208 protein-coding genes, 2 tRNA genes and 4 pseudogenes (2 of these 214 only partly in view) are annotated in these 230,686 nt (G+C 63.7%); 107 read left to right on the top strand and 107 right to left on the bottom strand.

Going from position 1 to position 230,686, the window contains the following annotated elements:
* Positions 1-205, top strand: partial view of a peptide deformylase gene (gene def / locus BM136_RS04345; RefSeq protein ID WP_024975800.1) — the 3' portion only. The gene continues 329 nt to the left of window position 1, outside the view; only the last 205 of its 534 coding nucleotides appear in the window; its start codon lies beyond the left edge, outside the window; the stop codon is at positions 203-205.
* A gap of 68 nt (positions 206-273) precedes the next feature.
* Entirely contained in the window at positions 274-1,395 is a 1,122-nt protein-coding gene (locus BM136_RS04340) for a hypothetical protein (protein ID WP_092970564.1), read from the top strand.
* Between the two features lie 74 nt (positions 1,396-1,469).
* On the opposite strand, the gene BM136_RS04335 is transcribed toward BM136_RS04340, so the two are convergent.
* The 3 genes from BM136_RS04335 to map form a co-directional block, all read right to left on the bottom strand.
* Entirely contained in the window at positions 1,470-3,437 is a 1,968-nt protein-coding gene (locus BM136_RS04335) for a pseudouridine synthase (RefSeq protein WP_092970562.1), read from the bottom strand.
* Positions 3,421-6,009: a [protein-PII] uridylyltransferase gene (locus tag BM136_RS04330; RefSeq protein ID WP_092970560.1), complete on the bottom strand. Its 2,589-nt coding sequence runs from the start codon at positions 6,007-6,009 to the stop codon at positions 3,421-3,423. The genes BM136_RS04335 and BM136_RS04330 overlap by 17 nt, the downstream gene beginning before the upstream one ends.
* Before the next feature lie 118 nt (positions 6,010-6,127).
* A complete protein-coding gene (gene map, locus BM136_RS04325; protein ID WP_092970558.1) occupies positions 6,128-6,952 on the bottom strand; it encodes a type I methionyl aminopeptidase in 825 nt (274 codons plus the stop codon).
* A gap of 304 nt (positions 6,953-7,256) precedes the next feature.
* On the opposite strand from map, the gene rpsB reads away from it, so the two are divergent.
* The 19 genes from rpsB (at position 7,257) to BM136_RS04230 (ending at position 27,012) form a co-directional block, all read left to right on the top strand.
* Positions 7,257-8,000 (top strand): 30S ribosomal protein S2, encoded by a 744-nt coding sequence (gene rpsB, locus BM136_RS04320; protein WP_004626667.1) that lies wholly within the window; start codon positions 7,257-7,259, stop codon positions 7,998-8,000.
* A 250-nt stretch (positions 8,001-8,250) separates the two neighbouring features.
* A complete protein-coding gene (gene tsf, locus BM136_RS04315; RefSeq protein ID WP_024975795.1) occupies positions 8,251-9,129 on the top strand; it encodes a translation elongation factor Ts in 879 nt (292 codons plus the stop codon).
* 292 nt (positions 9,130-9,421) lie between these two features.
* Positions 9,422-10,132 carry a UMP kinase gene (gene pyrH / locus BM136_RS04310; RefSeq protein ID WP_009238238.1) on the top strand — a complete coding sequence of 237 codons (711 nt, stop codon included), beginning with the start codon at positions 9,422-9,424 and terminating at the stop codon, positions 10,130-10,132.
* A gap of 175 nt (positions 10,133-10,307) precedes the next feature.
* Positions 10,308-10,868, top strand: coding sequence for a ribosome recycling factor (gene frr, locus BM136_RS04305; RefSeq protein ID WP_092970556.1), 561 nt, complete (start codon positions 10,308-10,310; stop codon positions 10,866-10,868).
* Between the two features lie 52 nt (positions 10,869-10,920).
* On the top strand, positions 10,921-11,697 hold the full coding sequence (gene uppS, locus BM136_RS04300; protein ID WP_092970554.1) for a polyprenyl diphosphate synthase: 777 nt from the start codon (positions 10,921-10,923) through the stop codon (positions 11,695-11,697).
* Positions 11,698-11,700: 3 nt separating this feature from the next.
* The gene (locus BM136_RS04295; RefSeq protein WP_092970552.1) at positions 11,701-12,519 is read left to right on the top strand and encodes a phosphatidate cytidylyltransferase; all 819 of its coding nucleotides are present in this window, start codon (positions 11,701-11,703) and stop codon (positions 12,517-12,519) included.
* 11 nt (positions 12,520-12,530) lie between these two features.
* The gene (ispC, locus tag BM136_RS04290) at positions 12,531-13,721 is read left to right on the top strand and encodes a 1-deoxy-D-xylulose-5-phosphate reductoisomerase (protein WP_092970550.1); all 1,191 of its coding nucleotides are present in this window, start codon (positions 12,531-12,533) and stop codon (positions 13,719-13,721) included.
* Positions 13,722-13,807: 86 nt separating this feature from the next.
* Complete coding sequence (rseP, locus tag BM136_RS04285) at positions 13,808-15,196, top strand: RIP metalloprotease RseP (RefSeq protein ID WP_092970548.1); 1,389 nt, start codon at positions 13,808-13,810, stop codon at positions 15,194-15,196.
* Between the two features lie 145 nt (positions 15,197-15,341).
* Positions 15,342-17,609: an outer membrane protein assembly factor BamA gene (bamA, locus tag BM136_RS04280; RefSeq protein ID WP_368073437.1), complete on the top strand. Its 2,268-nt coding sequence runs from the start codon at positions 15,342-15,344 to the stop codon at positions 17,607-17,609.
* Positions 17,609-18,160, top strand: coding sequence for an OmpH/Skp family outer membrane protein (locus BM136_RS04275; protein ID WP_092970546.1), 552 nt, complete (start codon positions 17,609-17,611; stop codon positions 18,158-18,160). Before bamA ends, BM136_RS04275 begins: the two co-directional genes overlap by 1 nt.
* A gap of 10 nt (positions 18,161-18,170) precedes the next feature.
* Positions 18,171-19,244: a UDP-3-O-(3-hydroxymyristoyl)glucosamine N-acyltransferase gene (gene lpxD / locus BM136_RS04270; protein WP_092970544.1), complete on the top strand. Its 1,074-nt coding sequence runs from the start codon at positions 18,171-18,173 to the stop codon at positions 19,242-19,244.
* Positions 19,241-19,744 (top strand): 3-hydroxyacyl-ACP dehydratase FabZ, encoded by a 504-nt coding sequence (gene fabZ / locus BM136_RS04265; protein WP_092970542.1) that lies wholly within the window; start codon positions 19,241-19,243, stop codon positions 19,742-19,744. The genes lpxD and fabZ overlap by 4 nt, the downstream gene beginning before the upstream one ends.
* The gene (gene lpxA / locus BM136_RS04260; RefSeq protein ID WP_012761904.1) at positions 19,741-20,556 is read left to right on the top strand and encodes an acyl-ACP--UDP-N-acetylglucosamine O-acyltransferase; all 816 of its coding nucleotides are present in this window, start codon (positions 19,741-19,743) and stop codon (positions 20,554-20,556) included. Before fabZ ends, lpxA begins: the two co-directional genes overlap by 4 nt.
* A 41-nt stretch (positions 20,557-20,597) precedes the next feature.
* Complete coding sequence (gene lpxB / locus BM136_RS04255; RefSeq protein ID WP_092970751.1) at positions 20,598-21,731, top strand: lipid-A-disaccharide synthase; 1,134 nt, start codon at positions 20,598-20,600, stop codon at positions 21,729-21,731.
* 4 nt (positions 21,732-21,735) lie between these two features.
* The gene (gene rnhB / locus BM136_RS04250) at positions 21,736-22,434 is read left to right on the top strand and encodes a ribonuclease HII (RefSeq protein WP_092970540.1); all 699 of its coding nucleotides are present in this window, start codon (positions 21,736-21,738) and stop codon (positions 22,432-22,434) included.
* Between the two features lie 22 nt (positions 22,435-22,456).
* Complete coding sequence (locus tag BM136_RS04245) at positions 22,457-23,239, top strand: TrmH family RNA methyltransferase (protein ID WP_092970538.1); 783 nt, start codon at positions 22,457-22,459, stop codon at positions 23,237-23,239.
* A gap of 142 nt (positions 23,240-23,381) precedes the next feature.
* Positions 23,382-24,257, top strand: a complete 876-nt coding sequence (locus BM136_RS04240) for a M24 family metallopeptidase (protein ID WP_092970536.1) — start codon at positions 23,382-23,384, stop codon at positions 24,255-24,257.
* A gap of 17 nt (positions 24,258-24,274) precedes the next feature.
* The gene (locus tag BM136_RS04235) at positions 24,275-26,083 is read left to right on the top strand and encodes an SDR family oxidoreductase (RefSeq protein ID WP_092970534.1); all 1,809 of its coding nucleotides are present in this window, start codon (positions 24,275-24,277) and stop codon (positions 26,081-26,083) included.
* A gap of 32 nt (positions 26,084-26,115) precedes the next feature.
* Positions 26,116-27,012 carry a metal-dependent hydrolase gene (locus tag BM136_RS04230; protein WP_092970532.1) on the top strand — a complete coding sequence of 299 codons (897 nt, stop codon included), beginning with the start codon at positions 26,116-26,118 and terminating at the stop codon, positions 27,010-27,012.
* A 72-nt stretch (positions 27,013-27,084) separates the two neighbouring features.
* On the opposite strand, the gene BM136_RS04225 is transcribed toward BM136_RS04230, so the two are convergent.
* Positions 27,085-27,936 carry a posphoenolpyruvate synthetase regulatory kinase/phosphorylase PpsR gene (locus BM136_RS04225; RefSeq protein ID WP_092970530.1) on the bottom strand — a complete coding sequence of 284 codons (852 nt, stop codon included), beginning with the start codon at positions 27,934-27,936 and terminating at the stop codon, positions 27,085-27,087.
* Between the two features lie 230 nt (positions 27,937-28,166).
* Here BM136_RS04225 and ppsA point away from each other — a divergent pair, with 230 nt between their 5' ends.
* The 3 genes from ppsA to BM136_RS04210 all read left to right on the top strand — a co-directional run bounded on the left by ppsA (position 28,167) and on the right by BM136_RS04210 (position 32,111).
* Positions 28,167-30,554, top strand: a complete 2,388-nt coding sequence (gene ppsA / locus BM136_RS04220) for a phosphoenolpyruvate synthase (RefSeq protein WP_092970528.1) — start codon at positions 28,167-28,169, stop codon at positions 30,552-30,554.
* Positions 30,555-30,719: 165 nt separating this feature from the next.
* Complete coding sequence (locus BM136_RS04215) at positions 30,720-31,145, top strand: NfeD family protein (RefSeq protein WP_092970526.1); 426 nt, start codon at positions 30,720-30,722, stop codon at positions 31,143-31,145.
* 39 nt (positions 31,146-31,184) lie between these two features.
* Positions 31,185-32,111, top strand: a complete 927-nt coding sequence (locus BM136_RS04210) for an SPFH domain-containing protein (protein ID WP_092970524.1) — start codon at positions 31,185-31,187, stop codon at positions 32,109-32,111.
* 20 nt (positions 32,112-32,131) lie between these two features.
* Here BM136_RS04210 and smpB read toward each other — a convergent pair whose 3' ends face one another.
* On the bottom strand, positions 32,132-32,578 hold the full coding sequence (smpB, locus tag BM136_RS04205; RefSeq protein WP_004626709.1) for an SsrA-binding protein SmpB: 447 nt from the start codon (positions 32,576-32,578) through the stop codon (positions 32,132-32,134).
* A 124-nt stretch (positions 32,579-32,702) separates the two neighbouring features.
* Here smpB and BM136_RS04200 point away from each other — a divergent pair, with 124 nt between their 5' ends.
* The gene (locus BM136_RS04200; RefSeq protein ID WP_092970522.1) at positions 32,703-33,140 is read left to right on the top strand and encodes a type II toxin-antitoxin system RatA family toxin; all 438 of its coding nucleotides are present in this window, start codon (positions 32,703-32,705) and stop codon (positions 33,138-33,140) included.
* Complete coding sequence (locus tag BM136_RS04195) at positions 33,127-33,492, top strand: RnfH family protein (protein ID WP_092970520.1); 366 nt, start codon at positions 33,127-33,129, stop codon at positions 33,490-33,492. Before BM136_RS04200 ends, BM136_RS04195 begins: the two co-directional genes overlap by 14 nt.
* Positions 33,493-33,495: 3 nt before the next feature.
* On the opposite strand, the gene BM136_RS04190 is transcribed toward BM136_RS04195, so the two are convergent.
* Both BM136_RS04190 and BM136_RS04185 read right to left on the bottom strand, forming a co-directional pair.
* Entirely contained in the window at positions 33,496-34,035 is a 540-nt protein-coding gene (locus BM136_RS04190) for a DUF4124 domain-containing protein (RefSeq protein ID WP_092970518.1), read from the bottom strand.
* A 154-nt stretch (positions 34,036-34,189) separates the two neighbouring features.
* Positions 34,190-35,134 carry a DMT family transporter gene (locus BM136_RS04185; RefSeq protein WP_092970516.1) on the bottom strand — a complete coding sequence of 315 codons (945 nt, stop codon included), beginning with the start codon at positions 35,132-35,134 and terminating at the stop codon, positions 34,190-34,192.
* A 154-nt stretch (positions 35,135-35,288) separates the two neighbouring features.
* On the opposite strand from BM136_RS04185, the gene guaB reads away from it, so the two are divergent.
* The 3 genes from guaB (at position 35,289) to guaA (ending at position 39,046) form a co-directional block, all read left to right on the top strand.
* The gene (guaB, locus tag BM136_RS04180) at positions 35,289-36,752 is read left to right on the top strand and encodes an IMP dehydrogenase (RefSeq protein ID WP_092970514.1); all 1,464 of its coding nucleotides are present in this window, start codon (positions 35,289-35,291) and stop codon (positions 36,750-36,752) included.
* A 121-nt stretch (positions 36,753-36,873) separates the two neighbouring features.
* Positions 36,874-37,452 carry a hypothetical protein gene (locus BM136_RS04175; RefSeq protein ID WP_012761917.1) on the top strand — a complete coding sequence of 193 codons (579 nt, stop codon included), beginning with the start codon at positions 36,874-36,876 and terminating at the stop codon, positions 37,450-37,452.
* Positions 37,427-39,046, top strand: a complete 1,620-nt coding sequence (gene guaA, locus BM136_RS04170; protein WP_092970512.1) for a glutamine-hydrolyzing GMP synthase — start codon at positions 37,427-37,429, stop codon at positions 39,044-39,046. Before BM136_RS04175 ends, guaA begins: the two co-directional genes overlap by 26 nt.
* Positions 39,047-39,146: 100 nt before the next feature.
* Here the strand turns inward: guaA and BM136_RS25565 are convergent, their stop codons facing one another.
* Complete coding sequence (locus BM136_RS25565; RefSeq protein WP_092970510.1) at positions 39,147-39,359, bottom strand: hypothetical protein; 213 nt, start codon at positions 39,357-39,359, stop codon at positions 39,147-39,149.
* 266 nt (positions 39,360-39,625) lie between these two features.
* Here BM136_RS25565 and BM136_RS04160 point away from each other — a divergent pair, with 266 nt between their 5' ends.
* Positions 39,626-39,829, top strand: a complete 204-nt coding sequence (locus BM136_RS04160) for a cold-shock protein (RefSeq protein ID WP_027677448.1) — start codon at positions 39,626-39,628, stop codon at positions 39,827-39,829.
* Positions 39,830-39,897: 68 nt separating this feature from the next.
* On the opposite strand, the gene BM136_RS04155 is transcribed toward BM136_RS04160, so the two are convergent.
* From BM136_RS04155 to BM136_RS04135, 5 genes and pseudogenes are all read right to left on the bottom strand, one after another.
* Positions 39,898-41,166 (bottom strand): MFS transporter, encoded by a 1,269-nt coding sequence (locus tag BM136_RS04155; RefSeq protein ID WP_092970508.1) that lies wholly within the window; start codon positions 41,164-41,166, stop codon positions 39,898-39,900.
* Positions 41,163-41,508, bottom strand: a pseudogene (locus BM136_RS25560) (hypothetical protein). Before BM136_RS25560 ends, BM136_RS04155 begins: the two are co-directional and overlap by 4 nt.
* A gap of 34 nt (positions 41,509-41,542) precedes the next feature.
* Entirely contained in the window at positions 41,543-41,995 is a 453-nt protein-coding gene (locus BM136_RS04145; RefSeq protein ID WP_092970506.1) for a MarR family winged helix-turn-helix transcriptional regulator, read from the bottom strand.
* A gap of 123 nt (positions 41,996-42,118) precedes the next feature.
* Complete coding sequence (locus tag BM136_RS04140) at positions 42,119-42,763, bottom strand: Vgb family protein (RefSeq protein WP_092970504.1); 645 nt, start codon at positions 42,761-42,763, stop codon at positions 42,119-42,121.
* Positions 42,764-42,799: 36 nt separating this feature from the next.
* The gene (locus BM136_RS04135) at positions 42,800-44,020 is read right to left on the bottom strand and encodes a helix-turn-helix domain-containing protein (protein WP_092970502.1); all 1,221 of its coding nucleotides are present in this window, start codon (positions 44,018-44,020) and stop codon (positions 42,800-42,802) included.
* Between the two features lie 86 nt (positions 44,021-44,106).
* Between BM136_RS04135 and BM136_RS04130 the strand changes: the two genes are divergently transcribed.
* Positions 44,107-44,877, top strand: a complete 771-nt coding sequence (locus tag BM136_RS04130) for a DUF899 domain-containing protein (protein ID WP_092970500.1) — start codon at positions 44,107-44,109, stop codon at positions 44,875-44,877.
* On the top strand, positions 44,852-45,625 hold the full coding sequence (locus BM136_RS04125; protein ID WP_092970498.1) for a DUF2182 domain-containing protein: 774 nt from the start codon (positions 44,852-44,854) through the stop codon (positions 45,623-45,625). The genes BM136_RS04130 and BM136_RS04125 overlap by 26 nt, the downstream gene beginning before the upstream one ends.
* 6 nt (positions 45,626-45,631) lie before the next feature.
* On the opposite strand, the gene BM136_RS04120 is transcribed toward BM136_RS04125, so the two are convergent.
* The 4 genes from BM136_RS04120 to BM136_RS04105 form a co-directional block, all read right to left on the bottom strand.
* Positions 45,632-47,143, bottom strand: coding sequence for a UxaA family hydrolase (locus BM136_RS04120; RefSeq protein WP_092970496.1), 1,512 nt, complete (start codon positions 47,141-47,143; stop codon positions 45,632-45,634).
* 14 nt (positions 47,144-47,157) lie between these two features.
* The gene (locus BM136_RS04115) at positions 47,158-48,285 is read right to left on the bottom strand and encodes a mannitol dehydrogenase family protein (RefSeq protein WP_092970494.1); all 1,128 of its coding nucleotides are present in this window, start codon (positions 48,283-48,285) and stop codon (positions 47,158-47,160) included.
* Positions 48,286-48,289: 4 nt separating this feature from the next.
* A complete protein-coding gene (locus BM136_RS04110) occupies positions 48,290-49,297 on the bottom strand; it encodes a zinc-binding alcohol dehydrogenase family protein (RefSeq protein WP_092970492.1) in 1,008 nt (335 codons plus the stop codon).
* A 405-nt stretch (positions 49,298-49,702) separates the two neighbouring features.
* On the bottom strand, positions 49,703-50,410 hold the full coding sequence (locus BM136_RS04105) for a FadR/GntR family transcriptional regulator (RefSeq protein ID WP_092970749.1): 708 nt from the start codon (positions 50,408-50,410) through the stop codon (positions 49,703-49,705).
* A 296-nt stretch (positions 50,411-50,706) separates the two neighbouring features.
* Here BM136_RS04105 and BM136_RS04100 point away from each other — a divergent pair, with 296 nt between their 5' ends.
* From BM136_RS04100 to BM136_RS04055, 11 genes are all read left to right on the top strand, one after another.
* Positions 50,707-52,203: a sugar ABC transporter ATP-binding protein gene (locus BM136_RS04100; protein WP_254775612.1), complete on the top strand. Its 1,497-nt coding sequence runs from the start codon at positions 50,707-50,709 to the stop codon at positions 52,201-52,203.
* A complete protein-coding gene (locus BM136_RS04095; RefSeq protein WP_092970488.1) occupies positions 52,196-53,227 on the top strand; it encodes an ABC transporter permease in 1,032 nt (343 codons plus the stop codon). Before BM136_RS04100 ends, BM136_RS04095 begins: the two co-directional genes overlap by 8 nt.
* Before the next feature lie 35 nt (positions 53,228-53,262).
* Complete coding sequence (locus tag BM136_RS04090) at positions 53,263-54,210, top strand: ABC transporter substrate-binding protein (RefSeq protein WP_092970486.1); 948 nt, start codon at positions 53,263-53,265, stop codon at positions 54,208-54,210.
* A gap of 140 nt (positions 54,211-54,350) precedes the next feature.
* Positions 54,351-55,100 (top strand): SDR family oxidoreductase, encoded by a 750-nt coding sequence (locus tag BM136_RS04085; protein ID WP_092970484.1) that lies wholly within the window; start codon positions 54,351-54,353, stop codon positions 55,098-55,100.
* Between the two features lie 36 nt (positions 55,101-55,136).
* Positions 55,137-55,997, top strand: a complete 861-nt coding sequence (locus tag BM136_RS04080; RefSeq protein WP_045204072.1) for an ureidoglycolate lyase — start codon at positions 55,137-55,139, stop codon at positions 55,995-55,997.
* A 34-nt stretch (positions 55,998-56,031) separates the two neighbouring features.
* Positions 56,032-57,309, top strand: a complete 1,278-nt coding sequence (locus BM136_RS04075) for an L-fuconate dehydratase (protein WP_092970482.1) — start codon at positions 56,032-56,034, stop codon at positions 57,307-57,309.
* A 19-nt stretch (positions 57,310-57,328) separates the two neighbouring features.
* Positions 57,329-58,210 carry an L-fucono-1,5-lactonase gene (locus tag BM136_RS25330; protein ID WP_175537077.1) on the top strand — a complete coding sequence of 294 codons (882 nt, stop codon included), beginning with the start codon at positions 57,329-57,331 and terminating at the stop codon, positions 58,208-58,210.
* A 3-nt stretch (positions 58,211-58,213) separates the two neighbouring features.
* Positions 58,214-58,990: an SDR family oxidoreductase gene (locus tag BM136_RS25325; RefSeq protein ID WP_175537071.1), complete on the top strand. Its 777-nt coding sequence runs from the start codon at positions 58,214-58,216 to the stop codon at positions 58,988-58,990.
* A 7-nt stretch (positions 58,991-58,997) separates the two neighbouring features.
* A complete protein-coding gene (locus BM136_RS04065) occupies positions 58,998-59,342 on the top strand; it encodes an L-rhamnose mutarotase (RefSeq protein WP_092970480.1) in 345 nt (114 codons plus the stop codon).
* A gap of 48 nt (positions 59,343-59,390) precedes the next feature.
* On the top strand, positions 59,391-60,446 hold the full coding sequence (locus BM136_RS04060) for a porin (protein ID WP_092970478.1): 1,056 nt from the start codon (positions 59,391-59,393) through the stop codon (positions 60,444-60,446).
* A gap of 294 nt (positions 60,447-60,740) precedes the next feature.
* Positions 60,741-62,129 carry an L-cystine transporter gene (locus BM136_RS04055; RefSeq protein WP_092970477.1) on the top strand — a complete coding sequence of 463 codons (1,389 nt, stop codon included), beginning with the start codon at positions 60,741-60,743 and terminating at the stop codon, positions 62,127-62,129.
* A gap of 63 nt (positions 62,130-62,192) precedes the next feature.
* Here BM136_RS04055 and pcaQ read toward each other — a convergent pair whose 3' ends face one another.
* The gene (gene pcaQ / locus BM136_RS04050; RefSeq protein ID WP_092970475.1) at positions 62,193-63,137 is read right to left on the bottom strand and encodes a pca operon transcription factor PcaQ; all 945 of its coding nucleotides are present in this window, start codon (positions 63,135-63,137) and stop codon (positions 62,193-62,195) included.
* 103 nt (positions 63,138-63,240) lie between these two features.
* Between pcaQ and pcaH the strand changes: the two genes are divergently transcribed.
* The 3 genes from pcaH (at position 63,241) to thpR (ending at position 65,415) form a co-directional block, all read left to right on the top strand.
* Positions 63,241-63,990, top strand: a complete 750-nt coding sequence (gene pcaH, locus BM136_RS04045) for a protocatechuate 3,4-dioxygenase subunit beta (RefSeq protein WP_092970473.1) — start codon at positions 63,241-63,243, stop codon at positions 63,988-63,990.
* Positions 63,990-64,685 carry a protocatechuate 3,4-dioxygenase subunit alpha gene (gene pcaG, locus BM136_RS04040; protein WP_092970471.1) on the top strand — a complete coding sequence of 232 codons (696 nt, stop codon included), beginning with the start codon at positions 63,990-63,992 and terminating at the stop codon, positions 64,683-64,685. The genes pcaH and pcaG overlap by 1 nt, the downstream gene beginning before the upstream one ends.
* Before the next feature lie 145 nt (positions 64,686-64,830).
* Positions 64,831-65,415: an RNA 2',3'-cyclic phosphodiesterase gene (gene thpR, locus BM136_RS04035; RefSeq protein WP_092970469.1), complete on the top strand. Its 585-nt coding sequence runs from the start codon at positions 64,831-64,833 to the stop codon at positions 65,413-65,415.
* A gap of 9 nt (positions 65,416-65,424) precedes the next feature.
* Here thpR and BM136_RS04030 read toward each other — a convergent pair whose 3' ends face one another.
* Positions 65,425-66,126 carry a DsbA family protein gene (locus tag BM136_RS04030; protein WP_092970467.1) on the bottom strand — a complete coding sequence of 234 codons (702 nt, stop codon included), beginning with the start codon at positions 66,124-66,126 and terminating at the stop codon, positions 65,425-65,427.
* A 25-nt stretch (positions 66,127-66,151) separates the two neighbouring features.
* Complete coding sequence (locus BM136_RS04025) at positions 66,152-67,033, bottom strand: MBL fold metallo-hydrolase (RefSeq protein WP_092970465.1); 882 nt, start codon at positions 67,031-67,033, stop codon at positions 66,152-66,154.
* Between the two features lie 109 nt (positions 67,034-67,142).
* Between BM136_RS04025 and BM136_RS04020 the strand changes: the two genes are divergently transcribed.
* Positions 67,143-68,045, top strand: coding sequence for a LysR family transcriptional regulator (locus BM136_RS04020; RefSeq protein ID WP_092970463.1), 903 nt, complete (start codon positions 67,143-67,145; stop codon positions 68,043-68,045).
* A gap of 1 nt (position 68,046) precedes the next feature.
* Here BM136_RS04020 and BM136_RS04015 read toward each other — a convergent pair.
* The 4 genes and pseudogenes from BM136_RS04015 to BM136_RS04000 all read right to left on the bottom strand — a co-directional run bounded on the left by BM136_RS04015 (position 68,047) and on the right by BM136_RS04000 (position 71,354).
* Positions 68,047-69,260, bottom strand: a pseudogene (locus tag BM136_RS04015) (MFS transporter).
* A gap of 29 nt (positions 69,261-69,289) precedes the next feature.
* Positions 69,290-70,117, bottom strand: coding sequence for an isocitrate lyase/PEP mutase family protein (locus BM136_RS04010; protein ID WP_092970461.1), 828 nt, complete (start codon positions 70,115-70,117; stop codon positions 69,290-69,292).
* 3 nt (positions 70,118-70,120) lie between these two features.
* Positions 70,121-70,402, bottom strand: a pseudogene (locus BM136_RS04005) (DsbA family protein); the annotation flags it as partial.
* A 7-nt stretch (positions 70,403-70,409) separates the two neighbouring features.
* Positions 70,410-71,354 carry a LysR substrate-binding domain-containing protein gene (locus tag BM136_RS04000; protein ID WP_092970459.1) on the bottom strand — a complete coding sequence of 315 codons (945 nt, stop codon included), beginning with the start codon at positions 71,352-71,354 and terminating at the stop codon, positions 70,410-70,412.
* A 146-nt stretch (positions 71,355-71,500) separates the two neighbouring features.
* Between BM136_RS04000 and BM136_RS03995 the strand changes: the two genes are divergently transcribed.
* The 7 genes from BM136_RS03995 to BM136_RS03965 all read left to right on the top strand — a co-directional run bounded on the left by BM136_RS03995 (position 71,501) and on the right by BM136_RS03965 (position 79,200).
* The gene (locus tag BM136_RS03995; protein WP_092970457.1) at positions 71,501-72,718 is read left to right on the top strand and encodes an MFS transporter; all 1,218 of its coding nucleotides are present in this window, start codon (positions 71,501-71,503) and stop codon (positions 72,716-72,718) included.
* Between the two features lie 246 nt (positions 72,719-72,964).
* Positions 72,965-73,603 (top strand): 7-carboxy-7-deazaguanine synthase, encoded by a 639-nt coding sequence (queE, locus tag BM136_RS03990; protein WP_092970455.1) that lies wholly within the window; start codon positions 72,965-72,967, stop codon positions 73,601-73,603.
* Positions 73,604-73,681: 78 nt separating this feature from the next.
* Positions 73,682-74,158 carry a 6-carboxytetrahydropterin synthase QueD gene (gene queD, locus BM136_RS03985; RefSeq protein WP_039595800.1) on the top strand — a complete coding sequence of 159 codons (477 nt, stop codon included), beginning with the start codon at positions 73,682-73,684 and terminating at the stop codon, positions 74,156-74,158.
* A 19-nt stretch (positions 74,159-74,177) separates the two neighbouring features.
* On the top strand, positions 74,178-74,726 hold the full coding sequence (gene tadA, locus BM136_RS03980) for a tRNA adenosine(34) deaminase TadA (protein ID WP_092970453.1): 549 nt from the start codon (positions 74,178-74,180) through the stop codon (positions 74,724-74,726).
* Entirely contained in the window at positions 74,723-75,649 is a 927-nt protein-coding gene (gene ldcA / locus BM136_RS03975; protein ID WP_092970451.1) for a muramoyltetrapeptide carboxypeptidase, read from the top strand. Before tadA ends, ldcA begins: the two co-directional genes overlap by 4 nt.
* Positions 75,650-75,760: 111 nt before the next feature.
* Positions 75,761-77,383 (top strand): ABC-F family ATPase, encoded by a 1,623-nt coding sequence (locus BM136_RS03970; protein ID WP_092970747.1) that lies wholly within the window; start codon positions 75,761-75,763, stop codon positions 77,381-77,383.
* Positions 77,384-77,652: 269 nt separating this feature from the next.
* Positions 77,653-79,200: an acetyl-CoA hydrolase/transferase family protein gene (locus tag BM136_RS03965; RefSeq protein WP_092970449.1), complete on the top strand. Its 1,548-nt coding sequence runs from the start codon at positions 77,653-77,655 to the stop codon at positions 79,198-79,200.
* Between the two features lie 17 nt (positions 79,201-79,217).
* On the opposite strand, the gene BM136_RS03960 is transcribed toward BM136_RS03965, so the two are convergent.
* Positions 79,218-80,111: a LysR family transcriptional regulator gene (locus BM136_RS03960; protein WP_092970745.1), complete on the bottom strand. Its 894-nt coding sequence runs from the start codon at positions 80,109-80,111 to the stop codon at positions 79,218-79,220.
* 170 nt (positions 80,112-80,281) lie between these two features.
* Positions 80,282-80,791 (bottom strand): hypothetical protein, encoded by a 510-nt coding sequence (locus BM136_RS03955; protein WP_092970447.1) that lies wholly within the window; start codon positions 80,789-80,791, stop codon positions 80,282-80,284.
* A 151-nt stretch (positions 80,792-80,942) separates the two neighbouring features.
* On the opposite strand from BM136_RS03955, the gene BM136_RS03950 reads away from it, so the two are divergent.
* Complete coding sequence (locus BM136_RS03950) at positions 80,943-82,379, top strand: aldehyde dehydrogenase family protein (protein WP_092970445.1); 1,437 nt, start codon at positions 80,943-80,945, stop codon at positions 82,377-82,379.
* Between the two features lie 68 nt (positions 82,380-82,447).
* On the opposite strand, the gene BM136_RS03945 is transcribed toward BM136_RS03950, so the two are convergent.
* Both BM136_RS03945 and BM136_RS03940 read right to left on the bottom strand, forming a co-directional pair.
* Positions 82,448-82,681 carry a DUF1289 domain-containing protein gene (locus BM136_RS03945; RefSeq protein WP_092970743.1) on the bottom strand — a complete coding sequence of 78 codons (234 nt, stop codon included), beginning with the start codon at positions 82,679-82,681 and terminating at the stop codon, positions 82,448-82,450.
* A 57-nt stretch (positions 82,682-82,738) separates the two neighbouring features.
* On the bottom strand, positions 82,739-84,610 hold the full coding sequence (locus tag BM136_RS03940) for a glycoside hydrolase family 15 protein (protein ID WP_092970443.1): 1,872 nt from the start codon (positions 84,608-84,610) through the stop codon (positions 82,739-82,741).
* 37 nt (positions 84,611-84,647) lie between these two features.
* On the opposite strand from BM136_RS03940, the gene BM136_RS03935 reads away from it, so the two are divergent.
* The 4 genes from BM136_RS03935 (at position 84,648) to BM136_RS03920 (ending at position 89,516) form a co-directional block, all read left to right on the top strand.
* On the top strand, positions 84,648-85,874 hold the full coding sequence (locus BM136_RS03935; protein WP_092970441.1) for a DUF2252 family protein: 1,227 nt from the start codon (positions 84,648-84,650) through the stop codon (positions 85,872-85,874).
* Between the two features lie 65 nt (positions 85,875-85,939).
* Complete coding sequence (locus BM136_RS03930) at positions 85,940-87,070, top strand: 3-deoxy-7-phosphoheptulonate synthase (RefSeq protein WP_092970439.1); 1,131 nt, start codon at positions 85,940-85,942, stop codon at positions 87,068-87,070.
* A gap of 335 nt (positions 87,071-87,405) precedes the next feature.
* The gene (locus BM136_RS03925; RefSeq protein WP_092970438.1) at positions 87,406-88,947 is read left to right on the top strand and encodes a methyl-accepting chemotaxis protein; all 1,542 of its coding nucleotides are present in this window, start codon (positions 87,406-87,408) and stop codon (positions 88,945-88,947) included.
* Positions 88,948-89,048: 101 nt separating this feature from the next.
* The gene (locus BM136_RS03920) at positions 89,049-89,516 is read left to right on the top strand and encodes a hypothetical protein (RefSeq protein ID WP_092970437.1); all 468 of its coding nucleotides are present in this window, start codon (positions 89,049-89,051) and stop codon (positions 89,514-89,516) included.
* 17 nt (positions 89,517-89,533) lie between these two features.
* Here BM136_RS03920 and BM136_RS03915 read toward each other — a convergent pair whose 3' ends face one another.
* From BM136_RS03915 to BM136_RS03865, 12 genes are all read right to left on the bottom strand, one after another.
* Positions 89,534-90,256: an MgtC/SapB family protein gene (locus BM136_RS03915; RefSeq protein WP_092970436.1), complete on the bottom strand. Its 723-nt coding sequence runs from the start codon at positions 90,254-90,256 to the stop codon at positions 89,534-89,536.
* Positions 90,257-90,355: 99 nt separating this feature from the next.
* The gene (locus tag BM136_RS03910) at positions 90,356-91,459 is read right to left on the bottom strand and encodes an SDR family oxidoreductase (protein WP_092970434.1); all 1,104 of its coding nucleotides are present in this window, start codon (positions 91,457-91,459) and stop codon (positions 90,356-90,358) included.
* A 274-nt stretch (positions 91,460-91,733) separates the two neighbouring features.
* The gene (locus tag BM136_RS03905; protein WP_092970432.1) at positions 91,734-92,765 is read right to left on the bottom strand and encodes an XdhC family protein; all 1,032 of its coding nucleotides are present in this window, start codon (positions 92,763-92,765) and stop codon (positions 91,734-91,736) included.
* A 56-nt stretch (positions 92,766-92,821) separates the two neighbouring features.
* On the bottom strand, positions 92,822-93,496 hold the full coding sequence (locus BM136_RS03900) for an SRPBCC family protein (protein ID WP_092970430.1): 675 nt from the start codon (positions 93,494-93,496) through the stop codon (positions 92,822-92,824).
* Positions 93,487-94,719 (bottom strand): vWA domain-containing protein, encoded by a 1,233-nt coding sequence (locus BM136_RS03895; protein WP_092970428.1) that lies wholly within the window; start codon positions 94,717-94,719, stop codon positions 93,487-93,489. Before BM136_RS03895 ends, BM136_RS03900 begins: the two co-directional genes overlap by 10 nt.
* 3 nt (positions 94,720-94,722) lie before the next feature.
* Positions 94,723-95,619: an AAA family ATPase gene (locus BM136_RS03890; protein WP_092970426.1), complete on the bottom strand. Its 897-nt coding sequence runs from the start codon at positions 95,617-95,619 to the stop codon at positions 94,723-94,725.
* A gap of 20 nt (positions 95,620-95,639) precedes the next feature.
* Positions 95,640-96,446: an FAD binding domain-containing protein gene (locus BM136_RS03885; protein WP_092970424.1), complete on the bottom strand. Its 807-nt coding sequence runs from the start codon at positions 96,444-96,446 to the stop codon at positions 95,640-95,642.
* Positions 96,447-96,461: 15 nt separating this feature from the next.
* Positions 96,462-98,840 carry a xanthine dehydrogenase family protein molybdopterin-binding subunit gene (locus BM136_RS03880; RefSeq protein WP_092970422.1) on the bottom strand — a complete coding sequence of 793 codons (2,379 nt, stop codon included), beginning with the start codon at positions 98,838-98,840 and terminating at the stop codon, positions 96,462-96,464.
* Positions 98,841-98,858: 18 nt separating this feature from the next.
* Complete coding sequence (locus tag BM136_RS03875; protein WP_092970420.1) at positions 98,859-99,386, bottom strand: (2Fe-2S)-binding protein; 528 nt, start codon at positions 99,384-99,386, stop codon at positions 98,859-98,861.
* A gap of 370 nt (positions 99,387-99,756) precedes the next feature.
* Positions 99,757-99,933: a hypothetical protein gene (locus BM136_RS25320; RefSeq protein WP_009238172.1), complete on the bottom strand. Its 177-nt coding sequence runs from the start codon at positions 99,931-99,933 to the stop codon at positions 99,757-99,759.
* Positions 99,934-100,114: 181 nt separating this feature from the next.
* Positions 100,115-100,594, bottom strand: a complete 480-nt coding sequence (locus tag BM136_RS03870; protein ID WP_092970418.1) for a CreA family protein — start codon at positions 100,592-100,594, stop codon at positions 100,115-100,117.
* Between the two features lie 33 nt (positions 100,595-100,627).
* Positions 100,628-101,593, bottom strand: a complete 966-nt coding sequence (locus tag BM136_RS03865) for a LysR family transcriptional regulator (protein WP_092970416.1) — start codon at positions 101,591-101,593, stop codon at positions 100,628-100,630.
* A 64-nt stretch (positions 101,594-101,657) separates the two neighbouring features.
* Here BM136_RS03865 and BM136_RS03860 point away from each other — a divergent pair, with 64 nt between their 5' ends.
* Positions 101,658-103,211, top strand: coding sequence for an MFS transporter (locus tag BM136_RS03860; RefSeq protein ID WP_092970414.1), 1,554 nt, complete (start codon positions 101,658-101,660; stop codon positions 103,209-103,211).
* Between the two features lie 3 nt (positions 103,212-103,214).
* Here the strand turns inward: BM136_RS03860 and BM136_RS03855 are convergent, their stop codons facing one another.
* Both BM136_RS03855 and BM136_RS03850 read right to left on the bottom strand, forming a co-directional pair.
* The gene (locus BM136_RS03855) at positions 103,215-106,247 is read right to left on the bottom strand and encodes a transglycosylase domain-containing protein (RefSeq protein ID WP_092970741.1); all 3,033 of its coding nucleotides are present in this window, start codon (positions 106,245-106,247) and stop codon (positions 103,215-103,217) included.
* A gap of 103 nt (positions 106,248-106,350) precedes the next feature.
* Entirely contained in the window at positions 106,351-107,262 is a 912-nt protein-coding gene (locus tag BM136_RS03850; RefSeq protein WP_092970412.1) for a LysR family transcriptional regulator, read from the bottom strand.
* 111 nt (positions 107,263-107,373) lie between these two features.
* Between BM136_RS03850 and BM136_RS03845 the strand changes: the two genes are divergently transcribed.
* Genes BM136_RS03845 through BM136_RS03815 form a run of 7 tightly spaced genes read left to right on the top strand, consistent with a single transcriptional unit; the run spans position 107,374 to position 113,497 of the window.
* Positions 107,374-108,483: a muconate/chloromuconate family cycloisomerase gene (locus tag BM136_RS03845; RefSeq protein WP_092970410.1), complete on the top strand. Its 1,110-nt coding sequence runs from the start codon at positions 107,374-107,376 to the stop codon at positions 108,481-108,483.
* Between the two features lie 38 nt (positions 108,484-108,521).
* Complete coding sequence (gene catC, locus BM136_RS03840) at positions 108,522-108,812, top strand: muconolactone Delta-isomerase (protein ID WP_092970409.1); 291 nt, start codon at positions 108,522-108,524, stop codon at positions 108,810-108,812.
* A 34-nt stretch (positions 108,813-108,846) separates the two neighbouring features.
* Entirely contained in the window at positions 108,847-109,782 is a 936-nt protein-coding gene (gene catA / locus BM136_RS03835; RefSeq protein WP_092970407.1) for a catechol 1,2-dioxygenase, read from the top strand.
* Between the two features lie 28 nt (positions 109,783-109,810).
* On the top strand, positions 109,811-111,169 hold the full coding sequence (locus tag BM136_RS03830) for an SRPBCC family protein (protein ID WP_092970405.1): 1,359 nt from the start codon (positions 109,811-109,813) through the stop codon (positions 111,167-111,169).
* Complete coding sequence (gene benB / locus BM136_RS03825; protein ID WP_092970403.1) at positions 111,166-111,654, top strand: benzoate 1,2-dioxygenase small subunit; 489 nt, start codon at positions 111,166-111,168, stop codon at positions 111,652-111,654. Before BM136_RS03830 ends, benB begins: the two co-directional genes overlap by 4 nt.
* A 35-nt stretch (positions 111,655-111,689) precedes the next feature.
* Positions 111,690-112,718, top strand: coding sequence for a benzoate 1,2-dioxygenase electron transfer component BenC (gene benC / locus BM136_RS03820; RefSeq protein WP_092970401.1), 1,029 nt, complete (start codon positions 111,690-111,692; stop codon positions 112,716-112,718).
* On the top strand, positions 112,715-113,497 hold the full coding sequence (locus BM136_RS03815; protein WP_092970399.1) for a 1,6-dihydroxycyclohexa-2,4-diene-1-carboxylate dehydrogenase: 783 nt from the start codon (positions 112,715-112,717) through the stop codon (positions 113,495-113,497). Before benC ends, BM136_RS03815 begins: the two co-directional genes overlap by 4 nt.
* 89 nt (positions 113,498-113,586) lie before the next feature.
* Here BM136_RS03815 and BM136_RS25315 read toward each other — a convergent pair whose 3' ends face one another.
* A complete protein-coding gene (locus BM136_RS25315; protein WP_175537070.1) occupies positions 113,587-113,754 on the bottom strand; it encodes a hypothetical protein in 168 nt (55 codons plus the stop codon).
* Between the two features lie 393 nt (positions 113,755-114,147).
* On the opposite strand from BM136_RS25315, the gene bioA reads away from it, so the two are divergent.
* From bioA to BM136_RS03790, 5 genes are all read left to right on the top strand, one after another.
* Entirely contained in the window at positions 114,148-115,554 is a 1,407-nt protein-coding gene (gene bioA, locus BM136_RS03810) for an adenosylmethionine--8-amino-7-oxononanoate transaminase (protein WP_092970397.1), read from the top strand.
* Complete coding sequence (bioF, locus tag BM136_RS03805) at positions 115,541-116,788, top strand: 8-amino-7-oxononanoate synthase (protein WP_092970395.1); 1,248 nt, start codon at positions 115,541-115,543, stop codon at positions 116,786-116,788. The genes bioA and bioF overlap by 14 nt, the downstream gene beginning before the upstream one ends.
* A gap of 1 nt (position 116,789) precedes the next feature.
* On the top strand, positions 116,790-117,497 hold the full coding sequence (gene bioD / locus BM136_RS03800) for a dethiobiotin synthase (RefSeq protein WP_092970393.1): 708 nt from the start codon (positions 116,790-116,792) through the stop codon (positions 117,495-117,497).
* 37 nt (positions 117,498-117,534) lie between these two features.
* Positions 117,535-118,053, top strand: a complete 519-nt coding sequence (locus BM136_RS03795; RefSeq protein ID WP_092970391.1) for a hypothetical protein — start codon at positions 117,535-117,537, stop codon at positions 118,051-118,053.
* Between the two features lie 165 nt (positions 118,054-118,218).
* Complete coding sequence (locus tag BM136_RS03790; RefSeq protein WP_092970389.1) at positions 118,219-118,743, top strand: hypothetical protein; 525 nt, start codon at positions 118,219-118,221, stop codon at positions 118,741-118,743.
* Here the strand turns inward: BM136_RS03790 and BM136_RS03785 are convergent.
* The 4 genes from BM136_RS03785 to BM136_RS03770 form a co-directional block, all read right to left on the bottom strand.
* Positions 118,712-119,584, bottom strand: a complete 873-nt coding sequence (locus tag BM136_RS03785) for a DUF817 domain-containing protein (RefSeq protein ID WP_092970387.1) — start codon at positions 119,582-119,584, stop codon at positions 118,712-118,714. The genes BM136_RS03790 and BM136_RS03785 overlap by 32 nt on opposite strands.
* Positions 119,585-119,794 (bottom strand): DUF1653 domain-containing protein, encoded by a 210-nt coding sequence (locus BM136_RS03780; protein WP_092970385.1) that lies wholly within the window; start codon positions 119,792-119,794, stop codon positions 119,585-119,587.
* 7 nt (positions 119,795-119,801) lie between these two features.
* Positions 119,802-120,149 (bottom strand): hypothetical protein, encoded by a 348-nt coding sequence (locus BM136_RS03775; RefSeq protein ID WP_027681460.1) that lies wholly within the window; start codon positions 120,147-120,149, stop codon positions 119,802-119,804.
* Between the two features lie 80 nt (positions 120,150-120,229).
* Positions 120,230-120,634, bottom strand: coding sequence for an SRPBCC family protein (locus BM136_RS03770; RefSeq protein ID WP_092970383.1), 405 nt, complete (start codon positions 120,632-120,634; stop codon positions 120,230-120,232).
* Between the two features lie 177 nt (positions 120,635-120,811).
* On the opposite strand from BM136_RS03770, the gene BM136_RS03765 reads away from it, so the two are divergent.
* Positions 120,812-121,150, top strand: coding sequence for a zinc ribbon domain-containing protein YjdM (locus tag BM136_RS03765; protein WP_092970381.1), 339 nt, complete (start codon positions 120,812-120,814; stop codon positions 121,148-121,150).
* Positions 121,151-121,285: 135 nt separating this feature from the next.
* Here the strand turns inward: BM136_RS03765 and BM136_RS03760 are convergent, their stop codons facing one another.
* Positions 121,286-122,497, bottom strand: coding sequence for an MFS transporter (locus BM136_RS03760; protein WP_092970379.1), 1,212 nt, complete (start codon positions 122,495-122,497; stop codon positions 121,286-121,288).
* A gap of 74 nt (positions 122,498-122,571) precedes the next feature.
* On the opposite strand from BM136_RS03760, the gene BM136_RS03755 reads away from it, so the two are divergent.
* Complete coding sequence (locus BM136_RS03755; protein ID WP_092970377.1) at positions 122,572-123,591, top strand: AraC family transcriptional regulator; 1,020 nt, start codon at positions 122,572-122,574, stop codon at positions 123,589-123,591.
* A gap of 3 nt (positions 123,592-123,594) precedes the next feature.
* On the opposite strand, the gene BM136_RS03750 is transcribed toward BM136_RS03755, so the two are convergent.
* Positions 123,595-124,512, bottom strand: coding sequence for a LysR family transcriptional regulator (locus tag BM136_RS03750; protein WP_092970739.1), 918 nt, complete (start codon positions 124,510-124,512; stop codon positions 123,595-123,597).
* A gap of 237 nt (positions 124,513-124,749) precedes the next feature.
* Here BM136_RS03750 and BM136_RS03745 point away from each other — a divergent pair, with 237 nt between their 5' ends.
* The 3 genes from BM136_RS03745 to BM136_RS03735 are packed head-to-tail and all read left to right on the top strand — an operon-like array spanning position 124,750 to position 128,801.
* On the top strand, positions 124,750-126,051 hold the full coding sequence (locus BM136_RS03745; RefSeq protein ID WP_092970375.1) for an MFS transporter: 1,302 nt from the start codon (positions 124,750-124,752) through the stop codon (positions 126,049-126,051).
* A 42-nt stretch (positions 126,052-126,093) separates the two neighbouring features.
* A complete protein-coding gene (locus tag BM136_RS03740) occupies positions 126,094-127,305 on the top strand; it encodes a M20 aminoacylase family protein (RefSeq protein ID WP_027681454.1) in 1,212 nt (403 codons plus the stop codon).
* 20 nt (positions 127,306-127,325) lie between these two features.
* Complete coding sequence (locus tag BM136_RS03735; RefSeq protein WP_092970373.1) at positions 127,326-128,801, top strand: amidase; 1,476 nt, start codon at positions 127,326-127,328, stop codon at positions 128,799-128,801.
* On the opposite strand, the gene BM136_RS03730 is transcribed toward BM136_RS03735, so the two are convergent.
* Complete coding sequence (locus BM136_RS03730; RefSeq protein WP_092970371.1) at positions 128,790-129,719, bottom strand: LysR substrate-binding domain-containing protein; 930 nt, start codon at positions 129,717-129,719, stop codon at positions 128,790-128,792. The genes BM136_RS03735 and BM136_RS03730 overlap by 12 nt on opposite strands.
* A 142-nt stretch (positions 129,720-129,861) precedes the next feature.
* Between BM136_RS03730 and BM136_RS03725 the strand changes: the two genes are divergently transcribed.
* Positions 129,862-130,545 carry an FMN-dependent NADH-azoreductase gene (locus BM136_RS03725; RefSeq protein ID WP_092970369.1) on the top strand — a complete coding sequence of 228 codons (684 nt, stop codon included), beginning with the start codon at positions 129,862-129,864 and terminating at the stop codon, positions 130,543-130,545.
* Here the strand turns inward: BM136_RS03725 and BM136_RS03720 are convergent.
* The 6 genes from BM136_RS03720 to BM136_RS03695 are packed head-to-tail and all read right to left on the bottom strand — an operon-like array spanning position 130,542 to position 136,200.
* The gene (locus BM136_RS03720; RefSeq protein ID WP_092970367.1) at positions 130,542-131,390 is read right to left on the bottom strand and encodes a phosphodiesterase; all 849 of its coding nucleotides are present in this window, start codon (positions 131,388-131,390) and stop codon (positions 130,542-130,544) included. The genes BM136_RS03725 and BM136_RS03720 overlap by 4 nt on opposite strands.
* Before the next feature lie 5 nt (positions 131,391-131,395).
* Positions 131,396-132,457, bottom strand: a complete 1,062-nt coding sequence (locus BM136_RS03715) for an ABC transporter ATP-binding protein (protein WP_092970365.1) — start codon at positions 132,455-132,457, stop codon at positions 131,396-131,398.
* Positions 132,454-133,251 (bottom strand): ABC transporter permease, encoded by a 798-nt coding sequence (locus tag BM136_RS03710; protein WP_092970363.1) that lies wholly within the window; start codon positions 133,249-133,251, stop codon positions 132,454-132,456. Before BM136_RS03710 ends, BM136_RS03715 begins: the two co-directional genes overlap by 4 nt.
* Complete coding sequence (locus BM136_RS03705; protein ID WP_092970361.1) at positions 133,248-134,099, bottom strand: ABC transporter permease; 852 nt, start codon at positions 134,097-134,099, stop codon at positions 133,248-133,250. The genes BM136_RS03710 and BM136_RS03705 overlap by 4 nt, the downstream gene beginning before the upstream one ends.
* Positions 134,100-134,101: 2 nt before the next feature.
* Entirely contained in the window at positions 134,102-135,133 is a 1,032-nt protein-coding gene (locus BM136_RS03700) for an ABC transporter substrate-binding protein (protein WP_092970359.1), read from the bottom strand.
* Positions 135,130-136,200: a LacI family DNA-binding transcriptional regulator gene (locus BM136_RS03695; RefSeq protein WP_092970357.1), complete on the bottom strand. Its 1,071-nt coding sequence runs from the start codon at positions 136,198-136,200 to the stop codon at positions 135,130-135,132. The genes BM136_RS03700 and BM136_RS03695 overlap by 4 nt, the downstream gene beginning before the upstream one ends.
* Before the next feature lie 240 nt (positions 136,201-136,440).
* Between BM136_RS03695 and egtB the strand changes: the two genes are divergently transcribed.
* Positions 136,441-137,745 (top strand): ergothioneine biosynthesis protein EgtB, encoded by a 1,305-nt coding sequence (gene egtB / locus BM136_RS03690; RefSeq protein ID WP_092970355.1) that lies wholly within the window; start codon positions 136,441-136,443, stop codon positions 137,743-137,745.
* A 52-nt stretch (positions 137,746-137,797) separates the two neighbouring features.
* Here the strand turns inward: egtB and BM136_RS03685 are convergent, their stop codons facing one another.
* The 6 genes from BM136_RS03685 to mltG form a co-directional block, all read right to left on the bottom strand.
* Complete coding sequence (locus tag BM136_RS03685) at positions 137,798-138,652, bottom strand: ankyrin repeat domain-containing protein (protein ID WP_092970353.1); 855 nt, start codon at positions 138,650-138,652, stop codon at positions 137,798-137,800.
* Positions 138,636-139,439, bottom strand: coding sequence for a TatD family hydrolase (locus BM136_RS03680; protein ID WP_092970351.1), 804 nt, complete (start codon positions 139,437-139,439; stop codon positions 138,636-138,638). The genes BM136_RS03685 and BM136_RS03680 overlap by 17 nt, the downstream gene beginning before the upstream one ends.
* A gap of 52 nt (positions 139,440-139,491) precedes the next feature.
* Positions 139,492-139,911: a PilZ domain-containing protein gene (locus BM136_RS03675; protein WP_092970349.1), complete on the bottom strand. Its 420-nt coding sequence runs from the start codon at positions 139,909-139,911 to the stop codon at positions 139,492-139,494.
* 42 nt (positions 139,912-139,953) lie between these two features.
* A complete protein-coding gene (locus BM136_RS03670) occupies positions 139,954-140,964 on the bottom strand; it encodes a DNA polymerase III subunit delta' (protein WP_092970347.1) in 1,011 nt (336 codons plus the stop codon).
* A gap of 81 nt (positions 140,965-141,045) precedes the next feature.
* Positions 141,046-141,663: a dTMP kinase gene (gene tmk, locus BM136_RS03665; RefSeq protein ID WP_092970345.1), complete on the bottom strand. Its 618-nt coding sequence runs from the start codon at positions 141,661-141,663 to the stop codon at positions 141,046-141,048.
* Complete coding sequence (gene mltG / locus BM136_RS03660; RefSeq protein ID WP_092970343.1) at positions 141,660-142,658, bottom strand: endolytic transglycosylase MltG; 999 nt, start codon at positions 142,656-142,658, stop codon at positions 141,660-141,662. The genes tmk and mltG overlap by 4 nt, the downstream gene beginning before the upstream one ends.
* Positions 142,659-142,791: 133 nt before the next feature.
* Between mltG and BM136_RS03655 the strand changes: the two genes are divergently transcribed.
* The 3 genes from BM136_RS03655 to BM136_RS03645 all read left to right on the top strand — a co-directional run bounded on the left by BM136_RS03655 (position 142,792) and on the right by BM136_RS03645 (position 145,081).
* Complete coding sequence (locus BM136_RS03655; protein WP_092970341.1) at positions 142,792-143,832, top strand: CAF17-like 4Fe-4S cluster assembly/insertion protein YgfZ; 1,041 nt, start codon at positions 142,792-142,794, stop codon at positions 143,830-143,832.
* A gap of 14 nt (positions 143,833-143,846) precedes the next feature.
* Positions 143,847-144,137 (top strand): DUF4936 family protein, encoded by a 291-nt coding sequence (locus tag BM136_RS03650; RefSeq protein ID WP_092970339.1) that lies wholly within the window; start codon positions 143,847-143,849, stop codon positions 144,135-144,137.
* A 128-nt stretch (positions 144,138-144,265) separates the two neighbouring features.
* Positions 144,266-145,081 carry an NRDE family protein gene (locus tag BM136_RS03645; protein ID WP_092970337.1) on the top strand — a complete coding sequence of 272 codons (816 nt, stop codon included), beginning with the start codon at positions 144,266-144,268 and terminating at the stop codon, positions 145,079-145,081.
* 12 nt (positions 145,082-145,093) lie between these two features.
* Here BM136_RS03645 and BM136_RS03640 read toward each other — a convergent pair whose 3' ends face one another.
* Positions 145,094-146,002: a sterol desaturase family protein gene (locus tag BM136_RS03640; protein ID WP_092970335.1), complete on the bottom strand. Its 909-nt coding sequence runs from the start codon at positions 146,000-146,002 to the stop codon at positions 145,094-145,096.
* 100 nt (positions 146,003-146,102) lie between these two features.
* Here BM136_RS03640 and BM136_RS03635 point away from each other — a divergent pair, with 100 nt between their 5' ends.
* Positions 146,103-147,008, top strand: coding sequence for a LysR family transcriptional regulator (locus tag BM136_RS03635; protein ID WP_092970333.1), 906 nt, complete (start codon positions 146,103-146,105; stop codon positions 147,006-147,008).
* Here the strand turns inward: BM136_RS03635 and BM136_RS03630 are convergent.
* From BM136_RS03630 to BM136_RS03620, 3 genes are read right to left on the bottom strand one after another with little or no spacing between them, the layout of a single operon-like run.
* The gene (locus BM136_RS03630) at positions 146,998-147,450 is read right to left on the bottom strand and encodes a GNAT family N-acetyltransferase (RefSeq protein WP_092970331.1); all 453 of its coding nucleotides are present in this window, start codon (positions 147,448-147,450) and stop codon (positions 146,998-147,000) included. The genes BM136_RS03635 and BM136_RS03630 overlap by 11 nt on opposite strands.
* Positions 147,451-147,459: 9 nt before the next feature.
* Complete coding sequence (locus BM136_RS03625) at positions 147,460-147,897, bottom strand: acyl-CoA thioesterase (RefSeq protein ID WP_024975656.1); 438 nt, start codon at positions 147,895-147,897, stop codon at positions 147,460-147,462.
* Between the two features lie 22 nt (positions 147,898-147,919).
* A complete protein-coding gene (locus BM136_RS03620; RefSeq protein WP_092970329.1) occupies positions 147,920-148,900 on the bottom strand; it encodes an alpha/beta hydrolase in 981 nt (326 codons plus the stop codon).
* Between the two features lie 109 nt (positions 148,901-149,009).
* Between BM136_RS03620 and BM136_RS03615 the strand changes: the two genes are divergently transcribed.
* Positions 149,010-150,158 (top strand): iron-containing alcohol dehydrogenase, encoded by a 1,149-nt coding sequence (locus tag BM136_RS03615; protein WP_024975654.1) that lies wholly within the window; start codon positions 149,010-149,012, stop codon positions 150,156-150,158.
* Positions 150,159-150,171: 13 nt separating this feature from the next.
* Here BM136_RS03615 and BM136_RS03610 read toward each other — a convergent pair whose 3' ends face one another.
* From BM136_RS03610 to BM136_RS03555, 12 genes are all read right to left on the bottom strand, one after another.
* Positions 150,172-151,098, bottom strand: a complete 927-nt coding sequence (locus BM136_RS03610; RefSeq protein ID WP_092970327.1) for an alpha/beta fold hydrolase — start codon at positions 151,096-151,098, stop codon at positions 150,172-150,174.
* A gap of 33 nt (positions 151,099-151,131) precedes the next feature.
* Positions 151,132-152,034, bottom strand: a complete 903-nt coding sequence (locus tag BM136_RS03605; RefSeq protein WP_092970325.1) for an SDR family oxidoreductase — start codon at positions 152,032-152,034, stop codon at positions 151,132-151,134.
* A gap of 56 nt (positions 152,035-152,090) precedes the next feature.
* Positions 152,091-153,047, bottom strand: coding sequence for a glutathione S-transferase family protein (locus tag BM136_RS03600; RefSeq protein ID WP_092970323.1), 957 nt, complete (start codon positions 153,045-153,047; stop codon positions 152,091-152,093).
* A gap of 27 nt (positions 153,048-153,074) precedes the next feature.
* The gene (locus BM136_RS03595; RefSeq protein ID WP_092970321.1) at positions 153,075-153,923 is read right to left on the bottom strand and encodes a class II aldolase/adducin family protein; all 849 of its coding nucleotides are present in this window, start codon (positions 153,921-153,923) and stop codon (positions 153,075-153,077) included.
* Between the two features lie 97 nt (positions 153,924-154,020).
* The gene (locus tag BM136_RS03590) at positions 154,021-155,031 is read right to left on the bottom strand and encodes an NADP-dependent oxidoreductase (RefSeq protein ID WP_092970319.1); all 1,011 of its coding nucleotides are present in this window, start codon (positions 155,029-155,031) and stop codon (positions 154,021-154,023) included.
* 44 nt (positions 155,032-155,075) lie between these two features.
* Positions 155,076-156,479 (bottom strand): serine hydrolase domain-containing protein, encoded by a 1,404-nt coding sequence (locus BM136_RS03585; RefSeq protein WP_092970317.1) that lies wholly within the window; start codon positions 156,477-156,479, stop codon positions 155,076-155,078.
* Between the two features lie 82 nt (positions 156,480-156,561).
* Entirely contained in the window at positions 156,562-156,996 is a 435-nt protein-coding gene (locus tag BM136_RS03580; protein ID WP_027681422.1) for a PaaI family thioesterase, read from the bottom strand.
* A gap of 32 nt (positions 156,997-157,028) precedes the next feature.
* The gene (locus tag BM136_RS03575; RefSeq protein ID WP_092970315.1) at positions 157,029-157,811 is read right to left on the bottom strand and encodes an SDR family oxidoreductase; all 783 of its coding nucleotides are present in this window, start codon (positions 157,809-157,811) and stop codon (positions 157,029-157,031) included.
* Positions 157,812-157,848: 37 nt separating this feature from the next.
* Complete coding sequence (locus tag BM136_RS03570; protein ID WP_092970313.1) at positions 157,849-159,717, bottom strand: acyl-CoA dehydrogenase; 1,869 nt, start codon at positions 159,715-159,717, stop codon at positions 157,849-157,851.
* 203 nt (positions 159,718-159,920) lie between these two features.
* Positions 159,921-161,099: an acetyl-CoA C-acyltransferase gene (locus BM136_RS03565; RefSeq protein WP_024975645.1), complete on the bottom strand. Its 1,179-nt coding sequence runs from the start codon at positions 161,097-161,099 to the stop codon at positions 159,921-159,923.
* 60 nt (positions 161,100-161,159) lie between these two features.
* Positions 161,160-161,792, bottom strand: a complete 633-nt coding sequence (pncA, locus tag BM136_RS03560; protein ID WP_092970311.1) for a bifunctional nicotinamidase/pyrazinamidase — start codon at positions 161,790-161,792, stop codon at positions 161,160-161,162.
* Between the two features lie 44 nt (positions 161,793-161,836).
* The gene (locus tag BM136_RS03555) at positions 161,837-163,918 is read right to left on the bottom strand and encodes a 3-hydroxyacyl-CoA dehydrogenase NAD-binding domain-containing protein (protein WP_092970309.1); all 2,082 of its coding nucleotides are present in this window, start codon (positions 163,916-163,918) and stop codon (positions 161,837-161,839) included.
* Between the two features lie 360 nt (positions 163,919-164,278).
* On the opposite strand from BM136_RS03555, the gene BM136_RS03550 reads away from it, so the two are divergent.
* Both BM136_RS03550 and BM136_RS03545 read left to right on the top strand, forming a co-directional pair.
* Positions 164,279-165,814, top strand: coding sequence for an amino acid permease (locus BM136_RS03550; protein WP_092970308.1), 1,536 nt, complete (start codon positions 164,279-164,281; stop codon positions 165,812-165,814).
* Between the two features lie 78 nt (positions 165,815-165,892).
* Positions 165,893-167,419 (top strand): amino acid permease, encoded by a 1,527-nt coding sequence (locus tag BM136_RS03545; protein ID WP_092970306.1) that lies wholly within the window; start codon positions 165,893-165,895, stop codon positions 167,417-167,419.
* A gap of 70 nt (positions 167,420-167,489) precedes the next feature.
* On the opposite strand, the gene BM136_RS03540 is transcribed toward BM136_RS03545, so the two are convergent.
* From BM136_RS03540 to BM136_RS03515, 6 genes are all read right to left on the bottom strand, one after another.
* Positions 167,490-168,209, bottom strand: coding sequence for an ABC transporter ATP-binding protein (locus BM136_RS03540; RefSeq protein ID WP_012435575.1), 720 nt, complete (start codon positions 168,207-168,209; stop codon positions 167,490-167,492).
* Complete coding sequence (locus BM136_RS03535) at positions 168,209-168,997, bottom strand: ABC transporter ATP-binding protein (RefSeq protein ID WP_027681415.1); 789 nt, start codon at positions 168,995-168,997, stop codon at positions 168,209-168,211. Before BM136_RS03535 ends, BM136_RS03540 begins: the two co-directional genes overlap by 1 nt.
* Complete coding sequence (locus tag BM136_RS03530) at positions 168,994-170,328, bottom strand: branched-chain amino acid ABC transporter permease (RefSeq protein ID WP_092970304.1); 1,335 nt, start codon at positions 170,326-170,328, stop codon at positions 168,994-168,996. Before BM136_RS03530 ends, BM136_RS03535 begins: the two co-directional genes overlap by 4 nt.
* A complete protein-coding gene (locus BM136_RS03525; protein WP_092970737.1) occupies positions 170,329-171,276 on the bottom strand; it encodes a branched-chain amino acid ABC transporter permease in 948 nt (315 codons plus the stop codon).
* A 126-nt stretch (positions 171,277-171,402) separates the two neighbouring features.
* Complete coding sequence (locus tag BM136_RS03520; protein WP_004626959.1) at positions 171,403-172,659, bottom strand: branched-chain amino acid ABC transporter substrate-binding protein; 1,257 nt, start codon at positions 172,657-172,659, stop codon at positions 171,403-171,405.
* 218 nt (positions 172,660-172,877) lie between these two features.
* Positions 172,878-174,506: a 3-(methylthio)propionyl-CoA ligase gene (locus BM136_RS03515; RefSeq protein WP_092970302.1), complete on the bottom strand. Its 1,629-nt coding sequence runs from the start codon at positions 174,504-174,506 to the stop codon at positions 172,878-172,880.
* A 344-nt stretch (positions 174,507-174,850) separates the two neighbouring features.
* Here BM136_RS03515 and BM136_RS03510 point away from each other — a divergent pair, with 344 nt between their 5' ends.
* From BM136_RS03510 to BM136_RS03470, 9 genes are all read left to right on the top strand, one after another.
* The gene (locus tag BM136_RS03510) at positions 174,851-176,440 is read left to right on the top strand and encodes a protein adenylyltransferase SelO (RefSeq protein ID WP_092970735.1); all 1,590 of its coding nucleotides are present in this window, start codon (positions 174,851-174,853) and stop codon (positions 176,438-176,440) included.
* A gap of 159 nt (positions 176,441-176,599) precedes the next feature.
* Complete coding sequence (gene msrB, locus BM136_RS03505; RefSeq protein WP_092970300.1) at positions 176,600-176,986, top strand: peptide-methionine (R)-S-oxide reductase MsrB; 387 nt, start codon at positions 176,600-176,602, stop codon at positions 176,984-176,986.
* Positions 176,987-177,020: 34 nt separating this feature from the next.
* Positions 177,021-177,593, top strand: a complete 573-nt coding sequence (locus BM136_RS03500) for a septation protein A (RefSeq protein ID WP_092970298.1) — start codon at positions 177,021-177,023, stop codon at positions 177,591-177,593.
* Complete coding sequence (locus BM136_RS03495; RefSeq protein WP_065855099.1) at positions 177,593-177,865, top strand: BolA family protein; 273 nt, start codon at positions 177,593-177,595, stop codon at positions 177,863-177,865. The genes BM136_RS03500 and BM136_RS03495 overlap by 1 nt, the downstream gene beginning before the upstream one ends.
* Positions 177,866-177,907: 42 nt before the next feature.
* Positions 177,908-178,705, top strand: a complete 798-nt coding sequence (locus tag BM136_RS03490) for a peptidylprolyl isomerase (protein ID WP_092970296.1) — start codon at positions 177,908-177,910, stop codon at positions 178,703-178,705.
* Positions 178,706-178,997: 292 nt separating this feature from the next.
* Positions 178,998-179,978, top strand: coding sequence for an ABC transporter substrate-binding protein (locus tag BM136_RS03485; RefSeq protein WP_092970294.1), 981 nt, complete (start codon positions 178,998-179,000; stop codon positions 179,976-179,978).
* 177 nt (positions 179,979-180,155) lie between these two features.
* Entirely contained in the window at positions 180,156-181,064 is a 909-nt protein-coding gene (locus BM136_RS03480) for an ABC transporter permease (protein ID WP_092970292.1), read from the top strand.
* Position 181,065: 1 nt separating this feature from the next.
* Complete coding sequence (locus tag BM136_RS03475) at positions 181,066-181,860, top strand: ABC transporter ATP-binding protein (protein ID WP_092970290.1); 795 nt, start codon at positions 181,066-181,068, stop codon at positions 181,858-181,860.
* An 88-nt stretch (positions 181,861-181,948) separates the two neighbouring features.
* A complete protein-coding gene (locus BM136_RS03470) occupies positions 181,949-183,049 on the top strand; it encodes a J domain-containing protein (RefSeq protein ID WP_092970288.1) in 1,101 nt (366 codons plus the stop codon).
* A 76-nt stretch (positions 183,050-183,125) separates the two neighbouring features.
* On the opposite strand, the gene BM136_RS03465 is transcribed toward BM136_RS03470, so the two are convergent.
* A complete protein-coding gene (locus BM136_RS03465; protein ID WP_092970286.1) occupies positions 183,126-184,199 on the bottom strand; it encodes a porin in 1,074 nt (357 codons plus the stop codon).
* A 206-nt stretch (positions 184,200-184,405) separates the two neighbouring features.
* Here BM136_RS03465 and BM136_RS03460 point away from each other — a divergent pair, with 206 nt between their 5' ends.
* The 6 genes from BM136_RS03460 to BM136_RS03435 all read left to right on the top strand — a co-directional run bounded on the left by BM136_RS03460 (position 184,406) and on the right by BM136_RS03435 (position 191,458).
* On the top strand, positions 184,406-185,098 hold the full coding sequence (locus BM136_RS03460) for a response regulator (RefSeq protein WP_092970284.1): 693 nt from the start codon (positions 184,406-184,408) through the stop codon (positions 185,096-185,098).
* Positions 185,095-186,513, top strand: a complete 1,419-nt coding sequence (locus tag BM136_RS03455) for a sensor histidine kinase (protein WP_092970282.1) — start codon at positions 185,095-185,097, stop codon at positions 186,511-186,513. Before BM136_RS03460 ends, BM136_RS03455 begins: the two co-directional genes overlap by 4 nt.
* Positions 186,514-187,033: 520 nt before the next feature.
* Positions 187,034-188,122, top strand: coding sequence for an ABC transporter ATP-binding protein (locus tag BM136_RS03450; RefSeq protein ID WP_024975615.1), 1,089 nt, complete (start codon positions 187,034-187,036; stop codon positions 188,120-188,122).
* A 71-nt stretch (positions 188,123-188,193) separates the two neighbouring features.
* Complete coding sequence (locus BM136_RS03445) at positions 188,194-189,234, top strand: ABC transporter substrate-binding protein (protein WP_092970280.1); 1,041 nt, start codon at positions 188,194-188,196, stop codon at positions 189,232-189,234.
* A gap of 103 nt (positions 189,235-189,337) precedes the next feature.
* Entirely contained in the window at positions 189,338-190,606 is a 1,269-nt protein-coding gene (locus tag BM136_RS03440; protein ID WP_092970278.1) for an ABC transporter permease, read from the top strand.
* A gap of 15 nt (positions 190,607-190,621) precedes the next feature.
* Complete coding sequence (locus BM136_RS03435) at positions 190,622-191,458, top strand: ABC transporter permease (RefSeq protein WP_092970277.1); 837 nt, start codon at positions 190,622-190,624, stop codon at positions 191,456-191,458.
* Positions 191,459-191,482: 24 nt separating this feature from the next.
* Here BM136_RS03435 and BM136_RS03430 read toward each other — a convergent pair whose 3' ends face one another.
* Both BM136_RS03430 and BM136_RS03420 read right to left on the bottom strand, forming a co-directional pair.
* Complete coding sequence (locus tag BM136_RS03430) at positions 191,483-192,880, bottom strand: sialidase family protein (protein ID WP_254775611.1); 1,398 nt, start codon at positions 192,878-192,880, stop codon at positions 191,483-191,485.
* A 758-nt stretch (positions 192,881-193,638) separates the two neighbouring features.
* Entirely contained in the window at positions 193,639-194,403 is a 765-nt protein-coding gene (locus BM136_RS03420; RefSeq protein WP_092970271.1) for an SDR family NAD(P)-dependent oxidoreductase, read from the bottom strand.
* 131 nt (positions 194,404-194,534) lie between these two features.
* On the opposite strand from BM136_RS03420, the gene BM136_RS03415 reads away from it, so the two are divergent.
* Positions 194,535-195,461 carry a LysR family transcriptional regulator gene (locus BM136_RS03415; RefSeq protein WP_092970269.1) on the top strand — a complete coding sequence of 309 codons (927 nt, stop codon included), beginning with the start codon at positions 194,535-194,537 and terminating at the stop codon, positions 195,459-195,461.
* A 70-nt stretch (positions 195,462-195,531) separates the two neighbouring features.
* A complete protein-coding gene (locus tag BM136_RS03410) occupies positions 195,532-196,806 on the top strand; it encodes a serine hydrolase domain-containing protein (RefSeq protein ID WP_254775604.1) in 1,275 nt (424 codons plus the stop codon).
* A gap of 103 nt (positions 196,807-196,909) precedes the next feature.
* Here BM136_RS03410 and BM136_RS03405 read toward each other — a convergent pair whose 3' ends face one another.
* The 4 genes from BM136_RS03405 to BM136_RS03390 form a co-directional block, all read right to left on the bottom strand.
* Entirely contained in the window at positions 196,910-197,803 is an 894-nt protein-coding gene (locus BM136_RS03405; RefSeq protein WP_092970265.1) for a transporter substrate-binding domain-containing protein, read from the bottom strand.
* A gap of 225 nt (positions 197,804-198,028) precedes the next feature.
* Positions 198,029-201,847 (bottom strand): autotransporter domain-containing protein, encoded by a 3,819-nt coding sequence (locus tag BM136_RS03400; protein WP_092970263.1) that lies wholly within the window; start codon positions 201,845-201,847, stop codon positions 198,029-198,031.
* Between the two features lie 289 nt (positions 201,848-202,136).
* Positions 202,137-206,237, bottom strand: a complete 4,101-nt coding sequence (purL, locus tag BM136_RS03395; protein ID WP_092970261.1) for a phosphoribosylformylglycinamidine synthase — start codon at positions 206,235-206,237, stop codon at positions 202,137-202,139.
* A gap of 148 nt (positions 206,238-206,385) precedes the next feature.
* A complete protein-coding gene (locus tag BM136_RS03390; protein WP_009238068.1) occupies positions 206,386-206,955 on the bottom strand; it encodes a winged helix DNA-binding protein in 570 nt (189 codons plus the stop codon).
* An 85-nt stretch (positions 206,956-207,040) separates the two neighbouring features.
* On the opposite strand from BM136_RS03390, the gene BM136_RS03385 reads away from it, so the two are divergent.
* Positions 207,041-208,636 carry an NAD(P)H-hydrate dehydratase gene (locus BM136_RS03385; RefSeq protein ID WP_092970259.1) on the top strand — a complete coding sequence of 532 codons (1,596 nt, stop codon included), beginning with the start codon at positions 207,041-207,043 and terminating at the stop codon, positions 208,634-208,636.
* A 71-nt stretch (positions 208,637-208,707) separates the two neighbouring features.
* Positions 208,708-210,327 (top strand): glucose-6-phosphate isomerase, encoded by a 1,620-nt coding sequence (gene pgi, locus BM136_RS03380; protein ID WP_092970257.1) that lies wholly within the window; start codon positions 208,708-208,710, stop codon positions 210,325-210,327.
* A gap of 9 nt (positions 210,328-210,336) precedes the next feature.
* Here the strand turns inward: pgi and BM136_RS03375 are convergent, their stop codons facing one another.
* On the bottom strand, positions 210,337-211,047 hold the full coding sequence (locus BM136_RS03375) for an ABC transporter ATP-binding protein (RefSeq protein ID WP_092970255.1): 711 nt from the start codon (positions 211,045-211,047) through the stop codon (positions 210,337-210,339).
* 73 nt (positions 211,048-211,120) lie between these two features.
* Between BM136_RS03375 and BM136_RS03370 the strand changes: the two genes are divergently transcribed.
* Positions 211,121-211,729: an arylesterase gene (locus BM136_RS03370; RefSeq protein ID WP_092970253.1), complete on the top strand. Its 609-nt coding sequence runs from the start codon at positions 211,121-211,123 to the stop codon at positions 211,727-211,729.
* Positions 211,730-211,811: 82 nt separating this feature from the next.
* Positions 211,812-212,504, top strand: a pseudogene (gene lepB, locus BM136_RS03365) (signal peptidase I).
* Between the two features lie 85 nt (positions 212,505-212,589).
* On the opposite strand, the gene BM136_RS03360 reads toward lepB, so the two are convergent.
* From BM136_RS03360 to BM136_RS03290, 15 genes are all read right to left on the bottom strand, one after another.
* Positions 212,590-214,530 (bottom strand): SurA N-terminal domain-containing protein, encoded by a 1,941-nt coding sequence (locus tag BM136_RS03360; protein WP_092970250.1) that lies wholly within the window; start codon positions 214,528-214,530, stop codon positions 212,590-212,592.
* A gap of 158 nt (positions 214,531-214,688) precedes the next feature.
* A tRNA-Asp gene (locus tag BM136_RS03355) sits at positions 214,689-214,765 on the bottom strand.
* Between the two features lie 44 nt (positions 214,766-214,809).
* A tRNA-Val gene (locus tag BM136_RS03350) sits at positions 214,810-214,885 on the bottom strand.
* 67 nt (positions 214,886-214,952) lie between these two features.
* Positions 214,953-215,225, bottom strand: coding sequence for an HU family DNA-binding protein (locus BM136_RS03345; RefSeq protein ID WP_009238061.1), 273 nt, complete (start codon positions 215,223-215,225; stop codon positions 214,953-214,955).
* 157 nt (positions 215,226-215,382) lie between these two features.
* Positions 215,383-217,797: an endopeptidase La gene (gene lon / locus BM136_RS03340; protein WP_092970248.1), complete on the bottom strand. Its 2,415-nt coding sequence runs from the start codon at positions 217,795-217,797 to the stop codon at positions 215,383-215,385.
* A gap of 170 nt (positions 217,798-217,967) precedes the next feature.
* On the bottom strand, positions 217,968-219,242 hold the full coding sequence (gene clpX, locus BM136_RS03335; RefSeq protein ID WP_009238059.1) for an ATP-dependent Clp protease ATP-binding subunit ClpX: 1,275 nt from the start codon (positions 219,240-219,242) through the stop codon (positions 217,968-217,970).
* A 197-nt stretch (positions 219,243-219,439) separates the two neighbouring features.
* On the bottom strand, positions 219,440-220,087 hold the full coding sequence (gene clpP / locus BM136_RS03330) for an ATP-dependent Clp endopeptidase proteolytic subunit ClpP (RefSeq protein ID WP_024975598.1): 648 nt from the start codon (positions 220,085-220,087) through the stop codon (positions 219,440-219,442).
* A 41-nt stretch (positions 220,088-220,128) separates the two neighbouring features.
* A complete protein-coding gene (gene tig / locus BM136_RS03325; protein WP_092970246.1) occupies positions 220,129-221,472 on the bottom strand; it encodes a trigger factor in 1,344 nt (447 codons plus the stop codon).
* A 244-nt stretch (positions 221,473-221,716) separates the two neighbouring features.
* A complete protein-coding gene (mnmC, locus tag BM136_RS03320) occupies positions 221,717-223,735 on the bottom strand; it encodes a bifunctional tRNA (5-methylaminomethyl-2-thiouridine)(34)-methyltransferase MnmC2/FAD-dependent 5-carboxymethylaminomethyl-2-thiouridine(34) oxidoreductase MnmC1 (protein WP_092970244.1) in 2,019 nt (672 codons plus the stop codon).
* Between the two features lie 76 nt (positions 223,736-223,811).
* Positions 223,812-224,972 carry an aromatic ring-hydroxylating oxygenase subunit alpha gene (locus BM136_RS03315; RefSeq protein WP_092970242.1) on the bottom strand — a complete coding sequence of 387 codons (1,161 nt, stop codon included), beginning with the start codon at positions 224,970-224,972 and terminating at the stop codon, positions 223,812-223,814.
* A 95-nt stretch (positions 224,973-225,067) separates the two neighbouring features.
* Positions 225,068-225,889: a siderophore ferric iron reductase gene (locus BM136_RS03310; RefSeq protein WP_092970240.1), complete on the bottom strand. Its 822-nt coding sequence runs from the start codon at positions 225,887-225,889 to the stop codon at positions 225,068-225,070.
* Positions 225,886-227,769, bottom strand: a complete 1,884-nt coding sequence (locus BM136_RS03305) for an IucA/IucC family protein (protein ID WP_092970238.1) — start codon at positions 227,767-227,769, stop codon at positions 225,886-225,888. The genes BM136_RS03310 and BM136_RS03305 overlap by 4 nt, the downstream gene beginning before the upstream one ends.
* Positions 227,770-227,787: 18 nt before the next feature.
* Positions 227,788-228,393, bottom strand: coding sequence for a GNAT family N-acetyltransferase (locus BM136_RS03300; RefSeq protein WP_092970236.1), 606 nt, complete (start codon positions 228,391-228,393; stop codon positions 227,788-227,790).
* Positions 228,383-229,621, bottom strand: coding sequence for an MFS transporter (locus BM136_RS03295; protein ID WP_092970234.1), 1,239 nt, complete (start codon positions 229,619-229,621; stop codon positions 228,383-228,385). Before BM136_RS03295 ends, BM136_RS03300 begins: the two co-directional genes overlap by 11 nt.
* A protein-coding gene (locus BM136_RS03290; RefSeq protein WP_092970232.1) for a lysine N(6)-hydroxylase/L-ornithine N(5)-oxygenase family protein crosses the window boundary here: on the bottom strand, positions 229,618-230,686 show its 3' portion. The gene runs 311 nt beyond the window's last position; only the last 1,069 of its 1,380 coding nucleotides appear in the window; the start codon falls outside the window, past its right edge; it ends in the stop codon at positions 229,618-229,620. Before BM136_RS03290 ends, BM136_RS03295 begins: the two co-directional genes overlap by 4 nt.

The raw sequence follows: 230,686 nt of genomic DNA, 5'->3' as shown, positions 1-230,686 counted from the left end.
GCGCCACACGCGCCTGCGCTACACCGGCTTCGACCAGCACGGTCACGCCATCGACCGCATAGCCGAGGGCTTCCACGCCCGTGTCGTGCAGCACGAGTGCGATCACCTGCAGGGCGTGCTGTATCCGATGCGCGTGAAGGATTTCACCCGCTTCGGCTTTACCGAAGTGCTGTTCCCGGAATTGCCCGCCAATCACGACGACTGATCGAGACTGCGGGAGCGTCGCACCTGCGGGGGCGGGTGGGCGCGTGTTTCATCCACCACGGAGACGATATGAAGCGCGATGGTTTGAGGGGCTGGCGCCGGCTGGCGCTTGGGGTCGCCATGACGGCGATGCTTGGGTTGGCTGCCTGCGCGGGGCCGCAGGCTCCCGAAACCACGGCGGCCGCACCGGCTGCGCAGAAGCCGCAGGGTCCGGTCTGGCAACGCGTGCATCTGGGCGCGGATGCCGTGGCCTACGACTTCCCGGTCTACGCCAACCATCCGCTCGATGGTGATCTGAGCAGCATCCGCGAAGTCGTATTCGTGCAGCACGGCCTGCAGCGCAACGGAAACGATTACTACACCGCTGGCGCAGATCTGCTCCAGACCAGCGGCCGCAATCCCGACGAGATCCTGCTGATTGCTCCGAACTTTCCCGGTACGCCCGATGAGGGTAAGGGTTTCGACGGCATGCCGGTTTGGTCGGTGGATGGCTGGATCGGCGGCTTCAACGCGACCAACTCACCATACACGGACCTGAGTTCGCTCAAGGTGCTCGATGACCTGATCGGCTACGTGACGGACCCGGCGCGTGCGCCCAACGTCAAGCGCGTCACGGTGGCAGGCCATTCGGGCGGCGGCCAGATTGTGCAACGCTACGCCGTCCTCAACAACGTGGACGAGGCTATCCGCAAGCGCGGCATCGACCTGCGCTATGTGGTCGCCAATCCGTCGTCGTATCTGTATTTCACGCCGGAGCGTCCGCGCGGCAAGGGCTTTGCACGCTACAGCACCAGCGTCTGCCCGGACTATGACCACTACAAGTACGGCATGGTCGATATGGTCCCGTATGCCGCCGGCAAGACCGGCCGGCAGTTGTTCAACCGATATGCGCAGCGCCACGTGACCTACCTGGCCGGCACGAGCGACAACGACCCGAACCATCGCGTACTCGACAAGCTCTGCGGCGCCGAGGCCGAAGGCCCGACGCGCCTCGACCGCGCACGCAACTACTGGCGCTACGAGCACCACATGGCGGGGCGCAAGCGCGTCAATCACCAAGCGCACGAAGTGGTCGGCGTTGGTCACGACCAAGCGAAGATGTTCGGCTCGCGCTGCGGCGCGCAAGCGGTGTTTGGCATGCCCGCATCGGCCAACACCACCGGGGCAGCCTGCCAGGCTCCGCGTCTGTAATCTAGGCGGCAGGGTTAAAAAAACCGGTCAGCGCGCAATGCGTTGACCGGTTTTTTTCTTTAGGCAGAGCCGTCTCAGAACTTCTCGAACGGCCCAAGGAAGCGCCACTGGCCGACCGGCAGGTCGCCCAGCACGATGCTGCCCATGCGGATGCGCTTGAGGCCTACCACCTCCAGTCCCACCTGTTCGCACATGCGGCGGATCTGGCGTTTCTTGCCTTCGCGCAGCACGAAGCGCAACTGCTCTTCGTTCTGCCAGCTCACCTTCGCGGGCTTGAGTTCTTCGCCGTCGAGCGACAGGCCAAAGCGCAGCTTCTCCATCAGCTCTTCCGGGAAGACCTTGGAGATGTCGCGCTCGACCAACCCGTTGGGCGAATCCCATACCACGCGCACCAGGTATTCCTTCTCGACCGTCGAATCCTCGCCGATCAGGTGGCGCGCCACGCGGCCGTCCTGCGTCAACACCAGCAAGCCTGTGGAGTCGATATCCAGTCGGCCGGCTGGCGCCAACGCCCGGCGCTGCCAAGGCGCGAAGCGCTTGCGCGTGGGGTCGCCTTCCCACTGGTTTTCCGGCACGAACAGCGAAACGGCCGGCTGATAGCCGTCTTCTGCCTGGCCCGACACGTAACCGACCGGCTTATGCATCAGCACGGTCACGCGCTCGCCTTGCTCGGATCGCGCCGACTGATGGATCTCGATGATCGCATCCGGTTTGACGCGCGATCCAAGCTCAGTGACCGGCTCGCCGTCCACGAGCACCCAGCCGCGCGGAATCCATTCATCGGCCTCGCGGCGCGAGCATAGACCCAGTTCGGACATGCGCTTGGACAGACGCACCAAGCCGCTCGATTCGCTTTGCTGCGCCTGGCGTGGTGCCTGCTCCTCGGCATGACGCGGAGCGCGTTCCTCGCGCTCGAGCCGTTGCGGACGGGCCGGACGATCTTCAAAGCGGCGCGGCGGACGATCGTTATCAAAACGACGCGGCGGGCGTTGGTCACCATCACGACGCGGTGCGCGTTGATCGTCGCCATAGCGCCGCGGCGGCCGTTGCTCATCGTCGAATCGGCGTGGCGGGCGTTGGTCGTCACCGTACCGGCGCGGCGGACGCTCATCGTCAAAGCGACGCGGAGGACGTTGGTCGCCATCACGACGGGGCGCGCGTTGATCGTCGCCATAGCGTCGCGGGCGTTCGTCATCGAAACGGCGGGGCGGACGTTGCTCATCGTCAAAACGTCGCGGAGGACGTTGATCGCCCTCACGGCGCGGTGCGCGTTGATCGTCGCCATAGCGTCGCGGACGCTCGTCATCGAAACGGCGTGGCGGGCGTTGGTCGTCACCGTATCGGCGCGGCGGACGCTCATCGTCAAAACGTCGCGGAGGACGTTGATCGCCCTCACGGCGCGGTGCGCGTTGATCGTCGCCGTAGCGGCGCGGGCGTTCGTCATCGAAACGACGGGGCGGGCGCTGATCGTCATTGAACCGGCGCGGCGGGCGTTGCTCATCGTCAAAGCGCCGCGGAGGGCGGTCGTTGTCGAATCGACGCGGGGGACGTTCGTCGTCGAATCGGCGAGGCGGCCGATCTTCGAAGCGTCGCGGCGGACGCTCATCGTCAGAGCGACGGGGCGGTCGTTGCTCGTCGCTGAATCGGCGAGGCGGCCGCTCGTCATCAAAGCGTCGCGGTGGGCGATCGCCTTGCGTGCGGCGCGGCTTGGCGTCGCGCGTCTGGCCATCGTCGTCGCGTCGCGGAGGACGTGCGGGGCGCGGCGGCTTACCGGCACCTTCTTCCGGCTTGGGGCGGCGCTGCGACGGGCGCAGGGGCTGGCGCTCGCGGTTCAGGTCAGACGAGCGCAGTGGTTTGCCGGTGGAACGTACGGCATTGCCTTCGTCGTCGCGGCGCACGCCGAGCGTGGCACGCTTGCCCGGGCGGGTGGCGCGCTGAGTCGGGTCGCTGGCGCCGCGCTTGTCGTCGTCGCCGGGAAAATCATCGGAATCGGTAGTCATGAATCTAGACCGGTAAGGCTGGCGCTCAGATGGCGAGCGCATCAAGCAACTCGCTTTCAAGCTCGAGCTGCAGTTTGTTGTCCTGGGTCAGGCGAGTGCCGTCGACCAGGAAGATGTCTTCCACGCGCTCGCCGAGCGTGTTGATGCGCGCGGTGTGCACCGACACGCGACGGTGTGCGAGCACGCGGGCAATCGCGTAGAGCAGACCGGTGCGGTCTGTCGCAGAAATGGAGAGCAGGTAATACTGGCCGCGCTCGTCAGCACGCAGGTCGACACGGGGCTTGATCGGGAAGCTGCGCGACTGCCGCGAGATGCGCCCACGCGGCGGCTCGGGCAGGGCGGTTTCGCGCGAGATCTGCTCGGCCAGTTCGTGTTCGACCAGCGTGATGATGTCGCGGTAATGGCCGGGTTCCACCAGGCCGCTGCTGGGGTCGGCCACCTGGAAGGTGTCGAGCGCGTAGCCGTGTTTGGTGGTGTGGATCTTGGCGTCCAGAATCGTCAGGCTCTTGCGCTCGAAGTAGCCGCAGATGCGTGCGAAAAGATCGGGCCGATCCGGCGAGTAGACCGCCACCTGCAGGCCGACGCCCGCCGGTGAAATGCGTGCGCGCACGATCGGGATCGTCGTGTCGACGCGGTTGTAGAAGTGCCGCGTGAACCAGGCGATGTCGCGCGCGTCGTGGCGCAGAAACACGCCCACGTCGAGCTGTTTCCACAGCGCCTCGTGCGCGGTGTCATCCAGTGCGGCCAGACGCAGTAGGGCGCGCGCTTCTTCCTTGCGGCCTTCGAGTACGGCGTGCGGGTCCGTGGTGGCACCACCGAGCACGCGCAACGTCATGCGATACAGGTCTTCCAGCAGCTTGCCCTTCCAGGCGTTCCACACTTTCGGGCTGGTGCCGCGGATGTCGGCAACGGTCAGCAGATACAACGCGGTCAATCGACGCTCGGTGCCGACCAGATCGGCGAAATGACGGATGACCTCCGGATCGCCCAGGTCCTGCTTCTGCGCGACCTGGCTCATGGTCAGATGGTGTTCGACGAGCCAGACGATCAGGTCGGCGTCTTCCTTGGCGATGCCGTGTTCCTTGCAGAAGCGTCGCGCGTCGGACATGCCGAGCACGGAATGGTCACCGCCGCGTCCCTTCGCAATGTCATGGAAGAGCGCTGCCACGGTCAGCACCCACGGCTTGTCGAAGTTCGCCATCAACTGGCTGCAGAACGGAAACTCGTGCGTGTGCTCGACGATGGCGAAGCGGCGGATATTGCGCACCACCATCAGAATGTGCTGATCGACCGTGTAGACGTGAAACAGGTCGTGCTGCATCTGCCCCACGATGCGGCGGAAGTTGACCAGGTAGCGGCCGAGCACGCTGGTCTGGTTCATCAGGCGCAGAGCGTGTGTGATGCCCTGCGGCTGCTGCAGGATCGACAGGAACAGCGCGCGGTTGGCCGGATCCTTGCGCCATTTGGCGTCCATCAACGTCCGTGCGTTGTACAGCGCGCGCATCGTGCTGGCTGCCAATCCCTTGATGCCGCGCGTCTGCTCGTACAGCAGGAACGTTTCAAGAATTGCCGTCGGTTCGCGCTGGTAGAGATCGGCATCGGCAATTTCGAGCATGCCTTGCCGTTCAACAAAGCGATCGTTGATCTTGCGCGTGATACCCAGCTCGCTCGGGAACAGCTTCGCTTCGATGTTCTGCAGCACCACGGTATTGAGCTGCGTGACGGCCTTGGCGACCCAGTAATAGCGGCGCATGAGCTGTTCGCTGGCGCGCTTTGCGGTGGTCGGACGGTAGCCGAACGACTCGGCCAGTTGCGTCTGCAGGTCGAATACGAGAACGTCCTGGCGACGCCCGGCTAGTAAGTGCAGCCGAGCCCGCACGGTTTTGAGCAGACGTTCATTGCTGGCCAACTCCTGCGCTTCACGGCGCGTGAGCAGGCCGTTGGCAAGCAGCTCATTCCAACTCGAACCGAAACCGGCCGCGCGCGTCATCCACAGAATCACCTGCAGATCGCGCAGGCCGCCTGGGCTTTCCTTGCAGTTCGGTTCAAGCGAGTAGGGCGTGTCCTGGTACTTCGCATGCCGCTGGCGCATTTCCAGCAGTTTCGACTGGAAGAAATCTGCCGCGTCGAGGTGGCCTTGATAGTGCGTCTCGAACGTGCGGTACAGGCCTTCGTCGCCGGTCAGCAGGCGCGCTTCCAGCAACGACGTGCGTACCGTGACGTCCTGTGCGGCTTCATTGATGCATTCGTCGACCGTGCGCACCGACGAGCCGATGTCCAGCCCCATGTCCCAACAGCGGCCGATGAAGGCCTCTAGCCGGGCCTCCAATGCCTTGTCTGCGGTGCCCGGCAGCAACAGGAGGATGTCCACATCGGAATGCGGAAACAGTTCGCCGCGCCCGTAGCCGCCCACTGCAATCAGCGCGCAGTCGGCTGGCATCAGCTCTTCCTGCCAGAGCCGAACCAGCGCACGGTCCACCGCGCGCGCCAGCTTGGTTACGAGTTGCTGAACGTTGGCGTGCTGGTCGAACTGCGCGAACAGGTGTGCGCGCTCAGCTTTCAGGGCGTCGCGCGGATGGGCTTCTTCGGCAGGGGCGGCAGCAGCGGAGGGCATGAGTGGAGCGTGAATGAAACAGCGACCGGAACGAGCCGGTCGCTGCAAGAGTTGAGCCGGTGCGAGGCGAGATCAGCGCGACGGTGCTGCCGCTGACGATGCGGCTCGCCCGCGAGGATCAGGCCGTGGCCGGTGAGCCTTCGTGTACGAATTCCGGTGCCGGCGGCGTCAACGCCGACACGGTCAGCACTTCGTGGCCGGTCTCCGTCACCAGAAGCGTGTGTTCCCACTGCGCCGACAGGCTGCGATCGCGCGTCTTGACGGTCCACTGGTCCGGCATCGTGCGGATATCGCGCTTGCCCGCGTTGATCATCGGTTCGATCGTGAAGATCATGCCGGCCTTCAACTCCATCCCGGTGCCGGGGCGGCCGTAGTGCAGGATCTGCGGATCTTCGTGGAATTTCTTGCCGATGCCGTGGCCGCAATATTCGCGCACCACGCTATATCCTGCGGCTTCAGCATGTTGCTGGATCACGTGGCCGATGTCGCCCAAGCGTGCACCGGGACGCACCGCGGCGATGCCCTTCCACATGCATTCGAATGTCACCTGGGTCAGGCGCTTGGCGAGGATCGACCCTTCACCCACGACGAAGGTGCGGCTGGTGTCGCCGTAATAGCCTTCCTTGGTGATGACGGTGATGTCGAGGTTGACGATGTCACCGCTCTTGAGCACCTTGTCGCCCGGAATGCCGTGGCAAATCACATCGTTGACCGACGTGCAGATCGATGCTGGGAAGGGCGGATAGCCCGGTGGCGCATAGTTCAGCGGCGCCGGCACAGTGCCTTGCACGTCACGCATGTAAGCGTGGCACAGCTCGTTGAGTTTGCCCGTGGTCACGCCGGGAGTTACGAACGGGGTGATGTAGTCCAGAACTTCGGACGCAAGCCGGCAGGCCACGCGCATTTGCGCAATGTCTTCGGCGGTGTGAATGGTAACGGCCATGCTGTGACTCTTTCTGCACGCAAGCGCGCGAAGCGCCGCGTCGTGGCTAAAGTGTGAATTATCGCACCAAAGCGCCCCTGCCGGGGTTTTCGGGCGCTGGGCGCCAGCCTCGGCCCGTTTGCTGCGAATGCTCGGAAGGTCTTGAGTCGATTGGGTTTTTGCCGCTATAATCGCTGGCTAAGCAGTCGCTGGCCGTGTGGTCGGTGGCGCTTGAAATCGCGAGCCGCTTCACCGCGGGTGTCCGTCGTAACGCATGCAACGGATGTCTGAGGCGGCTTCAGACCTAACCCGACTGGAGAATTTCATGTCCGTGACCATGCGCGAAATGCTGGAAGCCGGTGTCCACTTTGGCCACCAGACTCGCTTCTGGAACCCCAAGATGGCCCCCTTCATCTTCGGCCATCGCAACAAGATTCACATCATTAACCTGGAAAAGACGCTGCCGATGTACCAGGACGCACTGAAGTACGTGCGCCAGCTGGCAGCCAACCGGGGCACCATTCTGTTCGTCGGCACGAAGCGTCAATCGCGCGAGATCCTGGCTGAAGAAGCGGCTCGCGCAGGCATGCCGTTCGTCGACAGCCGCTGGCTCGGCGGCATGCTGACCAACTTCAAGACGGTCAAGACCTCGATCAAGCGCCTGAAGGACATGGAAGTCGCCAAGGAAGCCGGCGCGACCGAAACCATGAGCAAGAAGGAAGCACTGATGTTCGAGCGCGAAATGGACAAGCTGGTGAAGTCCATTGGCGGCATCAAGGACATGGGCGGCATTCCGGACGCCATCTTCGTGGTGGACGTTGGCTACCACAAGATTGCCGTGACCGAAGCCGCTAAGCTGGGCATTCCGGTGATCGGCGTGGTTGACACGAACCACTCGCCGGAAGGCATCGACTACGTCATCCCGGGTAACGACGACTCGAGCAAGGCTGTTGCACTGTACGTGCGCGGCGTGGCAGACGCGATCCTGGAAGGCCGCGCCAATGCGGTTCAGGAAGTGGTTGAAGCTGCTCGCGGTGGCGACGACTTCGTCGAAGTCCAAGAAGGCTAAAGACAAGAAGGCGTGCGCCCGCGGCTTGAATGCGCGGGACGTGTGCCAGGCCGCACCTGGTGCAACGCATCGGGGCCGATGGCCAGACAGGGGCGCGTAACAAACGCCCCTTTTTTTTGAAATTTGTCATGCGGATGTCCCACGCGCGTCGTATTTCGTGGGGCGGCCGGATGGAAACCGGACGACAGGCCGGCGCGAGGCGAAGATTCCGCTTGCGACCGGACGACGATCTGAAACAAGGAGCATGAGAATGGCGGCAATTACCGCAAGCATGGTTGCAGAACTGCGCGCGAAGACCGACGCGCCGATGATGGAATGCAAGAAGGCCCTGACCGAAGCCGAAGGCAACCTGGAAAAGGCCGAAGAGATCCTGCGCGTGAAGCTGGGCAACAAGGCCGGCAAGGCTTCGAGCCGCGTCACCGCTGAAGGCGTGGTTGCCGCGTTCGTCGAGGGCACCACGGGCGCCCTGGTCGAAGTGAACTGCGAAACCGACTTCGTCTCGAAGAACGACGATTTCCTGGCCTTCACCAACGATGTTGCCAAGCTGATCGCTCAGAAGAACCCGGCTGACGTGGCTGCCCTGTCGGCGCTGTCGATCGGCGACGAAACCGTTGAGGCCGTGCGTACCCGCCTGATCGGCAAGATCGGCGAGAACATGACGATCCGCCGCTTCCAGCGTTTTGAAGGCACCCAGCTGACTTCGTACCTGCACGGCACTCGCATCGGCGTGATGGTGGCATTCGAAGGCAACGAAGTGGCGGCCAAGGATGCAGCAATGCAGGCTGCCGCCATGAAGCCGGTGTCGCTGTCGGCTGATGACGTGCCGGCCGAGCTGGTTGCCAAGGAGCGCAGCGTTGCTGAACAGAAGGCCGCGGAATCGGGCAAGCCGGCTGAAATCGTTGCCAAGATGGTGGAAGGCAGCGTGCAGAAGTACCTGAAGGAAGTCTCGCTGCTGAACCAGCCGTTCGTGAAGAACGACAAGCAAACCGTTGAGCAAATGCTCAAGGCTGCCAACACGACCGTGAAGGCTTTCACGCTGTACGTGGTGGGCGAGGGCATCGAGAAGAAGCAAGACGACTTCGCTGCTGAAGTGGCTGCCCAGGTGGCCGCTGCCAAGCAACAGGCGTAATGCTGCGACGGCCGTTTTCGATGGTGCGGCGATTCACACCCCGGCGCAGGCCGGGAGGTGTCGTTTCCACCATTGGCGCAGCCGTATAATGCCGAACAAACAGGGCACCGAAAGGTGCCCTGTTTGCAGGTGCAGCCTGCTTGCGCGGGCATCGTCGGGGGTGTTTTCTGACGGCTTCCGCGCAAGAAGGTTGCGGGATGTGCGAAGTCCCCGCTTTGCGCATCGTTGTCATATCCGCAGCGTCATTTCCCTTTTCCTGTTTCCCGTACCAGGAATCGTCACGAGGATCTCCATGCCTGCCTATAAGCGCGTTCTACTCAAACTTTCCGGCGAAGCCCTGATGGGCGACGATGCCTTTGGCATCAACCGCAGCACCATCGAAGGGATGGTTAACGATATCGCCGAAATCGTGAAGCTGGGCGTGCAGGTGGCAGTGGTGATCGGCGGCGGCAACATCTTCCGCGGTGTCGCGGGCGGCGCCGCAGGCATGGACCGTGCCACGGCCGACTATATGGGCATGCTGGCCACCATGATGAACGCCCTGGCCCTGCAAGACGCCATGCGTCATGCCAACCTCGAAGGCCGTGTGCAATCGGCGCTGCGGCTGGACCAAGTGGTCGAGCCGTATATCCGTCCCCGCGCGATCCGCCAGTTGGAAGAAGGGAAGATCGTGATTTTCGCCGCCGGCACCGGCAACCCGTTCTTCACGACCGACACCGCCGCTGCACTGCGCGGCTCGGAAATCGGTGCTGAGATCGTCCTCAAGGCCACCAAGGTGGACGGCGTGTACACCGCCGATCCGAAGAAGGACCCGAGCGCCACCCGCTACACCACCATCACGTTCGACGAAGCCATCTCGCGCAACCTGCAGGTGATGGATGCGACTGCATTTGCGCTGTGCCGAGATCAGAAGCTGCCAATCAAGGTGTTCTCGATCCAGAAACCGGGCGCACTCAAGCGGGTGATCCTGGGTGAAGACGAAGGCACGCTGGTGCACGTCTAAAGCCAGCGGCGAGCCTGCTTGCAGGCACCTTTTTTACCGTTCGCTGACCCTGCGTAAATGGCGTTGGCGAGCGGCTTCCATGTAAAATCGCCTATTGTCTTTTTGGTCTTGCCGGTGCCCTGTGTCGTTTTCCGGGGCGCAAGTTGGCAGGCCGCCGTTATCGTTCGGAGGAAGTATGAGCGTCGCCGATGTCAAAAAGAATGCCGAGCAGAAGATGCAGAAGTCGATCGAGGCTCTCAAGACGGATCTGGCCAAGATCCGTACTGGCCGTGCCCACACCGGTCTGCTCGATCACGTGCAAGTCGACTACTACGGCTCGATGGTGCCGATCAGCCAGGTGGCCAACGTGACCCTGGTGGATGCACGCACGATTGGCGTGCAACCGTGGGAAAAGAAGATGGTGCAAGCCGTCGAGAAGGCCATCCGTGAAGCGGACCTCGGCCTGAACCCCGCAACCATGGGTGACATCATTCGCGTGCCGACTCCCGCACTGACCGAGGAGCGTCGCAAGGAACTGACCAAGGTCGTGAAGGGTGAGGGCGAAGATGCCAAGGTGGCCGTGCGCAACCTGCGTCGCGATGCCAACGAACAGCTCAAGAAGCTGGTGAAGGACAAGGCCATCTCGGAAGACGACGAGCGTCGCGGCGGAGACGACGTTCAGAAGCTGACCGACAAGTTCGTCGCCGAGATCGACAAGCTGGTCGCCGAGAAAGACAAGGAAATCATGACGGTGTAAGGCCGTCTCCCGCCGCCGGCGCATTGGGCGCAGGTGGCGGGAAGCCCGATTCATGCATATTAGTTCCACACTTGCGGTGCCTGACACCGCCGATACGCCGCGCCACGTTGCCGTCATCATGGACGGTAACGGCCGCTGGGCCACCGAACGGCATCTGCCGCGCGTGGCGGGGCATAGTCGCGGCCTCGACGCCGTACGTGCCACTGTTGAAGCTGCTGCGCGACGTGGCGTCGGCTACCTGACGCTGTTTGCCTTCAGCTCCGAAAACTGGCGCCGTCCGGCCGAGGAAGTCACCTTTCTCATGAAGCTGTTCATGACGGCCCTGCGCCGCGAAGTGAGCAAGCTCCATGACAACGGCATCCGCCTGCGCGTGGTGGGCGATTTGTCGGCGTTCAGCCCGCGCATCCAGCTTTTGATTCGCGAAGCTGAGACCAAGACGGCTGCCAACCCCGGTCTGACTGTCACGATCCTCGCCAACTACGGTGGGCGCTGGGACATCCTGCAAGCCATGCGCGCCTTGTTGGCGGCGCAGCCGGGCATTGCACCCGACGCCATCACGGAAGAAATGCTTGCGCCGTACATGGCCCTGTCTTACGCGCCGGAGCCGGATCTGTTTATCCGCACCGGCGGCGAGCAGCGCATCAGCAACTTTCTGCTGTGGCAGCTTGCCTATTCCGAGCTGTACTTCACCGATCGCTACTGGCCCGACTTCGATGCCGCAGAACTCGATCGCGCCTTTGCGTGGTATCGCAACCGCGAGCGCCGCTTCGGCCGTACCAGCGCGCAGCTCGAGCCCGATGTTCCCCCCGCGCTATCCGCCGGAGCCTGACACATGCTGCTGACTCGCGTCATTACCGCTGTCTGCCTGCTGATTGTCATCCTGCCCATTCTGTTCTTCGCGCCGCCCGCCGGCCTGGCCGGGCTCGTGACGGTATTTGCAGCCCTCGCCGCGTGGGAGTGGGGACGTCTCGTGCGCCTGCCCGGCTGGTGGGGGCCGATTCTCTATGCGGTCGTTGTCGTCATGCTGACGATCGCCTGGCACGACATTCCCATTCGCGGTGATGTGCAGCCGTTGTTCCATGGCGCGGTGATCGCATGGGTGATCGCCTGGGCGTTGCTGGCGGGCGGCGTGCGCGAGTTGCATGGCACGCGCAGGGTCGTGTTCACGCTGTTGGGCTTGGTGATGCTGCCCGCGTTCGTGCATGGCGCCATTGAATTACGCACGCATGGCGTCGCCTTTTTGCTTTCGGTGGCATTGCTCGTGTGGGCGGCTGATGTTGGCGCGTATTTTGTCGGCAAGGCCATTGGTCGTCGCAAGCTTGCTCCGACCATCAGTCCGGGCAAATCGTGGGAAGGTGCAATCGGCGGTGCCGTGCTGGTTGCGGTGATCGCCAGCGTGGCCGGCATCACGCATTGGTTTGCACCGACGTGGTTCTCGTACGAGTTGGACCAGCGCGGCGCGGTCACGGCTCTGGCGCTGACCATCTTGCTCGTCGCTGCAAGCATTGGCGGTGATTTGTTTGAATCCCTGCTCAAGCGTCAGGTCGGCATGAAAGACAGCAGCGGCCTGTTGCCCGGCCACGGCGGTGTGCTCGATCGCATCGACGCGCTGCTGCCGGTGTTTCCGCTGGCTGCGCTGCTGATTTCCTGAGGCGTCTGAACATGATGCGTTTGACCGTTCTTGGCGCCACCGGCTCCATTGGCGACAGCACGCTCGACGTGGTGCGCCGTCATCCCGACAAGTACAGCGTTTTTGCACTAACCGCCAACGCGCAGGCCGACAAGCTCGCGGTGCTCTGCCGTGAGTTTCGCCCGAAGATGGCGGTGCTGGGTTCGGTCGCGACGGCGGAGGCATTGCGTGACCAGCTTGGCGCAGATGCTGGCGGCATCGAAATCCGTTCTGGCACCGAGGCCTTGGAAGAGGCTGCCGCCCACCCCGACTGCGATGCTGTGATGGCCGCTATCGTTGGGGCGGCCGGCTTGCGTCCGACGCTTGCCGCCGTGCGCGCCGGCAAGCGCGTGCTACTGGCCAACAAGGAGGCGCTGGTGATGTCCGGCGCGCTCTTCATGGACGCCGTGCGTCAGTATGGCGCCACCGTGCTCCCGATCGACAGCGAGCACAACGCCATCTTCCAATGCTTGCCGCAGCAAGTTCCGCAGTTCGCGCGGGGCGTGTCGCGCATCGTGCTGACGGCATCGGGTGGCCCGTTCCGCACGCGCGCTGTGGAGTCCCTTGCGGATGTCACGCCAGATCAGGCTTGCGCGCATCCGAACTGGGTCATGGGACGCAAGATCTCCGTCGACTCCGCCACCATGATGAACAAGGGGCTGGAGGTGATCGAGGCCCACTGGCTGTTCGGCGTGCCTGTCGAGCATCTCGAAGTCCTGATCCACCCGCAGAGTGTCATCCATTCGATGGTTGGCTACGACGATGGCTCGGTGCTGGCGCAGCTCGGCAACCCGGACATGCGCACGCCGATTGCCTACGGCTTGGCATATCCCGAACGCATCGACGCCGGTGTTCCGCTGCTCGATCTTGTCACCACGGGCGCGCTGACGTTCGAGGCGCCGGACCTGCGGCGTTTCCCTTGCTTGGCGCTGGCCTTTGACGCACTGCGCGCCGGTGGTACGGCACCTGCTGCACTGAACGCGGCCAACGAGGTGGCTGTCGAAGCATTTTTGCAGCGCCGCATCCGGTTCACCGAGATTGCAGCCGTGGTGGGCGACACGCTCTCCCGTACCTCCATCGTGCCCGCCGACTCGCTCGACACTGTTTTTGAAGCCGACGCCCAAGCGCGTCTGCAGGCTGAACGCTATATCGCGACCGTATGCGCGCAACTGCCGGCCGCGTGAAAGCGCGCTGTCAGAGCAAGCGAGTAACATAGCGGCTTCGCGCGGCGCAGCCCCGCGCCTGCCCTTCAGTGCATCCGGAGAAGGTTTTGCAGACCGTTTTAGCGTTTGTCTTTGCGATCGCGGTACTGATCGTCATTCACGAATTGGGCCACTACAGCGTCGCGCGCCTGTGCGGCGTGAAGGTGCTCCGGTTTTCCGTTGGCTTCGGCAAGGTGCTGTTCCGCCATGTGGGCCGCGGCCCTGACCGCACCGAATGGGCGATCTGCGCCATTCCGCTGGGCGGCTACGTCAAGATGCTGGGCGAGGGATCGCGAGACCCCGAGAAAGACCCGCCCATCTTCCCCGAAGACCTCCCGCGCACCTTCGATCAACAGCCGGTCTACAAGCGGTTTGCCATCGTGGCTGCTGGCCCGATCGCCAATTTCCTGCTCGCGATTGCGCTCTATGCAGTGCTGGCATGGGTCGGCGCAATCGAGCCGTTGCCTATCCTCGGCGCTCCGCCACCTGGCAGCATTGCCGCCCAGGCCGACCTGCATGCCAGGGACCGCGTGATCGCAATCGGCACGGACGATGAAACACCTGCGCCCGTGCGCAGCTGGAGCGATGTCCGCATGCGGTTGTATTCGGCCGGCATCGCGGGGCGCGACGCGCTTGTACAAGTGCGCGGCACCGATGGTGCCGAGCGCACCGTCCGTCTGCACGGCTTGCCGAGCGCGGCCCGTACGCCGCAGGCAGACGTGATTGACCAGATCGGTTTGCGCCTGCTGGGCGGTCCCGTCACCATTGTCGACGTGCTTCCTGCCAGTGCCGCGGCACGCGCCGGGTTGAAAGCCGGCGATCAGATCGTTCGCTTCGCGGGCCAGCCCGCCGATCAGGCGATGGACCTCATCCGCCAGATCCGCGCCATGCCTGAGCAAAACGCGTCGATCGATATTCTGCGCAACGATCAGCCCATGACGTTGCCCGTTCGCCCAGATGCCGACGCCGATCCCAAGAACCCCGCGGGGCCGAAGATCGGCAAGCTCGGCGCGCAGCTCAACCAGAAGGTGGAAACGGCGATGATCCGAGACGAGCCGGTTGCCGCCTTGGGTCACGCCGTGGGCGAGGTCTGGCGGACTTCGGTGCTGTCGCTGCAGGTCCTGGGCAAGATGATCGTCGGTCAGGCATCGCTGCAGAACCTGAGCGGACCGATCACGGTGGCGGACTTTGCCGGCAAGGCGGCAAGCCTTGGCTGGCAGACGTTTGTGAGCTTTCTCGCGTTGATCAGCGTCAGCCTCGGCGTGCTGAACTTATTGCCCGTTCCGGTATTGGATGGGGGGCATTTGCTGTATTATTGCGTGGAATTTTTGACTGGCCGACCCGTGCCGGAATCCTGGCAAGCAGTCCTTCAGAAGATCGGCGTCGCCTGCATCCTGCTTCTCACTTCGCTCGCCCTGTACAACGATTTGAGTCGGTTGTTTCTGACTCGTGGCTAGACCGTATTCAAACTGGGTCGGTTAGCTGCATCGTTGCCACCGGCGTGAGCGGGCAACTCAGGGTTTTGAAAACACTCAGAAGTGGATTCCGATTGAATCCAACTAGGGGATTAGATTGATCAGACAACATCGCTTCCCGCTCAGCGTGCTGGCGGCTTCCGTGCTGACCGTTACTGCCGGTCAGGCTCATGCAGTGGAGCCGTTCGTCGTCAAGGACATTCGCGTGGAGGGGGTGCAGCGCGTCGAGCCGGGCACCGTGTTCGGCTATCTGCCTGTGAAGGTGGGTGAGACCTTCACCGACGAGAAGGGCGCGGAATCGATTCGCGCGCTCTACAACACCGGCTTCTTCAAGGACGTTCAGATCCGCTCCGAAGGCAATGTGCTGGTGGTGCGCGTGGAAGAGCGTCCGGCGATCTCGCAGCTTGAGTTCATCGGCTTCAAAGAGTTCGACAAGGAAGCGCTGCGCCGCACGCTGCGCGGCGTGGGTGTGGCTGAGGCCCGTTACTACGACAAGTCTCTCATCGACCGTGCCGAGCAGGAAATCAAGCGCCAGTATGTTTCGCGCGGCTACTACGCTGCCGAGGTGACGACCACCGTTACGCCGGTCGATGCCAACCGTGTGTCGATCACGTTCACGGTGGACGAAGGTCCGACCGCCAAGATTCGCCAGATCAATATCGTCGGCAACAAGGCCTTCAAGGAAGGCGACCTGCGCGACGAGATGCAACTGTCCACGCCGAACTGGCTGTCGTGGTACACCAAGAACGATCTGTACTCCAAGCAGAAGCTCACGGCTGACCTGGAAGCGCTGCGCTCGTTCTATCTGGATCGTGGCTACCTGGAATTCGCCATCGAGTCGACCCAGGTATCGATCACGCCCGACAAGAAGGATATTTACCTGACGCTGAACATCCACGAGGGTGAGCAGTACAAGGTATCGGACATCAAGCTGACCGGCGAGCTGCTGGGCAAGCAGGCCGAGATGGAGAAGCTCATCAAGCTCAAGCAGGGCGATGTCTTCTCTTCGGCCAAGCTGTCGTCGACGACCAAGTCGATTACCGATTTGCTTGGCACGTACGGTTACGCTTTCGCCACCATCAATCCGCAGCCGCAGATCAACCAGAAGGACCGCACGGTTGCGCTCACGTTGGTGGTCGATCCGGGCCGCCGCGTGTATGTGCGTCGCGTGAACGTTGTCGGCAACAGCAAGACCCGCGACGAAGTCGTGCGCCGCGAAATGCGCCAGATGGAAGCCTCGTGGTTCGATGGCGAGAAGCTGCAGCTTTCGCAGAACCGCGTGAACCGTACGGGTTACTTCACCGATGCGAACATCACGACGGAAGACGTGCCCGGTACGACCGACCAGGTCGATGTGAACGTCAACGTGACCGAAAAGCCGACCGGCCAGATCAACCTGGGCGTGGGCTTCTCGTCGACCGACAAGCTGGTGCTGTCGGCGGGTATCCGTCAGGACAACGTGTTCGGCTCCGGCACGAGCCTTGGCCTGGATGTGAACACGTCCAAGTCGAACCGCACCATTGCTGTGACGCAGTTCGATCCGTACTTCACGGTGGATGGCATCAGTCGTTCAACCGAGCTGTACTACCGCACGTACCGCCCGCTGTACTACACGGGTGACCAAGACTATCGTGTCGTGCAACAGGGTGGCAACGTCAAGTTTGGCGTGCCGTTCTCGGAAACCGATACCGTCTTCTTCGGCATTGGCTACGAGCGCACGACTATCGACGTGACAACCAACACGCCGCTGGCCTACCAGAACTACGTCGCGAAGAACGGCCGTATCACCAACAACTTTCCGATCACCATTGGCTGGTCGAAGGATCAGCGTGACAGTGCGCTGGTGCCGACGCGTGGCCGCTATCAGCAGGCCAACCTGGAGTTCGGTATTCCGGGCGGCGATCTGCAGTACTTCCGCGCGTACTATCAGCACCAGTATTTCTACCCGCTGTCGAAGTCGTTCACGATGGCGTTCAACAACGAAATCGGGTACGGCCACGGTTACGGCGGCAAGGACTTCCCGGTGTTCAAGAACTACTACGCCGGCGGTATTGGCTCGGTGCGCGGTTACGAAACCAGCACGCTGGGCCCGCGCGACGCCAACGGCGTGGCCATCGGTGGCGCCAGCAAGTTCGTCGGCAACGTGGAATTCATTTTCCCGCTGCCGGGTTCGGGCGTGGACCGCACCGTCCGCCTGTTCACGTTCTTTGACTACGGTAACGTGTTCGCCGAAGGTCAGCCATACAAGCTGGGCGACATGCGCTACTCGACTGGTTTCGGTCTGTCGTGGCTGTCGCCGATCGGTCCGCTCAAGATCAGCATGGGCTTCCCGATCAAGCGCAAGACCGAAGATCAAACGCAACGCTTCCAGTTCCAGATTGGGACTGCATTCTAATGACTGCATTCATCATGAAATCCACGCGCATCACGTTGTCCCGCATGGGCGCGTCCGCTGCTTTCGCCGCACTTGCCGCAGCCAGCTTTGCGCTGCCGGCCACGGCGCAGGAAGCGCGCATCGCAGCCGTCAATTCGGAGCGCATCCTGCGCGACTCGCAGCCTGCCAAGGCCGCCCAGGCCAAGCTGGAAACCGAGTTCGCCAAGCGCGACCGCGAGCTGCAGGACATGGCCGCCAAGCTCAAGGGCATGTCGGACAAGCTGGACAAGGATTCGGCCGTGCTGGCCGATTCCGATCGCACCCGCCGTCAGCGTGAACTGTCGGACCTGGATCGCGACTTCCAGCGCAAGCAGCGCGAATTCCGTGAAGACCTGAACCAACGCCGCAACGAAGAGCTGGCCCAGGTGCTCGAGCGCGCCAACCGTGTGATCCGTTCGATTGCAGAGCAGCGCAAGTACGACCTGATCGTGCAGGAAGCCGTGTACGTGAACCCGCGCATCGACATCACGGACGAAGTGCTCAAGTCGCTGAATTCGCAATCGGCCAAATGAGGTTGTTCGCATGTCGTTTTCGCTTGGTGAACTTGCTGCGTCGCTCGGCGCGACCGTCCAGGGTGACGCAGGCCTGATCGTCAAGTCGATCGCGCCGCTGGATCAAGCGGGCGCCGATCAGCTCGCTTTTCTCTCCAATCCGCTGTACCTCAATCAGGCTGTGAGTTCCGGTGCGGGGGCGATCATCGTGTCGCCCCGCGATCTGGAAACGCTCGAAAGCCAAGGCCACGCTGCTGGCCGGAACTGGCTCATCGCTGCCAACCCGTATGCTGCGTTTGCTCGTGTCGCCCAGCGCTTTGTTGCGCTGGCGGCGCGCCCCGTTGTGCCTGGCATTCACCGGACTGCCAGCGTGGAAGAGGGCGCCACGGTGCCAGCGTCGTGCTCCATTGGCCCGAACGTAACCATCGAAGCTGGCGCGGTGCTCGGCGAGCGTGTGCGCATCGTGGGCAACAGTTTCGTTGGCGCCGGTGCCCGCATTGGCGATGACACGCTGCTCTACGCGAACGTTTCGATTTACCACGGCTGCGTGGTCGGTGCGCGCTGCATTGTGCATAGCGGCGTCGTGATCGGCGCGGATGGCTTCGGCTTTGCACCCGACTTCGGTCCGCAGGGCGGCGAATGGGTGAAGATTCCGCAGATCGGCCGGGCCGTGATTGGCGACGACGTAGAGATCGGCGCGAACACTGCCATCGACCGAGGTGCGATGGCCGATACGGTGGTCGAGCAGGGCTGCAAGATCGACAACCAGGTGCAGATCGCCCACAACGTGCATGTGGGCGCCTATACCGTTATCGCCGGCTGCGCTGCCATTTCGGGCAGCACAAAGATCGGGCGCTACTGCATCATCGGCGGGGCCGCCAATTTTGCCGGCCATCTGACGATCGCGGACCGCGTGACCGTCTCGGGCGGCACCTCCATTACCAAATCCATCACCAAGCCCGGTGGCCATTTCACCAGCGTTTTCCCATTCATGCCGCACGGCGACTGGGAGCGTAACGCAGCCATCGTCCGAGGCCTGACGCGCATGCGCGAACGGTTGCAACAACTGGAACAGCGGGTCAAAGACCTGCAGCAACAATCATGACCGAAGCAACGAATGCGACGAGCGCGACCCCCAGCGTCGTCTGCGATTTCAACATCAAGAAGATTCTCGACCTGCTGCCGCATCGCTACCCGATGCTGCTGGTTGACCGCGTGATTTCGCTGGAGCCGCGCAAGTCGATTACGGCCATCAAGAACGTGACGTTCAACGAGCCGTTCTTCAACGGGCACTTCCCTGGCCATCCGGTGATGCCGGGCGTGTTGATGCTCGAGGCGCTCGCGCAAACCGCAGCGCTGCTGACTTTCGGCGAGGCGGACCACGAGCGCAAGGAAAACCAGCTCTACCTGTTCGTGAGCATCGATGGTGCACGCTTCAAGCGGCAGGTGATCCCGGGCGACCAGCTTGTGATGACGGCTGAGCTGCTGCGCTCGAAGAGCGGTATGTGGAAGTTCAAGGTGTACGGCAAGGTTGACGGCGAAGTCGCCGTGGAAGCCGAAATCATGTGTGCCGTGCGCGAAGACAAGTCCAAGGGCGAGGCATGACGCAAGCACAGAAGATCCACCCGACCGCGCAGATTGATCCGAAGGCCGAACTCGATTCGAGCGTCGAGATCGGCGCGTTTACGGTCGTGGGCCCGAACGTGCGCATGGGTGCGGGCACGCGCGTCGGCCACCACACGGTGGTCGAGGGCTACACGACGCTGGGTCGCGACAACAGCATCGGCCACTTTGCATCGGTGGGCGGCCGCCCGCAGGATATGAAGTATCGCGACGAGCCGACGCAACTGATCGTCGGCGATCGCAATACCATCCGCGAATTCACCACGATCCATACCGGCACTGCGCAGGATGCCGGTATCACGTCCATCGGCGACGATAACTGGATCATGGCCTACGTGCATATCGCGCACGATTGCCGCGTGGGCAACCACACGGTGTTCTCGAGCAACGCGCAGATCGCGGGTCACGTGGAAGTCGGTGACTGGGCGATTCTCGGCGGCATGTCGGGCGTGCACCAGTTCGTGCGTATCGGCGCGCATGCCATGCTCGGTGGCGCATCGGCGCTAGTGCAGGATGTGCCGCCGTTCGTGATTGCTGCAAGCGACAAGGGCGGCAACAAGGCCGCACCGCACGGCATCAACGTGGAAGGCTTGCGCCGCCGTGGCTTTACCGCGGAGCAGATCACTGGTCTGCGCCAAGCGTACAAGCTGCTTTACAAGAGCGATCTGAGTTTTGATCAGGCCAAGGCGGAAATCGCCGCCCAGATCGCTCAGACGGATGACGCCCCCACGCGCGAGGTGTTGACCGCGTTTGCTGATTTCATCGCCGCTACCAAGCGCGGCATCGTGCGTTGAGCGAGTCGCTTCAGAACACCGCGCCGGTGCGCCGCATCGGCATGGTGGCCGGCGAGGCTTCCGGCGATTTGTTGGCCTCGCTGCTGCTCAAGGGGTTGCACGCACAACTGCCCGCCGATATCGCCTACAACGGAATCGGCGGGACCCGCATGACGGAGCAGGGTTTCCAGTCGAACTGGCCGATGCACAAGCTGTCGGTCAACGGCTACGTGGAAGTGCTCGGCCAGCTGCGCGAGATTCTCACGATCCGCAAGGAACTCAAGCAAGACCTGCTGGAGAGGCCGCCGCTGGCCTTCATCGGCGTCGATGCGCCGGACTTCAATTTCAACGTCGAGATCGCCATGCGGCAGGCGGGTGTGCCGGTGGTGCATTTCGTGAGTCCGTCGATCTGGGCGTGGCGTGCCGGCCGTATCAAGACGATCGCCCGCGCGGTCGACCATATCCTCTGCTTGTTCCCGTTCGAGCCCGAGATTTACGCCAAGGCCGGCATTCCGGCCACGTACGTCGGGCATCCGCTTGCGGATGAGATTCCGCTGGAGCCGGACGTAGAAGGCGCACGTACGCGCCTCGGCCTGCCGTTGGGCCGTAAAGTCGTTGCAGTGCTGCCGGGCAGCCGCAATTCCGAAGTGAAGCATCTCGGGCCGACGCTGTTTGCGGCGATGTCGCGTATGCAGGCGGTCGAACCGGATCTGGCTTTTGTGCTGCCCGCGGCCAATGCGACGCTGCGCGAGCGTATCGATGCGATGTGCGCCGAGCACCCAGGACTGCATCTGTGGGTCGTTGATGGCCAGTCGCACGCAGCCATGGAAGCGGCTGACGTCATCCTGCTGGCCAGCGGTACGGCCACGCTGGAAGCGGCGTTGTACAAGAAGCCGATGGTCATCACGTACAAGGTGCCCTGGCTGACGGCGCAGATCATGAAGCGCAAGGGTTATCTGCCGTACGTGGGGCTGCCGAACATCCTGTCCGGCCGCTTTGTCGTACCGGAATTGCTGCAGGATGACGCAACGCCCGAGGCACTCGCGCGTGAAACGTTGCTGCAGTTGAGCGACCATGGCAACGCGACGTTCCTGCGGGAACACTTCACGCAGATGCACCTCACGCTCAAGCAGAACATGGCGGAGATCGGCGCGAAAGTCGTGGTCGATCTGCTGCGCAGTCGCGGTAAGCTTTGAGCCCATGGCGTCCCGCAAACCCAATCCCGACCAGCTTGGCCTGCTGCTCTCGCAAGAGCCGGCGGCCAAGCGTGCGCGTCGCATCCTTTGTGGTGTGGACGAGGCTGGACGCGGGCCATTGGCAGGACCGGTGACGGCTGCGGCGGTCGTTCTCAATCCGCGCAAGCCGATCAAGGGCTTGGCCGACTCCAAAGTCCTGACCGCCAAGAAGCGCGAGGCGCTGTACGACGAGATCGTCGAAAAGGCGCTCGCCTGGCACGTGGCCGAAGCCACCGTCGAGGAAATCGATCGCATCAACATCCTGCACGCGACCATGCTGGCCATGCAGCGTGCGGTGCAGGGCGTGGCCGCGTTGGGCACGCTGCCCGATCTCGTGCAGGTGGATGGCAATCGCTGCCCACAGATCGCGTTTGCGGTGGAGGCCATCGTCAAGGGCGATGCGCTGGTGCCGGCCATTTCAGCGGCATCCATCCTGGCGAAGGTGACGCGCGATCGCCAACTGGCGGCGCTGCATATCGAGTTTCCGCTCTACGGTTTTGACGTCCATGCCGGCTATGGCACGCCGCAGCATCTGGCGGCGATCGACCTGCATGGTGTGACACCCCATCATCGCCGCTCGTTCGCGCCCGTGCGTCGTGCGCTGGAAGGGATGAGCGCTATCAGTATCGAAACCACCGCTGCAGGCAGCGCTTGGGACGACTGACCTTTTTCTGCTGGGCCCATTCGTGAAGCACATCACTTCCCGCGACAACGCGGTGTTCAAGCATCTCAAGGCGCTTTCGGGCTCGACGCAGCATCGTCGGCGCGCGGGGCAATCCGTGCTCGATGGCGTGCATCTGGTCACGGCGTATCTGGATGCGGGCCACATGCCGGCACAATGCCTAGTTTCCGAGCGCCACATCCGGCACCCGGAAGTGGCCGCGGTGCTCGAGCGCGTTGATCCGGATACCGTCATTCTGCTGGCGGACAACCTGTTTGCTCAGCTCACCACCGTCGTCAACGGCGTCGATCTGATGGCCCTGGTCGAGACGCCGGAAGGCAAGTTGCCGCAAACCATTGATGCGGATTGCGTGATTCTTGATGGCATTCAGGATGCCGGCAACGTCGGTTCAATCTTGCGCTGTGCGGCTGCTGCCGGTGTGCGTGATGTGTTCATGACGCAGGGCTGCGCGTTCGCGTGGTCGGCCAAGACATTGCGCGCCGCCATGGGCGCGCATTTCCACCTGAACATCGTTGAACACTGCACGTTCGAGAGCGTGCATTCGCGGCTTCAAGTGCCGCTGTTGGCGACGTCGTCGCACGCCAAGCAGGCTGTATTTGATGTGCCGCTCAAGGCGCCCGTCGGCTGGGTGTTCGGAAACGAGGGCGCGGGCGTGTCAGAAGAATGGCTTTCTGCCGTGACGACGCCTGTGACGATTCCGCAACCGGGCGGCATGGAATCGCTCAATGTGGCTGCCGCAGCAGCCATCTGTCTGTTTGAGGCCGTGCGACAACGCCGCGCGGGCTAATCCCTCTTTTTCTCTATCGATTACCGGTCACACGGCGTTTTCAAACGCCAGAAAAGTCCCGCATTGACTTTGCCATTGAGTAATGGAACATTGAGCGCGGTGCCAATGAGCGCCCCCGATACCCACACTCAAGGAGACCGGCATGCCGAACCCCACCCTGGCGCGCGTCCATGTCGACGAACTCGCCCAGTTCCGCGAAATCCAGCAACTCGCCTACGCGTGCGTCGAGGCCGTCGGCGGGATGCTGCGCCCCGGCATGACCGAGAAGGACGCGGCCAAGCTGCTCACTGAGTGGCTCTGCGATCGTGGCGTCCAGGACTGGCTGCACAAGCCGTTCGCCTGGTTTGGCGATCGCACGGCGTTCCAGGGCTTTTCGGGCCTCACACACATGGCCGGCTTCAACCTGGCGTTCTTTCCGTCGTCGCGGCGGCTGGAGGAAAACATGCCGGTCATCCTGGACGTGGCGCCCGTGCGCAATGGCGTGATCGCCGATGTGGGCTATGCCATGTGCCTTGGCGAGAACGCCATCCTCGAACAACTGCAGGACGATCTGATGGCGCATCGCGAACTGATCGTGCGCATGATCCGCGAACGTCGGTCGATGGCCGACGTGGCACGCGCGGTGGACCAGCTCTGCATGAAGCAGGGCGTGGAGCCGCGTCACAAGGCGTATCCGTTCAAAGTGCTGGCGCATCGCGTGGCCAAGCTGGACAGCCCATCCAAGCCGCGTTTCGTTGCGCGGTTCGGGTTGAATGCCACGCGCAATCTGATCCTCGACCAGGTACGCAGTGGCAAGCAGGAAGGGTGGTCGCCGCTGTGGTCGATTGACCGTCGATCCGAACACGCGCCGGTGCCGGGCCTGTGGGCTGTCGAACCGCACCTGGGCTTCCACGGCGTCGGGGCCAAGTTCGAGGAGTTGCTCGTCATAACCGAAGACGACGCCTACTGGCTCGACGACGATCTGCCGCACGTGCGCCGCTGGCACCAGCGTCAGCTCGCGCAGCAGCGCGCCGCTTGACGTGCGAGGAGGTTCACATGAAAACGCTGCTTGAAGAGGCTCCGCTGGCGTTGTTCGAATCGACCGCAGCGGTTTCAACCAAAGACTATTCGGCGCGGACGGTGCAGTCCGGCAGCGTCGCGCTCGCCGTCAAGACCTGGGGCGACCCGGCGCATCCGACCGTCGTACTCGTGCACGGCTACCCTGACAACAGCGAGGTCTGGCACGAGATGGCACCGCTGCTCGCGCGCGACTACTACGTCATTGCCTACGACGTGCGTGGTGCCGGCAAGTCAAGTTCGCCCAAAGGGATGCGCAATTACACCTTCGCGCGATTGACCGACGACTTCATCGCCGTGATCGATACGCTGAGCCCAGGCAAGCCCGTGCACCTGATCGCGCACGACTGGGGTTCGATCCAGTCATGGGAATTCGTGACGGAGGAGCGCCTGCGCGGGCGCATTGCCTCCTACACATCCTGCTCCGGGCCGTGCCTCGACCACGTGGGTTACTGGATGCGCGCGCGACTGCTGCACCCCACGCCGTCGTCGCTGGGCAAGATGCTGGGGCAGCTCGTGCGCTCGTGGTACGTGTTGCTGTTTCATTTGCCGATCGTGCCGGAACTGAGCTGGCGCCTGTGGCTCGGGCGCGCGTGGCCGCATGTGCTGCGTCGCGTGGAGAAGACCGCCATCGTGCCGCGCGCCACGCAGACGGCCGATGGCGTGCGCGGTGTGTCGCTGTATCGCGCCAACTTCATCCGCAGCTTGTTCACGCCGCGCAAGCGTGTCGCCCACGCGCCGGTGCAGGTGATCGTGCCTACGCTGGACAAGTACGTCAGCCCCGCGTTGTCCGAAGACCTCTCGCGCTGGGTGCCGCAGTATTGGCGCCGTGAAGTGGTAGCGCGGCATTGGCTGCCCGTCACGCATGCCGCACGCATGGCGGAAATGGCGCGCGAGCTGATCGAGCATGCCGAGGGCAAGCCGGAATCCGAAGCACTGCAACGCGCGCGTCAGCATGGCGAGCGCAAACCGCTCTCCGGCAAGCTCGCTGTCATCACGGGGGCCGGTAGCGGCATTGGCCGTTGCGCGGCGCTGGAATTCGCGGAGCAAGGCGCAGCCATTGTCGCCGTCGACATACGAGCCGAAGACGCAGAGCGCACCGCCAAGCTCATTCGCCTCACCGGCGGCAAGGCGTGGGCGCGTACCGCCGACGTCGGGAATGCCGAGCAGATGGAAGCGTTGGTCGATTGGGTCGGCAAGGACCTCGGCGGCGCCGACATCGTCGTCAACAACGCGGGCATCGGCATGGCGGGCGGCATTGTCGACACGTCCGAGCGCGATTGGCAACGCATATTGCACGTGAACGTGTGGGGCGTGATCCATGGCGCCCGGCTGTTCGCCAAACAGATGGTCGCGCGCGGGCAGGGCGGGCACATCCTGAACACCGCATCGGCGGCTGCCTTTGCGCCATCGCGCGATCTTGCCGCCTATGCGACGACGAAGGCCGCGGTGCTGATGCTGTCCGAATGCATGCGCGGCGAGCTGGCCGGCCAGGGCATCGGCGTGTCGGCCATCTGCCCCGGTTTTGCCGAGACCGGAATCATGGCCTCTACCGTCTACGCCGGCACGACCGAGGCGAAACAGGCCCAGCTGCGCGCCCGCGCGACCAAGCTCTACCAGTTGCGCGGCCTCAAGCCCGAGACCGTGGCGAAAGCCATGTTCAGGGCGGTTCAGCGCAACAAGCCCGTTGTCACGATTGGCATCGAGGCGCACTCGTCGCGCTTCATCTCGCGCTATGCACAGTGGCTCAGCCGGCTGATCGCGCGCGTAAGCATGGCGGGGCATTGAGCCCGCGCAGGCAAGAACATCAGGAGACCACCATGACCGCGCCCGATTACTTCATCAAGGCCCGCCACGTTCGTTTCGACTGGAAGGACACGCCCATCCAATGGATTCCGGGCGACCCGTCCAGCACACACATCATCAACATCCTGAACCTGCTGTTTCCCGCCGGTGAGCTGTGGTTTTGCCGCGTCTACAACAAGGCGCTGCCGCTGATTACCGACACCAAGCTGCGCGCCGACGCCGAGGGATTCCTGCGCCAGGAGGCTGTTCACTCGCGCTCGCATGGCGGCGTGCTGACGCATTACTACAAAGACCACGGCATCGATACCCAGCCTTTCACCAAGCGCCTCGACTGGCTGTTCTCCCAGGTGCTTGGCGAACAGCCGCTGGGTCTGAGGATCGGCCACACGCGCTTCTGGCTGCGGCAGCAGCTCGGCATCATCGCTGCGCTTGAGCACTTTTTCGGCTATCTGGGCAACTGGGTGCTCAATGCAAAGGGGCTGGATGCCGCCCACGCCGATCCTGTCATGCTGGACTTGCTGCGCTGGCACGGTGCAGAAGAGGTTGAGCACCGCACCGTCGCGTTCGACATCTTTCGGCACATGGGCGGCTCGTATCTTGAGCGCTGCTTCCACATGCTGACCACGATCCTGTTGCTGCTGTACTTCCTGGTGACGGGCTTCCGCTTCATGTTCAAGCGCGATCCGGGGGCGGGCAAGTTCCCTGGCTTTATCCGCGGCTGGTGGCATGGCTCGCGGCGTCACTGCCTGCCATCGTTCTGGAAAATGCTCGGGGCCGCGTTGCGCTATTTCCGGCCCAGTTATACGCCGCATCACGAAGGCTCGACCGAGCAGGCGCTGGCCTATCTGGAAACGTCGCCAGCAGCGCAAGCCGCGGCGCATGGCGGCAACTGGGTGCGCGATCGCGCCTGACTGGGCAGCAGAAAGGCAAAACGGCCGGTGCAATGCCGGCCGTTGCGTTTGAGGCTTGGGAGTACCGCGCGCTCAGTAGTTGTTGTGGTCCATCTTGACGTCCTGCAGGATCGTTGTGGCAATCTCTTCGATCGACTTGTGCGTTGACGACAGCCACTTGATGCCCTCGCGCCGCATCATCGATTCGGCTTCATTGATCTCGTAGCGGCAATTTTCCAGGGCGGCATATTTGCTGCCTGGGCGACGTTCATTGCGGATTTCCGACAGGCGCTGAGGATCGATCGACAGCCCGAAAATCTTGCTCTTGTAGTCGTACAGCACCGTGGGCAGCTTGCCGCGCTCGAAATCGTCTGGAATGAGCGGGTAATTGGCCGATTTCACGCCATATTGCATCGCAAGGTACAGGCTGGTCGGCGTCTTGCCGCTGCGCGATACCCCCACCAGGATCACATCCGCCTCGGCCAAGTTCTTGTGTGACTGCCCGTCATCGTGCGCAAGTGAAAAGTTGATCGCTTCGATGCGGTTTTTGTACGCCTCGGTGTCGGCGTTCTGGTGAAAGCGGCCGATGGCGTGGGTCGACTTGAGGTTCAGCTCCTTCTCGAGCGGCTCGATGAAGGTCTGGAACATGTCCAGGATGGTGGCCTTGGCCCGATGGACGATCTCGTTTGCCTCGGCATCCACCAATGTGGTGAAGACGATCGGCCTGACCCCTTCGGCGTGAAACGCTTCGTTGATCTTTGCGACGGCAACATGCGCCTTGTCGATCGTGTCGACAAAGGGAATCCGCACCTGGCGGAATTTCATCTCAAACTGCGCCAGGATCGAGTGGCTGAACGTTTCTGCGGTGATCCCGGTGCCATCCGACACAATGAAAACGGTGCGGAACGGTGTGCGGTTGGGAGATGCGGTGGCGAAGTCGGTCATCGAAAACGAGGGGTTTTTCCAGCACGCCAGCAGGAAATCGTGCTGCGGCACGGTAGAATAGCGGCGATCGTTTAGCTAAGCAATTCGGGCCTATCGCCTGCTGGGCAACGCCACGGCGGCAATCCTGGCAGGGCATCCGGATGGTTTAGCCAAGCGATTCGCGCGGCCAGACGACAAGAAGAAAGCCCCGTGCGCATCCGACCGGTTTTTCACTTAGTTTAGGGGCTTGTATGACTAACCTGTCGCAAGACGGCGCCTATGTGCTGCCGTTCGAGCAATTGCGGATGACCGATGTTGAGGTCGTCGGCGGTAAAAACGCTTCGCTGGGCGAGATGATTTCCCAGCTGGATGGCGCCGGCGTGCGCGTTCCAGGCGGTTTTGCCACCACGGCACTGGCGTTCCGCGATTTCCTTGCACATAACAACCTGACCGAGCGCATCTCGCAGCGTCTGGCCAGCCTCGACGTTGACGACGTCAAGGCGCTGGCTGCCGCCGGCAAGGAGATCCGCGAGTGGGTCGCCACCGCACCGTTCCAGCCTCGACTGGAGCAAGAGATTCGCGAGTCGTACGCTCGCGTGTCGGCCCGCGAAGGCGCCGAGGCATCGTTCGCGGTGCGCTCGTCGGCCACCGCCGAAGACTTGCCTGACGCGTCGTTCGCCGGTCAGCAAGAGAGCTATCTCAACGTTCTCGGCATCGATGACGTGCTCGACAAGATCAAGCACGTGTTTGCTTCGCTGTACAACGACCGTGCGATTTCCTACCGCGTGCACAAGGGCTTCGCCCATGATGTGGTGGCCCTGTCGGCCGGCATCCAGCGCATGGTGCGCTCGGACTGCGGCGCCTCGGGCGTGATGTTCACGATCGACACCGAATCGGGCTTCCAGGAGGTCGTCTTCATCACCTCCAGCTACGGCCTGGGCGAAACGGTGGTGCAGGGTGCCGTGAACCCGGACGAGTTTTACGTCTTCAAGCCGACGCTGGCCGCGGGCAAATACCCGATCATCCGCCGCTCGATCGGCTCCAAGCTGATCAAGATGGAATTCACCGCGCCGGGCGAAGAAGGCCGCGTGAAGACCGTCGACGTGCCGGGCGAACTCCGCAACCGTTACTCCATCAGCGATGCGGATGTGACGGAGCTGGCCAAGTACGCCGTCATCATCGAGAAGCATTACGGTCGCCCGATGGATATCGAGTGGGGCCGCGACGGCAAGGACGGCAAGATCTACATCCTTCAGGCACGCCCGGAGACGGTGAAGAGCCAGTCGCACGGCAAGGTTGAGCAGCGCTTCCGCCTGAAGGGCTCGGCACCGGTGCTGACCACCGGCCGCGCCATCGGCCAGAAGATCGGCACGGGTCCGGTGCGCGTGATCAACGATCCGGCTGAAATGGAGCGTGTGCAGCCCGGCGACGTGCTGGTTGCCGACATGACCGACCCGAACTGGGAGCCGGTGATGAAGCGCGCCTCGGCCATCGTCACCAACCGTGGCGGCCGTACCTGCCACGCGGCCATCATCGCGCGTGAGCTGGGTGTGCCGGCGGTGGTCGGCTGCGGCGATGCAACCGATCTGCTGAAGGACGGCACGCTCGTGACGGTCTCGTGCGCCGAAGGCGACGAAGGCAAGATCTACGACGGCTTGCTGGAAACCGAAATCACGGAAGTCCAGCGCGGCGAAATGCCGACGATCAGCACCAAGATCATGATGAACGTCGGCAACCCGCAACTGGCGTTCGACTTCTGCCAAATCCCGAACGGCGGCGTGGGCCTGGCCCGTCTGGAATTCATCATCAATAACAACATCGGCGTTCACCCGAAGGCGATCCTCGACTACCCGCAGGTTGACAGCGACCTGAAGAAGGCCGTGGAAAGCGTGGCTCGCGGCCATGCCAGCCCGCGTGCGTTCTACGTTGACAAGCTGGCCGAGGGCATTGCCACGATCGCCGCGGCGTTTTATCCGAAGCCCGTGATCGTGCGTCTGTCCGACTTCAAGTCCAACGAGTACAAGAAGCTGATCGGTGGTTCGCGCTACGAGCCGGACGAAGAAAATCCGATGCTGGGCTTCCGTGGCGCCTCGCGCTACATCGCCGAAGACTTCGCTGAAGCCTTCGAGATGGAGTGCCGTGCCATGAAGCGCGTGCGCGACGAGATGGGCCTGACCAACGTCGAAGTGATGGTGCCGTTCGTGCGCACGCTCGGCCAGGCTGAGAAGGTTGTCGAGCTGCTGGCCAAGTACGGTCTGAAGCGCGGCGAGAACGGCCTGCGCCTGATCATGATGTGCGAAGTGCCGTCCAACGCGATCCTGGCTGAGCAATTCCTGCAGCATTTCGACGGCTTCTCGATCGGCTCGAACGACTTGACGCAGCTTACGCTGGGTCTGGATCGCGATTCCGGCATGGAGCTGCTGGCCAAGGACTTCGACGAGCGCGATCCGGCGGTCAAGTTCATGCTGCAGCGTGCCATTTCCACGGCGCTGTCGATGGACAAGTACGTCGGCATCTGCGGCCAGGGCCCGTCTGACCATCCGGACTTTGCCGAGTGGCTGGCCAAGGAAGGTATCTCGTCGATCTCGCTGAACCCGGATTCGGTGATCGACACGTGGCAGAAGCTGGGTTCGGCTTAATTCCTACCTGGAGCGTCGTAAGACAAGGCGCGTATCCTGACGGGTACGCGCCAACAAGAACGCGAAGTGCCCGAGAGCGTCCAACGCTGACGGGGGCCGAGCGACATGCCCCCGCAGACGTGCAGCGTCGCGGGGGTTTTTTCATGGGATTCCGGGAGAGGGAGTATGTCGGCTCAGACCGTCTGGTTTTCTCTGGCCGTGCTGCTCGTCATCGGCGAGCTGATGACGGGGACGTTCTATCTGCTGATGGTGGCAATCGGGCTGGTTGCTGGCGGTCTCGCCGCGCTGATCGGCCTTGCGTTTCCTGCTCAGACCATCGTGGCCGCCATCGTGGCGGTGTTCGGCATCGTCGGGCTGCGGCGCACGCGCTACGGACGGACCACACGTGAGAGTGCCGCGCGCAATCGCAACGTCAATCTGGACATCGGCGAGACGTTGCGTGTCGATGCCTGGTCGCCAGAGCGCCGCGCGCGCGTGCAATATCGCGGCGCCGCATGGGATGTCGAACTTGCACCGCACGCATCGGCCGCCGCTGGCGAATTCCGGATCGTCGAAGTGCGTGGCAACGTGCTTGTCGTCGCGCCCAGGTAGCCGCCAACAACAACCAACAAGCCCAACCACGGAGGTTCTATGTTCGAGCTGGGGACTCTCGCGATCATCGTCCTGTTTGCCGCCATCGTGCTCATCGCGCAAGGCATCAAGATCGTGCCGCAACAGCACGCCTGGATTCTGGAGCGACTGGGCAAGTATCACGCGACGCTCTCGCCGGGGCTCAACATCGTGCTGCCCTTTGTTGATCGTGTGGCCTACAAGCACGTGCTCAAGGAAATCCCGCTCGACGTGCCGAGCCAGATCTGTATCACCAAGGACAACACGCAACTGCAGGTGGACGGCATCCTGTATTTCCAGGTGACCGACCCGATGCGGGCCTCATATGGCTCGAGCAATTTCGTGATCGCCATCACCCAGCTGGCGCAGACGACGCTGCGTTCGGTCGTCGGCAAGCTGGAACTGGACAAGACGTTTGAGGAGCGCGACTTCATTAACCACAGCGTGGTCAATGCGCTGGATGAGGCCGCATCGAATTGGGGCGTGAAGGTGCTGCGCTACGAAATTAAGGATCTGACGCCGCCGAAGGAAATCCTGCACGCCATGCAGGCGCAGATCACGGCCGAGCGTGAAAAGCGTGCGCTGATCGCCGCATCCGAAGGCAAACGCCAGGAGCAGATCAACCTGGCATCTGGTGCGCGCGAGGCCGCCATCCAAAAATCAGAAGGGGAACGGCAGGCCGCGATCAACAAGGCGCAGGGCGAAGCGGCGGCGATTCTGGCGGTGGCTGAAGCCAACGCGCAGGCAATCCAGAAGATCGGTCAGGCCATTCGTACCGAGGGCGGCGTCGATGCCGTCAACCTGAAGGTGGCGGAAGAGTATGTCAGCGCGTTCGGCAACCTGGCCAAGCAGGGCAACACGCTCATCGTGCCGGGCAACATGGGCGACCTGAGCACGATGATTGCGTCAGCGTTGACGATTGTGAAGCAGCAACGGCCGAACGCGTAAAAGTCGGGAAGCGAGAGGGCTCAGGCCTTCTCGCGCATGAGGCGCGCTTTTTCGCGCTGCCAGTCGCGGTCCTTCTCGGTTTCGCGCTTGTCGAACTGTTTCTTGCCTTTAGCGAGGCCGATTTCGCACTTTACGCGGCCGCGCGTGTAGTGCAGGTTGAGCGGCACGAGCGTGTAGCCGCGCTGCTCCACCTTGCCGATGAGCTTCTTGATCTCTTCGGCGTGCAGCAGCAGCTTGCGGGTGCGCACGGGGTCTGGATTGACATGCGTGGAGGCCGATTGCAGCGGGCTGATATGGGCCCCGATCAGAAACAGTTCGGCGTTGCGGATGACGACGTAGCCTTCCTTGATCTGCGCACGGTTGGCCCGGATGGCTTTCACCTCCCAGCCCTCAAGAGCCATGCCTGCTTCGTAGCGCTCTTCGATGAAGTAATCGAAAAAGGCCTTTTTGTTGTCGGCGATGGTCATATTTTTGAATATGCGGTGCGCGCTTGGGGTGACGATCCCTGCATGCGCTGCGATAAAATGGCGAGTTTAACAAATCCGCCGCAATCCCAGCCGGGACGCGGCACGCAAAGCTTTCGGATCACGCATGGCAGACGTTGAAAAAACCGTGTTGATAGGCTACTCGGCCGAACAGATGTTCGACCTGGTCACCGACGTCAAGGACTATCCGAACTTCCTGCCATGGTGCGGCGGCGTTGAAATCTACGAACAGACGGAAACGTCACTCGACGCGCGTGTGGACATCGCCTTCAAGGGCATTCATCAGTTCTTTCGCACGCGTAACGTGCAAATACGGCCCACTCGCATTGATATGACGTTCGCAGATGGGCCTTTCAAGTCGTTCACCGGTTTCTGGATCTTCACGCCGCTGCGCGCGGATGCCTGCAAGATCAACTTCCACCTGCATTACGAGTTTTCGAGCGTGATTCTGGAAAAGCTGATCGGTCCGGTGTTCAGCATGATTGCCAACACCTTTGTCGATTCGTTCGTCAAACGCGCTGAGACGGTGTATGGCGAATCCTGATTCCAACGTCGTGATCGACGTGATGGTCTGCCTGGCGACGGTCACGCCGCCGCGGCTCGTCAGTGTGCAAGTGCCGGCGCAGGCGACGGTGGCTGACGCCGTGCATGCGACCGGCTTGCTCAACGGCCTGGATCTGACCATCGATACCTGCCGGCTGGGCGTTTACGGCAAGCGCAAGACGCCGGATGCCGCATTGCATGCGCGCGATCGGGTGGAAATCCTGGGTCCGCTGATCGCCGATCCGAAAACGGCTCGCCGGCGGCGTGTGCAGAAGGTGCGGGCCACCGGCACGCGCGAAGGGCTGAAGTGGCTGCGCAACGAGGCGCCGCCCAAAGACGACGTCCTCGAGTAAGTCTTAGCCGCAGTTCTGGTCCAGCACAGCTTGGTTACGCTGAATGGCTTGGGCGCGCTGGTTGTCATCCATATACGAAAGCGACCCATCCGGCTGCGGCGTGGCATAGCGGCGACCGCCTTGCAGGTAGGCGGTGTCGGCGCGAAGGCGCTGGCATTCTGCCTGCTTGCGCTGGGCCTGCTCCGCCTGCTTGGCTTCGTCCTGTTCCTTCTTGGCGCGGTCGGCCATGCGCTTGCGCAGCTCTTCGTCCGGGTTGGACGCAGCGACGCCGGAGGCCGCCTGGCCGGGTTTCGCGGCGGCGTTCGGGTCTGTTGCCTTGACGCCCGAGGCCGGCGCGGAAAGCGCCTCGTAGGCCGTGGCCGTGCGGCTGTTCGGGTTGCGGATGATGCGGCTGGGTGGCACCGACGGCGGCGGTGCGGCGTCGCTGTAGACCATGTGGCCCTTGTCATCGCGCCATTGCCAAGCCCATTGCGCCTGGGCAACCGGGCAAGCAACGGCGATCAGGGTGGCGGTGGCAGGCAACAGGACGTGCAGTCGTTTCATGAAGTTCTCGTTCGTGGACTGCCGACGGCGCGCTGGCCGACCCGACGACGGCCCCTCGACGCGCACGGGAGCCCGGTGGCGTGATCGCCACTCGCCAATTTAGGCCGACGGCCTGGCTTGGCCTGTCGACTCGCCCCCCGGCAAGGCGCCCAGTTTATGCAGACTTGTCGTTGGCGTGCAAGCGCACCGACCAGCCGACACCCGCAATCAGCAAGGCGATTGCGGCCATCTCAAGCAGACGCGGCCAGCGGCCGTCATACACGAAGCCATATGCCAGCGCGAACAGCGTCTCGAACACGATCATCTGGCCCGACAGCGTAAGCGGCAGCCGTCGGGAGGCGATGTTCCACAAGTTGTTGCCGATCAGCGACGCGCCGAGTGCTACGGCGGCATTGACCGCCCAGAACGTGCTCCAGTCACGTCCGCCGGTATTCATCCAGCTTGTACCAACCGAGAGCAGGGCCATCAAGGTCAAAGCGGCCGACAGAATGCCGCTCGAAATGCCGTACAACGCAGACCATTCGTTGCTGGAGAAATGCGGATTGCGCTGCAGGTAGCGGGCATTGTCTACGGCATACCAGGTCCAGCTGCAAAGCGCGCCCACTGCGCAAGCGATGCCGGCAATGCGTTGCCAGACCGGCCGGACGTTCGTGGCTGCCGTTTCTGCTTGATGGCCAAATAGATCGACGTTGATGCAGACGATGCCAGCAGCGACAACCAATAGCGGCCAGATCAGCCGGGAGAGCGGCACGGCGCCGTGATCGCGCCGGCCAAGCATGGTCACCGTGATGGGCAGGATGCCAACGATGAGTGAGGTGGGTGCAACGCCAGCCAGTTGCACGCCAAACGCCACGAGAACGAAGTAAACAAGATTGCCGCTGCAGGATTGCATCACCAGCGCCAGGCAATCGGCGCGGGTAATCTTACGGGCAATGCGGGGAAGGATTGGAGCAGCGGCAATGACTGCGATGGCGCCGTAGGCGAGGTAGCGGCCGAGGGTCAGTTCCCACGGTGAAAACGCAGGTAGCGCGCGGGGTGCAATAAAGACCATGCCCCACATCGCCCCAGCCAGCAGGGCGCACAATACGCCAATTCCCATTCGAACACTCGCGAGGCTGATTCGGCGCGGCCGCTGGTGGCGCAGGGCGCTGGAGGTGCGTGCGCGAAGAAAAATTTATCGAGCATAGCACGGGTCTCTACAACCGTGGGGCGAATTCCCGTATAATCCGATTTTGCGCCTAGAGGAAATTGCTATGCGTCTTGTCCAGAAAGCACTCACGTTCGATGATGTGCTGCTCGTCCCGGCCTATTCGGCCGTCCTGCCCCGCGATACGTCCCTTCGCACCAAGCTCACCCGTTCGATCGAACTTGCCATTCCGCTCGTCTCCGCCGCCATGGATACGGTTACGGAAGCGCGGCTCGCCATCGCCATGGCGCAGCAAGGTGGCATCGGTATCGTCCACAAGAATCTGAAGCCCGAAGAACAGGCGCGCGAAGTCGCCAAGGTCAAGCGCTTTGAATCGGGCGTGCTGCGCGACCCGATCACCATCGGTCCGGACATGAAGGTCCGCGACGTGATGGCGCTGTCGGCACAGCATGGCATTTCGGGTTTCCCGGTGCTGGAAGGCAAGAAGGTGGTGGGCATCATCACCAACCGCGATCTGCGTTTCGAAGAAGAACTGGACGCCCCGGTGCGCGCCAAGATGACGCCGAGCGAGAAGCTCGTCACCGTCAAGGAAGGCGCTTCGCTGGAAGAGGCCAAGCGCCTGATGAACAAGCACCGCCTGGAGCGTGTGCTGGTGGTGGGCGAGGCTTTCGAGCTGCGTGGCCTGATCACCGTCAAGGACATCCAGAAGGCCACCGAATATCCGCTGGCGTCGAAGGACGAACGCGGTTCGCTGCGCGTGGGTGCGGCGGTGGGCGTGGGCCCGGATAACGATTTGCGTATCGATTTGCTGGTCAAGGCCGGTGTGGACGTGATCGTGGTGGACACTGCGCACGGCCACAGCCAGGGCGTACTGAGCCGCGTGCGCTGGATCAAGGACAACTATCCGCAAGTGCAGGTGATTGGCGGCAACATTGCCACGGGCGACGCAGCCAAGGCGCTGGTCGACCACGGCGCAGATGGCGTCAAGGTCGGTATCGGCCCGGGCTCGATCTGCACGACGCGGATTGTCGCTGGCGTGGGCGTGCCGCAAATCTTTGCCGTGTCCAATGTGGCCGAGGCACTGAAGGGCACCGGCGTTCCGCTTATCGCTGACGGCGGTATCCGTTACTCGGGCGACGTCGCCAAGGCCCTGGCTGCCGGCGCGCACACCGTGATGATGGGCGGCATGTTTGCCGGTACGGACGAATCCCCAGGTGAGGTGTTCCTGTTCCAAGGTCGCTCGTACAAGAGCTACCGCGGCATGGGCTCGGTGGGCGCGATGAAGGACGGCGCTGCCGACCGTTACTTCCAGGAAGACAACACCGCCAACGTCGACAAGCTGGTGCCCGAAGGCATCGAGGGCCGCGTGCCGTACAAGGGCTCCGCGTTGCCGATCGTGCATCAACTCACGGGCGGCGTTCGCTCGTCGATGGGCTACTGCGGTTGCGCGTCGATTGCCGAATGGCACGAGAAGGCCCAGTTTGTCGAGATCACCGCTGCCGGCATGAACGAATCGCATGTGCACGACGTGCAGATCACGAAGGAAGCGCCGAACTATCACCGCGACTGATCGGTTGCCGATCACCGCATACAAGATAGAAGGCACGCAGTACTGCCGCCGGGGCGCGGGCGCTCCGGCCGAATCAACCGGTGGCCGAAGCACGGGCGGCCGCCCGCAACTGGAGACGATGATGAAAGCGCTTTTGCGACTCGTTCTGTTTCTGGATGCGGCTGTCGCACTGTGCGTCGGTCTCGTCCTGCTGGCTTCACCAATGACGTCCATCTTCGGCGCGCTGCAATTGCCGCAGCCGGAGCCGGCGATGTACGGCCAGCTGCTCGGTGTCACGCTGATTGGCGTGGCCTGGCTGCTGTGGCACGCCACCGTCAACGGGCAACTGACGACCGCCGTGGCGCAGGTGGTCGGTCATGTGAACCTGGCGGTCGCCGTGCTGGTGATCGCCTGGCTGCTGTTCTTCCACTTGCCGGTGGACGGCGCCGGCCGCATCTGGCTGCCGACGTTTGCTGCGGTGCTGGCGGCGTTTTCCGCTGTGCAGATTCCCGCCTCGCGCCGTGTGCGCACCCATGAGCGCGTGCGCGCGCAAAAGGCCCGGGAAGACGCCGCGGCCGCGCGCGAACGCGAACGCGCAGAAAAGGCGCAACGCAAAGAACCTGGCTACATGCCGCCTCCGGGCTACGGCCCCGGCACTGAAGTCGACACGATTGCCGATTCCATCCCTCCACAACATGCACGACAAAGTCCTCATCCTTGATTTCGGCTCGCAGGTCACGCAACTGATTGCGCGGCGCGTGCGTGAAGCACACGTCTACTGCGAGATCCACCCGAACGACGTGTCCGACGCCTTCGTGCGCGAGTTCGCGCCCAAGGCGATCATCCTGTCCGGCAGCCATGCCAGCACGTACGAAGACCATCAGCTGCGCGCCCCGCAGGCCGTGTGGGACCTGGGCGTGCCGGTGCTCGGCATCTGCTACGGCATGCAGACCATGGCCGTGCAGCTGGGCGGCAAGGTGGAGTGGAGTGACCACCGCGAATTCGGTTACGCCGAAGTGCGTGCACATGGCCACACGCGTCTGCTCAAGGACATCCAGGACTTCGCCACGCCGGAAGGCCACGGCATGCTCAAGGTCTGGATGAGCCACGGCGACAAGGTTACGGAACTGCCGCCCGGCTTCAAGCTGCTGGCCTCGACGCCGAGCTGCCCGGTCGCCGGTATGGCCGATGAGGCACGTGGCTATTACGCCGTGCAGTTTCACCCGGAAGTTACGCATACCGTGCAAGGCCGCGCGATGCTCGAGCGCTTTGTTCTGGAAATTGCCGGTGCCAAGCCCGACTGGGTCATGCGCGACCACATCGACGAAGCCGTCAAGGCCATCCGCGAGCAGGTCGGTGATGAGGAGGTGATCCTCGGCCTGTCGGGCGGTGTGGATTCATCGGTGGCAGCGGCGCTCATTCACCGTGCGATTGGCGACCAACTCACCTGCGTGTTTGTCGACCACGGCCTGCTACGTCTTGACGAAGGCAAGATGGTGATGGACATGTTCGCCGGCCGCCTGCACGCCAAGGTCGTGCACGTGGACGCCTCCGAGCAGTTCCTCGGCCACCTGGCCAGCGTGACGGACCCGGAAGCCAAGCGCAAGATCATCGGCCGCGAGTTCGTTGAAGTGTTCCAAGCCGAAGCCAAGAAGCTCAGCAACGCCAAGTGGCTGGCGCAGGGCACGATCTACCCGGACGTGGTGGAATCGGGCGGCACCAAGACCAAGAAGGCGACGACGATCAAGAGCCACCACAACGTGGGCGGCCTGCCGGAAACGCTGGGGCTGAAGCTGCTCGAACCGCTGCGCGATCTGTTCAAGGACGAAGTGCGTGAGCTTGGCGTGGCGCTGGGCCTGCCGCACGAGATGGTCTATCGCCATCCGTTCCCGGGGCCGGGTCTGGGCGTGCGCATTCTGGGCGAGGTCAAGCGTGAATACGCAGACCTGCTGCGCCGTGCCGACGCCATCTTCATCGAAGAACTGCGTGGCACCAAGGCTACGGTGCAAGACGCGGCCGCCGGCCTGTGCGGTGAAGGCGATGTCGGCAAGAGCTGGTACGACCTGACCAGCCAGGCGTTTGCCGTGTTCTTGCCGATCAAGTCCGTCGGCGTGATGGGCGATGGCCGTACGTACGACTACGTCACTGCGCTGCGTGCTGTGCAGACCACCGATTTCATGACCGCACATTGGGCGCATCTGCCGTACACGCTGCTGGGCCGTGTGTCGAACCGCATCATCAATGAAGTGCGCGGGTTGAGCCGGGTCGTGTATGACGTGTCGGGCAAGCCGCCTGCGACGATCGAGTGGGAGTGAGATTCACCTCCCACGTCGGAAGAAGCCCGCGTTATGCGGGCTTTTTTTTGTCCTTACAGTTGGCTGTCCAGCGCCTGCCGAGAAGCTACCGGAATGGCGTCTACACCTCCAGCGACCAGCCTTGGTTGTCCACGTTCTTTTCGTCACGGTAGACCCACCGTGCGCCGCATGTGGGGCACGAGAACGTGCTGATCGTGACCGGGCGCGCGGAGGGGGACTTGATGCGCTGCGTGTCGGTGATTCTCAGCAAAGCATGGCCTGGCGCGCCGCGCTTATGGAGTTCGATTGCGGCGCAAGCCGAGCAGAGTGTCATGCTGATGGGTCTCTCAAGGGGCATGCCAACTGGGGCGCGCTGGCTCAACGGTGGGGAGCAGGGGTAGGTCAAAGGTGCAGCTTATCCAATTATTTGTTGACGCGGGTCTGAAATATCTGTAGAAACCATCCTCGCAGGATCTTCAAGCAGTTACTCCGATGTTCTGGGTTGTCACACCAAGCGGTGCTTCCTTTGCTCCATGTTTCTTCCTTGATTGTCGTGCCTGATGAGCACAGGCTCATGCAGAACTTTTTAGGATATCCAACATGGAAACCGGCACAGTAAAGTGGTTCAACGACTCCAAGGGCTTCGGCTTCATCACCCCGGACGCAGGCGGCAACGATCTCTTCGCTCACTTCTCTGAAGTTCAGGGTAGCGGGTTCAAGTCCCTCCAAGAGGGCCAGAAGGTTCGCTACGTTGCAGGCGTTGGCCAGAAGGGCCCGGCTGCCACGAAGATCGAAGCGATCTGATCGGTCGTTCATCTGCCAAGAAAAAACCCCGCATCGCGGGGTTTTTTTTCGACACAACGTCGATCTGCTCAAGACGCGCTTTGCCCCAGCGTCGGAGGCTCTTGCCGCGGTAGGTGAATCTGCCGTCGCATCACATAGACGGCAACCGCTGCCGCAAGCAGGCCCGAGAGCGCTCCCACACCAAGTGACCAGCGCGGGCCGAGATGGTCTGCCACCCAGCCCACGATCGGCGCGCCGATCGGGGTGCCGCCCAACGCGATGGCCACGCGCAACGCCATCACCCGACCACGCATGGCAGGTTCAGTCGAGAGTTGCATCAGGCTGTTGCTCGTGTTGGTAAAGGTCAGCGCCGCCATGCCGGTGATGACGAGCGCGGCAGCAAACAGCCAATAGCCCGGTGCGATGGCCGCCAACGTGCACCCCAGCCCGAACATCGCAGCGCCGATCAGCAGCGACTTGAACTCCAGCCGCTTGCGCCCCGCGGCGAAAAGCGCGCCGGATATCGTGCCGATCGCCATCATCGACGACAACACGCCGTAGCCGCGCGCATCCGAGTGGAAGACGCTCGCGGCCATTGTCGAGATGAAGATTGGGAAGTTCAACCCGAATGTGCCAATCAGGAACAGCATGACCAGCATGGCCTTGAGATCGGGGCGAGCCCACACGTAACGGATGGCCTCGGCAAAGCCGCCTTGCGAGCGCCGTGCCCGCGCATTCGGGCGCAGTTCGGATTTGCGCAGGAAAAAGAGCGAAGTCAGCACGGCGATGAACGAAAGCCCATTGGCCAGGAATGCCCAGCCTGTACCGATGGTGGCGATGGCCATGCCCGCCGCTGCTGGCCCGACCATGCGACCCGCGTTGAACGAGGTCGAGTTGAGCGCAACCGCATTGGGCAGATCGCCGTCGCCCACCAGTTCTGCCACGAACGTCTGGCGGACCGGGGCATCGAACGCCGACGCGCACCCGGATAGAAACGCCAGCAGGTAGACGTGCCAGAGCTGAATAATGCCCGTCACGGTCAGCAGCCCGAGAATCAGCGCCAGTACGCCCGATGTCGCCTGGGTGGCCATCAGCAGCTTGCGTTGGTTGTAGCGGTCTGCGGCAACGCCCGTCCACGGCAACAGCAGAAGCTGCGGGCCGAACTGCAGCGCCATCACCGTGCCCACCGCAGAAGCGTTGTGGTGCGTGAGCTGCGTCAGCACCAGCCAGTCCTGTGCGGTGCGCTGCATCCACGTGCCCACGTTGGACACAAGCGACCCCACGGCCCACAAGCGGTAGTTGAAAACCCGCAGTGAGCGGAAGACGCCTGTTGCTGGCGTACTTGCCGATGTGTTCATTGGTGTTCCGGCAGACCGCTGCCGAGATTGCCTCCGTTGAACCGGCCAAAGCGCCGTGCCAGCGGCACGCCGAGCGCCAGGATGCCCAACCCGATCGCAACGGCATCGGTTGTGTTTCGCAGGTGGAAATCACCAACCCGCAGGACGAGGACGTAACCGACGGCCAGATTGAACGCCCCCCCCCAACAGCACATTCACCGTAGAAGACGAAAGACCTTCGCCGGGCGGCGTTGCGAATGGGCTCTGAAATGGTTTGCCTGCGATACCGAAGACGAAGTGCGGCACAGCGTTGGCGAGGAATGCGCCGCCGAAAAACCAAGAGATGAGATGCGACCATGCCATGCCGACACTCCGGATCAGGAACAGTAAAAGAGGCTCAAAACTCTGCCAGCCGTTGCAGCAACGTCACGGCCTTTGCCAGCTCAGCTTGCTCGGCGGCGGACAGTTGCGCCTGCAGTGCGCGGAACAGCCAATCGTCCTTCGCGGCGCGGCTTTCCCTGAGTGCTTTCCGAAAGCCCGGCGTCAATTCGATGAGCGTTTGCCGGCCATCCGTCGGATCGGGCTTGCCGACAACTGCGCCCATTGCTTCCAGTGCTGCAACGGTGACCCGCATCGACTGCGGCTTCACACTGCCGGCCCGCGCAAGCGCAGACACGGTGGCCGGGCCATCACGGTCCAGGCGCAGCAGAACCGACTTTTGCGCGTGGGTGAGATCGTTTGGGTGGACTTGTTCGCGCAGGCGCCGGGACAGCTTGCCGAGCGCAATGCGCAGATCGCCGGCCAGCGCGGCGGGCGGCGCGGGCTCGGTGGAGGAGGGTGATTTAGCCATGCCGCGAGCATAGCATCAATACAGTTTAACTGTGCAGTTAAGCTGTAATGTTATGCGCGGGCCACGCAAACAAGAAGGCCCGCATTTGAGCGGGCCTCGTTCCTTCCGTGTGCGGTATCGCTACTATGCCGCCTGCTTGCGGGGCCGCCGTACCGCGCGAATCTTTCCGGTGGTGCCGCCGCCGCAGAAGAACTGATCGGCGCCATCCGACTCGAGTCCTGACACAGTGATGCCGGCTGGCATGTCAAGCTGCTCCAGCACTTCGCCGGTTTGCGGATCGATATGCCGCAGCTCGCTCGTATCGCCTTCCCATGTGGCGTGCCAGAGTTCGCCGTCGACCCACGTGACACCAGTTACGAAGCGGTTGGATTCGATGGTGCGCAACACCTTGCCGGTTTCCGGATCGATCTGGCGGATCTTGCGCTCACGGTAGTGACCGACCCACAACGTGCCTTCGGCCCAGGCGAGGCCCGAGTCTCCGCCCGCGCCTGGCGCGGGAATCGTGGCGAGCACGGCGCCGGTTTGCGGATCGATCTTCTGGATGCGGTCTTCGGCGATCTGGAACAGGTGCCGTCCATCGAACGCGGTACCGGCATGGGCCGGCACGTCGATGGAGCGCTGCGTCTTGCCGCTGTCGGGGTCAAGTTCCTTCAACTGACCGCCGGCAGCAAACCAGACGTGTTGACCATCGTAGGTCACGCCGCCGACGTTCTCTGCGCCAGGGAATGGGCCGTATTCGCGCACGACTTCGGCGGTGGATCGTTTCATGTTGGACTCGCTGGGGTCGGTTGTGGAGCCTTCATCCTAGTCACTTGGCAGCGGTGCGGGGAGTAACAAGGTGGTCGCGAATCCGGGTACCGGCGGCGTCACCCAGCGGCGCGCGCGCCCGCGTCCGAAGAACTGCACCTTGCCGGTGGCGGCCAATGCGTCGAGCGCGCGCTGTACGGTGCGCTGGCTGGCCCCGAGGGCCAATGCCAATGCAGAGCTGGACCACGATTCCCCATCGGCCAGGCACGCCAGCACGGCGGCGTATTGCTCGTCGACGGGTTGCGCGAGCACCACCACCTTTTGCGCCGCGTGGGGTTGCAGCGCGAATCCTTGCTTGGTCGCCTTGACCGTACCCAACGCACCAAGTGCCGTGCGCAAACGCCCCATCTCCACGCGCAGTCGCACGCGGTGCGATTCGTCGGGATGCCGGGTGCGGAACGCCCGGGCGATGAGGGCGTCTCGGGGGACATCTTCGGGCCACGCTTCGGCAAGTGCTCGCGCTAGCGTGAACAGCACGGGCCGCGTGGCAAGTGGGACGACCGCATCGATGTGTCGGATGGCGAGTCGGCATGCATCCACCACCAGCGCGTCCGACGCAAAGAGGGCTTCGACATCATCAAGGCGCAGGACGCGTTCTTCGCCGCGCGAGATGAGGCGCGCAGCCGGTGCGCTCAAGGCGAGGGCGGCACGTTCGACTTCGGCGGTGAGCGTCGGGATGCCGGCCTGACGCGCCGCGATATCTGCGTCGCTCAAGGCAGCGCGTGCGGCAGCGGTCTGCAAACGTCGGATGGCAATGCCGGCGACGACAAGCGCATGCGCCGCCCGCAAGACCGGAGGAAGATGCGCCGGGGTTAGCGCCGCGAGCGCAGCTTCTGCATCGTCCAGGCGGCCGATCAGCAGCAGGCGGCGGATGCTGAGATACCGCGCGTGTGCGGCGTTGACGTGATCGCCATGCGCCTCCAGCGTGGCGCATGCCGCGTCGAGGGTTTTGGCGGGCCAGCCCAGATCGCGCGAAGCAAGGGCGACTTCGGCTTCCGCGACGATGCAGCGTGCGCGTGCCAAGGCTTCCCGCGAGCCGAATGCGCGGGCGGCGCGACGCAACAAGAGTTTGGCGCGTGCCAGGTCACCGAGCTGTGCCATGGCGATGCCGCGCAGCGCGAGTGCTGGCGCGTCGTCACGCAAGGCGACGCGGTTCAGCGCTCCGAATGGGTCACCGGCAGCGAGTGCTCGGGCTGCAGCCGTGATCAATGAATCCATTCGAATCCCGCCACACTTGTCACTCCCGCCATTTGAGGTCGGCGCCTAATCTAGCACACGACCACTCACTCAAAACGGAGGCAAGCATGAGTGCAACACACCCGACCGCAACCCGCGCAAGCTGGCTGGCAGAGCGCATTGAACTGCTAAAGGCCGAGAAGGAACTCACCCGCCGCAGCGACGAACTCGCGCGCCGCCGGCAGGCACTGCCATGGGTGCGCATCGACAAAACCTATCGCTTTGAAACCGAGAATGGCAGTGCGTCGCTGGCCGATCTGTTCGCCGGGCGCTCGCAACTGCTCGTCTATCACTTCATGTTCGGGCCGGACTACAAGGCGGGCTGCCCCTCGTGCTCGATGATTGCCGATGGCTTTGACGGTTTCGTCACGCATCTGGCGAACCACGACGTGACGCTGATGGCGGTGTCGCGCGGACCACTGACCAAGCTGCTGGAGTACCGGGAGCGGATGGGCTGGCGTTTTCCGTGGGCGTCGTCGGTGGGCAGCAATTTCAACTACGACTTCAACGTCTCAATCACAGAAGACCAGCAGCGCGCAGGCAGCGCCGATTACAACTACGTGCGCGGCAGCCACGTGATGGATGCATCTGACTTGCCCGAACCTGTGCAGCAGTTCGCCAGCATGTGCGGCACCGACGCGCCCACCTATGTGCGCGATCGGCCTGGCATGAGCGCGTTCGTGCTGGAAGACGGTGTCGTGTACCACACGTATTCCACCTACGCGCGCGGCCTCGACGGCTTGTGGGGCGCATACCAGTGGCTCGATCGCGCGCCGCTCGGCCGCAACGAAACCGGTGTCTGGTGGCGTCGCCATGACGAGTACGCTCAGCAGCGTTGAGCTGCCACGCGAGCATGCAGTGTCCGAGCGCGGCTTCCTGGCCGTCTCGGCATTGCTGTTCATCGCCAGCACGGCAGCGACGGTGGCCTGGTGCGACGCCATGCCGGCCATGGCCGCGATGCCGATGGCGTGGATGCCGATGTGCGGTCAGACGTGGTGGAGTTTTGCCGCGTCCTTCATTGGTATGTGGACGGTGATGATGGTGGCGATGATGCTGCCGTCTTTACTGCCGATGCTGCGGCGGTATCGCGTTGCGCTTCACATGACGGGCAAGCCGGATGTTGATGCGCACACCGCGTTGGCAGGCACGGCGTACTTTGCCGTGTGGGGGCTGATCGGCGCGATGGTCTTTGCGCTGGGCGCCGCGGTGGCCCAGCTTGAAATGACGTGGCCCGTGCTGGCGCGCGCGTTGCCGGCTACCAGCGGTGCAGTCGTTCTTGCGGCCGGTGCACTGCAGTTCAGCGCATGGAAGGCGCGGCAGCTTGCAGGGTGCCGAACGGCGCCTGCACTGGGCAGTACAGCGTGGCGATATGGCTTGCGCCTCGGCATGCGCTGCGCCTGCTCTTGCGCGGGCCTCACGGCAATCCTCCTTGTGATCGGCGTCATGGATCTGCGCGCAATGGCCGCGGTGTCAGCGGCGATCACGCTGGAGCGCCTGGCGCCCGCCGGTGACCGCGTAGCCCGCTGCATTGGTGCTGTGGCGATCGTGGCGGGGTTGCTCCAGTTGGCTTCCGCCGCGTTGCCATGACTTGCCTTACATCACCGCACCAAGCTGCCAGGGTACGAACTCGTTGTCGCCCAGGCCGTTGAGTTCGCTCTTGGTGTGGTCGCCCGACGCTGTGGCCAGCATCAGTTGGAACAGCGCCTGGCCGGCCTGTGCAATGCTGAGGCGGCCATCGACGATGCCGCCGCAGTCGTAATCCATATCCAGCTCCATGTGCCGGAAAAGCGTGCTGTTGGTAGCCAGCTTCAAGGAGGGCACCGGCTTGCAGCCATAGGTGGACCCGCGGCCCGTTGTGAAGCAGATCAGGTTGGCGCCACCTGCAACTTGACCCGTGGCTGAGACAGGGTCGTAGCCGGGTGTGTCCATGAAGACGAGGCCGTGCGCCTGCACAGGCTGGGCGTATTCATACACGGCCATCAGCCCGCTGCTGCCGCCCTTGGCGACCGCGCCGAGCGATTTTTCCAGGATGGTCGTGACGCCGCCGGCCTTGTTGCCGGGCGAAGGGTTGTTGTTCATGTCGGCGCCCAGCGTGCTGGTGTAGTGCTCCCACCAGGCCAACCGTTTCATCAACGCATCGGCCACGGCAGGCGTTGCGGCGCGTGCAGTCAACAGATGTTCTGCGCCATAGATCTCGGGTGTTTCAGATAGCACTGCGGTGCCTCCGTGTCGCACAAGCAAATCCACCGCGGCGCCCAGCGCAGGGTTGGCGCTGATGCCGGAATAGCCGTCCGACCCGCCGCATTGCAGGCCTACCGTCAAGTGGCTTGCCGGGACGGTGCTGCGTTGCACCTGGTTCGCGATCGGCAGCATGTCGCGCAGCATGGCCAAGCCGGCAGCAATCGCCTCACGCGTGCCGCCTTCTTCCTGGATCGTCAGCGAGGCAAACAAGCCTGGCGTCCGTGCCCCCAGCATCTGCACGAGCGGTGCCACCTGATTGACCTCGCAACCCAGGCCAACGATCAGCACGCCGGCAAAGTTGGGGTGGTCGGCGTAGCCGCGCAGCGTGCGCTGCAGCAGTTCCAGCCCCTCGCCGTTACCGGCCATGCCGCAGCCGCTGCCGTGCGTGATGGCGACAACGCCATCCACGTTGGGGAACGCGGCCACCTCTGCCTGCGCCGCCTGCACGATATGCCGGCACACGGTGGCAGAGCAGTTGACGCTGGCGATGACGCCGATGAAGTTGCGCGTGCCGACGCGGCCATCTGCCCGCACGTACCCTTCGAACGTGGCGGGCGTGTCGACCGGCACGGTGGCGCGATACGCGTGGCCCACAGTGTGCTCGACGGCGGAGTTGGCCATGCCGACGTTGTGTACGTGCACGTGCTCACCCATGCGGATGGGCGCTGTGGCCACGCCGATGACCTGCCCATACTTGTGCACCGGCTGCCCCACTGCGATGTCGCGCAACGCGACCTTGTGGCCGGCGGGAATGGCATCGCGCGTGGTCACCGCAGCGTCAAGTGCCGCGCCGGGCGCTAGCGCAACACGCGCGACGGCTACGTCGTCGTCGGGGGCAAGAAGAATGATGGATGAGTCGGACATGGTGCTTCGCAGGTTCAATTCGGATTGGCCAGCGCGGCATTCAGGCGCGGCTGGGCGAGGTGCAAGCCCAATTGCCGCGTCAGCGCGACGATGGGTGCCAGGCGCCGCTGCTTCTTCTGCGCGTGGTTCTGCGCGATGTCGGCGAGGCGGTGGGCAAGGTAAGGGTTCAACAGCCGTTCTCGCAGCAAGACGAGATAGGCCGCGGCGGCCTCGCGCTTGTGCAGGGCGGCGAATACAGGAACGATCTCGTCGCGCCACAGGGCTTCCAGCTCCGGCCGCAGGCGCGGGTCTTCCATGGCCTGCACGACGGTCAGATCGGCGGGATGCGCATCTTCGCGCCAACGCTCGGCCAGAAAGGTGTGGCCCGCGTTGAGCAGAAAGAGCTTGAGCCGCTCGTGATGATCCAGCTCATCCGTCAGCACGATGGCCGGATGCGTGCATGGCAGCACCAGCCCGGGCCGGCGCTCGATGGCCCACAGCGCGTACGGTTCTGCCACGGCGCCCACGGGGTGCAATGCCTCGGAGACGATGCGGTCTACGAGCGAATTCGCCCAGATGCAATGCGTGCGCAGCCAATCGACGAACGCGGCGGGCAGTGCCCATTGCTGTGCCAGCGAGCAGACCGTCTCGCAGAGCGTGTCGCCGTTGCGCTCGATCAGTTCGCACGGAAACAGCGACAGCGGTGCCTGCGGCTGCCGCAGCCAGCGGCCGAGCAGCAGCGCCACCAGTTTGGCGGGGAAGCTGTGTGGCACGCGCGATGGCTGCTTGATCAAGCTGGCATCATCGCGCGGGTCGAGCTGGTAGCCCTGGTCGGCCGTGTTGGAAATCACCACCTGCACGTCTCTTGCCATGAGCTCGCGCAGCTGTTCCCAGTCGGCCTCGGCCTGAAGGGCGCGTTGCACAGCGCAGCACGTGACGGTCTGATCAATGGGTGCGCCGTCTTGCAAACCGCGAATGCGCACCGGATAACCCTCACCGCCTGCCAGCGCCGCCACACGCGCTGCGCTGGCGGGGTTGGATGTGGTCTGAACGACGGTTATCCCACCCAGCGCTTGCCCCGCATCGAGCGCTTCCGACACGAACAAGTCGACGTGCGCCTGCAGGAAGCGGCTTGTGCCGAACTGGAGGATCGGCTCGGTCATGCGCTCAGCACTCCACGATGGCTTTCACCACGCCAGCGGCGGGGTCGAGCAGTGTCTTGAAGTGCTCGGGCACGTCTGCCAGCGCCATGCGGTGGGTGTTCAGCGCGGCCGGAATCTTGCCCGCGCGCATGGCGTCGAGCACAGTCTCAAAATCTTCCGTGGTGGCGTTGCGGCTGGCGAGCAGCGTGGTCTCGCGTTTGTGGAATTCCGGATCGGAGAACGAGATGTTCGCCGCTACCACAGAGATCAGCACATAGGTGCCGGCGTGCGCCACGAAACGCAAGCCGCGCTCCATGGCTTTCGGATTGCCCGTGGCATCGAAGACGACGTCGTAAAACTCGTTGCCTGTAAGCGCGGCGAGTTGTACTTCGTCGGTATCGCCCAGTGCAACGCTGGCATCCACACCAAGTTGCTCCACTGCAAAGGCGAGGCGATCTGCACGGGAGTCCAGCGCCGTGACCACCGCGCCGCGCAGTTTGGCAAAGATCATGGCGGCCATGCCGATAGGGCCAGCGCCTACCACCAGCACGCGCTGCCCGGCTCGCACCTGTGCACGACGCACCGCGTGGGCGCCAATGGCCAGAAATTCCACCATCGCAGCTTGATCCAAACTCACGCCGTCCGCCCTGTGCACGAAGGCTTGCGGCACGCTCAGGTATTCAGTGAACGCCCCGTCGCGATGCACCCCCAGCACCTGGATATTGACGCAGCAGTTTGTCCGGCCCTGGCGGCACGCGACGCAGTGCCCGCATGACAGGTAGGGCATCACGTAGACCACGTCGCCCTTGGCCAGCGTGCTGCCGGCCGGCGCCTGTTCGACGATGCCCGACAGCTCATGCCCCATCACGCGCGGGTAATTGAGGTAAGGCTGATTGCCCGTGAAGATGTGCAGATCGGTCCCGCACACACCAACGCGTTTGACGCGCAGCAGCACCTCGCCCTCGGCAGGGGTGGGGACCGGGCGGTCGAGCGCGAGCAGGGTGCCTGGTGTTTCGCAAACGACCGTCAGCATGATGCGGCTCCGGCAGAAGCGGCGTCGCCAGTCTCCGCGTGACGGAGCCGTTGGAGAAGTTGTGTATGGGCGCGTGGCGATGGCAAACAGTGGGTCACCTTCCGGTCTCCTTGAGTGGATGCGGTGAGGTTTGATTGCGCGCGTGTACTGCACCAAGTTGAAGGAGACAGCCTTCGTCTACAGCAACTGGTCATGCCAAACAGGCCTCACCTATTGGTCAGACCAATTTAACATCTTGCGGGAAATTCCTTGATGGGGGAAACCCTGAGGGCAGGAAATCCCTTGTTTTCAAGGGGTCAAGGCGAGACGGCCCGAAATTTGGTCAGGCCGCATTGGGGCGGGAGCGGCGTGGGTGCCGGGGAAGGACCGCGCGGCCGCGGGGAGCCGCGCATGCGGTGAGGGCCGTTACTGCGCGCTGTCTTGCTGAATGGCGCCCGCAATCCAGCGCTCTTCGGACGCTTTCAAGTGCGCCCGCATGGCGGTTTGCGCCGCGATGGGGTCGCCCGCCTGCAGCGCCTTGAGAATCTCTTCGTGCTCATGCACGGCCGCATGCCAGCTTGATTCGCCCTCCGCATGGTCGCGGATGGCCATGGCCAGCGGGTCATGGCGACTATCGAACAGCTCGGCCACGAATCGGCTGAGGACCGAATTGCCGGCGGTCTCTGCAATCAGCATGTGGAACTGGCGGTCGGCGTCGGTGGGCGACTTCCCCCCCGATGCGAGTTTCTTCATGCGGTCGATGGTGCGCTGGAGCTTGTCGAGCGTGGCCGCCGTCAGGCGCCCCGTGGCGAGCGTGATCACGTCGCCTTCAAGAACGGCCCGGGCCTGCATCAGTTCGGAGGGGCTTTCGCCCAGCGACGGAATGGCCGCACTCTCGCTCGCCGCGCTTGCGTCTTGCACGTACACCCCAGAACCCATGCGGATCTCAACCTGGCCGCCAATCTCCAGGGCGATCAACGCCTCGCGCAACGACGGGCGCGATACGCCCAGCGTCTGCGCCAGTTCGCGCTCGGGAGGCAAGCGTGTGCCCGGTCCGAGCTTTTCCTGTTGGATCAGCGCGAGAATCTGCGCGGCTACAGATTGGTAAAGCCGCTTTGGCTCTGTCTGCTTCATCGTGTGTGTTTTTTGGCGCGGGCGTTGCCGCGCATGGATGTGCTTCGAGTCTAGCATGGGCACCGCCAGCCGTTGTCTAGACTGGTGTCAGCAACAGTTCAGGGTTTGCACTAGTGGTCAGGCAGGTGTGTTGTAAGTGATATTGGCTTGACCAAAAAATGCTTGGCTTATTCGAATCGATCCGAACTGGACTTACCAGTGCGCCGAGCGGAAGATCAGAGCCTCGCAACACAACGGAGACCACGATGAGCAGTGCTGATGCCGTGCCTACGCACGTAAGCAGCTCCAGATCGTCGATGCCGCAAGAGATTCTTTGCTTGCAGCGCATCGGCAAACGCTTTCCCGGCGTTGTTGCGCTGGATGGCGTCGATCTGGATCTGCGCGTGGGCGAAGTCCATGCCGTCTGCGGCGAAAACGGTGCCGGCAAATCCACCCTGATGAAGATTATCAGCGGCCAGTACACGGCAGACGATGGTGCCATCAATTACCGCGGCGAGGCGGTGCGCTTCACCTCGACATCCGAGGCGCAGGCGGCCGGCATTGCGATCATCCATCAGGAGCTGAATCTCGTGCCGCATCTGTCGGTGGCAGAGAACATCTTCCTGGCGCGCGAGCCCAAGCGCGGCCCGTTCATTGATTACCGCAAGCTCAACACCAATGCACGGAGCTATCTGCAGCGGATCGGGCTGGCCGTCGAGCCGACCACGCTGGTTAGCGCGCTGTCGATTGCTCAGCAACAGATGGTGGAGATTGCCAAGGCGCTCTCGCTCAACGCGCGTGTGCTGATCATGGACGAGCCCACGTCTTCGCTCACGGAATCCGAAACCGTTCAGCTGTTTCGCATCATCAAGGAGTTGCGCGCCGATGGCGTGGCGATTCTCTACATCTCGCACCGGCTGGATGAGATGGCCGAGATCGTTGATCGGGTGACGGTGCTGCGTGACGGCCGCCATATCGCCACGAGCGATTTCGCTTCCACCAGTGTCAACGAGATCGTCGCGCGGATGGTCGGGCGCTCACTCGACGATGTGTTCCCGGCGCGCAAATCGGTGCCGACCGACGAGGTGTTGTTACGCGTGAACGCACTGAGCCGGGCGGGCGTCTTCGGGCCGGTGTCGTTCGAGTTGCGCAAGGGCGAGATTCTCGGTTTTGCCGGCCTGATGGGCGCGGGCCGCACGGAGGTGGCGCGGGCCATTTTTGGTGCGGAACGGCTCGATTCCGGGTCGATCATGCTCGGCGACACGCCGGTCACGATCCGCTCCCCGCGCGAGGCTATCCGCCAAGGTATTGCCTACCTGTCGGAAGACAGAAAGAAGGACGGTCTGGCGTTGTCGATGCCGGTGGCCGTGAATATCACCCTGGCCAATGTCCGGGCGATTTCATCGCATGGCTTCCTGCGCTTTTCCGAAGAGACCGCCGTGGCACAGCGCTACGTGCGCGAGCTGAACATCCGCACGCCGTCCGTCGGGCAGATGGTGCGCAATCTCTCGGGCGGCAATCAACAGAAGATCGTGATCGGCAAATGGCTGTATCGCGGTTCGCGCATCCTGTTTTTCGATGAACCGACGCGGGGCATCGACGTCGGCGCCAAGTACGCGATTTATGGGCTGATGGACGAACTCGCCGCGGACGGTGTCGGAGTCGTGCTGATCAGCTCGGAGCTGCCAGAACTGCTGGGCATGACAGATCGAATTGCCGTCTTTCACGAAGGCCGCATTACCGCAGTCCTGGAAACACGGAAGACAAACCAGGAAGAAATTCTGCATTACGCATCAGGACGAACACATGCTTGAAATGACATCAGATCAGCCGCAGGCCGTGAAAACGCAGCGCAAGCAACACCATCGGGATTTGATCCAGAAGTTTGCGGCGCTCGGTAGCCTCGTGGCGCTTGTGATTGCGTTTTCCGCCACCAGCGCAGCGTTCTTTTCGGTCGGCAACTTCATGACCGTCGCGCTGCAAGTCACGTCGATTGCCTACCTGGGTGTGGCCGCCACGTGCGTGATCATCACCGGTGGCATCGATCTGTCGGTGGGCTCAGTGCTGGCGCTTTCCGGCGTCGTGGCCGCATTGCTCGTGAAGATGGGCGTGCCGGTTCCGATTGCCATGCTGGCCGGTGTGGCCGTTGGTGCCATGTGCGGATGGGTCAACGGTATCTGCATCACGCGGATGGGCCTGCCGCCATTCATTGCCACGCTCGGCATGATGCTGGTCGCGCGCGGACTGGCGCTGCAGATCACGGGTGCCCGTCCGGTCTCGGGCTTGGGGGACGCCTTCGGCGAACTCGGCAACGGCGCGCTGTTCCGCATCTCGCACATCGGCGCAGACGGCTTTCCGGACACGGTCTTCCCCGGCATTCCTTACCCGGTGGTGATCATGCTTGCGCTGTTCATTGCCGTCTCTGTGCTGCTCTCCCGCACTTCACTGGGTCGCCACATCTACGCAGTCGGCTCGAACGCCGAGGCGGCGCGCCTGTCCGGCGTGAACGTGCAGGGCGTGAAGCTGTTCACGTATGTGCTGTCGGGCTTGCTGGCCGGGATGACCGGCTGCGTGCTGATGTCTCGCCTCGTGACGGCGCAGCCGAACGAAGGCGTGATGTACGAGCTTGATGCGATTGCCAGTGCCGTGATCGGCGGGACGTCGCTGATGGGCGGTGTCGGAACGGTCTCGGGCACGGCCATTGGCGCGTTCGTGATCGGGGTGTTGCGCAACGGGCTCAACATGAACGGCGTATCGAGTTTTATCCAGCAGATCATCATCGGCGTGGTCATCCTTGGCACCGTCTGGATCGATCAGCTCAGAAACCGCAAGTTGTGAGTCGAGCAGTTCAAACCAAAACCAAGGAGTGAGACATGAAGAAGTTTTCCGTACTGGCGGTGGTTGCAGCAACGTGTGCACTGTTCTCTGCTTATGCGCAGGCGGCAGGCGGTGAAATTGCCGTGATCGTGAAATCGGCAAATTCCAACTACTGGCAGAACGTTCAGAAAGGCGCGACAGCCGCCATGGGCAACGCGAAGGGCTACACGATGACCTTCCAGGGGCCCGCAGCAGAATCGGCCATTGCCGACGAAGTGAACATGGTCGAGAACGCCGTGAACCGGCATGTCGCAGGCATTGTCCTCGCACCGTCGGACCCGGATGCGCTGGTACCGGCGATGAAGAAGGCTTGGGAAGCCCACATTCCGGTGGTGCTGATCGACTCGATGGTGTCCGACTCCGGCAAGCAGTATTACCAGTCGTTCCTGTCGACGGATAACGCGAAGGCGGGGGAGTTGTGCGCGAAGGCGATGATCGAGGCCGTGGGCCAGACTGGCAAGATCGCGATCATGTCTTATGTGCCGGGCGCGGGGTCTGAAATCGGCCGAGTGGGCGGCTTCAAGAAATACATCGAGGCGCACTCGAAGCTGCAGATCGTTGGGCCGTTCTACTCGCAATCGCAAATGGCTACGGCGCTGAACCAGACGACGGATGTGCTGGCCGCCAATCCTGATCTGAAGGGCATTTTCGGTGCGAACGAACCGACGGCGGTCGGGATGGGGCGCGCGCTGCAGCAGTCGGGAAAGAGCGGCAAGGTGGCGGCCATCGGCTTTGACGGCAACCAGGATCTGCAGGGCTTCGTGCGCGACGGCACGATTCGCGCAATTGCCGTCCAAAGCTCGTACCAGATGGGCTACAAGGGCATCGAGACGGTCGTCAGCGTGATCGAGAAGAAGCCCGTGCAGAAGCAGGTCGACACGGGCGTGATGATGGTCAACAAGCAGAACCTGGATTCGCCCGAGGCCAAGAACGTTCTGTACTGACGAATCATCGCAACAAGGGGCGTGGCGGAGCGTCGTTCGCCGCCATGCCGGCTGAATCCCTTTCCTGAACGGCGCAGTGTTTTAACTCCATTGCCGGAATGGGCCACCGCCAACGTGGTCCGCCCCGGAACGCAGACGCAATGAGACTCCAAGGAAAACGCATCCTCGTGACGGCGGCCGGGCAGGGTATTGGCCGGGCCAGCGCGATGATGTTTGCAAGAGAGGGCGCGCAGGTGCTCGCCACCGATATCAACGCAGAGGCGTTGGCCACGCTGGCAGAGACCGCCGGTGTCCGCACCTTGCGCCTGGACGTGACGGACGCCAATGCCGTTGCCGTCCTTGCGCGCGAAGAAGCCGCGTTCGATGCGCTGTTCAACTGCGCGGGCTTCGTGCATCCCGGCAGCATCCTCGAATGTTCGGAAGACGACTGGGCGTTCTCGTGGCAGCTCAACGTGACGTCGATGTACCGCCTGACGCGTGCGCTGTTGCCGAAGATGCTGGACAACGGCGGCGCATCGATCATCAACATGGCCTCCGCCGCATCAAGCGTGAAGGGCGTGCCGAACCGCTTCGTGTATGGCACGACCAAGGCTGCCGTCATTGGCATGACCAAGGCTATTGCCGCCGACTTTGTGGCGCGCGGCATCCGCTGCAACGCCATCTGCCCGGGCACGGTGGAGTCTCCGTCGCTCGAGCAGCGCATTGCCGCGCAGGCGCAGGAACAGAGCGTGTCGATTGACACCATCCGTGCGGCCTTCGTTGCGCGCCAGCCGATGGGTCGCGTCGGCACGGCAGACGAGATTGCCGCGCTGGCGACCTACCTGGCTTCGGATGAGTCCCGCTTCACGACCGGTACCTGCTGCGTGATCGACGGCGGCTGGTCCAACTGATTGGTTTGATTGATTGCAGTCCACAAAGACAACACGATGAAACTCCTCCGCTACGGCCCCAAGGGCCAGGAAAAGCCCGGCCTGCTCGATGCGCAAGGGCAAGTGCGCGACCTGTCAGCCGTGATTGACGACATTGGCGGCGCGGCGCTGCTGCCCGAGAGCCTCGCTCACCTGCGCACGCTGGACATCAGCCGACTGCCCATCGTCGATGGCACGCCGCAAGCGGGCCTGCGCCTGGGCGCCTGCGTGGGCAACGTCGGCAAGTTCATCTGCATCGGGCTGAACTATTCCGACCACGCCGCTGAGACGGGTGCCGAAGTGCCGGCCGAGCCGGTCGTCTTCGGCAAATGGACCAGCGCCATCTGCGGCCCCAATGATGATGTGGAAATTCCGCAGGGCTCGGTGAAGACCGATTGGGAAGTCGAGCTTGGTGTGGTGATCGGCAAGGGCGGCCGATACATCAGCGAGGCTGATGCGCTCGCGCACGTGGCGGGCTACTGCGTCATCAACGATGTGTCGGAGCGCGAATACCAGCTCGAGCGCGGCGGCACGTGGGACAAGGGCAAGGGCTGCGACACCTTTGGCCCCATCGGCCCGTGGCTCGTGACTGCAGACGAGGTGCCCAACCCGCAAGCGTTGCATCTGTGGCTGGAGGTGGATGGACATCGCTACCAGAACGGATCGACGTCGACCATGGTGTTTGGCGTGGCGCATCTGGTGAGCTATCTGAGCCGCTTCATGAGCCTGCAACCTGGCGATGTGATTTCCACCGGCACGCCGCCGGGCGTGGGGCTGGGGCAGAAGCCGCCGGTCTATCTGCGCGCCGGCCAGACGATGCGCCTGGGCATCGAGGGTCTGGGCGAGCAGCGCCAGCGCACGGTGAACGCGCAAGGCTGAAAGCACGCATTCCGCAATCCCGAACACGATACTCATGACCATCATCCGATCCCTGCGCGTGCTGGACGTGCGCTTCCCGACCTCGCAGCATCTCGACGGCTCTGACGCGATGAATCCGGACCCGGATTACTCCGCGGCCTACGTGATCCTCGAGACTGACCAGCCGGGCCTGGAAGGCCACGGCCTGACCTTCACGATCGGTCGCGGCAACGAGGTGTGCTGCGCCGCCATCGCGGCGATGCATCATCTGGTGGAAGGGCTCGACCTCGACTGGATTCGTGAAGACATGGGCCGCTTCTGGCGCCATGTCACGTCGGACAGCCAGTTGCGCTGGATCGGCCCGGACAAGGGCGCCATTCATCTGGCGACGGGCGCCGTCGTGAATGCTGCCTGGGATCTGTGGGCCAAGGCCGAAGGCAAGCCGCTCTGGCGCCTGGTGGCCGATCTCACGCCCGAAGAGTTCGTGCGCTGCATCGACTTCCGCTACATCACGGACGGCATCACGCCCGAAGAAGCGCTTGAACTGCTGCGCAAGCAAGCGCCGGGCAAGGCCGAGCACATCCGCACGCTGGAGCAGGAAGGCTACCCGTGCTACACCACGTCCGCCGGCTGGCTCGGCTACGACGATGACAAGCTGCGCCGCCTCTGCCGCGAGGCCGTCGACAGCGGTTTCCGCCATATCAAGCTCAAGGTGGGGCGTGATCTGAAGGACGATATTCGCCGGGTCTCGATCGCACGCGAAGTGCTTGGGCCGGACCGCGAGTTGATGATCGATGCCAACCAGGTCTGGGAGGTCAAGGAGGCCATTGACTGGGTGCGCGAACTCGGTTTCGCCAAGCCGTGGTTCATTGAAGAGCCGACCAGCCCGGACGACGTGGAAGGGCACCGCGCGGTGCGCGAAGCGGTTGCCCCCGTCAAGGTGGCGACCGGCGAGATGTGCCAGAACCGCATTCTCTTCAAGCAGTTCATCATGCGCGGCGCCATCGATGTCGTGCAGATCGACGCGTGCCGGCTGGGCGGTGTGAACGAGATCCTGGCCGTGTTGCTGCTGGCCGCCAAGTACGGCTTGCCGGTGTGCCCGCATGCCGGCGGTGTGGGCCTGTGCGAGTACGTGCAGCATCTGTCGATGATCGACTACATCTGCGTGTCAGGGACGCGCGAAGGGCGTGTTGTCGAGTATGTCGACCACCTGCACGAGCACTTTGTCGATCCGTGCGTGGTGCGCAATGCGGCCTATCTTCCGCCGCAGGCACCGGGTTTCTCCATCACGATGAAGCCGGCATCGCTTGAGCAATACCGCTTCCGGGGCTGATGCGATGACGGACCCTGCGCTGCCCGTGCCACGAATAGACGCGCACCAGCATTTCTGGCGCTATCAACCCGGGGCGTATTCATGGATCGGCCCCGGCATGGAAGCCCTGGCCGAAGACCGTCTGCCTGCCGACCTGCTGCCAGAGCTGCGCGCACAACGCCTGGACGCTGCGATTGCCGTGCAGGCGCGCGGTGTGCGGGAGGAGACGGATTTTCTGCTCGGCCTCGCTGCCGAGCACGACTGGATTGTCGGCGTGGTCGGCTGGGAAGACCTGCATGCCGCCGATCTTGAGGCCCGCCTTGAAGCCCGGAGCGGCGAGCACAAGCTGGTTGGCTTCCGGCACACCGTGCAGGACGAGCCGGACGTTGCCGCATTTTTGTCGAACCCGGCATTCGAGCAGGGCGTCGCGTTGCTGCAACTCTGGGGCTACACGTACGACGTGCTGGTGTTCGGTCACCAACTGGAGCCCGCTGTGGATTTCTGCGGCCGGCACGATCGTCACTTGTTGGTGCTGGACCACCTCGGCAAGCCACCGCTTGAAGCGTTCGAGCGTGACGCGCAAGCCCTTGCACGCTGGCGGGCCACACTTGCGCCGCTCAAGGACATGCCGCACGTCTCCTGCAAGCTCTCCGGCCTGCTGACCGAAGCCGACTGGCGAAAGGGCGTGACCGTGCGCGACGTTCAGCACGCGCGCCAATGCCTTGACGTTGCACTCGATGTCTTCGGTCCCAACCGCGTGATGTTTGGGTCGGATTGGCCGGTGTGCCAATTGGCGGCGTCGTACGGCACGGTGTACGACGTGCTGCATGTCTGGGCCGAAGAGCGAGTGAGCGCCACCGAACGCGCCAATCTCTGGGGTGGTACCGCCGCCCGCTGCTACAACCTGCAACTCAAGGCTTGAACCATGGATTTGCATCTGCAAGACAAAGTCGTAATCGTCACGGGCGGCGCAGCTGGCATTGGCGCAGCCATCTCGCTGCAACTGGCGGCCGAAGGGGCCATTCCCGTCGTCTGTGGCAAGAGCCCGATGGCGCCTGCGTTCGAGGCCGAGCTAATGCGTCGCCAGCCGAAGGCACGTTTCTTCCAGTTCGACCTGGAAGATGAGGTCGATTGCCGCGGCATGGTGGACGAAACCGTGCGCGAGTTCGGACATATCGATGGCCTCGTCAACAACGCCGGCATCAACGACAGCGTGGGGTTGGATGCGGGCCGCGACGCCTTCGTGCGCTCGCTTGAGAAAAACCTGATCCATTACTACGTCATGGCACATCTGTGCCTGCCGCACCTGAAAGCGAGCCGAGGGGCCATCGTCAATATCTCGTCGAAAACGGCGTTGACGGGGCAAGGCAATACGAGCGGGTACACCGCCGCGAAGGGTGCACAGCTGTCGCTCACTCGGGAATGGGCGGCATCGCTGGCGCCGGATGGCGTGCGTGTCAATGCGGTCATTCCGGCCGAGGTGCTGACGCCGCTGTATGAACGCTGGATCGCCACGTTCGACAACCCCGACGCCAAGCTCGCCGCGATTACATCGAAGATTCCGCTCGGCCAGCGCATGACCACCGCCGACGAGATTGCCAGTACCACGGTCTTCCTGCTCTCTGCACAGGCCTCGCACACGACGGGCCAGTGGGTGTTTGTCGACGGTGGCTACACGCACCTCGACCGCGCCCTGACGTGAGGCTGCCATGCGCTACTGCCTTGCTCTGGATCTGAAAGACGACGCGGCGCTCATCGCCACGTACGAAGCCCACCATCAACGCATCTGGCCAGAAGTCGCCCGCCACCTGCGCGAGCACGGTGTGACGGGCATGGAGATCTATCGACTGGGCACCCGCATGGTGATGCTCATGGAGACCGACGACGCCATCTACGACGCCGAGCGCATGGCGCTTGCCACCGACACGGACCCGAAGATCCGCGAATGGGAAGCGCTGATGTGGCAGTTTCAGGCGCCCACCCCCTGGACGCCCGCGGGGCAGAAGTGGATACCGATGAGCCGCATTTTCGATTTGCAGCAGCAACCGCAGTAGAAGCAATTCCGGCCGTGGCCGGCATGACACCAGAGAGAGGAGAAGACAATGAAGAAACGAGTAACTTGGCCGCTGTGCGCGGCAATCGTGTGCGCGGCCGCTGGCGCCGCGCATGCACAAACCAACGTCACGCTGTACGGCCGCGTCGCCAGCGGCATCGACTACCAGAACAACGTCGCCCCCACCGCGACCTCGCCAGGCGGCAGCCTCTGGCGCGCCGCCGACAACCAGTGGGGCACGAGCATGTTCGGGTTCATGGGCAAGGAGGATCTGGGCGGTGGCCTGCAGGCGGTCTTCCGGCTGGAGTCCGGCTTTGGCGCGGCCCAGGGCAAAACCAACGGCGATGCGCTCTTCAACCGCCGTTCGTACGTCGGCCTGTCCAGCCCGACCTGGGGCACGTTGACGGCCGGCAAGAACCTCTTCATCAGCAACGACGTCTGGTTCCTGGACCCGACGGGCCAACAGTTCATCGGCTCGGCCACGCTGGTGCGCGGGCGCAACTGGCCGGGCGCGAACAACATCGTCGAATATCAAAGCCCCACCTGGGGCGGCTTCCAGATCGGCCTGCAGACCGGCCTGGGCGAGCAGCCTGGCTCCTTCACGAACAGCCGCCGCGATGGCGTATCCGCTGTCTACACGGCCGGCCCGCTGGAAGTGCGCGCGATCTACGACGTGATCCGCGACGGCAACGGCAAGTTCAGCGACATCTTCAATTTCTCGAAGGAAGCGACGATCGGCGGTACGTACACCATCGGCAAGGCGAAGCTGTTTGCTGCGTATGAAAACCTGTCGGCACCGGATGCGGCTGCCGGTGCCCCGACCAAGGCCAATCATTACTGGCTGGGCATCAACTACGAAGTTACGCCGGCGCTGACGCTGATCGGCGCGGCGTACCGCGTCAACGTCAACCACGGCGGCGGCAACGCCAATCTGTTCATGGCGGGTGCCAACTACAACCTGTCCAAGCGCACGATGCTGTACGCGAGCGTGGGCACCGTGCAGAACAGCGCCACCGCCAATTTCTCGGTGGAGGCGACCAACAACAACCCGGCGCCGGGTAAGAACCAACTGGGTGCCTACACCGGTATCGTTCACTCGTTCTAACTTCTGACTGAGCGTGACCTCCTGATCGCTCGGCTCCTTGTCAGCCCGCACTTGTGCGGGTTTTTTTTCTTCTCGGAAAGCCACTTTCGCGCCGGGAAATGCTGTGCGGCGAGCACTGATATAGGCGCGTTCTTCGTCACGGCGCACGAACACGATCTGGCAACAGAGCCACGCCGTTGCTAGCTTGGCGGCAGATTGGCCGGCATTTGTGACGCGGTCCGTGCTCGGGCAACCTTTGTGCAACCGGCGTAAGATGCCGACTCGATTTCGACCGCAGCTTGCGACACAAACGCCATGAATCTCCCGCTCTTATTGAATATCGCGACTTTCGTCGTCCTCCTGTTCGCTCTGGGTCGCGTGAACGCGAGCTGGAGCCTGGCCAAGCGTGTGCTGCTGGGCATGGTGCTGGGCATCGTGTTCGGGCTGGCGCTGCACCTGATCTATGGGGAGGACAACGCGACGCTCAAGCAGTCGATCTCCTGGTTCAGCATCGTTGGCGGCGGCTATATCCAGCTGCTGCAAATGATCGTCATGCCGCTCGTGCTGGTCTCTGTGCTGAACTCGGTGGCCAAGCTCAACAGCACGGCGTCGCTGGGCAAGATCAGCGTGCTGACGATCGGCACGCTGCTGCTTACGACGCTGATCTCCGCGCTGGTCGGGGTGTTCGTCACCCACCTGTTTGGGCTGACAGCCGAGGGACTGGTGCAAGGCGCCCAGGAAACCGCGCGGCTGACAGCCATCCAGGACAACTACGTCGGCAAGGTGGCCGACCTGTCGGTGCCGCAGCTGGTGCAGTCCTTCATTCCGAAGAACCCGTTTGCCGAGCTGACCGGTGCCAAGCCGACGTCCATCATCGGCGTGGTGATCTTTGCGGCGTTCCTCGGCGTGGCCGCGTTGAATCTGCTCAAGGATGATGCGGTGAAGGGCGAGCGCGTGCTGACCGCCATTGACACCGCGCAGGCCTGGGTGATGAAGCTCGTGCGGCTCGTCATTCGCCTGACCCCTTACGGCGTGCTGGCGCTCATGACGAACGTGGTGGCCGTGTCCAACGTGCAGGACATCATCAAGCTCGGCGGTTTCGTCGTGGCGTCTTACCTGGGCCTGGCGATCATGTTCGGCGTGCATGCCGTGCTACTCACGCTCAACGGCATCAATCCGCTTCGCTTCTTCCGTAAGGTCTGGCCGGCGCTGTCGTTCGCGTTCACGAGCCGGTCGAGTGCGGCCACCATTCCGTTGAGCATCGAGGCGCAGACGCGGCGCATCGGCGTGCCGGAGTCGATCGCCAGCTTCGCCGCATCGTTTGGCACGACCATTGGCCAGAACGGCTGTGCTGGTCTGTATCCCGCCATGCTGGCAGTGATGGTGGCGCCCACCGTGGGCATCAACCCGTTCGATCCTGTGTGGATTGCAACGCTCGTGGCGGTCGTCACCCTCAGTTCGGTGGGCGTGGCGGGTGTGGGCGGCGGCGCCACGTTTGCAGCGTTGATCGTGCTGCCGGCGATGGGCTTGCCGGTGACGCTCGTGGCACTGCTGATCTCCATCGAACCGCTGATCGACATGGGCCGTACCGCGCTCAACGTCAACGGCTCGATGACCGCCGGGACGATCACCAGCCAGTTGCTGGGGCAGACCGATCGCAGTGTCTTCGACGCTGCCGATGACGTGGAGATGGCACACCGCTGATCTGCGCACCGAAATAAAAAATGCCGGCCATGGGGTCGGCATTTTTTTTGAGGGCGAGGCGGCTCAGTCAGGCGTCTGTGCCAGCTCCGTCAGCAGTTCCATGAACGCGCTGGCCAGTTCGCTGGGCGTGGCGGCGCTTCTGCGCAGCAGGCCGACGGGTTCCTTGGTGCCCGACGTGACGATGTCCAGCCGGGCGAGTTGACCATGCATCAGGTCGTCGCCCGCCGCGCGCTCGGGGGTGATCCACACAGCATCGGATCGGCACGCCAGCAACCGTGCGACGGACACCGAGAGCGTTTCCGTCACGCCCGCCGGCAAGCGCAGCCCGTGCGTCTGGAACAGCGCTTCGGTGTGATGGCGCGGCACCGTGCCCGGCGTGGCGATCACCAACGGGTAATCCAGCACCGCCTGCAGCGAGGCGGATGCACCCGGCTGCGTCAGCAGCGGATGCCCAGAGCGCACGACCAGCGCCAGCGGCTCGGCATACAGCAACTCGAACGACAGCCCCTGCATGCGATCCGGCTCGGCCATGCGCCCGACGATGAAATCGAGTTCGCCGGCCTTGAGCGCGGTCAGCAGCTCGACATTGGTGCCGGTACGCAACCGCACGCCGGCATGCGGGCGCTGCGCGTGCAAATGGACAATTGCCTGGGGCAGCAGGCTGCTGGCCACCGTCGGCAGGGCGCCCACATGTACGACCGGCGCGGAAGCGTCCGTCGATCCCATCAGCGCCGCTGTGGCCGATTCCAGCGCCTGCGTCACGCCGACTGCATGCCGCAGGAATTGCTCGCCGGCCGCGGTGAGCCGTGCGCCTTGCCGGCCACGCTCCACGAGTTGCACGCCGGCCAGCGCTTCCAGTTCGCCCAGCGTTTTCGATACCGCCGGCTGGCTCAAATGCAGCCGCTCGGCGGCACGCCGCAGGTTGCGCTCCTGCGCGATGGCGACAAAGCAGCTCAGATGGCGAAACCGGATGCGGGATGGCAGGTCGGCCGAGAAGACTCTTTCCATAACTTGGGGTTATCGATTTTCCGACGAGAAGTCAATTTACTTCACTTTTTGGCGGCGATACAGTCTTCCCACGATTTCATAAGTTTCATAAGGAGACGCCCCCATGACCCTGCCGCTTTCCGGCACCGGCGAATTCGCCCAGCGTGACACCGCGCAGCATCCGCCTGCACTGACCCCCGGCTACAAGACCAGCGTGCTGCGCTCGCCGCGCAACGCGCTCATCTCCACGCTCAACACGCTGTCGGAAACGACCGCACCGGTGTTCCATGCCGACGATCTCGGCGCACTCGACAACGACCTCATCCTCAACTACGCCAAGGAAGGCTTGCCGATCGGCGAGCGCATCATCGTCCACGGCTACGTGCGCGACGAGTTCGGACGCCCTGTGCCGAACGCGCTGGTGGAGGTGTGGCAGGCTAACGCCGGCGGCCGCTACCGCCACAAGAAAGACCAGTACATCGCGCCGATCGACCCGAACTTTGGCGGTTGCGGCCGCATGCTGACGGATGCCAATGGCTACTACGTCTATCGCACCATCAAGCCTGGCCCGTATCCGTGGCGTAACCGCATCAACGATTGGCGCCCGTCGCACATCCATTACTCGCTCTCCGGCGATGGCTGGGCCCAGCGCCTGATCACGCAGATGTACTTCGAGGGCGACCCGATGATCTCGCAGTGTCCCATCATCAAGACCATCCCGAGCGAAGAGCAGGTGCGAGGCCTGATCGCGCTGCACGACACGGCAAACCACGTGCCGCTCGATAGCCGTTGCTATCGCTTCGACATTACGCTGCGTGGCCGCCGTGCCACGCATTTCGAGAACGCCGTGCCCGCCCTGCAAGGAGCCAAGTGATGACCACGACCACATTGCGTGAATCGCTCGAACGTGCCCAGGCAACGGCCATGACGACAACGCCGCCATTCGCACATTTGAACGAAACCGCTTCGCAGACGGGCGGCCCGTACGTGCACATCGGCCTTGCACCGCGCCAAGCCGGTTTCGACATCTACGACAAGGAATTCGGCAGCGTACTGACCACGCCCGCCACGCGCGGCGAACGCATCGCGCTGGAAGGCCGTGTCTACGATGGCTCGGGCTCGCTCGTGCGCGATGTGCTGATCGAGATCTGGCAAGCCAACGCCGACGGCAAATATGCGCATCCCGCTGACCGGCAGGACAAAGCCGTCGACCCGGCATTCCGTGGCTGGGGCCGCGCCGGCGCGGATTTCGATACGGGCGTCTATCGTTTCGACACCATCAAGCCGGGCGCGGTGGCCGGCCGCAGCGGGTCGACGCAGGCACCGCACATCTGCATGATCCTGTTTGCACGCGGCATCAACCTCGGCCTGCATACCCGCGTGTACTTCAGCGATGAGGCCGCGGCCAACGGTGCGGACCCTGTGCTGAACGGCATCGAGTGGGAAGTGCGCCGCAAGACGCTGATTGCCCAGCGCAGCGAGCGTAACGGCGAGGTGGCCTACACCTTCGACGTGCGCCTGCAAGACACGCCCGATGGCGGCGCCGAGACCGTGTTCTTCGATATCTGATCGCTGCATCACATCTGCAAAAACAACGCCCGGCAGGTTGTCACCGCCGGGCGTTGTTTTTGATTCAGTCAGCAGGACTTTCAGCGAGACGTCATGCGGGCGTCGATAATGGGTAAATCGCCAACCGGCGTTTGACGACCCTGCCGTGACCCAGCTGACCCTTCCCGGATTCGAAGCCACCCCGCAATTGCCCGCGCATCGCCTGTTTCTGGCGGTCAAGCCTGACGTCGAAACTGCAGGGCGCATTGCGCGCCTGATCGAACAATTGCGGCCGGTGGTGGGTTTCAAAGGCAAGGCACTGCGTACGGAGCGTCTGCATGTCACGCTGCATCATCTGGGCGATTTCGTTCATCTGCCGCCTGAGGATGTCGTGGTGCGTGTGCGCGCAGCGGCGGACAGTCTGGCCTTGCCGGCATTCGATGCCACCTTCAACCAGGTGGTGAGCTTTCATGGCCGGCGCGATCATCGGCCGTTCGTTCTCTTGGGCGATGAAGGTGTAGCCGGTTTGATGGCGTTTCAGGCGGCGCTAGGCGAAGCGCTCCAGCATGCCGCCGTGCCGGTGCCGCGCGGGACATTCAAGCCGCACATCACGCTGCTGTATGACCGCGGAGGCTTTGCGCCGAAGGCGGTCGAGCCCATTACCTGGACGGTGCGCGAGTTCGTTCTCATCCATAGCTGGCTGGGCAAGACGCGCTACGACGAACTTGCCCGCTGGCAGCTCAAGGGCTGAGCACCGTCCTTACGCGCAGCCGTCCGGCCCGCAGACGGGGCCATCAGCTTCGATCTTCGGGGCCTGGGCAGGCGCGCCGATGTGTTGGGTTAGCGCTTGTGCCCAGTGTTCCGGGTTACCAAGCCACGGGCCGATATCGATGATGCCGAGCTGGCCTTCCGCATCTTCCAGCGCAAACGTCGGAAAACCCTGACCGCCAACACGATCGAGCCACTGCCGGCTTTGTGCGATGTGCTTCTGCGTCGGGCCGCCGGTTTGCTGCGCGAATTCCGCATCGAATGCTTCGGGCGATAAGCCGATCTCCGCAGCCAACTCGCGTAATACAGGCACGTCGGCAATGCGTCGGCCTTCTTCGTAATGCGCACGTTGGACGCGGTGGAGCATGTCCAGCCCGCGGCCGCCCAGCGCTTGCGCGGCGAGCACGGCAGTAATGGGCGGCTCCGAATCCATCACCGCCGTGGTGTCGCGCAGCAGGCCTTCAAAGTAGGGCTCGCCAAAGGGCTGGCCAGTCAACTCTGCAATGCGGTGGTCGTGCGGCATCACGTAGTCGCGCCACTGAGGCGTTACCGCGCGGCGGTTCGGGCCGGCGAGCATGCCGCCGCCGTGGCAGGTGATCGACAAGCCCGGCACGTTTCGCGCGGCTTGCACGAGCGGCGCGGCGCCGTAGCACCAGCCGCACAGCGGGTCGTAGATGTAATGCAGCGTCGTCATGTTGTTTTCCAGGTGACCGGCCGATTTACTGCGGCCACTTCATTTCGCCCTTGATGACCTTGGCGCTCAAGTCCAGCGATGCATCGCCGGCCAGCGTCGGATACGCGGTCTTCATCGCCTTGACCAGCTCTGCCGAATTGTCGGCCTTGGCGGCCTGTACCTCGAAGGTCTTCAGGTAATCCGCCGTAAAGCGCACCGCCTCCAGCCCTTTGGGCATCGCCCCGGTGAAGTGGCCCGGCACCACCGTCATCGGTTGAAGCGCCGTGATGCTGTCGAGCGTCTGCAGCCAGCCCAGGCGCGATTCGCGCGTCTGCGTGTCGGCCACCCATACATGATCGCCATTGAAGACGACCACGCCGCCGGCCACGGTCTTGATTGAGGGAATCCACAGATACGTGCGTGCCGGATTCGGGCCGTTCAGGCCTTTGATCTCGATGGCGCGGCCCTCCAGCGTCAGGCGGTCGGCGTGCAGCGCCACGGGCAGCACGAGCGTCTTGGGCGCACTGTCTTTCAGGATCGGGCCCCAGTAGGCCAGCTTGCCGTTCATCGATGCCTTGATGGCAGCCACCGTCTGCGGCGTGGCCACGATTTTCGCTTTCGGGAATGCCGTGCGGATGACATCCAGTCCGAAGTAATAATCCGGATCGCTATGGCTGATGTAGACGGTGGTGAGCGTCTTGCCGCTGGCCTTGAGTTTCTGCACGAGCGCTTGCGCGTCGCTGCGCTGGAATTGCGCGTCGATCAGGATGGCGTCGTGTGCACCGGTGATGATTTCCGACGACACGGGGAAGATGCCCTTGTCGCCAGGGTTGTAGACCTCAACGTGCAGCGGCGCCGGTGCGGCAGCGTGGGCAATCAGGCTGGTGGTGGCGAGGGCGGCGGCAAGCGGGGTGCGGAGCAGGGGCATCGAGTTTCTCCAGTTGGATGTGGTGAGTGCGATGCCGCTACTGTAGGTTGCTTGATTCGATCAAAAAACCACCTAAGATGCGCATATTTGTTTCTCCAATCGATCAAATATGGATCGCATCACGTCGGCCGAAGTGTTTGTGGCGATCGTCGATCGCGGCAGCCTGAGCGCCGCCGCAGAAGGGCTCGACATGTCGCGGGCGATGGTCACGCGTTATCTGGCGCAGATGGAGGCGTGGTCCGGCGCCCGGCTGCTGCATCGAACCACGCGCCGCATCGGCCTGACGCCGGCCGGTGAAGCGACTCTCGCGCGCTGCCGCCAGATGCTGGAAATCGCTTCACAGATGGCCGTGGCGGATGGCCCCGAAGCCGATATGCCGCGCGGGCTCCTGCGCATTGCCTGCGCGCAATCCCTGGCGCAGCAGACCTTGAGCGCGGCGGTGACTGCCTACCTGCGGCGCTATCCGCAAACGGCGGTCGATCTGGTGGTCGACAACCGCACCATCAACCTTGTGGAAGAGCGCATCGACCTGGCGGTGCGTATTACCAACGACCTCGACCCGAACCTGATTGCGCGGCCGCTGGGCGTGTGCGAATCCGTCGTGGTGGCGGCACCGTCGTACCTGGCCGCGCACGGCACACCGCGGCGCGTGGAAGACCTGGCCGTTCACAACTGCCTGACATATTCGTACTTCGGCAAAAGCCTGTGGAAGTTCACGGACGCGAAGACAGGCGCCCCGTCCGACGTGCCCGTGGGCGGCAATCTGAGTGCGAATGAATCGATGGTGTTGCTGACAGCGGCACGAGAGGGCGCGGGCATTGCGTTGCAGCCCGTGTTTGCTGCCGCGCCGCTGATCGCCAGCGGGCAACTCGTGCGCCTGTTGCCTGAGCACGCGCCCCAGGCGCTGGGTATTCATGGGGTGTACAGCTCGCGCAGGCAGATGCCGGTAGCGCTGCGGGCGATGCTCGATTTTCTGGTGGACTGGTTCAAGGTGCAGCCGAACATCACGTAAGTCACGTGATCGGCCCGGAAGACTTCCTTCGTATCGCCAGCAGTCCCAACGCCAGCACGCAGAACACCGCTCCCGCGTGGAACGTTGCGGCTGCGCCGAGCTGTCCCACAACAAGCCCGCCAGAACGCTGGCAGCCAACATCGCCAGCCCGCTCACCAGGTTGAACATGCCGTAAGCGGTGCCGCGCAAATCGGCCGGTGCAGTATCGGCGACCATGGTTGCCAGCAAACCTTGCGTGATGCCCATATGCACGCCCCACAACGCCACGCCCACGATGACGACGCTCCAATGGGCAGACACGCCCAACACCACATCGGCGGCAATCAATACCACCAGTCCGAGCGCCAGGAGCTTTGTATGGCTCATGCGGTCTGAGAGCTTGCCGAACGGATACGCCGCCAGCGCATAGACCACGTTCATCGCCACCATGACCAACGGCACCAACGCGAGAGGAATGCCGCCTTGCTGTGCACGCAGGACCAGGAAGGCTTCGGAGAAGCGTGCGAGTGTGAAGACCGCGCCGATCATCACCACCCACCAGTACGCGCTATCTAATCGCTGGAGGTTGTCGCGGCGGATCGGGTTGTTGCGGCGGGCGCCGTTGCGGGTCTCGGGCTCGCGCAGGCCAAACATCAGCAGCGCTACGGATAACAGCCCAGGCACCACGGCCACCCAGAACACGGCGCGAAAATCATCGGCCCACAGCAGCATCAGCCCGACGGCCAGAAGCGGCCCCAGAAACGCGCCCACGGTATCGAGCGCCTGCCGCAGCCCGAAGGCCGCGCCGCGCAGCGCAGGTGGGGCAATGTCGGCGACCAGCGCATCGCGCGGCGCACCGCGGATGCCCTTGCCGACGCGGTCCAGCAGGCGCGCCGTCAGCACAATGCCCGCCGTGGGGGCCACGGCGAACAACGGTTTGGACAGCGCGCCCAGCGCATAGCCGAAGACCGCCAAGCCCTTGCGCCTGCCGAGGTAGTCGCTCAGCGTACCGGAGAAGATCTTGACGATGAGCGCGGTCGACTCACCCAGGCCCTCGATCAGGCCGACCGACAAGGCGCTTGCCCCCAGCACCGACACCATGAACAGCGGCAGCAGGCTGTGGATCATCTCGGAAGCGATGTCCATCAGCAGGCTGACGCAGCCGAGCACCCAGATGCCGGCGGGAATCTGGCGCAGGCCGCCGGGCGGTTGGGCGTCGGTTGGGGAGGGTGCCATGGTTCGTTGCTTTCGCTTTGCGGCGGGCGTCAGGCGAACGGCGCAAAGAGGCTGTTGAGCTTGGCCCCGCTGGCGGCATCGCGCGCAAAGTTGAACGTGCCGGTGGTGCGCAGTTCTTCCGCCGCCCGCTGGAACGCGCCCATGGCCACGCGTGCAAGCGTGGCACCCACGCTGATGCGCTTGACGCCCAATTCCGTCAGTTCCGCCACGCTCAGGTTGCCGTCGGCAAAACCCATCAGCACATTGAGCGGACGATCGATCTCGCGCAGCACGGTGGCGATCTCGTCGCGCGTTTTCAGGCCCGGGGCGTAGAGCACGTCGGCGCCGGCATCCTGGAAGGCTTGCAGGCGGCGGATCGTGTCGGCCAGGTCGTTGCGGCCGTGCAGGTGGTTTTCGGCGCGCGCGGTGAGCGTGAACGGAAACGGCAACGCGCGCGCAGCCTCCACCGCGGCACGCACGCGTTCCACCGATGCCTCCAGCGAATAGATCGGCGCATCTGCGCGGCCCGTGGCGTCTTCAATCGATCCGCCGACGATGCCGGTGGCGCCCGCCAGGCGGATCGTCTCTGCCACCGTTTCCGGCGCATCGCCAAAACCGTTCTCCAGATCGGCAGCCAAGGGCACATCCGTGGCGGCAGCGAGGTCGGTCACGTGCGCGAGGATAGTGTCACGGCCGACGCCATAGTCAGGCAGCCCGCGCGAGAACGCGAAGCCTGCGCTGGTGCTGGTCAATGCTTCAAAGCCAAGCGATGCCAGCAGCCGGGCCGAGCCCGGGTCCCACGGGTTGGGGATCACGAAGGTGCCGCTGCGCTCGTGCAGCGCGCGGAAGGCGTGAGCTTTTTCGATCTGGGTCGGCATGGGCTATCCGGTGTGAAGTGAATGGGGGCTGGACTGCAATGCTGCGGCACAGGCGAGCGCATCGTCCAGGCGGTCATTGCCCCAGAACATCGCGTCGCCGACAAAGAACATGGGAGCGCCAAAGATGCCACGAATCTGCGCGGCGTGCGTTTGCTCGCGCAGGCGGGGCTTGCTGGTGCCGGACTGCGTCTGCGTCAGGATGGCGTCGGCAGGCAAGCCGAGCGCCGTCAGTTCCTCGGCCACGGTTTCGGGCGTGTAAATGTCGCGGTCCTGGGCGAAATTGCGCGGCGTGTCACGCAAGTTCGGATGCGCCCGGGGCATGCGTGGCCTGGGTTGCCGCTTCCGAGCAGATCCACGCGGCCACATCGCGCACATCGCGGCGCGGGTTCGGCTCGGACTGGATCAGCCAGTACGCATGCGTGTTGTGCACCCCAGGCGCGATGGTCGGCACGGTGACCAAGCGGCCGTCGGCCAGCAGCGGGGCGATCAGTTCCAGGCGCCCGAGCGCGATCCCCTGGCCGGCCACCGCCGCATGGATGATCTGGTCGTGCTGGTTGAAGCGCAGCACGGTGCGCGGTTTGGCGTGGCTCCAGCCCGCTGCAGCCAGCCAGTCGGTCCACTGGAGCCAGGGGCGGCGTAGGTCACGGTCGTCAAAATCGAGCAGCGTCAAGCCGGCAAACGCCTCGGCGGAATCCAGCGAGCGCAGCCCCAGCGACGGATGCGCGACCGGGGCAACGGTCTCCCCAAACAGCCGGATTGCGCCGGGCGGTGCATCGCCCGGTGGGCAATACCGGATGGCAAGCTCGATGCCTTCGTTCTTCAGGTCGACGAGGCGGTTGTTGGTGGCCACGCGCACGTCGATGTCGGGGTATTGCAATTGGAAGCGCGCCAGGCGCGGTAGCAGCCACAAGCCTGTGACGCCGATGCTGGCCGTGATCGTCACCGGCCGGCGTTCGGCCGCCACGCGGATGGCGCCAATGGCGTCCTGCAACTGCTGCACGGCACTGTCGGCGCTGCGGAACAGGCGTTCACCCTCAGGCGTGAACGCGATCGAGCGGTGGCCGCGCACCAGCAGCTTCACACCCAGCGCTTCTTCCAGCGCCGACACCTGCCGGCTTACAGCGGATTGCGTCAGGCACAGATCATCGGCCGCGAGCGTGATGCTCATGCGCCTGCCTACTGCCACGAAACCGCGCAGCAAGTCCAGGGAGGCCAACCTAACCAGGGGAGTCGACATGCGTTTTCCTCATGCAAGGCGTTCTCAAAGGTCAGTTGAGAACCCGGATATGGCGAAGTTTAATAAGCCATCAAGCGACATTCCAGCCAAACGCACATTCGGCACGCTTGCGAAGTGGGAATGTCAGTCATATCGGAGAAAAACGCATGACATCGAAATCTCTTACGCAATCGCCATGGTTGCCGGTGCTGGCCGGCGGGGCGGTGATCGGCCTTGCGCTGGGCATCCGCCACGTGCAAGGCCTCTTCCTCGTGCCGATCACAATGGATCACGGCTGGACGCGCGAAACCTTCGGCCTGGCGATCGCGTTGCAAAACCTCATCTGGGGCGTGGCACAGCCATTTGCGGGCATGCTGGCAGACCGCTATGGCGCGGCCAAGGTGGTCGTGGCAGGCGTCGTGGTTTATGCGCTTGGTTTGCTGCTGATGGCACATGCGGGTACGCCGCTGGGCTTCACGCTGTCGGCGGGCGGGCTGATCGGGCTCGGGTTGTCAGGCACGTCGTTCGGCGTGGTGTATGGCGCAATCAGCCGATTGACGCCGCCTGAGCGGCGCAGCTGGGCGCTGGGCGTGGCCGGTGCGGTGGGCGGTGTTGGCCAGTTCGTGATGGTGCCGACAGCACAGGGCTTGCTGAGCACGGTCGGCTGGGTAGCGGCGCTGCTCGTCATGGCAGTGGTCATGGCGATGTTCGCACCGCTCGCCGTGCCGCTGCGCGAGAAAACGTCGACTACCACCGCACAGGAAGCGCACCAGAGCATGGGTTCGGCCATCCGCGAGGCCTTTTCCCACCGCGGTTTCTGGCTGCTGAATCTCGGTTTTCTGACGTGCGGCTTCCAGCTCGCCTTTATCGGTGCGCACATGCCGGCGTACCTGCTCGACAAAGGGCTCACCGGCCGGCACGGCATGGTCGCGCTGGCGCTGATTGCTGCCGCCAACATCGTCGGCACGTATTACTGCGGCGCGTTGGGCGGGCTGTTCCGGCGCAAGTATCTGCTGTCGTTGCTGTACCTGATTCGCACGGCGGCGATTGCGCTGTTCATCCTGCTGCCGCTGTCGCCGGCAACGTTGTATGCGTTTGCCATCGTCATGGGCTTGTTGTGGCTGGGCACGGTGCCGCTGACAAACGGGCTGCTGTCGCAGGTGTTCGGGGTGCGCTACATCGGCACGCTGTTCGGCTTCGTGTTCCTTGGCCACCAGATCGGCGCGTTCCTGGGCGTGTGGTTGGGCGGCGTGGTGTACGACCACCTGCATTCCTACGACGCGATCTGGTTTGGCGCGATGGCGCTCGGCGTGGTGGCCGCGCTGCTGCACTGGCCGATCGACGATCGCCAACTCTTGCGCACGCCGGTGGCGCAACCCGCGTGAACGCACAGCTCAAAAGATGGATTGCCTGGGCGCTGGCAGCGGCCGGCGCCGCCCTGATCTTTGCGGCGTGGCTGTCGCCGGAGAATGCATTTTCATTTGTGACGTTGGCGTCCTTCTGCGGGTAGAGCGACGCACAAGCCCGATTTGTGAAACAATGTCGGGTTAATCACTAGTGGGCACTGGTACGGTTTGCGCGGGAATGACGTCGATTTTGCGGCGTTCGCCTGTGAATGCCACCGTTCAGACATGACTTACGCCGTCAAGGAAATTTTCTACACGCTGCAAGGCGAGGGTGCCAACACCGGCCGCGCAGCCGTCTTCTGCCGCTTTGCCGGCTGCAATCTCTGGAGTGGGCGCGAAGCCGATCGCGCCACCGCCGTCTGCCAGTTCTGTGACACCGACTTCGTCGGCACGGACGGCACGCAAGGCGGCAAATACACCACCGCCAACGCACTCGCCGATACCGTCGCCGCCGAATGGCCGGCCAGCGCCACGGGCGGCAAACCGCTCGTCATCTGCACCGGCGGCGAGCCGCTGCTGCAGCTCGACAAGCCGCTGATCGACGCGCTGCACGCACGTGGCTTCGAAATCGCCATCGAAACCAACGGCACCATCGCCGTACCGGAAGGCATCGACTGGGTGTGCGTGAGCCCCAAGATGGGCTCCGAACTCGTCGTCACGCGCGGCGACGAGCTGAAGGTGGTGATTCCGCAAGACGGACAGGACCTCGACGCATACGAACGGCTGGATTTCCAGCATTTCTTCCTGCAGGCCATGGACGGCCCGCTTGCCCGGCAGAATACGGCGGCAGCCGTTGAGCTGTGCCAGCGCCGACCGCGCTGGCGCCTGTCGCTGCAAACCCATAAGATGCTGGGCATCCGCTAAGGCGGGCCGCAGCACTTTGTCCCCGGTTTTCTGCCGGCTCCAGCCGTTTCGCGGCCCCTGCTGCCGCCACCTTGCCCCATGACCAAGACCGTTTCCATTACGCGCCGGCTCGAATTCGACGCCGGCCACCGCATCCCCGGCCATGCCGGCCAGTGCCGCAACCTGCACGGCCATCGCTACCAGCTCGAACTCACGCTTACCGGCGAAGTCCTGCACAACGACAAGGCTGCCGATGACGGCATGATCCTCGACTTCGGCGACGTCAAGCAGCTCGCCAACAAGCACCTCGTCGACCTGTGGGACCACGCTTTCCTCGTCTATCGCGGCGATACCAAGCTGGTCGAATTCCTGAACGATATGGAAGGCGGTCATAAGACCGTCGTGCTGAATGACGTGCCCACCGTCGAGAACCTCGCGCAGATTGCGTTCGACATTCTCGAGCCCGTGTTCCGCAACACGTTCGGGCACCATCTGCGCCTGTCCAAGCTCGTGCTGTACGAAACCCCGAACTGCTGGGCCGACGTCAAACTCGCGCGTCCGCACGAGCAGGATTGATTCGACAGCGCCGGATCGCATGACCACCCCGCACGTCCTCACCCCGCCCGCCGACATGTCCGCTCACGAGCGCGACGGCTACTGGATGCAGCAGGCGCTCGTGCAGGCCAAGTTCGCGTGGGGGCAGGGCGAGGTGCCGGTGGGCGCGGTGGTCGTGCGCGGCAACGAAATCGTCGGCGTGGGTTACAACGCCCCGATCGGCACGCACGATCCATCCGCGCATGCCGAAATGCGCGCCCTGCGCCAGGCCGCCGAGAACCTCGGCAACTACCGTCTGCCCGACTGCGAAGTCTTCGTGACGCTGGAGCCGTGCGTGATGTGCGCCGGCGCCATGCTGCATGCCCGCGTGGCGCGCGTCGTGTATGGCGCGCCCGACCCCAAAACGGGCGCCGCGGGCAGCATTCTCGACCTGTTTGCAGAAACGCGGCTGAACCACCAGACCGCGATCACCGGCAGCGTGCTTGCGCAGGAATGCGGCGACATGCTGCGCGCCTTCTTCGCCGAGCGCCGCGCGAGCCAGAAGGCCGCGCGCCTGGCGTCCACCGAACCCGACGAAACCGCGACATGATCACTGTCCGCCTGATTGCGCCTTCTGGTTATCCGAACGATGCGGCCATCGCCGAGCGCGGCGTGGCGGCGTTGGAAACGCAGGGCTGCATGGTCGTCAACCGCGAGTGCCTGAGCCGGCAGCATCAGCGTTTTGCCGGCGGCGAACTCGCGCGGCTGGCCGACCTGAACCAGATCGGCACGGGCGGTGGTCAGGAAATCGCCATGGCAATCCGCGGCGGTTACGGCCTCACGCGCCTGCTGGACCATATCGACTTCATCGACATCGGCCGCCGCGCGCAGGCGACTGACGCCATCATCGTGGGTCACAGCGATTTCACGGTGTTCTCGCTGGCGTACCTGGCGGCCACGGGCGGCGTGACGTTTGCCGGCCCGCACGTATGCTCGGACTTCGGGCTGGAGAAGATCGACCCGTTCATGGTCGAGCACTTCTGGGGCATTTTGCGCAGCCCGACCTATGCGTTGCGCGTGGATGCGCCACAGCCCAGTAGCTGCGCGCGTCTGGGTCGCTACGCCGGCACGCTCTGGGGCGGCAACCTGGCCATGCTGTGCAGCTTGATCGGCACGCCGTATCTGCCAGAGATTCGCGACGGCATCCTGTTTGTTGAAGATATCAACGAGCATCCGTATCGCGTTGAACGCATGCTGCTGCAATTGCAGCAAGCCGGCGTGCTCGATGCCCAGCAGGCGCTGGTACTGGGCGATTTTTCTGGCTATCGCACCACGCCGTACGACGCCGGCTACGATTTCGACGCCATGCGCGATTACTTGGCCGAACGCCTGTCGATTCCGGTCGTCACAGGCTTGCCATTCGGCCATTGCCCGACCAAGGCGACGCTGCCGATTGGCGCACAGGCCGAGCTGGATGTCGACGCCACGGGCTTTACGCTGCACTTGTCGGGGTATCCGACACTGAAGGCATAAGCCCCCGGCCATCCGGGTCACGTCCGGGTGGTAAAATCTCAGGTTCCCCAAATGGCGTACGGCCAAGTGCTTGCCGCGCCAGATCACCGCTTTCCAAATCAAGGTTTCCACGTGCTTTCCACCGCCAACATCACCATGCAGTTCGGGCCCAAGCCCTTGTTCGAGAACATCTCGGTCAAGTTTGGCGAGGGCAATCGCTATGGCCTGATCGGCGCCAACGGCTGCGGCAAGTCGACCTTCATGAAGATCCTGGGCGGCGATCTGGAGCCAAGCTCCGGCAACGTGATCCTGGAACCGGGCGTGCGCCTGGGCAAGCTGCGCCAGGACCAGTTCGCCTACGAAGACATGCGCGTGCTGGACGTGGTGATGATGGGTCACACCGAAATGTGGGCCGCCGCACAGGAGCGCGATGCCATCTACGCGAACCCGGAAGCGACCGACGACGACTACATGAAGGCCGCCGACCTGGAGGCCAAGTACGCCGAATACGACGGCTACACCGCTGAAGCGCGTGCGGGTGAACTGCTGATGGGCGTGGGCATTCCGACCGACCAGCACAACGGCACGATGAGCAACGTCGCGCCCGGCTGGAAGCTGCGCGTGCTGCTGGCGCAGGCGCTGTTCTCGAACCCGGACGTGCTGCTGCTGGATGAGCCGACCAACAACCTCGATATCAACACGATCCGCTGGCTGGAATCGGTGCTCAACGAGCGCAATTCCACCATGATCATCATTTCCCACGATCGCCACTTCCTGAACTCGGTCTGCACGCACATGGCCGACATGGATTACGGCACGCTCAAGGTCTACCCGGGCAATTACGACGATTACATGGAAGCCTCCATGCAGGCGCGCGAACGCCTGCAGGCCGCCAACGCGCGGGCCAAGGAGCGCATCTCCGACCTGCAGGACTTCGTGCGCCGCTTCTCGGCCAACAAGTCCAAGGCACGCCAGGCTACGTCGCGCCTGAAGATGATCGACAAGATCAAGGTGGAAGACATCAAGCCGTCGTCGCGCCAGAACCCCTTCGTCCGTTTCGAGATGGAGAAGAAGCTGCACAACCTGGCGGTGGAAACCGAGAACGCACGCAAGACGTACGACCGCAAGATTTTCGATGGCCTGACCATGGCCGTGCGCGCGGGCGAGCGGATTGCAATCATCGGTGAGAACGGTGCGGGCAAGACCACGCTGCTGCGCTGCCTGCTGAACGGCGCCGTGAAGACCGGCGTACAGCGCGGCATCGAGGTCGACGGGGGCGCCGTCAAGTGGGCCGAGAACGCCAATGTCGGCTACATGCCGCAGGACACCTACGAAGAATTCCCCGAAGACCGCGACCTGATGGACTGGATGAGCCAGTGGACGCAGGCCGGCGACGATGACCAATCGCTGCGTGGCACGATGGGCCGCTTGCTGTTCTCGGCCGACGACATCAAGAAGAGCGTGAAGGTGCTTTCCGGTGGCGAGAAGGGCCGCATGATCTGGGGCAAGCTGATGCTGGGCCGTCACAACGTTCTGGCACTCGACGAGCCGACCAACCACATGGACATGGAATCCATTGAGTCGCTGCAGATCGCGCTGGACAAGTACGAAGGCACGTTGATCTTCGTGTCGCATGACCGCGAGTTGATCAGCGCCCTGGCCACGCGCGTGATCGAAGTGCGCCCGAACGGCACGCTGACCGACTACCTCGGTACCTACGACGAATACCTGCAGAGCCAGGGCGTCGAAGTCTGAGCGCCGATTCTCTGCCGTGACCAAGGGGCCGCCAATGTGCCGCCCTTTGTATTTGGTATTCGCCCAAGCGGCAAGCGCGAGCCACTAAAGGCAGCTATCTATGAAAAAACCGACTTGATTCCATGATTTTTTATCGCCATCGGAATGCACTACCGTCGCTACACTGGGGCTGCATATCACAGTGAACAGGCCGAAAACTGCGGACCAGGCGCCGCGCGTCACACCAAGAAGCGCCAAACGCAGGCCCGGCGAAGTACCCAGGAGACGAGATGACCTCTGATATTGGCGGCCGCATTCGGTTGCAATCCCTGCTCGACAAAGTGGTGTCTGCGGACGAAGCCGCAGCCCTGATCCGCGACGGCATGACGGTCGGCATGAGCGGTTTCACCCGTGCCGGCGACTGCAAAGCCGTGCCGTTTGCCCTAGCCCGACGCGCGGCGCACGAGCCGCTGCGCATTACCCTCATGACGGGCGCCTCGCTGGGCAACGACATCGACAAGGTGTTGGCCGAAGCCGACGTGATTGCCCGTCGCCTGCCGTTCCAGGCCGATGCCACGCTGCGGCGCAAGATCAACGCAGGCGAGGTCATGTTCATTGATCAGCACCTGTCGGAGACCGTCGAGCAACTGCGTTCGCGGCAGATTGCACCACTGGATGTGGCGGTTGTCGAAGCCACGGCCATCACGGAGAGTGGCGGCATTGTGCCGACCACGTCGGTGGGCAATTCCGCAAGTTTTGCGGTGCTGGCGAAACAGGTGATTGTCGAGATCAACCTGAACATGCCCGCGAATCTGGAAGGGCTGCACGATATCTTCTTCCCGGTTCAGCGGCCCTATCGCCAGCCGATTCCGCTCATTGCGGCGGAGCAGCGCATCGGCGTGCCGGCCATCCCGATCGATCCGCGCAAGATCGCCGCCATCGTCATCACAGGGCAGGACGACAGCCCATCCAACGTGCTGCCGCCCGATGCCGAGACCAACGCCATTGCCGGGCATCTGAACGCGTTTCTGGCGCGCGAGGTGCGCACGGGCCGCCTTTCGCCCACGCTGCAGCCATTGCAGGCGGGTATCGGAACCATCTCCAACGCGGTCCTGCATGGCTTCATTGATTCGCCGTTCCATGACCTCAAGATGTACTCCGAGGTCTTGCAGGACAGCTCCATCGAGCTGCTCGACTCGGGCAAGCTGGCGTTTGCGTCGGCTTCGTCGATCACGCTGTCGCGCCCGGTCTACAAGCGGTTCCTGACGGAGCTGGAGCGCTACAAGGCGCGCGTGGTTCTGCGGCCGCAGGAGATCAGCAACCACCCCGAAGTGATCCGCCGGCTGGGTCTGATCACCATCAATACCGCGCTGGAATGCGATATCTACGGCAACGTCAATTCGACGCACGTGGGCGGCACGCACATGATGAACGGCATCGGCGGCTCGGGCGACTTTGCGCGCAACGCGCATCTGTCGGTTTTCGTGACCAAGTCGTTGGCCAAGGACGGCGACATCTCGAGCATCGTTCCGATGGTCTCGCATGTGGACCACACAGAGCACGACGTCGACATCATCGTCACCGAACACGGGTTGGCTGATCTGCGGGGACTGGCGCCGCGCGAGCGTGCCGTGCAGATCATCGGAAACTGCGCGGACCCTCGCTACCGCGAGCTGCTGCGCGACTACGTTGTGCGCGCGCAGCGGCGCGGCGGGCATACCCCGCATCTGCTGGAAGAGGCGCTGGCCTGGCATGTCCGGTTCCGCGATCATGGATCGATGCGCCCGGCGGGGTTCAGTGAAGAGGGTGCGCTCGCGGAGTCTGCATTGAGCGCCTGAAGCGTGGGCGCCGCTGCTCAGGCGCCCAGCACTTCCTCGCATGTCGCCAGCCATGCACGCGCGGCGTGCGACAGGTACCGGCCCGGCGACCACAGGTGCGCGAGCGCCCAATCCATGTCCGGCGCGGTCAGGCGTGCCACGGCCAGCTTGTCACGGTTCGCAAGATTGGCCACCAGCGGCTGTGGTAAAAAAGTCGTGCCCAGGCCCGCAGCCGCCATCGAGGCGAGGAATTCCCAGTGCCCGCTCTGCGCAGCGATGTGCGGCTCGATGCGGGCTTCAAGAAAAGCCTGCCGCAGCTTGCGCGTGAGCGAGAAATCCTCAGCCAGCAACAGCAGCGGTTCGTCACGCAGCGCCGAGAGGCTGACGGTCTTGCCCTTGGCCCATTTCGCTTTGCGCGGTCCCACCACCCAGATCGGATACTTTGCAAACTGCCGCGTAGCGAGTTCGAGGCCGCTGTCCCCGGGCAGAACCGTGGCGCCCACCTCCAGCTCACCACTGGCCACCTGCTGTTCCACTGTCTTGCCGCCGTACTCGGCCAGGTTCAGTGCCAGATTGGGATAGCGCTGTCGAAATGCGCTTACCACGGGCGAAAAGAACAGGTTCACCATCGGCGGAATGCCGACCGTGAGTTCACCCCGTCCAAGCGAAGACAGGTCGGCCACTTCAAGTGTCAGCCTGTGCACCACACCGAGCGTTTCCTGGCCGCGCGCATACACGACACGGCCTACGTCGGTGAGCCGCACCTGCCTGCCTTCGCGGATCAGCAGCGGCTGGCCAACCTCGTTTTCCAGCTGACGCACCATCTTGCTGATGGTGGACTGTGTTACCGAGAGCGAACTCGCCGCTTGCGTGAAGCTCTGCAGCCGCGCGGTTTCTACGAAGTAACGAAGGGCTCGGATATCGATGGGCACGGGCAGCCTTTTGCCATGAAGCACGCGAATGGGATTCGCCATGGTAATGAAGTTTTCCCATTCCGCGACGCGGAGACCTCAATATCTGATGGACGCTCGTATTCAACGGCGCTCGAAAGAAAAAGGCGGTTCACGCGACCGTCTTTTATGGAGTCCAGGGTGCGTTGCAGTCAGCTTGTTGCTTCGTCGATCAGCAGATCGAGCTGGGCGATCACGTTGCTGGTGTCAGGCTCGCCACGCGTTTTGCCGAGGGCGGCCTTGAGCGTGTCGCGCAGGGCGACGAGTTCCGCGACGTTGCTGGCTTTCTCCACCTTCATCTCAAGCAGATAACCGCGCAGGCCGAGATACCGGCTGATGGTTTCGGTATAGAAGCGATAGAGGCGTTGATAGCCCTCGGCGGTCGGCTCTTTTGAAGTTGCTGCCAGGGCAGGGCTTGTCGCTGGTGCCGCCTTCACGGTGGTGGCTCCGGGCACGTGCGTACGGATATACCCGGCGTTCTCGAGTTCGTCAAACACGGCTTGCGTCATGCCCAGAGGTTGCAGCTGGACGAGGATGTCGTCGCAGGTTTTTTCGCCGTTGATCATCAGAAGGACCGCGCGGTGACGCTGGTCAAGGTGATTCGCACGTGTGCGGATCTCATCCTGACCTTTTTCGGTCTTCTGGTAGATGGTGGTGGTCATGCTGTCTCCCTCGGCCGGCGCGTCTGCAGCGCGCGCTCTGCTGGCTCTACAATAGACCGATCATAACCGCCCGGGGGCGACGTGGGCCTCAGTCGCAACCCGGATAGCACAACGCGCAAATCGCGCATCCACCAGAGCGAGACGACCGACGATGCAGCAACGCGACAAGCTTTTCATCAATGGCAAGTGGGTGGCGCCGCAGGGCAAGGGCGTCATTGAAGTGATTCATTCGGCCACTGAAGCCGTGATGGGAACCATTCCCGAAGGCAGCGCGGCCGATGCGGAAGCCGCCGTGGCAGCGGCCCGCGCTGCATTTGATGACTGGGCTGCCACGCCCGTTGCCAAGCGCGCCGAATACATCCAGAAGATTGCCGACGGCCTGCAGGCCCGCAGCGAAGAGCTGGCGCAGTTGATTGCCGGCGAAGTCGGCATGCCGGTCAAGCTGGCGCGCGCCATCCAGGTGGGCGGTCCAGTTTATAACTGGGGCAATTTCGCCAAGCTGCTCAGCACGTTCGAGTTTGAAGAACACGTTGGCAACTCGCTGGTGGTGCGCGAGCCGGTGGGTGTGGTGGGCGCCATCACGCCGTGGAACTACCCGCTGAACCAGATCACGCTGAAGGTCGCGCCCGCGTTGGCCGCGGGGTGCACGGTGGTGCTCAAGCCGTCGGAAGTGGCGCCGCTCAACGCCTTCGTGCTGGCGGAGGTCATTGAAGAAGCCGGTCTGCCGCCGGGCGTGTTCAACCTTGTCACCGGCTATGGCCCGGTGGTGGGTGAAGTGCTCGCAAGCGACCCGGATGTCGACATGGTGTCGTTCACGGGCTCGACGCGTGCAGGCAAGCGTGTGGCGGAACTGGCATCGCAGTCGGTCAAGCGCGTGGCGCTGGAGCTGGGCGGCAAATCGGCCTCGGTGATCCTGGATGATGCGGACCTGGCATCGGCGGTCAAGGGCACGCTGTCGGCGTGTTTCCTGAACTCTGGGCAGACGTGCTCGGCGCACACCCGCATGCTGGTGCCGCGCGCGAAGTATGAAGAGGTGAAGGCGCTGGCCGCGCAGTTTGCTGCTGCCTACGTGCCGGGCGATCCAGCGCAGGAAAACACGCGCCTCGGGCCGCTCATTTCTGCCGTGCAGCGCGACCGCGTGCTCGGCTACATCCGCAAGGGCCTGGAAGAGGGCGCAGAACTCATTACCGGCGGCGCCGACACGCCGGAGGGCCTGCCGACCGGTTACTTCGTCAAGCCGACGGTGCTCGGCAACGTCAAGACCACCGACACCGTGGCGCGCGAAGAAATATTCGGCCCCGTGCTCACGGTGATCTGCTACGACGACGAGGAAGAGGCCGTTCGCATCGCCAACGACAGCATCTACGGCCTGGGCGGCGGGGTGTGGTCGGGCGACGAGGCGCGGGCGATTCGCGTGGCGCGGCGCATCCGCACGGGTCAGGTGAACATCAACGGCGGGCCGTTTAACATGCAGGCGCCGTTTGGTGGCTACAAGCAGTCCGGCCACGGGCGCGAGAACGGCAAGTACGGCCTGGAGGAGTTCCTGGAGTACAAGGCGATGCAGCTCAATCCGGCGAAGACCGCCTGATCTGCCCACATGCGGCCCCAACAAAAAACCCGGCTTCGGCCGGGTTTTTTGCATCTGAAGCGCGGTGCCTACTTGCGGCTGCCATCGGCGTTGTAGCCCTGGGCCGTGCCTTCGGCAAGTATGCGCGTCCAGACCGTGTTGCGTTCTTCGTCTGTCATGAACACCCAGTTGCTGACTTCCAGCTGCGTGCGCCCGCAGCCTTGGCAGACCTCGTCGAAGAGCGTCGAGCAGATGCCGATGCAGGGACTGTCTGGGCGGCCCAGCAGGGTGCTGTCGGAAGCACTGGTTGCGTCGTCTGGCATGGGGCTGAATGCGGTCGATTCGGTCATGGCCGCTATTTTACCGGCTTCGGCCGGGCGTCAGTTGCGCGCAGGGTTGCCCGTGCGCTGGCTGACGTGATCCGCTGCGGCAGATAGCGCCAGCGCTGAATTCACGAGCGCGATATGCGAAAACGCTTGCGGGAAGTTGCCAACCAGCCGTTTCACGCGCGGGTCGTATTCTTCGGCCAGCAAGCCGACGTCGTTGCGCAGTGCCAGCAGCTTGGTGAAGAGCGCGCGAGCCTCGTCCTGGCGGCCTTGCAGGACGAGGTTGTCGACATACCAGAAGCTGCAGGCGAGAAATACGCCTTCGCCCTGGGGCAGGCCATCGGTTACGGCTTCGGTGCGGTAGCGGCGCACGAGGCCATCAACGAGCAGGTCTTCTTCGATGGCCTTGACCGTGCCCTGGATGCGCGGGTCAGACGCCGGCAGAAAGCCGACGAGCGGCAGCATCAGGAGCGCGGCGTCCAGCTCGTCGCCACCGTAACTCTGTACGAAGCAGTCGCGCGTGGCGTTGTAGCCGTGGGCACAGACCTCCGCGTGAATGCGGTCGCGCACGGCGCGCCAGTGCTCTGCTGGGCCATCCACGTTGAATTGCTCGATGGTTTTGACGGCGCGGTCGAACGCGACCCATGCCATGACCTTGGAATGCGTGAAATGGCGCGAAGGGCCGCGGACCTCCCAGATGCCTTCGTCTGGCGTCTGCCAGATGCTTTCCAGATGCGTCATCAGCGCGACCTGCAAGCGCCACGAGGCTTCATCGCCATCCAGGCCGCCTTTGCGGGCGATGAAGAGGGCGTCCATCAGTTCGCCGTACACGTCGAGCTGGAGTTGCATCGCGGCCGCATTGCCCACGCGCACGGGTTGCGCGCCTTCGTAGCCTGGGAGCCAGGGAACCGTCCACTCGCCCAGGCGCCGTTCGCCGGCAATGCCGTACATGATCTGCACCTGTGCCGGGCTGCCGGCGATTGCGCGTTCGAGCCATTGTCGCCACGAGCGCGCCTCGTTGTAGTAGCCCGCATTCATGAGCGCGAGCAGCGTGAGGGTGGCGTCGCGCAGCCAGCAGTAGCGGTAGTCCCAGTTGCGCACGCCGCCGAGTTGCTCAGGCAGCGACGTTGTGGGCGCGGCCACGACGCCGCCGGTGCGGTGATACGTCAGTGCCTTGAGTGTGATGAGCGAGCGCTCGACGGCTTCTGTCCATGGGCCTGCACCGTGGCAGCGGCCGGACCACGCACGCCAGCGCGCCTCGATGTCGACCTGGGCTTCAAGCGCGTCGATCGATGCCGGTAATGGCAGATGCGAGGGCGAATGCGTGAGCACAAATGGCACCGCTTCACCTTCGCGCACGGTGAAATCCGCCACGGTGGAGAGGTTCTCGCCACGGATCGGGGCAGGGGTGCGCAGCGTCGTCATGTTGGGCCCCGCCACGGCTCGAAGCACGCAATCGGGCATGTCGCACGGGCCGTCAGCCGGCGCCCCCGTGACTTCGGACACGCGGCTGACCCACGGTATCGACGCGCCGTAGTCGAACCGCAGCGTGAGGTCCATGCGCATGTCGACGGTACCGGAGAGCCCCCGCACGATACGGATGAGGTCTGAGGTGTCGTCCCGTGCGCCAGCGGTGCCCGGCAGGCGGGCGGTCATCAGGTCGGTCACGCTGGCGGAACCGGTGTCGGTCTCGAATACGGTTTCCAGCACCAGCGTGCCTGGCAGGTAGCGCCGGCGCGTGGCGCGAGCCTCGCCTTTCGGCGCGATGCGCCATCGGCCGTGGTCCGGCGTGCCGAGCAGCGCGGCAAAACAAGCGCCTGAATCGAACCGCGGCCAGCACAGCCAATCGATGGACCCGTCGCGCGAAACCAGTGCCGCGGTTTCGCAATCGCCAATCAACGCGTAATCTTCGATTTTTGAGGGCATTGCACTCCACTCCAAGCACTTCAACGAGGCCGTGACCATGCATGACAGCACCCGCATCCTGCTTGAATACAACGCCGGGCGTGATCCCGAAAGACTCACCCGCAAGCTGGATGCCATCGCCGCCGACCCGTTTTCATTCTTTCGCGGCACCAACAACCTGTATGCCGCGTCGCTGGCCGACGCTGCCTTGCTGCACGACGCGCCCCGCACGCTGGTCTGCGGCGACCTGCACCTTGAAAACTTCGGCAGCTTCAAGGGCGACAACGGCCTCGTCTACTTCGACATGAACGACTTTGACGAAGCGCTAGCCGCGCCGTTCACAGTCGACCTGGTGCGCGTGCTGTCCAGCCTGCAGGTGGCGTCCTTCAGCTGGAAACTGGCCGATGAAGATGCTCACAACCTGTGCCGGCGCTTTCTCGACACGTATGCGGCCGCGCTGGTTGACGGCAAGCCGCGCTGGGTCGAGCGGGCGACCGCCACGGGCATCGTGCGCGATCTGCTGCGTGCCTTGCGCAAGCGCAACCGTGCGGCCTACCTGGCGCAGCGCACCGTGCGCAGCGGCAACCGCATCTCGCTGCGCATTGATGGGCGCCGCACATTGCGTGCCAGCAAGGACGAGGTCCGCCGCGCACGACGCATCCTCGAGGCGTATGGCCAGCAGGGCAACGGCCAGCGTTTCATTGCCATCGACGTCGCACGGCGGATTGCTGGCACGGGCAGTCTGGGGCTTGAACGCTATTCCGTGCTCGCTCGCCCCGAAAACGACCCGACCACGCTGCGCCTGATCGACATCAAGCTCTCCATCCCAAGTGTCTGGGACGATGTGCTGGGCAGCGCCTGCAGCGTGGCCCCTTGGCGTAGCGAGGCCGGGCGCGTCGTCGATATCCAGCGCATTTCGCAGGCCATTTCGCCAGCACTGCTGCGCGGCGTCGTTTATGGCGCCAAGGGCGAGAAACCGAAGTCGTACGTCGTCAAAAGCCTGCAACCGACCGCCGATCGCGTCGCGCTAGGCTCGGGCAAGAACGTGGTCGCCAACCTGGACGATGCACTGCAGACCATGGCTCGCGTGGCAGCGTGGTGCCATCTGCGCGGCTGTGGCCGGCATGGGACGGATCTCGTGGAAAAGGTGCAGGACTATGCGGCTGGCACGGCCTGGCGCAAATCGGCGCTGAAGCTGGCCGCGCATGGCAGAGACGTGTCGCTCAAGCAATGGGCTGAGTTTGCTGAGGACTATCGTCAAGCGCGCGGTGGCAAGGCTGCTTAAGTGCGCGATGGCGCGCCATTGACGTCAGGCGCGCGATTCATATTTGAAGTCCCTCGGAGATCACAATGAAGAACCTCGACAATCCATCACATGATCGCGAGGTGGGCGTCGCCGACGCGACGCAAGACACGACGCGCATCGACGACACCCGCATCGGCGCGGTGCGTCCGCTGATTTCTCCTGCGCTGTTGCTGGACGAATTGCCCGTGCCTGCCGATACGCAGGCGCTCGTTGAAGACACCCGCCGGGCCATCAGCAACATCTTGCACGGCCGCGACGACCGGCTGCTGCTCATCGTCGGGCCGTGCTCGATCCACGATCACGACCAGGCGCTCGATTACGCGCGCCGCCTCAAGGCTGCGGCTGATGCACTGAAGGACGACCTGCTGATCGTGATGCGCGTCTACTTTGAGAAGCCGCGCACGACGGTCGGTTGGAAGGGGTACATCAACGATCCGCGGCTGGACGGCAGCTTCCGTATCAATGAAGGGCTGCGCGCTGCGCGGCAACTGCTGCTCGACGTCAACGCGCTCGGTCTGCCTGCAGCAACTGAATTCCTTGATCTGCTGAGCCCGCAATACATCGCGGACCTCATCGCGTGGGGCGCGATCGGCGCGCGCACGACGGAAAGCCAGAGCCATCGACAGCTCGCGTCGGGCCTGAGTTGCCCGATCGGTTTCAAGAACGGCACCGACGGCGGCGTGCAGGTTGCGTCGGACGCAATCATCGCGGCGCGCGCCAGCCACGCGTTCATGGGCATGACCAAGATGGGCATGGCCGCGATCTTCGAGACGCGCGGCAATGACGACGCGCACGTGATCCTGCGCGGCGGCAAGAGCGGGCCGAACTACGACAGCGAGCACATTGAGGCGACCTGCGCGGCGCTGCGTGCGGCAAAGTTGCGCGAACAGGTGATGGTCGACTGCTCGCACGCGAATTCAAACAAATCGCATGAACGGCAGATCGAGGTTGCACAGGATCTCGCGCGGCAGTTGTCGCAGGGGGAGCACCGGATCGTCGGCGTGATGGTCGAAAGCCACCTCGAAGCGGGCCGCCAAGATCTGAAGCCGGGTGTGCCGCTCAAGTACGGCGTATCGATCACCGACGCGTGCCTGAGCTGGACGCAGACTGAGCCCGTGCTCGACATACTCGCTGAGGCTGTGCGGCATCGGCGCGCGTATTCGTACGACGGGTGATGTGATGGCGGCAGGTTCAGGGTTGTCGCCTTGTGCCTATTGCTGATGTGGCTCGGCGCCTCACTCGCCGTTTCCATGATGGCCAGCCGCCGCACATTCGCATGCGGTTCGGCCCAGTACTGTGTTTCGGCACCGAACCGGGTGATCGGCACGTCCTCCAACGGGCACTCGGCAATCACGAAACTGCCCAAGAGACGAGGCGGGCTGCAGGGATGTATTCGCCTCTTCGCCCTTAAGTTGATCGATTGCGCGGCCGATAGTGCTGAGGTAGCCGGCCGCCCGGCGCGATGGTCGCGCCCGCGTGAAGAGCCGCGCACACTACTCTCGCCGCGCCCATGTCCGCTCGCCTGACCATCCGCACCCGCCTGGTGCTTTCGGTTTCCATTCTGTTTCTGCTTGCCTTGCTGATTGGCGTGGCTGGCCTGCTCGGCCTGCGCGGCGCCAACCATGCGCACGAGGAAACCTTCACCAATCAGTTTCCGTCTGCGCTTGCGCTTGGCGAGTCTGATCTGAGCCTCACGCGCGCCCGCACGGCCCTCGACAAGGCCATGCTGTATCCGAACGACAAGGGCGCGATGAAGTTGCTCGATCGTACCGAAGAGCTGATCGCACGCTCGGATGAAGCGTGGAAGAAATACCTGACGCTGCCCCGCAGCGAAGAAGAGGACCGCCTGGCCAAAGAGGTTGCCATCACGCGCGAAGCCGCGGCCGGCAGCCTGCGCGACATCATCAAGGCGCTACGCGCTGGCGACCGCGCGACGGCCGACGACATCATGGAAAAGCGCGTGTCCAACGCTTTCCGCGATTCCAACGACAAAAGCCTGGCATTGAGCAAGAAGCAGCTCGGCTTCTCCAAGGCCAACTATGACGAATCCCAGGAAGCCTACGCGCGTTTTCGCGTGATCGTGACGGCGGCCATTCTCGTCGCCCTGGTGGTCGCACTCTGGTGCGCCTGGTCGTTGCTGCGTGCGATTGTGGAACCGCTGAACGCTGCGCTGGCGCAGTTCGACCGCATTGCCGCCGGTGACCTCACGCAGCCGGTGCGCGTCGACCGCAAGGATGAAATGGGCCGCCTGCTGGAGGGCCTGGCCCGTATGCAGACAGCGCTGACCGACACGGTGCGCCGCGTGCGCACCGGCTCCGAATCCATCGGCGCCGCCACCAAGCAGATTGCCGCAGGCAATGCAGACCTGTCGCAACGCACGGAAGAGCAAGCCAGCTCGCTGGAAGAAACCGCTTCGAGTATGGAAGAAATGACTTCCATCGTGCGCCAGAACGCCGACAACGCGCGCCAGGCCAGCCAACTGGCCGACAGCGCCTCGGAAGTTGCCAGCCAGGGCGGCGCTGTTGTGACCGATGTGGTGGCGACCATGCGCGAGATCAGCGCGTCGTCGCGCACGGTGTCGGAAATCATCGGCGTGATTGACGGCATTGCGTTCCAGACCAACATCCTTGCACTCAACGCTGCCGTAGAAGCCGCGCGCGCCGGCGAACAAGGCCGCGGCTTTGCCGTGGTGGCCGGTGAGGTGCGCAACCTCGCGCAGCGCAGCGCCGCAGCCGCCAAGGAAATCAAGGAAATGATCGAGGCGTCGCTGTCCAAGGTCGAGACCGGCAGCGCACTGGCCGAGCGCGCGGGCAGCACGATGGAAGACATCGTGTCGTCCATCCGCCGCGTGACCGACATCATGGGCGAAATTGCCGCCGCCTCGAACGAGCAAAGCTCCGGCATCGAACAGGTCAACAAGGCCGTCACGCTGATGGACGAAGCCACGCAGCAGAACGCGGCGCTGGTGGAGCAAGCCGCAGCCGCGGCTGAATCGCTGGAGGAGCAGGCCCAAGCCTTGAACGCCGCCATCGCCGCATTCCGCCTCGCCTGATATTGGCCCCGTCGATGCACGGGGCACGCTAAAGACTTAAGACTTGCCTTGAGCGCTGTTTCGGTTGATATAACCGACTGGCCCATTCAAGGAGTCGCTTCATGCCGTTCATCATTGCCGCGCTCGCGCTGGTTGGTCTGCTGATTTACGGCGCAGTCCGGCTGTATGCGAGGGTTGCCGCGGCTTACGGCGCGGTCGCGGGCAGCGCGGCGGTGATGCTTGCAGTAGCGCTGCTGGCCGGCGCAGTCATCACCTTCATCCGGCGTTACCGCGCCGTTCATGGCGTGAATGTGAAAGGGCAGCGGGTCGTGTCGCTCAGCGCAAGCTGGGGGCAGGTCGCGGTCGATGCCGAACAGAAACGCGGGACGCTGCAGTTGCACGGGCAAAGCGCGCGCTTTCTCTTCGCCGATATTGCCGGCGCCGATGCGGTTGAACGCGAAGGTGCCTGGGCGCTGGCGCTGCACCTGAAGCATCAGGCGCAGGCTGATTGGCCGATCCCAATGCGCAACCGCCAGGAAGCGAAGCGCTGGGCGAAGATCTTTGCGCTCGCGGCCAGCCAGGAGCTTTGACCGGCGCTCGCCCGCGATTATTCCGTCGTGCTCGGGTTCCAGAAGGCCTGAGCAATGTGCGGCTGTGATTGCAGCGCGTTGACGATGCGATCCAGCTCTGCGGCATTCACCGCAGTCGACATCAGCATCGCTTCAATTTCTACGTGGTCGTCGCCAAAGGGTTCGACTGACAGATCGCTGATCGGGTAGCTGGCTTCTTCAAGCAGACGTTCCAGGTCGGCAAGGGCTTCTTTCTGGCGCTCGCTCGTGGAGATGACGCACATCGTGTACGTGACTTCGCTGGCCTGGTTGTCGAGCGGTGTGCGGTTGATGCGGTCCACCACGGGCCGCAGCAGGATGTTGGAGGCCAGCACGAACAGCGTAATCAGAATGGCCTGGCCAACCAGGTCGGAGCCTGCCGCCGCACCCACAGCCGCCGAGCCCCACAGCGTGGCGGCGGTGTTCAGGCCGCGCACGTTCAGCCCTTCCTTCATGATCGTGCCGGCACCCAGAAAGCCGACGCCCGATACCACATAGGCGATCACGCGGGTGGTGTCCGATGCGGTGCCGATCTGCGCGGCCATGTCGACGAATGCCGAGGCCGCCACCGCCACCAGCGCATTGGTGCGCAGCCCCGCAGTCCGCTGTCTGACCTGCCGCTCGAAGCCGATCAATGACCCGAGCGCAAAGGCCGAGGCAAGGCTGATGAACGAATCCACCAGCGTGGCGACATTGAGATGGACGAGGGCTTGCAGCGTCATCGGCGGCTCCTTGTTGTGGTGACCGGAGTCTTGGTGAAGGGCGCCGATGGTTATAGCACGGCGCCATGACACGCCGTGCGGGCGGGGGAGGCCGGACGGCTATTTATAGTCCCACTGCATCTGCTCGGGGATCGGCACGGCGTCCGACGTCTCGAGGCAGCGGTCGAGGTAAGCGAGCAGGGAGCGCGGTTGAAAGCCGGTCTCCTGCACGAGCCGCGTGTTGTCGAACACGTAGCTCATGCTGGCGAACTTGGCATACAGGTGGATGCAGCGCGCGACCAGTCGCACATTGCCGTCGCCCGTCAGGCTCAGGAATTTACGCGCCAATGCTTTCTCGGCGATTTTTTCCTGATACACGTAGCCGGCCAGCGCCTGGGCATCTTCTTCCGGCGTCTTGCAACGCTTGAAGCGCGGGTACAGCGTTTCGATGCGCTCGGAGTTCGCATCGCCGGCGCTGATGTGATACAGGTCGTGCGCCAGCGTGGGCTTGGTCGACAACTGCACGATGGCCTCGGCGCAGTCGTCCACAGGCAGGATGTCGACGCGGTCGGACAAGCGACAACTGAACGTTTCGAGCAGCGCCACCATGCGCAGCATCCAGAAAATACTGCCCGAGGGCTCACACCCCAGCGTGCTATGACCCACCACGATGGACGGCCGCACCACCACCAGCGGCAGCTCGGGCACCGCTTCGCGCAGCTTCAGCTCCGCCATGCCCTTGGAATACGTGTAAGGCACCGCGTGCTGCTCCAGCGGGGGGACATCCCAGCTTTCGCTGACATGGCGATCCGCCAACTGGCCGCAAGACATGGCCGTGCCGATCTGCAGGAATCGCTTCAGGCGTTTGCTCTGCGCCGCCAGTCGGCCCAGCGCCAGCACGCCCTCCACGTTGGTTTCCCACAGCGACGGATGGTTCGAGAACGTTGCCAGCGCCGCGCAATTGATGATGATTTCCGGATCGCCCAGCTTGGCGGCACCTGCCTCGCGCAGGTCGAACGGCACGATCTGCGATTCCGAAATGCCGTCCAGGGTGCCCTGTGCAAACTCGAAGCGGCGCAGGTTGCTGCGCAGCCGCGCCAACCCTTCTGCGGGCGTGTCACCGCGCACGGCAAAGCGTGTGTCGGCCAGCAAACCTTTGGCTGCCAGATTGGCGGCAATGGCGCCGCCCACGAAACCGGTCGCACCGGTTAGCAAAATACTCATGCGAGAAAACTTGAATCCCTTGGGTGGCAAAGCGGGCGACCAACCCGCTTGCAAACAACACGACCGCTGCCGCACCGGCGAGGCGCGCGTTGGCAGTGCGCTCGGGGCAGGGAACAGGCAAGTCGTGTCAGATGAAGCCGCGCACACGAAACAGGGTTCGCGGGCCGCAAGATTCGCGTGATGCGATGCGGCCAAAACCTGCGCACAATCAGCGATTTATAAGAATGTAACCTTTCAGGTGCCTTTCAGCACCCCATTCCATCAGAGGGTTGACTCAAGTCTGCGGCACTGCGCAACTCGACGTGGCATTGGCGGCAATCTCGCGCGCGGCTTTTGCGCCTTCGACTTGCAGGATGGTCGGCAGCGATACGCCGTTCTTGGCAGCCGTGACTTCAGCCAGGATCGAGATGGCGATTTCCGGCGGCGTACGGCTGCCGATGTAAATGCCGACCGGGCCATGCAGGCGCGCCAACTCGGCGTCGCTCAGATCGAATTCCTTCAGGCGCTCCCGGCGGTTGGCGTTGTTGCGGCGACTGCCGAGCGCGCCAACGTAGAACGCTGGCGTCTTGAGCGCTTCCATGAGCGCGAGGTCATCGAGTTTGGGATCGTGCGTGAGGGCAATGACGGCGCAGCGCTCGTCGAGCTTCATGGCCATCACCGTATCGTCGGGCATGGTGCGGACCATGGCCACGCCAGGGATCGACCATTCTTCGCTGTATTCCTCGCGCGGGTCGCAGACAGTGACCTGGTAGTCCAGGCCCACGGCGATCTGGCACAGGTAGCGCGAAAGCTGTCCCGCACCGATGACGAGCATCCGGTAGCGCGGCCCGTGAATGGTGACGAGGCGCGCTTCGTCGAACTGCAGGCCATCGGTGACGGTAGCGTGCTGCAGCGTCGAGGCGCCGGTCGCCATGTCGAGCGTGCGCGCGACGAGCTGACCGGCCTCCACGGCGCGCAGCAAAGCTTCGATCCCGCTGGACGCATTCAGCGGCTCCAGCACGAGTTGCAGCGTACCGCCGCAGGGCAGCCCAAAGCGGTGTGCTTCTTCAGCGCTGATGCCGTATTTGACGGCTTCGGGCTTGGTGTAATGCAGCCCTTCACGGCGCACGCGGTCGATGAGGTCGTCTTCAATGCAGCCGCCTGAAACCGAGCCGATGACCACGCCGTCATCGCGCAGCGCGAGCATTGCGCCTTCGGGCCGTGGCGATGAGCCCCACGTCTTGACCACGGTGACGAGCAGCACGCGGCGCCCTTGTTCCAGCCAGCGCACGCTGGTTTTCAAGACTTCAAGATCGACGCTGTCCATGATGCGTTGGCTGCGCTTTCGCGCACTAGAGTGATGTGTTGCGGGGAATGGACCGATTATGCCCCGTGGTGCAAAAACAGGTAGGCGGCCGCCACGGCCACCACCGCCACGATGATCCACGGCCATGGATTGCGCGGCTGCAGCGCGGGGCTGACGTTGGGTGCGTGGCCGGGCGGCGCACCGTGGGCCTGCAGCTGGGCGGCGGCCAAATCGGGAATCGCCTGTGTGGCCGGCATGCCGTCGACCGGCGCGGCGTGTCCGTCGATGCCCGCCGTATCTGCAGGACCGAACTCTGCCGCAAAACGCTGGAAGAATTCATCGGCCAGTTTGCGTGCAGCACCATCGATGAGCCGTGAGCCGATTTGCGCAAGCTTGCCGCCCACCTGGGCGGTTGCCGTATAAGAAAGCCGCGTGACCGTGGGGCCTTCGGGCGCGAGCTGCACCTGCGCGCTGCCCTTGCCGAAGCCGGCCGCGCCGCCCTGGCCGTCGAAATGCAGCGTGTAGCTGCGTGGGGGCGCCACGTCGGCCAGCTCCATGCGTCCCTTGAAGCGTGCCTTGACGGGCCCGACGGCGGCGGTCATGGCGACGTCGTAGGCGGGGTTGGCGCTTCCCTCGGCGGCGGTGATGCTCTCGCAGCCGGGAATGCAACGTTGCAGCACGGCTGGATCGTTCAGCGCATCCCAGGCGGTCTGGAGTGGCACGGGCAGGAGATGGGTCTGGGTCAGTTCCATGGCGCGGTCGATCGGGCTGGGGTTGGGTGGCGGGGAGTGCGCGTGCGGCGAGCATGCGCCAGTTCGTGCTCCAGCGCAGCCAGGCTGTTGAAATGGTGCGCCGGCACCATCACATCGACATGCGGCAGGATGGCCCGCACGCCACGTGCCCGCGGCTCAAAATCGGCAAAGCGCAGCAGCGGGTTGAGCCAGACGATGCGATGGGCAAAGCGCGCCAGGCGCGCCATCTCGGTGTCGAGCACGTCGATGTGCTCGTGGTCGAGTCCATCCGTCACGAGCAGGACGGTGGCACGGCCGGACAGCGTGCGGCGCGCCCATTGGCGGTTGAACTCCGCCAGCGCCGCGCCGATGCGCGTGCCGCCCGACCAGTCGGGCACAAGCTCAGCGATTGCCTGCACGGCGACATCCGGATCGCGCTCGCGCAACTGCCGCGAGACGTTCGTCAGACGCGTGCCGAACAGGAAAGCCTGGATACGCTCGCGCGATTGCACCAGCGCGTGGCAGTAGTACAGCACGGCGCGCGAATAGCGACTCATCGATCCGGAGATGTCGAGCAGCAGCACCAGCGGCGGCGTGCGATCGACAGGCTGGCGGTATTTCCAGCCGGCCCATTCGCCGCCGGCGCGAACGGCCTGGCGGGCGGTCGCACGCAGGTCCGGATGGCGCCCGCGCGAAGCAGCTTTGAGCCGTCGCGTCCGCTCCTGCGCCAGATGCACGCGTCGGCGGCGGATCATGTGTTGCAGCGTGCGCCATTCCGCAGCGTCGAGCGTGTCGAAGTCACGCGTGCGCAGGGCTTCGTTTGCAGAAAATGCCAGCGGCGCCACGATGTCATGGCGTTCGCCATCGGGCTTTGGGCCGGGCGGAAGGTTGGTCGACGGCTGCGCGCGCAAGGCATCGGCCAGGCGGTTGCTGCGTGCCGCGGGAATGCCGCCGCGTACTTTGGGCAGCAGCAGCGCGCGCAGCTTGCCTTCCCAATCCGGATCGCGCCAGAACACGTTGAAAGCGGCATCGAAGAGTCCGCGTTCGTCGGGATGCGAGACGAGCAGGGCAGACAGCGCGGCCTTGACGTCGTCGCGGCGGCCGATGTCGATATGGCTCAGCGCTTCGATGGCGTCCACGGCGCGCGAGGGCGCGAGCGGCATGCCGGCGTTGCGCAGCAGCCGCACGAAATGCGTTACGTTGCGCGCCAGCATCGGGAGCTGCATCGGCATGGTCGCTTGCATGCCTTACTCCGGCAGCGCGGGGGCCGCCAGCAGTTGCTCGATGGTCGACGTATCGACGCGGGCCAGATCATCCTGGTACTTGAGCAGCACGCCCAGCGTGTCCTGCACGGACTGCGGATCAAGCTCGGTTACGTTCAGCGCCGCCAATGCGCGGCACCAGTCGATCGCTTCGGCAATGCCCGGCGCCTTGAACAGGTCGATGCCGCGCAGGCGGTGCACAAAATCAACCGCACGATGCTGCAGGCGAGCGGCCGTTTCGGGCGCGCGCTGCGCGACGATCTGCAGCTCCCTTGCCTTATCCGGGTAGCCAATCCATTGATACAGGCAGCGCCGCTTGAGCGCGTCGTGCACCTCGCGCGTGCGGTTGGACGTCATGATGACCAGCGGAATCACCTGCGCGCGCACCGTGCCGAATTCAGGAATCGACACCTGGAAGTCCGACAGCAGCTCCAGCAAAAACGCCTCGAACGGTTCGTCGGCGCGGTCGATCTCGTCGATCAAAAGAACGCGCCGTGTCTCGGGATGGAGTGGGTCGGGCAGCAGCGCCTGCAACAACGGGCGCTTGAGGAGGAATTCGTCGCGATAGAGCGTGTCGGCGCGCGGCTTCTCGCCGGCGGCCTCGGCCAGACGCAGCGCCATGATCTGGCGCGGGTAATCCCATTCATAGAGCGCGCTGGCGGTGTCGAGCCCTTCGTAACACTGCAGTCGCAGCAGCGACGTGCCGAGCAGCCCGGCTGCCGCCTTCGCCAGCTCGGTCTTGCCGACGCCGGGCTCGCCTTCGAGAAACAGCGGCCGCTGCATGCGCAACGCGAGGAACAAGGCCGTGGCCAGCTCACGGCTGGCGAAATAGCCCTGGCCCTGCAGTTGCGCGATGCAGTCGTCGATGGAATCGACCGGCATGCCGTTCCTTGGGCGTGCGCTCAATGATGGTGCGCCAACGCCTGCTCAACCGCGCGCGCCGTCAAGACCGGAATGAGGTGCGCCCGATATTCCGGCGAGGCATGCAGATCGCCCACCAGATCGTCGGCAGCCACCACCACCTTGCGAGCGGCTTCTGCTGTAAAGCTGGCTGCCAGCGCCTGCTCCAACGGCGTGCAACGGAACACGCACGGCGCCGCGCCCGTAACCGCCACGCGCACGTTGTTGCCCTTGCGACTGATGAATACGCCCACCAGCGCAAAGCGCGACGCGGGGTTGCGGAATTTCACGTACGCCGCCTGGTCCGGCACGGGAAACTGCACCTCGGTGATGAGTTCATCCGCAGCCAGCGCGGTCTCATACATGCCGAGGAAGAAATCGTCCGCCGCGATGTTGCGCCGCTCGGTGACGACGGTGGCGTTCAGGCCGAGCACAGCGGCCGGGTAGCACGCGGCCGGGTCGTTGTTGGCGAGCGAGCCGCCCAGCGTGCCCATCGCACGCACTTGCCGGTCGCCGATGCCGCCGGCCAGTTCGCCCAGCGCGGGCAGCATGCGGGCGATGTCTGCGCTGTCTGCCACATCGGCATGGCGTGTGGCTGCGCCCACCGTAATCACGCCGGGCTGCGTGCGAATGCCCGTCATGCCCGGAATGCGCGTGACATCCACCAGCGTTGACGGCTGTGCCAAGCGCAGCTTCATCGCCGCCAGCAGGCTCTGGCCGCCGCCGAGGTATTTGGCGTCGGTGTGCGTCTTCAGCGCGGTGACGGCGGTCTGGGCGTCGGTGGCTTTCTGGTACTCGAAGTCGTACATGGTGGGCTCCTCTGCCTAGGCCTTGGCCGCTTGAATGGTTTGCCAGATGCGGTGCGGCGTCGCGGGCATCTGGATGTCCTTCACGCCCAGCGGCGCAAGCGCGTCGACGATGGCGTTGATCAGCGCCGGCGGGGAGCCGATCGCGCCGGCTTCACCGCAGCCTTTGACGCCGAGCGGGTTGTGTGTGCACGGCGTGCCCTTGGCGGTTTCCACCGTGAAGCTGGGCAGGTCGTTGGCGCGGGGCATGGCGTAGTCCATGTAGGAGCCCGTCAGCAACTGGCCGTTTTCGTCGTACACGCACGCTTCGAGCAGCGCCTGGCCGATGCCCTGACCAAGCCCGCCGTGCACCTGGCCCTCGACGATCATCGGATTGATGATGTTGCCGAAGTCGTCTACCGCAACGAAGCGGTCGATGTGCACCTCGCCGGTGTCGGGGTCGACTTCCACCTCGCAGATGTACGCGCCGGCCGGGTAGGTGAAGTTGGTCGGATCGTAGAAGGCGTTTTCGTCCAGCCCAGGTTCAAGCTTGTCGAGTGGATAGTTGTGCGGCACGTAGGCCGTGAGCGCGACTTCGCCAAAGGTCTTGGTGCGGTCGGTGCCGGCCACGCGGAAGACGCCATCCTTGAACTCGATGTCTTCCGCCGAGGCCTCCAGCAAATGCGCGGCGATCTTCTTGGCCTTGGCCTCGATCTTGTCGAGTGCCTTCATGATGGCCGAGCCGCCCACGGCAATCGAGCGCGAGCCGTACGTGCCCATGCCGAACGGGATGCGCCCGGTGTCGCCGTGCACGATCTCGATGTTGTCGATGGGCACGCCCAGGCGATCGGCCACCACTTGCGCGAACGTCGTCTCGTGGCCCTGGCCGTGGCTGTGCGAGCCGGTGAAGACCGTGACGGAGCCCGTTGGGTGCACGCGAATTTCGCCGGCTTCGAACAGGCCAGCCCGCGCGCCCAATGCCCCTGCGATGTTCGACGGCGCGAGCCCGCAAGCCTCGATGTAGCAGGAATAGCCCATGCCGCGCAGCCGGCCCTTGGCGCGGGAGGCATCGCGTCGGGCTGCAAAGCCTTTTACATCGGCCAATTCGATGGCGCGATCCAGGCACGGCTCGTAGTCGCCCGTGTCATAGGTCAGGCCAACCGGCGTGGCATAGGGGAATGTGCGGATGAAGTTGCGGCGGCGCAGTTCAGCCGGATCGACTTGCAGTTCGCGCGCAGCAGTTTCAACGAGCCGTTCAACCACATACGTCGCTTCCGGCCGCCCGGCGCCGCGATACGCATCGACGGGCGCGGTGTTCGTGAAGACCGCTTTCACTTCGGCATAAATGGCTGGCGTCTTGTACTGGCCGGCAAGCAACGTCGCATACAGGATGGTTGGCACGCTGCTGGCAAACGTCGACAGATACGCGCCCATGTTGGCCGTCGTATGCACGCGCATGGCGAGGAAATTGCCCTGCGCATCGAGCGCCAGTTCCGCATGCGTAACGTGGTCGCGGCCATGCGCATCGGTCAGAAAGGATTCGGAGCGCTCGGCCGTCCACTTGATCGGCCGGCCCACCTTTTTCGATGCCCAAGTAAGCGCCACGTCTTCGGGGTACAGAAAGATCTTCGAGCCGAACCCGCCGCCCACATCCGGCGCAATCACACGCACCTTGGCTTCGGTCAGGCCCAGCACGAATGCCGACATCAGCAGGCGTTCGACGTGCGGGTTCTGGTTGGCAACGTAAAGCGTGTAGCTGTCGTCCTGACGCGAATAGCTGGCATTGACGGCGCGCGGCTCGATCGCATTCGGGATCAGCCGGTTGTTGACGATGTCGAGCTGCGTCACGTGCTCGGCCTTGGCAAACGCCGCATCGGTGGCGACCTTGTCGCCGTGGCCCCAGGTGTAGCAGGTGTTGTTGGGCACGTCGTCGTGGACGGCGGTGCCGGCAGCATCTGCGGTGGCGGTGTCGACCACGGCGGGCAGTTCGTCGTATTCGACGTCGATCATCTCGACCGCATCTTTGGCGATCTTCACCGATTCAGCCACCACCAGCGCGACCTGGTCGCCCACGTGGCGCACCTTGCCTTGCGCGAGCACAGGGTGGGGCGGCTCCTTCATCGGCGTGCCGTCAATGCTGTGGATGAGCCAGCCGCACGGCAGGCCGTTCACCTTGTCGGCAGCGAGGTCGTCGCCCGTGAGCACGGCCAGCACGCCCGGATGATTGCGTGCCGCATCCGCGTTGATGTGTTTGATGCGGGCATGCGCATACGGCGAGCGCAGGAACACTGCGTAGGACTGGTGCGCCTGGACGACATCGTCCGTGTACTGTCCGGCGCCTGTCAGGAAGCGGAAATCTTCCTTGCGTTTGACGGACGCACCGATCAGGTGGTTGTTGGGTTCTGCGGGAGCGTTCATGGTGGTCTCCTCGCTGGGTCAGGCGGCGTGGGCGCGCGCTGCGGCCAGGTTTTGGAGCGAGGCATCGTCGCCTTGGGCTTCGGCCATCGCTTCGGCACCGTGCATGACGGCACGCACGATGTTGTGATAGCCCGTGCAGCGGCAAAGATTGCCGTCGAGCTGCTCGCGCACCGTGTGTTCATCGGGATGCGGATGCTGCGCCACCAGCGCCGTGGCCGCCATCACCATGCCGGGCGTGCAGAAGCCGCATTGCAGGCCGTGGCATTGGCGAAAGGCTTCCTGCATCGGGTGCAGCGCACCATTTTTTGACAGGCCTTCAATGGTCGTCACCTCGGCGCCGTCGGCCTGCACGGCCAGGATGTTGCAGGACTTCACCGCGCGCCCGTTCATATGCACCGTGCACGCACCGCATTGCGCGGTATCGCAGCCGACGTGCGTACCGGTCAGGCGCAAGTTTTCGCGCAGCAATTGGACTAGGAGGGTATGAGGTTCGACACTGACGGTGACAGGCGCACCGTTGACCGACAGCTTGAGGCTGATCGCCATGGGAGTCTCCTTGGGGGATGGGCGCCGGGTGCCATGCTGTGCGCCTTCCTTGCTACGAAGACGTGCGCGTGGTCTCGATATCGGTGGTCGCGGCTCTACTCAGTAAAGCACAGGTGAACCAGAAGACAACCGCAGCGCGGCGAGCCGGTCGGAGGAAAAAGGGCGATGCTGCGGCACGCAGACAAACCAAACAAATGCCGCAGAAATGACAAAGGGCCGGAATCCGGCCCTCGATTGGCACCAGGCGGTCATGACCTGGCGGGTGTGGCGGCGGGTGTGATGACACACGGCCGGCGCACGGTGCTACTGAAATTGCGATTGCTGCATACAGCTAGCTTGGGCACACGCCCATCAACAACAGCGCGGCGGATTAGGCCTTGGCGGTGCGGTGCGTGCCGAACAGGTTCGCGATTGCCGAGAAGAACTGGGCGAACGAGAACGATTGGCCGCTCGGACGGCGATAGTAGTAGATACCTTCGGACATTTCGCGCTCGATCAGTTCGCGTTCGAGTTGATCGGTCAGCTTCAGGTCGTTCGTGTTTTGCATGATTGGCCTCTTAGGGAAATCCCGGTTAGGGAATACCCTGATCATACACCAGATGATGCAATGCACCATACGTAGGCTTACGTATGCACCCCTTTTGCGCCGTCTACCGTTGCTCGGCCACCACGCTTGCGTTGCGCCGCACCAATGTGGTGCTATCGCCGCTTTATGTACGCCTCGCGCCTCACTTGACCGGAATGGGTTGGCTGGCCGGGATCGGCACGGCCGTCACGCTGTTCTTCGGGCTGCCCGAAATGACCTTGTCTGAATACGTCAGATAGACCAGCACATTCCGCTTGCGATCGACCGTGCGCACCACGTGCAGCGTCTTGAAGACGAGCGACAGGCGCTGCGTGAACATGTCGTCCTGCTGGGGCAGCGGTTTGACGAAGCTGATGTCGCCGACCTGGCGGCAGGCCACGGCGGCCTCGCTCACGTCTTCGGCCACGCCCAGCGTGCCCTTGATGCCGCCGGTGCGCGCCCGCGAGACGTAGCAGGTCACGCCCTGCACGAGCGGATCGTCAAAGGCTTCGATGACGATCTTGTCGGAGCCCGTGATGCGGAAATTGGTGCTGACGCTGCCGATGTCTTCGGCGCGGGAACAGCCAACGGCGCTCAGAGCGAGCGCGGCAATCAAAACAGGGAGTTTGGTGGACGTGCGCATGGCTTTGCGTAGATAAGAAGGAAAGATTGAAAGTCAGAGCAGCGACTCTGGCGGCCAGGATGCAGCGGCCTCGTCTACGAAGGTGGGCCGCATGTCGGTGTGTTGGCGGGAATGCTCTATGCGGCGGTGCAGGGCATCCATGAAAACCTTGACCTTGGCGGGCATCAGGCGGCGGCCCGGGAAGACGGCATACACGCGCATCGGCGGCGATTGGAAATCCGTCAGCGCCTCCTGTAGCGCGCCGGAGCCGATCAGATCGGTAGCAAACACGGAGGTAATGCGGGCGACGCCCAGGCCCGCAATGGCGGCCTGCATGCGCAGTTCGCTGTTGGATGTGCGCATGCGGAAGTCCAGGGGCAGATTGATCGTCTCGCCGCCGGGCGTGCGGAACTGCCATTCGGCTTCGTTTGAGGTGCCGAGGCAGGGCCAATCGGCAAGCTGGTCTGGGTGGGTAAGCGGCCCGAGGCGTTCCAGCAGCTGCGGGGCGACGACCACGGCGCGCCGCAAATCAAAGACGCGCTGGGCGACGAGGCCGGAATCAGGCAACGGGCCACGCGGCACCGTCAGCATGATGTCGTAGCCCTGGGCGAGCGGGTCGATCTGGCGCGGCGCAACGTCCACTTCGATGCGAAGGCTGGTGTGCTCGCGCATGACTTCCAGCACCACCTCGGCGAGCTGCTTGGCGGCAAACTCATACGGCATGGCAATGCGCAAGGTGCCCGCGGGTGACTGAAACGTCGCTGCCGCGTCTTCCGACACTTCGCGCAGCCGCTGGAACAATGGGCCGGCGTCGCGCAATAGGGCTTCTCCGGCATCGGTCAGGCGCAGGCGGCGTGTGCTGCGCTCGAAAAGGCGCACGCCCATCTTGCCTTCCAGCCGCGACACCGCGGTGCTGACCGACGACTTGGGCAACCCCAGCCGGTCAGCCGCGCGCGTGAAGCTGCCGAGCGTGGCCACGGTGCAGAAAGTGTCCCAGTCGTTCCAGTCCGTCGTTCGCATAATTGAACAATGAATTTGTTGGCAGGCGATTTCCGCCGGTTTCGAGGCAAATTACCATCCCTGCATGAACACGCCAAGCACAGACCACATGGTTTCTCCGCCGTCCGCGCCTCGCAAACCAGTCGCCGCATCGACCGTCGGCAGCCGGATGGAGTTGCGCATGGTGGGCATGGTGATTGGCTTGGCGACGGGCGTGGACTACATGTCCAACCTGATGTTCTCGATTGCCGGGCCGCATATCGAAGGCGGGGTGCTGGCGTCTCAGGATGTGTATCTCTGGGCCGTGACGGCGTATGCGGCGGCGGCCAGCCTGGCGATTCTGGTAATGGGCCGGCTGGCCGATCACATGACTTACCGCAGACACACTCTGTTGTCGCTTCTGGTGTTCATCATCGGCACGCTGATGTGTGCGGCGGCCGAGGGCGGCACGATGCTGATCGTCGGCCGGGCGGTGCAGGGGTTTGGCGGCGGGCCGATGCTGTCGACTTCGCGCATCTTTGTGCAGCACAGCCCCGCGCACGAACGCCGCACGATGATGAAAGGCATGATCTACGGCATCTTTGGGCTGAGTTGCGTGTCACCGATGCTGTCGGCGGCGCTCACGGAGCAATTCGGCTGGCGCGCCATCTTCGTCGCGCAGTTGCTGGTGGCGGTGGTGGTGTGCGGGCTGGTGGCGGCGTTCTATCCGCATCCGAAGATGCACGAGCGCAAGGGCGATTTCGCCTCGCTCGACTGGCCCTCGGCCATCGCCTTTGGGCTGGCTGCGTTGATTGCGCTGCACGGTTTCCAGCAGGCCCGCTTCGTTCATCCCGATGGTTCGCCCGCGCAGGTGGTGCCGATCATTGCGGTGGTGGCGCTCATTATCTGGGTGGGTATTCGGCAGACGGGCCATCCCTTGCCGTGGGTCGACCTGCGGGCGACGCTGCAGCGGCGCTTCCTGATGGGCATGGTCTTCTACGCCATCTATTACCTGTTTGCGAGCGCGTGGGGTTTTCTCTCGTCGAGCCTGCTGCAGAACGGTTTGGGCTTCCGTTATGAAACCACCGCCCAGTTGATGAGCCTGGGCGGGCTGGTGACGGTTGCACTGGGCATCCTGAACTTTCAGCTGACGAACGTGCTGCCAACCAAGCGCGTGCTGATCTCCATCGGCTTCGTCCTGATGGCGACTGCGCTGCTGTGGATGTCGCATGTGGCCACGCCGGGCGCGTCGGTGGCGGCGGTGGTGCCGGGGTTCATGATCGAAGGTATGGTGGGGATGTTCGTGGTGATCCAGGTGGCGGGGCTGTCTTACGTGGATCTGCCAGCCAAGGATTTCGGGCATGCCTACCAGTTCAAGGGGATCATGCGGGCTTGGGCCCAGGCGTTTGGGACGATGGGGGCCACGTTGTTGCTGCAGCGCGGACAGGCACAGCATCGCACCGACCTGGTGGGGCACGTCAGCGCGCTGACGCCAGCTTGGCAGTGGCCGCATCCCCTGCAGGGTTCGGAGTTGATTCGCATCTCGGCCGAGATTGACCGGCAGGCGACGCTGTTGGCCGTGGGGGATTTGTTCGCCTGGGGCGCGGTGGTGGCGTTGGTTTGCGCGGGGGCGATCTGGTTGCAGCGGTCGTTGCGGTAAAGATCAATCCAACTTTTGTTCCGGTGCGGTGGCCTGCGGCATGTTGCAGTTGAAGGCTGGCGCCTCCTCTTGCAGGTTCAGATGGTTCATCAGCGTGGGCGCCAGGACTTTTAGCACTTGCACCGTCAGTGCGCTGGTGAATTTGTACTTGGCCGCGTCTGCGCCGGCTACGTACGCGACGACGGTGCCGAAGTAGCGATCTCCTAGATAAAAAACAAAGGCGCCGGAGCGGCTCACGACCCGCTCGGAGATGAGGCCGCCGCCGCGGCTGAAGGTTTTGAAGCGGTTGTCGCCGGTGCCGGTTTTACCGCCGATGGCGATGGGTTTGCCATCCTTCTGAACGAACGTTCCAGAGATCCGCTTGGCGGTGCCGCCTTCGACGACGCCGGCCAGCGCAGATTTGACCAAGGGCGGAATTTCGGGCGGCAGCACGCGTTCTCCGGCGTTGGGGTCGCGGCAGAGCATGACTTCGTAAGGCGTGTCGGCGGCGAAGCGCAGGCGGTCGATACGCACGCTGGGCACGCGGATGCCGTCGTTTTCGATGATGCCCATCAGCTCCGCCAGCGATGCTGGCCGGTCTGCCGATGCGCCGATGGCCGTTCCGTATGACGGCACCAGCGATTCAAACGGATATCCCAGCCGCTTCCACATGGCGTGAATCTGCTGAAACGCCTCGATCTCCAGCATCTGCTTGATGCGTTTGTCTTGCGCGGTCTTGCGGTGCGATTGCAGCAGCCATTTGTAGACGGACAGCCGTTCATCGGCGCTTGCCTCGTTCACCTGCGCAAGCGTGGCTTGAGGATGGGTTCGCAGGTACGCCACCAGCCAAAGTTCCAGCGGATGCAGCCGGGCGATGTAGCCGCGGTCGGCCAGGTCGAAACGTTGGACGGAATACTTCTCATACAGGTTGGTAAGTTCCGCCTCATCCAGTTTTGCACCGGGCAGGTAGCTGCGGATGAATGCCGCGAGTTTGCCGGGGCCGGCTTCCGGGTCGATGCTGCGGTAGATCGTGGCCAGCCGCACCGGTGTGGGGCGGGTGCTTTGCACGAGGATGGCTTCGCGCTGCTGGTCGGTCTTGCCTTTGTACTTCGTGTAGAACCGGCCCATGAACAGCTTGCCTTCGCGGTCGGCAAAGCGTTGCAGGTAGACCTGTCGCTGCGGGGAATCGGGGTTGGTCAACGCCTCGGCGCCGGCGTTGGGCAACTGATGCTGAAAGTAGCGCGAGATGTCACGCATGATCCGTACGAACACGAGATTGACGGAATGCTTGAGCCCCTCGCGCACCGTGAAGTTCTGCGTGCCTTCCCATTTCTCGAAGTTCTCGAAACTCTGCATGCCGCCGCCGGTGGCAAACCATTCGCCGGCGTTGCCGGAGTACTTGCGCTCCATCGACGCATCCAGCATTGCCTCGAGCGACCGGTCTTGCGTGTGAGCGAGGTAGTCCACCGCCCAGCGCTCGATCGGGTTCTGCACTGGGATGTTGATTTTGCGCAGCGCCGCCGCAGGCTGGTCGGCATAGCGCTTATGCAGCTCAGCCACGATCTGGAGATACGTCACCAGCGTGCGCAGCTTGGCCGTTGAGCCCAGATCCAGCTTGACGCCTTCGTTGATGTCGAACGGCTTGTCGAACGTGTCGGCCTGCACCAGCACGCGGTTGCCGCCCGGCGCCCGTTCATAGAGCGTGAAGCTGTAAGTCACGCCGCGCGGGTCGCCGCGCTCCAGCATCATGTCGCCGACGAGGCCGGCAGCCTTGGCTTGTGCCGGGTCGCGCAGCTTGCGCAGCTCAGTGGAGATATCGCGCTGCAACGGCGCATCGAGCGTGCTGCTGGCGGTCAGGTCGAGCCGGTCGAGCGCATACATGCGCGATATGCCGAGCATGCCCGCCAGGTTGACGCGCACGGCGTTTGTGCCTTTGTGCTCAATCGGCGGAGGCGGCACGCGTGTGTTCAGGGCCTGCTGCTTGAGCGATTGCGCGATCGCCGCATCGCGCAGCGCCGGCGGAATCACGCCGGTTACGGCCAGCACGCGCAGGTAGGCGTTGGTCAAGGTTTCGAGTTCATCGAGGTTCTCAAGGTAATACGACGGCCGCCGCTGCGATACGAGCAGGCTCAATGCCTCCTTGTATGCCAGAGCACGGTCTGCGAGTGGCGCGGCTGAGTTGGCCGACAGCAGCGCATTCACCTGCGCAAAGTCGCGTCCGTACCAGACCCACAGCGCATCGCCAATCCCCTGGATCTCGCCAAACCCGGCGCGCGCGCCCAGCGGCACGGTGTTCAGGTAATCGACTGCAAGCTGATGGCGCGTCGCGGTGGTGTCTTCGCCGTTCAGATAGGCGCGGGCAGATGCGGAGGCCATCTGGCGCAGTTTTTCGCTGGGGGAATCGGTACGGCCTTCCGGCGAGTGGCGGTACTTCTCGATTTGTGTGGCGAGCGTGCTGCCCCCGGGCGATTCATGCGCCGGGTTGACGACGTGCAGGGCGCGGTCCCAGACAGCACGTGCCAGTCGCGACCACTCCACGGCCGGATTGCGCTTGGGGTATTCGGTCTGCAACAGCGTTCGGTTCTCGATGGCGAGCAGCGAGTTGACCAGTAGCGGCGGTACCGACGCGAAATTGTCATACACACGTTCGGGGTGCCGTATGCGGTAGATCGGGCGGCCATCGTCGTCGAGCAATTCCAGCCCCGCTTGGTCTTTCTCGCGATAGGGCGGATTCATGCCGCTGTCCATTCGCTCGACCATCTCTTTGGATGGCGCCGCTTGCTGAGCGACGATGTAACCGCGCGAGCGCAGACGGTCTAGAAAGGTCGGAAGATCGTGATACCCGAGCCGCTCGTCGTAGGGGCCGGAGTTAGGGTAACGAGCCGAATTGTTAGGCCCCGGCTTGACAGGAAAGGTTTGCGATTTCGCCAGACCCGCGAAGTAGTGGGCTTGCCAAGCGGAGGTGCGAAATTCACGAGCGACAAGCAAGGCGGCTATCGCAAGCACCAGCGCCCCGACGAGGGCCAACTTGATGATGGGGCGGCGTATTCTTTTCACTCGCTTGCGCTCCAATCGCAGGCGGACGGGCGCCTTGCTTCAATCTAGCTCATGCGGCCGTCGTGTCCAGCGGCTTGTAACTTTTGGGCCGCCATTGCAAGCCTTACGAGGGTGCGTAATACGGGATCTTCTGCTCGTCATACAACCGATACGTCAGCGCCAGCATGGCACGGATGTCTTCAGACTCGTCGAGCAGGCGCGTGCTGAAGATAATTGGCGAGACCAATTGCGGATCGTCGAGTTCCATGTAGCAGACATCTTCCCGACGCAAGCCCGCCACGCTGCGCGGCACCACCGATATACCTTCGCCTGCAGCGACTAATCCCAGGGCAATTTGCAATTCCCGTGCCTCGTAGATCTTGCTGGGTTCCAGCGCGCGATCGTGGAAGAGGGCGAGCACCTGATCCGCATAGCTCGGGCGCGGTGCGCGTGGGTAGATGATGAGCGTGTCGCCGACAAGGTCGCGTAGGGATACGGCCGTCCTGCCGTCCAGCAGCGCATGGCCTGACGGCAGCGCGACGATCAACCGCTCATCGCGCAGGAGGATGCGTCGCACGTTCGGGTCTTCATAGCGGATGCGGCCGAACCCGACGTCGATGCGGCCGTCTTTCAACGCCTGGATCTGGTCCATGGTCGTCATCTCGTGCATGGTCAGATCGACCATGGGGTATTCCGCCCGAAAGCGCCGGATCACCTTCGGCAGCATCCCATACAGCGTCGACGCCACGAAGCCGACCGACATGCGCCGCTCGATCTGACCCACGCGCTGCGTCATCGACGCAAGTTCTGCGGTTTGCGCGAGCAACTGCCGCGCGTGCGCGTGGAAAAAGCGGCCGGCTTCGGTCAGCTTGAGCGGACGGCTGCCGCGCTCGAACAACAGCACGCCGACTTCCTCTTCCAACTGCTGGATCTGCCGCGAGAGCGGCGGCTGGGCGATGTGCAGCCGTTCAGCCGCACGCGTGAAATTCAGCTCTTCGGCAACGGCAACGAAATAGCGAAGGTGGCGCAGCTCCATTTTTATACCTGTGAGGTATGAAACTGATACTAAATCGGTGTTGGACGCAATAAATCGCGCTGCGTAATCTGGATTCCACGTTGATAGCAGTTCTTCTGATACCTGGAAAACATGATTCGCTCGATCGAGGCCATTCTAGTGGATGTGCCCACCATCCGTCCGCACAAGCTGTCTGTCGCCACCATGCACACGCAGACGCTCGTCCTCGTGCATGTGTGCTGCGAAGACGGCATCGAAGGTTGGGGCGAGGCCACCACCATTGGCGGTCTCAACTACGGCGAAGAAAGCCCCGAGAGCATCAAGGTCAACATCGACACGCACATCGCGCCGCTGCTGATCGGCGTGGAGGCGCGCAATGTGGCCGCAGCCATGGCCAAGGTGCGAAAGACCATCCAGGGCAACCGCTTTGCCAAGTGCGCGCTGGAAACGGCGCTGCTCGATGCGCAGGCCCGTCGGCTTGGCGTGCCGCTGTCGGAGCTGCTTGGCGGCCGCCTGCGTGATGCGCTGCCGGTGGCCTGGACGCTCGCCAGCGGCGACACGAAGAAGGACATTGCCGAGGCAGAGGCGATGCTGGCTGAGCGCCGCCACCGCATCTTCAAGCTGAAGATCGGCCTGCGCCCGGTGACAGACGATGTTGCCCACGTGCTGGCCATCAAGCGCGCCCTGGGCGACGCCGTGAGCGTGCGCGTGGACGTCAACCAAGCCTGGAGCGAGCTTGATGCCGCCAACGGTATCGCCGCGTTGCAGGCCGGCGGTATCGACCTGATCGAGCAACCGGTGCGTGCCGAGAACCGCGCCGCGCTGGAACGCCTCGCCCGCCAGTTTGCCGTGCCGATGATGGCCGACGAAGCGCTGCATGGTCCGCTGGACGCATTTGAGTTGGCCTGCGCTGCCAGCGCCGACGTCTTCGCCGTCAAGATCGCGCAATCCGGCGGCCTCGTGCCGGCCATGCAGGTAGCCGCCATCGCGCAGCTTGCGGGCATCGGCCTGTACGGCGGAACGATGCTCGAAGGCGCCGTTGGCACGGCAGCCTCCGCCCACGTGTTTTCCACCTTTGGCGAACTGCAGTTCGGCACCGAGCTGTTCGGCCCCTTGTTGCTCACGCAAGAACTGCTGACCGAGCCGCTGCAATACCGCGACTTCATGTTGCAGGTGCCCACCGGCCCCGGCCTGGGCATCCAGATTGACCGCGACAAGCTGGCGCGCCTGCGCCGCCAATAAGAACAACCAGACCAAGACACCCCACCAAGGAGCCCACGATGCTGTTCCACGTCCGCATGGATGTCCGCCTGCCGGCCGACATGCCCGCCGATGTCGCCAACGAGATCAAGGCGCGCGAAAAAGCCTATTCGCAGGATCTGCAGCGCAGCGGCAAGTGGCGCCACATCTGGCGCCTGGTTGGCGAGTACGCGAACGTCAGCGTCTTCGACGTGCAGAGCAATGCCGAACTGCACGACATCCTGACGGCGCTGCCGCTGTTTCCGTACATGGAGATTTCGGTGACACCGATGTGCCGTCACCCCTCGTCAGTTCACAGCAATGACGTCTGACATTCCCCCAGAAAACCACGTGGAGACACCCATCATGAACGCGCGCGTATTCCAAACGAAAGAAGTGCAGGATCTGCTGAAGGCCGCCACCAACTTGGACGGCAAGGAGGGCAACGCCCGCCTGAAGCAGGTCACCCACCGGCTGCTGGCCGATCTGTTCAAGGCCATCGACGACCTGGACATCACACCGGACGAGGTCTGGGCCGGCATCAACTACCTGAACAAGCTTGGGCAGGACGGCGAGGCCGCATTGCTGGCGGCCGGCGTGGGCCTGGAGAAGTATCTCGATATCCGCATGGACGCGGCGGACGCAGCGCTTGGCATCGACGGCGGCACGCCGCGCACGATCGAGGGCCCCCTGTACGTTGCGGGCACGACGGTGCGCGATGGCGTGTCCAGGATCGATATCGATCCGGACCCGGCTGCAGGCCCACTGATCATCCACGGCACGGTGACCGGTGCCGACGGCAAGCCGGTGGCTGGCGCTGTGGTCGAGTGCTGGCATGCGAACTCGAACGGCTTCTACTCGCATTTCGATCCGACCGGTGCGCAGAGCCCGTTCAACCTGCGCGGCGCGGTCAGGACCGGTGCCGATGGCAAGTATGAATTCCGGACGCTCATGCCGGTGGGCTACGGCTGCCCGCCCCAAGGTGCCACGCAGCAGTTGTTGAACGGACTGGCCCGCCACGGCAACCGGCCGGCGCATGTGCACTTCTTCGTCACGAGCAATGGCCACCGCAAGCTGACGACGCAATTCAACATCGAAGGCGATCCGCTGATCTGGGATGACTTCGCCTATGCCACCCGCGAAGAACTGATTCCGCACGTGGTGGAGAAAACCGGTGGTGCCGCGCTCGCCCTGAAGGCCGATGCGTACAAAGACATTGAATTCAATATTGCCCTGACGCCGCTGGTTCAGGGCAAGGACAACCAGCGCGTGAATCGCCTGCGCGCTTCGGCCGAGGCTTGAGGCCGAGTGCCTCAACGTGGAGAGAATCATGCCCGCCTTGATCGACAAAGCCAGCGAACTGGACCAACTGCTGTCAACCGCTGTGGTGGATGACGAAGAGGCCGGCATCTTCCGCTGCCGCCGCGACATCTTCACCCACCCCGATCTGTTCGAGCTGGAGATGAAGCACATCTTCGAGAACAACTGGGTGTATCTGGCGCATGAAAGCCAGATCCCGAACAACAACGATTACTACACCACGTGGATCGGCCGCCAGCCGATCGTCATCACGCGCGACAAGACCGGGGAGCTGCACGCGGTCATCAACGCGTGCGCACACAAGGGTGCGATGCTGTGCCGCCGCAAGCATGGCAACAAGGGCAGCTTCACGTGCCCGTTCCACGGCTGGACGTTCTCCAACACGGGCAAGCTGCTCAAGGTAAAGGACGAAAAGACGACCGAGTACCCAGTGCAATTCAACACGCACGGCTCGCACGATCTGAAGAAGGTTGCGCGGTTCGAAAGCTATCGCGGTTTCCTGTTCGGCAGCCTCAACGCCGATGTGCAGCCGCTTGAGGCGTACCTTGGCGAAGCGCGTGTGATCATCGACCAGATCGTCGACCAGGCGCCCGAAGGCCTTGAAGTGCTGCGCGGCAATTCTTCCTACGTCTATGACGGCAACTGGAAGATGCAGATGGAAAACGGCTGCGACGGCTACCACGTCAGCACCGTGCACTGGAACTACGCCGCCACGATGGGGCGCCGCAAGGAAGGCGGCACGCAGGCCGTGGATGCGAACAGCTGGAGCAAGTCGGTGGCGGGCGTCTATGGATTCGAGCACGGCCACATCCTGCTGTGGACGCAGACGATGAACCCGGAGGTGCGGCCCGTCTATGCGCACCGCGAAGAAATCAAGGCGCGCGTGGGCGAAATCCAAACGGACTTCATCGTCAACCAGACCCGCAACCTGTGCCTGTATCCGAACGTGTTTTTGATGGATCAGTTCAGCACGCAGATTCGCGTCGTACGGCCAATCAGCGTCGACAAGACCGAGGTCTCGATCTTCTGTTTCGCGCCAAAGGGCGAGAGCGCAACGGACCGTGCCACGCGCATCCGCCAGTACGAGGATTTCTTCAACGTCACCGGCATGGGCACCGCCGATGACCTGGAGGAATTCCGCGCCTGCCAGAACGGATATGCCGGCACCACCGCGCTGTGGAACGACCTGTCGCGCGGGGCGCCGCTGTGGATTCACGGCCCTGACGAGAATGCAACCAGGATGGGATTGAAGCCGCTCATCTCGGGCGAGCGCAGTGAAGACGAAGGCCTGTTTGTCTGCCAGCACGAATATTGGGTACGCGTCATGCGCGAGGCACTCAAACAGGAATGCGAAGGGGTGCCGGCATGAGCACGGATTACCAGAACATCTGCGCCGCCCTGTACCGCGAGGCGCGACTGCTGGACGACCGCCAGTGGGACGCGTGGCTCGAGTGCTACGCAGAAGACGTCACCTACTGGATGCCCGCATGGGATGACGACGACCAGTTGACCGACGACCCGCAGAGCCAGATCTCGTTGATGTACTACGCCAATCGCTGCGGGCTGGAAGATCGCGTCTTCCGCATCAAGACAGAGCGCAGCGGTGCTTCAACGCCGGAGCCGAGAACCAGCCACACCGTCGCCAACGTGGAAGTCGTTGCCGAACGCGGTGATGAAGTCGACGTGCGCTACAACTTTCACACGCTCAGCCACCGGTACAAAACCACCGACCACTTCTTCGGCACGATGTTCGTCACCCTGCGCCGCGTGCGCGATGGCTTCCTGATCGCATCCAAGAAGATCGTCCTGAAGAACGACTACATCCGGCAGGTGCTCGACGTTTATCACGTCTGATGTGCACATCCGTATCCAAGGCAGCGAGGTTTTCCATGTCCAGTTTCACAGTCGCATTGAATTTCGAGGACGGGGTGACCCGTTTCATCGATTGCAAAGCGGGCGAGAAGGTGCTCGATGCCGCCTTCCGCGCCAAGATCAACCTGCCGATGGATTGCTCCGATGGCGTTTGCGGGACTTGCAAGTGCCGCGCCGAGAGCGGAAGCTACGACCTCGGCGACGATTACATTGATGACGCCCTGACCGAAGACGAGAAGAACACGGGCCTCGTCCTGACGTGCCAGATGGTGCCGCAAAGCGATTGCGTGATCGCGGTGCCCACCACGTCGACCAGCTGCAAGACTGGTCAGAGCAGCTTCGGGACAACGGTGTCGAAAGTCGAATTGCATAACGACGCAGCCGTCGTGCTGGAACTGGACGTCGATGCCTCTGCGCCGGTGTTTCTCCCTGGCCAGTACGTCAACATCGGCGTGCCGGGCAGCGGCCAGCACCGCTCGTATTCGTTCTCATCCGCGCCGGGAGAATCGAAGATCAGCTTCCTGATCAAGAAGATTCCCGGTGGCGTGATGAGCCGTTGGTTGGAAACCGCACAGCCGGGCGACAAGCTCGATCTGCACGGGCCGCTGGGCAGCTTCTATCTGCGCAATGTGCAGCGGCCGCTGTTGTTCCTTGCAGGCGGCACAGGGCTCGCGCCGTTCCTGTCGATGCTTGAAGTGCTGGCACGCACCAATTCGCAGCAGAAGTTGCATCTGATTTATGGCGTGACCCGTGACCTCGACCTGGTGCAGGTCGATGCGCTTGAAGCCTATGCAGCGCGGCTGCCGAACTTCAGCTACGCCACCGTCGTGGCCGACGCAGCGTCGAATCATCCGCGCAAGGGTTGGGTGACGCAGCACGTGCCCGCCAACGCCCTGAACGATGGCGACGTGGATGTCTATCTGTGCGGGCCGCCGCCGATGGTCGACGCTGTACGCAAGTACTTTGACGACGAGGGCGTGAAGCCCAATAGCTTCCACTACGAGAAGTTCACGCCCAATGCAGTACCGGAGGCGAAGGCGGCATGAACATGCAACGATTTTCAGGCAAGACCGTCGTCGTGACGGGCGCGGCCCAAGGGATCGGGCGCGGCGTGGCATTGGCTGCGGCAGAAGAGGGCGCCCAGGTGCTGCTGGTGGATCGCGCAGAGCTGGTCTACGAGGTGCAGGCCGAGATTGCCGCAGCGGGCGGCCGGACCCGTGCCACGACGGCCGATCTGGAAACCTACGCTGGCGCTCAATACGCGGTGCAGGCGGCGCTTGATGCCTATGGTCGCATTGACGTACTGATCAACAATGTCGGCGGCACGATCTGGGCGAAGCCGTATCAGCACTATGAAGAGGCGCAGATCGAGGCAGAAATTCGCCGCTCGTTGTTTCCCACGCTGTGGTGTTGCCGCGCCGTGCTGCCGCACATGGTGGAGCGCCGGCAGGGCGTGATCGTGAACGTCTCGTCGATTGCCACGCGCGGCATCTATCGGATTCCGTATTCAGCGGCCAAGGGTGGCGTGAATGCGCTCACGGCTAGCCTGGCGCTGGAGCATGCGCAGGACAACATCCGCGTCAACGCCGTCGCGACAGGTGGCACCGAGGCGCCGCCGCGGAAGATTCCGCGCAACACGGCGCCCATGTCGGAGCAGGAAACCGCGTGGTACCAGGGCATCGTCGACCAGACCATTGCCAGCAGCCTGATGCACCGCTACGGAACGATCGACGAGCAGGTGCGGGCGATCCTGTTTCTGGCTTCGGACGAGGCCTCCTACATCACTGGGACGGTGTTGCCGGTGGGCGGTGGAGATTTGGGCTAGGTGCGCATGAAGCGCCCCAAACAAAAACGGCGCCGATGCGCCGTTTTTTACGTGCCTTTGCGGCATGGCTGACGATTCAGCCGCAGGCTTTAGCCCAAGTACGAACCCGACTTGCCGACCACTTCTGCGTACACCAGGTTGTCATCCCAACCGCTGCGGAAGAAATTGACCACTGCGCGCAGCAGCGATGGGCGACGGGCGGCCTGCACTTGAGCTTGGCCGGCGAACTTGGGGGTGTAACAGGCTTGCTGGATCATGATGTTTTCTCTCGTTGCGTTATCTAGGGTTTTCCCGAGTATAGGGTTATCCCTAGGACAGAGCAATGAGGCAATGCAAACGTGAAGTCCATTTTGAACATCACTCGCAGTGAATAATCCGTGGGACCTTGTGTTCCGTGGCGCAGCGTCTAAGTCCGCCTGACCGAGGCTTGCTAAATGTGACCTATAAAGCCTTTTTTATTGCGCCGGAAAAGATTTTTTAACGACAAGTTCCGCGCAGGACGTTGGAAATCCACCGAAGAAGTGCTTTTCTTCCGCCTTTTTCTGGCTTCTTGTTGTTAATTTCCCCAAACGTGCGGGCTTGTTGTTTGATCAACATGGCCTCTACCATACGCCGCCGAATCCCCCGCTTCTGTTTCGAGGAGGCCTCGTATGGCATATCCCCCAATCCCGGTGCCGGTTGACGGCGCGCCCAGCGCCAATACGGCGTGGCAGGGGCGCAGCCGCGCGGCCGTCTGGCATCCGTGCACCCAAAATGCACGGCTCGATGCCATGCCGCCGCTGCCGATCGCACGCGGCCAGGGGCCGTGGCTGATCGACTTTGACGGCAAGCGCTACCTGGACGGCACCAGCTCTTGGTGGGTCAATCTATTCGGCCATGCGAATCCGCACATCAACGCGGCGCTCAAGACGCAACTCGATTCGCTGGAGCACGTCATGCTGGCGGGCGCCACGCATCGGCCGGCTGTGGAATTGGCTGAGCGCCTGATCGATCTGACGGGCGGTGTGCTGGGCCACAGCTTCTTCGGCTCCGACGGCGCTTCTGCCGTGGAAATCGCCCTCAAGATGAGCTTCCACGCTCATCGCAATGCAGGGCAGGGCGCGCGCAGCCGTTTCGTCTGCCTGGAACACGGCTACCACGGTGAAACGCTCGGCGCGCTGGGCGTGACCGATGTCGCGATCTTCCGCGATGCGTATGACCCGCTGATTCTGCAATCGCACCGCGTGCCATCGCCGGACGCGCGTCTAGCCGGCCCGGGCGAGACCGCCGCCGACGTGGCCGAGCGCGCGTTGGCCGCGCTGCGCGATTGCCTGAGCACCAACGCGGGCACCATCGCCGCCGTCATCATCGAGCCGCTGGTGCAGTGCGCCGCCGGCATGGCCATGCACGACGTGAGCTATCTGCGCGGCGTGCGCGCGCTGTGCGATGAGTTTGGCGTGCACTGGATTGCGGACGAGATTGCGGTCGGCTGCGGCCGCACCGGTACGTTCTTCGCGTGCGAGCAGGCTGGCGTGTGGCCGGACCTGCTGTGTTTGTCGAAGGGCATCAGCGGCGGCTACCTGCCGCTATCGATCGTGCTGTCGCGAGACGCCATCTATGACGCCTTCAACGACGATGCGCCGGTGCGCAGCTTCCTCCATTCGCATTCGTACACGGGCAACCCGCTGGCATGCCGTGCGGCACTGGCCACGCTCGACCTGTTTGCTGAAGAAGACGTCTTTGCGCGCAATCGCGTGACCGCCGCGCGCATCGCCCAGGGGCTGGCGCCGCTGTCGCACGATGCGCGCTTTGCCCATCTGCGGCAGACGGGGATGATCACCGCGTTCGACGTGCACCCCGAAGTGGCCGGCGCCCGTTTTGCCGAACGCTTTGCGCTGACGGCACGCACGCATGGGCTGCTGCTGCGCCCCATCGGCAACACCGTTTATCTGCTGCCGCCTTATGTGCTGAGCGACGAAGAGACCGACCTGCTGGTCGAACGCACGCTGCAGACGCTTGAAGACACGCTGGCCCAAGCTACGGGCGAAACAGAAGGACACACCTATGCGATTGCTTGACGACCTGCAGGCGGGCCTGGACGCCATCGACGCCGCACACCTGCGCCGCGTGCGCCGCACCGCGTACAGCCCGACCGACCGCAGCCAGCGCATCAGCGTGTCCGGAGGCGAACCGCGCGACATTCTCGGCTTTTGCGGCAACGATTATCTCGGCCTGGCAGCGCATCCCGCCTTGGCCGAGGCGGTGACACACGGCACGCAGCAATATGGCTTCGGCAGCGGCGCATCGCATCTGGTCAGCGGCCATTCAATCGCGCACGCGCGGCTGGAAGCACGCATGGCTTCGCTGCAAGCCGAACACGTTCCCGAGGCGGACGCGCTGTTCTTCTGCACCGGCTACATGGCCAATCTGGCCGTGGTGAGCGCCATGGCGCAGGCCGGCGGCATCCGCCCGGCGGAGGAATGCACGATCTTTTCCGACGCGCTGAACCACGCCTCGCTCATCGACGGGGCACGGTTGTCGCGGGCGCCCGTGAACGTCTATCCGCACGTTGACGTGGCTGCGCTGGAAGCGCTTCTGGCCGCCAGCACCAGCCGCAACAAGCTGATCGTCACGGACGGCGTGTTCAGCATGGACGGCGACATCGCGCCGCTGCCCGAGCTGCTCGCGCTGGCCGAACGCTACGATGCCTGGCTGATCGTCGACGACGCGCATGGCCTGGGCGTGCTTGGCGAAAAAGGTTCGGGCGTGCTGTCGCATTTCGGGCTGCGCTCGAAACGCCTCATCTACGTCGGCACCTTCGGCAAGGCCGCTGGCGGATCCGGCGCCGCCATCGTTGCGCATCGACTGGTGATTGACTGGCTGGTCCAGCGCGCGCGCACGTACATCTTCACAACCGCCACGCCGCCGGGCATTGCGTGTGCGGTGGAAGCAGCATTGGATCTGATCGCAGGCGAGGAGGGCGCTGACCGCCGCGCACGCCTTGATCGCCATATCGCCGTGTGGAGTGCCCATGCGCAGCGTTTGGCCGCGCGCTTCGGCTGGCAATGGATGCCGTCGCCCACGGCCATCCAGCCGATCGTGATTGGCGAGAACGCCCCCGCATTGGCGCTGGCCGCCGCGCTGGAACGCGAAGGCATCCGCATCGCCGCCATCCGCCCGCCGACGGTGCCAACGGGTACGGCGCGCCTGCGCATCACGCTGTCGGCTGCACATACCGATGCCGACATCGAACGACTTGCGCACGCGCTGGAGGCGGCGGGCCAATCGCTGCAGCCGGCCAAGACAGCCTGAGATGCCCGCGCGCTTCGATTGCTTTGTCACCGGCACGGATACGGAGATCGGCAAGACGCTGGTCAGCGCGACATTGCTGACCAAGCTGGCTGACACCGGCTACCGCGCCGCAGGCCTCAAGCCGATTGCTGCAGGCACGCTGGCAGGCGCGCCCACGCGCACCAACGAAGACGTCGAGCAACTGCGCGCCGCCGCGTCAGTCGATCTGCCGCTCGACACCGTGTGCCCATGGCTGCTCGATGCGCCGATGTCTCCGCATTTGGCCGCAGCGCGCGAAGGCGTGACGATCACGCTGCCGCCGATTCTCGACGCGTTTGCGCGCGCAAGATCGTTAGCGGATGCCGTCGTGGTCGAGGGCGTCGGAGGTTTCCGCGTGCCGCTGTCAGGCGACTTTGATACGGCCGAGATGGCCGTGGCGCTCGGCTTGCCGGTGGTGCTGGTGGTCGGTTTGCGCCTGGGCTGCCTGAACCACGCCGCGCTCACCGCCGAGGCAATTGCCGCACGCGGCCTGCATCTGGCAGGCTGGGTCGGTAACGTGGTCGACGCGTCTATGGCAGGGCTTGACGACAACGTCGCCACCTTGCGCCGCTGGATCAACGCACCGCATCTGGGCACGATCCCGCGATTGCCGCACGCCGATGCGAGGCTCGCCGCGGCCCACGTTGACATTGCGCCGCTACTCGCGCGCCCGGCTGAAACGCGGCGGTAAACTAGCCGCTTCATTCAGTGCAACAGGGACGATTGTGATGCGGGCGATGCGTTGGCTGACGGTAGCGATTGTGGTTGCGGCAACGGCGGGATGTGCAGCATTGGAATCCCCCGTCACCAAGGGCCAGCGCCTCGTGGGTGCGGACGAGCCCGCGGTGCAGGCGCAGTTTGGGCCGCCGCGCGAAACCTATCCGCTCGATGGCGGCACCCGCTGGCTCTACCCCACCAAACCGTACGGCCAGTTCACCTACGCGGCCGACTTTGATGCCAGCGGCAAGCTCGTCGCCTTCAAGCAAGTGCTGAGCAGCCTCGAATTTGCCCAGGCCAAGATCGGCGTCTGGACGCGGGACGACGTGCTGCGACATTTCGGCCAGCCGGTGGAAACGGCGTATTTCCCGCGCATGGACCGCCTGGTCTGGTCGTACCGCTTCAAGGCGGACGACGTCTGGCCGTCGCTGATGCATTTCTACTTCGACCCCGCCGGTGTATTGCAGCTCACGCAGATCACGCCCGACCCGCTCTACGATCCGGACCGCCCGCGACTGTTCCGCCGATAGCTGACCGGCAGTTGAGGTAGCGCAATCCGATTGTGCGCTCAGGGTTCCTCCTGCATTGCGAGCTTTGCGCGGCGACCTAAGCTAGAGAGCAGGGGAGGCAGACGCCGCCGGCGCTTGCCGAAAGCAACCGTCATCAGAACGGGCGCGCATTGTTGGGGGTGCATCATGCTGACGCATCGCTGGGTCGACATCGACCCGATCGCAGCGGGACAACATCCGCTGTACGGCATTGCCGGATGGCTGCCGTGGGTGCTGGCCATCGCCATCGCCGGGCCAACGTGGGTGTTCTGGCAAGGGTTGTCGATGGATGCGCTGCAACTGGCCGGGGCCGATCTGTTTGATGCCAACGCGCCGGGAAGCGGGGCGATCAACCTGACCACGCTGCTCTATCTGATTTCCTGCGTGACTGTCCTGGTGTTGGCAACCACGCATGACAGCGCGTTCCGGCCGGCCATGCTCGTGCACATGGCGCTGCTGCCGCCACTGATCGGGCTCGTGCTGATGGCGGGCGGCATTCCAGGGGCACGCTCCACCTTTATCGACGGCGTCGCCGTTGCAGTGGCGATGACGCTGACATGCGGCGTCTACCTGCAGGTTTCGCGCCGGGTGCACATCACCTTCGAACTACGCGATCGGGCGCCTGGCGAGCACGCCTGGTTCAAGCGTCAGAAACGGGCCGCGGCGGGTTGACCAGCGTGACCATCACGTAGCTCATGATGGTCAGGAGAAACCAGGCGCCAAGCTTGGCGATGGACACCATTTCCCAGCCTTGCAACTGGTTCGGATAGAGCCACGTGCGCGTGAACGTGCCGATGTTTTCCGCAAGCCAGATGAAGAGCGCCACCAGCGTAAAGCCCAGCAGGAAGGGCATGCGCCGGTGGACGCGATCAATGCGGAAGTGGATCCAGCAGCGCCGGAATGCCACCGCAACCAGCGCCATCAACACGTAGCGCAAGTCCCACCAATAGTGGTGCAGGAAGAAATTCGCGTAGATGCCCAGCGAGAGCAGGGCTGTCACGGCCAACGGTGGGTGATGCGAGAAGCGCAGGTCGAACTCTCGCCACGCCCGCGCGATATAGCTACCCACGGATGCATACATGAAGCCCGTGAACAGCGGCACGCCACCGATGCGCAGCACCGACGCCTCGGGATAAATCCACGAGCCAACCGCAGTCTTGAACACCTCCATGCCCGTACCGGCCACATGGAACATCAAGATCACTTTGGCTTCGTCCCACGTCTCCAGCTTCAGCCAGAGCAAGGCAATCTGGATGATGACCGCGGCAATCGTCAGGGCGTCGTAACGGGCAATCGGCGCGTTGGCCGGATACCAGAAATGCGTGCCGATCAGTAGGGCGACCATCAGCCCGCCGAATAGGCACGCCCACGCCTGCTTGATGCCGAAGACGACAAATTCGTGCAGCCCCGCCGCCAATTGCCCGTGGCGCGCGGCCCAGGCGCCGCTGCGGTCACGCCAATACGTAAAACGGGCCCGCAGGCCCGCTCGCAAGGAGAGGGTTTCCGCCGGCATTCAGTCGATCAGCGCGAAACGCGGTACCTGCCGGCCGTCGACTTCAACCATCTCATGGAACATCGTTGACGGACGCGTCCAGATCGTGCCGTTGGCGGCGCGATAGACCGTCATCTTGATGGCGGGATCGGGTTCGTACGTGGCCTCGCATAGCCATTCGTATTCGCCGCCTTTGTAGTGGCGGTAGCGGCGCGTTGGCGTGTTCTGCATGGCGGCTTCAGTGTTGCGTGGGCTTGTCTTCTTCGTCGACGTAGGGCACGTGTTTGCCCTCCTGCGTCTGCGCGCCAAGCTTGGCGTCTTCCATGGCGTCTTGGTACGCCAGCATGGCGGCAGCCACGGCTTCGGGCTCACCGTTGAACGAGATCACGCTCTCGCCGCAGTTCGGGCATTCGCCGCCGAAGATGGCGTGGATGCCGGGCATGTCGCGCGGCTCCATCCCTTCGAATTCGGTAAAGGCGGTCTGGCAGGCGCCGCAGACGAGCTTTTCAGGGCGCAGCGCCTCCAGCCGGGCGTGCGCCTGAGAAATGCGGTCGGCCTGTGAGCCGCGTCGTTTGGCTTCGCCCATGATGTTCTTCCTGATTTCAGATGATTAGAGAGTGGATCATACCGAACGGCACAGCAGGCTTGGCAGTTCACCCAATCCGTTCAACGTTCCGCCAACCGCTTGAGTGCTGCCAAAACGTCAGGAAAATCCGACGTGACCATCGGTCCGAACGCGGCGGCATCCGGCCCCGTGATCTCAGTGCGATAGACGATCTTCGTATGGCCGGACGGCAGGCTGACAAGCTGATGATCCACCAGGACGCGCGTGCCGTCGACGACCGTCTCGTCGACAAAGCCTTCATTCGGGCGCACGTCTACAAGGGTGCTGACGAACGCGTCTTGCCCCGGGGGTTGCATGGTGAACTGTGTGCCGTTGGCAAACGGCCCGTGGAGTTCGATGCGCTCGATGCCGGCATTCCAGTCGCCCCATTGCTCAACGTTGGCAAGCAGCTCCCAGACGCGGGCGGGGGAGGCAGTCGTTTCAATGCTGTCTTCGTGAATCCACATAAGCGGCTCCGGATGTTTTTATGTGTGGGCTGGCAACCGTGCGTGGCTGCGCTGCCACGGTATAGATTGCGGCGGATCGGGCTGCAAGGTACAGGCTCGCGGCAACAGCCTGCAACTGTCGCGCGCATCTCGGCTGATATAGTGCGGGCCCTTTGAACTCAATTCACGACTTTCGCCATGTCTACGATTCCTGCCTGTCCGCAATGCGCCTCCGAAAACACCTACCAGGACGGCGATCTCTATATCTGCCCGGATTGCGCGCACGAATGGAATCCGGCGGCGCAGGAGGATGAGCAGGAGCAGGAAACCGTCATCAAAGACGCCAACGGCAACCCGTTGAATGCGGGCGATTCTGCAACGCTGGTGAAGGACCTGAAGCTTAAGGGCGGCTCGGGCACGCTCAAGGCGGGCACCAAGATCAAGAATATCCGGCTGGTGGCAGGCGACCATCCGATCGACTGCAAGATTGATGGTGTGAGCTATCTGCTCAAGCCGGAGTTTTTGAAGAAGGCTTAAGGAGTGTGAGGCGAGACCGGTGAATGCCGGTCGACCTTTAATTTAACATAATGCAAATTATGAGAAATACAGATTAGCGCGCTGAGGTGGCGGTGTCACATCGCCCGGCCAGCCCAGCAGCGCGCATCCGCCATGTCACTCGGCCATCGCCGGCACCACCTCGACGCGTTTCGGCACGCCCGTCACGATGGTCGCGACGGCAATCGCCAGCACCACGGCGGCGCCAATGAATACACCGGCCGCGCCGTTCGCGTCGAATACCACGCCGCCGGCTGCTGCACCGGTTGCAATCGCGAGTTGCACGGCGGCGACGATCAGGCCGCCAGCACTTTCGGCTTCATCAGGCACGGTGCGCGTGACCCATGTCGACCACGCCACCGGCACGCCGCCAAACGCCATGCCCCACAGCGCGATCAGCACGGCGTCGATGACCGGCGCACGGCCCAGCGCCACGAGTGCGATGCCCAGCACAACCATCAGCGCGGGCATTGCAATCAGCATTGGCCGCAGCCGGTGTTCCAGCACACGGCCGGCGAGCGATGTGCCGACGAAGTTGGCAATGCCATAGCCCAACAGGATCGCCGACAGCCCGTTCACGCCAACGCCCGCCACCTGCTCAAGGAACGGCCGCAAATACGTAAAGAACGCAAAGTGACCGGTGAACACGAGGATCGTGGCGAACATCCCGATGCCGACGCTCGGGCGGCGCAGCACGTCGATCAGGGTGCGCAGGCGCGTCGTGCCGCTTGGCGCCATCGACGGCAATGTCGCGACCTGCGACACAAATGCAATCACGCCCAGCCCGGCCGCCGCCAGGAACACGTTGCGCCAGCCGATCAGATGGCCGAAGTAGCTGCCCAGCGGCGCAGCGGCAATCGTTGCGACGGCTACGCCGCTGAAGATGATCGACAGCGCCCGCGGCACCATCGCAGCGGGCACGAGCCGCATTGCAGTGGCGGTGGCCATGGTCCAGAAGCCGCCGAGCGCAATGCCAAGCACTACGCGGCCGATCAGAATCGTCGTCAGATTCGTCGCAAACGCCACGGCAAGATTGGATGCCACGAGCAGCACCGAGAATGCGAGCAGCACGCGCCGCCGGTCGATGGAGCGCGTGACAGCGGCGGTCAGCAAGCTGGTGACGAGCGCAACCGTTGCGGTGGCCGTGACGGCCTGTCCTGCCACGCCCTCGGTCACGCCGAGGCTTTCCGCCATGGGCGTCAGCAGGCTTGCGGGCAGGAATTCGGCCGTGACGAGCCCGAACACGCCCAGCGCCATCGCAAAGACAGCGCCCCAGGCGGGTTCACGCGGAGCCGCGACTGAGGCGGCCGTGGAGATTCCGGGATTCATGCGTCGGTCCGTAGAAAAAGATCAGGGAAAATACCAATAAGGCCGCATAGTAGGGCCCCACCGCCGGACGGTCTATGGCATACAATCCGGTCTTGTTGATCAATCGTCCGGATTTTGGGATGCCCTCTTCCCTGCCATCTGCCCTGCCCGACGTGCACGACCTTGTCAGCGAGCTGCTGCTGGGCATGCGGCTGAGTGGCGTCCAGTACCGCCGTATCCACGTAGCGCGGCCCTTCGGGTTGAGCTTTGGCGAGGCTCCAGGCCGTGCGCAGTTCCACTTTGTGGGGCGCGGGCCGGTGCTGCTGCGCGACGCGTCGGGCACAACGATGCAACTTGAGGCTGGCGATGCGGTGTTGCTGCCTCAGGGCACCCCGCACGCATTGCTGTCCGATCCGGATGCGCCGTGCCGCGAGATCGCCGGCTTTGAAGCCGCGAAGATCTGCGACACGGTGGCGTCGGTGGGTGCCGGTACGGAAGCGGCTCCGGGCGATGCGCTCATTTTCAGCGCGTGCATGGAGCTGGATCTGGGCGGCATGCAGCCCCTTGTCGGCACGATGCCGGAGTTCATGCACGTCGGCACCCTGCTCGCGCGCTATCCGGAAATCCGCCCGATGCTCGACGCGATGGAGCGCGAATCATGCTCCGAGCGGGCAGGCTTTGCCGGCATCCTGGCGCGGCTGGCGGACGTGGTGGCCGCTTTTATCGTGCGCGGCTGGGTGGAATGCGGCTGCGGCGACGCCACGGGCTGGGTGCAGGCCCTGCGCGAGCCAAAACTGGGCCGCGCGATCGTCGCCCTGCATCGTGACCCGGGGCGCAACTGGAGCGTCGCGGAGCTGGCAGCGCAAGCTGGCGTCTCGCGCTCTGTGTTTGCCGAACGCTTCCTGGCGGCGACCGGAATGACGCCCGTGCGCTATCTGACCGAGCTGCGGATGCGGCTCGCCGCGCAATGGATCACGCGCGACCGCGAGGCGATCGAAGCCGTCGCGTATCGGCTCGGCTACGGGTCGCTCGCTGCGTTCAGCCGCGCATTCAAACGCGTCGTCGGGCGACCCCCGGGTGCCATGCGCGCGGAAGGTGCCGAACTTGACGCGTGATGTTCAGCGATGGCGATAGCCCTGCGCCGCGTGCCGGATCTCCTTGCTGAATTCCGCGCACACATGCGTCATCAGGTCGACCGAACGGTAGACCATGTAGACGTTGAAATCCGGTAGTTCATCTTCCATCGGCAAGGTTTCGAGCGAGCCCGGCACCATGCGCAGCGGCCCGCCGGTGCCGCTGAAGACGAATTCCGACCACATGCTGACGACGTCCGTCTTCGTGGCCAATTGCAGCCCGAGCAGATTCGATGCGCTTTGCACGATCCGGCGCGGGATGTCGAGGCGATGCAGCCGCATCAGGCTGACCATCGGGCTGCCCGGGTCCTCCAGCGGGTCGAGCACCAGCCAGTCGGCATCCAGCAGCGGACGCAGCCGGCGCACGCGGCGCAGCGGATGGCCCGGGCGCACCGCGAGGCGCATCGGCACCGAAAACAGCGGCTCCCACTGAAAACTCCCCGTGCCCGGGCCGCTGTTGCTGGAGATCAATCCGATATCGAGCCGCCCTTCGCGCAGCCCTTCCAGAATCTGCTGCGGCCGCTGTTCAAAACCGCGTAGCGCGACGTTTGGAAACCGCTTGCGCAGTGCCGCCATGGCATCCGGCAGCGGCCCGCTCGACGCCACGGCCGTAAAGCCGATGTTGAGTTCCGCCTCTGCATGACCGCGAATGGCTTCGATGTCTTCCAACGCGTGACGCAGTTCCTGCTCGACAACACTCGCACGCTTGACCAGCGCCATGCCATATGCGGTCAGGCTCACGCCGCGCACCGAACGCGACAGCAGCGTGACGCCAAGCTCCCGCTCCAGTTCCGCAATCGCCTTGGATAGTGCTGGCTGCGAGATGTGCAGCCCGCGAGACGCTTCGTGGATGCTGCCGTGCTGTGCCACGGCCAGCAGGATGCGCAATTGGTGCAGCTTCACGTCGCTCTCCCCATTGTTGGGCGCAATGCCCGGCACTCAGCGTGTCACGCGGCCTCGCCCCCCCAGGATTCGCGGGCTTTCCCCGATAGCGGATGCAGGCCGGTTATGACGGCGATTCTATTTGGTTATCGGGATGAATATTTACGATTTTCTCTGGATGGCGGCTTGGCGGAATACTGCAAGCGCCCCAAGGGCTCGCAGAAGCCCTCTCGCCAATACCCCGGACGGAGATCCTCAATGAATAACGCCACCCTGCAGCCACCGTTGCCCGCCTCGGCCGCTGCCGCGCACAAGCCTGTCGGCCAGGCACGGTTGATCGCCGCATGCTCGATCGGCAATGCGCTGGAGATGTACGACTTCACGGTCTACAGCTTCTTCGCGCTGATGATCGGCAAGCTGTTCTTTCCGTCCGACAGCGCGTATGGCTCGCTGCTGCTGGCGGTGGCGACGTTCGGCATCGGCTTTGTGATGCGCCCGCTGGGCGGTTTCGTGATCGGCAACTACGCAGACCGCCACGGACGCAAGGCCGCGATGACGCTGACGATCGGGCTGATGGTCATCGGCACGCTGTGCCTGGCGGTAGCGCCCACGTACGCCACCGCAGGCCTGTTCGGCCCGGTGGTCATTCTGGCCGGGCGGTTGCTGCAGGGCTTTTCGCTGGGCGGCGAAATCGGTGCGTCGACCGCGATGCTGATGGAGTCCGGCGGCGTCCGTGGGCGCGGGTTTCGCGTGAGCTGGCAATTGGGCAGCCAGGGCATTGCGGCGCTGTGCGGCGCGCTGACTGCGGCCATTCTGTACGGCAGCCTGTCGCCGGAAGCGCTGCAGAGCTGGGGCTGGCGCGTGCCGTTCTTCCTCGGCTTGCTGATCGCGCCGGTGGGCCTCTATATCCGCTCGCACCTGGATGAAACGCACACCGCCGAGGCGCATGCGCCGAGCCCGCTCGGCACCCTGTTCCGCGACCATGGCGGGCTTGTCGTCAAAGGCGTGCTGACGATCATCGGCGGGACGGTCGGCACGTATCTGGTGATCTATTTCATGCCGACCTACATGATCCGCGAGCTGCATCTGCCGCCTTCGCTGTCGCTGCTCGCTGGTTGCGTGACGGGGCTGACGAGCTTTGGCGCGTCGCTCCTCTCCGGATGGCTGGCCGACCGCCTGCCGCGCCGCAAGCCGCTGGTGGTGGGCGCAACGCTGGTCACCGTGGCGGCGCTGTATCCGGCCTTCTGGCTGATGACGCATTTCCCGAGCGTGCCGCTGGTGCTGGTGCTGTCGGCACTGCTGACCGGCACGCTGTACCTGGGCACCACGCCGATGCTGCTGATGATGATGGAGCTGCTGCCCATCAAGGTGCGCGCCAGCGGCCTATCGGTCATCTACGCGATCGGCGTCACGGTCTTTGGCGGTTCGTGCCAGTTTGTCGTGACGTGGCTGCTGGCCCGCACCGGCAACCCGCTCTCCCCTGCCTTTTACATGATGGCGTGCAGCGCCATCACGCTGCTGACGGTGCTGAGCCTGCGCGAAGCGCGCGACACCCACTGACACCGGATTCCCATCTCCAACGTCCAACCCCGGAGCCCCGACATGACCAAAGCCCCCACGCTCACGCCGTTCCAACTGCTGCCGCATCTGCTGCCGCCCGTCCATATCGATGCAGAAACGTTCGTCAATATCCGTCGCCAGATCCACGCGCAGCCTGAACTCGGTTTCGAGGTGGGCGCCACCAGCACGTTGGTGGCCGATCTGCTCAAGAGCTGGGGCTACGAGGTCCACACCGGCATCGGCAAGAGCGGCGTCGTCGGCCAACTGAAGCTCGGCAACGGCACGCGCCGCCTTGGCATTCGCGCGGACATGGACGCACTGCCCATCGTTGAAGCGACCGGCCTGCCTTACGCCAGCCGCAACCACGGCAAGATGCACGCGTGCGGCCACGACGGGCACACCGCCATCCTGCTCGCCGCGGCCAAGGCGCTGGCCGAGAGCCGCGATTTTGACGGCACGCTCAACCTCATCTTCCAGCCCGACGAGGAAAACCTGTGCGGTGCGCGCGCCATGATCGAAGACGGCCTCTTCGAGCGCTTCCCCTGCGATGCCGTCTATGCCTTACACAACATGCCCGGCGTGCCGGCCGGCAGCTTCCGCGTGCTGCCGGGGCCGGTGAGCCTGTCTTCCGACGTGGCCGACGTCACCATCAAGGGCATGGGCGGGCACGGCGCGATGCCGCATCGCGCGCGGGATCCGATTGCCGCGTCGGCCGCCATCATCACCGCGTTGCAGACCGTGGTCGCACGCAACGTCGCGCCTGACGACACGGCGGTGGTGTCGGTCGGCTTCATTCGCGGTGGTGCCACGCACAACGTGATTCCCGAATCGGTGACGATCGGCCTGAATGTGCGTGCGGCGCGGCCGGAAACGCGTGCGCTGGTGGAAATGCGCATTCGCGAGATCGTCAGCCTGACCGCACAGGCCCATGGCGTCGAGGCGCAGATCGACTATCGTCAATTGACGCCACCCATGGTCAATACCGAGGCAGAGACGCAACTGGCGCAGCAGGTCTGCACCGAACTGGTGGGCGCGGCCAACGTCGTCACGCAGGCGCCCAAGGGGCTCAACGGCAGCGAAGACTTTGCCTGGATGCTGAACGAGGTGCCCGGCTGCTACTTGATTCTCGGCAATGGCGAAGGCGAATTCGGCGGCTGCATGGTGCACAACCCCGGCTACGACTTCAACGACCAGGTATTGCCGTTGGGGGCCGCCGCCTGGGTGCGTCTGGCACAGACCTACCTGACCGCGTGAAGTGAACTTCGAGTCAAGGAATGCAAGCGAATCCGAGCCACGCTGCAATACCTGCGGCCGCCAATGAAGAGATCGTGCAATGGAGCGCGATCGAACTGTCCCGGCGCATCCACGCGCGCGATGTATTGTGCGTGGAAGTCATGGAAGCGTTCCTTGCGCAGATCGATCGTCATAACCCGACGGTGAACGCGGTCGTCGCCCGCATCGATGCCGAATCCGCCATCGACCAGGCGCGCGAGCGCGATGTGCTGCTCTCGCAGGGCTTATCCGGCGGCTGGATGCATGGTTTTCCGCAGGCGCCCAAGGACCTCGCGGCCACCGCCGGCATGGTGACATCGATGGGCAGTCTCGCCATGGCGCGCAATGTGCCGACGCATGACAGCATCGTCGTCGAGCGCATTCGCCGGCAGGGCACCGTGCTGATCGGCAAGACCAATACGCCGGAGTTCGGGCTCGGCTCGCATACCTACAACCGTGTGTACGGCACTACGCGCAACGCCTGGAACCCCGAGCGCTCGGCCGGCGGCAGCAGCGGTGGCACTGCCGCCGCGCTGGCGCTGAACATGCTGCCCGTGGCCGACGGCAGCGACATGATGGGCTCGCTGCGCAACCCCGCGGCCTGGAACAATATTTACGGCCTGCGTCCGAGCCTCGGTCGCGTGCCGTATGGCCCCGCCGGCGACGTGTTCTTCCAGCAGCTGGGCACCGAAGGCCCGATGGCGCGCAATCCGCACGACCTCGCTTGGTTGCTCGCCACGCAGGCCGGCTACGACCCGCGTGCGCCGCTGTCGCTGAGCGACGATCCGGCGTGCTTCATGCAGCCGCTGCACCGTGATTTCCGGCAAGCGCGCATTGGGTGGCTGGGCGATTTTGGCGGCTACCTTGCCGTCGACCGCGAAGTGCTGGCCGTCAACGAGCACGCGCTGGACACATTCGACACGCTGGGCTGCCATGTCGAAAGCGTACGGCCTTTCTTCGCGATGGATGCGTTGTGGGAATGCTGGTGCACGCTGCGTGCGCTGAGCGTATCCGGCAACCTGGGGCTCCTCTACGCCAACGCAGCCACGCGTGACTTGCTCAAGCCCGAAGCCATCTGGGAAATCGAGCACGGACGCAGCCGCACCGCCATCGACATCAACCGTGCCATCGCCACACGGGCAAGCTGGTATCAGGCGCTGCTGCGGCAGTTTGCGCACTACGATTTCCTCGTCCTGCCCTGCACGCAAGTTGCGCCCTTCCCCGCGGAAGAACACTGGCCCAAGACCGTCGCGGGCCGCGCCATGGACACGTATCACCGCTGGATGGAAGTCGTGATTGGCGCCACGCTGGCGGGCGTGCCGGCCGCGAGCCTGCCGTCCGGCTTGACCCCCGATGGCTTGCCCCTGGGCCTGCAGGTGATTGCGCCGCCCCGGTCGGAATTTGCCTTGCTGCAGCTTGCAGCCGCGTGGCACGAAGCGTTTGCGCCAGCGCGTGCGGCGTCGCCGCTATTGAGCTGAGCGATGCAGACGTGCCGTGTTTTCGCGGCACGCGCATAGCCAATCCCACACCGCACGCACGGCAGCGTCTTCAAGCCGCGTAGATGGCGCAACGGCCCAGAAGGCATAGCGCTGAATGACGGGCGCTGCAAAAGGCTGGACGAGCGTGCCCGCCTCCAGCGCATCACGCACCAGCGGCAGGTTCGCCAGGATCACGCCTTGCCCGGCCATTGCCGCCGACATGGCATGCCCGTCGTCGGACAGCACGATGCCCGTGTCCGTCTTGAGCATGTGGTCGATACCGGCGGCGCGTGCCCACATCGGCCAGCCGATCGCCTGCGGCAGCGTGCGCTGCCATTCGGAGTGGATGAGCGGCACGCGCGTCAGATCGTCGTGCGACTGCACCTTCAGGCCCGGGTGGCAGACCGGCGCATAGGCGTCGCCAAAGAGCCGTTCGGTGATGAGCCCATTCCCCATGGCCGGCGTATCGCCATACCGCACGGCAAGGTCTGCGCTGCCGCCATGCAGGTCGACCACGGTGTCGGACGCATGAATGCGCAGATCCACCTCCGGATGCTGCGTCGTAAATTCCCCAAGTCGCGGTACCAGCCAGCGCGCAGCAAGCCCCATCGGCGCGGTAAGCGTGACGCGCTGCCGGGCCGGCTGCGCTTGCGGGCCGCGAATGGCATCGATCGCCTGCGCAAACGCGTCAAAGCCGGTGTTGAGCACCGGATACAGCTGCTCGCCGGCAGCTGACAGGCGCAGCGCACGCACGTGGCGTTCGAACAGCACCACGCCCAGCACGTCTTCCAGGCGGCGGATCTGATGGCTGACGGCCGTGGGCGTGACCGACAGCTCGTCGGCAGCGCGCTTCATGCTGAGGTGGCGCGCGGTGGCTTCAAAGGCGCGCAGCGCGCTCAGGGGTGGCAGTTTTCGCATGCGCGGGATTGTGTCACGGGCGCTTTTCCCGCGTGGACGGCATGGATGAATCCATGTCAGCCATCGCGCGCAAAACATGTCGTTTGTCGCAGTGCAGCGCGGTTCGTAGAGTGGACACACCTCCACTCATCAACGATTCAACATGACCCGCCTTCTGCATCTGGATTCCAGCGCCCGGCCGGGCAGCTCCGAGACTTCGCGCCATGGCTCGCACACGCGCCGGCTCTCCGCGCGCTTCGTGCAGCGCTGGCTTGAGCATGAGCCCGACGCGCAAGTCGTCTATCGCGATATCGGCGCTGAACCGCCAGCCCCAGTGGATGGCCGCTGGGTCCATGCCGCGTTCACGCCGCCCGCGCAGCGCGAACCGTGGATGCACGACCGCCTTGCGCAAAGCGATGCACTGATCGACGCGTTGCTGGCCGCCGACGTGATCGTGGCCGGCGTACCGATGTACAACTTCGGCATACCCGCGCAATTCAAGGCGTACATCGACAACATCGTGCGCGTGGGCCGCACATTCGGTTTCGACCGCCGCCGCCCCGGCGAGCCCTATTGGCCGCTGCTCGCCGGCATGAACAAGCGCCTCGTCATCCTCAGCGCGCGCGGCGATTTCGGTTACGGCCCCGGCCAGCGCATTGCGCACCTGAACCACGTCGAGGCCGGCGTCGCCACGGCATTCGGCTACATCGGCATCACCGATGTGGCATCTGTCGCCGTCGAATACGACGAGTTTGCCGACGAGCGGTTACGCGCGTCCATCGCATCGGCGGAAAGCGACGTTGATGCACTGGTCGTGCGGATGGCCGCCGCCGTGGAAGCGGCCTAGTCGATCAGCCGCCCGTCTGGCTCGAAGAACGGATGCGGGCCATCGAATTGCCCCACGTAGGCGAGGTGGCTCACCAGGCCCTGCCCCGGCACCCATGCGTGCACCTTGTAGGCGGGCGGTTCCATGACGAAGCCGGGCTCGCCGTCGGGGTCGAGATCCAGCGCCACCTGATGCGCGGGTGACGGGCATGTCGATGCCACCGTGCCGGCAAAGAGCACGTCAATGGAGCGATGCAGATGGCCGCAGATGATGCGCTCGACGTTGCCGGCGGCACGCACGATCTGCGCGAAGGCCGGGATGTCTTCGGGGGCGAGCGATTGCACGTCCATGTGGCCAATGCCCGTGGCGAACGGCGGGTGATGCATGGCGATGACGGTCGGGCGTTGCGTTTCATGCGCCAGCGCTTCGGCCAGCCAATCCAGACGCTGCACACCAAGGCGCCCACCGGGATGGCCGGCGTCCAGCGTATCGATCACGATCAGGCGAACGTCGCCGATGTCGGTCCAGTACTGGAAAGCGTGCCTGTCTTGCGCATCGGCCGGAATGGGCGCGAGCCAATCGGCAAAGGCTGCTCGGGCGGCGTCACGGCCGTCATGGTTGCCGAGCACCGGCAGCATGCGGATGCCAGCCGCATCGAGCGGCGCCAGCACGGCGCGCAGGTGCGCGTATTCCTCGGGCGCGCCGGCGTCGACCAGATCGCCGGTCAGGACGATGGCGTCCGGTTTCTCCGGCTGCGCCAGGATATGCGCCACGCAGCGTGCCAAGTAGGCCGCTGAATCCACGCGCCGATAAGCCAGTCGCCCCGGACGCTTGATATGAAGGTCGGTCAGTTGCAGGAAATGCATTGGCATCAGGCTTGCAAGGTCAGGAGGCGGTCTGCCGGGATATCGAAGCCGACCGCATGGCCGGGCGCAAAGTGTTGGCGGCCGGGCACATCGATAAACAGCGGCGTGGCTGACACGCCCGCCACGCGCACGCGCGTGCGGAAGCCAAGAAACACCGCCGATTCGACCGTGCCCTTCAGCGCCGCCTGGGCCGGGTCGGCCAGCACGGCATCTTCGGGGCGGAAGAAGATGGCGTTGCCGTCGCCGGCCGGCACGGGTACGCGACCACCCGCGCAGACGAAGGCGCCGTCCTCGCGCGCGCCGTCAAGCCGGTTCATGATCCCGATGAAATCCGCCACGTGCCGGTTGGCCGGCTGGAAGTAGATCTCGCGCGGCGTGCCGATCTGCGCAATGCGGCCGGCTTCCATGACGACAATGCGATCGGCAAGCGCCATCGCCTCTTCCTGATCGTGCGTCACGTAGATGGTCGTGATGCCGAGGCTGCGTAGCAGGCGGTCCATTTCTGCCCGCACAGATTCGCGAAGCTTGGCATCGAGCGCCGTGAGCGGCTCGTCGAGCAGCAGCACCCGTGGCTCGGGCGCCAGCGCGCGCGCCAGTGCCACGCGTTGGCGCTGCCCGCCCGAGAGCTGATCCACACCGCGGTCTGCGTACGGCGTGAGGTGCATCATCTCCAGCAGCGTGCTCGCCCGGGCGCTGATCTGCGTGTCAGACAAGCCGTTCTGCCGGCGCTGGATGCGCAGGCCGTATTCCACGTTGCCGCGCACGCTCAGGTTGGGAAACAGCGCGTAGTTCTGGAACACCATGCCGACGCGGCGGCGTTCGATCGGACGTGCAGTGACGTCCTCGTCGCCAAAATGCACGGTGCCGCCTGCATCGGGCGCTTCGAGCCCCGCGACGATGCGCAGCGTGGTCGTCTTGCCGCAGCCCGACGGGCCGAGCAGCACGACGGTCTCGCCGGCGGCGATGTCGAGGTCCATCGAGTCCAGCACGCGCTGGCCGCCGAAGTGTTTTCCGCAGCCACGCAGCCGAATCGGCACGGGCGCGAGATGTAGAGGTTCGGTACTCATCGGGAAGCCTTTCCGTTGTTCACCCGCAGGCCGCCAAAGCGCTGCATCAGCACCAGCAGCGGCACGATCATGACGAAGAAGATCAGCGTGTAGGCGCTGGCGATTTCCAGGCGCATCGACGCATAGGTATCGGCCAAGCCGACCGGCAGGGTCTTGGTTTCGGGCGTGTGCAGCATCCAGGTCAGGTTGAATTCGCCTACTGAGAGCGTCACCACCGTCAACGCGCCGGCCAGGATGCCGGGCTGCACGTTGGGCAGCACGATGGTGCGAAAGCGCTGCCAGAACGACGCGCCCAGGCTGGCAGCGCCCTCCTCCAGCGTCTTGAGGTTCTGGCCTGCCGCCACGGCTGCAACCGAGCGCACCATGAACGGCAGGGTGAACACCACGTGGCCGACGACAATGAACCACAGGCTCTCGCGAAAGCCGCCGAAGCCGCCGTAGGCCACGATCAAGCCCAGCGCCGTCGCCAGCCCCGGGAGTGCCACGGGCAGCGTCAGGAATTCTTCGATCAGGCGGCTTGCACGGCTCTGACGCCGCGCCAGTACATAGCCCGCCGGCACGCCGGCCGCCAGCACGACCACCAGCGTGCACAGCGCCACCAGCAACGACATCCAGATCGACGCGTGATACATCTCCCAGACCTGGGCGACCCAATCCAGCGTCCAACCGCTCTTGAACCCGCGGATGTAGTTTCGCGTCAGGCCCACGGCCATCGACAGCACCACCGGCACGATTAGGAACAGGCACAGCAGCAGCGTGATGATCCACTGCGCAGCAGACAAGGCGCGTTTCATGCCGCCGCCCCCGCTTGTCCGCCAGCCGCCGTGCGTGCAATCGCCAGCACCAGCCACGTCACAACGCCCAGCACAACCGACAGTGCGGCCGCCATGGCAATCCCGGCATTGAGCGTGAACTCGGTGTAGATCGTCATCGGCAACACGTCGATATCGGTGGCGAGCGTGAAGGCGGTGCCGAATGCGCCCATCGACGTGGCAAAGCAGATCGCGCCCGAGGCGATCAGCGCAGGCGCCAGCCCCGGCACCAGCACATCGCGCGTCACCTGCCACGACGATGCGCCCAGCGAGCGCGCCGCTTCTTCCAGTGAACGATCAAGCTTTTCCGCCGCTGCCATGACCGTCAACACCACGCGCGGGATCGAAAAATACAGGTAGCCGAGAAACAGCCCGCCGATGGAGTAGGCGAACACCCATTTCTCGCCGACGAGCTTGTGCGTGACGTCGCCCAGCAAGCCCTGGCGCCCGGCCAGCAGGATCACCATGAAGCCGACCACCACGCCGGGAAACGCCAGCGGAAACGTCAGCATCGCGGTAATCATCCGCTTGCCCGGCACGTTGTGACGCACCAGAAACAGCCCGGCGATGGTCGAAAGGACGAGCGTCGCCAGCGTGACCGCCGCCGACAGCACCACCGTCGAGAACAAGCTGCCCAGATAGCGCGATGTGGTGAGCGCAGCCGTGTACGTGGCGACCAGCCCTTCGCTGCCGCTCACACGCAGCAACGCCGCCATCGGCAGCAGCCAGAACGCGCAGAACAGCGCGACGGCCGGTGCCAGCAACGCCACCCGCCACCGAGCGGGCAATACCGCATCGTCGGGCAAGGTGGATCGGGTGACGGTGCTCATGCTCAGCGGACCTCGTTCAGGTAGCGCGTGCCAAACGCCTGCTGGCCGGCTGCCATCTTGTTGAAGTCGACCGTCTTTGCGCGGGCGTATTCGCTGGCGGGCAGAAAGCGCGAGGCGGCTTCCTTGCTCATCGCGTTGGCACGCACGGGGCGCAGGTAGGCGTTGGCCCACAGCGTCTGGCCCTCGTCCGACAGCACGAAATCCAGCACCTTCTTGGCGTTGTCGGCGTGCGGCGCACCGGCGGTCAGGCTCATCACGTACGGCACGGCAATCGTGCCTTCCTGCGGAATCACGAATTCCACGTTGGCGTGATCCTTGTACTTGGCGCGATAGGCATTGAAGTCATAGTCGAGCAGGATGGGGATTTCGCCTGCCACGACGCGTGCGTAGGCCGTCTGCTTCGGCACGATCGGCGCGTTCTTCTTCAACTGCTTGAACCACTCGATGGCCGGGCCGAAGTTGTCGAGCGTGCCGCCCAGCGCCTGGTTGACCGCCACGGCGCCCACGTAGCCGACGAAGGCGCTGCTCGGGTCCAGGTAGCCGACCATGCCTTTGTATTCGGGCTTGAGCAGGTCTTTCCACGAGCGCGGCACGGGTTTGCCTTCCAATGCGTCCTTGTTGACGAAGAAGCCCAGCGTGCCGGAGTGGATCGAGAAGAATGCGCCATCCGGATCTTTCATGCCGGCCGGAATGTCTTCCCAATGCTTGGGCTTGTAGTTGGCGACCAGACCCTTTTCCTTGGCCTGATACGCGGACGTGATGCCCAGGTAGGCAACGTCAGCCACGGGGTGCGACTTCTCGGCCAGCATCTGCGCGATGGCTTGGCCGGAATTCTTGTTGTCGAACGGCACGGTGATGCCGGTCTTCTCCTTGATGGCCTTGATCTGGCTGGCCCAGTCGGCCCATTCGGGCGGGCAGTTGTAGCAGATGGCGACTTGCTGGCCGGCCGGCTGCGCCTGCACTGGCGCAGCCACGGCGAACGCGCCGGCAGCCACGAGGCCGCACACGCGCAGCCATTGAACGAGACGTTTCATCGAGACGCTCCTTGCGTATCAGACGTGAGGGAAGAAACAACGGAGAGAGACGCTTCCGCCGGCGCACGGGCCAGCGTGCCGCCCGCCAGCAAGCGGTGCGGCAACGTAATCGAGGGCACCACCTCGCCAGCGATGCGGCGGGCCAGCGCCGTGGCCGCGTCGGTGCCGATCCGGCGGTGCGGCTGCGCCACGGTGGCCAGCGTGGGCGAAAGCCACTGCCCCATCGCCAAGCCATCGAAGCCGACCACGCTCACGTCTTCGGGCACGCGCAGACCCATCTCGCGCAGCGAGCGGATGGTGAGCAAGGCAAGGCGGTCGTTGCTGCAGAAAATGGCGGTCGGCCGCGGCGGCGCCAGCAGGCGGGCCAGCTCGGCGGGCAGCATGGCGTCGGCATTGAAATCAATTTCGACGGGCGGCTGCGGCGCAATGTCGGCCGCTTCCAGCGCTTCGCGGTAGCCGTCGTGGCGCAACGCCGCACGGTCCGACGCTGCCAGCGTGCCAGTGAGCATGCGGATCTGACGATGCCCCTGCGCGAGCAACGCGCGGATAGCATCGCGCGCAGCCGCCCGGTTATCGACGGTGATGCAGCAGCGGGCAGGAATGCGCGCCTGGCCGACCGTGTCGTTGTAGACCAGCACGTAAGGCACGTGCTCTGCGTCGAGGCGATCGAGATGCGGATTGGCTGCGGCATCGCCCACGGTCAGGATCAGACCGTCGACACGTTGCTCGAGCATGGTCTCGATGGAGCGGGCTTCACGCTCGCGGTCGTAGGCCGTCGTCATGAGCATCACGCGCTGGCCCGTGATGGACGCGGCTTCCTCGATGCCCTGCATGCATTCGGCAAACACGGGGTTAGCCAGCGACGGCAGCACCACGCCCAGCAAGCCTGTACGCTCGGCGCGCAACTGGCGGCCCAGCGCGTTCGGGCGGTAGTGAAGCGCATCCATGGCGGCCTGCACGCGGGCCAGCGTCGAGGCACTCACCCGCTCCGGTGTATTGACCGCTCGCGATACCGTGGCAATCGAAATGCCGGCATGCGTCGCCACGTCCTTGATGCTGCTGCCCACTGCTTGCCCCTGGAATTTGTAAACGTTTACATCCTAGGTGGGCCCAGTGACTATTTCATGACAATCGATGCTGCAGTGCAGGCGTCGCCGCAATGCAGCATCGCCAGTGCTGTGCGTGGCAAAGTTACAAAGCTCGCATATGCTTCTTACGAAAATGGGCACGCGGCGTGCGCCAGTGCGCGCGCCGCGGCATGGCCCACTTGCTGCTGTGCTGTTCTCGCTGCCTGCTTTGGAGACACCATGCGTGTATCGCCCGTTTTCGATGTGCCTAGCATTGCTCTGCCCGGCCTGATGCAACACTACGGCGTGGTCCGTGCGCAATCCCTGGCTTTGGCCGCGCCGTTGTCGGACGCCGATGCCACCGTCCAATCCATGGACGACGCCAGCCCCGCCAAATGGCATCTGGCCCACACGACGTGGTTTTTCGAAGAATTCATCCTGAGCTCGAACGTACCGGGCTATCGCTCGCCGGATGCGCGCTACCGTTATCTGTTCAATTCGTACTACGAGACCGTGGGCGCGCGGCACCCGCGTCCGCGCCGGGGCATGCTCACCCGCCCGACGCTCGACGAGGTGCGTGCCTATCGCGCTCATGTCGATGCGGCCATGCAGCGCCTGCTGGCCGACGGCGTATCGGACGATCTTGGCCGCCTGGTGACACTCGGCCTGCACCACGAGCAGCAGCATCAGGAGTTGCTGCTGACCGATTTGCTCCACCTGTTTGCGCAGAACCCGCTATGTCCGGCCTATGCCGAAGCGCCGGCACCACGCGTTCATGCGGCTCCCTCGCAACCGGGTTGGGTCAGCTTCCAGGGCGGTGCCGTACAGATCGGCAAAACCGATACAGGAGCCGACTCCGATTTCATGTTCGACTGCGAAGGCCCGCGTCACACCGTCTGGCTGGAGCCCTATGCGTTGGCCACGCATCCTGTGACCAACCGCGAGTGGCTCGCCTTCATGCAGGACGGCGGCTATCGACAGCCCACGTTGTGGCTGTCCGACGGCTGGGCGTGGGTGCAGCGCGAAGGCATTGATGCCCCGCTCTACTGGCGCGCCGGCATGGACGAGGCCGAGGGGTGGCAGCAGATGTCGCTGCATGGTCTGCAGCCGGTGGATCTGGACGCCCCGGTCACGCACGTCAGCTTTTACGAGGCCGATGCCTACGCCCGCTGGGCCGGCGCACGCCTGCCGACGGAAGCCGAATGGGAGCACGCCGCAGAAGGCCAGCCCGTGCAAGGCAACTTCGCCGGCCGGGGCGCGCTACGCCCGTTGCCCGACCACGGCATCGCCGAGGCCGGAAGCCTGCGTCAACTGTTCGGTGATGTGTGGGAATGGACTGCCAGCCCTTATGGCCCGTATCCGGGCTTCGAGCCGGCCGAAGGCGCCGTGGGCGAATACAACGGCAAGTTCATGTGCAGCCAGATGGTGCTGCGCGGCGGATCGTGCGTGTCGCCCGAGGGGCATCTGCGGGCGACGTATCGCAACTTCTTCTATCCGCACCAGCGGTGGCAGTTCACCGGAGTGCGGCTGGCGCGGCGGGCGTGACGCGCATCACGCCCGGTACCGGGGCTGAATTGCCGGGCCGTTCGGGCCGCGACTAGCGGTTGCTGTCAAACAGCATGTTGGTGGGCGTGCCGATCGTATCCTGACCAGCCTGGCTAGGCGCCCCGGCGTCACGTTTAGCGGGCGGCATCGGCGTCGGCACAACCGGCGCTGCAGGCTTGGCAGGCGGCGAGACTGCTGCTGCAGGCACCGGCGCCGAAGCAGGCTTGCCGGACTGCTCCGCCAACTTGCGCCGGCGCGATTCCAGCCCCGCAGCAATCTCATCCTGGTGATACCGCTTGGCGAAGTCGATCACGTCCATTTTCTGCTGGTTGCGCAAGTTCATGTCGGCGCCCTCGTCCAGCAGCAGCTTGACGGTCGTGATGTGCCCGCCCATGGCGGCCATCATCAGCGGCGTGGTCGCGTTGGGGCTTTCTGCATCGATATAGGCCGCGTGGTCCAGCAGATATTTGACGATGTCGTCGTATCCGTTGGTGGCGGCGTAATGCAGCGCAGTCCAGCCGGTCTTGTTGACCTCCACGTCGTACGTTTCCACCATCAGCTTCACCATCGGCAGCAGGCCCTGGTAGGCGGCCATCATCAGCGCGTTTTCGCCGGCGGCGTTGGTGCGCTCGAAATCGATGTTCTTGGCGCGGATGAGCGCCTCGGCCACCTCGAGGTTCTTGTCCTTCAGCGCATCCACCAGCAGCGGCGTGCCATCGCGCGTCTTCAGGTTGGGGTCGATGCCCTGCGCAATGTACTTTTGCACCAGGGCCGGGCGGTTGTACTCGACGGCGTTGCGCAGATCGTCCTGCGGCGTGGCGAGCGCGGCACCCGACAACGCCATCGTCAATGCACCAGCCAATGCGATTTTGTTCATTGCTTGCTTCAAGTTATCTCGATATCGCATTGAATAGATTAAAGAAGTTCTCGGTGGTAACGCCGGCAATCCGCTCCAGCGGTTCGCCGCGCAGCGTTGCCAGGAATTCGCCAACGTGGCGCACATACGCCGGCTCGTTCGTCTTGCCGCGGAACGGCACCGGCGCCAGGTACGGCGAGTCGGTCTCGATCAGCATACGGTCCAGCGGCACCTTCTTGGCGGTTTCCTGCAGATCCACCGCGTTCTTGAACGTCACGATGCCCGAGAAGGAAATATAGAAACCCAGGTCCAGCGCGGCCTTGGCCACGTCCCAGGTCTCAGTAAAGCAATGCATGACGCCGCCTGCGGCCTCGGCGCCCTCTTCGCGCATGATGGCCAGCGTGTCCTCGGCCGACGAGCGGGTGTGGATCACCAGCGGCTTCCCGGTCTGCTTCGACGCGCGAATATGTGTGCGAAAGCGGTCGCGCTGCCATTCCATGTCGGCCACGGTACGGTCGCCCAGGCGGTAGTAGTCGAGCCCGGTTTCACCGATACCGACCACGCGCGGGTGATCAGCAAGGGTCAGCAGGCGTTCGAGCGTGGGCTCTTCAATGGATCTGCCTTCTTCAACGTCCGCCTCGGCGTCGGGATGGACGCCCACGGTGGCGTACACGTTCGGTTCCTGCTCAGCAATCTCGAGCACGCTCGGAAAATCCTCCAGCGTGACGGAAATGCACAGGGCGTGGGTAACGCGGTTCTCGCGCATGCGCGTCAGCAGCTCGGGCAGACGCGCGCGCAGGTCGGGGAAATTGATGTGGCAGTGGGAATCGATAAACATCGAATAATCACAAAGTTACGGCGCAAACTTCGTGCGCCGTATCAGGAAAAAATCAGAGGGTTTGTGTCGGGCGCTGCGAGTTGATCTGCTTGCCGAGCAGCTCCTCGATCACGCGACGCAGCACACGGCACTGCTCGTCTTCGCCAAGGTGCACGCCAATGCCCGGCGTCTTGGCGGGGGTGCCCACCGGGGTGATCCAGGCCACCTTGCCGGCCACCTGATACTTCTGCGGGCGGTCCAGCAGTGACAGCACCAGGAAGACCTCCTCGCCGATCCGATAAGGACGTTGCGTAGGCACGAAGATACCGCCGTTCTTCAGAAACGGCATATACGCGGCGTGCAGGCCGGCTTCATCCTTGATGGCCAGCGAGACGATGCCCGGACGGGACGGCGCGCCCGGGGCCGTGCCGGCCGCAGTGGGCGTGCCAGGGGTGACAGGAGTGCCAGGCGTACGAAGAGGTGCAGTGCTCACAGGGTGTCCAGAGAGTGCAAACGTTCAGGTGCGGGTTCGGGTTCAGGCCGCCGGAAAGAGCTGCCGGTAATCCAGCAAAAGGCTCTCGATGACGAGCCTTGCCGCCAGCGGATGTTGCTCGGTGCGGCGCCGTTGCGGCAAGGCACGCGCAAAACGTTCCAGGCGATCCAGCGGGATGGTGTTTGCGCAACGTTGCAACGCATCGCTCTGCGCTGGAAAGTAGCGCGGACGCCCCGCCAGCCGCGCCGCCATCAGGTCAAAGACCCACCGGTGCATGGTACTGAGAACGGCCGGGACCGACAATTTTTGTAAATGATCGGCCGTGGCCAGCGCGTCCAGCTTCGCGCCCTGGGCAAGCTGTTCGAGCAAAAATTGCAGTAGCGGGCGGTCCTCGGACTCGGCGGCCGCCAGCGCGGCCAGCGGCGCATTGCCGAATTCAGCCAGCAGGCTTTGCGCATGGGGCACGCCTTGTTGCTCCAGCCATTGGCGCGCGGCCTCGGGCTGCGGCGGCTGCAGCGGAAATTGCCGACAGCGCGACAGGATGGTCGGCAGGATACGGTCGATTCGATCCGTCACCAGCAGGAACACGGTGTTCTGCGGCGGCTCCTCCAGCGTCTTGAGCAGCGCGTTGGCGCCCTCAGTCTGCAACGCGTCGAGCGGATACAGCACGACCACCCGCAACCCGGCCCGGTGCGTACCGACCCCCACGCCTTCGATCAGGTTACGGACCTGCTCCATGCGGATGATTTTGCTCGGCGCCTTTTTCTTGCCGTCGGCGTCTTTCTCCGTCTCGGGCGCGTCTTCCATCGCTTCGGGGCGCACGAGGTGGAAATCCGGATGATTGCCCTGTGCAAACCAGTTGCAGGCCGCGCACGTGCCGCAGGGTCGGCCGTCTGCGATGGGCGTATCGCACAACAGGCCTTGCGCGAAATGCATGGCGAAATCGCGTTTGCCGGTGCCCGCCTGGCCGTTGAGCAGAATCGCATGCGGCAACTTGGCCCGCATCGCTTGCAGACGGGACCAGTCAGCGGATTGCCAGGGATAAAGCATAATGAATCAATGGGTTGCGTCAGATTGTTGATGCAAAAACTAGTCGTGAAACTATTATTTCCGTATCCGAAATTGCCTGCAAAATCAGAGCGTTGCAAGCAAATTCTCTAAGTCTTTCTGGATATCGGTTCGCTCCCGGTTGGCATTGAGCACGACAAATCGATCCGGCTCGGCTGTCGCGCGGCGCAGGTATTCGGCACGCGTGCGCAGGAAGAACTGCGCGGACTCGGCTTCGAACTTGTCTGGCGTCCGGGCATCGGCCAAGCGCGCGGCGGCAATCTCGGGGGCCAGATCGAACAGGATGGTCTTGGTCGGCTGCAGGCCCTGCTGCACCCAGCGCTCCAGCGCTTCCAGTCGGTCGATTGCCAGGCCCCTACCCCCGCCCTGGTAGGCGAATGTGGCATCGGTAAAGCGATCGGAGATGACCCAGTCGCCGGCGTCCAGCGCGGGTTGAATCACCTCGGCGATGTGCTCCCGGCGGCTGGCGAACATCAGCAGCGCTTCTGTCTCCAGGTGCATGCGCTCGTGCAGCAGTACTTCGCGCAGTCGCTCGCCCAGCGGCGTACCGCCCGGCTCGCGGGTGACGACCACCTTTTTGCCCTGAGGCGCGAGCTTCGCCTGCAGTTGCTGGGCAAACCACGCGAGGTGCGTGCTCTTGCCCGCCCCGTCGATCCCTTCGAATGTGATGAACTTGCCGGTCATGGTTGGCCGCGCTGATATTTGTTAACGGCCCGGTTGTGGTCCGTCAGGTTGGTCGAAAACTGGCTGCTGCCGTCGCCGCGCGCCACGAAATACAGCGCATCCGACGGTGCCGGGTTCAGCGCCGCCTGCAGCGACGCCATGCCCGGCAGCGCGATCGGCGTGGGCGGCAGGCCGGTCCGCGTGTAGGTGTTGTACGGCGTGTCGGTCTGCAAGTCGCGCTTGCGCAAATTGCCGTCAAAGCTTGCACCAAGGCCATAGATGACCGTCGGATCGGTCTGCAGCAGCATGTTCTTTCGCAGCCGGTTGACGAACACGGCCGCAATCATCGAGCGCTCCAGCTTCTGGCCGGTCTCTTTCTCGATGATGGAGGCCATGGTCAGCGCTTCGTACGGCGTCTTGTACGGCAGATCCAGCGAGCGTTTCGCCCAGGCGTCGTTCAGGCGCTTCTGCATCGCCTGGTAGGCGTGGCGGTATAGCTCCACATCACTGCTGCCGCGCGCAAAAAGGTAGGTATCGGGAAAGAACAGGCCTTCCGGATTGGTTTCGGGCGCGCCGATCTTGCGCATCAGGTCTGCGTCGGATATGCCGGCCGTGTCGTGCTTGAGCGCAGGCTCTGCGTCAACCACCGCACGCATCTGGCGCATCGACCAGCCCTCGATGACGGTGACGACGTAATGCGTCACCTCGCCACGCGCCATCTTGTCGAGAATGGACATGGGCGTCGCGCCGGTTTCCAGCGCATAACCACCGGCTTTGAGGCTCTTGGCGTTGCCCGTGGCGCGCGCCAGCACCGAAAACAACTGTGGCTGCACGCCGACGCCGGCGTTGGCAAGCTGCTTGCCGACCGAGATCACGCTCGAGTTCGGTTTGATCACCACCTCCAGCGGCGAGGCCGACAGGCTCACGGGTTGCTGAGCCCACCACACCACACCGCCTGCTGCTGCCAGCACAATCAGGATCGCCAGCAGGATCAAGCGTTTGAGAAAAGAGAACATTCTGTTGTGAATCTGCGTGCGGAGCCGGCTGACCCCGGCGATTTCCGCACTCTTGAAATGGATAGATAGGGCACAAGCTGCCTGTTAGACAGCCCAATATAATACCGGTCAATCTAAGGCGGCCCCGCACACCATGAACGATGTCTTCCACGATTTTGTCGATACGCTGAGCTTTCCCCCGCTCGACGTGCAATTTGACGCCGCCACGCGCGGCAGCGTGCTCTGCGCACCGACCGATCTTGCGCGCATCGCCGTGGAAGGCGCCGATGCGGCCGAATTCCTGCATAACCAGCTCACCAATGCCGTCACCGGCTTGGGCTTGAACCAGGCGCGCCTGGCCGGCTATTGCTCGCCCAAGGGACGGCTGCTGGCCACGCTGCTGGTGTGGCGTCAGGCCGATACGATCGTGCTGCAGACAGACAAGGCGATCGCTCCGGCGTTGACCAAGCGCCTGTCGATGTTCGTGCTGCGCGCCAAGGCCAAGCTGCGCCCGATGGATGAGTTCATCGCCGTCGGCGTCGCCGGGCCCGATGCGGCGGAAGCGTTGCGCGAGGCCGGCGCCGTGTTGCCTGAACCGGATACGGTCAACGCGGTGGCGCAGCAGCCCGCCACGGTGGGGCAGCAGTTCGGCGCGGTCGTCCGCCTGCCGGATGCTGGCGGACGCCCCCGCTATCAATGGATGGTCCATGCCGAGCACTTCCAGGACGCTTGGAAGACGCTGTCGTCGCGCCTGTCGTTGGTGGGCACCGAAGTGTGGGACTGGCTGAGCCTGCAAGCGGGTGTGCCGCACATCACCCTGCCCACGCAGGAACAGTTCGTGCCGCAGATGGTGAATCTGGAGTTGCTGGGCGGCGTCGATTTCCGCAAGGGCTGCTACCCGGGGCAGGAAATCGTGGCGCGCAGCCAGTATCGCGGCACGCTCAAGCGGCGCATGCATCGTGCGCACGTGAATGCACCCACGTCGGCCGGTGCCGAGGTCTACAGCGCGACCGATCCGAACCAACCGTGCGGCATGGTGGTCAACGCAGCCATGGCGCCGGATGGCGGCACCGACCTGCTGGTCGAGCTGAAGCTGGACGCGCTCGACACTGTCATCCACCTGGCCACGCCGGACGGGCCGGTGCTGACGTTGCAAAACCTGCCGTACGTCATTCCCGTTTCAGAAAACGCCTGACACCGGACTCCATCATGGCCGACCACCTGTTCGTCTACTTCCGCATCGCCGAGCATGACGCCGCCGTTGCGCTACCGCGCTGGCAGCGTTGGCTCGATACCGTGGAAGAAGCGACGGGCGTGGCAGGCGCATTGATGCGCCGTCCGGAAACACGCGACGGCCAGGCCACGTGGATGGAGTCCTACGCCGACGTACCGCCCGCATTTGCTGCCACGCTGGCGGCCCTGTGGGAAACCGGCGGCCCGCGTGAATTCGTCGCGGGTGAACGCCATGCAGAGCTGTTTGTCGATCTAGAAAACAGTTGACGGCGCCCTGCCGCAATCGGCATCGCAAAAATTCGGCAGGCTGCTATGCTTGGCCGAAGCCCGCGCAACCCAGGTCGTCACATTGACCATTGGCCGTTCGTTGCGCGGCATGTTCAAAGGAAGTGCTCATGTGTTTGATTCTCACGGCCTGGCACGCCCACCCCGACTACGCACTGGTGGTGGCCGCCAACCGGGACGAATTCTATGACCGCCCTGCCGCGCCGCTTGCGTGGTGGAGCGACGCGCCCAACGTGCTGGCTGGGCGTGACATGGCCCAGGTGGTCGGTCACGCAGGTACGTGGATGGGCATGACGCGTGACGGCCGCTTTGCCGCGCTGACGAATTACCGTGCGCCGTCCGAGCGCCGGCCCGATGCGCGCTCGCGCGGGGAACTCGTCTCGAATTTCCTGACGGCGGACGATATGTCGGTGCCCGCCTATCTCGATAGCCTCACCGCTCGCGACCGTGCATACAACGGGTACAACCTGCTGACCGCCACCCGCGACGAACTCTGGTGGACGAGCAACCGCGCAGAAGCGCCACGCAAGCTCGCGCCCGGCCTGTACGGGCTGTCCAATGCATTGCTCGATACGCCGTGGTTCAAGGTGCGGCATCGCATGGCCGCCTTTGCCGAGGCCCTGGCCGCAGACACGGGCCGGCACGGCAACGCCCTGGATGTGGCGCGCTATCTCGATCTGCTTTCGGAAACCCGTGAAGCGCCGACCGCCTCCCTACCCGCCACGGGCGTGGCCCCCGAATGGGAGAAGCTGCTTTCCGCCGCCTTCATCCGCTCGCCGCGCTATGGCACGCGCGCCAGCACGATCGTACGCATCCGTCACGACGGCTGCTTTGACGTGACCGAGCGCCGCTTCGACGCGGAAGGCCAGATTGGTGAGACGCGCTACCTCGGCGTGCTCGATACCGTCACGCACGCCGATACGTAAGCGGCCCGCCGCTCAGGCCGCTTCCTGCTTGGCGCTGGCGCTCTGATCCATTTTCATTTCCATTTCGGTGACGGCAGCGCCGCCCGGGCGCAATGCAGAATGTTCGCGCCTGGACTGCACCAGCGGATAGAACATCTGCGCCGTCCACCGTTCGGCGCCGAACAGCACGTCGTCCTGCAGACCAATCTTCGCGGGATATTTGCGCGTGATATGCGCGGTGCCGAACAGCACATCCCAGAAGAACAGCAGGTTGCCGAAATTGCCCTTGTAGTGGCCGATGCCATCGGCGTTGGTCAGCGCGTGATGCGCCCAATGCGTGGCAGGTGTGGAAATCGTCCGCTCGACCACCCACATCAGCGGGCGCAGCGCGCGGACGCGATACAGCGGTGCATCCCACGGCCAGGCGCAATGCGCGCCCACAATGACGGCCAACTTGACGACCAGATACGCCGCATAGACAGGTCCAAAGCCCAGATACACGGCCACGCCACCGATCCACAGCCCCGGCATCATCAGGTAGTAGAAAAAGTTGTTGCGGTACGTAATGCGCACGCTCATGTACGACGCGCTGTGATGCGCGCGGTGCAGCGGCCACAGCAGCGGCGTGTGCGAAGCACGGTGCCAGAGGTATTGCGTGAGGTCGTCACCGATGAGCAGCAGCCCGGTCATCGCCCACCAGGGCAGATCCGCCCACGCGTTGTGCTGCGCCGGAATGAGCCACTTGCACAGGGCATTGCTTCCCAAGAGCGCGATCGGCTGGGTGACGGCGACGAGGCTGATAAACATCAGCACCTCGAGCCAGGCATCGTTGGCGGTTGCCCGGCCGCGCACGTTGGCCTGGTAGCGCCGTGTCACGAACTCCATGACGGCAAATCCTAGGATACAGGCGACGATCAGCGCGTGCTCCATATGCGAACTCATTGGTGTCTCCTCGCTTTTGTTGTGCAGACAAGCCTAGAAGTGCGTCGCCAATGCGTCCAATGCATAATGAACATCTATTTGATGCACAGAACGCAACGCCATGGATTTGCGCCGCCTGGGTCACGTCGTAGCTCTCGCCGATACGCTGCACTTCGCGCGTGCCGCGCAAGCGGTGCATCTGAGCCAGCCCGCATTCAGCCGGAGCATCCAGGCGGTCGAGGATGATCTCGGCATCCGCCTGTTTGATCGCGAAACCGGCGACGTGCGCCCCACGCCCGCCGGCGAGTTCGTCATCGAACGCGCGCGGCGCCTGCTGTTCGAGGCGCGCTGCCTGCAACGCGACGTTGATCTGTATCGCGACAGCCAACTCGGCGACACGGCCTTCGGTGTCGGCCCGCTGCTGACGGCAACGCTCATGCCCCGGGCACTGCAGGAATTGCGGCAGCAGCATCCCCAAGTCGCACTGCGCATGGAAGTCGGCAATTGGGTGCAACTGCTAGAGAGCCTGCGAAGCGAGAGCATCGAGTTCTTCGCCGCCGATGTGCGCGACATGCCGAAAGACGCCGCGCTCGATATCCAATTGATTGGAGGCCAGCCCCCTCACCTCTACGTGCGGGCTGGACACCCGCTTGCGGGGCGCACGCATACGCTGCGTGAAGTCTGGGAATACGGCATTGCCGTACCGAAACTCCTGAGCCCGTCAAAGGTGGAGCTGGCGATGCTGCTTGGCCTGCCGGCAGGTCAGGAGGCCAGCATCGCGCTGGAGTGCGACAACTACGGCGTATTGAAGATGGTGGCACTCACAACGGATACCGTGCTGGGAGCCACGGACGCCGCCGTGCGGGAAGAGCTGGAAAGCGGCGCGCTGGTGCGGCTGACGGTGAAGGGTTGGTTATCGCCGCCATCCACGACGGGGATAGTGCGGCTGCACGGCAGAACCGCGTCGCCGGCAGCGCAGGTGGCCATCGCAGCCATTGCGAGGGCGGCCCAGGACATCAACGTGTAAGCACGCGGCGCATGGTCCGGTGCGGAATGCCGGCCTCTTCAAACTCTTCGCCCTCGGCCGTAAAGCCCGCACGTACATAGAACGGCATGGCGTGGGTTTGCGCGTTCAGGATCAGCTCGGGGTAACCGAGCGACTGCGCCTTGTCGATCAAGGCGTCCAGCACGCGCGCGCCAACGCCCGTGCCCCGCGCCTCCTTGCGCACCGCCATCCGGCCGATATGGCCGTCGGGCAGCAGGCGGCCCGTGGCGACAGCGCGCCCGGCCGTGTCGTGTGCCAGCGCGTGCCAGCACTGGTCATCCCACGCGTCCCATTCCAGTTCAACGGGCACACCTTGTTCAGTGACGAACACGTCGTAGCGGATGGCGCGCGCTTCTTCGCGCACGGCGTCCCAGCGGGCAACTTCAACACCGGCAAGCGGGCGGACAGATTCAGGGGCAGTCATGCTCAGTTCTCACACTTCAGGCTTCAGAACTTCAAAGTTAAGGATGCGCTCGCGCAGCGTGTCGGGAATCGGCGCGGAGGTCTGGGTGGCAGGGTCGGCACACACATAGATGACCTCGCCGGTGACGAGGTGTTCGTCTGCGCGATACATCTCGATGATAAAGCGCATGCTGGAGCGGCCCAGACGCGCCACACGGCAGCGCAGGTCCAGCTCATCGTCAAAGCGCGCGGAGGCATGATATTCGAGCGTGGATTTGACCACGTAGAAATCCACGCCAAAGGTGTCGACCACATCCACCGGATACCGCACGCCGATGCTGCGCCAGTATTCGGTGATGCACACATCGGCGTACAGCAGGTAGTGGCCGTTGAAGACGATGCTCTGCGCATCGACTTCGGCCCAGCGTACGCGCAGGGGCGTGCTGTGGCGGAAATCCTCGATCGCCATGCGGTCTCCTTTTGTGCTTTCGTCAGGGGGATTCGGTCTCGGTGCCGAAGGCGCGGCGTAGTGCGTTTGCAGCATCGCGGTGCGCGTCTTCGACGGCTGGCACGAAGCGCCCGATCTTGAAGAAGTCGTGAATCATGCCTTCGTACAGTTTCAGCTCGACCGGGACCTCTGCAGCGCGCAGCTTGTTGGCGTAGCCGATGCCTGCGTCGCGGATCGGGTCGAAGCCGGCCACGGCAATCCACGCGGGGCACACGCCTGTGACGTCTGCGCCGTGGCCACCGGCATCCAGCGGGGCAAAACGCCAGTCGTCGCGGTCGGCATCACTGCGCAGGTATTGCGAGAAGAACCAGTGGATCATCTCCTGCGTGAGCAAGTAGCCCTCGGCAAACTCGCGGTGCGACGGCGTGGATTCACGCGCGGTGGTACCCGGATAGATCAGCAGTTGCAGCACTGGTGCCAGGCCGCGGTTGCGTGCCTCGATGGCAGTCACTGCGGCCAGCGTTCCGCCCGCGCTGTCGCCGCCGAAAGCGATGCGTGCCGGGTCGGCGCCGATGGTGGCGGCTTCATCGAACACCCACTGAAGCACGTCAAACGCGTCGTTCGCCGCGGTGGGAAATTTCCACTCCGGCCCAAGCCGGTAATCCACCGACAACACCATTGCGCCTGATTTGGCCGCCAGCGACCGGCAAAGCTGATCGTGCGTCTTGATGCTGCCCACGGTAAAACCGCCGCCGTGGAAATACACCAGTAACGGCAATGGATCTGCCCAGTTGGCTTCGCGCGCCGCGTATGTGCGAATGGGGATGGCATGGCCGTCGCGCGCCGGCACCGTCAGGTCGTGCACGGCTTCCAGCGGGATGGCCGGGATGTCGACAATGGGACTGCTCTTTTCGTAGGCGATCTTGGCGTCGGCTGGATCAAGTGCATTCAACGGCGGACGCTTGGCACGCGCCACCAGATCGAGTAACTGGGCGACGTGCGAGTCGAGAGACGGGTGCTGCATGAGGGCGAGAACTGAACGATCGTTCTAATTTGGCTATCATCGGAGTATCCATTGAACCACGCCCGCACGGCAAGACGGGCGACGCAGACAAACACCCTCCGGAGACAGCATGGCCCTCATCTTCTACCTCACCCACGTCCACCTTGGTTTTGGCACCGTCAATGAACTGAAAAGCGAATGCGCACGCGTCGGCATCCGCCGGCCGATGATCGTGACCGACAAAGGCGTGGCTGCCGCCGGTCTTGCACAGCGCGCGATTGACGCCACGGGCGGCCTGCCCGTCACCGTGTTCGACGAGACGCCTTCCAACCCGACCGAGGCGATGGTGCTCAAAGCCACCGCGCAATACAAAGACGCCGGTTGCGACGGGCTGATCGCCATCGGCGGCGGTTCGTCGATCGATTTGGCCAAGGGGATTGCGATTGCGGCAACGCATCCGGAGCCACTCACCACCTACGCGACCATCGAGGGCGGCAGCACGAAGATCACCGAAGCGGCGGCGCCGTTGATTGCGATCCCCACCACGGCCGGTACGGGTAGCGAGGTGGCACGTGGCGCGATCATCATTCTGGAAGACGGCCGCAAGCTTGGCTTCCACTCGTGGCACCTGCTGCCCAAGTCAGCCATCTGCGATGCGGAACTGACGCTGGGTCTGCCGCCCGCGCTGACGGCCGCCACCGGCATGGATGCGATTGCGCATTGCATCGAAACCTTTCTCGCACCCGCATTCAACCCGCCTGCGGACGGCATTGCGCTGGATGGCCTCGAGCGTGCGTGGGCCAACATCGAGCGCGCCACGCGCGATGGCGCTGACCGCGATGCGCGGCTGAACATGATGAGCGCGTCGATGCAGGGCGCGATGGCGTTTCAGAAGGGGCTGGGGTGCGTGCATTCGTTGTCGCACCCGCTCGGCGGCGTCAAAGTCGATGGCAAAACGGGGCTGCATCACGGCACGCTCAACGCGGTGGTGTTGCCGGCGGTGCTGCGCTTCAACGAGACGGCCGAGACGGTGGTGCGAGACAACCGCTATGCGCGCATGCGCCGCGTGATGAACCTGCCGGCCGGCGCGGACCTCGCCCAGGCGGTGCATGACCTGACGGCGCGCCTCGGCCTGCCGACCGGACTGCGCCAGATGGGCGTGCCGGAAGATGCGTTGGAACACGTGGTGGAAGGCGCCCTGCTCGACCATTGCCACAAGACCAACCCGCGCATCGCCACGGCAGACGACTACCGCCGCATGCTGGCGGAGTCGATGTAACTAACGCAGGTGCTCAGGAAACGAACGACCGGATCAGCGCGGTAATGCGCTCCGGTTGTTCGTGCACGACCCAGTGCGTGCCATTGGGGATGCGCTCCAGGCGCATGTCGGGAATGAAACGCTCCAGCCCATTGAGCAGGCTTTTCGGCAGCGCCATGTCCATCTCGCCCCAGATCACGAGCGTAGGCACCTTTACGACAAACGCCTCGGGCGGCATCTGGTCGATGCGCAACGGCGCAACGCCCTCCGTGGGCGGATGCAACGGTGAGGCGCGGTAGTAGTTCACGCCACCGGTCAGGCCGTGGGAGCCACCCTCACCCGGCTGGCTCCAGGCCGTGTGATAGCGCGCTCGCACCTCGCGCGTGAACCATTCCGCCACCGGCTGCCCCATGCCGTGAAAGAAACCTTCAAGCTTTTCGAAGTCGTTTGCGGCGAGCGCGTCTTCCGAACCCGGCTGGCGCAGCCAGTTCATATACGCCGATGAGGCCTGCTGCGCCGGATCGCTGAGCAGCGCATTCGCAAACACCCAAGGATGCGGCGAATTGACGATCACCAGCCGCTCGACCAACTCCGGATGCTGGATGGCAAGGTTCCAACAGATCGCCCCGCCCCAATCGTGCGCCACCACGATGGCGCGCTCGTAGCCCAGCGCCGTGATGAACTGCGTCAGATCCTGCACCAGGAACTTCGGGCGATACGCATCCACCGCGGCCGGCTTGCTCGACAGGTTGTAGCCGCGCATGTCGGGCGCCACGGCAAAGTGCGTGTCGCCAAACGCAGCAAGCTGCGCTTCCCACTCGTACCAGAACTCCGGAAAGCCGTGAACGAACAGCATCAGCGGCGCGCCACGCTTGCCGGCGCTGGCGTAATGCAGCCGCGTGCCGTTTGGCAGATCGGCGAATTGCGATTCCGTGATGGCGGCAGCCGTTGCAGTGTTCATGGCGATCTCGGAGTTGGGGCAGTAGAGGTGGAATTACCCGCGCAGCGCATCGACCAGACGCGCGCGCACGTCCGGCTTGCCTTCAAACGGATCGGACGGATTGCGCTGCGAGATGATGTCTTCAAAGCGATGTTGCACAGGCGCGAGTGCATGCGGGTGCGAGTAGATATAGAAGCCCGCGTTGCGGATCGCGTCGAAAGTCATCTGGCCGACCTGCTCGGCGGTGACCTTGCCGGAGCTGACCGCTTTTTCCGACATGGCGCGCGAAACGAGCTGCGACTTGGTGGGCGGTGCCGTGTTCGCCAGATCCTGCGGGCGGTTGCGGTCAGACTGCGTGATGCCGGTCGGCACGAAGTACGGGCACAGCACCGAGCAATGGATCTGTTCGGTGACCAGGCTCAAGTCTTGGTACAGCGATTCGGACAGCGCCACCACCGCGTGCTTGGACACGTTGTAGATGCCCATGGCCGGCGCATTCAGCAGCCCCGCCATCGACGCCGTATTGACGATATGGCCCTCGTATGACGGATCTTTCTTGGCGGCTTCCAGCATCAGCGGCGTGAAGATGCGCACACCGTGGATGACGCCGTGCAGGTTCACGCCGAGCACCCAATCCCAGTCGCGCTCGGAGTTCTCCCACACCAGGCCACCAGCGCCCACGCCGGCGTTGTTGAACAGCAGGTTGACCTTGCCGAACGCCTTGATGGCAGCATCGGCCAACGCCTGCACGTCTTCCACCTTCGACACGTCGACGCGCAGGCCAATCACTTCCACGCCCTGGGCCGAGAATTCGGCCACGGCGGCATCCAGCGCATCCTGCTGGATATCGGCCAGCACCAGCTTCATGCCCAACCCGGCACCGATCTTGGCGAACTCCTTGCCGAAACCCGACGCACCGCCCGTGATGACGGCCACACCGCCTGCGAATTGCTTCATACGTGTCTCACTGATGTCGTTGTAATAGGAAAGGCGATCGAGATGGCAAAGCCGTGTCAGCCTGCCGCCTCAACCTTGCGCACGGCATAACCGACGCGCGGAAAATGCACCACCACCTGGCCGACGCGCGGGTCTTCGCGCAACACGCCGACACTGTCGCGTGTGGAGACCACGAGGTCCCCTTCGACGGGATCGACGCCGTAGTCAACTGCGGCCACCGTCACGCGCGTGCCCTTGGGCAGGCCGTGGCTGTCGTCGAAGGTGGCGTTCGTTTCAGTCAACGCGCGTGGTGTGGCGGCCTTGGCAATGTCCAATGCTTCGGCAGGCGTCATCGGTTGCGCTTGCGAGTGACCGAATGCCGCAACGCGATGCATCCATGCGACGACTTCCGGGTGCGCATCAAGAATGCCGGCCACCGCTGTTGCTCGGCGGATGAACCACAGGCAGTGGTAGACGGAAAAATCGGCCACGGTCGGCTGCTCGCCAAACAGGAAGATGCGTTCGCCTGTCGCAAACTGCCGCTCCAACTGGGCGAGAAACACCTGCAGCGTGGAGGTGGCCTCCGGCAGCGGCGTGCGCAAGCCGGTGCCGCCCACACGCATTGCCTTGCGGTCTTCCACGAAGGCTTTGACGAAGGCTTCCGGCGCATCACCGAACAGGCTCTGGAAGCCCGCCGGCTGCGTCACGAAAGTTGCGGTAGCCCAGAACAGCGTCGTATCGGCCCACTGCGCCATCGAAAACACCGCTGCGGCATGGTCTGCGGGATACAGCGTCGGTGCAGGGTGAATCGACTCCAAGACCTGCGCGATCAGCGCGGTATCGCAATAGATGTCCGCGCCGATCTGCAGGAACGGCGTGCGCCGGTAGCCGCCGGTGAGCGGCATCACGTCCGGCTTGGGCAGGATCACGGGCACCGTGACGGATTTCCACGGCTGGTCCTTGTAGCCAAGGATCAAACGCACCTTCTCTGAAAACGGCGAGGTGGCGTAGTGATGCAGGATCAAGTCCGTCATGCGTGCTCCAGAAATTTGTAATGCCGATCAGTCGAGCAGATCGGGTTGTTCTTTAACGATGCGCGCATACAGCGGCTGGAACTGGAACCACCCCGCCTGCGCCGACCCGACGATGGAATACGCCTGACGGGCAGCGGCATCGGAAATCGTGCGCGGTGCGTCGCCAGTGCGCGCAGCGGCGGCTTCGGCCAGCAACTGCACCTGGCAGGAGCGCTCCATCGTGATGAACCACCATGCGGCTTCGTCGACCGTCTTGCCGACCGTCAGCAGACCATGGTTCTGCAGGATGGCAGCCTTGTTGTCGCCCAGCGCCTCAGCAATGCGCTGGCCCTCGTCCAGCTCGACCACCACACCGCCGAAATCGTCGTACACGGCGTGGTCGCCATAAAAGGCGCACACGTCTTGCGTGAGCGGGTCGAGCTTGCGGCCGAGCGTCGACCACGCGCGCCCATATGTGCTGTGCGAGTGCGCAGCGGCGACAGCATCCGGTCGTGCCTGATGCACGCGGGAGTGAATCGCAAATGCGGCGGCGTTGACGGGGTAATCGCCTTCAACCACGTTGCCATGGTGATCGCAGCGGATGAGGTTCGACACCGTCACCTGGCTGAAATGCACACCGAAGGGGTTCACCCAGAAGCTGTCCTGGTGTTCCGGATCGCGCGCCGTGATGTGGCCGGCCACGCCTTCGTCGAAACCGAATTTCGAGAACAGGCGAAACGCTGCAGCCAGGCGCTGTTTGCGGTGCAGGCGCTCTTCTTCAACCGTGGCGAATTGCGGCGGGCGCGGCAGGTTGCGGTAGCGGGCTGCGGCCTCGGGGCTGAGGTTGGCCGTCATGCTGTCGGGCCGCTTGGCCTGTGCGGTTTCAGGTGCGTTCATGGTGTCTCCTTCACGCGTTTGTTGTGGGTGGGGCCATTCTGTGGCGGCCCTCGCCCGGCGGACTGTCAAGCGATTGACAGTCCGCATGCGGCTCAACTCAAACCAGCTTGACGAGTTGCTTGCCGAAGTTCTTGCCCTTGAGCAGGCCCATGAACGCTTCCGGTGCGCTCGCCAGGCCCTCTGCCACGCTCTCGCGGAACTTCAGCTTGCCCTGCGCCACGAAACCGCCCAGCTCGCGCAGTGCTTCCGGCCACACGTCCATGTGTTCAGAGACGATGAAGCCCTCGATGGTCAGGCGCGACACCAGGATCAATTGCGGGTTCTGCAGCGGCAGCGGCTGGCCGTCGTAACCGGCGATCATGCCGCACATGGCGATGCGGCCGAACGCGTTCATGCGCGAGAGCACCGCATCCAGGATCGAGCCACCCACGTTCTCGAAATACGAGTCGATGCCATCGGGCGTCGCCTCTTTGAGCATCTTGTACAGCTCCTTCGGATCCTTGGCGGCCTTGTAGTCGATGCAGGCATCAAAGCCCAGTTCGTTGACCACGTAATCGCACTTGTCCTTGCCGCCGGCAAAGCCCACGGCGCGGCAGCCCTTGAGCTTGGCAAGCTGCCCCACCACGCTGCCGACTGCGCCCGAAGCGGCGCTCACCGCGACGGTCTGGCCGGGCTTCGGATGCATGATCTTGTTCAGGCCATACCAAGCCGTCACGCCCGGCATACCGACCGAACCGAGATACGCCGACAGCGGAATGTGGCGCGTATCAACCTTCTGAATGCCGCGGCCGTCTGACACCCCTACTTCCTGCCAGCCAAACATGCCGACCACGGCATCGCCCACGGCAAACGACGGATTCTTGGACGCTTCCACCACGCCAACGGTGCCGCCGATCATCACTTCATCAAGCGGCTGCGGCTCCGCATACGACTTGCTGTCATTCATGCGGCCGCGCATGTACGGATCGAGCGACAGAAAATGGTTGCGCACCAGCACCTGGCCGTCTTGCAGCTCGGGGAGGTCCACCGTCTCCAGGCGGAAATTGTCGGGCGTCACGGCCCCTTGCGGGCGCGAAGCCAGAACGATGCGCTGATAGGTCTTCGACATGAAAAACGCTCCTGAATATCGGATATCGGTGTTGGGTCAGGTTGTTACTTGTGTTGCATGAAGTACTCGGCCAGCGCCGCATATGCGCGATGCGTGACCGGATCATTGGCAGCATTGGCGGCGACCGGGTGCGAGGCATAGCGCACGATCGTCATCTGGGCCACCGGATCAATATAGATGCGCTGGCCATGGATGCCGCGCGCTTCGAACGTGTGATGGTCATTGCCCGAAACCCACCACATGTTGCGATACGAATAGCCGGGCAGCGTCGTGTAGCCTGCCTTGGCAAACTTGGCCGGGTCGCCGCCGCGGCGAATGTCGTCGATCACGCTTTTGGGCAGGATCTGCTTGCCGTTGAAGCGGCCGTCGTTGCGGATCATCTCGCCAAAGCGTGCCAGATCGCGCAGCGTGGTGTTCAGCCCACCGCCGCCCGATTCCGTACCAATGCTGTCGACCGAAAAGTACGCATCGTCCTGTGCGCCCATCGGTTGCCAGATGCGCTCGGACAGCAGCGCCGCCAGCGATTTGTTCGACGCACGGCGCACGATCCACGCCAGCGTTTCAGCGTTGACGGTCTTGTACGCGAACTCCGCGTCGTGCTCGCCTTCCTTGCGCAGCGTCGTCAGGTAATCGTAGAAATTGTCGGGGCCCTTGTAGCCGGCCGGGCGCGGCAGCATGCCGCCGGCCCGGGCGTAGGCCCAGACGTCGGCGTTCGGGTCCGCATAGTTCTCGGAATAGCGCACGCCCACGGTCATGTCCATGACTTGACGTACGGTGGCGTCGCCGTACGCGCTGTCCTTGAGTTCGGGCACGTACTGCGTGACCGGAGCCGCCGGATCGAGCTTGCCGTCCGCCACCAGCATGGCGGCCAGCGTGCCGACAAACGATTTCGTGACCGACATGGCGATGTGCTGCGTATGCGCATCGAGCGCGCCAAAGTAGCGCTCGTAGACCACCTTGCCCTTGTGCATGACGAGGATGCCGTCGGTGTAGGTCAGCTTGAGCGCTTCGGCAAACGTGCGGCGCGTGTCGTTCGGATCGGTAAACAGCACGCCGCTGATGTCACGCTCCGCGCGCGGCAGCTTGCTGACAGGACCGTCGCCGTGCCACACAACGCGCGTCGGCACAAACTCGCGCACGTGGCTGTAGCCATAGCGCGTGCGTGGGAACATGTTGCCCGCCAGATCAAAGCGGACGATGCGATCGGGTGGCGGCGGGAAGCCTTGCATCCAGCCCATCTTGTTCGGATCAGATTCGTCTGCCGTGAGCGGCTTCTGCATCGGCGGATTGGGCGCCGGTGGCGGCTGCACGGCGGTCGATGCACTGGCGGCTGGTGCGTCAACCGGCGCGGAGTTGGAGGCGCATCCTTCCAGGGTCATGGTCAGTCCAGTGCAGCAAAGCAGAGTGATGGCAAGGGCAGACGCCGTCCGCCGCGCAGGTTGTTGCATGGGTTGTCTCCGTGGTTGCTCTTCTTGTGTGTCGGACGCTGTCCGGTGTGCAACTGGGTACTGCAACTTCGGTGTTGCCTGGTCAGCCGTCCGCGCCGGGTTCGGGGGTGCGCGGCGGCGGCATACGCTTGACGAACTTGAAGGTCCCTGAACTGCGCGCGACCAGCTTGTCATCTGCGTCGCGCACCTCGCCTTCGCAGAACGCCATGGTGGTGGACTGATGCACGCAACGCGCGCTCGCCTTGAGCGTGCCGCGCCCGGGCTGCATGAACGCCGTCTTCATCTCGATCGTGACCACGCCGCGGCCGTGCACGTCGGCCGAGCGGCCCGCCATGGCCATGGCGACGTCGAGCATCGTCATGGTCACACCGCCGTGGGCCATTTCCCAGCTGTTCATGTGCTGCGCTTCGAGGGCGAGCTCGACCACGCCCTCGCCATCGGCCACCTTCAGGCAGCGCATGCCGAGAAGCTTCAGGAAAGGGATGTCGATCGGAAAACCGTTGTTGTCTGCGTTCATGCTGCGTCAGAAAGAGTGAGAAGCAGCCGAAATTAGACCACGCTCACGCCGCCGTCGACGGCGAGGATCTGGCCAGTGATGTGCTTGGAGGCATCCGACGCGAACAGCGCGGCCACGCCCTTTAGGTCTTCGTCGTCGCCAATGCGGTGCAGCGGGGATTTCTCGGTCAGCTTGTCCACACCGAGCTTTTCCAGCGAGCCGCGTGTCATCTTCGATGGGAAGAAGCCCGGCGCAATCGCGTTGACGGTGATGTTGTGCTCGCCCCACTCGCCCGCCAGCGCGCGCGTGAAGTTGACCACTGCGCCCTTGCTGGTGTTGTACGCAATCGTGTCCAGCGAGCCCGGCGGATTGCCCTTCAGGCCCGCAATCGACGCCACATTGACGATCTTTCCATACTTGCGCGGGATCATCGAGCGCTTGCCGATCTGCTGCGTGAGCAGGAACAGGCCGCGGATGTTCAGGTTCATCACCTTGTCCCAGGCTTCGACCGGGTGGTCTTCCGCCGGCGAGCCCCACGTTGCGCCCGCGTTGTTGACGAGGATGTCGACATGGCCGAGCTTGGCCAGCGCCTCGTCGGCCAGGCGCTGAATGTCGGCTTCGATGGCGCCGTCAGCTGCAATCCAGTCGGCCTCGATGCCGAGCGACTTCAGGTGTGCCTGCGCCTCCTTCAGTTCATCGGCCTTGCGGGCAGATAGAACGATGCGCGCGCCCTGCTCGCCCAGAGCTTCTGCAATCTGCAGGCCGAGCCCGCGTGAGCCGCCCGTGATGAGCGCCGTCTTACCGGAAAGATCAAACAGATGCTTGAGCGTACCCATGGTGTCTCCTGTGTCTCGTTGTCGTTGTGAGTTACCGTCAGAACCAGGCGTCCTGCATGTCCAGCGTGGTCGTGTCGAGCGAGCCCAGCAGCACGATCTGAGGGTCGATCTTCGGCAGTTCCCACTGGAAGAAGTAGCGCGCGGCCTGCAGCTTGCCGCGGTAGAAATCAGCGTCTTCGCCTTGTGCGTTTGGCAGGGCCTTGGCGGCGGCCAGTGCCTGCTCCAGCCAGATCCACGCGATGACGACATGGCCAAACGCTTCCAGATAGACGGAGGCATTCGCAAGCGTCACGCGCGGATCGCCGGCGGCCCACAGCGTCTGTGTGACCTTGGCCAGTTTCTGCGTCGCCATGCCAAGCGCGCGGCCGTAGCCGACCAGCGTTTCGTCCTCGGTTTCCAACGCGCGGCCGACGGTGGCCTGCACACGCTCACCCAGCGCGGCGAAGGCAGCGCCGTCCTGCATCACGACCTTGCGGCCCAGCAGGTCCAGACCCTGGATGCCGTGCGTGCCCTCGTGAATCGGGTTCAGGCGGTTGTCGCGGTAGAACTGCTCGACGTTGTATTCGCGCGTGTAGCCGTAACCGCCGTGCACCTGGATCGCCAGGCTGTTGGCCTCCAGGCACCACTGCGACGGCCAGCTCTTCGCAATCGGCGTGAGGATGTCGAGCAGCAGGCCGAGTTTGGCGCGCTTGGCCGCGTCGGTTTCTCCGCGTTCTTCATCGACGAGCTTGGCGCAATACAGGTTCAGGCCGAGGGCGCCTTCCACGTAGGCCTTTTGTGCGAGCAGCATGCGACGCACGTCGGCGTGATCGATGATGCGGATTTGCGCAGACGCCGCATCCTTGCCCGACGGCCCGACCGGACGGCCCTGCGGGCGATTGCGCGCGTAGTCCACCGCATGCAGATAGCCTGTGTAGCCGAGCATCGTTGCGCCCATGCCAACGCCGATACGTGCCTCGTTCATCATGTGGAACATGCACGCGAGGCCCTTGTGCGGCTCGCCGACGAGGTAACCGATGGCGCCAGCGCGCGGCTGGCCATCTGCGCCCTTCGGGCGGAACTGCGTGCCTTCGCCAAAGTTCAGCAGGCAGTTGGTCGTGCCGCGATAGCCCATCTTGTGGTTCAAGCCGGCCAGCACCACGTCGTTGCGCTCGCCGAGCGAGCCATCGGCGTTGACGAGAAATTTTGGAACGATGAAGAGCGAAATGCCCTTCACACCGGGAATCAGCTTGCCGTCCGGGCCGGGAATCTTCGCCAGCACGAGGTGGACGATGTTTTCGGACAGCTCGTGTTCACCGGCGGAAATCCACATCTTGTTGCCGGTCAGGCGATATTGCGCGCCAAGTGGCGACTCGCCTTCGTATTCGGCCCGCGTGACGACGTCCGACAGCGACGAGCCCGCCTGCGGCTCCGATAGGCACATCGTGCCGTAGAAGCGGCCTTCCATCTCGGGCTGCACGAACGTCTCGATTTGCGCGGGCGTGCCGTGCGCGAGCAGCAGATTCGCGTTGCCGATGGTGAGGAACGGGTATGAGCTGGTGCCGACGTTGGCGGCCTTGAAGAAACCGAAGCCGGCTTTCTCGACCACGGTGGGCAGTTGCATGCCACCGCGTTCAAAGTCCTGCCCGGCAGCCATCAGGCCCGCTTTGTTGAAGGCGTCCAGCGCTGCCTTGACCTCGGGAATGATGTGGACCTTGGTGCCGTCGAAGTGCGGTTCTTCTTGGTCGTTTTTCTTGTTATGCGGGGCGAACAGGTCTGTTGCGATGCGCTCACACGTGTCGAGCGCGGCGTCGAAGGTTTCGCGGGAGTGGTCTGCGTAACGCGGAATGCGCGTGAGCGATTCAACGTTGAGCCATTCGTAGAGCAGGAAGCTGAGGTCGCGGCGGGATAGCAGTTTCGAGGACATGATGTTGGTGGTGCATCCTGTGTTTCGTGCCCTGCCCGGGCGAGGGCTTTGGGTCAATCCCTGGTTCCGTACCCTGCCGGGCCCGACTCACTTTCTTTGTCTTGCCAAAGAAAGTAAGCAAAGAAAGGCGCGCCCGAGATGGCGATCAAGCCAGCTCTGGCAGAAACAAAACAGGCTCCCGTTTTGAGCGGGAGCCTGTCTGTTTAGAGCACCTCGAACAGGCCGGCTGCGCCTTGGCCGCCGCCGATGCACATGGTCACGACCACGTACTTGACGCCACGGCGCTTGCCTTCGATCAGTGCGTGGCCGACCAGGCGTGCGCCCGACACGCCATACGGGTGGCCCACGGCGATGGCGCCGCCGTTGACGTTCAGGCGGTCCATCGGAATGCCCAGCTTGTCAGCGCAGTACAGCACCTGCACGGCAAACGCTTCGTTCAGTTCCCACAGGCCGATGTCTTCAACCTTGAGACCGGCCTTCTTCAGCAGCTTGGGCACGGCAAAGACGGGGCCGATGCCCATTTCGTCCGGCTCGCAACCTGCCACGGCAAAGCCGCGGAACACGCCCAGCGGCTGCAGGCCCTTGGCGGCTGCCACCTTGCCATTCATCACCACGGCAGCGGATGCGCCGTCGGAGAACTGGCTGGCATTGCCGGCAGTGACCACGCCGCCCGGCACGGCGGAGCGAATTTTTGCCACGCCTTCAAGCGTCGTGTCGGGGCGAATCCCTTCATCGGCGGAGATCGTGACTTCGCGGGTCATGAGCTGGCCGGTCTTGGCATCGGCCACGCCCATCACCGTCGTCATCGGGACGATTTCGTCGTTGAACTTTCCAGCAGCAGCAGCGGCGGCGGCGCGCTGCTGGCTTTGCACGCCGTACTCGTCCATGCGTTCCTTGGCGATGTTGTAGCGCTTGGCGACGTTCTCGGCGGTCTGGAGCATGTTCCAGTAGATTTCTGGCTTGTGCTTGTTGAGCCAGCCTTCGGTCATCATGTGGCGGTTCATCTCCTGCTGCACGCACGAGATGGATTCCACGCCGCCAGCCACGAAGATGTCGCCTTCATCGGCAATCACGCGCTGTGCGGCCATGGCGATGGTCTGCAGGCCCGACGAGCAGAAACGGTTGACGGTTGCGCCCGGCACGGTCACGGGGCAGCCGGCACGCAGAGCAATCTGGCGAGCGATGTTGGCGCCTGTTGCACCTTCCGGGTTCGCACAGCCCATCAGGATGTCTTCCACTTCGCCCGGCTCGATCTTGGCGCGCTCGATGGCATGCTGAACCGCGTGGCCGCCCAGCGTAGCGCCGTGCGTCATGTTGAAGGCGCCCTTCCAGCTCTTGGCCAGGCCGGTACGTGCGGTGGAAACGATGACTGCTTCGGTCATGGTGTTGCTCCTCGTATCTGGTGGCGGGCGCACCGCATCGGCAGGCGCCCGGTATCTCTGTTATCCGTTCAAAACGTCCGGCGACTGCAACCGTGCGATGCCCGCATCCGTCATGTGCTGCCAGGCCTGCGCAAGCGACCCATTCAGATCGATGGCGCGACAGGCATCCTCAATGACAGCCACTTCCAGCCCCGCCGCCCTTGCATCCAACGCCGACCATGCCACGCAAAAATCGGTGGCCAGCCCGACGCAGAACACGCGCTTGATTCCAAGCTCGCGCAGGTAGCCCAGCAGGCCTGTCGGCGTCTTGCGATCCGCTTCAAAAAATGCGGAGTAGCTGTCGATGTGCGGGTGATAGCCCTTGCGGACGATCAACTGCGCGTGCGGCACGTCCAGCCCATCGGCAAGCGCTGCGCCGCTGCTGTGCTGAACGCAGTGCACCGGCCACAGCACCTGGGCGCCATACGGCAAATCGATCATGCCGAATGGTTCCGTGCCGGGATGGTTGGCCGCGAACGATACGTGCTCGCGTGGGTGCCAATCCTGCGTCAGCACCACGCGTCCGAATGCCTTGGCGAGCTGGTTCACGACCGGGATAACCTGGTCGCCGTCCGGCACAGCCAGCGCACCGCCGGGCAGAAAATCGTTCTGCACATCGATGATCAGCAGGCAGTCAGTGGGCGTAAGTTGCATGGCGGTTGCTTAGTCGCTTAGTTGCTTGGTCGGTTAGCCGCGCATCAACCGTTAAAGCCTTTGCCTTCGTCGGCCAGCTTCTGCAGCAGCGGCGCCGGCTTCCACGCTTCGCCGTGGTAGCCCTTGCTGTAGCGGTGCATGGCTTGTGCGACGTTGTACAGGCCGACGGTATCTGCGTAGAGCATCGGGCCGCCGCGGAACAGCGGGAAGCCGTAGCCAGTCAGGTAGACCATGTCGATATCCGACGCCTTGGAGGCAATGCCCTCTTCCAGGATCTTGGCGCCTTCGTTGACCAGCGCGAACACCAGACGCTCGACGATTTCTTCGTCCGAAATCTTGCGGCGGGTGATGCCCAGATCCTTCGAGTGCTGGACGATCATGTCGTTGACCTGCTGGTTTGGATACGGCTTGCGGTCGCCCGCCTTGTAGTCGTACCAGCCACCGCCCGTCTTCTGGCCGAAGCGGCCCATCTCGCACAGCAGATCGGCGGTCTTCGAATAGACGATGTCCGGTTTGTCTACGGCGCGACGCTTGCGGATGGCCCAGCCGATGTCGTTGCCGGCCAGATCGCCCATACGGAACGGGCCCATCGCAAAGCCGAACTTCTCGATGGCCTTGTCGACCTGCTCCGGCAGCGCGCCTTCGTCCAGCAGATAGCCGGCCTGTCGGCTGTATTGCTCGATCATGCGGTTGCCGATGAAGCCGTCACACACGCCGGACACAACCGCCGTCTTCTTGATGGCCTTGGCCAGCTTCATGACAGTGGCCAGCACGTCCTTGGCAGTTTCCTTGCCGCGAACGACTTCCAGCAGCTTCATCACGTTGGCCGGGCTGAAGAAGTGCATGCCGACCACGTCTTGCGGGCGCTTGGTGAAGCTGGCGATCTTGTCGACATCCAGCGTGGAGGTGTTCGACGCCAGGATCGCGCCCTGCTTGACGACTTCATCCAGCTTCTTGAACACGACTTCCTTGACGCCCATTTCTTCGAATACGGCCTCGATGACGAGGTCGGCGTCCTTGATGTCGTCGTAGGACAGCGTCGGGGTCAGCAAGGCCATGCGCTGCTCGACCTTCTCTTGCGTGAGCTTGCCTTTTTTGGCGCTGTTCTCGTAGTTCTTGCGGATGGTGGCGACGCCGCGGTCCAGTGCTTCCTGCTTGGTTTCCAGCATCGTGACCGGAATGCCTGCGTTGAGGAAGTTCATCGAGATACCGCCGCCCATTGTGCCGGCGCCGATCACGGCGACCTTCTCCACCTTGCGCACCGGCGTGTCTTCCGGCACATCGGGGATCTTGCTTGCAGCGCGTTCGCCAAAGAAAGCGTGGCGCAGCGCGCGCGATTCCGACGTATTCACCAGTTCGATGAACAAGTCGCGCTCAAACTTGATGCCGTCGTCAAAGCGCTTTTCCACAGCGGCCTGCACGGCGTCGACGCACTTGCCCGGCGCCGGGAAGTTCTTTGCGACTGCCGCCACAGTGTTACGGGCAAATTGCAGGAAGCCTTGCGGGTTGTCGTGCTCGACCTTGCGATCGCGCAGCTTCGGCAGCTTGCCTTCGGCAGCGGCCTTCAGGGCGAAATCGATGGCGCCGGCCATTAGGTCGCCTTCGATCATCTGATCGAACAGGCCGCTCTTGGCCAGCTTTTCCGACGGGATGGCGTTACCAGACACAATCATGTTCAAGGCCGGTTCCAGGCCGATGGCGCGCGGCAGGCGCTGCGTGCCGCCTGCGCCCGGCAGGATGCCCAGCTTGACTTCGGGCAGCGCGATCTGCGCGCCCGGTGCGGCCACGCGGAAATGGCAGCCCATCGCCAGTTCCAGCCCACCGCCCATCGCCACCGAATGGATGGCCGCCACGACCGGCTTGTTGCTCGACTCAACGGCTTTGATGACGGCGTGCAGCGTCGGCTCTTGCGTCGCCTTGGGCGTATTGAATTCGCGGATATCGGCGCCGCCCGAGAAGGCCTTGCCCGCACCGGTGATGACGATGGCCTTGACGTTGGCGTCGTCGCCCGCTTTCACCATGCCTTCAACGATGCCCAGGCGCGTGGAGTGGCCAAGGCCGTTGACGGGCGGGTTGCTGAGCGTGATGACGGCAACGCCGTCCTGGACCTTGTACTCCGCAGTCATGCTGGTTCCTTTGGTGATGCGAGGGCCGGCAGATCAGGCGCACCGTGCCTCGCGGTTGAACTGTCTCTCAACTATCGTTTTTTTAACGCGCGGTAAGGCCGCGACTCGACACAGAATACACAAAATAGCACGGTCGTTCAATTTTTATTTTTGCGCTGCACGGCGCCGTCTGGCGGGCGATGCGGTACGCCCCGGCGGGGTTCAAACGCGTGTGCTGGGGCATGGATTTTTTGCCCGCTACGTGACGGTTTTGATAGAGTCGCGCATTTCGTTCGCCGGGTGCCCATCAGGCGCGGGGACGTCTCGTCACATTTCGTCGATTTGATTCGCGATCCGAGCAAAATCGACCACTCTGTATCCATGCCAGAACACGCTACCCCGTCCTCAGAGACGCCGGGCTTGCGCCGCACCTTGCGCGCGCGCCATCTCACCATGATCGCCATCGGCGGGTCGATCGGTACCGGGCTTTTTGTGGCCTCGGGCGCGTCGGTCTCGCAGGCCGGCCCCGGAGGCGCGCTTGCCGCCTACATCCTCATCGGGGCGATGGTCTACTTCCTGATGACCAGCCTGGGCGAGCTTGCCGCCTACATGCCGGTTTCCGGATCCTTTGCCACCTACGGCGCCCTGTATGTGGACGAAGGCTTCGGCTTCGCGCTTGGCTGGAACTATTGGTACAACTGGGCCGTGACGATTGCCGTTGAGCTGGCGGCCGCGCAGCTCGTCATGCATTACTGGTTCCCCGATGTGCCCGGCGTGCTGTGGAGCGCTGTGTTTCTCGCCATCATGTTCCTGCTCAACGCCATCTCGGTACGCGGCTTTGGCGAGGCGGAATACTGGTTCGCCCTCATCAAGGTCGTTACCGTCATCTTCTTTATCGGCATTGGCCTGGCCATGATCTTCGGGATCCTGAAGGGCGGTCCGGAATCGGGCCTACAAAACCTGACGCTGGGTGATGCGCCGTTCGTGGGCGGGCTGCCGGCGATGATCGGTGTGGCGATGATCGCGGGGTTCTCCTTTCAGGGAACGGAGCTGATCGGCGTGGCGGCCGGCGAATCGGCCGACCCTGCCCGCACCATTCCGCGTGCGGTCAAGCAGGTGTTCTGGCGCATCTTGCTGTTCTATGTGCTGGCGATCTTCATCATCGGCGTGCTGGTGCCGTACACCGATCCGAATCTGCTGTCGACGGAAGTCACCAACATCGGCGTGAGCCCCTTCACGCTCGTCTTCAAGCACGCAGGCCTGGCGTTTGCCGCAGGCCTGATGAACGCAGTGATCCTGACGGCTGTGCTGTCAGCGGGCAATTCGGGCATGTATGCGTCCACGCGAATGCTCTACAACCTGGCCACCGAGGGCCGCGCACCGCGCATCTTTGCTCAACTCACGCGGAACGGTGTGCCGCGCAATGCGCTGCTGGCCACGACTGCTGTCGGCGCGCTGTGTTTCCTGAGTTCGTTGTATGGCGACAAAACGGTCTACCTGTGGCTGCTGAACACGTCCGGCATGACTGGCTTCGTCGCATGGCTTGGCATTGCCATCAGCCACTATCGATTCCGCAAGGGGCTTGTGGCGCAGGGGCATGATCCGGCGCAGTTGCCCTACCGCTCCAAGTTCTTCCCGTATGGTCCGCTGTTCGCGTTCGGGCTGTGCCTGGTCATCACGCTCGGCCAGAACTACCAGGCGTTCACGAGCGGCACCGTCGATTGGCCGGCGGTCATCGCCACGTACATCGGCATCCCAGTCTTCTTCCTGATCTGGATCGGCTACCGGCTGGTGCGTGGCGGCGGCATTGTCCGTTACCAGGACATGCACTTCCCGCGCCCGCCCGTGCTGCGCGATTCGCTGGCCGGCCAAGACCCCGGCCCTGAATTGCCAACCGTCGCGAACCGTACGCAGTAATCACACCCGCTCCGCCTGCCGTTTGCACTGCATGCGGCGGGCGTTTTCATTGGGGCGCCCGCTCCGGCGCCACCGGCTATGCACACATCCATCACCCCCACCGGCCTCGAAGCCCAATCCGAACTGCGCCGACGCCTGCGTTCGCGCCACCTGATGATGATCGCCCTGGGCGGCGCCATCGGCACGGGGCTGTTCGTCGCGTCCGGCGCATCCATTGCGCAGGCCGGCCCCGGCGGCGCACTTCTGACCTACACGCTCATCGGCGTAATGGTCTATTGCCTGATGACGAGTCTTGGCGAGTTGGCAGTGCATCTGCCCGTCTCGGGCTCGTTCGTGACTTACAGCCGCCTGTATGTGGAAGAAGGCTTCGGCTTTGCGCTGGGTTGGAACTACTGGTTTGCGCTGGCCGTATCCGTGGCTGTGGAGCTGGCCGCCGCGCAGCTGGTGATGAAGTACTGGTTTCCGGGCGTGTCGGGCATGATGTGGAGCGCCGCGTTCCTGCTGCTCATGTTTGGCCTCAACGCCTTCTCCGTGCGCGGCTTTGGCGAGGCAGAATACTGGTTCTCGATGATCAAGGTGGTGACGATCATCGTGTTCCTGCTGATCGGCCTGGCGATGATCTTCGGCATCATGCACGGCGGGCCGCAGTCGGGTTGGCAGAACTTCACCGTGGGCGATGCGCCGTTCGTGGGCGGCGTGCCAGCCATGGTCGGCGTGGCGATGATTGCCGGGTTCTCGTTCCAGGGCGTCGAGACCATTGGCGTTGCCGCCGGCGAAGCGGAGAACCCCTCGCGCACGATCCCCCGCGCCATCCGCCAGACGTTCTGGCGCATTCTGCTGTTCTACGTGCTGGCGATCCTGATCATCGGCGTGCTGCTGCCGTACACCGACCCGAACCTGCTGCGCAATGAAGCGACGGACGTCGGCGTCAGCCCGTTTGCGCTGGTGTTCCAGCATGCGGGCCTCGCGTTTGCGGCCGGGATGATGAATGCGGTGGTGCTGACGGCGCTGCTGTCGTCTGGCACGTCGAGCCTCTATGTGTCGACGCGGATTCTGTACGACCTGGCGCTCGAAGGCCAGGCGCCACGCTGGTTTGCCAAGGTGTCGGCCAACGGCGTGCCGCATCGCGCGCTGCTGGCCACGTCCGCCGTTGGCGCGCTGTGCTTCTTCAGTTCGTTGTTTGGCGACCAGGTGGTCTACTTGTGGCTGCTGAATACATCTGCGGTGACGTGCTTCATCGCGTGGTTCGGCATTGCGTTGGCGCACTACCGGTTCCGCAAGGGGTTCACGAGCCAGGGGCATTCCGTGGAGCAACTGGCGTATCGGTCGCCGTTCTTCCCGTTTGGACCGATCATGGTGGCGATCCTGTGCGTGGTGATCATTCTTGGGCAGAACACCAAGGCGCTGTTTGCACCCGTGGACAACTTCGGCGCCTTTATCGCAACGTACTGCGGTGTGATCCTGTTTGTGGCGATCTGGCTGGCTTACCGCTGGAAATTCAAGACGCGGTTTGTGAAGTATGCGGAGATGCAGTTCAGCGCGGCGCATCTGCAGCAAGCCGAAACCACCACCGAAGCGACTGCGGCGGGCACGATCGCCAACTGACTGCAAGAAAAAAAAGCCCGCACGGTTGTCCATGCGGGCCATCTCTGCAGCGTGGTCCAACTTGCGGCGTCTAAACCTCCAGCCACTCCTGCCGGACTTTCGCGTCCGCCTTCAACTGCTGGGGCGTTCCTTCAAACACGATCTGCCCGTGCCCCATCACATACACGCGTTGTGAAATGTCCAGGGCAATGGCCAACTTCTGCTCCACCAGCAGCACGGAGATGCCCCGCTCCTTGAGCGTCTTCAGATACTCGCCCACGAGTGTCACGACCAGCGGCGCGAGGCCCTCGGTCGGCTCGTCGATGATGATGAAGTCGGGATCGCCCATCAGCGTGCGGCACAGCGTCAGCATCTGCTGCTCGCCACCCGACAGCACACCGGCCGCCGTGTTCTCGCGCTCCTTCAGGCGCGGGAACATCTGGTACATGTCTTCGACCTGCCAGCGCGGCTTGGGCTGACTGGGATTGCGTTTCTCGCCAAGCAACAGGTTCTGCCGCACCGTCAGCGTGGGGAAAATATCCCGGTTCTCGGGCACATAGCCGATGCCCTTGTGCGCCACTTCGAAGGTTCGCAGGCCGCTCACGTTCTTGCCGCGCAGCAGGATTTCACCCTCATGCCGGACCATGCCCATGATGGATTTGGCCAGGGTCGAACGCCCCACCCCATTGCGGCCGAGTAGCGCAACGATCTCGCCCTCGCCTACGTGCATATCGACGCCGTGCAGGATGTGGCTCTTGCCGTAGTACGCGTGCAGGTCGCGCACCTCCAACATCGGAGTATTCGTTGCCATCAATGCGCTCCTGCAGGTTCGTCCAGCGTGGTGCCGAGGTAGGCCTCTTTCACGCGGCGGTTATTGCGAATAGCTTCAGGCGTGTCGGTGGCGATCACTTCGCCGTAGACGAGCACCGAGATGCGGTCGGCCAGGCCAAACACCACACTCATATCGTGCTCGACCATCACCAGCGTCTTGCCGACCGTGACTTTGCGGATGAGGTCCACTGCGTGGTCCGATTCAGAACGGCTCATGCCGGCGGTCGGTTCATCCAGCAGGATCACGTCAGCCCCGCCCGCAATGGTGATGCCGATTTCCAGCGCCCGTTGCTCGGCGTAGGTCAGCAGGCCTGCCGCGGCATCGCGCCGGTGCGTCATGCCGATCTGCTCGAGCACTTCTTCAGCGCGCTCGCGTGCGTCACGCAGCTCGGCCAGCTTGTGCCAGAACGAATACTTGTAGCCGAGCGACCAGAGCACCGCGCAGCGCAGGTTCTCAAATACCGACAACCGATGAAAGATGTTGGTGATCTGGAAGCTGCGCGACAGGCCCTTGCGGTTGATTTCAAACGGCGCCAGGCCGCTGATCTCTTCACCGTTCAGTCGCACGCTGCCCGAGCTGGCCGGAAAACGGCCCGAGATCAGGTTGAATGTGGTCGATTTGCCGGCGCCGTTCGGGCCGATGAGCGCATGGCGCTCACCCTTGCCAATGGTGAGGTTGACCCCTCGAATGATTTCAGTTGCGCCAAAGCGCTTGCGAACATCGCGCAACTCGAGCGCTGCGGTCGGCCCAGATGTCGGTTGGCTCATGGTTGCGGCTCCTGCAATGCGTTGTCCCAAGCGGTGCGTAGCTTGCCAGCCGCAGCACGCAGGCCGAAAGCGCCCACCAGCCACAGCACGGCGGTGACAATCCACGGCTTGAGGGTATTCGGTTCGACAGACAGGCCGAACAGCGTGGCAACGCCACCCGAGGCGTCGTCCTGCACGGCGTAGATCATTTCCACGGTGGAGATCAAGGCAATCAGCAAAATGGCAGCCGGCACGATCGTCACGCCATAAGCCGGCAGCAGCGTCTTCAGCTTGCCGCGCCGCATGATCGGCAGATGCATGACCAGAAGACTGGCGATGCCGCCCGGCGCGTACATGACCATCAGCACAAAGAACAAACCGAGGTACAGCAGCCACGCCTTGGTGATGCCCGACAGCGCTACGGTAAAGAACACCGTGAGCACCGCGCCGATGATCGGCCCGAAGAAGCTGCCCATGCCGCCAATGAAGGCCGCCAGCAGCACCGAGCCCGAACGCACTGCCGACACGTTCTCCGCCGTCACGATCTCAAAGTTGATGCACGACAGCGCGCCGGCAATGCCCGCGAAGAACGCAGACAGAATCACCACCAGAAAGCGCACACGCTGCGTGTTGTAGCCGATGAACTCAACGCGTTCGGGGTTGTCACGCACGGCGTTGGCGATACGGCCCAGTGGCGTCTGCGTCCACGCGTACATCAGCGCCATCGAAATCAGGCACCACGCGGCAATCAGGTAATACACCTGGCGTCCCGGCCCGAACGTCACGCCAAGCAACGCGTCGCCGATGCTGCGGTTGGTGGAGACACCGCCCTCGCCGCCAAAGAAGTCCGGGAACATCAACGCGCTGGCGAATACCATCTCGCCGATACCCAGCGTGATCATGGCGAACGTCGTCCCGGACTTTTTGGTGGTGACGTAGCCGAAGATCACGCCGAACAGCGCGCCGCCCAGACCGCCCGCAATGGGCAATAGCGCAACGGCGAGTGGTCCGGCAATGCCCAGCGTTTGCATGGCGCCGATCTTGTTGAGCGCGTGAACAGCCATGAAGGCGCCCAGACCGGCGTACACCGCATGCCCGAACGACAACATGCCGGACTGGCCGAGCAGCATGTTGTACGAGAGCGCGAAGATGATCATGATGCCCATCTGCGAGAGCAGCGTGATGGCAAAACCCTGCGGCCAGATGAGCGGCAGCACGATCATCACCAGTGCGGTGACACTCCAGAGTAGCCAGCGGGCAAGATTGACCGGCTTGAATTTCATCATCCGCGCTCGATCGTTGGCCGGCAGCGCGGCTTGTTGTTGCGCTTGTTGGTGCATGGTGCGTTCCATTTAGCTCTCCCGCGTACCCATCAGCCCACGCGGGCGGAAGATCAGCATCAGCACCAGCAGCAGATACGGCAGCACCGGTGCGACTTGCGCAATCGTCAGGTTCCAGACAGAGATGAGCGGCACGTCCGGATTGAGCGTGACACCGATCTTCTCCAGCACGCTGGTCACTGAGATATCGAGCGTGACGGCAAAGGTCTGGATGCAGCCGATCAGCAGCGACGCGATGAATGCGCCCACCAGAGACCCCATGCCGCCCACGACCGCCACCACGAAGACGATGGAGCCCACCGCAGCCGCCATCGATGGCTCGGTCACGAAGGCATTGCCGCCAATCACGCCCGCCAGCCCAGCCAACGCACAGCCGCCGCCGAACACCAGCATGAACACGCGCGGCACGTTGTGGCCCAGCGCTTCGACCATGTCCGGATGCGTGAGTGCGGCTTGAATGACAAGCCCGATACGCGTGCGTGTGAGCAGCAGGAAGATGCCCACCAGCATCAGCAGAGACACCAGCATCATGAAGGCGCGGTACTTGGGGAACGACGACGTGAACAGCGTGAACAACGGGCCGTCCAGTGCGTCCGGCACGCGGTACGCCACGGCGGGCAGGCCCCACACCAGCTTCACGCCTTCTTCAATCAGATAGGCCAGTCCGAAGGTAAACAATAGTTCGGCGACGTGGCCATAGCGGTGCACCGTGCGCAGGCCGAAACGTTCGACCACTGCGCCCAGCGCGCCCACCAACAGCGGCGCCACGATCAACGCGGCCCAGAAGCCCAGATGGCCGCTGAGGACATAGGCGAAGTACGCGCCCAGCATGTAGAAACTGGCGTGCGCAAAATTGAGAACGCCCATCATGCTGAAGATCAGCGTCAGGCCCGAAGACAACATGAACAGCAACAGCCCGTAGCTGATGCCATTCAAGAGATTGATAACTAGAAATTCCACGCTGCAGCCCTTCCAGCAGATTCGGCGGAGCATGGGACGCACGCATCAATGCGTGGCCCATGGACTCCGTTTAAAACATCGCCGCACGATAGCATCGGGCGGCCCTTCGGCGCACCACCCGCGGCCTTACTGCGGACGCTTCATCTGGCAGGAGGTTGGCTGCGACGCGACGTACTGATCGAGCACTGCGTCGGTCTTCCAGCCGTATCCGGTGTTTTCCTGGTCGAACTTGACGTTCTTGCCGTTGGTTTTTTCCCAGGTGGCGATGTAGAGCGGCTGCTGGCCCTGGTGGTCAGACGCACGCATCTCGAAGGTGCCATTCAGGCTGTCGACCTTCATGCCCTCGAAGGCCTTGGCAACCTTCGCCGGCTCGGCGGACTTGGTCTGCTTGATGGCCTTGGCCAGCATGGCAATGCCGGTGTACGACGCCATGAGGTAGTAATCGTCGTTGTACTTTTTCTTGTAGCCCTCGACGATATCCGCGCCCTTGTAGCCGTCGTTGTTGACGTTCCAGTAGCCGACGTATTTCACGTGATCGGCACCGGCGGACCCCATCGCAGTCGGCACCCCGGTTGTGGAGGCGTAGTACGTGTAGAAGTTAGCGTTCAAGCCCGCGTCCTTGCCAGCCTTGATGAGCAGCGCCAAGTCGCTGCCCCAGTTGCCGGTGATGACGGTATCGGCACCTGACGACTTGATTTTCGACACGTACGGCGAAAAGTCCTTCACCTGCGCCAGGGGGTGCAGGTCTTCACCCACGATCTCGATGTCCGGACGCTTGCGCTTGAGATATTCCTTGGCCGCACGCGCTACCTGATGACCGAACGAATAGTTCTGGTTGATCAGGTAGACCTTCTTGACCTTCGGATCTTTCGCCAGGAAGCTGGTCAGCGCTTCCATCTTCATGTCGGAGTTGGCGTCCAGGCGGAAGTGCCAGTAATTGCACTTGCTGTTCGTCATGTCCGGGTCAACCGCAGCGTAGTTCAGGTAGACGATTTCCTTACCCGGATTACGCTCGTTGTACTTGGCCACGGCGTCTTCCAGCGCCATGCCGACGCTCGATCCGTTGCCTTGCACGATGTAGTGGATGCCCTGATCTGCTACCTGCTTGAGGGCCGTCAGGCTTTCCTGCGGCGAGAGCTTGTTGTCAAAGCCCACCACTTCGAACTTGGTACCGTCGCCGGCCCAGTTCTTCTGCGTGGCGAGATCGGCGATGTACTGCCAACTGCGTAACTGGTTCTGGCCCAGCGCGCCCATCAGGCCAGACAACGGATCGATCCAGGCGATCTTCACGGTTTCGGCGGCGGACGCTGCAGTGGGCAGTGCTGCCCCACCGATAGCCGCAACACATGCAACAGCCACAACCAACGGACGGAACTTCGTCATGCGTGTCTCCTTCATGTGGTGGAGCCGCCGGCGAGTCACTCTCCGCGTGCCTCTGGTGGGCCTGCGGCTGCTTGCGTCTCCAGGTTGCAACGCGCCCGGGCTTCATTCCGCTGCATCAGTCATCGATACATAGCGGCCGGCCCTGATCCGGTTGTCTTACGTCCGCCGTCCTCGTGCCGGGGTGGCTCCCCTGCACGGGCGGCGGTTTCTATATCTAGCTAAGCCTGTACAGCGGGAAACTGATAATCCTTGAACTGCTCGCGCAACTTGAGCTTCTGCATCTTGCCGGTGGCCGTCAGCGGAATTTCGGTGACGAACACCACGTCGTCCGGAATCCACCACTTCGCGACCTTGCCTTCGAAGAACTTGAGCATCTCCTCCCGTGTGAGTTCCACGCCCGGCTTCTTCATCACCACCAGCAACGGGCGCTCGTCCCATTTCGGGTGATGGCACGAGATGCATGCGGCCATGTGCACGCCGGGGTGCGCTGCGGCCACGTTTTCCACATCGATGGATGAAATCCACTCACCGCCCGACTTGATCACGTCCTTGCTGCGATCGGTGATCTGCATGTAGCCGTCGGCATCGATGTTGGCCACGTCACCCGTCGGGAACCAGCCATCCACCAGCGGCGATACCTCGTTGCGGTAATAGCTCTGGATCGTCCACGGCCCGCGCACGTAGAGATCGCCGAAGGCCTTGCCGTCCCACGGCAATTCGTGGCCCTCGGCATCGACGATCTTCATCTCGACACCGTAGATGGCGCGGCCTTGGCGCTCCAGCACATGCTGCTTGGCCTCATCCGGCAGATCGGCATGCTTGCCCATCAGCTTGCACGTCGTGCCCAGCGGCGACATCTCCGTCATGCCCCACGCGTGGATGACTTCCACGTCCAGCTCGTTGAGCGTGCGGATCATGGCCGGGGGCGCTGCAGAACCACCGATGACCGTGCGGCGGAACGTCGAAAATTTCAGTTTGTTGGCCTGCACGTGTTGCAGCAGACCGAGCCACACCGTTGGCACGCCAGCCGAGAACGTCACCTTTTCCTGCTCGAACAGTTCGAACAGCGAAGCGCCATCCAGTTTCGGCCCAGGGAAGACGAGCTTGGCGCCTACCAGCGGCACCGAATACGGCAGCCCCCACGCGTTGACGTGGAACATCGGCACCACCGGCAGGATCACGTCCTGCGCCGAGCACCCAAGCGCATCCGGCATGGCCGACGCATACGAGTGCAACACCGTGGAGCGATGCGAATACAGCGCGCCCTTGGGGTTGCCCGTGGTGCCCGACGTGTAGCACAGGCTGGACGCGGTGTTCTCGTCGAACTGCGGCCAGGTGTAATCGGCGCTCTGCGCATCCAGCAGCTCTTCATAGCAGAGCATTGGCACGCTGGAGGTGGGCATGTGCGCGCGATCGGTCATCGCCACCCAACCCTTCACGTTCGGGCAATGCGGTGCAATGCCCTCGATGAGCGGCACGAACGTCAGGTCGAAGAAAACGTACTGATCTTCAGCGTGATTGACGATGTAGGCGATCTGGTCGGGAAACAGCCGCGGGTTGATGGTGTGGCACACCGAGCCCGAACCGGAGACGCCGTAATAGATTTCAAGATGGCGATAGCCGTTCCAGGCAAGCGTACCGACACGCTCGCCGGGCTGCACACCGAGTGCGGCCAGCGCATTTGCCAGTTGCTTGGAGCGGTCTCGCACTTGCCGGTACGTGGTGCGATGGATATCGCCCTCGACACGGCGCGACACGACTTCAGTCGAACCGGAATTGCGCGCTGCATGTTCGATGATGGTCGAGATGAGCAAAGGCGCGCTCATCATTTGTCCCATCAGGGCCATGGTGTCTCCTAGAAAAAACTGAACAACCGTTCTATTTTTTGGCCGATTGTTCCCGTGATCGCCAAGCACGTCAACGGGATATTGTTGTGCGCTGCCACATCGGCCCCCATGTTTACCCGGCCATCTGTAAAACCCTGCGAATCGTTGTGGTGCAAGGGTTCGCAGGCTGCAGCTTTCTTTACTCGCAAGTACAATACGCGATAGCGTTGCTGCGTCTCAACATGGCGTTTTCCCCTACGTGAAGCGTATTTTGCTGCGCTGCAAAGCGCACAACATTTGAAGGTTCGGCACTGTTTTTGCGCCGTTTCCTGTGCTATCCGCCGCATGCCCTGCCGCCCCATCCCATGACTGCCTCGCCCGCCGCCTTGCCTGACGATTCCCTTGCGAACCATTTCGACTGGGCAGGCCGCCCCGCCGCCGCCCCTGGCTTCTCAGCGCTGGGCGAACGCTTTCTGACGCGCCTGCCGCCGATGCCCATGCCTTCCGGACCGATTGGCCAGCCCTATCTGGTGGGCTTCTCGCCGGACGCCGCAGCGTCGCTCGGCCTTTCGCGAGCAGAACTTGACACCCCCGCCGGGCTGGCCGTCTTTACCGGGAACGCCGTCGCCCCCTGGAGCGATCCGCTCGCCACCGTGTATTCGGGCCATCAGTTCGGCGTGTGGGCCGGGCAGTTGGGCGATGGCCGCGCGCTGTTGCTAGCCGAGCTGCAGACCGCCGATGGCCCCTGCGAAGTCCAGCTCAAAGGCGCCGGCCGTACGCCGTATTCGCGCATGGGTGACGGGCGGGCTGTGCTGCGCTCGTCCATCCGCGAATTTCTGTGCTCGGAAGCCATGGCAGGACTTGGGATTCCAACCACCCGCGCCCTGTGCGTGACCGGCGCTGACGCCCCCGTCCGCCGCGAAGAGATCGAAACCGCCGCCGTTGTCACACGCCTTGCGCCGTCGTTCGTGCGCTTCGGCCACTTCGAGCACTTTGCGGCCAGCGAACAACTGCCCCAGCTTCGCGCACTTGCCGATTACGTCATCGACCGCTTCTACCCCGCCTGCCGCAGCGAGCCGCAACCGTATCTCGCCCTGCTGCGCGAGCTGGCCCGCCGCACGGCTGAACTGATGGCCGATTGGCAGGCCGTTGGCTTCTGCCACGGCGTGATGAACACCGACAACATGTCGATCCTCGGCCTCACGCTCGACTACGGCCCCTTCGGCTTCCTGGATGGCTTTGACGCCAACCACATCTGCAACCACTCCGACACCGGCGGCCGTTACGCCTACGCACAGCAGCCGCAAATCGGCTACTGGAATCTGTTCTGCCTCGCGCAGGCGTTGCTGCCTTTGTTCGGCGAAGATCCCGACGTTTTCGTCAATTTGAGCGACGAAGCGCAGGCCCAACCTGCCATCGATGCTGCACAAAACGTGTTGCTGACCTATCGCGACGTCTACGGCGCAGCCTTCTACGCACGTTATCGCGCCAAGCTGGGCCTCTCCACCGCGCAGGACGAAGACGAAACCCTCTTTGGCGACCTGTTCAAGCTGCTGCACACACAGCGCACCGATTACACGTTGTTCTTCCGCCACCTTGCCGAAGTGCGCCGCGACGACACGCCCGCCGCGGCAGAAGCGCGCACCGTGCGCGATTTCTTCTTCGATCGCGCAGCCGCAGACGCGTGGCTTGCCGCCTATCGCCAGCGCTTGCAGGCCGAACCGCAATCCGACGACGAGCGCGCTGCCGCCATGCATCGCGTCAATCCGAAATACGTACTGCGCAACCACCTGGCTGAAATCGCCATCCGCCGCGCCAAGGAAAAGGATTTCTCCGAAGTCGAAAACCTGCGCGCCGTGCTCGCCCGCCCGTTTGACGACCACCCCGGCTTCGAGCATTACGCGCAGCCTGCACCCGATTGGGCATCGTCGTTGGAAGTGAGCTGCTCGTCGTGATCCGGCATGCCGATATGTAGCCAGGCGTGATGCGCCGGTACTGACACCATGCTCTAATCCGCGCCTGTCAGGATTGCCGCACTAGCACGACAAAACAAAGTCAGCCGCCCGATCGATTCCATCCTGCGGCTGCCGAATCCAACAAGGAGTCTCATCACCATGACCGTCATGAAATCCGACGCCGAATGGCGCGACCAACTCTCCGACATCGAATACCGCGTCACCCGCGAAGCGGCCACCGAACGGCCCTTCACGGGCAAATATTGGGACCACTGGGACCGGGGCGTCTACAACTGCGTCTGCTGCGGCACGCCGCTGTTTGAATCGTCGACCAAGTTTGATGCCGGTTGCGGCTGGCCGAGCTATTTCCAGCCCATCAACGGCGAGGTGATCGCCGAGAAAACCGACCGCTCGCACGGCATGCTGCGCATCGAAGTGCAATGCAAGAACTGCGGCGCGCACCTCGGCCACGTGTTCGAAGATGGCCCTGCGCCCACCGGTCTGCGGTATTGCATCAACTCGGCTGCGCTAAAATTCGGCGATTGATCTTCCGCCCCTGCCCACCTAAGCGCGTTCCCGCATGAAATTCCTGTTCGATCTGTTCCCGGTCATCCTGTTCTTTGCTGCCTTCAAGGTGGCCGGTATTTATGTGGCGACCACCGTCGCGATGGTCGCCACCGTGCTGCAGATCGCCTGGGTGTGGTTCAAGCACCGCAAGGTCGACGCCATGCAGTGGCTGTCGCTGCTCATCATCGGTGTGTTTGGCGGCGCCACGCTCATCTTTCACAACGAGACGTTCATCAAGTGGAAGCCGACGGTGCTGTATTGGCTGTTTGGCGTGGTGCTGCTGGGCAGCGTGGTGTTCGTTCGCAAGAACCTCATCCGCGCCATGATGGAGCAGCAGGTATCGCTGCCCGAGCCGATGTGGGGCCGCCTGAACCTGGTGTGGGCGCTGTTCTTCCTGGTCATGGGCTGCCTGAACCTCTACGTGGCCTACAACTTCGATACCGACGTGTGGGTCAACTTCAAGCTGTTCGGCTCGATGGGCCTGATGGTGGTGTTCATCCTTGCGCAAAGTGTCTGGCTGGCGCGCCACATGCAGGAGCGCCCCGCCAACGCGGCCAACGACGCCAACATTGGAGACGACCGCTGATGGCCGCAGATCCGCGAGAAATCGAACGCCTCCTGCGCGAGGCGTTCCAGCCCGCCCACCTCGTCGTGGAAGACGACAGTGCCAAGCATGCCGGACACGCCGGCGCGGCCTCCGGCGGCGGCCATTACAACGTCGAAATCGTCAGCGCGGCCTTTGCCGGCAAGAACCGTTTGGCGCGCCATCGCATGGTGTATGATGCGCTGCACACGCTGTGGCCGGCGGCAATTCATGCCCTGGCGATCCGCGCGGTCACTCCCGAAGAAAACACGTAAGCGCATTCCACGCTCACTCGTCCTTCCCTCGAACGCAATCCCATGAAGATTTCCAGCCTCACTGCCAGCCTGCTGGCTGTTGCCATTGCTGCGACCGTTGCTCCCGCCATGGCGCAAAACGCCGCGGTGGTCAACGGCAAAGCCATCCCGAGCGCCAAGGTGGACGCGCTGATCAAGAAGTCGGGCCAGCCCGAATCGCCCGAGCTGCGTGCCAAGGCCCGCGACATGCTGGTCGATCGTGAACTGATCGAGCAGGACGCCGCCAAGCGCGGTCTGCTGGAGCGCGACGACGTTCAGGAGCAACTGGCTTCTGCACGACTGAACGTGCTGGTGGCAGCCGAGTTTGAAGACTACGTCAAGAACAGCCCCGCCACCGAAGACGAACTGCACAAGCAGTACGACAAGATCAAGGCGCAGTTCGGCAACGGCAAGGAATACCACGCCCACCACATCCTGGTGGACAAGGAAGCCGACGCAAAGGCCATCATCGCCAAGCTGAAGGCTGGCGCCAAGTTTGAAGACATCGCCAAGGCGCAATCGAAGGACAAGGGATCGGGCGCTAACGGCGGCGATCTGGACTGGGCGAACCCGGGCACCTACGTTCCGGAATTCTCGGCAGCTCTTACCGGCCTGAAGAAGGGCCAGATCACCCAGACGCCGGTCAAGACGCAATTCGGCTGGCACGTGATCCGTCTGGACGACACGCGCGACGCGAAGATCCCGTCGTATGAAGACGTCAAGCCGCAACTGCTCGAAATGATGATGGGCGATCAGAACTGGCAACGCAGCAAGTTCCAGGCGATGCTGAAAGACCTGCGCGAAAAAGCGAAGATCCAGTAAGCAGCAGCCCGTTGGGGCAGTGAAAAAAGGGGCCTCGTGCCCCTTTTTGACTTGATGGCCGCGTTGCATCGCACGCAACCGGAATGCCCCTCCTGCACCCCCCCCGAGTTCTTTTGAAGTGTTTGCTGAAAAGCATTGCGATTTGTCCCATAATGTGCGCCCACGTGCGCCGGCATTGCACTGCTTCGGTGCAACCAAGAATCAAGAGAGTCTGAAAAACCAACCACGCCGGCGCGGGCACATCCCGCTCGCTGCCAGAGCGAAACCACCCAAAAGGAAACAGGAGATCCTTATGTCCACGTTCAAGCACGCCTTCCGCCTTGCCGCGCTTGCTGCCATTCCGATGGCTCTGCTGCAAGCCGCACCGGCGCTGGCCCAGGCCACGAAGTCGGTTGAAGTGCTCGCCATCGTTGAGCACCCGGCGCTCGACGCCATCCGCGACGGCGCCAAGGAACAGCTCAAGGCCGAAGGCTTTGACGCAGGCAAGAACCTGAAGTGGGAATACCAGAGCGCGCAAGGCAGCACGGCCACCGCCGCGCAGATCGCCCGCAAGTTCATTGGCGACAAGCCGGACGCCATCATCGCCATCGCCACGCCGTCGGCGCAGGCCGTTGTGGCTGCCACCAAGTCGATCCCCGTCGTGTATTCGGGCGTGACGGATCCTGTGGCCGCACAACTGGTCAAGAGCTGGGAGCCGACCGGCACCAACGTGACCGGCGTGTCTGACAAGCTGCCGCTGGACAAGCAGATCGCCCTGATCAAGCGTGTGGTGCCGAATGCCAAGCGCGTGGGCATGGTCTACAACCCGGGTGAAGCGAACTCGGTCGTGGTCGTCACTGAGCTGAAGAAGCTGCTGTCGGCGCAAGGCATGACGCTGGTCGAATCGGCCGCACCGCGTACCGTGGACATCGCCCCGGCCGCCAAGAACCTGATCGGCAAGGTCGACGTGATTTACACGAACACCGACAACAACGTGGTGTCGGCGTACGAATCGCTGGTGAAGGTGGCCAACGAAGCGAAGATCCCGCTGGTGGCTGGCGATACCGATAGCGTGAAGCGTGGCGCCATCGCGGCGCTGGGCATCAACTACTACAAGCTCGGCCAGCAGACCGGCAAGGTCGTCGCCCGCATCCTGAAGGGTGAGAAGCCGGGCGCCATCGCCTCGGCCGGCAGCACCGACCTGGAGCTGTTCGTGAACGAAGGCGCGGCCAAGAAGCAAGGCGCGACCCTGTCGGCGGATCTGCTGAAGGACGCCAAGGAAGTCATCAAGTAACTCACAAGGCGTCGGGGGCCGGCCTCCGCCTGGCGGAGCCGTCCTGGCGCGGGTCTGGCTGCCCGAGCCTCAACGCGGCTATCCGCCGCATAATGGCCGGGCGCTTACGCTGCTACCCATAAGCGTCCCCGTTCATTGCATACAGGCCGGTGCCCAACCACCGCGCCCTACTCTGTCATGTCACTGTTTTCATTGCTCGGCGCCCTGGAGATCGGTCTGATCTTCAGTCTCGTGGCGCTCGGGGTGCTGATCTCCTTCCGCATCCTTAACTTCCCTGACCTCACTGTCGACGGCAGCTTTCCGATGGGCGGCGCTGTGGCGGCCACGCTCATCGCCGGCGGACACGACCCGTTCATGTCGACGCTGGGTGGCACGCTGGCCGGCGCAGTTGCCGGTTTCATCACGGGCTGGCTCAACGTTCGCCTGAAAATCATGGATCTGCTCGCCAGTATCCTGATGATGATCGCGCTGTACTCGGTCAACCTGCGCATCATGGGCAAGCCGAACGTGCCACTGATCTCCGAACCGACGATCTTCTCGCTGCTGCAGCCCGAATGGATGCCCGACTACGTGTTCCGCCCCGTGCTGCTGGGCGTGGTCGTGGTGATCGTCAAGCTGCTGGTGGACTGGTTCTTCTCGACGCAGATCGGCCTGTCGCTGCGCGCGACCGGTGCCAACCCGCGCATGGCTCGCGCGCAGGGCGTTGCCACGGGCGCGGCCACGCTGGCCGGCATGGCGCTGTCCAACGCACTGGTGGCGCTTGCTGGCGCGCTGTACGCGCAAACACAGGGCGGCGCCGACGTGTCGATGGGGATCGGCACCATCGTCATCGGCCTGGCCGCCGTCATCATCGGCGAGACCGTGCTGCCGGCACGCCGCCTGGTGCTGACCACGCTGGCCGTGGTGGTGGGCGCGATCCTGTATCGATTCTTCATCGCCTTGGCGCTCAACAGCGATTTCATCGGCCTGCAAGCACAGGATCTGAACATGGTGACCGCCGCGCTGGTGGTGATCGCCCTCGTACTGCCCGGTGTGCGCCGCAAGGTGTTCGGCAAGTTCGTCAAGACTACTACCAAGGGGAACTGACATGCTGAGCGCACAAGGACTCACCCTCACCTTCAACCCCGGCACGCCCATCGAGACGCGCGCGCTGCGCGGTCTGTCGCTGGAGATCCCGTCAGGCCAGTTCGTGGCTGTGATCGGCTCGAACGGCGCCGGCAAGTCGACGTTCCTGAACTCCATCAGCGGTGACTACATCGTCGATTCGGGCAGCATCACCATCGACGGCGAAGACGTCACGCGCAAGACCGCGTGGCAACGCGCCGACAAGGTCGCCCGCGTGTTCCAGGACCCGATGGCCGGCACCTGCGAAAACCTGACCATCGAAGAGAACATGTCGCTGGCCATGTGCCGCGGGCAGCGTCGCGGTTTCTCGTTCGCGACCAACTGCAAGTGGCGCGAGATCTTCCGGGAGCAACTGCGCCGGCTGGACTTGGGCCTCGAAAACCGCCTGACCGACCGCATTGGTCTGCTCTCCGGCGGCCAGCGCCAGGCCGTGAGTCTGCTGATGGCATCGCTGCAGCCGTCGCGCATCCTGCTGCTGGACGAGCACACTGCCGCGCTGGACCCGAAAACGGCCGCCTTCGTGCTAGAGCTGACCGCCAAGATCGTCTCGGAGAGCAAGCTGACGACGATGATGGTGACCCACTCCATGCGCCAGGCGCTCGACTACGGCGATCGCACGGTGATGCTGCATCAGGGCAACGTGATCCTCGACGTGCAAGGCGAGGAACGCCGCGGCCTGGACGTGCCGCACTTGCTGCAGAAGTTCGAGGAAACGCGCGGCGCCAAGGTGGATGACGACGCGCTGTTGCTGGGCTGATCCCGTTCCTGGGCGTCACCGCGGCGCTCAGGGCCGCCACATCACACAGACCGGGCTCCCTTAGCGGAGCCCGCGACATTTCCGCTCCATGACCAAGGCACACCGTCCGCCCATCAGCATTACACCCGATCAGCACCCGGACGAATCCCTAACGCTGTCGAAGGCCCAGAAAGCATTCAACGCACTGATCAAGCAGATCGAGAATCGGCGCAAGCGGCTGGCGGACTGGGAGGCGGCTACCGTTCAGTTCCAGAGCCGATATGCCAGCGAGTTCCTGCCGCTGGAGCGAACCCGCACCGAGTTGCAGATCCGCCTTGTGCGCAGCCTCGACCAAGTCTACGAGCACGACGGCTTTACCAAAGCCGAGCGCCGCAAGATGTCCGCGCTCATCGTCGATCTGGCACGCGATCTGATTGATGAAGACCCGAGCCTGAAGCCGCTCTACAACAAATACAGCGGCACAGACTTCGACCGGCAAACCGCGCTGCAAGCCGCAGAGATGAAGTCGAGGCTGGAAGCTGCGCTCGGGGTCGACCTGGGCGACGACACGGATGACCACTCAGAGGAAGCGCTGCTGCAACGCGCCCGCGCGCACATCGAGCAACGGGCCGAGAAAAAGGCCGCCGCCGCAAGCAAGCGCGAAGCCCGCCGGGCCGCCCGGCAGAAATCTCCCAAGCAACTTGCCGCAGAAGCACGGGAAGAAGACGAGCAGGCGAAGATCAGCCTGTCCATCCGCGAGGTCTATCGCAAGCTCGCCAGCGCCCTACACCCGGACCGGGAGAGCGATCCGCAGGAGCGGGACCGGAAGACACGGCTCATGCAGCGCGTCAACGAGGCGTACGACAAGAACAACCTGCTGCAACTGCTGGAATTGCAGCTTGAGCTTGAGCACATCGACCAGCATTCCATCAACCGGATCAGCGAAGCGCGACTGACGCACTACAACCAGATCCTGAAAGACCAGGTGCGGGAGCTTGACAGGCAGATCCATCGGGTCGAGACCACGTTCCGATATACGTACGGGTATCAGCAATTCGAAGCGCTGCCGCCGGACGCCGTCTTGCAAAAACTCGACCTCGAGATCGCTGCGCTGCGCCAACAGGTGCGCAATATCGAGCAGGACCTTGCCGCCTTCGACGATTTCCGCGACGTGCGGCGCATGCTGAAATCCCGCTCGACGCTCGACTGACGACCTGCTGAGCCGCACGCCGATCCAGCAAAACGGGCACCCGAAGGTGCCCGTGTTCGCTACTGCGATCTGTCGATCAGAAGCGGTGTTGCAGGCCCGCCGTCACACCGACCTGGTTGTTGCCATAACCCACCACGTCGCGCGACAGGCTCACGTTCTGGCCGTTCTTGGCCTTGGCATAACCAGCAGACAGATACGCCGTGGTGCGCTTGGACAGCGCGTACTGGCCGCGCACCGAGAACAGGATCGGATCGGCATCCGTGCCGTCCTTGATGTTTTGCTTGTACACCGCGCCATACAGCGTGAAGGCCGGCGTCACGTCGTAGCTGGCGCCCGCCCAATACATATCGCTGCGTAGGCTGGCGGTGGCCGTGGTGAACGCGCGCTTGTAGTTGCGATAGCCCGCGAACAGCTTCAGTGCGCCGAAGTCGTAGCTGGCGCCGGCGTGAATGCCCTGGATGTAATCGGTCGTGTCTGCCGGCGTGGTGCTGTTGCCCGCGCCGTTCTGGCGATCCCACGTGACGGCTGCCGAGAAGCCGCCCACGCTGTAGCCGACGCCCAGGTCGTACTTGGAGCTGCTCTTGAAGTTGCCGGCTGCCTCGCCAAAGCCCACCGTGGCGCCAAGTTTCAGGCCACCAAAGGTGCCGTCATAGCGCACGGCGTTGGAAGCGCGCGAGAACAGGCCGTCCTTGCGGTCGCCCGTTGCCGTGGACGACGTCGCCCACGAGTAGTTCGGCGCGTAGCCCATCGGGTCGTACGGCAGCATGAAGTCGTACGTGGTCGTGAACGTGCGACCTGCCACCACTTGCCCGAAGCCGCCTGCCAGACCGACCACAGCGCGGCGGTCGAACAGCGTGTTGTCGGTGTCGAGCTTGCCGGTGTCGATGGCGATACCGCTTTCCAGATTGAACACGGCCTTCAGGCCGCCGCCCAGGTCTTCGGTGCCGCGCATGCCCCAGCGCGACGTGTTCTTGCCGCCCGAGACGAGGCGCGTGGCGCTGCCGCCGTTCGGGCCGGCGTGGTTCACATACTCGATACCCGAATCCATGATCCCGTACAGGGTCACGTTGGAGGATTGAGCGGCGGCAGTACCGGCCGTGGTGGCGGTGGCAAGCGCAACCACTGCCAGCGCCATCGAAGTCTTGTTCATCAGGTCTCCCTTATTCGTTGTCCTTGCGCAAGAGCCCCAGTCACAGGGGCTTTGGGCGGGACGGATCGTATGAGGGGCGCACTTTCAGTTCACTTTCGATTGACGGGAAATTGCGCAGTGTGTCGCGGCGTTCTCGGGGGTTTCCCTAGCTTCAAAACATGCGGCGATGTCTGTATTCCTCTGCGGCTGATTGAGAGACGTCCGATATGCGCATCCTGTTGGTGGAAGACAACCTGAAGCTGGCCAGCACGCTGGAAGAAGCCCTGAGCCAGGCCGGCTTCACCGTCGATTGCGTGCATGACGGCCACGCAGCCGACTTGCTGCTCACCACGCAGGACTACGCGCTCGCCATTCTCGACATTGGCCTGCCGCGCCTGGACGGGTTGGAAGTGCTGCGCCGCCTGCGCGCGCGCAAGAACCCGCTGCCGGTGATGATTCTGACCGCTCATGGCGCCGTGGAAGAACGCGTGCGCGGCCTGAACCTCGGGGCTGACGATTACCTTGCGAAACCGTTCGACCTGACCGAAGTCGAAGCCCGCGCCCGAGCGCTTATCCGGCGCAGCCACGGCCACGAAAGCACGCAGCTGCAATGCGGCCCGCTGCACTACGACGGCATCAGCGGTGCCTTCACGCTTCATGGCGAACTGCTCGCCCTGACCGGCCGCGAGCGCGCCGTGCTGGAGGTGCTGATGCTGCGCGATGGCCGCGCCGTCAACAAAGCTGCCATCTCAGAAAAGATCTTCAGCATCAATGAATCGGTCAACGCCGATGCCATCGAGATCTACGTGCATCGCTTGCGCAAGAAACTCGACGGCAGCGGTGTGGCCATCGTCATGCTGCGCGGGCTCGGGTATCTGCTGGAAGCCACGCCCGGCACGCCGGCGGCCACAGGCCGATGAGCCCGCTTACCCTGCGCCGGCAGCTTTCGTTCTGGCTGCTGCTACCGCTGATGGGGCTGCTTGCGCTCGACGCCTGGCTCACGTATGCGCGGGCCATGACGGCTGCAAACGCCGCCTTCGACCGTACGCTCGAAGCGTCGCTCAAGGCCATGCGCGAGGGCGTACGCCTGCGCAACAAGCAGTTCGCCATTGATCTGCCCTATCTCGCACTGGACATTCTCGAATCGGAAACGGGCAGCAGCATCTTCTACCGGATTGTCGATACCGGCGGCAGCACGCTCACCGGCTACGACGATTTGCCCATGCCTGGCGGACGACGCCCCACGCCGTATCGCACTGTCTTCTACGACACGCTGTTTCGCGGCATGCAAGTGCGCATGGCCGCGCAGCCGCTGCCGGTGCGCGACGCACAGTCGGCCGAGACGCAGATCATCTGGCTTCTGGTGGGCGAAACGCTGGAGCCGCGCGAGGCGCTGGCGCACGAGATTCTGGCCGGCTCATTGCAGCAGGAGGTGCTGCTGGTGGTGCTGGCGGTGGGCATCGTCTGGCTGGGTGTGCGGCGCGGCTTGCGACCGCTGCGCCAGCTGAGCGAAACCGTTGCCGGACGCGGCACCGATGAGCTTGCCCCGCTTCCGCAGCAGGGTTTGCCGGCAGAAGTCGCTCCGCTGGTCGAGGCCATCAATCAGTATGTGGCGCGCCTGCTGCGCATGGTGCAAGCCCGCAAGCGCTTCTTTGCCGATGCCGCACATCAATTGAAGACGCCGCTGGCCGTGATCCAGGCGCAATCCGAACTCGCCCTGCGCGAGCCCGATGGAGAACGCATCCGCCGCCATCTTGAGCCCTTGCACGGCACCGTGCGCCAGGCCGCGCGGGGCGTGCAGCAACTGCTGTCGCTCTCCCGCCTGGAGACCGACAGCGGCTATGCGCCGCAACTCCAGCCGCTGCGCCTCGACACACTGGCCAGCGATGTCGCGCTGGAACTGGCGCCCGTCGCGCGCAAATCCGGCGTCGATCTCGGCTTTGAAGGCGAACCCGTCACGGTGGCCGGCGAGCCCCAATGGCTGCAGGAGCTGATCGGCAATCTGCTTGATAACGCCATCCTCTACGCCGGAAACGGCGCGCGCGTCACGCTGCGGGTCAAGCGTCAGGCGATGGCGATGCTCGGCGAGCAAGCCGTGCTGCAAGTGGAAGACGATGGCCCCGGCATTGCCGTGCCGGAGCGCGATGCGGTCTTCGGCCGTTTCTATCGCGGCGCGGCATCGGAAGGCCACGACGGCAGCGGTCTGGGTCTGGCGATCGTTCGCGAGATCGCTCGCCTGCATGGCGGCACGGTCGCGCTGTCGGAAACGCCCGGTGGAGGGCTGACCGTAAGCGTCTACCTGGCGTTGGCATTGGCTGAAGAGCCGGCCGCCTGAACGCAGGTTGCTGCACGACAACATTGTCTTCGCACGGCTCGCACACTTCCCCCAACGCCGTGCACCGTTTGCGTGACGCGGCGGCGCACCATTTCCACGCACCCTGACCGGCTCGCGGTACCGCCGAAATTGGTTCCATCTGCGCTCTGTTATGCCCGCCGCACGCGGGCTGGCATACGACCTAAACTCAAACACATCGACGCGACGGCACGATCGACCGCCGAGCTTGCTCGGGCAAGGCATCCGGGGTTTTCCCTATTGTGGTGCCACGGGCCGCACGCCCGTGGGCCACACCTGACGCGCCGCCAAAAATGGCTCCATCAAATAACCAGGATTGGGTCCACTTTGCAGAACAATGAGCCGCTATAGTCCATCAACAATTCGTCACAACACGGCATGTTGACCGACCCGAACGGATCGGAGAACGGCAGGACAGGCGGCACGAGCGTAAGCCAGCGAATGCCGCCTGCAGCCGACAGCGCTCAGGCCCGATGACCGACATGGTATGGAGGAAGCAGCAATGAAGACCGACGACGTGATCGTCAGCTTTCGCGGTGTACGTAAGACGTATGACGGCGAGACCCTCGTGGTCAAGCATCTGGACCTGGACATCTACCAGGGTGAGTTCCTGACCCTGCTCGGCCCCTCCGGCTCGGGCAAGACCACGTGCCTGATGATGCTGGCCGGGTTCGAATTTCCGACCGGCGGCGAGATCCGCCTGGAAGGCGCCCTGCTCAACAACGTGCCGCCGCACAAGCGCAACATCGGCATGGTGTTCCAGAACTACGCGCTGTTTCCGCACCTGACGGTGGCGCAGAACGTGGAATACCCGCTGACGGTGCGCAAAATCCCCGCCAGCGAGCGTGCAGACCGCGTGCACAAGGCCCTGCAGATGGTCCGCATGGAAGGCTTTGCCAAGCGCTACCCGGCGCAGCTCTCGGGCGGCCAGCAGCAGCGCATTGCACTGGCGCGCGCGCTGGTGTTCGAGCCCAAGCTCGTGCTGATGGACGAACCACTGGGTGCACTCGACAAGCAACTGCGCGAACACATGCAGTACGAGCTGAAATCCCTACACGAAAAGCTGGGCGTGACCTTCGTCTACGTGACGCACGATCAGGGCGAGGCGCTCACCATGTCCGACCGCGTGGCCGTATTCGACAAGGGCATCGTGCAGCAGCTCGACACGGTAGATAGCCTCTACGAACGCCCCTGCAACGAGTTCGTCGCCAACTTCATCGGCGACAGCAACACGCTGCGCGGCACCGTCACCCGCGTCGAAGGCGACTACTGCGAACTGCAGCTCAACGACGGCGCCCGCATCATGGGCCGCAATATTGCCGGCGCCAATGTGGGTGCCACCGCCACTGGCTGCATCCGGCCCGAGCGCATGCGCCTGGCCGAGGGCGCCTCCGCTGCCGGCAATGCGTTGCAGGGCCAGACACGCGGCCTCGTCTACTTTGGCGACCACGTGCGCATGCGCTGCGCCCTGCCCGATCAGCCCGAATGTTTTGTGAAGGTGCCGCTCGGCACGCGCGCGCTCGAAGGCTTCGCGCCGGGCGCACCGATCCAGCTTGAGTTCGCACCGGAACACCTGCGCGTTTTTGCATGACGCACGCGGGCAGCCCTGCCCGCATGCCAAGACCACACGTTGTACCCACACGCCAAAAAGAGGAGCCAGGAATGAAACACATCGCAAAGACGCGCTTGAGCATGCTTGCCGGCGCGTTCGCCATTGCATTCGGCGCGCATGCTGCAGAAATCACCGTCGTCAACTTCGGCGGCGCCAATGGCGACGCGCAGAAGGCCGCCTTCAACAAGCCATTCGAGGCGCAGACCGGCAACAAGGTCACCGTGGTCGAGTACAACGGCGAGCAGGCCAAGATCAAGGCCATGGTCGAAGCCAAGCACGTCAACTGGGACGTGGTGGAAGTGGAATCGGGCGACATCGGCCGCGGCTGCGATGAAGGCCTGTTCGAGAAGCTCGACTGGAGCAAGATCGCCAAGAAGAGCGATCTGATCCCCGAGTCGCCGAGCACCTGCGGCGTGGGCTTCTTCGTGTGGTCGACCGCGATGGCGTACAACGCCGACAAGCTCAAGACTGCCCCCACCGGCTGGGCCGATTTCTGGGACGTGAAGAAATTCCCGGGCAAGCGCGGCATGCGCAAGGGTGCACGCGGCAACCTCGAATTCGCATTGATGGCCGACGGCGTGCCAGTCAAGGACGTGTACAAGGTGCTGGCCACCAAGGACGGCCAGAACCGCGCGTTCAAGAAGCTCGACCAGCTCAAGGCGAACATCCAGTGGTGGGAAGCCGGCGCGCAGCCGCCGCAGTTCCTGGTGGCTGGTGACGTGGTGATGTCCACCGCGTTCAATGGCCGCATCGACGCCGCGCAGCGCGAAGGCAAGAACCTGAAGGTGGTCTGGAACGGCAGCATCTACGACCTGGACTACTGGGCCATCCCCAAGGGCACGCCCAACAAGGCGCTGGCCGAGCAGTACATCGCCTACACGCTGTCGCAGAAGCCGCAGCAGGAATACGCCAAGCACATCGCCTACGGCCCGGCCAACGTAGCGGCCATCAAGGCGCTCGACGCGAAGACGCAGGCCAACATGCCGAACTCGCCGGAGAACGCCAAGAACGCCGTGCTGCAGAACCTGCAGTTCTGGACCGACCACGGCGACGAGCTGGAGCAGCGCTTCGCCTCGTGGGCTTCGAAGTAACCGCATAGCGGTGTAACGCAGTGACCGCGCGGATGCCCTCGCCCTATGGCAAGGCATCCGCCGGACGAATTCCCGTAGCGATGGCGAGGCAGCATTGAACACCATGACGATCGCGGCTGAATCGGTTCCTGATTCGACGGCCAAACTCAAACGCGAATTGAAGAGCGCTGAGGCGCGCAGGCGTGCCATGGCGCTGGCGCTGGTGGCGCCGCTCGCCATCTTCCTGCTGCTCATTTTTGTCGTGCCGATCGGCGCCCTGCTCACGCGCGCCGTGCAGAACCCCGAGGTGGCCGATGCGCTGCCCAAGACGGGTATCGCCCTGAAAGACTGGGACCGCAAGAGCCCGCCGGCCGACGCCGCCTATGCCGCGCTTGCCGCAGACCTCACGATCGTGAGCGAAGGTGAAGCGATGGGCGCACTGGCCCGCCGCCTCAACACTGAAATTCCGGGCTTCCGCTCGCTGGTCGCCAAGACGGCGCGCGCCATGCCGCTGGCTGATGACAACGGCAAGCCATTGGCGCTGACGCCCGGCCAGACCCGTGCCAAGCTGCTCGAAGTCGACGAGCGCTGGGGCGATGTCTCGTACTGGCAGGCCATCGCGAAGAACAGCAGCCGCACGTCGCCGTTCTACCTGCTGGCCGCGCTGGACCACCGGCAAGATGCCTTCGGCCATATCGAAGCGACCGACCCCGACGAGCAGATCTACGTGACGGTGTTCATCCGCACCTTCGTCATCAGCGCAATGGTGACGGTGTTCGCCCTGCTGCTCGGCTACCCGCTGTCGTACTGGATCGCCTCGCTGCCGGAGCGTCGTGCCAATCTGGTCATGGTGATGGTGCTCATCCCGTTCTGGACGTCCATCCTTGTGCGCGTGGCAGCGTGGATCGTGCTGCTGCAGACCGAAGGCCTCATCAACCACGGGCTGATGGACCTCGGCATCATCAAGGAGCCGCTGGGGCTGCTGTTCAACCGCGTGGGTGTGTACATCTCGATGACGCACATCCTGCTGCCGTTCATGATCCTGCCGCTGTACAGCGTGATGAAGTCGATCCCGCCCACATACCAGCGCGCGGCCGTGTCGCTGGGCAGCCATCCGTTTGCCGCGTTCTGGCGCGTGTACGTACCGCAGACGTATCCAGGCATCGGTGCCGGTGCGCTGCTGGTGTTCATCCTCGCACTCGGTTACTACATCACCCCCGCGCTGCTGGGCGGGCCGAACGATCAGATGGTCAGCTACTACGTGGCCTACTTCACCAACGTCACCATCAACTGGGGCATGGCCTGCGCGCTGGGTGCGCTCCTGTTGTTGGCCACGCTCGTGCTGTACGCGGTGTACGGCCGCTTTACGCGACCCAAGGTTCGTGTCGGCTAACGGAGAACATCGACCATGAAACTCGCCAAACCGATGTTTGCCCCGCACACCTCGCTCATTGAACGCATCTGGTACTTCTCGCTACGCGGCCTGGCCGTGCTAACGCTGCTCTACCTTGTGCTGCCGGTGCTGGTGATCGTGCCGCTGTCGTTCTCATCGAGCACGTTCCTCTCGTACCCCATCCCGAGCTATTCGCTGCGCTGGTATCAGAACCTCGTCACGTCAGACGAATGGCGCATGGCCGCCAAGAACAGTTTCATCGTTGCGCCCGCCGCCACGATCGTGGCAACGGTGCTGGGCACGCTGGCCGCCATCGGGCTGAACAAGGCCGACTTCCGTGGCAAGGGCCTGCTGATGGCAGTGCTGGTGTCGCCGATGATCGTGCCGGTGGTGGTGGTCGGCGTGGGCATGTATCTGTTCTTTGCACCGCTGGGGCTGGCCAACACGTATATCGGGCTGATCCTCGCGCATGCGGCGCTGGGCGTGCCCTTTGTGGTGACGACCGTGCTGGCGACGCTGCAGGGCTTCAATCACAACCTCGTGCGGGCGAGCTTGTCGCTGGGTGCGAACCCGGTCATGACGTTCTTCCGCATCACTCTGCCCGTCATCGCACCGGGCGTGATTTCCGGGGCGCTGTTTGCGTTTGCCACGTCGTTTGATGAAGTGGTGGCGACGCTCTTCCTAGCGGGGGCCGATCAGGTGACGCTGCCGCGCCAAATGTTTACCGGGATTCGCGAAAACATCTCGCCGACGATTGCGGCGCTGGCGACGATTCTGATTGTGTTTTCGACGTGTCTGCTGTTGACGTTTGAGTGGCTGCGGGGGCGGGCCGCCGCCAAGGCCGTGGCCTGACAACGTCCGCCCCAACGCGTGCCGTTATGGCGAAACGAACACGTCCGTCCGGTTGGTCACGTTGCCCGAGTTGGTCTGGATGAAGAACGGCACGAACTTCGTGCCGGTCGCCGCCAGGCCAGCGTAGTCGCCAATGAAGAAGCCCTCCGCAACGGGCGCCGTCTTCATGTCGAACGGCCCGGCCAGGTGCGATTCACTGCCGAAGGATTGCCCGCCGTTGGTCGACTGCGTCTGCCAGTAGTCCGTCGGCAGTGTGGTGGTATTGCCCGCTGCCAGATTGCGCAGGTCGTAGTACGTCACCGCCACGGTACCGGCGGAATTGACGCTCACCATTGCGTTGAAGGCCGCCTTGCCTGTCGACGTGTTCACTTGGCTTGGCGCGCTCCAGGTCCGGCCGCCATCGGTGGAGGTTGAGAGCGAGATATCCGCATGCGCGCCACCGCTGAAGCGCCCATCCTGCCAGACCACATAGAGCTGCCCCGTGGCCGGGTCGATGGCAGGCTCGGGGATGATGTCGCCCGTGCGCAATGCCTCGCCGGTGTTCGGATCTGTGACGCTCACCAGTTGCAGGCTCGCAATGACCTGCGGCTTGCTCCACGTAGCTCCGCCATCCGTCGATTTGACGAACGCCACGCTGTTGCTGCCGGCCGATCTGCCGGGCGCGTGGATGTAGTTGAAAAAGTCGTACAGCGCGCCAGTCTGCGCGTTCACCACGATCTGGTTGCCGATAGTCTGATACTCCGACGGCGTGTTCACCATCACGCTGGGCGCACTCCAGGTCTGGCCCCCGTCCACCGTCTTGGAGAACATCCCCGGCCCACGAAACGCCAGTGCATGTTGATCCGCATAGGGGTTGCCATTGGGTTGCTCCAGGCGGTCCCACACTGCGTAGGCCACGCCGCGCTTGACGGGGTCTGCCGTCACTGACTCCTTGTCGTTGAAGAACTGCGTGCTCGGTTCGTCGTCGGTGATGAGCTTCGTGAGGAGAGTCCAGCTCAAGCCGCCGTCTCTTGAGACGGCTGCACCCACTGCGTTGCTGTTGTTGGTGTGGTTGAACGAAATCGACACCGAGTAGGCTGTACCGTCAGGCCCGAAGGACACCCACGGATCGGACGCCCGCTCGTACCCCAGCCCACCTGCACACGCGCTGAACGGCTGAGGCACTGGCTTCCACGTGGCCCCGCCATCGAACGAAGCCGCAGACATCAGGCCATGTGCGCCGCCATTGGACCACCGGTCCTGCTGCCAGACCCCAATGTAGTTCGTTGGATTCGCGGGGTTGACCGCGACGTAAGGCTCGACTTCTGCGTTCACGTAATTCGTCCCTGCCCCGCCGACGGTACACCCGGCAAACGGGCTGGGGCCGGAAACGAGCGTGGCCGCCCAAAGCGTCGGGCTGGCGATCACGGCCGCCGTCAGCATGCTTCTGCGCAGCAGCGCAGTCGCTCTGTTACAAGACATGAGAACCTCCTGGTTCGGAGACTGCCTGTGGTGGACGCCCCCCTTCTTCTGGGTGTGCAACGCGTGGGCACTGGCTGCGGAGCCATACACACGATGCCCCGCATGCCGTTACCTCGAGCTCCAATGGCGAAGCGATGCCATTGCGTTCCGCCATCACGTCAATCACCCCGAAACCCGGCGGGGTCGGGTGAAAGGCGCTCAGGCAGCCGTTGCCGCGTAAGCTTAGGAAATGCTTACGACCGCGGAGTGAAGTAATTTTTATCGCTGTGCAAACCAAAACTAACGGTGCACTGCAGCCAATCGCTCGCATCAAGCCCACACGGGCGAGCACAGCAACGGTGGCTCGCCGCTCGGTTCATTTCGCTGCGATGCAGAAGGGGCAAGCGGTGGCCAGTCCGTCCACCGTCCGGGGGAGAGCGATCGATGCGCGGCACGCCGCTTCCCCTATCCGGATGACAGTGCAAGGCGAGCCTCCCACGCTGAGCGTCAAGCACGAAATAACTGACAGACCCGCCGAGCCTCTTTTCTTGAAATTCCGAGCTCAGAACTCGATGCGCGAGGCTTTTTGCTCGGCGCATGGGGCTCAGAGCTCGGCGCATGGGGCTCGGAGCTCGGCGCATGGGGCTCGGAGCTCGGCGCCTGGAGCTCAGAGCTCGGCGCCTGGAGTTCAGAACTCCACAGTTGGCGTTCTGAACCCCATGCGCGGGGAGGCGCGCCGCTTACAGGAACATCCCGCCCGATGCCTCAATCCGCTGAGCGTTGATCCAGCGGTTATCCGGCGACAGCAGCGAGGCCACCACGCCGCCGATATCATCCGGCACACCAGCGCGGCCAAGCGCCGTATTGGATGCCACCATCGCGTTCAAATCGGCGTTGTCGCGCACGGCTCCGCCGCCAAAGTCCGTCTCGATTGCGCCCGGCGCGACCACGTTCACGGCAATGCCGCGCGGGCCAAGTTCCTTCGCCAGATAGCGCGTGAGCACCTCCACCGCCCCCTTCATCGCCGCATACGCGCCGTAGCCCGGCAGCGCAAAGCGTGCGAGACCTGACGAGACATTGACGATGCGTCCGCCGTCGGCCATGAGCGGCAGCAGGATCTGCGTGAGGAAGAACACGCCTTTGAAGTGCACGTTCATCAGTTCGTCGAACTGGGCTTCGGTGGTTTCGGCCACGGCGGCATGCACGCCGACGCCAGCGTTGTTGACCAGGAAATCGAAGCGTTCAGCCTTCCACTGCGCCAGCACACCGCGCACGGCGTCGGCAAAAGCGGGGAACCTGGCGATCTTGCCGGCGTCCAGCTGCAGGGCGGCGGCACGGCGGCCCTGGGCAGTCAGTTCAGCGACAAGGGCGTCGGCTTCCGCCCGGTTCGTGCGGTACGTAAAGATCACGTCGGTGCCACGCTGGGCCAGCTTCTGCACCATATTCTTGCCAAGGCCGCGGCTGCCGCCGGTGACGATCGCAATGGGGGTGTGGGTCTGCGTCATGTTTGCTCTCCGGTTGGATTTGAGATGGGTGTCGAACACCGTGAGAGCATGGTATTGGGCGGCAAACAAAGAATAAATCTCGCATATCCTATTGCTGTGTTTGTTCATAGATAACAATCAACCCGCCCGCCATGTCTACCAACCGACTCGAAGCCATGCAGATTTTTGTGCGCGTGGCTGAACTTGCCAGCTTCACGCGTGCGGCGGAGGCGCTGAGTATTCCCAAGCCGGCCGCCTCGGTGGCGGTGCAACAACTCGAAACGATGCTCGGCACGCGCCTGCTGCACCGGACCACCCGCAAGGTGCAGCTCACGCAGGACGGCCAGACGTTCTACGAGCGCTGCCAGGACCTGCTGGTCGACATGGACGAACTGCAGACCATGTTCCGACAGAGCCCGCAGGCGCTGCGCGGCCGGCTGCGCGTCGACATGCCGGTGGGCGTTGCGCGCCGCATCGTCATCCCCGCCCTGCCCGCGCTGCTCGATGCGCATCCCGAGCTGGAAATCGAACTCTCCAGCACCGACCGCCGCGTGGACCCAGTGCGTGAAGGCTTCGACTGCGTTCTGCGCATCGGCAACCTGACCGACAGCAGCCTCATCGCCCGCCCGCTCGGCCAGTTGCATCAGGTGAACTGCGCCAGCCCGGCCTACATCGCGCGCTATGGCATGCCGAAAACGCTCGACGACCTCGACCACCATCGCATCGTCCATTACGTGCAGACGTTGGGCACGAAGTCGCCGGGGTGGGAATACACGGTGGACGGCCGCTCCGCGTTTCGGCCGATGAAAGGCGCGGTGACCGTCAGCTCGGCCGAGAGCTACGACGCAGCGTGCCGCGCGGGGCTGGGAATGATCCAGGCACCGGTGTACGCGGGGCTGTCGTCGGCGATTGCAGACGGTACGCTCATCGACGTCATGCCTGACTTCCGGCCGCCGCCGATGCCGGTCTCGCTGGTGTATCCGAACCGGCGAAACCTGCCGGTGCGGGTGCAGGTCTTCATGAACTGGATGAGCGAGCTGCTGGAGCCGTATCTGGAACCGCTGGGCACGAATGCGTAGGCGCTCCGCCTCGCGGCCGGTGTAGTCTCACGGCTTGCCGCCGCCAGCAATCTCACCCCCGACCCAGCCAATGAACGCTCTCCAACACTGCGCGATGTGCGCGCTGCTCGCTTGCAGCGTCGCCGTCGCCTCTCCCGATGAAGATCGACTCGGCAAGGCGCAAGGCTATCCGCTTGCGCCTAGCGCGGCGCGCATCCACGAGGCCCAGTACATCGTGGGCGCCTTCAGCGGCATGGACCGCATCTCGCCGTCTTGTGAACTGGCGCCGGCCGACCAACCGGTGCAGCTCAAGATCGCAGACAAGGAGGCGGATGTCCGGTATCGCTTCCGCAACCATGACTACACGCTGGCCGACTACATGGAGCATCAGCGCGCAACCGCTGTGCTGATCGTTCAGGACGGCGTCATCCTGGCCGAGCATTACGGCTACGACCGCACGCGAGACATGCGGATGCTGTCCAACTCGATGGCCAAGACGCTGGTGGCACTGGCCATCGGCAAGGCGCTGGAGGATGGAAGCCTGCGCTCGCTGGATGATCGTGTGGACCAATACGTGTCTGAACTGGCAGGCACGCTGTACGGTGGAACGCGCATCGTCGATCTGCTGCGCATGGCCTCCGGCGCGAAGTACGTCGAGGACTACACCCCCACCGACGACCGTGCACGTTTTCTCAAGACGGCAGCAAAGCAAGGCGTGCTCGCGGCAGCGGCCCAGGTCAACGAGCGCGCCGATGCGCCGGGCACGCGCTTCAACTATGCGGGTGCGCAAACCGAAGTGTTGGCGCTCGTGCTGCAGGCGGCGACGCAACGCAGCCTGTGCGACTTCGTTGACGACAAGCTATGGAAGCCGATGGGGGCCGAAGCCAAGGCGACCTACCTCCTGCGTCAATCCGACGGATCGGCATTTGCCCAAGGCGGCTTCAATGCGACGGCGCGGGACTACGCGCGCCTCGGGTCCATGCTGGCCAACGATGGCGCGGTGCAAGGCCGCCAAGTCGTGCCGCGAGCGTTCCTGCTCGACATGACCGACGCAGCGCGCCAGCCCGACGCGTTTCGCCCGGGGCAGATGACGTATCACGGCAGCCGCTACTACGGTTACGGCTTCCAGGTCTGGCTTCTGCCAGGACAGGCGCGGCGCTTCGTGCTGCTCGGCATCCATGGACAGGCGATCTACGTGGACCCGCAATCCAGGCTCACCATGGTCCATCTTGCGGTGGGACAAGACGCGTCGGGCGATGCAAGCGGCGCGCACCTGGGCGCAGAGCGCGAGGCGTTGTGGCGCGGTGTCGTCGAAAGGTTTGGTCGCCAAGCCGCCGTTGATAGGCCCGCCGCCGCCAATCCGTGAATCCCCACCGCTGTGTTTGCGTGCAGATAGCGATTGGCTCTCGGTGGGAATACGCGGTGGATGGCCCTTTGGAGACGGCATCGAGCAGGCGATATTGAACGCGTCACTGCGCTGGCTTGTCGCTGCGCTTCTTCAGATTGGCGCGCAGCGCGTCGCTCATCGGCATGTCGAGGTTTGCACCGGCGGGCGGGATAGGTGACTCGAACCACTTCTTGTACAGCGCTGTGAACTCGCCGGACTTCATAAGGCGTTTGATGGTCGCATCCACAAGCCGCTTGAAGGCGGGGTCGTCCTTGCGGACCATGCAGGCGTACGGCTCAACCTGCAGGGTTTCTGCCACGACTTCCAGCGCAGCCGGATTGGCCGAATTGGCCCGCAGGCCGTATAGCAGCACGTCATCCAGCGCCAATGCCGACGCTCGGCCGGTTTCGACCAACTTCAGCCCGTCTGCATAGTCCTTGCCGGAGATGATCTGGACGTCGATGTTGTGGTCGACGGCAAATTTCTTCAGCACCTTCTCGTTCGTGCTGCCGGCAGTGCTGGCGACGGTCTTGTTCGCCAAGTCCGTGTAGTTCTTGATGCCCGAATCGCGCTTGGTCAAAAGGCGCGTTCCCGCGTAGAAGAAGTTGATCGAGAAAGCCACCTCCTTGCCTCGCGCGCTTGTGTTGGTGGTGGATCCGCATTCGAGGTCGTAGGTGCCATTGACCAGCAGCGGAATCCGGTTCGTGCCGGTGACTGGAATCGCGTCGACCTGCAAAGACGGCTTCTTCAACCGCGCGCGTACATCGTCGACGATGGCCTGCGTCAGATCGACGGAGAGTCCAACGGCCTTGTTCGGGCCCAGCAAGTAGCTGAACGGAACCGCCGCTTCACGATAACCGACGGTGATCTTGTCTGCCGCCGCGATCTTTTCCAGCGTCTGCGCGTGGATGCCCTCCGCGGCCATCGCCACTCCGGCGACGACAAGCGTGGAAGCAAGTGTGCGAATCGTGTTCATTTGCGTCTCCATGGATGCGTCCCGCGCTCCGTTGCTCTGTTGCTCTGTCGGCTTCTGGCTGCTACAGCCCCCTCTCTACGGAAATCTAGGCGCCATGCCGTTTTTGCCATTGATGCAAGTCAACATGCCGCACACGCGTGGCGCAGCAAAAAAAAAACGCGCCGAGTTGCCCCGGCGCGTTGTTCGTCGATCTAACTAGCGTGCGCATCTGCACGCCTTGCTCCGTCAGAACCTGTGGTTGACACGCACATATGCGGACTGCGCAGACACATGGCTCGTATTGATGGTGGCATCCACGCCCAACGACACCGTGGTCGCCTTGGCGGCCTGAAGCGTGACGCTGGCCCCGGTGGTCAGGAACGAACGCGGCAGGTCGGTGCCGGGGGCGGCGAACACGGTGCCGTCCTGGCTCTGGACCTGGACGACGCGGCCGGCGTTCATCAGCTCGTGCGCGTAGCCCAGGCGAAGCTGCACGTTGACCGGGCGCACATCGCCGAAGGCCTTGTCGAGCGTGACACCCACATACGGTTGGAGACTGCGCGCGCTGTCCGGGCCGACTTGCAGGTTCTGGCCGTTGGCACCGTTCTCGCCAAAGCCGCTGCCGCGCACGTACGCATATCGGAGGCCTACATGCGGCGCGAGCCGGATGCCGCCCGCTTCCATCGGCAAGCTGGCTTGGGTGGCGGCGGTGAATTCGTGCGCGAGATGGTCGCCCTCGGCGGTACCAACGCTGCCGAACGGCCGCTTCTGCGAGAAGAAATCGAGCCCGTAGCCGACCGTGGCCGACAGATTGACGGCGCCCATCGGCTGCGCCCCGTAAAGCGCGACGCGCAGGGTGTCGATGGCGCCCGATGCGCCGGTGGTGTCTTCGCCCAGCGTGGTGTGCGTGTAGCCGCCCGCCGCGCCCACGGTGGCAGCACCAAGGCGGCCCTCCGCTCCCGCGAGGAACCCATAGGCGTGCGTGAGGAAGCCCGGCGCGTTGCCCGTACCGCCCACCTTCGTGCTGGAGCCGCTGGCCGTGACCCACACGTCGTTGGAGCCGCCCGGGGCGTCCTGCGGCCCCGATAACCGGCCGAGCAGCGCCGAGTTGGCGCCCTGTGCCTGCAGCAACGCGGTCGTACCAAGCGCCGTGTAGATGGAGGTCTTGGTCGGTGCCACCACGGTCGGGCTGCCGGGGGTGCTGGGCCCGGTAGCTTCAGCAAGCAGCAGGTCGACCGCATTCGTTCCGTAGTCGACCGAGGTCTGCAGCGTGCCGAGGTTGGCCCCGGCCGTCGCCATGCTGACGTTTGCGAAGCGGCCCGTCACGCCACTGCCTGCGCTCAACACGGTGTAGCGGCGGGCGGCATAGGTGCCCGGATCGAACATGATGGCCAGCGAGCCGCCGAGCGCTGCAGCACCGCCCACATGCAGTTGCGACGCGTCGGTCGGGCTGACCTCGATGGCGAGCGTCCCAGTCGCGCCTTGCGTGTAATTGCCGCCCACTGAGAGCGTTCCGATGGAGCCGCCCGGCGCGACCACCCCGCTGCTGCTGATATCGCCGGAAACCATGCCATGGCCGCGCAGGGTGCCAAGCGCGCTCACCAGGACATTGCCGCCAAGCACGGCACTGGCGTTTGCCGCATCACCGACCGCCAGGGTGCCGCCCGCTACCGTGGTCGACCCAGAGAAGCTGCTGCTGACACCATTGAGCGTGAGCGTGCCCGTGCCTTGCTTGATCAACGCGCCGTTGCCACTCAGGCTGCCGCTGAAGGTTTGAGAGGAATCGTCAGCCAGCGTGAGCGCGCCGCCCAGCACCACGCGGCTACCCGTGACGCCGGAGAGATGCGCCACGGTCTGGTTCACGCCAGCAGACAGATCGAGTGCCGACGTTGCCCCTGTGAGCGCCACAGTCGTAACCGACGCCAGGCGGCCGGCGCCCGTCAACGCCAGCGTGCCGGCGTTGACGGTCGTGGCCCCGCTATACGTGTTCACGCCCGACAGTGTTTGCGTGCCGCCATCCAGCGTGAGGCCGCCTGTGCCGCCAATGGCGCCACTGAACGTGCCAGAGGCATTAGCCAAGTTGAGCGTCCGGCTGCCCAGGGCGACGGCGCCGGAGCCCGTCAGGGCATTGATGGTTGCGCCGGACGTCGTGCCGGAGATGTCGAACGTGCCGTTGTTGACCACGCCGCCGGAGGTCGCGATGCTGCCGGCCCCCGACAGCGCTAGCGTGCCCGCGTTGATGGTCGCTGCGCCGGTAAAGACGTTTGTGTTCGACAGCGTTTGCGTGCCACCCGCCACCGTCAGCCCGCCTGCGCCACCGATAACGCCGCCGAACGTGCCGGCGGCGTTGGACAAGGTCAGCGTCTGGCCACCCAGGGCGACTGCGCCGGAGCCTGTCAGCGCGCTGATGGTGGCGCCAGACGTCGTCGCCGAGATATCGAAGGTGCCGTTGTTGACCACGCCGCTGGAGGCGGCAATGCTGCCGGCGCCGGACAGCGCGAGCGTGCCCGCGTTGATGGTGGTGCTGCCGGCATAGCCCGCCGTGCCCGAGATGGTCAACGTGCCAGCTCCCGCCTGCACCAGATTGCCCGAGCCGCTGATGGTGCCGGCGTACGTCACCGCGTCGCTGCGGTTGAAGGCCAGCGTTCCGTTGTTGACGATATTGCCCGCCACCGAGCCCGTGGTTCCGCCATTGCCGATCTGCAGCGTGCCAGTGGTGATGGTGGTATCGCCCGTATAGGTGTTATTGCCTGTCAGCGTGATCGTTCGGCTGCCGGTAACGGCTGCACTGCCCGCGCCCGAGATGACGCCAGACACCACGAGGTTCGTCGTGGTCGCATCGAGCGTGACGCGCGACGTGGCGTCGCCCAGCGTGACGTTGTTGGACAGCGAGAGCCCAGCACTGCCAGCCGTGATCTTGGCTGCTGCCCCCGCCGCCACGTCGAGGTTTCCGGTGATGTTGGAACCCGTCAGCAGTTGCAGCGTGTTGTTCGTCCCGTTGAACTGGATTGCGGCCGCCCGCGTGACACCATCGCTGTACAGGCCGCCGCTGATGGTGCCGCCATTGACGATGACGTCACCGTTGGAAATGACGCCCACGCCCGCGGCACCGCCATTGCCGGCCCCGCCAGTGATCGTGCCGACGTTGGAAAGCACGTTGAACCCGGCAGCCAGATTGACGCCGGCGCCGCTGGTCCCGGCCGTGCTGCCGCCGCCACCACTGGCACCGCCTACACCGCCGACGATCGTCCCAATGTTGGTGACCTGAGTACCGGAGCCCAAGGTCAGCAACCCGTCGCCGCCGCCGCCGCCGCCGCCCGGGTTCCCGGCTGTACCTCCGTTGCCACCGTTGCCGCCGATCAGCGTACCTTGATTGTTTACGTCGGCAGCCGGCGTCACTATGACGAACGCGGCGCCGCCACCACCGCCGCCGCCGCCGTTGGAGGCCAGCCCCGATGTGCCGGCACCGCCATTTCCGCCGGTGCCGCCCTGCACGGTCACCCCGCCACTGACTGTGACGCTGGTGCCGGTGGAATACACGCCAGCACCTCCGCCACCGCCGCCGCCTGCGAAATTGAATCCATCGAAGCCCTGGCCAGTCCCGCCCTGCGCGTTCGCGTTGACCACGGCATCGCCAGCGAGCACCACATCGGGCGCGCCTCCAGGGCCGCCCTGTCCACTGTCGTTCGTGGCACCGGTACCGCCGGTTCCGCCGGAAGTCGGACTACCCGGCACCTGGATAGTGGCTGAGCCGCCACCCAGCGTTGACGAACCGCCGCCCTCGCCATTGCCGCTGCCCCCATTGCCGCTGCGGTTTGGGATGCCGTTGCCGCCTGCGGCGCTGCAGTTTGCGATCGTGCTCGGCGAGCAAGTCGCGGCCCAGCCAGGGAGCGCTGCACTGGCCAGACCGAGTGACACACCGATTGAAATGATGGATGCGCGCCGACGCGCGGGTGCCGTATCGTGGCTGGCGTCAACGCCCCCGTGCGACGCCTTCGTAAGTTCGGATACCACTTGCGGAGCACGCAAGGTGCGGCTCCAGACCAGCCGATAGACCCGGTTCATGTTGACCCCTCGTTGCATAGACCCATGGATCGGGCGCTGGCCACTAAGAGGCAGGACCGCGGCGCAATCGACCCATTTTTGTGTTGTTGTTCTCTGACGCGCCGTCCGGTGGATACCGTTTTTTTTGACTTATTGATGGGGGCGCATGCGCGCGAAATATAACACTTGCCTAGGAAATATTGCCCTGGCCATTGGTCATGGCTTGCCGCCGGGGTCGATGGCTTTGGCTGGGGGCAAAAAAAACGCGCCGAGTCGCCCCGGCGCGTTTTTCATTGCTGCAGCAGACAGGTCAACCCATCCACTTGCGCGCATTGCGGAACATCCGCATCCACGGGCTGCTGCCGTCGCCGGCGGCTTCCCACTCCTTCGGATGCCAGCTCATTTGCACGGCGCGGAACACGCGTTCGGGGTGCGGCATCAGGGCAGTAAAGCGACCGTCGTGCGTCGTCACCGAGGCAATGCCCTGCGGCGAGCCGTTCGGGTTGAGCGGATACGTCTGCGTGACTTCGCCGCGGTTGTCGACGTAACGCAGGCCAACGGCCACTTTGCCGATGTCGCCTTGCTGGGAGAAGTCGGCATAGCCTTCACCGTGCGCAACGACGATGGGGATGCGGCTGCCTTCCATGCCCGCGTAGAAGATCGACGGCGATGCTTCGACCTGCACGGTCACCAGGCGGCCTTCGTATTGCTCCGACTGGTTGCGCGTGAACTTTGGCCATGCGCCGGCGCCCGGGATGATCGGGGCGAGGTTCGCCATCATCTGGCAGCCGTTGCACACGCCCAGCGCGATCGAATCGGTGCGGTTGAAGAAGGCCGCAAACTGCTCGGCGAGCATGCTGTTGAAGAGGATCGTCTTCGCCCAGCCTTCGCCCGCGCCCAGCACGTCGCCGTAGCTGAAACCGCCGCAGGCGACGAAGCCCTTGAAGCTGGCGAGGTTCGTGCGGCCGGCCAGCAGGTCGCTCATGTGGACGTCGTAGGTGTCGAAGCCGGCCTTGTCCATCGCATAGGCCATTTCGATCTGCGAGTTCACGCCCTGCTCGCGCAGGATGGCCATGCGCGGGCGGGCGCCCGTGGCGATGAACGGTGCAGCCACGTCTTCCGCAATGTCGAACGTGAGCTTGGGCGAGATGCCCGGGTCTTCAGCGTCGAGGATGCGGTCGTATTCGCTCTGCGTGCACTCGGGGTTGTCGCGCAGGCTGGCGATGCGCCAGGAGACGTCGGTCCAGGTGCGTTGCAGTTCGATGCGCGTCGCGCTGAACACCTTCTTGGCGTCGCGCCAGATTTCGATGTGATCGTTGGCGTTGGGTGCGCCGATCACGTGGCTGCAACCAGCCAGGCCGTGCTCGCGCAGCACTGCAAAGACGGCGTCGCGCTGGGCCAGCGGCACCTGGATGACGGCACCGAGTTCTTCGGCAAACAGCGCACGCAGGGTCAGGTCGGCACGGCGGCCGGAGACTTGCTGCGCCCAGTTCTTGGCGTCGCCATGGTCGGCTGCGTCGTCCAGCGTGAGCATGTCGACGTTGATCGACACACCGCAGTGGCCCGCAAACGCCATTTCGCAGACGGTCGCCCACAGGCCGCCGTCCGAACGGTCGTGATAGGCGAGCAGCGAGCCGCTGGCGTTCAGTTGCTGGATGGCTGCGAAGAAGCGTTTGAGGTCTTCGGCGTCGTCTACGTCGGGCACGCTATTGCCGATCTGCTCCGTGACCTGCGCCAGGATGCTGCCGCCCATGCGGTTCTTGCCGCGGCCCAGGTCGATCAGGATCAGCGTGCTGTCTGCCGGCGCGTTGGCCGATTCGACCTGCTTGAGTTGCGGCGTGAGCGTCTTGCGCACATCCGTCACCGGGGCAAACGCCGAGACGATCAGCGAGACCGGCGCGACCACTTCCTTCGCTGCGCCTTCGTCTTCCCACTTGGTGCGCATCGACAACGAATCCTTGCCCACCGGAATGCTGATGCCCAGCGCCGGGCACAGCTCCATGCCGACCGCCTTGACGGTGTCGTACAGGCGGGCGTCTTCCCCGTTCACCCCGCAGGCGGCCATCCAGTTGGCCGACAGCTTCAGTTGCGTGAGCGAGTCGATCGGTGCGGCGGCGATGTTCGTGATGGACTCGCCGATGGCCATGCGACCCGACGCGGGTGCGTTGATGACGGCCAGCGGCGTGCGCTCGCCCATCGTCATCGCCTCGCCGGCGTAGCCTTTGTAGTCCAGCGTGGTGACAGCCACGTCGGCAACCGGCACCTGCCACGGGCCGACCATCTGGTCGCGCGTGTTCAGGCCACCAACGGTGCGGTCGCCAATGGTGATGAGGAACGACTTACTGGCAACGGTCGGGTGGCGCAGCACGTCGCGCGCGACGACTTCCAGATCCAGGCCGGTGACATCGACTTCCGGGAATTCCTGCGCGACGCGGTGCACGTCACGGTGCATGCGCGGCGGCTTGCCGAGCAGCACGTCCATCGGCATGTTGACGGGGAAGTGCTCGGCGACGTCGGGTGCAGTGTCGCCATCGACGACTTGCAGCTGCTGTTCATCTGTGGCGAAACCGACCACCGAAAACGGCGCGCGCTCGCGCTCGCACATGGCCTGGAAGCGCGGGAAATCGCCGGGGGCAATCGCCAACGTGTAGCGCTCTTGCGATTCGTTGCACCAGATTTCCGCCGGGCTGAGGCCGGATTCTTCCAGATGCACGTGGCGCAGGTCGAAGCGCGCGCCCTTCTCGGCGCCGTCGACGATTTCCGGGAAGGCGTTGGAGATGCCGCCCGCGCCCACGTCGTGGATCGACAGGATCGGGTTGTCTTCGCCGAGCGCCCAGCACGCGTTGATGACTTCCTGCGCGCGGCGCTGCATTTCTGGGTTGCCGCGCTGGACGGAATCGAAGTCCAGGTCGGCGGTATTGGTGCCGGTGGCCATCGAGCTGGCAGCGCCGCCGCCCATGCCGATGCGCATGCCGGGGCCACCCAGCTGGATCAGCAGCGTGCCGGCCGGCAGGCCGTGCTTGTGCGTGTGACCGGCGTCGATGTTGCCGATGCCGCCGGCAATCATGATCGGCTTGTGATAGCCACGCACGGTGCCACCGACGTTCTGCTCGTAGACGCGGAAATAGCCGCCCAGGTTAGGCCGGCCAAATTCGTTGTTGAACGCCGCACCGCCGATCGGGCCTTCAATCATGATCTGCAGCGGCGAAGCGATGCGGTCCGGCTTGCCGACGGGGCCCGGTGCAGCTTCATTCGGATTGCGGTGCGCGACGGGCTGAGCGGTATCGCGCGCGTTTTCCCACGATTGCACGGCTTCGGGCAGCAGCAGGTTCGACACGGTAAAACCTGTCAGGCCGGCCTTAGGCTTGGCGCCGCGGCCGGTCGCGCCTTCGTCGCGGATTTCGCCGCCCGCGCCCGTCGACGCGCCCGGGAACGGCGAAATGGCCGTCGGGTGGTTGTGCGTCTCCACCTTCATCAGCGTGTGCGTGAGCGCTTCGCGGCGGCCGTATTGCGGCACGCCTGTCTTGCCTTCCGTACCCGCGTGCGGGAACCAGCGCTCGGCCATGCCGCCTTCCATCACGGCGGCGTTGTCGGAATACGCGACGATCGTGCCCTGCGGCGCAAGCTGGTGCGTGTTGCGGATCATCGCGAAGAGCGACTTGTCCTGCGTCTCGCCGTCGATGGTCCAGTCGGCGTTGAAGATCTTGTGGCGGCAGTGCTCGCTGTTGGCCTGCGCGAACATCATCAGCTCGACGTCGGTCGGGTTGCGTTCGAGCTTGCGGTAGGCATCGACCAGGTAGTCGATCTCATCGTCGGACAAGGCCAGACCCATTTCGACGTTGGCGGCTTCCAGCGCACGACGTCCAGCATCATGGCCGCCCCCAATGTCCACAAAGCGCAATGCCTTGGCGGGCAGCACGTCGAACAGACCGTAGCCGGCTTCGCGCGAGTCGATGACGGTTTCGGTCATGCGGTCGTGCAGATGCTCGGCAACGGCGGCGCGAGTGGCGTCGTCGAGGTGCTTGGCAGCGCCGGTCAGGCTGCGGATGAGGCCCTTCTTGCACGTGACGGTGAATTCCACGCCGCGCTCGATGCGATGGATTTGCGGCAGCGCGCAGTGGCGGGCGATTTCGGTCGCCTTGCTGGCCCACGGCGAGATCGTGCCGAAGCGCGGGATGACCACAAAGCGGTCGCCCTCGACATCGGCCGGAGCGGGCGAACCGTAAGTCAGCAGCGCTTGCACACGGGCGGATTCATCGGCCGACAGCGGCGCGTCGGCGGCCACGAAATGCAGGTATTGGGCACTGACGGCATCGATGTCCGGATCGATGCGCTTGAGGGTGGAAAGCAGGCGTTGCTGGCGGAAGGCGGACAGCGCGAGAGCGCCGGGAAAGCACGAGAAATGCGCCATGGTGGGCAAGGCAGGCAGTAGCTGGAAGGAGGGGTTTCCCGGCGTGCGCGGGAAAACCGCTATTGTACCTTGCCCTGCCGATGTTACCGACCCTCAAATCGGCCGAAAATGGCGCTGCCTCGTCTGCAACCGACTGCAAACGCCCGTTTTACAGCGACGTGGCGGACCGTGCTGCCTGCTCGTACAGGCCTGTCAGCACGCGCAGCAGGCGCGCCAGCTCGCCAATCTCGGCATTTTCCTCGCCGCTGGGCGAAATATTGCTGGTCAGGCACTGCTCGCGGATCTCGCGGTAGCGGGCGCAGGCCTTTTCTCCGGCTTCGGTGGTGGTGTAGGTGACTTCCTTGCCGTTGCGCGTGCCCTCCACCAGTTCCATCCCTTGCAGTTTCTTGAGGGAATACGTGACCAGGTGGGTGTCTTCCACGTTCAGCACGAAGCAGATGTCGGCCAGCCGCTTGGCGCGACCACGGTGGTTGACGTGGTGCACGACCAGCACATCGAGGAAGGTCAGGTCGCGCACGCCGGCGGCGGCCATGCAGCGCACGCACCAGCGGTTGTAGGCGTTGTAGGCGGTATTGAGCGCGAACTCGAACTCCGACAGTTCCGGGCTGCGCGCCGACACCAGGTGCGACGAAGACACGATCGGCCCGCCCTTTCCTGCATCCTCATTGGCTGCGGATTGCGGCAGATCAGCTTTCGGGGTGGTCGGCGATTTGGACATTGCAACGGGCAGGGAAAGGACCGGAAACGCGGGCTATTGTAAGAGAATAGATCGTCATGTCTGCACAATGGAAAACGTAGTTGCCATGTCCTCACACCCTTCCTGGCGCGAAATCCTGATCAACGGTGCCCTCGCCGCACACACCGGCGCCGACCTGCTCTTCGGCACGGCCGGCATCCGCGCACTGGAAACAGCTGCGTATCGAACTCTCGAACCCTTCACCCTGATGGCGCGCGCGGGCGAAGCTGCCGCCGATTGGCTGCAGACACGCGCGCCACATGGGCACGTGCTGCTCGTTGCCGGCCCAGGCAACAACGGCGGCGATGCGCTCGTGGCGGCGACGGTGCTGCATCTGGCGGGGCGTGCCGTCACCGTGTGGCTTGCCGCAGACCCGGCCAAGCTGCCCGACGATGCGCGCCGAGCTTGGACGGAGGCTTGTGCCGCCAATGTCCCCATCGAACGTCTGCACGCGACGGCTTCGGTACCGGCGGCCACCGCCGCCATCGTCGATGGCCTCTTTGGTATTGGACTCGCCCGGCCGCTGACGGGATTGCATGCGGCGCTGGTCGACACCATCAACGCCAGCGGCCTGCCGGTGTACGCACTGGACATTCCCTCGGGGTTGAATGGCGATACGGGGCAGCCGCCTGCCTCAAATTCGCCCGTTATCCAGGCGCGCGCCACCATCACCTTTCTCGCCGTCAAGCCGGGCTTACTGACGGGGGATGGCCGCGACGCCTCCGGCGACATTGCTCTGGCCGACCTGCAAGCCGCACAGACCGCTTATGACGGCGTGATCGAAGCGGACGCGTTCGTCAACACACCGTCACGCTGGCTCGCGCACGTGCCGCGCCGCCGGCATAACGGCCACAAAGGAACATACGGCAGCGCGGCAATCGTGGGAGGGGCGGCCGGTATGGTCGGAGCGCCGCTGCTGTCGGCGCGCGGAGCGCTCTATCTAGGCGCGGGCAAGGTGCACGTGGTCTCGCTTGCCACCGATGCACCGCGTGTCGACCCCGCGCAACCTGAATTGATGCTGCACACCTGGGGCGCCCTCGATCTGGGCGACATGCAGGCGCTCGCCGTGGGCCCCGGCATGGGCATCGGCAAAGAGTCAGAAGCTGCGCTCGAACATCTCCTGGACCGCATGCTCTCCGCACGCACGCCGGCCGTGTTCGATGCCGATGCACTCAACCTGTTTGCGAAAACGCCGGCCCTGCTCGCACGCCTCACACAACTGGCCGGAAGTGGTGTCCCGCTGGTACTGACACCGCATCCGCTGGAAGCCGCGCGCCTGTTGCATACTGATGCGCACGCCGTGCAGCACGATCGGCTGGCCGCCGCCAAGGCGCTTGTCAATCGGACGAGCGCGGTGGTCGTGCTCAAGGGCTCGGGCACGGTTATCGCGGCCCCGGGCATCTCGCCGGCCGTCAATCCAACCGGCAACGGCGGACTCGCCACGGGTGGTACAGGCGATGTGTTGACCGGCATGATCGGCGCATTGCTTGCGCAAGGCATGGGTGCGCGCGAAGCCGCACTCGCGGCCGTGTGGCTGCACGGTCGCGCCGCTGACGATCTCGTCCAAGCGGGCGTCGGCCCCATCGGCCTGCACGCAAGCGAGCTATGCGCGCCGGCCCGACGTGCGCTCAACGCTCTGCTGGCGTCGGACGTTCGCCGATAGAAAGGCGTCATACAGCGCCGTTATACTGCGCATTCGCTTTCCCGCACCAACCTCACGTCACATCACGCCGTATGCCCACAGCCCTACCTGCCTGGCAGTCCCTGACGCAACATGCTGAATCGATTCGTGCGACACATATGCGCGACTGGTTTGCTGCGCCGGACGCCGAGGAACGGGTACGCGCCTTCACGCTGGAAGCGGCTGGCCTGACGGTCGACTACTCAAAAAACCGCATCACCTCCGACACGCTCGCCCTGCTGCTGCAACTGGCCGACGAGGCCGGCGTGCTCACGCTGCGCGACGCCATGCTGCGCGGCGACCGCATCAACAACACCGAGCACCGATCCGTTCTCCACGTGGCCCTGCGCGGACAAGCGGAAGACGACTATCGCTCCGACGGCGAGCCCGTCATGCCCGAAGTGCTGCGCGTTCGGGCCCAGATGCGTGACTTCGCAAACCGCGTGCATAGCGGCGCATGGACGGGCCATTCCGGCCAGCGAATCACGGACATCGTCAACATCGGCATTGGTGGTTCGGACCTCGGCCCGCGCATGGTGTGCCGCGCGCTCGACCACCTTGCCGTGCCGCAGGTGCGCGTGCATTTTGTCTCCAACGTCGACGGCACGGACCTGGCCGAAACACTCGACCACCTGAACCCGGACACCACGCTCGCCATCGTCTGCTCGAAGACGTTCACCACGCTCGAGACGATGGCCAACGCGCACAGCATGCGCCGCTGGTTTGTCGAGCATGGCGTGGCGGAAGACCAGCTCAAGCACCACTTCGTCGCTGTCTCCACCAACCGCGAGGCCGTCGTGCAGTTCGGCATCGACCCGGACAACATGTTCACGTTCTGGGATTGGGTTGGCGGGCGGTTCTCGCTGTGGTCGGCAGTGGGCCTGTCGATCGCGCTGGCGATCGGGCCGCAGCAATTTGAAGCGATGCTCGACGGCGCACGCGCGATGGACCGCCACTTCGCCACGGCCGCACCGCGTGAAAACCTGCCGCTCATTCTCGGGATGCTGTCGGTCTGGTATCGCGGCTTCTTCGATGCGGCGAGCGCATGCACTGTGCCCTACTGCGCGCCGCTGGAACTGCTGACCGACTTCATGCAGCAGTTGGAGATGGAGAGCAACGGCAAATCCGTCCAGCGTACCGGCGCAGCCATTGACACCGACACCGGCCCCATCGTCTGGGGCACGGCCGGCACCAACGGACAACATGCGTACTTCCAGCTGATTCACCAAGGCTCGCAGATCGTGCCGGTGGATTTCATCACCACGCTGGAGCCCGTGCGCAGCCTGCCCGGTCACCACGTCAAACTGCTCGCCAATTGCTTCGCGCAGGGCGAGGCGCTCCTGCTCGGCCGCACCGCCGAGGAGGTCCGCGCGGGCGGCATCACCGACGAAGCGTTGGTGCCTCATATGGTGTTCGAAGGCAATCGCCCAAGCACGACCATCCTGATGGAGCGGCTCGACGCTGCCTCACTGGGTGCGCTCATTGCCTGCGCCGAGCACCGCACGTTCGTGCAGGGCGCGGTGTGGAACATCAACTCGTTCGATCAGTGGGGCGTAGAGCTTGGCAAGAAACTCGCCAAGCCGATCCAGGCGGAACTGGAAGGCGCGCCCGCCTCGGTGGCGCATGATGCGTCGACGGCGGCGTTGATCCGTCGCGCCAAAGTCGCGCTCTGACGCAAACGTTCAGAGTTCGGTGACGGTCTCGTCGCCGACAAGATGCCCGGCTTCGATGGTGAGAATGCGGCTGCAACGCGCCGCAACGGAGCGATCGTGCGTCACCAGCACCAGCGTGGAGCCGGCACTGCGGTTGAGTTCGAACATCAGCGCGATAACGGCCTCTCCCGTGGCGGTGTCGAGGCTGCCGGTCGGCTCGTCGGCAAAGAGAATGTCGGGCTCGGTCACAAACGCGCGTGCCAGGGCCACGCGCTGCTGCTCGCCACCGGACAGCGTCTTCGGATAGTGCGACAGCCGCGCACCCAGGCCGACGCGCCCCAGCAGAACCGTGGCGCGACGACGCATCTCGGCGCTGCTGACATCGCCCCGCAACTCCAATGGCAGCATCACGTTCTCAAGCGCCGTCAGATGGGGCAACAGCTGGAACGATTGGAAGACAAAACCTACGTGACTGCCGCGCACGGCCGCGCGGCCATCCTCATCCAGCTTGAACAGGTCGTTGCCCAGCAGCTTGACCGAACCCGACGTCGGCAAGTCCAGGCCTGCGAGCAACCCAAGCAGCGTCGATTTGCCCGAGCCGGAAGCGCCCACAATGGCCAGTGTCTCGCCCCGTTCCACACGGAAGGCAACATCGCTCAGAATAGGCAACTCACCGGTGGCATCGCGCACAGTCTTGTGCAGCGAATCGACTTCAATCACCCAGGTAGCGGAAGACGACATGATTGGACTGGTAGGTAGTAGAAGGCGCAGCGTGAAGTCACTTGTAGCAGCGCTTGGCTGCGCAGCGTTCGGCATGCTGCCACTGGCGCCGACGGCTGCAGCACAAGGCACGCCGGCATCGCATCGCGTGGTGGTGCTGGGTGACAGCCTGTCGGCAGGATACGGCCTTGCGCAAGGCACGGGCTGGGTCGCGTTGCTCGACAAGCGCCTCAAAGAACGGAAGCCCGATTATAGCGTCGCCAATGCAAGCATCAGCGGCGACACCACTGCCGGCGGCCGCTCACGCCTGCCCGCCGTGCTGGCGCGTGAAAAGCCCTCTGTCGTGATTCTCGAACTGGGCGGCAACGATGCGCTGCGCGGCCTCTCCCTCGCCTCCAGCGAAGGCAACATCAAGGCAATGATCGAAGCCTCGCAAGCGGCAGGCGCGAAGGTGCTGCTGGTGGGCATGCGCATCCCGCCCAACTACGGCCCGGATTACAGCGAGCGCTTCTTCGCCATGTTCGGCAAGCTGGCGCAGCAGTACAAGCTGCCGCTGGTGCCATTCCTGCTCGAAGGCGTTGCACAGCGGCCAGACTGGTTCCAGGAAGACCACATCCACCCGATTGCCGCGGCGCAGCCGACGATGCTCGATAACGTGTGGCCCAAACTGGAACCTCTTCTCAAAGCCCGGGTCGGAAGATGACAATTCTGCCGCGCCGTCTTGCGCCACTAGGCGCATCGGATTCTTAAGTCGGGCGCGGCCACATCTCACACAGGCGGACACCATGAAGCTTCTGGCAAACGGGCTGCGTGCAGCGCGCGACAACAAGCGGTTCCTGGTCGGCATGTCGTTGCTCTTTGCCTTCCGCGCCTGCATTGCCGACTGGTCAGTCGTGCCCAGCGGATCAATGAACCCCACCCTCATCGAGGGCGACTACATCTTGATGAACCGGCTGGCTTACGGTGTGCGCGTGCCAGCCACCACCATCTGGCTCAAGCGCGGCAGCTAACCGCGACGTGGTGATGTCGTTGTCTTTTCCTCGCCGGAAGATGGCACGAAACTCGTCAAGCGGCTGATCGGTCTACCTGGCGATGTCGTTGAAATGCGCGGCGAAGCGCTCTACATCAATCACCAGCGCGTCGCCTATACCCCATTGCCGGACGTCGCACCGGGAGCGTTGCCCCAAGCGACGGCGACGCTGCCACACGAACTCTGGTCCGAAGCGCTGCCCGGCCGCGAGCACACCGTGATGGTCCTGCCGGAAGTGCAAGCATTGCGCAGCTTCGGCCCTATCACCGTCCCTCAAGACCACTACCTCATGCTGGGCGACAACCGCGACAACAGCCGCGACTCCCGCTACTTCGGCCTCGTACCGCGCAAAAACCTGATCGCCCGCGCTTCCCACGTGGCACTCTCATTCGATCCGGACCACTTGTATATGCCGCGCCTCGCGCGCGTCGGCAAGTCACTGGACTAGCCGCCCCCTCAAAAAAAGAACGCAAAGAAAAAGCCCCCTCTACAACGAGGGGGCTTTTTCGTCAGACTACCTGCGGCGCGCCGTATCAGTCCTCTGCCGTATTGGCAGGTTTGCTGGTGTCAATCACGCTACTGTTGATCTTCACCTTCGAGCGCGCCTTCAGTGCTTCGTAGTAAGCGTTGAACTCGGTCTGGCCAGCGGCCTGAGCCAGTTGCTGCGCATCGGCGACACGGCGCGCCTCATCCACATTGGCCGGCGGCAGCACCTTGTTGATGCGATACAGCGCGTAGCCCTGAGCACCCAGGTCAACGCCGATGGTGGCGGGCAGCTTGGTCGCATCAGCGCGCAAGATTGCCGTCAGTGCAGCGGGCGACGTGCCCTGTGCCTGCTGGCGCGAGACCGTCTGTGCTGCGCTGAAGCCATCGGCGCTGTTGCTCTGCTTCACTGCGGCCAGCTTCTCTTCGCCGGCCTTCTTGGCCAACGCAGCCGCTTGCTCGGCGATCACCTTGGCTTTGACCTGCTCCCGCACGTCGGCCAGCTTCTTGACCGTGGCCGGACGATACTCCGCCGCACGCGCCGCAACCAGCGTGGTCGGTCCCACCTGGATGGCAGCCGTATTGCGGTGGTTCTTGATCACGTCGTCTGCAAACAGCGCCTTGAGCACCTTGTCATTGCCGATCGGGCTGCCGGACTGCGCCGGGCTCGGCGTGCGGGTCACGTTGTCGGCCGTCTGAATTTGCAGCTTGAGTTTGTCAGCCACTGGCTTCAGGCTGTCGGACTGATCTTCCACGGTGTTGGAGAACGCGTCGGCCAGTTCCGAATACTTCTTGTTGGCGAGTTGCGTGCGCAGTTCGCGCTCAAGCTCCGGCTTGACAGCTTCCAACGGCTGCACGCCGCCGCCCTTCACTTCTTCCAGCTTGATGATGTGAAAACCGAAATCGCTTTGGACCACATCGCTGATGTCACCTGGCTGCTTGAGCGCAAACAGCGCGCTCTCGAACGGCGGCACGGTAGCGCCCTTGCCCAGGAAGCCCAACTCACCGCCCTGCGCCGCCGAACCCGGATCGCCCGAGTACTTCTTGGCCAGCTCGGCAAAGCTCGCGGGGTTCTTGCGCACCTCGGCAAGGACCTCTTCGGCCTTCTTCTTGGCGGCTTCCTTGTCGGCGGGCTTGGCGTTGTCCGGCAGCTTGATCAGGATGTGCGCAGCGCGGCGTTCTTCCTGCGTCTTGAAGCGCGCGGCGTTCTGGTCGTAATACTCCTTGATCTGCTCAGGCGTGACCGGAATCTGCTTCATCATGTCTTCGCCCGAGAAGACGACATACTCGGCCTTGACTTGCTCCGGCACAGAGAACTCCTGCTGGTGCGCGTCGTAGTAAGCCTGGATGGTCTTGTCATCCGCATTGACTTTCGCAGCGTAGTCGGCCGGCTTGAACAGCAGCGCCTGAACTTCACGTTGCTGATCGCGTACCTGGATAAGGCGGTCCACCAGCGACTTCGGCACGAACGCCGACGAAACGATCGATTGCGGAATCTGTTGCTGCGACAGCTCAAAACGCAGGTTGCCTTCCAACTGCTCGGGCGTCATGTTCTGCGCTGCAAGCAGTCGCACGTAGGCTTCCTGGTCGAAGGAGCCATCCGGCTTGCGCAGCGCTGCCACGGCCGGAATCTGCAGGATCGTGTCGCGAATCTTCTCGTTCGAGATGGTCAGGTTCGCATGCACGACCTCATTGGCCAGCACGCGTTGCTGGATGATGCCGTCGAGCACATCGCGGCGCATCTGCGGACCTTCGAACTGGCGCGGATCATATTGCGCGCCAAGCATCTGGCGCAGACGCTCTGTCTGCTCGCGCACGCGCGCGTCGACTTCGTTGGTGGAGATGACCTTGCCGTCGACCTTGGCGGCGTCATGCGAGCTGTCCATGAAACTCGAATAACTCTGCACACCGAAGAACACGAACGACGGGAACACCAGAATCAGCAGCACCAGAAACATCAAGCGCCGATGCGTACGTACGAAATCAAGCATGCTGGACCGGAGGTGAATGGAAGATGGAAAATCCGGCGATTCTATCAGGTGCCGCCGACATTCCGGACAATCGCGGCACCGCGTACAGGTATGCCCCGCAACGCATTCACCGCTGAAAAGACAAAGGCCCGAACGAATCGGGCCTTTGTACAGGATTTTGGCGGAGCGGACGGGACTCGAACCCGCGACCCCCGGCGTGACAGGCCGGTATTCTAACCGACTGAACTACCGCTCCAAATTGGGTCGGACCACCCGACGCAAGAGCGGCAATACGAACGATGGTGGGTGCTGAGAGGCTCGAACTCCCGACCCGCGCCTTGTAAGGGCGCTGCTCTACCAACTGAGCTAAGCACCCGTTCGTACTGCCGGCGTGAGCCGGACTGTCCGGCGCCCGTGTTGTCACCCACGAGCACCAAAGCCCGCTAGTTTAGCGCATCTTTTAGCGCTTTACCAGGTTTGAATTTCGCAACTTTACCGCCTTCGATCGTGATGGCCGCGCCCGTACGTGGATTGCGTCCATTACGCGAAGACCGCTTGCCGACCAAGAACGTACCGAAGCCGACCAGCGTGACCGACCCACCGTCGCACAACGCATCCTTGATACCGTCGATCAGCGCGTCGATGGCGCGCCCCGCTGCGGCTTTTGACATGTCAGTTTGCGCCGCCACATGGTCGATGAGATCTGTTTTGTTCATCGCGCCACCTCCCCGAACACCCGCTAGTGTGGATTCATTAAAGTGGCCGCCAATCGACGTGTCAAGGCGAAGAACGGTGCGCCACACGTCGCAGCCTGCGCAAAGAAAAAGGGCCCGAACATGTCGGGCCCTTCCTCAACTTTGACAGGCTAAGGTGTCAGTGATGCACCATTTCCTGCGACTTGCCGTCGTCGCCCTTGGCGGGTGCCGGCTTGGCTTCTTCTTCCGGCAGCGGCTCCGGCTTGCGCACCAGCGCGAGTTCCAGCACCTTGTCGATCCAGCGCACCGGCTGAATCTCGATGCTGTTCTTCACGTTGTCCGGAATGTCCGCCAAGTCCTTGACGTTCTCTTCCGGAATCAGCGCCAGCTTGATGCCGCCGCGGTGTGCAGCCAGCAGCTTTTCCTTCAAGCCGCCGATCGGCAACACCTCGCCGCGCAGCGTGATTTCGCCGGTCATTGCCACATCAGCGCGCACCGGAATACCGGTCAGCACCGACACCAGCGCCGTCGTCATCGCAATACCTGCCGACGGGCCGTCCTTGGGCGTCGCGCCCTCGGGCACGTGGATGTGGATGTCGCGCTTCTCGAACATCTCGTCCTTGATACCCAGGCGCGCCGAACGCGAACGCACCACCGAGCGCGCAGCCTCGACCGACTCCTTCATCACGTCGCCCAACGAGCCGGTGCGGGTGATGTTGCCCTTGCCCGGCATCAGCGCGGCTTCGATGGTCAGCAGATCGCCGCCCACTTCCGTCCATGCCAAACCGGTCACCTGGCCGACCTGATCTTCCTTGCCGGCCAGACCAAAGTCGAAACGACGCACGCCAAGGAATTTGTCCAGGTTGTCCGAATCGACCTTCACAGACGTACCGGTTTCCTTCTTCAGCAGCAGTTGCTTCACAACCTTGCGGCAGATCTTCGAAACCTCGCGCTCCAGCGACCGCACACCCGCTTCCCGCGTGTAGTAGCGGATAATGTCGCGCAGAGCGGCTTCGGTCACCTCGATCTCGCCTTCCTTCAGACCATTGTTCTTGATCTGCTTGGGCAGCAAGTAGCGACGGGCGATGTTGACTTTTTCGTCTTCCGTATAGCCCGACAGGCGAATCACTTCCATCCGGTCCAGCAGCGGCGCCGGAATGTTCAGCGAGTTCGACGTCGCCACGAACATCACATCCGACAAGTCGAAGTCCACCTCGATGTAGTGGTCCTGGAACGTGTGGTTCTGTTCCGGGTCCAGCACTTCGAGCAGAGCAGACGATGGATCGCCGCGGAAATCCGCGCCCATCTTGTCGATTTCGTCGAGCAGGAACAGCGGGTTGCGCACGCCAACCTTCGTCAGGCTCTGCAGGATCTTGCCCGGCATCGACCCGATGTACGTACGGCGGTGACCGCGAATCTCGGCCTCGTCACGCACGCCACCCAGCGCCATGCGCACGAACTTGCGGTTCGTTGCACGCGCCACCGACTGCCCGAGCGAGGTCTTGCCAACACCCGGCGGCCCCACGAGGCACAGGATCGGCGCCTTCAGCTTGTCGACGCGCTGTTGCACTGCGAGGTACTCAAGGATGCGTTCCTTGACCTTCTCCAGGCCATAATGGTCTTGATCCAGCACCTGCTCAGCGTTCGACAGGTCGTTGTTAACCTTGCTCTTCTTGCGCCACGGCAAACCGACCAACGTATCGATGTAGTTGCGCACGACCGTTGCCTCGGCCGACATCGGCGACATCAGCTTGAGCTTCTTGAACTCGGACTCGGCCTTCTTCTTGGCCTCCTTCGGCATGCGGGCAGCCTTGATCTTCTTGTCCAGCTCTTCGAGATCAGCGCCCTCTTCGCCTTCGCCCAGTTCCTTCTGGATGGCCTTGACCTGCTCGTTCAGGTAGTACTCTCGCTGGCTCTTCTCCATCTGGCGCTTGACGCGCCCGCGGATGCGCTTTTCCACCTGCAGGATGTCGATCTCACCTTCCAGTTGCGAGAGCAGGCTCTCCAGACGTTCGGTCACGTTGAACATCTCGAGAATCTTCTGCTTCTGCTCGAGCTTGATCGGCAGATGCGCAGCGATGGTGTCGGCCAGGCGACCCGGCTCATCGATGCCCGACAGCGACGTCAGGATCTCAGGCGGGATCTTCTTGTTCAGCTTCACGTACTGATCGAACTGCGACACGATGGCGCGACGCAGCGCCTCGGTCTCGGCCGATTCAGTAGGTTCCGGGCCGACGGGCACAGCTTCGCAGTAGAAGTGCGATTCGTCGTCGGTAACGGACAGGATGTTGGCGCGCTGCGTGCCCTCAACCAGCACCTTCACGGTGCCGTCCGGCAGCTTCAGCATCTGCAGAATGTTGGCGATACAGCCGACCTCATACAGATCCTTGTCGGTCGGCTCGTCCTTGGCGGCGGTCTTTTGCGCCACGAGCATGATGCTCTTGCCCGCCTCCATCGCAGCTTCCAGTGCCTTGATGGATTTGGGGCGCCCCACGAACAGCGGAATCACCATGTGCGGAAACACCACCACGTCACGCAGCGGCAACAGCGGCAGGCGAATCTGCTCAGCGGGTAAAAGTTGGGTTCCGGACATTATTTTCCCCAGAAAGTCATGTAAGGGCTAAATTGGGCACAGCGACGGTTTTACAAGACCGCTGCTGCAAGTCGCATGCCGACCCGGTTTCCCGAAGCAAAAAAAGCCGCTCGCGAGCGAACGGCTTCCTGCATGGGACGCATACGGCGCATCCCGGCCGGGCATTCGCGTCAGTTGGAACCTGCAACCTTGGGTTGCTCTTCGTAAATCAGCAAGGGCTTGCCTTCGTCGGAGATCGTACTTTCATCGATCACCACCTTTTGCACACCCTTGTGGTTGGGGAGGTCATACATCACATCCATCAAAGCGTGCTCGACGATGGAACGCAGACCGCGCGCCCCCGTCTTGCGCTTGATTGCCTTGCGGGCAATTGCCGTCAGCGCGCTCGGGCGAATTTCCAGCTCCACCCCTTCCATTGCCAGCAGCTTCTGGTACTGCTTGACGATTGCATTCTTGGGCTCGACCAGGATTTCCATCAAGGCAGCCTCGTCGAGCTTGGCCAGCGTCGCCACCACGGGCAGACGGCCGATCAATTCGGGAATCAGACCGAACTTGATGAGGTCTTCCGGCTCGACTTGCGGCAGCACTTCGCTGACATCGCGCTCTTCCTTGCTCTGCACCTCTGCACCAAAACCAATACCGGTCTTGTCAGAGCGCTGCATGATGATCTTTTCCAGACCATCGAAAGCGCCGCCGCAGATGAACAGGATGTTGGTAGTATCCACCTGCAGAAAGTCCTGGTTCGGATGCTTGCGACCACCTTGCGGGGGCACCGACGCCATCGTTCCTTCAACCAGCTTCAGCAAAGCTTGCTGGACGCCTTCCCCAGAAACGTCCCGGGTGATGGAAGGGTTGTCAGACTTGCGCGAAATCTTGTCGATCTCGTCAATGTAGACGATGCCGCGCTGGGCCTTGTCCACCTCGTAATTGCAGTTCTGCAGCAGCTTCTGGATGATGTTTTCGACATCCTCGCCCACGTAACCGGCTTCGGTCAGCGTAGTGGCGTCGGCGATGACGAACGGCACGTTCAAGAGACGCGCCAGCGTCTGAGCGAGCAAGGTCTTGCCGGAGCCAGTCGGCCCGATGAGCAAGATGTTGCTCTTCGACAGCTCGACATCGTCCTTCTTGCCGAGGTGCTTCAAACGCTTGTAATGGTTGTAAACCGCGACCGCCAGGATCTTCTTGGCCTGCTCCTGACCGATCACATATTGGTCCAGGCTCTGGCGAATTTCATGCGGCGTGGGCAGATCGGACTTGACCGCCAGACCACCCTCCTTTTCGGAGATGGCAGCTTCGTCCCGGATGATCTCGTTGCACAGGTCGATACATTCATCGCAGATGAAGACCGAGGGGCCGGCAATCAGTTTCTTGACCTCATGCTGGCTCTTGCCGCAAAACGAGCAGTACAGCAGCTTTTCGCCAGTCGAGCCTTTCTTGTCCGCCATAACGATTACCAGTAGTTCTTGGCAGCATCATACGCCAAATTATCTGGCGACGATCCGCAGGTGTTGTTCAAAGCAAAAACGAGGCGCGAGGCCTCGTTTTTGACACCGCTTGACATGTTTGGTGCGGTTAACCGGTGTGCCGTAGAACGCACCGGCAACCCCGCCTACCGCCCACATCGACGCATGACTTCGACACTTCAGCGCTTGGCGATGACCTGATCGATCAGACCGTATTCCTTGGCCTGCTCGCTGCTCATGAAGTTGTCGCGATCCGTGTCGCGGGCGATCTTGTCGACTGGCTGACCGGTCGCCTCCGAAAGCACAGTGTTCAGGCGCTCACGCAGGTACAGAATCTCGCGGGCCTGAATCTCGATGTCCGAGGCTTGGCCGCGTGCACCACCCAGCGGCTGGTGAATCATGATGCGCGAGTTCGGCAAGGCAAGACGCTTGCCCTTCGCACCAGCTGCCAGCAGGAACGCGCCCATGCTGGCCGCCATGCCCATGCACAGCGTGGACACGTCCGGCTTGATGAACTGCATCGTGTCGTACATCGCCAGACCGGACGACACTGAACCGCCCGGCGAATTGATGTACAGCGAGATGTCCTTGTCCGGATTCTCACTTTCCAGGAACAGCAACTGTGCCACCACGAGGTTGGCAGTCTGGTCGTTGACCTCGCCCACCATGAAGATCACTCGCTCCTTGAGCAGACGCGAGTAGATGTCGTAGGCGCGCTCGCCGCGGCCAGACTGCTCGACCACCATCGGCACCAGACCGAGCCCCTGCGTTTCGAGCGCGGAGGCCTGAGTGCGAGCAAGTTGGTCGATCAGTTCATTGCGGATCATGCGGTTCTCCGGTGCTTATTTCGGAAACTCTATCGATCGAATCAGCCTTGCGCCGGAGTGGCGGTCAGCTCTTCGAACGACACAGCCTTGTCGGTGACCTTGGCCTTGTCGCACACAAAATTTACCACGTTGTTTTCGAGCACGTAGGCTTCCATCTCGGCCAGGCGCTGCTGGTCGCCGTAGTACCAGCGGATGACTTCCTTCGGATCTTCGTAGCTCTTGGCGAACTCTTCGATTTCAGCCTTGATCTGCTCCGGCTTGGCTTCCAAGCCGTTGGCCTTCACGACTTCGGCCAGCACCAGACCCAGCTTCACGCGGCGCTCAGCTTGCTGCGTGAACATCTCGGCGGGGATCGGCATGTTCTTGGCGTTCGGCATGCCGCGCGATTCGAGGTCGCGACGGGCCATTTCGACCAGACGTTCTTGGTCTTGCTCGACCAGCGACTTCGGCACGTCCAGCTCTGCCACCTTCAGCAGCGCTTCCATGACTTGGTCCTTGAGCAGAGCGTGCGTGCGACGCTTGACTTCACGCTCGAGGTTTTCGCGGATGTCGGCGCGCATCTTGTCGAGGTTGCCGTCGGCGATGCCCAGCGATTGCGCAAAGGCTTCGTTGACTTCCGGCAGGTGCGCCCATTCGACTTGCTTGAGCGTGACGGTGAATTCAGCGGTCTTACCGGCGACGTCCTTGCCGTGGTAGTCCTCGGGGAACGCCAGCGGGAACTTCTTGGACTCGCCTTGCTTCAGGCCCAGCGTGGCTTGCTCGAACTCAGGCAGCATGCGGCCTTCGCCCAGCACGAAGCTGAAACCTTCAGCCTTGCCACCAGCGAATTCCACGCCATCGATCGTGCCGACGAAATCGACCGTCACGCGGTCGCCGTCTTGTGCAACAGCTGCACCGCCGTCGCCATGCTCGCCGGCTTCGCCGCGCGGGTGATAGTGCACGCGTTGCTTACGCAGGATGTCGAGGGTCTTGTCGATCTCGGCATCGGTGATTTCGGTCTTGGTGCGGGTCAGTTCCGCGCCAGCCAGATCGCCGAGCTTGACTTCCGGATACACCTCGAAGGTGGCGTCGAACGCGACTTGATCATCGGCCACGCCTTCGGTCTTCAGCTCGAAGCGCGGTTGGCCGGCAACCTTCACGCCTTGCTCATTCGTGATGTCGAAGAACTGACGGGCAGCCTTGTCGTAGCGAACTTCGAATTCGACTTGCTGGCCGTATTGCTTCTCGACCATCTTCATGGGGACCTTGCCCGGGCGGAAGCCGGACATCTTGACGGTCTTGGACAGACGCGCCAGACGGCTTTGCTTCTCTTGCTCCACTTCGGCCTTCGGGACAGCCAGGGTCACTTTGCGATCAAGCTTGCCGAGGTTTTCGATAGTCGACATGGTCGTAATTCCAGATTCAGAAAATGGTTGCGTCGAACGGCGCAGCGCCAGCAGCAGCCGTGGTTCAAAGTTCTTGGTCTTGCCGGGCTTGCAGGAATGCGGCGCGAGGGCCGCTCGACTGCACGATGCACGGCACAACGGGCGCGTTCAGGCTGGCAAACGCAAAACGCATATTATGGCATGGAACGTTCGGCGGCCCTGCTTTTTTGGGTCAGAACGCTTGGAAAACCCTTCAAACGGCGCGTCAATCCACCGGTCCCGCGATTTCATTTTCCGCGGGTGCGGCGCCCTGCTCCTGCGCGCGTCGATGCTGCAATGCCCGCAGGATGAAGCGGCCAGGATCAAGCGCCGCGGCCAGATCGGATTCAAGCGGCAACGGACCACCGTCGATCTGGGCCGCAAGCAGCTCCGCCCCCAGCACCGACCATGTGAGCCCGCGCGAGCCATACGCAAGCGCCGCATACAGCCCGGCGAGGCGAGGCAGTTGTGCATGTGGACCGCGCAAACGAAAGCCGGGCGCCATGGCCGCCGCCTCATCCACCAGTGGGCCGATCAACGGCAACCGATTTGCGGAGACGCACCGCACACCAACATAACCATGCAGTGCTAAGGGATTGAGCGTCGCCAGCGCGCCCGATTGCTGTGGCTGCAACCGGGCCAGCCGCCCGAGATTGGCCGCGTGATCGGCAACGCGCTCGGCCAGATCGGATTCGCCCGGCTGGAACGACGAGCCCGTGCGCACCGTCTTTGCCCCCGATTCGGCGGGCAGCAAGTAGCCATCGCCGCAGACGACGGCCTTCGGCCATGCCGCACCCGCGTCCAAATTGCTCATGGGCACATCGGTAAGTTGACCGCGCACTGGCTTGAGCGACGCAGATGTGAGCGGAGCCAGGCGTGCGGCACCAAGACTGTTGGCAAGAACGACGACCGGCGCGCTCGCAATCACCTCGCCTCGGGAATCCAGTGCATGCCATTGATCGCCGGCTTGGCGCAGCGATTCGACGTGCGTATTCCAGCGTGCATCGACTGCGGCGCCAGCCGCGGCCAGATTGGCGCGGCAAACGTCAGGCGGCGCGACCCAGCCGGCTTGCGCAAACCACCAGCCGCCCTGGGGCACGCCGGCACCGACGCGCCGGGCGGCGTCGTCCACATTGAGCCAATCGATGTAATCGGCCGGATAGCCGAGCGCTTGCACGATGCGTTGCTGCTCGACGGCGTCGTCGGCGTGTTCGGCGAGTTGGAGCACACCGGTGGGTTGGAAACCTGTGGCGAAGCCGGCGCGATCGAGTGCGTCCCAATGGCGGCGTGCGAGCAAGTTGCCGGCGCGCGAGAGGCGCGAGAGCACGCTGTCGTCGATGGACACATGCGGGTGCATGGCCGCTGCGCGATGCGCCGACGTACCACGCGCGGGGCCATCGCTTTCGTCGATGAGCGTGATGCGCCAGCCGCGCGATGCGAGCCGCTCGGCAACAGAGCAGCCCGCAAGCCCGGCGCCAAGCACGATGGCGTGATGCTGGCTCCAGGCGGGCGCTTCAGCCGGCCCCCGCCTGGTGCGCCAATGGGTCGGGAACTGCGCGACCGTCATGTCGCGTTTGGAGCCGAAGCCGGGCGCCTTGTGGGCCTCGAAGCCAGCCTCCTGCAGGCCGCGTCGCACGAATCCTGCGGCGGTGTACGTGGCCAATGTCGCGCCGGCACGAGCGACCCGCGCAAGCTGCTTGAACACGCGCGGCTGCCACAGGTCAGGGTTCTTGGCAGGAGAGAACCCGTCGAGATAGAACGCGTCGGCGGCGCACGAGAGTTGGGGCAGCGTCTCCATCGCATCACCGAACAGCAGCGTGAGGGTGACGCGGCCGCCGTCGAACACCAGGCGATGCACACCGGGCACCGGCACTGGCCATGATTGCCGGAGCGTCTCGGCCAGGGGGGCCAGCGCGCCGCCCTTCGGATGCACGATCGACAAGCCAGCGCGATCGAACGGATGCTTCTCGATCGAGACGAAATCGAGCCGCGCACAACGTTGCGGATCATCGCGCCATGCAGCCCACGTGGCCAGAAAATTGAGGCCCTGGCCGAAGCCGGTTTCGACGATGGTGAAAGCGCGCTTGCCCTGCCACGCAGCCGGCAAGCGGTTGCCACCCAGAAAAACGTGATGCGCCTGCGCCAGACCGCCTTCGGAGCTGTGATAGACGTCGTCGTACTGCGCTGAGAACGGTGTGCCGTCCGACGTGAGCTGAGGCGTGGCGAGAACGAGGCCGCGTGGCATGAAACACCCTGGGAAGAAGCGGCGAATTGTAACGCCGCCGCTTCCCTGCGCCTTGATCTAAGGCAGCGGCTCTGCGTTACACGTCGGCGACGGGCAGCGTGCCCATCACGCGCCGGTACCACGCGTGGAAGTGCTGCATACCGTCTTCGAGCGGCGACTGATACGGCCCCGTTTCCGACACGCCGCGCTCCATCAGGGCCCGACGGCCAGCGTCCATGCGCTCGCCAATCTCGTCGTCTTCGATGCAGGTTTCCATGTAGGCGGCGCGCTGCGCTTCGACGAATTCACGCTCGAATGCGGCAATTTCTTCCGGGTAATAGAACTCGACCACGTTGACCGTGTCTTGCGGCCCTTTCGGATACAGCGTGGAGAGCACCAGCACATGCGGATACAGCTCGATCATATGCGTAGGGAAATACGTGACCCAGATCGCGCCAAAGTCTGGCGACGCACCGTGTCGATAGTCCAGCAGACGATCGTGCCATGCACCGTAGACATCCGAGCCCGGCTGGCTGAGTGCCTGGTGGATGCCGACGCGCTGCATGCTGTACCAGTCGGCGAATTCCCATTCCAGGTTGTCGCATGTGACGAAGTGGCCAAGCCCCGGATGAAACGGCGCGACGTGGTAATCCTCCAGATAGACCTCGATGAAGGTCTTCCAGTTGTAGTTGCACTGATGGACTTCCACGTGGTCGAGCACGTAGTCGCCAAAGTCGAACTCGGGACGCGCGAACAGCGGCGCCATGTCGCGTACCGGATCGCGGGGGCCTTCGAACAGCAAGCCATGGCAGTTGCGCAGTTCAAAGCGCTGCAGGTTCTTGCATGGCTTGCTGGGGAACTGCGGGGCACCGATCAGCTCGCCGCGGTCGGTGTACGTCCAGCGGTGCAAGGGGCAGACGATGTTGCCGCCGGCTGCGCGCAAGTTGCCCGTGCCGTTCCCTGGGCCAGCCACGCTGCCCGTTTCACCTCCGAGAATCAGCGCTTGTCGATGCCGACAGACATTGGACATCAACTCCACCCCGCTGGCGTTGCGCACGAGCACACGGCCGCCCCCTTCATGGGCGAGGCGCCGCCAATCGCCGCATTCGGGTACGGCTTTTTCGTTGCCGACATAGCAGGCGGAATGCTTGAAGATGGTTTCGAGTTCGCACGCGAACAAGGCTTCGTCGAAATACGCGGCGACGGGTAATTGGGTATGCGCTGGCATCACGTGCGCCAGGCGCCCGACATCAGTCATCGAAGAGTCTCCAACACGGAGTGGCGAGGGGTTCGGCGTGGGTCGAACGCGTCCGCCCCACCAGGTATCGGGGGACCGAGCTCGCCCCAGAACGTTCAGGACGCGCAGGACGCTTCGGCCAGCAGGCGGGCGATGCGCGCGTCTAGCGTGAGCTTCGGACAGGTGCTGCACTTTTCTCCGTCGTGGCGGCGGAAATGGTGGCAGCAGACCTTGCGGTCGAGAGCAAGCGCGCGCGTGCCGTCTCGGGCGCGGTAGGCAAAGAAGCCGCAACCACCGGAGATGCCAAGATGCGTGAGCCACTCCTCCCCTGCTGCTACCAGGCCCGCATCGGACAGCTGCGCATGCGGACGCACGGCCATGAGGGCGCCAAGCACGCACTCGGCTTGCAGCCGATCGGCAGCGCGATCGTGTAACGCCACCAACGGTTTCAGCGCGCGCCGCATTGCCGCGCTGAACATGCGAAGTTCAGCAGAAGCGGCTTCCATCCGCACGGCGAACGTGCCATCGACTGGCGCATGCACAGGTAAATGAACACCGCTCGGGAAACCGTTCTTCACGGGCTGCGCAAGACCTGTCAACCTGGGCATCGGCGCATCGAGATGCGCGGCGATCACACACAGATAGATTGGCTGCCAGATCGCCAAGCCCCAGCACCGCAGGGCGAGGTAATGCGAGCCGGCTTCCGGATAAGCGCGCGCCCAGTGACCGCATAGCGCTTGCAATGCAGCGTCATCGCCCAGACGCAGTGCGCCGGCCGGCGCTTGGCCGCCCTGCTCACCGCGCAAGCTGGGGATGACGCGCTGCGCCACCGCCCACACGCGCGCGAGATTCGGGGCAGGCGACGGCCGCCAGACTGCAGCCGTGGCGAAGCCCGGGGCGGTGGCGTCTTCTGCGAAGGCGCGCATGCCGTCTGTCATGCGGCCGCTTCCTCTGTTTCGGCCGCCACCGAAGGCCCCCACGCCGCGCGGCGGAACTTGGCGATCGGATTGACCAGGTTGCCGGCCATCTTCAGGCTCGATGCCGGGTCTGCCAGATTCACCATCTGCACGTTGTTGCCCAGTTGCAGGCGGTTCAGGCACGAATGCAGGAACTCGGGCACGAACATGTCGTAGTGCGCGTACTTGGCGGCGCGTTCCGGGTGGGCGTCCTGATACTCGTACACGCAATCCGCAACCGCACCCCAGAACTCGTCTTCGGTGCAGCAGCCGTTTTCCACCAGCACGTGGTTGATGTGACGCAACACACCGTCGAACACGTCAATGAAGATGCCGAGCAGCTTGAAGTTGTCCGGTACCTCCACGGCCAGGCGTCGCACGCGCTCCGGCAACCATTCACGCGCCTTGATTTCGAGGATGGCCGACTCCTCCGCAATGTCTTTCATGATGGCGCGCACTGGCACGTGGTTCTCGATCACCAGGATGAGGTTCTCGCCATGCGGCATGAAGCTCAAGTCGTGCGCGTAGAAACAATGCAGCAGCGGCGCGAGATACGCCTGCAGGTATCGGCGCACCCACGTCAGTGCCGGCAGGCCGGAGCGCCGGATCAACTCCGGCATCAGCGCGACGCCGTCCTTGTCGACATGCAGCAACGCGGCCATCGTCATCAAGCGCTCACCCGGCTGCAGAAGTTGCAGCGGGTTCTCGCGCCACAGTGCAGAGAACATCTTCTTGTACGGTGTATCTGTTGGAATCGCCGCCTCGTAATAGAAATTTCGGAAGCCGATCGCGGCCACTTCCTGGAGGATGGTGAAGCCGTTCTCTCGCAGGAACGGATCGTTTGACACCAGCCCCTTGATGAACTCGTTGATGGCTGGCGTGCCCGACATGTAATAGGGCGATAGCCCACGCATGAACCCCATGTTCAGGATCGACAGCGAGGTTTTCACATAGCGCTTGGAGCGATCACTCGTGTTGAAGAACGTGCGAATGGATTGCTGAGCGATGTAGTGGTCCGCGCTGTAGTCGAGGCAGATGATCTTGCGCTGCGCCACGTAGCCGGCGAATGCAATGGAAAGCTTGCTGAACCACTGCCACGGGTGCGCGGGCATGAAGTGGTAGTCGGCTGGGTCGACGCCCTTGGCAGCCACCTGCCGGGTGAAATCGTCAACCGTGCCCTGGCCCAGTTCTTCGGCCAGCAACTGCGCGTAATCCAGCGTGGAAAGCGTCGATGGCGTGGCGTGGTCTTTGTGTACCGCCAGCCAGATCACGCGGATGTCGGACCCTGCCTCCGGCGCATAGGCTTGGTAGTCGACAGCATTGAAGCCGAGCCGTCCATTGTTGGCGACAAAACCTGGGTGCCCTTCCATCATTGCGACCTCGATGGTCTGGAAGTCGGTGGCGTCGGCCAGTTGTGCGCTGCTTGGGGCGTCGGCCTTCATGCGCTTGTAGGCACTACCGAACAGCGTGCTGCTGATTTCGTCGAGGTAGATGGGCAGCAGATCGTCACGGATGCCAAGACGCTGGCGGCATTCGATGATGAATTGCAATGCATCAAGCGGTTGCTCAACGCCATCGACAAGGCGGCGAATCGACTCCGACCGGATGAACCAATGGCGCAGCGCCAACCGCTGGGCTTCGAACTGGTAGCAGACCTTGCCGTCGTCGGAAAACACCTGAAACAGCGCGAAGCCGTTGGCCGCATCTTTCACGTGTTCGGGTTCCAGGATGATCTCGTGCGCATATTCGGCAATGGCTTTGCGCAGCAGCAGCCGATTGGCCTGTGCCCACACTTCAGGCGTGAGGTGGGCGGCGGCCTGTGCCGGGTGCTGGGAAAGCTGGTTCTGAAGCGTCACATTCATGGCGAATCCTTTGGCTTGTTAAGCGGTGGCTGCGGTAAGGACGGTAGCCTGTTCAAAATCCCGTCGGGTGCAGAAAGCGAGGCTGGCAATCTTTTCGGTAAAGGCGACGTTGCGGTCGTAGACGAAGCCGGCGGCGCGGTTGATGGCGTGAATGCGCTCGTTGTTGGCGTCGGGCTCGACCACGATGCGGGCCGCCCCGAGGTGTTCGAACATGAAACGCATCAACGCGAAGAACACCACGCGCGTGTAGCCCGGCACGCGCACATCCGATGGGCCGATGAAGATGTGCATGCCCAAATCGCCGGGCAGCACGTCGTAGAACGCGCGGATGCGGTCGTGCGCGGGGTCGTAGCACTCGGCCAGGAAGACCGGGCGCCCTGCTTTCCAGACCAGATAGGCAGTGGCATGCCCGGAGTCCATCAGCTCTCGATAGATCTGGCCGATCTCGGCTTCGGTTTTGTCGCGCATCAGCCAGAACGACGCGCGCTCCGGCTGGAACCAGCGGTGCAGTATCGGAATGTCTTCCGGAATACGCAGCAGGCGGAAGGTGTAACCCTCGGCATCCGTGTACGGCACGTGTGCCGCATCAGCGCGACGGTGGATGGCGCGCATATCAATTGGCATGGGCGGGCGCCTCCAGGTTGGCGGGTTCGCCTGCCCTGCCTGCTTCGGTCGCACGCGCGGCACTCGGCACGTTCAGGATCAGGCGATCTAGCAGCGCTGTCAGCACAAAGCCCCCGGCCGCCAGCAGGAACGGCACGTGCAATCCGTAGCGGCTGACGATGGCCCCTGCCGCAAACGAAGACAGCAGCACACCCAGGTTCTGGAAGAAATTGGTGATGCTGTAGTCGTGCGCATAGCGCTGCGGCGTAGAAAGCCGGAACAGGCTCACATCGAGCTTGACGATGATCTGGAACAGCGCCCAGCCATAAAGCACGCGACCCAGAACAATCAGCGCAGCGTCGGGCGCAGCCTGCAGCAGCAAACCGGCGGCGCCGAGCAGCAAATTGCCCAGCGTATGGTCGGGCAGCCGACCGCCGCGTGCCCGGATGCGGGCATGCAAGCGCAACGCCATGATGGCCATCGCACCCGGTATGGCAAAGACCAAGCCTGAAACGAACTCGCTGCCGCTGCCCGATACCTGCTGCCAGTACACGGCAAAGAACGAACGAATCAGGTACGCGCTGAAGTCGAACACCAGCATCACCAATGCCAGGCGCAGGATCGGCAGGCGATCACGCCAACTTGTGCGAGTCGGCTCATCGGCAGAAGCTTGCGCATGCTCGCCCGAGTTGACGGGCACGATCTTGCCGCTGCGGATCAGATACAGGCACACGCCCATCTGGAAGAAATCGCCCGCCGCCATGGCGACGATGCTTGCGCGCGGCCCCCAGGTCTGCAGAACGAAACCGCCCACCACCGCGCCGAAGATGGCGCCAAAGTGCACCACCACGGAGAGGATGCCCACCGTGGCGGCGTGCTGCGCCTTGGGAGTGAGCCGCATCATGTACGGATACATCAGCAAGTAGCTGCTCTTGCACATGAACATCAGCATCGACAGCACCCAGTACGTCACCACGTCGGGCGCCCAGTCGCTCAGCAGACTGAACGTGCCTGCCGCGAATTGCGTGTAGACCAGTAGGTGCAGCGGTTCCACGCGCTTGGCTACGCGCGCCCAGACAGGCAACGTGCACATCACTGCGATGGAGATGGCGGCCACGTACGCGCCCACATGTACGGGGCTGTCCAGCCCATAACGCGATGCAAAGAATTGCGGATAGAACGGAATCAGGATCGCATCGCTGATGACGGCAAACGCAGTCATCAGAATGATGTAGCGGCGCAATGTCATGCGGCCACCCCGGCGGTCTCCTCGACCGTTTCCGGCACGTGCTCCTGGGCAGATCCCTTGGCAGCCAGCGGAATGAAATCGGGCGTGGCCGGAATCGCAAAGTCCTGGATGGCGATGCGCTGCTCGATCTTGTAGTGCTCCACTCCTGTCAGCTCGCGGATGATGCAGGAGTTGCGGTAGCAGCTCATCCCGAGGTCAGGATTGGTCAGGCCGTGCGTGTGCAGGCCGGCGTTCTGCACGTAGACCTCATTGCCGTTGAAATCGGCCGCGTAGTTGCGCGAAAGCTGATATCGACCCTTGGCGTCCCAGCGCAGGCGGTGTCGGATGCCATCGATAAACGCGGGGATGTTCTGCTCATAGCCCGTGGCAAGCACGAGCCCTTCGGTGCGATGTGCATAGCGCGCGCCGCTGTCGAGCTGCTGAAACTCGATCTCGTAGGTACCGGTCGCGGCATCGTGCCGACAGGCCTGCAACTCGCAGTTGGTGATGAGGTGCGTGCGCAGCGCGCCCGTCTTGCGCTTGTCGTCGAGGAGATCGTATATCTGGTTGATCAGGCTCGCATTGACCCCTTTGTAGAGGCTGTCCTGCTTGCGGATGATGCTTTCCTTGCGACCATCCGGCAGGTTGAAGAAGTAATCGATGTAGTCCGGAGAGATCATCTCCAGCGTCAGCTTGGTGTTCTCCATCTGGAAGAAGCGCGGCGAACGCGTGATCCAGACGAGGCTGTAGTCGTATTTGTCGCGCTCCTTGAGCAGGTCGTAATAGACCTCCGCCGCGCTTTGCCCGCTGCCGACAATGGTGATGGAGCGTTTCTCGCGCAGCGCCTCCCGCACGTCGATGTAGTCGGCGGTGTGCAGATAGCGATGCCCATCGCGAGGCACGCATGCGGGAAATGACGGTGATGATCCAACGCCCAGCACCAGCTTGCGTGCGCGCAGTACGAACGGCTCCCGCTCTGCGCCGCGAAAGCCCGTGACGACGTAGCAATCACGTTGAGCGTCATAAACCAGCGCGTCCACGTCGTGGTGGAAATGCACGCTGCTGAGTTGTGCGATGACCCATTTG

It is taken from the genome of Ralstonia sp. NFACC01, from assembly GCF_900115545.1.
GTDB classification, from domain to species: Bacteria; Pseudomonadota; Gammaproteobacteria; order Burkholderiales; family Burkholderiaceae; genus Ralstonia; species Ralstonia mojiangensis.
Note: the sequence above shows the minus strand (reverse complement) of the source record. Positions and strands in the feature narration are given on the sequence as shown.

Coding starts and splice junctions, on each gene's coding strand:
- bioF (WP_092970395.1), top strand. CDS start 115,541: ATGCGATTGCTTGACGACCTGCAGGCGGGCCTGGACGCCATCGACGCC.
- pncA (WP_092970311.1), bottom strand. CDS start 161,792: ATGCAACTTACGCCCACTGACTGCCTGCTGATCATCGATGTGCAGAAC.
- BM136_RS03650 (WP_092970339.1), top strand. CDS start 143,847: ATGGCCGACCACCTGTTCGTCTACTTCCGCATCGCCGAGCATGACGCC.
- tadA (WP_092970453.1), top strand. CDS start 74,178: ATGACCACCCCGCACGTCCTCACCCCGCCCGCCGACATGTCCGCTCAC.
- BM136_RS03360 (WP_092970250.1), bottom strand. CDS start 214,530: ATGCTTGATTTCGTACGTACGCATCGGCGCTTGATGTTTCTGGTGCTG.
- uppS (WP_092970554.1), top strand. CDS start 10,921: ATGCATATTAGTTCCACACTTGCGGTGCCTGACACCGCCGATACGCCG.
- BM136_RS03965 (WP_092970449.1), top strand. CDS start 77,653: ATGACCTCTGATATTGGCGGCCGCATTCGGTTGCAATCCCTGCTCGAC.
- bioD (WP_092970393.1), top strand. CDS start 116,790: ATGCCCGCGCGCTTCGATTGCTTTGTCACCGGCACGGATACGGAGATC.
- BM136_RS03630 (WP_092970331.1), bottom strand. CDS start 147,450: ATGACTGCCCCTGAATCTGTCCGCCCGCTTGCCGGTGTTGAAGTTGCC.
- fabZ (WP_092970542.1), top strand. CDS start 19,241: ATGACCGAAGCAACGAATGCGACGAGCGCGACCCCCAGCGTCGTCTGC.
- BM136_RS03460 (WP_092970284.1), top strand. CDS start 184,406: ATGCGCATCCTGTTGGTGGAAGACAACCTGAAGCTGGCCAGCACGCTG.
- bioA (WP_092970397.1), top strand. CDS start 114,148: ATGGCATATCCCCCAATCCCGGTGCCGGTTGACGGCGCGCCCAGCGCC.
- BM136_RS03490 (WP_092970296.1), top strand. CDS start 177,908: ATGAAGATTTCCAGCCTCACTGCCAGCCTGCTGGCTGTTGCCATTGCT.
- BM136_RS03700 (WP_092970359.1), bottom strand. CDS start 135,133: ATGAAACGTCTCGTTCAATGGCTGCGCGTGTGCGGCCTCGTGGCTGCC.
- BM136_RS03575 (WP_092970315.1), bottom strand. CDS start 157,811: ATGGGTACGCTCAAGCATCTGTTTGATCTTTCCGGTAAGACGGCGCTC.
- BM136_RS03915 (WP_092970436.1), bottom strand. CDS start 90,256: ATGACGCTGCAAGCCCTCGTCCATCTCAATGTCGCCACGCTGGTGGAT.
- BM136_RS03570 (WP_092970313.1), bottom strand. CDS start 159,717: ATGTCCTCGAAACTGCTATCCCGCCGCGACCTCAGCTTCCTGCTCTAC.
- BM136_RS03615 (WP_024975654.1), top strand. CDS start 149,010: ATGGCCCTCATCTTCTACCTCACCCACGTCCACCTTGGTTTTGGCACC.
- BM136_RS03515 (WP_092970302.1), bottom strand. CDS start 174,506: ATGGCCCTGATGGGACAAATGATGAGCGCGCCTTTGCTCATCTCGACC.
- BM136_RS03455 (WP_092970282.1), top strand. CDS start 185,095: ATGAGCCCGCTTACCCTGCGCCGGCAGCTTTCGTTCTGGCTGCTGCTA.
- BM136_RS03680 (WP_092970351.1), bottom strand. CDS start 139,439: ATGTTTATCGATTCCCACTGCCACATCAATTTCCCCGACCTGCGCGCG.
- BM136_RS04210 (WP_092970524.1), top strand. CDS start 31,185: ATGTTCGAGCTGGGGACTCTCGCGATCATCGTCCTGTTTGCCGCCATC.
- lpxA (WP_012761904.1), top strand. CDS start 19,741: ATGACGCAAGCACAGAAGATCCACCCGACCGCGCAGATTGATCCGAAG.
- BM136_RS04020 (WP_092970463.1), top strand. CDS start 67,143: ATGGATCGCATCACGTCGGCCGAAGTGTTTGTGGCGATCGTCGATCGC.
- BM136_RS03755 (WP_092970377.1), top strand. CDS start 122,572: ATGGCATACAATCCGGTCTTGTTGATCAATCGTCCGGATTTTGGGATG.
- BM136_RS03400 (WP_092970263.1), bottom strand. CDS start 201,847: ATGAACCGGGTCTATCGGCTGGTCTGGAGCCGCACCTTGCGTGCTCCG.
- catA (WP_092970407.1), top strand. CDS start 108,847: ATGAACGCGCGCGTATTCCAAACGAAAGAAGTGCAGGATCTGCTGAAG.
- BM136_RS03480 (WP_092970292.1), top strand. CDS start 180,156: ATGTCACTGTTTTCATTGCTCGGCGCCCTGGAGATCGGTCTGATCTTC.
- lpxB (WP_092970751.1), top strand. CDS start 20,598: ATGGTGGCCGGCGAGGCTTCCGGCGATTTGTTGGCCTCGCTGCTGCTC.
- lon (WP_092970248.1), bottom strand. CDS start 217,797: ATGTCCGGAACCCAACTTTTACCCGCTGAGCAGATTCGCCTGCCGCTG.
- BM136_RS04110 (WP_092970492.1), bottom strand. CDS start 49,297: ATGCTGACGGTCGTTTGCGAAACACCAGGCACCCTGCTCGCGCTCGAC.
- BM136_RS25315 (WP_175537070.1), bottom strand. CDS start 113,754: ATGATCCAGCAAGCCTGTTACACCCCCAAGTTCGCCGGCCAAGCTCAA.
- BM136_RS03565 (WP_024975645.1), bottom strand. CDS start 161,099: ATGACCGAAGCAGTCATCGTTTCCACCGCACGTACCGGCCTGGCCAAG.
- BM136_RS04225 (WP_092970530.1), bottom strand. CDS start 27,936: ATGACCGACTTCGCCACCGCATCTCCCAACCGCACACCGTTCCGCACC.
- BM136_RS03595 (WP_092970321.1), bottom strand. CDS start 153,923: ATGAACGCACCTGAAACCGCACAGGCCAAGCGGCCCGACAGCATGACG.
- BM136_RS03865 (WP_092970416.1), bottom strand. CDS start 101,593: ATGCGAACGACGGACTGGAACGACTGGGACACTTTCTGCACCGTGGCC.
- BM136_RS03850 (WP_092970412.1), bottom strand. CDS start 107,262: ATGGAGCTGCGCCACCTTCGCTATTTCGTTGCCGTTGCCGAAGAGCTG.
- BM136_RS03895 (WP_092970428.1), bottom strand. CDS start 94,719: ATGCAAGCGACCATGCCGATGCAGCTCCCGATGCTGGCGCGCAACGTA.
- msrB (WP_092970300.1), top strand. CDS start 176,600: ATGACCGTCATGAAATCCGACGCCGAATGGCGCGACCAACTCTCCGAC.
- catC (WP_092970409.1), top strand. CDS start 108,522: ATGCTGTTCCACGTCCGCATGGATGTCCGCCTGCCGGCCGACATGCCC.
- BM136_RS03385 (WP_092970259.1), top strand. CDS start 207,041: ATGTCCTCACACCCTTCCTGGCGCGAAATCCTGATCAACGGTGCCCTC.
- BM136_RS03940 (WP_092970443.1), bottom strand. CDS start 84,610: ATGCCCTCAAAAATCGAAGATTACGCGTTGATTGGCGATTGCGAAACC.
- BM136_RS03475 (WP_092970290.1), top strand. CDS start 181,066: ATGCTGAGCGCACAAGGACTCACCCTCACCTTCAACCCCGGCACGCCC.
- BM136_RS03625 (WP_024975656.1), bottom strand. CDS start 147,897: ATGGCGATCGAGGATTTCCGCCACAGCACGCCCCTGCGCGTACGCTGG.
- BM136_RS03445 (WP_092970280.1), top strand. CDS start 188,194: ATGAAACACATCGCAAAGACGCGCTTGAGCATGCTTGCCGGCGCGTTC.
- BM136_RS04240 (WP_092970536.1), top strand. CDS start 23,382: ATGCCGAACCCCACCCTGGCGCGCGTCCATGTCGACGAACTCGCCCAG.
- BM136_RS03305 (WP_092970238.1), bottom strand. CDS start 227,769: ATGAATGTGACGCTTCAGAACCAGCTTTCCCAGCACCCGGCACAGGCC.
- BM136_RS03605 (WP_092970325.1), bottom strand. CDS start 152,034: ATGAAGCAATTCGCAGGCGGTGTGGCCGTCATCACGGGCGGTGCGTCG.
- BM136_RS25325 (WP_175537071.1), top strand. CDS start 58,214: ATGGATTTGCATCTGCAAGACAAAGTCGTAATCGTCACGGGCGGCGCA.
- BM136_RS03815 (WP_092970399.1), top strand. CDS start 112,715: ATGAACATGCAACGATTTTCAGGCAAGACCGTCGTCGTGACGGGCGCG.
- BM136_RS04030 (WP_092970467.1), bottom strand. CDS start 66,126: ATGACGACGCTGCATTACATCTACGACCCGCTGTGCGGCTGGTGCTAC.
- BM136_RS04115 (WP_092970494.1), bottom strand. CDS start 48,285: ATGACCGAGCCGATCCTCCAGTTCGGCACAAGCCGCTTCCTGCAGGCG.
- BM136_RS03905 (WP_092970432.1), bottom strand. CDS start 92,765: ATGGACAGCGTCGATCTTGAAGTCTTGAAAACCAGCGTGCGCTGGCTG.
- BM136_RS03735 (WP_092970373.1), top strand. CDS start 127,326: ATGCAAGCGAATCCGAGCCACGCTGCAATACCTGCGGCCGCCAATGAA.
- BM136_RS04200 (WP_092970522.1), top strand. CDS start 32,703: ATGGCAGACGTTGAAAAAACCGTGTTGATAGGCTACTCGGCCGAACAG.
- BM136_RS03885 (WP_092970424.1), bottom strand. CDS start 96,446: ATGTACGACTTCGAGTACCAGAAAGCCACCGACGCCCAGACCGCCGTC.
- smpB (WP_004626709.1), bottom strand. CDS start 32,578: ATGACCATCGCCGACAACAAAAAGGCCTTTTTCGATTACTTCATCGAA.
- BM136_RS03860 (WP_092970414.1), top strand. CDS start 101,658: ATGAACACGCCAAGCACAGACCACATGGTTTCTCCGCCGTCCGCGCCT.
- BM136_RS03635 (WP_092970333.1), top strand. CDS start 146,103: ATGGATTTGCGCCGCCTGGGTCACGTCGTAGCTCTCGCCGATACGCTG.
- BM136_RS04145 (WP_092970506.1), bottom strand. CDS start 41,995: ATGGCTAAATCACCCTCCTCCACCGAGCCCGCGCCGCCCGCCGCGCTG.
- BM136_RS04175 (WP_012761917.1), top strand. CDS start 36,874: ATGAAAGCGCTTTTGCGACTCGTTCTGTTTCTGGATGCGGCTGTCGCA.
- BM136_RS03785 (WP_092970387.1), bottom strand. CDS start 119,584: ATGCCGGCGGAAACCCTCTCCTTGCGAGCGGGCCTGCGGGCCCGTTTT.
- pcaG (WP_092970471.1), top strand. CDS start 63,990: ATGACCACGACCACATTGCGTGAATCGCTCGAACGTGCCCAGGCAACG.
- BM136_RS03375 (WP_092970255.1), bottom strand. CDS start 211,047: ATGTCGTCTTCCGCTACCTGGGTGATTGAAGTCGATTCGCTGCACAAG.
- BM136_RS03775 (WP_027681460.1), bottom strand. CDS start 120,149: ATGGGCGAAGCCAAACGACGCGGCTCACAGGCCGACCGCATTTCTCAG.
- pcaQ (WP_092970475.1), bottom strand. CDS start 63,137: ATGGAAAGAGTCTTCTCGGCCGACCTGCCATCCCGCATCCGGTTTCGC.
- rnhB (WP_092970540.1), top strand. CDS start 21,736: ATGGCGTCCCGCAAACCCAATCCCGACCAGCTTGGCCTGCTGCTCTCG.
- BM136_RS03310 (WP_092970240.1), bottom strand. CDS start 225,889: ATGACAGACGGCATGCGCGCCTTCGCAGAAGACGCCACCGCCCCGGGC.
- BM136_RS03315 (WP_092970242.1), bottom strand. CDS start 224,972: ATGACTGATGTCGGGCGCCTGGCGCACGTGATGCCAGCGCATACCCAA.
- tmk (WP_092970345.1), bottom strand. CDS start 141,663: ATGACCGGCAAGTTCATCACATTCGAAGGGATCGACGGGGCGGGCAAG.
- BM136_RS03780 (WP_092970385.1), bottom strand. CDS start 119,794: ATGCAGAACACGCCAACGCGCCGCTACCGCCACTACAAAGGCGGCGAA.
- BM136_RS04335 (WP_092970562.1), bottom strand. CDS start 3,437: ATGCGCTCGCCATCTGAGCGCCAGCCTTACCGGTCTAGATTCATGACT.
- BM136_RS03655 (WP_092970341.1), top strand. CDS start 142,792: ATGAACGATGTCTTCCACGATTTTGTCGATACGCTGAGCTTTCCCCCG.
- BM136_RS03645 (WP_092970337.1), top strand. CDS start 144,266: ATGTGTTTGATTCTCACGGCCTGGCACGCCCACCCCGACTACGCACTG.
- map (WP_092970558.1), bottom strand. CDS start 6,952: ATGGCCGTTACCATTCACACCGCCGAAGACATTGCGCAAATGCGCGTG.
- egtB (WP_092970355.1), top strand. CDS start 136,441: ATGCGTGTATCGCCCGTTTTCGATGTGCCTAGCATTGCTCTGCCCGGC.
- BM136_RS04195 (WP_092970520.1), top strand. CDS start 33,127: ATGGCGAATCCTGATTCCAACGTCGTGATCGACGTGATGGTCTGCCTG.
- mltG (WP_092970343.1), bottom strand. CDS start 142,658: ATGTTCTCTTTTCTCAAACGCTTGATCCTGCTGGCGATCCTGATTGTG.
- BM136_RS03875 (WP_092970420.1), bottom strand. CDS start 99,386: ATGGCGATCAGCCTCAAGCTGTCGGTCAACGGTGCGCCTGTCACCGTC.
- BM136_RS04080 (WP_045204072.1), top strand. CDS start 55,137: ATGAAACTCCTCCGCTACGGCCCCAAGGGCCAGGAAAAGCCCGGCCTG.
- BM136_RS03890 (WP_092970426.1), bottom strand. CDS start 95,619: ATGCCGGTCGATTCCATCGACGACTGCATCGCGCAACTGCAGGGCCAG.
- BM136_RS04085 (WP_092970484.1), top strand. CDS start 54,351: ATGAGACTCCAAGGAAAACGCATCCTCGTGACGGCGGCCGGGCAGGGT.
- pcaH (WP_092970473.1), top strand. CDS start 63,241: ATGACCCTGCCGCTTTCCGGCACCGGCGAATTCGCCCAGCGTGACACC.
- BM136_RS04100 (WP_254775612.1), top strand. CDS start 50,707: ATGCCGCAAGAGATTCTTTGCTTGCAGCGCATCGGCAAACGCTTTCCC.
- BM136_RS03435 (WP_092970277.1), top strand. CDS start 190,622: ATGAAACTCGCCAAACCGATGTTTGCCCCGCACACCTCGCTCATTGAA.
- BM136_RS03725 (WP_092970369.1), top strand. CDS start 129,862: ATGACCCGCCTTCTGCATCTGGATTCCAGCGCCCGGCCGGGCAGCTCC.
- benC (WP_092970401.1), top strand. CDS start 111,690: ATGTCCAGTTTCACAGTCGCATTGAATTTCGAGGACGGGGTGACCCGT.
- BM136_RS03925 (WP_092970438.1), top strand. CDS start 87,406: ATGTCCGCTCGCCTGACCATCCGCACCCGCCTGGTGCTTTCGGTTTCC.
- BM136_RS04065 (WP_092970480.1), top strand. CDS start 58,998: ATGCGCTACTGCCTTGCTCTGGATCTGAAAGACGACGCGGCGCTCATC.
- BM136_RS03415 (WP_092970269.1), top strand. CDS start 194,535: ATGTCTACCAACCGACTCGAAGCCATGCAGATTTTTGTGCGCGTGGCT.
- BM136_RS03705 (WP_092970361.1), bottom strand. CDS start 134,099: ATGAGCACCGTCACCCGATCCACCTTGCCCGACGATGCGGTATTGCCC.
- BM136_RS04215 (WP_092970526.1), top strand. CDS start 30,720: ATGTCGGCTCAGACCGTCTGGTTTTCTCTGGCCGTGCTGCTCGTCATC.
- BM136_RS03730 (WP_092970371.1), bottom strand. CDS start 129,719: ATGCGAAAACTGCCACCCCTGAGCGCGCTGCGCGCCTTTGAAGCCACC.
- BM136_RS03910 (WP_092970434.1), bottom strand. CDS start 91,459: ATGAGTATTTTGCTAACCGGTGCGACCGGTTTCGTGGGCGGCGCCATT.
- BM136_RS03370 (WP_092970253.1), top strand. CDS start 211,121: ATGCTGCCACTGGCGCCGACGGCTGCAGCACAAGGCACGCCGGCATCG.
- BM136_RS03790 (WP_092970389.1), top strand. CDS start 118,219: ATGCTGACGCATCGCTGGGTCGACATCGACCCGATCGCAGCGGGACAA.
- BM136_RS03950 (WP_092970445.1), top strand. CDS start 80,943: ATGCAGCAACGCGACAAGCTTTTCATCAATGGCAAGTGGGTGGCGCCG.
- BM136_RS03830 (WP_092970405.1), top strand. CDS start 109,811: ATGCCCGCCTTGATCGACAAAGCCAGCGAACTGGACCAACTGCTGTCA.
- purL (WP_092970261.1), bottom strand. CDS start 206,237: ATGGCGCATTTCTCGTGCTTTCCCGGCGCTCTCGCGCTGTCCGCCTTC.
- BM136_RS04185 (WP_092970516.1), bottom strand. CDS start 35,134: ATGGGAATTGGCGTATTGTGCGCCCTGCTGGCTGGGGCGATGTGGGGC.
- BM136_RS04055 (WP_092970477.1), top strand. CDS start 60,741: ATGAATCTCCCGCTCTTATTGAATATCGCGACTTTCGTCGTCCTCCTG.
- BM136_RS03770 (WP_092970383.1), bottom strand. CDS start 120,634: ATGTGGATTCACGAAGACAGCATTGAAACGACTGCCTCCCCCGCCCGC.
- pyrH (WP_009238238.1), top strand. CDS start 9,422: ATGCCTGCCTATAAGCGCGTTCTACTCAAACTTTCCGGCGAAGCCCTG.
- BM136_RS03600 (WP_092970323.1), bottom strand. CDS start 153,047: ATGACGGACTTGATCCTGCATCACTACGCCACCTCGCCGTTTTCAGAG.
- BM136_RS03530 (WP_092970304.1), bottom strand. CDS start 170,328: ATGGAACGCACCATGCACCAACAAGCGCAACAACAAGCCGCGCTGCCG.
- BM136_RS03610 (WP_092970327.1), bottom strand. CDS start 151,098: ATGAACACTGCAACGGCTGCCGCCATCACGGAATCGCAATTCGCCGAT.
- BM136_RS03870 (WP_092970418.1), bottom strand. CDS start 100,594: ATGCGCACGTCCACCAAACTCCCTGTTTTGATTGCCGCGCTCGCTCTG.
- BM136_RS03590 (WP_092970319.1), bottom strand. CDS start 155,031: ATGTCGAAGACCTATCAGCGCATCGTTCTGGCTTCGCGCCCGCAAGGG.
- ispC (WP_092970550.1), top strand. CDS start 12,531: ATGATGCGTTTGACCGTTCTTGGCGCCACCGGCTCCATTGGCGACAGC.
- queE (WP_092970455.1), top strand. CDS start 72,965: ATGACTTACGCCGTCAAGGAAATTTTCTACACGCTGCAAGGCGAGGGT.
- BM136_RS03545 (WP_092970306.1), top strand. CDS start 165,893: ATGCACACATCCATCACCCCCACCGGCCTCGAAGCCCAATCCGAACTG.
- BM136_RS04275 (WP_092970546.1), top strand. CDS start 17,609: ATGACTGCATTCATCATGAAATCCACGCGCATCACGTTGTCCCGCATG.
- BM136_RS03345 (WP_009238061.1), bottom strand. CDS start 215,225: ATGAACAAAACAGATCTCATCGACCATGTGGCGGCGCAAACTGACATG.
- BM136_RS03955 (WP_092970447.1), bottom strand. CDS start 80,791: ATGACCACCACCATCTACCAGAAGACCGAAAAAGGTCAGGATGAGATC.
- BM136_RS03620 (WP_092970329.1), bottom strand. CDS start 148,900: ATGCAGCACCCGTCTCTCGACTCGCACGTCGCCCAGTTACTCGATCTG.
- BM136_RS04160 (WP_027677448.1), top strand. CDS start 39,626: ATGGAAACCGGCACAGTAAAGTGGTTCAACGACTCCAAGGGCTTCGGC.
- BM136_RS03300 (WP_092970236.1), bottom strand. CDS start 228,393: ATGCCAATTGATATGCGCGCCATCCACCGTCGCGCTGATGCGGCACAC.
- BM136_RS03390 (WP_009238068.1), bottom strand. CDS start 206,955: ATGTCCAAATCGCCGACCACCCCGAAAGCTGATCTGCCGCAATCCGCA.
- BM136_RS03410 (WP_254775604.1), top strand. CDS start 195,532: ATGAACGCTCTCCAACACTGCGCGATGTGCGCGCTGCTCGCTTGCAGC.
- BM136_RS25565 (WP_092970510.1), bottom strand. CDS start 39,359: ATGACACTCTGCTCGGCTTGCGCCGCAATCGAACTCCATAAGCGCGGC.
- BM136_RS03720 (WP_092970367.1), bottom strand. CDS start 131,390: ATGCATTTCCTGCAACTGACCGACCTTCATATCAAGCGTCCGGGGCGA.
- BM136_RS03640 (WP_092970335.1), bottom strand. CDS start 146,002: ATGAGTTCGCATATGGAGCACGCGCTGATCGTCGCCTGTATCCTAGGA.
- ppsA (WP_092970528.1), top strand. CDS start 28,167: ATGACTAACCTGTCGCAAGACGGCGCCTATGTGCTGCCGTTCGAGCAA.
- BM136_RS03685 (WP_092970353.1), bottom strand. CDS start 138,652: ATGCGATATCGAGATAACTTGAAGCAAGCAATGAACAAAATCGCATTG.
- BM136_RS03510 (WP_092970735.1), top strand. CDS start 174,851: ATGACTGCCTCGCCCGCCGCCTTGCCTGACGATTCCCTTGCGAACCAT.
- guaB (WP_092970514.1), top strand. CDS start 35,289: ATGCGTCTTGTCCAGAAAGCACTCACGTTCGATGATGTGCTGCTCGTC.
- BM136_RS04000 (WP_092970459.1), bottom strand. CDS start 71,354: ATGTCGACTCCCCTGGTTAGGTTGGCCTCCCTGGACTTGCTGCGCGGT.
- BM136_RS03535 (WP_027681415.1), bottom strand. CDS start 168,997: ATGAGCCAACCGACATCTGGGCCGACCGCAGCGCTCGAGTTGCGCGAT.
- BM136_RS04095 (WP_092970488.1), top strand. CDS start 52,196: ATGCTTGAAATGACATCAGATCAGCCGCAGGCCGTGAAAACGCAGCGC.
- BM136_RS03765 (WP_092970381.1), top strand. CDS start 120,812: ATGTCTACGATTCCTGCCTGTCCGCAATGCGCCTCCGAAAACACCTAC.
- BM136_RS03450 (WP_024975615.1), top strand. CDS start 187,034: ATGAAGACCGACGACGTGATCGTCAGCTTTCGCGGTGTACGTAAGACG.
- BM136_RS03715 (WP_092970365.1), bottom strand. CDS start 132,457: ATGAGTACCGAACCTCTACATCTCGCGCCCGTGCCGATTCGGCTGCGT.
- BM136_RS03930 (WP_092970439.1), top strand. CDS start 85,940: ATGAAGAACCTCGACAATCCATCACATGATCGCGAGGTGGGCGTCGCC.
- frr (WP_092970556.1), top strand. CDS start 10,308: ATGAGCGTCGCCGATGTCAAAAAGAATGCCGAGCAGAAGATGCAGAAG.
- BM136_RS04190 (WP_092970518.1), bottom strand. CDS start 34,035: ATGAAACGACTGCACGTCCTGTTGCCTGCCACCGCCACCCTGATCGCC.
- BM136_RS04235 (WP_092970534.1), top strand. CDS start 24,275: ATGAAAACGCTGCTTGAAGAGGCTCCGCTGGCGTTGTTCGAATCGACC.
- BM136_RS03485 (WP_092970294.1), top strand. CDS start 178,998: ATGTCCACGTTCAAGCACGCCTTCCGCCTTGCCGCGCTTGCTGCCATT.
- clpX (WP_009238059.1), bottom strand. CDS start 219,242: ATGGCGGACAAGAAAGGCTCGACTGGCGAAAAGCTGCTGTACTGCTCG.
- BM136_RS04130 (WP_092970500.1), top strand. CDS start 44,107: ATGAGTGCAACACACCCGACCGCAACCCGCGCAAGCTGGCTGGCAGAG.
- BM136_RS03540 (WP_012435575.1), bottom strand. CDS start 168,209: ATGGCAACGAATACTCCGATGTTGGAGGTGCGCGACCTGCACGCGTAC.
- BM136_RS03495 (WP_065855099.1), top strand. CDS start 177,593: ATGGCCGCAGATCCGCGAGAAATCGAACGCCTCCTGCGCGAGGCGTTC.
- mnmC (WP_092970244.1), bottom strand. CDS start 223,735: ATGCCACGCGGCCTCGTTCTCGCCACGCCTCAGCTCACGTCGGACGGC.
- BM136_RS04120 (WP_092970496.1), bottom strand. CDS start 47,143: ATGTCCGACTCATCCATCATTCTTCTTGCCCCCGACGACGACGTAGCC.
- BM136_RS03520 (WP_004626959.1), bottom strand. CDS start 172,659: ATGACGAAGTTCCGTCCGTTGGTTGTGGCTGTTGCATGTGTTGCGGCT.
- BM136_RS03900 (WP_092970430.1), bottom strand. CDS start 93,496: ATGGAACTGACCCAGACCCATCTCCTGCCCGTGCCACTCCAGACCGCC.
- BM136_RS03745 (WP_092970375.1), top strand. CDS start 124,750: ATGAATAACGCCACCCTGCAGCCACCGTTGCCCGCCTCGGCCGCTGCC.
- pgi (WP_092970257.1), top strand. CDS start 208,708: ATGCCCACAGCCCTACCTGCCTGGCAGTCCCTGACGCAACATGCTGAA.
- BM136_RS03405 (WP_092970265.1), bottom strand. CDS start 197,803: ATGAACACGATTCGCACACTTGCTTCCACGCTTGTCGTCGCCGGAGTG.
- BM136_RS04010 (WP_092970461.1), bottom strand. CDS start 70,117: ATGCCGACCCAGATCGAAAAAGCTCACGCCTTCCGCGCGCTGCACGAG.
- BM136_RS25320 (WP_009238172.1), bottom strand. CDS start 99,933: ATGCAAAACACGAACGACCTGAAGCTGACCGATCAACTCGAACGCGAA.
- BM136_RS03740 (WP_027681454.1), top strand. CDS start 126,094: ATGACCAAAGCCCCCACGCTCACGCCGTTCCAACTGCTGCCGCATCTG.
- BM136_RS03465 (WP_092970286.1), bottom strand. CDS start 184,199: ATGAACAAGACTTCGATGGCGCTGGCAGTGGTTGCGCTTGCCACCGCC.
- BM136_RS03470 (WP_092970288.1), top strand. CDS start 181,949: ATGACCAAGGCACACCGTCCGCCCATCAGCATTACACCCGATCAGCAC.
- BM136_RS03580 (WP_027681422.1), bottom strand. CDS start 156,996: ATGAACGCAGACAACAACGGTTTTCCGATCGACATCCCTTTCCTGAAG.
- BM136_RS03920 (WP_092970437.1), top strand. CDS start 89,049: ATGCCGTTCATCATTGCCGCGCTCGCGCTGGTTGGTCTGCTGATTTAC.
- BM136_RS04140 (WP_092970504.1), bottom strand. CDS start 42,763: ATGAAACGATCCACCGCCGAAGTCGTGCGCGAATACGGCCCATTCCCT.
- BM136_RS04025 (WP_092970465.1), bottom strand. CDS start 67,033: ATGCCCCTGCTCCGCACCCCGCTTGCCGCCGCCCTCGCCACCACCAGC.
- ldcA (WP_092970451.1), top strand. CDS start 74,723: ATGATCACTGTCCGCCTGATTGCGCCTTCTGGTTATCCGAACGATGCG.
- BM136_RS03430 (WP_254775611.1), bottom strand. CDS start 192,880: ATGCTGACGGCGGCCGTGATCGCCAGCCCGACGCTTTGGGCGGCCACG.
- tig (WP_092970246.1), bottom strand. CDS start 221,472: ATGTCGACTATCGAAAACCTCGGCAAGCTTGATCGCAAAGTGACCCTG.
- tsf (WP_024975795.1), top strand. CDS start 8,251: ATGGCGGCAATTACCGCAAGCATGGTTGCAGAACTGCGCGCGAAGACC.
- BM136_RS03880 (WP_092970422.1), bottom strand. CDS start 98,840: ATGAACGCTCCCGCAGAACCCAACAACCACCTGATCGGTGCGTCCGTC.
- benB (WP_092970403.1), top strand. CDS start 111,166: ATGAGCACGGATTACCAGAACATCTGCGCCGCCCTGTACCGCGAGGCG.
- BM136_RS04060 (WP_092970478.1), top strand. CDS start 59,391: ATGAAGAAACGAGTAACTTGGCCGCTGTGCGCGGCAATCGTGTGCGCG.
- guaA (WP_092970512.1), top strand. CDS start 37,427: ATGCACGACAAAGTCCTCATCCTTGATTTCGGCTCGCAGGTCACGCAA.
- BM136_RS04075 (WP_092970482.1), top strand. CDS start 56,032: ATGACCATCATCCGATCCCTGCGCGTGCTGGACGTGCGCTTCCCGACC.
- BM136_RS03555 (WP_092970309.1), bottom strand. CDS start 163,918: ATGACTGCGGAGTACAAGGTCCAGGACGGCGTTGCCGTCATCACGCTC.
- BM136_RS03550 (WP_092970308.1), top strand. CDS start 164,279: ATGCCAGAACACGCTACCCCGTCCTCAGAGACGCCGGGCTTGCGCCGC.
- BM136_RS03500 (WP_092970298.1), top strand. CDS start 177,021: ATGAAATTCCTGTTCGATCTGTTCCCGGTCATCCTGTTCTTTGCTGCC.
- BM136_RS03585 (WP_092970317.1), bottom strand. CDS start 156,479: ATGCAACAACCTGCGCGGCGGACGGCGTCTGCCCTTGCCATCACTCTG.
- BM136_RS04230 (WP_092970532.1), top strand. CDS start 26,116: ATGACCGCGCCCGATTACTTCATCAAGGCCCGCCACGTTCGTTTCGAC.
- BM136_RS03945 (WP_092970743.1), bottom strand. CDS start 82,681: ATGCCAGACGACGCAACCAGTGCTTCCGACAGCACCCTGCTGGGCCGC.
- BM136_RS03420 (WP_092970271.1), bottom strand. CDS start 194,403: ATGACGCAGACCCACACCCCCATTGCGATCGTCACCGGCGGCAGCCGC.
- queD (WP_039595800.1), top strand. CDS start 73,682: ATGACCAAGACCGTTTCCATTACGCGCCGGCTCGAATTCGACGCCGGC.
- BM136_RS04090 (WP_092970486.1), top strand. CDS start 53,263: ATGAAGAAGTTTTCCGTACTGGCGGTGGTTGCAGCAACGTGTGCACTG.
- BM136_RS03935 (WP_092970441.1), top strand. CDS start 84,648: ATGCATGACAGCACCCGCATCCTGCTTGAATACAACGCCGGGCGTGAT.
- BM136_RS03710 (WP_092970363.1), bottom strand. CDS start 133,251: ATGAAACGCGCCTTGTCTGCTGCGCAGTGGATCATCACGCTGCTGCTG.
- BM136_RS04330 (WP_092970560.1), bottom strand. CDS start 6,009: ATGCCCTCCGCTGCTGCCGCCCCTGCCGAAGAAGCCCATCCGCGCGAC.
- BM136_RS03295 (WP_092970234.1), bottom strand. CDS start 229,621: ATGACATTGCGCCGCTACATCATTCTGATGACTGCGTTTGCCGTCATC.
- lpxD (WP_092970544.1), top strand. CDS start 18,171: ATGTCGTTTTCGCTTGGTGAACTTGCTGCGTCGCTCGGCGCGACCGTC.
- BM136_RS04105 (WP_092970749.1), bottom strand. CDS start 50,410: ATGAAGCAGACAGAGCCAAAGCGGCTTTACCAATCTGTAGCCGCGCAG.
- BM136_RS04125 (WP_092970498.1), top strand. CDS start 44,852: ATGACGAGTACGCTCAGCAGCGTTGAGCTGCCACGCGAGCATGCAGTG.
- rpsB (WP_004626667.1), top strand. CDS start 7,257: ATGTCCGTGACCATGCGCGAAATGCTGGAAGCCGGTGTCCACTTTGGC.
- clpP (WP_024975598.1), bottom strand. CDS start 220,087: ATGATCCGCAATGAACTGATCGACCAACTTGCTCGCACTCAGGCCTCC.
- BM136_RS03795 (WP_092970391.1), top strand. CDS start 117,535: ATGCGGGCGATGCGTTGGCTGACGGTAGCGATTGTGGTTGCGGCAACG.
- BM136_RS03995 (WP_092970457.1), top strand. CDS start 71,501: ATGACATCGAAATCTCTTACGCAATCGCCATGGTTGCCGGTGCTGGCC.
- BM136_RS03760 (WP_092970379.1), bottom strand. CDS start 122,497: ATGAATCCCGGAATCTCCACGGCCGCCTCAGTCGCGGCTCCGCGTGAA.
- BM136_RS04340 (WP_092970564.1), top strand. CDS start 274: ATGAAGCGCGATGGTTTGAGGGGCTGGCGCCGGCTGGCGCTTGGGGTC.
- BM136_RS03845 (WP_092970410.1), top strand. CDS start 107,374: ATGATTCGCTCGATCGAGGCCATTCTAGTGGATGTGCCCACCATCCGT.
- BM136_RS04155 (WP_092970508.1), bottom strand. CDS start 41,166: ATGAACACATCGGCAAGTACGCCAGCAACAGGCGTCTTCCGCTCACTG.
- BM136_RS03440 (WP_092970278.1), top strand. CDS start 189,338: ATGACGATCGCGGCTGAATCGGTTCCTGATTCGACGGCCAAACTCAAA.
- BM136_RS04295 (WP_092970552.1), top strand. CDS start 11,701: ATGCTGCTGACTCGCGTCATTACCGCTGTCTGCCTGCTGATTGTCATC.
- BM136_RS04135 (WP_092970502.1), bottom strand. CDS start 44,020: ATGGATTCATTGATCACGGCTGCAGCCCGAGCACTCGCTGCCGGTGAC.